220 protein-coding genes, 1 tRNA gene and 5 pseudogenes (2 of these 226 cut by a window edge) are annotated in these 226313 nt (G+C 61.2%); 157 read left to right on the forward strand and 69 right to left on the reverse strand.

Annotated features, from left to right (window positions below):
• The 4 genes in view from ACQK2M_RS09465 to ACQK2M_RS09480 are tightly spaced (at most 16 nt apart) and all read left to right on the forward strand, a layout consistent with a single transcriptional unit that may run on beyond the window.
• Positions 1 to 663, forward strand: partial view of an acetolactate synthase 3 large subunit gene (locus ACQK2M_RS09465; protein WP_425417580.1) — the 3' end only. It extends 1137 nt beyond the left edge of the window; only the last 663 of its 1800 coding nucleotides appear in the window; the start codon falls outside the window, past its left edge; its stop codon occupies positions 661 to 663.
• 16 nt (positions 664 to 679) lie between these two features.
• The gene (locus tag ACQK2M_RS09470; protein WP_425417581.1) at positions 680 to 1597 is read left to right on the forward strand and encodes a DMT family transporter; all 918 of its coding nucleotides are present in this window, start codon (positions 680 to 682) and stop codon (positions 1595 to 1597) included.
• Positions 1594 to 2166 carry an acetolactate synthase small subunit gene (gene ilvN / locus ACQK2M_RS09475; RefSeq protein WP_425417582.1) on the forward strand — a complete coding sequence of 191 codons (573 nt, stop codon included), beginning with the start codon at positions 1594 to 1596 and terminating at the stop codon, positions 2164 to 2166. Before ACQK2M_RS09470 ends, ilvN begins: the two co-directional genes overlap by 4 nt.
• A gap of 1 nt (position 2167) precedes the next feature.
• Complete coding sequence (locus tag ACQK2M_RS09480) at positions 2168 to 2476, forward strand: putative quinol monooxygenase (protein ID WP_425417583.1); 309 nt, start codon at positions 2168 to 2170, stop codon at positions 2474 to 2476.
• Between the two features lie 54 nt (positions 2477 to 2530).
• On the opposite strand, the gene ACQK2M_RS09485 is transcribed toward ACQK2M_RS09480, so the two are convergent.
• Positions 2531 to 3274: a class I SAM-dependent methyltransferase gene (locus ACQK2M_RS09485; protein ID WP_425417584.1), complete on the reverse strand. Its 744-nt coding sequence runs from the start codon at positions 3272 to 3274 to the stop codon at positions 2531 to 2533.
• Positions 3275 to 3433: 159 nt separating this feature from the next.
• Between ACQK2M_RS09485 and ACQK2M_RS09490 the strand changes: the two genes are divergently transcribed.
• Positions 3434 to 4561: an ATP-dependent DNA helicase gene (locus ACQK2M_RS09490; RefSeq protein ID WP_425417585.1), complete on the forward strand. Its 1128-nt coding sequence runs from the start codon at positions 3434 to 3436 to the stop codon at positions 4559 to 4561.
• A gap of 61 nt (positions 4562 to 4622) precedes the next feature.
• On the forward strand, positions 4623 to 4889 hold the full coding sequence (locus tag ACQK2M_RS09495) for a hypothetical protein (RefSeq protein WP_223475600.1): 267 nt from the start codon (positions 4623 to 4625) through the stop codon (positions 4887 to 4889).
• Between the two features lie 9 nt (positions 4890 to 4898).
• Here ACQK2M_RS09495 and ACQK2M_RS09500 read toward each other — a convergent pair whose 3' ends face one another.
• Complete coding sequence (locus ACQK2M_RS09500; RefSeq protein ID WP_425417586.1) at positions 4899 to 5783, reverse strand: hypothetical protein; 885 nt, start codon at positions 5781 to 5783, stop codon at positions 4899 to 4901.
• 148 nt (positions 5784 to 5931) lie between these two features.
• On the opposite strand from ACQK2M_RS09500, the gene ACQK2M_RS09505 reads away from it, so the two are divergent.
• Together ACQK2M_RS09505 and ACQK2M_RS09510 are read left to right on the forward strand one after the other, a co-directional pair.
• Complete coding sequence (locus ACQK2M_RS09505) at positions 5932 to 6096, forward strand: DUF1328 domain-containing protein (protein ID WP_223475598.1); 165 nt, start codon at positions 5932 to 5934, stop codon at positions 6094 to 6096.
• Between the two features lie 113 nt (positions 6097 to 6209).
• Complete coding sequence (locus tag ACQK2M_RS09510) at positions 6210 to 6956, forward strand: pyridoxine 5'-phosphate synthase (RefSeq protein WP_425417587.1); 747 nt, start codon at positions 6210 to 6212, stop codon at positions 6954 to 6956.
• Between the two features lies 1 nt (position 6957).
• On the opposite strand, the gene ACQK2M_RS09515 is transcribed toward ACQK2M_RS09510, so the two are convergent.
• The gene (locus tag ACQK2M_RS09515; RefSeq protein ID WP_223475596.1) at positions 6958 to 7389 is read right to left on the reverse strand and encodes a potassium channel family protein; all 432 of its coding nucleotides are present in this window, start codon (positions 7387 to 7389) and stop codon (positions 6958 to 6960) included.
• 129 nt (positions 7390 to 7518) lie between these two features.
• Between ACQK2M_RS09515 and ACQK2M_RS09520 the strand changes: the two genes are divergently transcribed.
• From ACQK2M_RS09520 to ACQK2M_RS09535, 4 genes are all read left to right on the forward strand, one after another.
• Positions 7519 to 8352, forward strand: coding sequence for a hypothetical protein (locus tag ACQK2M_RS09520; RefSeq protein WP_425417588.1), 834 nt, complete (start codon positions 7519 to 7521; stop codon positions 8350 to 8352).
• Positions 8353 to 8464: 112 nt separating this feature from the next.
• Positions 8465 to 9130: a TetR/AcrR family transcriptional regulator gene (locus ACQK2M_RS09525; RefSeq protein WP_425417589.1), complete on the forward strand. Its 666-nt coding sequence runs from the start codon at positions 8465 to 8467 to the stop codon at positions 9128 to 9130.
• A 24-nt stretch (positions 9131 to 9154) separates the two neighbouring features.
• Positions 9155 to 10174: a ketol-acid reductoisomerase gene (gene ilvC / locus ACQK2M_RS09530; protein WP_223475593.1), complete on the forward strand. Its 1020-nt coding sequence runs from the start codon at positions 9155 to 9157 to the stop codon at positions 10172 to 10174.
• Between the two features lie 95 nt (positions 10175 to 10269).
• Positions 10270 to 10770 (forward strand): heme-degrading domain-containing protein, encoded by a 501-nt coding sequence (locus ACQK2M_RS09535; protein ID WP_425417590.1) that lies wholly within the window; start codon positions 10270 to 10272, stop codon positions 10768 to 10770.
• Positions 10771 to 10791: 21 nt separating this feature from the next.
• Here the strand turns inward: ACQK2M_RS09535 and ACQK2M_RS09540 are convergent, their stop codons facing one another.
• Positions 10792 to 11277 carry a DUF992 domain-containing protein gene (locus ACQK2M_RS09540; RefSeq protein ID WP_425417591.1) on the reverse strand — a complete coding sequence of 162 codons (486 nt, stop codon included), beginning with the start codon at positions 11275 to 11277 and terminating at the stop codon, positions 10792 to 10794.
• A 188-nt stretch (positions 11278 to 11465) separates the two neighbouring features.
• Between ACQK2M_RS09540 and ACQK2M_RS09545 the strand changes: the two genes are divergently transcribed.
• Positions 11466 to 12635 (forward strand): PLP-dependent aminotransferase family protein, encoded by a 1170-nt coding sequence (locus ACQK2M_RS09545; RefSeq protein ID WP_425420014.1) that lies wholly within the window; start codon positions 11466 to 11468, stop codon positions 12633 to 12635.
• Between the two features lie 82 nt (positions 12636 to 12717).
• Here ACQK2M_RS09545 and ACQK2M_RS09550 read toward each other — a convergent pair whose 3' ends face one another.
• Positions 12718 to 13935, reverse strand: a complete 1218-nt coding sequence (locus tag ACQK2M_RS09550; RefSeq protein ID WP_425417592.1) for a TsoY family (seleno)protein — start codon at positions 13933 to 13935, stop codon at positions 12718 to 12720.
• 153 nt (positions 13936 to 14088) lie between these two features.
• On the opposite strand from ACQK2M_RS09550, the gene ACQK2M_RS09555 reads away from it, so the two are divergent.
• From ACQK2M_RS09555 to ACQK2M_RS09575, 5 genes are all read left to right on the forward strand, one after another.
• Entirely contained in the window at positions 14089 to 14805 is a 717-nt protein-coding gene (locus ACQK2M_RS09555) for a hypothetical protein (protein WP_425417593.1), read from the forward strand.
• A 20-nt stretch (positions 14806 to 14825) separates the two neighbouring features.
• Positions 14826 to 15731, forward strand: coding sequence for a PhzF family phenazine biosynthesis protein (locus ACQK2M_RS09560; RefSeq protein ID WP_425417594.1), 906 nt, complete (start codon positions 14826 to 14828; stop codon positions 15729 to 15731).
• A gap of 46 nt (positions 15732 to 15777) precedes the next feature.
• Positions 15778 to 15853: transfer RNA gene (locus tag ACQK2M_RS09565), tRNA-Lys, on the forward strand.
• A gap of 181 nt (positions 15854 to 16034) precedes the next feature.
• Complete coding sequence (locus ACQK2M_RS09570) at positions 16035 to 16214, forward strand: helix-turn-helix transcriptional regulator (RefSeq protein ID WP_425416872.1); 180 nt, start codon at positions 16035 to 16037, stop codon at positions 16212 to 16214.
• Positions 16215 to 16290: 76 nt separating this feature from the next.
• On the forward strand, positions 16291 to 16422 hold the full coding sequence (locus ACQK2M_RS09575; RefSeq protein ID WP_425417595.1) for a hypothetical protein: 132 nt from the start codon (positions 16291 to 16293) through the stop codon (positions 16420 to 16422).
• 294 nt (positions 16423 to 16716) lie between these two features.
• On the opposite strand, the gene ACQK2M_RS09580 is transcribed toward ACQK2M_RS09575, so the two are convergent.
• Both ACQK2M_RS09580 and ACQK2M_RS09585 read right to left on the reverse strand, forming a co-directional pair.
• The gene (locus ACQK2M_RS09580; RefSeq protein WP_425417596.1) at positions 16717 to 17220 is read right to left on the reverse strand and encodes a PIN domain-containing protein; all 504 of its coding nucleotides are present in this window, start codon (positions 17218 to 17220) and stop codon (positions 16717 to 16719) included.
• An 8-nt stretch (positions 17221 to 17228) separates the two neighbouring features.
• Positions 17229 to 18299 carry a helix-turn-helix domain-containing protein gene (locus tag ACQK2M_RS09585; protein ID WP_425417597.1) on the reverse strand — a complete coding sequence of 357 codons (1071 nt, stop codon included), beginning with the start codon at positions 18297 to 18299 and terminating at the stop codon, positions 17229 to 17231.
• Positions 18300 to 18403: 104 nt separating this feature from the next.
• Between ACQK2M_RS09585 and ACQK2M_RS09590 the strand changes: the two genes are divergently transcribed.
• From ACQK2M_RS09590 to ACQK2M_RS09610, 5 genes are all read left to right on the forward strand, one after another.
• Positions 18404 to 18628: a DUF2188 domain-containing protein gene (locus ACQK2M_RS09590; protein WP_425417598.1), complete on the forward strand. Its 225-nt coding sequence runs from the start codon at positions 18404 to 18406 to the stop codon at positions 18626 to 18628.
• Between the two features lie 7 nt (positions 18629 to 18635).
• On the forward strand, positions 18636 to 19622 hold the full coding sequence (locus tag ACQK2M_RS09595) for a CBASS cGAMP-activated phospholipase (RefSeq protein ID WP_425417599.1): 987 nt from the start codon (positions 18636 to 18638) through the stop codon (positions 19620 to 19622).
• Entirely contained in the window at positions 19619 to 20818 is a 1200-nt protein-coding gene (locus ACQK2M_RS09600; RefSeq protein ID WP_425417600.1) for a nucleotidyltransferase domain-containing protein, read from the forward strand. Before ACQK2M_RS09595 ends, ACQK2M_RS09600 begins: the two co-directional genes overlap by 4 nt.
• A gap of 5 nt (positions 20819 to 20823) precedes the next feature.
• Positions 20824 to 21300 (forward strand): hypothetical protein, encoded by a 477-nt coding sequence (locus ACQK2M_RS09605; protein ID WP_425417601.1) that lies wholly within the window; start codon positions 20824 to 20826, stop codon positions 21298 to 21300.
• Between the two features lie 186 nt (positions 21301 to 21486).
• A complete protein-coding gene (locus ACQK2M_RS09610) occupies positions 21487 to 22509 on the forward strand; it encodes an IS110 family transposase (protein ID WP_425417602.1) in 1023 nt (340 codons plus the stop codon).
• Between the two features lie 488 nt (positions 22510 to 22997).
• Here the strand turns inward: ACQK2M_RS09610 and ACQK2M_RS09615 are convergent, their stop codons facing one another.
• Positions 22998 to 23243: a helix-turn-helix domain-containing protein gene (locus tag ACQK2M_RS09615; protein ID WP_425417603.1), complete on the reverse strand. Its 246-nt coding sequence runs from the start codon at positions 23241 to 23243 to the stop codon at positions 22998 to 23000.
• A 257-nt stretch (positions 23244 to 23500) separates the two neighbouring features.
• Between ACQK2M_RS09615 and ACQK2M_RS09620 the strand changes: the two genes are divergently transcribed.
• Entirely contained in the window at positions 23501 to 24229 is a 729-nt protein-coding gene (locus ACQK2M_RS09620) for a hypothetical protein (RefSeq protein WP_425417604.1), read from the forward strand.
• 471 nt (positions 24230 to 24700) lie between these two features.
• Here ACQK2M_RS09620 and ACQK2M_RS09625 read toward each other — a convergent pair whose 3' ends face one another.
• The 4 genes from ACQK2M_RS09625 to ACQK2M_RS09640 form a co-directional block, all read right to left on the reverse strand.
• The gene (locus ACQK2M_RS09625; protein WP_425417605.1) at positions 24701 to 24997 is read right to left on the reverse strand and encodes a transposase; all 297 of its coding nucleotides are present in this window, start codon (positions 24995 to 24997) and stop codon (positions 24701 to 24703) included.
• A gap of 73 nt (positions 24998 to 25070) precedes the next feature.
• On the reverse strand, positions 25071 to 25862 hold the full coding sequence (locus tag ACQK2M_RS09630; protein WP_425417606.1) for a class II aldolase/adducin family protein: 792 nt from the start codon (positions 25860 to 25862) through the stop codon (positions 25071 to 25073).
• Positions 25863 to 25888: 26 nt separating this feature from the next.
• Positions 25889 to 27340 carry an aldehyde dehydrogenase family protein gene (locus ACQK2M_RS09635; RefSeq protein WP_425417607.1) on the reverse strand — a complete coding sequence of 484 codons (1452 nt, stop codon included), beginning with the start codon at positions 27338 to 27340 and terminating at the stop codon, positions 25889 to 25891.
• A 52-nt stretch (positions 27341 to 27392) separates the two neighbouring features.
• Positions 27393 to 28400 (reverse strand): dihydrodipicolinate synthase family protein, encoded by a 1008-nt coding sequence (locus ACQK2M_RS09640; protein ID WP_425417608.1) that lies wholly within the window; start codon positions 28398 to 28400, stop codon positions 27393 to 27395.
• Between the two features lie 631 nt (positions 28401 to 29031).
• On the opposite strand from ACQK2M_RS09640, the gene ACQK2M_RS09645 reads away from it, so the two are divergent.
• The 12 genes from ACQK2M_RS09645 (at position 29032) to ACQK2M_RS09700 (ending at position 39361) form a co-directional block, all read left to right on the forward strand.
• On the forward strand, positions 29032 to 29589 hold the full coding sequence (locus ACQK2M_RS09645) for a cysteine hydrolase family protein (RefSeq protein ID WP_425417609.1): 558 nt from the start codon (positions 29032 to 29034) through the stop codon (positions 29587 to 29589).
• A 139-nt stretch (positions 29590 to 29728) separates the two neighbouring features.
• A complete protein-coding gene (locus ACQK2M_RS09650) occupies positions 29729 to 30688 on the forward strand; it encodes an ABC transporter substrate-binding protein (protein WP_425417610.1) in 960 nt (319 codons plus the stop codon).
• A 132-nt stretch (positions 30689 to 30820) separates the two neighbouring features.
• A complete protein-coding gene (locus ACQK2M_RS09655; RefSeq protein ID WP_425417611.1) occupies positions 30821 to 31636 on the forward strand; it encodes an ABC transporter ATP-binding protein in 816 nt (271 codons plus the stop codon).
• A 169-nt stretch (positions 31637 to 31805) separates the two neighbouring features.
• Positions 31806 to 32558, forward strand: a complete 753-nt coding sequence (locus tag ACQK2M_RS09660; protein ID WP_425417612.1) for an ABC transporter permease — start codon at positions 31806 to 31808, stop codon at positions 32556 to 32558.
• Positions 32540 to 33337 carry an ABC transporter permease gene (locus ACQK2M_RS09665; RefSeq protein WP_425417613.1) on the forward strand — a complete coding sequence of 266 codons (798 nt, stop codon included), beginning with the start codon at positions 32540 to 32542 and terminating at the stop codon, positions 33335 to 33337. Before ACQK2M_RS09660 ends, ACQK2M_RS09665 begins: the two co-directional genes overlap by 19 nt.
• A gap of 202 nt (positions 33338 to 33539) precedes the next feature.
• A complete protein-coding gene (locus tag ACQK2M_RS09670; protein WP_425417614.1) occupies positions 33540 to 34898 on the forward strand; it encodes an aromatic ring-hydroxylating oxygenase subunit alpha in 1359 nt (452 codons plus the stop codon).
• A gap of 12 nt (positions 34899 to 34910) precedes the next feature.
• The gene (locus ACQK2M_RS09675) at positions 34911 to 35441 is read left to right on the forward strand and encodes an aromatic-ring-hydroxylating dioxygenase subunit beta (RefSeq protein WP_425417615.1); all 531 of its coding nucleotides are present in this window, start codon (positions 34911 to 34913) and stop codon (positions 35439 to 35441) included.
• A 17-nt stretch (positions 35442 to 35458) separates the two neighbouring features.
• Positions 35459 to 36412 carry a VOC family protein gene (locus ACQK2M_RS09680; RefSeq protein WP_425417616.1) on the forward strand — a complete coding sequence of 318 codons (954 nt, stop codon included), beginning with the start codon at positions 35459 to 35461 and terminating at the stop codon, positions 36410 to 36412.
• Positions 36413 to 36467: 55 nt separating this feature from the next.
• Positions 36468 to 37148: a TetR/AcrR family transcriptional regulator gene (locus ACQK2M_RS09685; protein WP_425417617.1), complete on the forward strand. Its 681-nt coding sequence runs from the start codon at positions 36468 to 36470 to the stop codon at positions 37146 to 37148.
• Between the two features lie 88 nt (positions 37149 to 37236).
• Positions 37237 to 37563: a non-heme iron oxygenase ferredoxin subunit gene (locus tag ACQK2M_RS09690; protein ID WP_425417618.1), complete on the forward strand. Its 327-nt coding sequence runs from the start codon at positions 37237 to 37239 to the stop codon at positions 37561 to 37563.
• A gap of 66 nt (positions 37564 to 37629) precedes the next feature.
• The gene (locus ACQK2M_RS09695) at positions 37630 to 38676 is read left to right on the forward strand and encodes an MBL fold metallo-hydrolase (RefSeq protein ID WP_425417619.1); all 1047 of its coding nucleotides are present in this window, start codon (positions 37630 to 37632) and stop codon (positions 38674 to 38676) included.
• A complete protein-coding gene (locus tag ACQK2M_RS09700; RefSeq protein WP_425417620.1) occupies positions 38612 to 39361 on the forward strand; it encodes a hypothetical protein in 750 nt (249 codons plus the stop codon). Before ACQK2M_RS09695 ends, ACQK2M_RS09700 begins: the two co-directional genes overlap by 65 nt.
• A gap of 1 nt (position 39362) precedes the next feature.
• Here the strand turns inward: ACQK2M_RS09700 and ACQK2M_RS09705 are convergent, their stop codons facing one another.
• The 6 genes from ACQK2M_RS09705 to ACQK2M_RS09730 all read right to left on the reverse strand — a co-directional run bounded on the left by ACQK2M_RS09705 (position 39363) and on the right by ACQK2M_RS09730 (position 44615).
• Positions 39363 to 40151 (reverse strand): IclR family transcriptional regulator, encoded by a 789-nt coding sequence (locus ACQK2M_RS09705; RefSeq protein WP_425417621.1) that lies wholly within the window; start codon positions 40149 to 40151, stop codon positions 39363 to 39365.
• Positions 40152 to 40319: 168 nt separating this feature from the next.
• A complete protein-coding gene (locus ACQK2M_RS09710) occupies positions 40320 to 41531 on the reverse strand; it encodes an NAD(P)/FAD-dependent oxidoreductase (protein ID WP_425417622.1) in 1212 nt (403 codons plus the stop codon).
• Positions 41532 to 41573: 42 nt separating this feature from the next.
• Positions 41574 to 42761, reverse strand: a complete 1188-nt coding sequence (locus ACQK2M_RS09715; RefSeq protein ID WP_425417623.1) for a Gfo/Idh/MocA family oxidoreductase — start codon at positions 42759 to 42761, stop codon at positions 41574 to 41576.
• 4 nt (positions 42762 to 42765) lie between these two features.
• A complete protein-coding gene (locus ACQK2M_RS09720) occupies positions 42766 to 43770 on the reverse strand; it encodes an ABC transporter substrate-binding protein (protein WP_425417624.1) in 1005 nt (334 codons plus the stop codon).
• A gap of 79 nt (positions 43771 to 43849) precedes the next feature.
• Positions 43850 to 44293: a nuclear transport factor 2 family protein gene (locus ACQK2M_RS09725; protein ID WP_425417625.1), complete on the reverse strand. Its 444-nt coding sequence runs from the start codon at positions 44291 to 44293 to the stop codon at positions 43850 to 43852.
• Between the two features lie 178 nt (positions 44294 to 44471).
• Positions 44472 to 44615, reverse strand: coding sequence for a hypothetical protein (locus tag ACQK2M_RS09730; RefSeq protein ID WP_425417626.1), 144 nt, complete (start codon positions 44613 to 44615; stop codon positions 44472 to 44474).
• Between the two features lie 318 nt (positions 44616 to 44933).
• Between ACQK2M_RS09730 and ACQK2M_RS09735 the strand changes: the two genes are divergently transcribed.
• From ACQK2M_RS09735 to ACQK2M_RS09760, 6 genes and pseudogenes are all read left to right on the forward strand, one after another.
• Complete coding sequence (locus ACQK2M_RS09735; RefSeq protein ID WP_425417627.1) at positions 44934 to 46247, forward strand: type IV secretory system conjugative DNA transfer family protein; 1314 nt, start codon at positions 44934 to 44936, stop codon at positions 46245 to 46247.
• Positions 46248 to 46399: 152 nt separating this feature from the next.
• Complete coding sequence (locus ACQK2M_RS09740; protein ID WP_425417628.1) at positions 46400 to 46924, forward strand: hypothetical protein; 525 nt, start codon at positions 46400 to 46402, stop codon at positions 46922 to 46924.
• Positions 46925 to 46926: 2 nt separating this feature from the next.
• Positions 46927 to 49152 (forward strand): type IV secretory system conjugative DNA transfer family protein, encoded by a 2226-nt coding sequence (locus ACQK2M_RS09745; protein WP_425417629.1) that lies wholly within the window; start codon positions 46927 to 46929, stop codon positions 49150 to 49152.
• Between the two features lie 168 nt (positions 49153 to 49320).
• Positions 49321 to 50343: a replication-relaxation family protein gene (locus ACQK2M_RS09750; protein WP_425417630.1), complete on the forward strand. Its 1023-nt coding sequence runs from the start codon at positions 49321 to 49323 to the stop codon at positions 50341 to 50343.
• Positions 50344 to 50544: 201 nt separating this feature from the next.
• A pseudogene (locus ACQK2M_RS09755) lies at positions 50545 to 51327 on the forward strand (IS110 family transposase); the annotation flags it as partial.
• Positions 51328 to 51907: 580 nt separating this feature from the next.
• Positions 51908 to 52678 carry a CHC2 zinc finger domain-containing protein gene (locus ACQK2M_RS09760; RefSeq protein WP_425417631.1) on the forward strand — a complete coding sequence of 257 codons (771 nt, stop codon included), beginning with the start codon at positions 51908 to 51910 and terminating at the stop codon, positions 52676 to 52678.
• A gap of 43 nt (positions 52679 to 52721) precedes the next feature.
• Here the strand turns inward: ACQK2M_RS09760 and ACQK2M_RS09765 are convergent, their stop codons facing one another.
• Positions 52722 to 53042: a DUF736 domain-containing protein gene (locus ACQK2M_RS09765; protein ID WP_425417632.1), complete on the reverse strand. Its 321-nt coding sequence runs from the start codon at positions 53040 to 53042 to the stop codon at positions 52722 to 52724.
• A 252-nt stretch (positions 53043 to 53294) separates the two neighbouring features.
• On the opposite strand from ACQK2M_RS09765, the gene ACQK2M_RS09770 reads away from it, so the two are divergent.
• The 3 genes from ACQK2M_RS09770 to ACQK2M_RS09780 all read left to right on the forward strand — a co-directional run bounded on the left by ACQK2M_RS09770 (position 53295) and on the right by ACQK2M_RS09780 (position 55291).
• A complete protein-coding gene (locus ACQK2M_RS09770) occupies positions 53295 to 54017 on the forward strand; it encodes a DUF932 domain-containing protein (RefSeq protein ID WP_425417633.1) in 723 nt (240 codons plus the stop codon).
• A 363-nt stretch (positions 54018 to 54380) separates the two neighbouring features.
• The gene (locus tag ACQK2M_RS09775; RefSeq protein ID WP_425417634.1) at positions 54381 to 54950 is read left to right on the forward strand and encodes a DUF3768 domain-containing protein; all 570 of its coding nucleotides are present in this window, start codon (positions 54381 to 54383) and stop codon (positions 54948 to 54950) included.
• On the forward strand, positions 54947 to 55291 hold the full coding sequence (locus ACQK2M_RS09780) for a hypothetical protein (RefSeq protein WP_425417635.1): 345 nt from the start codon (positions 54947 to 54949) through the stop codon (positions 55289 to 55291). The genes ACQK2M_RS09775 and ACQK2M_RS09780 overlap by 4 nt, the downstream gene beginning before the upstream one ends.
• Positions 55292 to 55423: 132 nt before the next feature.
• Here the strand turns inward: ACQK2M_RS09780 and ACQK2M_RS09785 are convergent, their stop codons facing one another.
• Together ACQK2M_RS09785 and ACQK2M_RS09790 are read right to left on the reverse strand one after the other, a co-directional pair.
• Complete coding sequence (locus tag ACQK2M_RS09785; protein ID WP_425417636.1) at positions 55424 to 55855, reverse strand: MucR family transcriptional regulator; 432 nt, start codon at positions 55853 to 55855, stop codon at positions 55424 to 55426.
• A gap of 212 nt (positions 55856 to 56067) precedes the next feature.
• Entirely contained in the window at positions 56068 to 56322 is a 255-nt protein-coding gene (locus ACQK2M_RS09790) for a hypothetical protein (protein WP_425417637.1), read from the reverse strand.
• Positions 56323 to 56780: 458 nt separating this feature from the next.
• On the opposite strand from ACQK2M_RS09790, the gene ACQK2M_RS09795 reads away from it, so the two are divergent.
• Entirely contained in the window at positions 56781 to 57509 is a 729-nt protein-coding gene (locus ACQK2M_RS09795; protein WP_425417638.1) for a hypothetical protein, read from the forward strand.
• Positions 57510 to 57518: 9 nt separating this feature from the next.
• The gene (locus ACQK2M_RS09800) at positions 57519 to 57878 is read left to right on the forward strand and encodes a hypothetical protein (RefSeq protein ID WP_425417639.1); all 360 of its coding nucleotides are present in this window, start codon (positions 57519 to 57521) and stop codon (positions 57876 to 57878) included.
• A gap of 229 nt (positions 57879 to 58107) precedes the next feature.
• Here ACQK2M_RS09800 and ACQK2M_RS09805 read toward each other — a convergent pair whose 3' ends face one another.
• The 4 genes from ACQK2M_RS09805 to ACQK2M_RS09820 all read right to left on the reverse strand — a co-directional run bounded on the left by ACQK2M_RS09805 (position 58108) and on the right by ACQK2M_RS09820 (position 61139).
• Positions 58108 to 59304 (reverse strand): tyrosine-type recombinase/integrase, encoded by a 1197-nt coding sequence (locus ACQK2M_RS09805; RefSeq protein ID WP_425417640.1) that lies wholly within the window; start codon positions 59302 to 59304, stop codon positions 58108 to 58110.
• A gap of 246 nt (positions 59305 to 59550) precedes the next feature.
• Entirely contained in the window at positions 59551 to 60564 is a 1014-nt protein-coding gene (locus tag ACQK2M_RS09810) for a tyrosine-type recombinase/integrase (RefSeq protein WP_425417641.1), read from the reverse strand.
• The gene (locus tag ACQK2M_RS09815) at positions 60561 to 60806 is read right to left on the reverse strand and encodes a hypothetical protein (RefSeq protein WP_425417642.1); all 246 of its coding nucleotides are present in this window, start codon (positions 60804 to 60806) and stop codon (positions 60561 to 60563) included. Before ACQK2M_RS09815 ends, ACQK2M_RS09810 begins: the two co-directional genes overlap by 4 nt.
• Before the next feature lie 120 nt (positions 60807 to 60926).
• Positions 60927 to 61139 carry a hypothetical protein gene (locus ACQK2M_RS09820; protein WP_425417643.1) on the reverse strand — a complete coding sequence of 71 codons (213 nt, stop codon included), beginning with the start codon at positions 61137 to 61139 and terminating at the stop codon, positions 60927 to 60929.
• Positions 61140 to 61812: 673 nt separating this feature from the next.
• Between ACQK2M_RS09820 and ACQK2M_RS09825 the strand changes: the two genes are divergently transcribed.
• Positions 61813 to 61944 carry a hypothetical protein gene (locus ACQK2M_RS09825; RefSeq protein ID WP_425417644.1) on the forward strand — a complete coding sequence of 44 codons (132 nt, stop codon included), beginning with the start codon at positions 61813 to 61815 and terminating at the stop codon, positions 61942 to 61944.
• 30 nt (positions 61945 to 61974) lie between these two features.
• On the opposite strand, the gene ACQK2M_RS09830 is transcribed toward ACQK2M_RS09825, so the two are convergent.
• From ACQK2M_RS09830 to ACQK2M_RS09855, 6 genes and pseudogenes are all read right to left on the reverse strand, one after another.
• Positions 61975 to 62322 (reverse strand): helix-turn-helix domain-containing protein, encoded by a 348-nt coding sequence (locus ACQK2M_RS09830; protein ID WP_425417645.1) that lies wholly within the window; start codon positions 62320 to 62322, stop codon positions 61975 to 61977.
• Between the two features lie 741 nt (positions 62323 to 63063).
• Positions 63064 to 63342: a hypothetical protein gene (locus ACQK2M_RS09835; protein ID WP_425417646.1), complete on the reverse strand. Its 279-nt coding sequence runs from the start codon at positions 63340 to 63342 to the stop codon at positions 63064 to 63066.
• Between the two features lie 100 nt (positions 63343 to 63442).
• Positions 63443 to 63865, reverse strand: a complete 423-nt coding sequence (locus ACQK2M_RS09840; protein WP_425417647.1) for a MucR family transcriptional regulator — start codon at positions 63863 to 63865, stop codon at positions 63443 to 63445.
• Positions 63866 to 64031: 166 nt separating this feature from the next.
• Positions 64032 to 64781, reverse strand: coding sequence for a LuxR C-terminal-related transcriptional regulator (locus tag ACQK2M_RS09845; RefSeq protein ID WP_425417648.1), 750 nt, complete (start codon positions 64779 to 64781; stop codon positions 64032 to 64034).
• A gap of 718 nt (positions 64782 to 65499) precedes the next feature.
• Positions 65500 to 66442, reverse strand: a pseudogene (locus ACQK2M_RS09850) (IS630 family transposase).
• A 74-nt stretch (positions 66443 to 66516) separates the two neighbouring features.
• Positions 66517 to 66747 carry an IS110 family transposase gene (locus ACQK2M_RS09855; protein WP_425420015.1) on the reverse strand — a complete coding sequence of 77 codons (231 nt, stop codon included), beginning with the start codon at positions 66745 to 66747 and terminating at the stop codon, positions 66517 to 66519.
• Between the two features lie 451 nt (positions 66748 to 67198).
• On the opposite strand from ACQK2M_RS09855, the gene ACQK2M_RS09860 reads away from it, so the two are divergent.
• The 16 genes from ACQK2M_RS09860 to ACQK2M_RS09935 all read left to right on the forward strand — a co-directional run bounded on the left by ACQK2M_RS09860 (position 67199) and on the right by ACQK2M_RS09935 (position 85761).
• Positions 67199 to 68284: a hypothetical protein gene (locus ACQK2M_RS09860; RefSeq protein WP_425417649.1), complete on the forward strand. Its 1086-nt coding sequence runs from the start codon at positions 67199 to 67201 to the stop codon at positions 68282 to 68284.
• A 153-nt stretch (positions 68285 to 68437) separates the two neighbouring features.
• Positions 68438 to 69430 (forward strand): sugar ABC transporter substrate-binding protein, encoded by a 993-nt coding sequence (locus ACQK2M_RS09865; protein ID WP_425417650.1) that lies wholly within the window; start codon positions 68438 to 68440, stop codon positions 69428 to 69430.
• Positions 69431 to 69490: 60 nt separating this feature from the next.
• On the forward strand, positions 69491 to 70243 hold the full coding sequence (locus ACQK2M_RS09870; protein ID WP_425417651.1) for an SDR family NAD(P)-dependent oxidoreductase: 753 nt from the start codon (positions 69491 to 69493) through the stop codon (positions 70241 to 70243).
• Between the two features lie 46 nt (positions 70244 to 70289).
• Complete coding sequence (locus ACQK2M_RS09875) at positions 70290 to 70979, forward strand: GntR family transcriptional regulator (RefSeq protein WP_425417652.1); 690 nt, start codon at positions 70290 to 70292, stop codon at positions 70977 to 70979.
• A gap of 12 nt (positions 70980 to 70991) precedes the next feature.
• Positions 70992 to 71855 carry an amidohydrolase family protein gene (locus ACQK2M_RS09880; RefSeq protein ID WP_425417653.1) on the forward strand — a complete coding sequence of 288 codons (864 nt, stop codon included), beginning with the start codon at positions 70992 to 70994 and terminating at the stop codon, positions 71853 to 71855.
• Between the two features lie 103 nt (positions 71856 to 71958).
• A complete protein-coding gene (locus tag ACQK2M_RS09885; protein ID WP_425417654.1) occupies positions 71959 to 72903 on the forward strand; it encodes an ABC transporter permease in 945 nt (314 codons plus the stop codon).
• Positions 72900 to 73892, forward strand: a complete 993-nt coding sequence (locus ACQK2M_RS09890; protein WP_425417655.1) for an ABC transporter permease — start codon at positions 72900 to 72902, stop codon at positions 73890 to 73892. Before ACQK2M_RS09885 ends, ACQK2M_RS09890 begins: the two co-directional genes overlap by 4 nt.
• Before the next feature lie 9 nt (positions 73893 to 73901).
• Complete coding sequence (locus tag ACQK2M_RS09895) at positions 73902 to 75473, forward strand: sugar ABC transporter ATP-binding protein (RefSeq protein WP_425417656.1); 1572 nt, start codon at positions 73902 to 73904, stop codon at positions 75471 to 75473.
• Positions 75466 to 76206, forward strand: coding sequence for an SDR family NAD(P)-dependent oxidoreductase (locus tag ACQK2M_RS09900; RefSeq protein WP_425417657.1), 741 nt, complete (start codon positions 75466 to 75468; stop codon positions 76204 to 76206). The genes ACQK2M_RS09895 and ACQK2M_RS09900 overlap by 8 nt, the downstream gene beginning before the upstream one ends.
• A 21-nt stretch (positions 76207 to 76227) precedes the next feature.
• Complete coding sequence (locus tag ACQK2M_RS09905) at positions 76228 to 77364, forward strand: mandelate racemase/muconate lactonizing enzyme family protein (RefSeq protein WP_425417659.1); 1137 nt, start codon at positions 76228 to 76230, stop codon at positions 77362 to 77364.
• 40 nt (positions 77365 to 77404) lie between these two features.
• On the forward strand, positions 77405 to 79420 hold the full coding sequence (locus ACQK2M_RS09910) for an alpha-ketoacid dehydrogenase subunit alpha/beta (protein ID WP_425417660.1): 2016 nt from the start codon (positions 77405 to 77407) through the stop codon (positions 79418 to 79420).
• A 453-nt stretch (positions 79421 to 79873) separates the two neighbouring features.
• Positions 79874 to 80602 carry a glutamine amidotransferase gene (locus ACQK2M_RS09915; RefSeq protein ID WP_425417661.1) on the forward strand — a complete coding sequence of 243 codons (729 nt, stop codon included), beginning with the start codon at positions 79874 to 79876 and terminating at the stop codon, positions 80600 to 80602.
• Positions 80603 to 80820: 218 nt separating this feature from the next.
• The gene (locus tag ACQK2M_RS09920) at positions 80821 to 82455 is read left to right on the forward strand and encodes a flavin-containing monooxygenase (protein WP_425417662.1); all 1635 of its coding nucleotides are present in this window, start codon (positions 80821 to 80823) and stop codon (positions 82453 to 82455) included.
• A gap of 134 nt (positions 82456 to 82589) precedes the next feature.
• Complete coding sequence (locus ACQK2M_RS09925) at positions 82590 to 83963, forward strand: glutamine synthetase family protein (protein WP_425417663.1); 1374 nt, start codon at positions 82590 to 82592, stop codon at positions 83961 to 83963.
• Positions 83964 to 84009: 46 nt separating this feature from the next.
• Positions 84010 to 84777, forward strand: coding sequence for an SDR family NAD(P)-dependent oxidoreductase (locus tag ACQK2M_RS09930; protein WP_425417664.1), 768 nt, complete (start codon positions 84010 to 84012; stop codon positions 84775 to 84777).
• A gap of 48 nt (positions 84778 to 84825) precedes the next feature.
• Positions 84826 to 85761 (forward strand): alpha/beta hydrolase, encoded by a 936-nt coding sequence (locus ACQK2M_RS09935; protein ID WP_425417665.1) that lies wholly within the window; start codon positions 84826 to 84828, stop codon positions 85759 to 85761.
• 60 nt (positions 85762 to 85821) lie between these two features.
• Here the strand turns inward: ACQK2M_RS09935 and ACQK2M_RS09940 are convergent, their stop codons facing one another.
• Together ACQK2M_RS09940 and ACQK2M_RS09945 are read right to left on the reverse strand one after the other, a co-directional pair.
• Positions 85822 to 86607: a FadR/GntR family transcriptional regulator gene (locus ACQK2M_RS09940; RefSeq protein WP_425417666.1), complete on the reverse strand. Its 786-nt coding sequence runs from the start codon at positions 86605 to 86607 to the stop codon at positions 85822 to 85824.
• Between the two features lie 210 nt (positions 86608 to 86817).
• Positions 86818 to 87594: an SDR family NAD(P)-dependent oxidoreductase gene (locus ACQK2M_RS09945; protein WP_425417667.1), complete on the reverse strand. Its 777-nt coding sequence runs from the start codon at positions 87592 to 87594 to the stop codon at positions 86818 to 86820.
• Positions 87595 to 87705: 111 nt separating this feature from the next.
• Here ACQK2M_RS09945 and ACQK2M_RS09950 point away from each other — a divergent pair, with 111 nt between their 5' ends.
• From ACQK2M_RS09950 to ACQK2M_RS09990, 9 genes are all read left to right on the forward strand, one after another.
• Positions 87706 to 88467 carry an SDR family NAD(P)-dependent oxidoreductase gene (locus ACQK2M_RS09950; protein WP_425417668.1) on the forward strand — a complete coding sequence of 254 codons (762 nt, stop codon included), beginning with the start codon at positions 87706 to 87708 and terminating at the stop codon, positions 88465 to 88467.
• Between the two features lie 110 nt (positions 88468 to 88577).
• Complete coding sequence (locus ACQK2M_RS09955; RefSeq protein ID WP_425417669.1) at positions 88578 to 89399, forward strand: ABC transporter ATP-binding protein; 822 nt, start codon at positions 88578 to 88580, stop codon at positions 89397 to 89399.
• A gap of 1 nt (position 89400) precedes the next feature.
• Positions 89401 to 90570, forward strand: coding sequence for an ABC transporter substrate-binding protein (locus ACQK2M_RS09960; RefSeq protein WP_425417670.1), 1170 nt, complete (start codon positions 89401 to 89403; stop codon positions 90568 to 90570).
• Entirely contained in the window at positions 90570 to 91283 is a 714-nt protein-coding gene (locus ACQK2M_RS09965; protein ID WP_425417671.1) for an ABC transporter ATP-binding protein, read from the forward strand. Before ACQK2M_RS09960 ends, ACQK2M_RS09965 begins: the two co-directional genes overlap by 1 nt.
• A gap of 5 nt (positions 91284 to 91288) precedes the next feature.
• Entirely contained in the window at positions 91289 to 92188 is a 900-nt protein-coding gene (locus ACQK2M_RS09970) for a branched-chain amino acid ABC transporter permease (protein WP_425417672.1), read from the forward strand.
• Positions 92185 to 93246, forward strand: a complete 1062-nt coding sequence (locus ACQK2M_RS09975; protein ID WP_425417673.1) for a branched-chain amino acid ABC transporter permease — start codon at positions 92185 to 92187, stop codon at positions 93244 to 93246. The genes ACQK2M_RS09970 and ACQK2M_RS09975 overlap by 4 nt, the downstream gene beginning before the upstream one ends.
• Positions 93243 to 94328: a hypothetical protein gene (locus ACQK2M_RS09980; protein WP_425417674.1), complete on the forward strand. Its 1086-nt coding sequence runs from the start codon at positions 93243 to 93245 to the stop codon at positions 94326 to 94328. The genes ACQK2M_RS09975 and ACQK2M_RS09980 overlap by 4 nt, the downstream gene beginning before the upstream one ends.
• A 39-nt stretch (positions 94329 to 94367) precedes the next feature.
• The gene (locus ACQK2M_RS09985; RefSeq protein ID WP_425417675.1) at positions 94368 to 95729 is read left to right on the forward strand and encodes a glutamine synthetase family protein; all 1362 of its coding nucleotides are present in this window, start codon (positions 94368 to 94370) and stop codon (positions 95727 to 95729) included.
• A gap of 52 nt (positions 95730 to 95781) precedes the next feature.
• Positions 95782 to 96525: a creatininase family protein gene (locus ACQK2M_RS09990; RefSeq protein ID WP_425417676.1), complete on the forward strand. Its 744-nt coding sequence runs from the start codon at positions 95782 to 95784 to the stop codon at positions 96523 to 96525.
• Positions 96526 to 96588: 63 nt separating this feature from the next.
• Here ACQK2M_RS09990 and ACQK2M_RS09995 read toward each other — a convergent pair.
• Positions 96589 to 96912: pseudogene (locus ACQK2M_RS09995) on the reverse strand (integrase core domain-containing protein); the annotation flags it as partial.
• A gap of 173 nt (positions 96913 to 97085) precedes the next feature.
• Between ACQK2M_RS09995 and ACQK2M_RS10000 the strand changes: the two are divergent.
• From ACQK2M_RS10000 to ACQK2M_RS10035, 8 genes and pseudogenes are all read left to right on the forward strand, one after another.
• The gene (locus ACQK2M_RS10000) at positions 97086 to 97661 is read left to right on the forward strand and encodes a MaoC family dehydratase (RefSeq protein WP_425417677.1); all 576 of its coding nucleotides are present in this window, start codon (positions 97086 to 97088) and stop codon (positions 97659 to 97661) included.
• A complete protein-coding gene (locus tag ACQK2M_RS10005) occupies positions 97658 to 98818 on the forward strand; it encodes a CaiB/BaiF CoA transferase family protein (protein WP_425417678.1) in 1161 nt (386 codons plus the stop codon). Before ACQK2M_RS10000 ends, ACQK2M_RS10005 begins: the two co-directional genes overlap by 4 nt.
• Before the next feature lie 20 nt (positions 98819 to 98838).
• Positions 98839 to 99555, forward strand: a pseudogene (locus ACQK2M_RS10010) (carbohydrate ABC transporter substrate-binding protein); the annotation flags it as partial.
• A 199-nt stretch (positions 99556 to 99754) separates the two neighbouring features.
• A complete protein-coding gene (locus tag ACQK2M_RS10015) occupies positions 99755 to 100963 on the forward strand; it encodes an ABC transporter substrate-binding protein (RefSeq protein ID WP_425417679.1) in 1209 nt (402 codons plus the stop codon).
• 108 nt (positions 100964 to 101071) lie between these two features.
• Positions 101072 to 101803 carry an ATP-binding cassette domain-containing protein gene (locus ACQK2M_RS10020; protein WP_425417680.1) on the forward strand — a complete coding sequence of 244 codons (732 nt, stop codon included), beginning with the start codon at positions 101072 to 101074 and terminating at the stop codon, positions 101801 to 101803.
• Positions 101800 to 102549, forward strand: a complete 750-nt coding sequence (locus ACQK2M_RS10025; protein ID WP_425417681.1) for an ATP-binding cassette domain-containing protein — start codon at positions 101800 to 101802, stop codon at positions 102547 to 102549. The genes ACQK2M_RS10020 and ACQK2M_RS10025 overlap by 4 nt, the downstream gene beginning before the upstream one ends.
• The gene (locus ACQK2M_RS10030) at positions 102546 to 103535 is read left to right on the forward strand and encodes an ABC transporter permease (protein WP_425417682.1); all 990 of its coding nucleotides are present in this window, start codon (positions 102546 to 102548) and stop codon (positions 103533 to 103535) included. Before ACQK2M_RS10025 ends, ACQK2M_RS10030 begins: the two co-directional genes overlap by 4 nt.
• Positions 103532 to 104491 (forward strand): ABC transporter permease, encoded by a 960-nt coding sequence (locus ACQK2M_RS10035; RefSeq protein ID WP_425417683.1) that lies wholly within the window; start codon positions 103532 to 103534, stop codon positions 104489 to 104491. Before ACQK2M_RS10030 ends, ACQK2M_RS10035 begins: the two co-directional genes overlap by 4 nt.
• Before the next feature lie 13 nt (positions 104492 to 104504).
• On the opposite strand, the gene ACQK2M_RS10040 is transcribed toward ACQK2M_RS10035, so the two are convergent.
• Genes ACQK2M_RS10040 through ACQK2M_RS10050 form a run of 3 tightly spaced genes read right to left on the reverse strand, consistent with a single transcriptional unit; the run spans position 104505 to position 107368 of the window.
• The gene (locus ACQK2M_RS10040) at positions 104505 to 105410 is read right to left on the reverse strand and encodes an amidohydrolase family protein (protein ID WP_425417684.1); all 906 of its coding nucleotides are present in this window, start codon (positions 105408 to 105410) and stop codon (positions 104505 to 104507) included.
• Between the two features lie 9 nt (positions 105411 to 105419).
• Positions 105420 to 106364 (reverse strand): threonine ammonia-lyase, encoded by a 945-nt coding sequence (locus ACQK2M_RS10045; RefSeq protein ID WP_425417685.1) that lies wholly within the window; start codon positions 106362 to 106364, stop codon positions 105420 to 105422.
• Positions 106361 to 107368: a succinylglutamate desuccinylase/aspartoacylase family protein gene (locus ACQK2M_RS10050; protein WP_425417686.1), complete on the reverse strand. Its 1008-nt coding sequence runs from the start codon at positions 107366 to 107368 to the stop codon at positions 106361 to 106363. The genes ACQK2M_RS10045 and ACQK2M_RS10050 overlap by 4 nt, the downstream gene beginning before the upstream one ends.
• Before the next feature lie 211 nt (positions 107369 to 107579).
• Here ACQK2M_RS10050 and ACQK2M_RS10055 point away from each other — a divergent pair, with 211 nt between their 5' ends.
• Complete coding sequence (locus tag ACQK2M_RS10055) at positions 107580 to 108398, forward strand: IclR family transcriptional regulator (RefSeq protein ID WP_425417687.1); 819 nt, start codon at positions 107580 to 107582, stop codon at positions 108396 to 108398.
• 53 nt (positions 108399 to 108451) lie between these two features.
• The gene (locus ACQK2M_RS10060; protein WP_425417688.1) at positions 108452 to 108817 is read left to right on the forward strand and encodes a RidA family protein; all 366 of its coding nucleotides are present in this window, start codon (positions 108452 to 108454) and stop codon (positions 108815 to 108817) included.
• A 57-nt stretch (positions 108818 to 108874) separates the two neighbouring features.
• Here the strand turns inward: ACQK2M_RS10060 and ACQK2M_RS10065 are convergent, their stop codons facing one another.
• The 3 genes from ACQK2M_RS10065 to tcuA form a co-directional block, all read right to left on the reverse strand.
• The gene (locus ACQK2M_RS10065) at positions 108875 to 109972 is read right to left on the reverse strand and encodes a lactonase family protein (protein ID WP_425417689.1); all 1098 of its coding nucleotides are present in this window, start codon (positions 109970 to 109972) and stop codon (positions 108875 to 108877) included.
• Between the two features lie 497 nt (positions 109973 to 110469).
• Positions 110470 to 111537, reverse strand: coding sequence for a tricarballylate utilization 4Fe-4S protein TcuB (tcuB, locus tag ACQK2M_RS10070; protein WP_425417690.1), 1068 nt, complete (start codon positions 111535 to 111537; stop codon positions 110470 to 110472).
• Complete coding sequence (gene tcuA, locus ACQK2M_RS10075; RefSeq protein WP_425417691.1) at positions 111524 to 112912, reverse strand: FAD-dependent tricarballylate dehydrogenase TcuA; 1389 nt, start codon at positions 112910 to 112912, stop codon at positions 111524 to 111526. Before tcuA ends, tcuB begins: the two co-directional genes overlap by 14 nt.
• A 79-nt stretch (positions 112913 to 112991) precedes the next feature.
• On the opposite strand from tcuA, the gene ACQK2M_RS10080 reads away from it, so the two are divergent.
• Positions 112992 to 113909 carry a LysR family transcriptional regulator gene (locus tag ACQK2M_RS10080; RefSeq protein WP_425417692.1) on the forward strand — a complete coding sequence of 306 codons (918 nt, stop codon included), beginning with the start codon at positions 112992 to 112994 and terminating at the stop codon, positions 113907 to 113909.
• A 22-nt stretch (positions 113910 to 113931) separates the two neighbouring features.
• Here ACQK2M_RS10080 and ACQK2M_RS10085 read toward each other — a convergent pair whose 3' ends face one another.
• Entirely contained in the window at positions 113932 to 114771 is an 840-nt protein-coding gene (locus ACQK2M_RS10085) for an IclR family transcriptional regulator (RefSeq protein WP_425417693.1), read from the reverse strand.
• Between the two features lie 192 nt (positions 114772 to 114963).
• Here ACQK2M_RS10085 and ACQK2M_RS10090 point away from each other — a divergent pair, with 192 nt between their 5' ends.
• Positions 114964 to 115389 carry an FAS1-like dehydratase domain-containing protein gene (locus ACQK2M_RS10090; protein WP_425420016.1) on the forward strand — a complete coding sequence of 142 codons (426 nt, stop codon included), beginning with the start codon at positions 114964 to 114966 and terminating at the stop codon, positions 115387 to 115389.
• Between the two features lie 29 nt (positions 115390 to 115418).
• Here ACQK2M_RS10090 and ACQK2M_RS10095 read toward each other — a convergent pair.
• A protein-coding gene (locus ACQK2M_RS10095) for an IS3 family transposase (RefSeq protein WP_425416286.1) occupies positions 115419 to 116770 on the reverse strand; the annotation gives its coding sequence in 2 pieces (ribosomal slippage) (positions 115419 to 116434 and positions 116434 to 116770; 1353 coding nt in all).
• Positions 116771 to 117255: 485 nt separating this feature from the next.
• Between ACQK2M_RS10095 and ACQK2M_RS10100 the strand changes: the two genes are divergently transcribed.
• Both ACQK2M_RS10100 and ACQK2M_RS10105 read left to right on the forward strand, forming a co-directional pair.
• Positions 117256 to 118437: a Bug family tripartite tricarboxylate transporter substrate binding protein gene (locus ACQK2M_RS10100; RefSeq protein WP_425417694.1), complete on the forward strand. Its 1182-nt coding sequence runs from the start codon at positions 117256 to 117258 to the stop codon at positions 118435 to 118437.
• 96 nt (positions 118438 to 118533) lie between these two features.
• The gene (locus tag ACQK2M_RS10105; RefSeq protein ID WP_425417695.1) at positions 118534 to 120453 is read left to right on the forward strand and encodes a tripartite tricarboxylate transporter permease; all 1920 of its coding nucleotides are present in this window, start codon (positions 118534 to 118536) and stop codon (positions 120451 to 120453) included.
• 176 nt (positions 120454 to 120629) lie between these two features.
• On the opposite strand, the pseudogene ACQK2M_RS10110 reads toward ACQK2M_RS10105, so the two are convergent.
• Both ACQK2M_RS10110 and ACQK2M_RS10115 read right to left on the reverse strand, forming a co-directional pair.
• Positions 120630 to 120943, reverse strand: a pseudogene (locus ACQK2M_RS10110) (transposase); the annotation flags it as partial.
• A 174-nt stretch (positions 120944 to 121117) separates the two neighbouring features.
• Positions 121118 to 122836, reverse strand: coding sequence for an SMP-30/gluconolactonase/LRE family protein (locus ACQK2M_RS10115; protein ID WP_425417696.1), 1719 nt, complete (start codon positions 122834 to 122836; stop codon positions 121118 to 121120).
• A 415-nt stretch (positions 122837 to 123251) separates the two neighbouring features.
• Here ACQK2M_RS10115 and ACQK2M_RS10120 point away from each other — a divergent pair, with 415 nt between their 5' ends.
• The 22 genes from ACQK2M_RS10120 (at position 123252) to ACQK2M_RS10225 (ending at position 145717) form a co-directional block, all read left to right on the forward strand.
• A complete protein-coding gene (locus ACQK2M_RS10120; protein WP_425417697.1) occupies positions 123252 to 124244 on the forward strand; it encodes a TRAP transporter substrate-binding protein in 993 nt (330 codons plus the stop codon).
• 78 nt (positions 124245 to 124322) lie between these two features.
• Positions 124323 to 124802 carry a TRAP transporter small permease gene (locus tag ACQK2M_RS10125; protein ID WP_425417698.1) on the forward strand — a complete coding sequence of 160 codons (480 nt, stop codon included), beginning with the start codon at positions 124323 to 124325 and terminating at the stop codon, positions 124800 to 124802.
• A 5-nt stretch (positions 124803 to 124807) separates the two neighbouring features.
• Positions 124808 to 126085, forward strand: a complete 1278-nt coding sequence (locus tag ACQK2M_RS10130; protein ID WP_425417699.1) for a TRAP transporter large permease — start codon at positions 124808 to 124810, stop codon at positions 126083 to 126085.
• A gap of 9 nt (positions 126086 to 126094) precedes the next feature.
• Positions 126095 to 127219, forward strand: coding sequence for a hypothetical protein (locus ACQK2M_RS10135; RefSeq protein ID WP_425417700.1), 1125 nt, complete (start codon positions 126095 to 126097; stop codon positions 127217 to 127219).
• A gap of 4 nt (positions 127220 to 127223) precedes the next feature.
• Positions 127224 to 128384 carry a mandelate racemase/muconate lactonizing enzyme family protein gene (locus ACQK2M_RS10140; protein ID WP_425417701.1) on the forward strand — a complete coding sequence of 387 codons (1161 nt, stop codon included), beginning with the start codon at positions 127224 to 127226 and terminating at the stop codon, positions 128382 to 128384.
• A gap of 7 nt (positions 128385 to 128391) precedes the next feature.
• Positions 128392 to 129147 carry an N-acyl homoserine lactonase family protein gene (locus tag ACQK2M_RS10145; protein ID WP_425417702.1) on the forward strand — a complete coding sequence of 252 codons (756 nt, stop codon included), beginning with the start codon at positions 128392 to 128394 and terminating at the stop codon, positions 129145 to 129147.
• Positions 129141 to 129899, forward strand: a complete 759-nt coding sequence (locus tag ACQK2M_RS10150; protein WP_425417703.1) for an SDR family NAD(P)-dependent oxidoreductase — start codon at positions 129141 to 129143, stop codon at positions 129897 to 129899. Before ACQK2M_RS10145 ends, ACQK2M_RS10150 begins: the two co-directional genes overlap by 7 nt.
• Positions 129900 to 129918: 19 nt before the next feature.
• Positions 129919 to 130836: a dihydrodipicolinate synthase family protein gene (locus tag ACQK2M_RS10155; RefSeq protein ID WP_425417704.1), complete on the forward strand. Its 918-nt coding sequence runs from the start codon at positions 129919 to 129921 to the stop codon at positions 130834 to 130836.
• An 11-nt stretch (positions 130837 to 130847) separates the two neighbouring features.
• Entirely contained in the window at positions 130848 to 131594 is a 747-nt protein-coding gene (locus tag ACQK2M_RS10160; protein ID WP_425417705.1) for an SDR family NAD(P)-dependent oxidoreductase, read from the forward strand.
• A gap of 21 nt (positions 131595 to 131615) precedes the next feature.
• The gene (locus ACQK2M_RS10165; RefSeq protein ID WP_425417706.1) at positions 131616 to 132470 is read left to right on the forward strand and encodes a fumarylacetoacetate hydrolase family protein; all 855 of its coding nucleotides are present in this window, start codon (positions 131616 to 131618) and stop codon (positions 132468 to 132470) included.
• Positions 132471 to 132485: 15 nt separating this feature from the next.
• A complete protein-coding gene (locus tag ACQK2M_RS10170; RefSeq protein ID WP_425420017.1) occupies positions 132486 to 133640 on the forward strand; it encodes an alpha-hydroxy acid oxidase in 1155 nt (384 codons plus the stop codon).
• Positions 133641 to 133894: 254 nt separating this feature from the next.
• The gene (gene hypF, locus ACQK2M_RS10175) at positions 133895 to 136264 is read left to right on the forward strand and encodes a carbamoyltransferase HypF (protein ID WP_425417707.1); all 2370 of its coding nucleotides are present in this window, start codon (positions 133895 to 133897) and stop codon (positions 136262 to 136264) included.
• Entirely contained in the window at positions 136233 to 136541 is a 309-nt protein-coding gene (gene hypC / locus ACQK2M_RS10180) for a HypC/HybG/HupF family hydrogenase formation chaperone (protein ID WP_223475573.1), read from the forward strand. Before hypF ends, hypC begins: the two co-directional genes overlap by 32 nt.
• Complete coding sequence (gene hypD, locus ACQK2M_RS10185) at positions 136538 to 137677, forward strand: hydrogenase formation protein HypD (protein ID WP_425417708.1); 1140 nt, start codon at positions 136538 to 136540, stop codon at positions 137675 to 137677. The genes hypC and hypD overlap by 4 nt, the downstream gene beginning before the upstream one ends.
• Positions 137674 to 138735 (forward strand): hydrogenase expression/formation protein HypE, encoded by a 1062-nt coding sequence (gene hypE / locus ACQK2M_RS10190; protein WP_425417709.1) that lies wholly within the window; start codon positions 137674 to 137676, stop codon positions 138733 to 138735. Before hypD ends, hypE begins: the two co-directional genes overlap by 4 nt.
• A 162-nt stretch (positions 138736 to 138897) precedes the next feature.
• The gene (locus ACQK2M_RS10195) at positions 138898 to 139965 is read left to right on the forward strand and encodes a LacI family DNA-binding transcriptional regulator (RefSeq protein ID WP_223475570.1); all 1068 of its coding nucleotides are present in this window, start codon (positions 138898 to 138900) and stop codon (positions 139963 to 139965) included.
• Positions 139966 to 139997: 32 nt separating this feature from the next.
• The gene (locus ACQK2M_RS10200; RefSeq protein ID WP_425417710.1) at positions 139998 to 141257 is read left to right on the forward strand and encodes an ABC transporter substrate-binding protein; all 1260 of its coding nucleotides are present in this window, start codon (positions 139998 to 140000) and stop codon (positions 141255 to 141257) included.
• A 65-nt stretch (positions 141258 to 141322) separates the two neighbouring features.
• Positions 141323 to 142393, forward strand: coding sequence for a carbohydrate ABC transporter permease (locus ACQK2M_RS10205; RefSeq protein ID WP_425417711.1), 1071 nt, complete (start codon positions 141323 to 141325; stop codon positions 142391 to 142393).
• Positions 142393 to 143274 (forward strand): carbohydrate ABC transporter permease, encoded by an 882-nt coding sequence (locus ACQK2M_RS10210; RefSeq protein WP_425417712.1) that lies wholly within the window; start codon positions 142393 to 142395, stop codon positions 143272 to 143274. The genes ACQK2M_RS10205 and ACQK2M_RS10210 overlap by 1 nt, the downstream gene beginning before the upstream one ends.
• Before the next feature lie 29 nt (positions 143275 to 143303).
• Positions 143304 to 144299: a hypothetical protein gene (locus tag ACQK2M_RS10215; protein WP_223475566.1), complete on the forward strand. Its 996-nt coding sequence runs from the start codon at positions 143304 to 143306 to the stop codon at positions 144297 to 144299.
• A gap of 10 nt (positions 144300 to 144309) precedes the next feature.
• On the forward strand, positions 144310 to 145386 hold the full coding sequence (locus tag ACQK2M_RS10220) for an ABC transporter ATP-binding protein (RefSeq protein ID WP_223475565.1): 1077 nt from the start codon (positions 144310 to 144312) through the stop codon (positions 145384 to 145386).
• Positions 145387 to 145594: 208 nt separating this feature from the next.
• Positions 145595 to 145717, forward strand: a complete 123-nt coding sequence (locus ACQK2M_RS10225) for a hypothetical protein (RefSeq protein WP_274384718.1) — start codon at positions 145595 to 145597, stop codon at positions 145715 to 145717.
• A 65-nt stretch (positions 145718 to 145782) separates the two neighbouring features.
• Here ACQK2M_RS10225 and ACQK2M_RS10230 read toward each other — a convergent pair whose 3' ends face one another.
• The 4 genes from ACQK2M_RS10230 to ACQK2M_RS10245 form a co-directional block, all read right to left on the reverse strand.
• A complete protein-coding gene (locus ACQK2M_RS10230; protein ID WP_223475564.1) occupies positions 145783 to 147441 on the reverse strand; it encodes an ABC transporter ATP-binding protein in 1659 nt (552 codons plus the stop codon).
• A gap of 1 nt (position 147442) precedes the next feature.
• Positions 147443 to 148507, reverse strand: coding sequence for an ABC transporter permease (locus ACQK2M_RS10235; RefSeq protein WP_274384717.1), 1065 nt, complete (start codon positions 148505 to 148507; stop codon positions 147443 to 147445).
• Between the two features lie 10 nt (positions 148508 to 148517).
• Positions 148518 to 149474: an ABC transporter permease gene (locus ACQK2M_RS10240; protein WP_223475563.1), complete on the reverse strand. Its 957-nt coding sequence runs from the start codon at positions 149472 to 149474 to the stop codon at positions 148518 to 148520.
• A 171-nt stretch (positions 149475 to 149645) separates the two neighbouring features.
• Positions 149646 to 151253, reverse strand: a complete 1608-nt coding sequence (locus ACQK2M_RS10245; RefSeq protein ID WP_425417713.1) for an ABC transporter substrate-binding protein — start codon at positions 151251 to 151253, stop codon at positions 149646 to 149648.
• Between the two features lie 578 nt (positions 151254 to 151831).
• On the opposite strand from ACQK2M_RS10245, the gene ACQK2M_RS10250 reads away from it, so the two are divergent.
• Positions 151832 to 153400 (forward strand): ABC transporter substrate-binding protein, encoded by a 1569-nt coding sequence (locus ACQK2M_RS10250; protein ID WP_223475561.1) that lies wholly within the window; start codon positions 151832 to 151834, stop codon positions 153398 to 153400.
• Between the two features lie 90 nt (positions 153401 to 153490).
• Here ACQK2M_RS10250 and ACQK2M_RS10255 read toward each other — a convergent pair whose 3' ends face one another.
• The 4 genes from ACQK2M_RS10255 to ACQK2M_RS10270 form a co-directional block, all read right to left on the reverse strand.
• The gene (locus ACQK2M_RS10255; protein WP_425417714.1) at positions 153491 to 154513 is read right to left on the reverse strand and encodes an amidohydrolase family protein; all 1023 of its coding nucleotides are present in this window, start codon (positions 154511 to 154513) and stop codon (positions 153491 to 153493) included.
• Between the two features lie 19 nt (positions 154514 to 154532).
• The gene (locus ACQK2M_RS10260) at positions 154533 to 155810 is read right to left on the reverse strand and encodes a TRAP transporter large permease (RefSeq protein WP_425417715.1); all 1278 of its coding nucleotides are present in this window, start codon (positions 155808 to 155810) and stop codon (positions 154533 to 154535) included.
• Between the two features lie 17 nt (positions 155811 to 155827).
• On the reverse strand, positions 155828 to 156364 hold the full coding sequence (locus ACQK2M_RS10265; RefSeq protein ID WP_425417716.1) for a TRAP transporter small permease: 537 nt from the start codon (positions 156362 to 156364) through the stop codon (positions 155828 to 155830).
• 123 nt (positions 156365 to 156487) lie between these two features.
• Positions 156488 to 157588, reverse strand: a complete 1101-nt coding sequence (locus ACQK2M_RS10270; RefSeq protein ID WP_425417717.1) for a TRAP transporter substrate-binding protein — start codon at positions 157586 to 157588, stop codon at positions 156488 to 156490.
• 459 nt (positions 157589 to 158047) lie between these two features.
• Here ACQK2M_RS10270 and ACQK2M_RS10275 point away from each other — a divergent pair, with 459 nt between their 5' ends.
• The gene (locus tag ACQK2M_RS10275; RefSeq protein WP_425417718.1) at positions 158048 to 159655 is read left to right on the forward strand and encodes a GMC family oxidoreductase; all 1608 of its coding nucleotides are present in this window, start codon (positions 158048 to 158050) and stop codon (positions 159653 to 159655) included.
• A gap of 75 nt (positions 159656 to 159730) precedes the next feature.
• Here ACQK2M_RS10275 and ACQK2M_RS10280 read toward each other — a convergent pair whose 3' ends face one another.
• From ACQK2M_RS10280 to ACQK2M_RS10290, 3 genes are all read right to left on the reverse strand, one after another.
• Positions 159731 to 160558, reverse strand: coding sequence for a bifunctional allantoicase/(S)-ureidoglycine aminohydrolase (locus tag ACQK2M_RS10280; protein WP_425417719.1), 828 nt, complete (start codon positions 160556 to 160558; stop codon positions 159731 to 159733).
• A gap of 143 nt (positions 160559 to 160701) precedes the next feature.
• Positions 160702 to 161145, reverse strand: a complete 444-nt coding sequence (locus ACQK2M_RS10285) for an acyl-CoA thioesterase (protein ID WP_223475554.1) — start codon at positions 161143 to 161145, stop codon at positions 160702 to 160704.
• Positions 161145 to 162305 (reverse strand): iron-containing alcohol dehydrogenase, encoded by a 1161-nt coding sequence (locus ACQK2M_RS10290; protein WP_425417720.1) that lies wholly within the window; start codon positions 162303 to 162305, stop codon positions 161145 to 161147. Before ACQK2M_RS10290 ends, ACQK2M_RS10285 begins: the two co-directional genes overlap by 1 nt.
• A gap of 157 nt (positions 162306 to 162462) precedes the next feature.
• Between ACQK2M_RS10290 and ACQK2M_RS10295 the strand changes: the two genes are divergently transcribed.
• A complete protein-coding gene (locus tag ACQK2M_RS10295) occupies positions 162463 to 163440 on the forward strand; it encodes a quinone oxidoreductase family protein (protein WP_425417721.1) in 978 nt (325 codons plus the stop codon).
• Between the two features lie 7 nt (positions 163441 to 163447).
• Here the strand turns inward: ACQK2M_RS10295 and rbsK are convergent, their stop codons facing one another.
• On the reverse strand, positions 163448 to 164368 hold the full coding sequence (rbsK, locus tag ACQK2M_RS10300; protein ID WP_425417722.1) for a ribokinase: 921 nt from the start codon (positions 164366 to 164368) through the stop codon (positions 163448 to 163450).
• Positions 164369 to 164436: 68 nt separating this feature from the next.
• Complete coding sequence (locus ACQK2M_RS10305) at positions 164437 to 165081, reverse strand: TetR/AcrR family transcriptional regulator (RefSeq protein ID WP_425417723.1); 645 nt, start codon at positions 165079 to 165081, stop codon at positions 164437 to 164439.
• A 337-nt stretch (positions 165082 to 165418) separates the two neighbouring features.
• Here ACQK2M_RS10305 and ACQK2M_RS10310 point away from each other — a divergent pair, with 337 nt between their 5' ends.
• The 9 genes from ACQK2M_RS10310 (at position 165419) to ACQK2M_RS10350 (ending at position 175271) form a co-directional block, all read left to right on the forward strand.
• Entirely contained in the window at positions 165419 to 166525 is a 1107-nt protein-coding gene (locus tag ACQK2M_RS10310) for a sugar ABC transporter substrate-binding protein (protein WP_223475549.1), read from the forward strand.
• A 97-nt stretch (positions 166526 to 166622) separates the two neighbouring features.
• The gene (locus ACQK2M_RS10315) at positions 166623 to 167588 is read left to right on the forward strand and encodes an ABC transporter permease (RefSeq protein ID WP_425417724.1); all 966 of its coding nucleotides are present in this window, start codon (positions 166623 to 166625) and stop codon (positions 167586 to 167588) included.
• A 10-nt stretch (positions 167589 to 167598) separates the two neighbouring features.
• Complete coding sequence (locus tag ACQK2M_RS10320) at positions 167599 to 169104, forward strand: sugar ABC transporter ATP-binding protein (RefSeq protein WP_223475547.1); 1506 nt, start codon at positions 167599 to 167601, stop codon at positions 169102 to 169104.
• Between the two features lie 8 nt (positions 169105 to 169112).
• A complete protein-coding gene (locus ACQK2M_RS10325) occupies positions 169113 to 170054 on the forward strand; it encodes an ABC transporter permease (protein ID WP_425417725.1) in 942 nt (313 codons plus the stop codon).
• Positions 170055 to 170064: 10 nt separating this feature from the next.
• Complete coding sequence (locus ACQK2M_RS10330; protein WP_425417726.1) at positions 170065 to 171093, forward strand: zinc-dependent alcohol dehydrogenase; 1029 nt, start codon at positions 170065 to 170067, stop codon at positions 171091 to 171093.
• 114 nt (positions 171094 to 171207) lie between these two features.
• Complete coding sequence (locus tag ACQK2M_RS10335; RefSeq protein WP_223475544.1) at positions 171208 to 171777, forward strand: flavodoxin family protein; 570 nt, start codon at positions 171208 to 171210, stop codon at positions 171775 to 171777.
• 9 nt (positions 171778 to 171786) lie between these two features.
• A complete protein-coding gene (locus ACQK2M_RS10340; protein ID WP_425417727.1) occupies positions 171787 to 172086 on the forward strand; it encodes a putative quinol monooxygenase in 300 nt (99 codons plus the stop codon).
• 87 nt (positions 172087 to 172173) lie between these two features.
• Positions 172174 to 173673, forward strand: a complete 1500-nt coding sequence (locus tag ACQK2M_RS10345; RefSeq protein ID WP_425417728.1) for an aldehyde dehydrogenase family protein — start codon at positions 172174 to 172176, stop codon at positions 173671 to 173673.
• Complete coding sequence (locus tag ACQK2M_RS10350; protein WP_425417729.1) at positions 173673 to 175271, forward strand: GMC family oxidoreductase; 1599 nt, start codon at positions 173673 to 173675, stop codon at positions 175269 to 175271. Before ACQK2M_RS10345 ends, ACQK2M_RS10350 begins: the two co-directional genes overlap by 1 nt.
• A gap of 50 nt (positions 175272 to 175321) precedes the next feature.
• Here the strand turns inward: ACQK2M_RS10350 and ACQK2M_RS10355 are convergent, their stop codons facing one another.
• Positions 175322 to 176140 (reverse strand): aldo/keto reductase, encoded by an 819-nt coding sequence (locus tag ACQK2M_RS10355; protein ID WP_425417730.1) that lies wholly within the window; start codon positions 176138 to 176140, stop codon positions 175322 to 175324.
• Between the two features lie 238 nt (positions 176141 to 176378).
• On the opposite strand from ACQK2M_RS10355, the gene ACQK2M_RS10360 reads away from it, so the two are divergent.
• Both ACQK2M_RS10360 and ACQK2M_RS10365 read left to right on the forward strand, forming a co-directional pair.
• Entirely contained in the window at positions 176379 to 177965 is a 1587-nt protein-coding gene (locus ACQK2M_RS10360; protein WP_425417731.1) for an acyl CoA:acetate/3-ketoacid CoA transferase, read from the forward strand.
• 8 nt (positions 177966 to 177973) lie between these two features.
• Entirely contained in the window at positions 177974 to 178771 is a 798-nt protein-coding gene (locus tag ACQK2M_RS10365) for an enoyl-CoA hydratase/isomerase family protein (RefSeq protein WP_425417732.1), read from the forward strand.
• A 3-nt stretch (positions 178772 to 178774) separates the two neighbouring features.
• Here ACQK2M_RS10365 and ACQK2M_RS10370 read toward each other — a convergent pair whose 3' ends face one another.
• Positions 178775 to 179776, reverse strand: coding sequence for a LacI family transcriptional regulator (locus ACQK2M_RS10370; protein WP_425417733.1), 1002 nt, complete (start codon positions 179774 to 179776; stop codon positions 178775 to 178777).
• Positions 179777 to 180009: 233 nt separating this feature from the next.
• On the opposite strand from ACQK2M_RS10370, the gene ACQK2M_RS10375 reads away from it, so the two are divergent.
• The 5 genes from ACQK2M_RS10375 to ACQK2M_RS10395 are packed head-to-tail and all read left to right on the forward strand — an operon-like array spanning position 180010 to position 184548.
• Positions 180010 to 181263, forward strand: coding sequence for an ABC transporter substrate-binding protein (locus ACQK2M_RS10375; protein WP_425417734.1), 1254 nt, complete (start codon positions 180010 to 180012; stop codon positions 181261 to 181263).
• Positions 181264 to 181315: 52 nt separating this feature from the next.
• The gene (locus ACQK2M_RS10380) at positions 181316 to 182212 is read left to right on the forward strand and encodes a carbohydrate ABC transporter permease (protein WP_223475536.1); all 897 of its coding nucleotides are present in this window, start codon (positions 181316 to 181318) and stop codon (positions 182210 to 182212) included.
• Complete coding sequence (locus ACQK2M_RS10385; RefSeq protein ID WP_223475535.1) at positions 182212 to 183093, forward strand: carbohydrate ABC transporter permease; 882 nt, start codon at positions 182212 to 182214, stop codon at positions 183091 to 183093. The genes ACQK2M_RS10380 and ACQK2M_RS10385 overlap by 1 nt, the downstream gene beginning before the upstream one ends.
• A 4-nt stretch (positions 183094 to 183097) precedes the next feature.
• Positions 183098 to 184210, forward strand: a complete 1113-nt coding sequence (locus ACQK2M_RS10390; protein ID WP_425417735.1) for an ABC transporter ATP-binding protein — start codon at positions 183098 to 183100, stop codon at positions 184208 to 184210.
• Positions 184211 to 184230: 20 nt separating this feature from the next.
• On the forward strand, positions 184231 to 184548 hold the full coding sequence (locus ACQK2M_RS10395; protein ID WP_425417736.1) for a Dabb family protein: 318 nt from the start codon (positions 184231 to 184233) through the stop codon (positions 184546 to 184548).
• Here the strand turns inward: ACQK2M_RS10395 and ACQK2M_RS10400 are convergent.
• Together ACQK2M_RS10400 and ACQK2M_RS10405 are read right to left on the reverse strand one after the other, a co-directional pair.
• Positions 184545 to 185024: a MaoC family dehydratase gene (locus ACQK2M_RS10400; protein WP_425417737.1), complete on the reverse strand. Its 480-nt coding sequence runs from the start codon at positions 185022 to 185024 to the stop codon at positions 184545 to 184547. The two genes, ACQK2M_RS10395 and ACQK2M_RS10400, sit on opposite strands and share 4 nt — an antisense overlap.
• Complete coding sequence (locus ACQK2M_RS10405) at positions 185021 to 186037, reverse strand: aldo/keto reductase (protein WP_425417738.1); 1017 nt, start codon at positions 186035 to 186037, stop codon at positions 185021 to 185023. Before ACQK2M_RS10405 ends, ACQK2M_RS10400 begins: the two co-directional genes overlap by 4 nt.
• A 168-nt stretch (positions 186038 to 186205) precedes the next feature.
• On the opposite strand from ACQK2M_RS10405, the gene ACQK2M_RS10410 reads away from it, so the two are divergent.
• The 6 genes from ACQK2M_RS10410 (at position 186206) to ACQK2M_RS10435 (ending at position 191756) form a co-directional block, all read left to right on the forward strand.
• Entirely contained in the window at positions 186206 to 187351 is a 1146-nt protein-coding gene (locus ACQK2M_RS10410; RefSeq protein WP_425417739.1) for an acyl-CoA dehydrogenase family protein, read from the forward strand.
• The gene (locus tag ACQK2M_RS10415) at positions 187348 to 188127 is read left to right on the forward strand and encodes a 3-ketoacyl-ACP reductase (protein WP_425417740.1); all 780 of its coding nucleotides are present in this window, start codon (positions 187348 to 187350) and stop codon (positions 188125 to 188127) included. The genes ACQK2M_RS10410 and ACQK2M_RS10415 overlap by 4 nt, the downstream gene beginning before the upstream one ends.
• Before the next feature lie 10 nt (positions 188128 to 188137).
• The gene (locus ACQK2M_RS10420) at positions 188138 to 189286 is read left to right on the forward strand and encodes a dihydrodipicolinate synthase family protein (RefSeq protein ID WP_425417741.1); all 1149 of its coding nucleotides are present in this window, start codon (positions 188138 to 188140) and stop codon (positions 189284 to 189286) included.
• Positions 189287 to 189295: 9 nt separating this feature from the next.
• Positions 189296 to 190156 carry a sugar phosphate isomerase/epimerase family protein gene (locus tag ACQK2M_RS10425; RefSeq protein WP_425417742.1) on the forward strand — a complete coding sequence of 287 codons (861 nt, stop codon included), beginning with the start codon at positions 189296 to 189298 and terminating at the stop codon, positions 190154 to 190156.
• Between the two features lie 90 nt (positions 190157 to 190246).
• Positions 190247 to 190942 (forward strand): alpha/beta fold hydrolase, encoded by a 696-nt coding sequence (locus ACQK2M_RS10430; protein WP_425417743.1) that lies wholly within the window; start codon positions 190247 to 190249, stop codon positions 190940 to 190942.
• Between the two features lie 64 nt (positions 190943 to 191006).
• Complete coding sequence (locus ACQK2M_RS10435; protein ID WP_223475525.1) at positions 191007 to 191756, forward strand: GntR family transcriptional regulator; 750 nt, start codon at positions 191007 to 191009, stop codon at positions 191754 to 191756.
• Positions 191757 to 191764: 8 nt separating this feature from the next.
• On the opposite strand, the gene ACQK2M_RS10440 is transcribed toward ACQK2M_RS10435, so the two are convergent.
• Complete coding sequence (locus tag ACQK2M_RS10440) at positions 191765 to 192685, reverse strand: EamA family transporter (RefSeq protein WP_425417744.1); 921 nt, start codon at positions 192683 to 192685, stop codon at positions 191765 to 191767.
• 224 nt (positions 192686 to 192909) lie between these two features.
• Between ACQK2M_RS10440 and ligM the strand changes: the two genes are divergently transcribed.
• The 8 genes from ligM (at position 192910) to ACQK2M_RS10480 (ending at position 202496) form a co-directional block, all read left to right on the forward strand.
• The gene (ligM, locus tag ACQK2M_RS10445) at positions 192910 to 194319 is read left to right on the forward strand and encodes a vanillate/3-O-methylgallate O-demethylase (protein ID WP_425417745.1); all 1410 of its coding nucleotides are present in this window, start codon (positions 192910 to 192912) and stop codon (positions 194317 to 194319) included.
• A gap of 221 nt (positions 194320 to 194540) precedes the next feature.
• Entirely contained in the window at positions 194541 to 195437 is an 897-nt protein-coding gene (locus ACQK2M_RS10450; RefSeq protein ID WP_425417746.1) for a methylenetetrahydrofolate reductase, read from the forward strand.
• Between the two features lie 114 nt (positions 195438 to 195551).
• The gene (locus ACQK2M_RS10455; protein WP_425417747.1) at positions 195552 to 196448 is read left to right on the forward strand and encodes a LysR family transcriptional regulator; all 897 of its coding nucleotides are present in this window, start codon (positions 195552 to 195554) and stop codon (positions 196446 to 196448) included.
• Positions 196449 to 196543: 95 nt separating this feature from the next.
• Positions 196544 to 197023 carry a formate dehydrogenase subunit gamma gene (locus tag ACQK2M_RS10460; RefSeq protein WP_425417748.1) on the forward strand — a complete coding sequence of 160 codons (480 nt, stop codon included), beginning with the start codon at positions 196544 to 196546 and terminating at the stop codon, positions 197021 to 197023.
• The gene (locus tag ACQK2M_RS10465; RefSeq protein ID WP_425417749.1) at positions 197020 to 198576 is read left to right on the forward strand and encodes a formate dehydrogenase beta subunit; all 1557 of its coding nucleotides are present in this window, start codon (positions 197020 to 197022) and stop codon (positions 198574 to 198576) included. Before ACQK2M_RS10460 ends, ACQK2M_RS10465 begins: the two co-directional genes overlap by 4 nt.
• Before the next feature lie 4 nt (positions 198577 to 198580).
• A complete protein-coding gene (fdhF, locus tag ACQK2M_RS10470) occupies positions 198581 to 201457 on the forward strand; it encodes a formate dehydrogenase subunit alpha (RefSeq protein ID WP_425417750.1) in 2877 nt (958 codons plus the stop codon).
• Positions 201458 to 201466: 9 nt separating this feature from the next.
• Positions 201467 to 202282 (forward strand): formate dehydrogenase accessory sulfurtransferase FdhD, encoded by an 816-nt coding sequence (gene fdhD, locus ACQK2M_RS10475; RefSeq protein ID WP_425420018.1) that lies wholly within the window; start codon positions 201467 to 201469, stop codon positions 202280 to 202282.
• On the forward strand, positions 202272 to 202496 hold the full coding sequence (locus ACQK2M_RS10480; protein ID WP_223475516.1) for a formate dehydrogenase subunit delta: 225 nt from the start codon (positions 202272 to 202274) through the stop codon (positions 202494 to 202496). The genes fdhD and ACQK2M_RS10480 overlap by 11 nt, the downstream gene beginning before the upstream one ends.
• Positions 202497 to 202567: 71 nt before the next feature.
• Here the strand turns inward: ACQK2M_RS10480 and ACQK2M_RS10485 are convergent, their stop codons facing one another.
• Complete coding sequence (locus tag ACQK2M_RS10485) at positions 202568 to 202708, reverse strand: hypothetical protein (RefSeq protein WP_425417751.1); 141 nt, start codon at positions 202706 to 202708, stop codon at positions 202568 to 202570.
• A 71-nt stretch (positions 202709 to 202779) separates the two neighbouring features.
• Here ACQK2M_RS10485 and ACQK2M_RS10490 point away from each other — a divergent pair, with 71 nt between their 5' ends.
• The 8 genes from ACQK2M_RS10490 to ACQK2M_RS10525 all read left to right on the forward strand — a co-directional run bounded on the left by ACQK2M_RS10490 (position 202780) and on the right by ACQK2M_RS10525 (position 210032).
• Positions 202780 to 204657 carry an NAD(P)H-dependent oxidoreductase subunit E gene (locus tag ACQK2M_RS10490; protein ID WP_425417752.1) on the forward strand — a complete coding sequence of 626 codons (1878 nt, stop codon included), beginning with the start codon at positions 202780 to 202782 and terminating at the stop codon, positions 204655 to 204657.
• Complete coding sequence (locus ACQK2M_RS10495; protein ID WP_425417753.1) at positions 204654 to 205373, forward strand: 2Fe-2S iron-sulfur cluster-binding protein; 720 nt, start codon at positions 204654 to 204656, stop codon at positions 205371 to 205373. The genes ACQK2M_RS10490 and ACQK2M_RS10495 overlap by 4 nt, the downstream gene beginning before the upstream one ends.
• A complete protein-coding gene (locus ACQK2M_RS10500) occupies positions 205366 to 205935 on the forward strand; it encodes an NADP oxidoreductase (RefSeq protein WP_223475513.1) in 570 nt (189 codons plus the stop codon). Before ACQK2M_RS10495 ends, ACQK2M_RS10500 begins: the two co-directional genes overlap by 8 nt.
• Before the next feature lie 15 nt (positions 205936 to 205950).
• Positions 205951 to 207393 (forward strand): Ni/Fe hydrogenase subunit alpha, encoded by a 1443-nt coding sequence (locus ACQK2M_RS10505; RefSeq protein ID WP_425417754.1) that lies wholly within the window; start codon positions 205951 to 205953, stop codon positions 207391 to 207393.
• A 10-nt stretch (positions 207394 to 207403) separates the two neighbouring features.
• Positions 207404 to 207886: a hydrogenase maturation protease gene (locus tag ACQK2M_RS10510; protein ID WP_425417755.1), complete on the forward strand. Its 483-nt coding sequence runs from the start codon at positions 207404 to 207406 to the stop codon at positions 207884 to 207886.
• Positions 207887 to 207898: 12 nt separating this feature from the next.
• On the forward strand, positions 207899 to 208240 hold the full coding sequence (gene hypA, locus ACQK2M_RS10515; protein WP_425417756.1) for a hydrogenase maturation nickel metallochaperone HypA: 342 nt from the start codon (positions 207899 to 207901) through the stop codon (positions 208238 to 208240).
• Positions 208240 to 209031 (forward strand): hydrogenase nickel incorporation protein HypB, encoded by a 792-nt coding sequence (gene hypB / locus ACQK2M_RS10520; RefSeq protein WP_425417757.1) that lies wholly within the window; start codon positions 208240 to 208242, stop codon positions 209029 to 209031. The genes hypA and hypB overlap by 1 nt, the downstream gene beginning before the upstream one ends.
• Before the next feature lie 104 nt (positions 209032 to 209135).
• Positions 209136 to 210032 carry a DMT family transporter gene (locus tag ACQK2M_RS10525; protein WP_425417758.1) on the forward strand — a complete coding sequence of 299 codons (897 nt, stop codon included), beginning with the start codon at positions 209136 to 209138 and terminating at the stop codon, positions 210030 to 210032.
• On the opposite strand, the gene ACQK2M_RS10530 is transcribed toward ACQK2M_RS10525, so the two are convergent.
• The gene (locus tag ACQK2M_RS10530) at positions 210024 to 210419 is read right to left on the reverse strand and encodes a DUF3775 domain-containing protein (RefSeq protein ID WP_425417759.1); all 396 of its coding nucleotides are present in this window, start codon (positions 210417 to 210419) and stop codon (positions 210024 to 210026) included. The two genes, ACQK2M_RS10525 and ACQK2M_RS10530, sit on opposite strands and share 9 nt — an antisense overlap.
• Before the next feature lie 87 nt (positions 210420 to 210506).
• The gene (locus tag ACQK2M_RS10535; RefSeq protein WP_425417760.1) at positions 210507 to 211343 is read right to left on the reverse strand and encodes a class II glutamine amidotransferase; all 837 of its coding nucleotides are present in this window, start codon (positions 211341 to 211343) and stop codon (positions 210507 to 210509) included.
• Between the two features lie 176 nt (positions 211344 to 211519).
• Here ACQK2M_RS10535 and ACQK2M_RS10540 point away from each other — a divergent pair, with 176 nt between their 5' ends.
• From ACQK2M_RS10540 to guaD, 3 genes are all read left to right on the forward strand, one after another.
• On the forward strand, positions 211520 to 212086 hold the full coding sequence (locus ACQK2M_RS10540) for a type 1 glutamine amidotransferase domain-containing protein (protein WP_223475505.1): 567 nt from the start codon (positions 211520 to 211522) through the stop codon (positions 212084 to 212086).
• Positions 212087 to 212188: 102 nt separating this feature from the next.
• Entirely contained in the window at positions 212189 to 213415 is a 1227-nt protein-coding gene (locus tag ACQK2M_RS10545; RefSeq protein WP_425417761.1) for a urate hydroxylase PuuD, read from the forward strand.
• Positions 213412 to 214725 carry a guanine deaminase gene (gene guaD, locus ACQK2M_RS10550; protein ID WP_425417762.1) on the forward strand — a complete coding sequence of 438 codons (1314 nt, stop codon included), beginning with the start codon at positions 213412 to 213414 and terminating at the stop codon, positions 214723 to 214725. Before ACQK2M_RS10545 ends, guaD begins: the two co-directional genes overlap by 4 nt.
• A 73-nt stretch (positions 214726 to 214798) precedes the next feature.
• Here guaD and ACQK2M_RS10555 read toward each other — a convergent pair whose 3' ends face one another.
• Genes ACQK2M_RS10555 through ACQK2M_RS10570 form a run of 4 tightly spaced genes read right to left on the reverse strand, consistent with a single transcriptional unit; the run spans position 214799 to position 219841 of the window.
• Entirely contained in the window at positions 214799 to 215428 is a 630-nt protein-coding gene (locus ACQK2M_RS10555; protein WP_425417763.1) for a sarcosine oxidase subunit gamma family protein, read from the reverse strand.
• Positions 215421 to 218300, reverse strand: coding sequence for a 2Fe-2S iron-sulfur cluster-binding protein (locus tag ACQK2M_RS10560; RefSeq protein ID WP_425417764.1), 2880 nt, complete (start codon positions 218298 to 218300; stop codon positions 215421 to 215423). The genes ACQK2M_RS10555 and ACQK2M_RS10560 overlap by 8 nt, the downstream gene beginning before the upstream one ends.
• On the reverse strand, positions 218297 to 218578 hold the full coding sequence (locus ACQK2M_RS10565; RefSeq protein WP_425417765.1) for a sarcosine oxidase subunit delta: 282 nt from the start codon (positions 218576 to 218578) through the stop codon (positions 218297 to 218299). Before ACQK2M_RS10565 ends, ACQK2M_RS10560 begins: the two co-directional genes overlap by 4 nt.
• Positions 218579 to 218581: 3 nt before the next feature.
• On the reverse strand, positions 218582 to 219841 hold the full coding sequence (locus tag ACQK2M_RS10570; protein WP_425417766.1) for a sarcosine oxidase subunit beta family protein: 1260 nt from the start codon (positions 219839 to 219841) through the stop codon (positions 218582 to 218584).
• A 318-nt stretch (positions 219842 to 220159) separates the two neighbouring features.
• Here ACQK2M_RS10570 and ACQK2M_RS10575 point away from each other — a divergent pair, with 318 nt between their 5' ends.
• The 4 genes from ACQK2M_RS10575 to ACQK2M_RS10590 form a co-directional block, all read left to right on the forward strand.
• Positions 220160 to 222553: a DUF3772 domain-containing protein gene (locus ACQK2M_RS10575; protein WP_425417767.1), complete on the forward strand. Its 2394-nt coding sequence runs from the start codon at positions 220160 to 220162 to the stop codon at positions 222551 to 222553.
• A gap of 83 nt (positions 222554 to 222636) precedes the next feature.
• Positions 222637 to 222921 carry a hypothetical protein gene (locus ACQK2M_RS10580; RefSeq protein ID WP_223475497.1) on the forward strand — a complete coding sequence of 95 codons (285 nt, stop codon included), beginning with the start codon at positions 222637 to 222639 and terminating at the stop codon, positions 222919 to 222921.
• Positions 222922 to 223220: 299 nt separating this feature from the next.
• Positions 223221 to 224420, forward strand: a complete 1200-nt coding sequence (locus ACQK2M_RS10585; protein ID WP_425417768.1) for a hypothetical protein — start codon at positions 223221 to 223223, stop codon at positions 224418 to 224420.
• A 174-nt stretch (positions 224421 to 224594) separates the two neighbouring features.
• Positions 224595 to 226313, forward strand: partial view of a GcvT family protein gene (locus ACQK2M_RS10590; protein WP_425417769.1) — the 5' portion only. The gene runs 843 nt beyond the window's last position; the window shows 1719 of its 2562 coding nt (coding positions 1-1719); it begins with the start codon at positions 224595 to 224597; the stop codon falls past the right edge of the window.

The raw sequence follows: 226313 nt of genomic DNA on the forward strand, positions 1-226313 counted from the left end.
GACGTGATAATGCCGCAATATGCGATCCAGCGGCTCTACGAAGCGTCTCAGCGGGCGGGCAAGGAGACCTTCATCACCACGGAGGTCGGCCAGCACCAGATGTGGGCGGCGCAGTTCTTCGGTTTCGAGGAGCCGAACCACTGGATGACCTCGGGCGGGCTCGGCACGATGGGGTACGGGCTGCCGGCGGCGCTCGGCGTCCAGATCGCACATCCCGACGCCCTTGTCGTTGATATCGCCGGGGACGCCTCGGTGCTGATGACGATCCAGGAAATGTCGGCGGCGGTGCAGCACAATGCGCCGATCAAGATCTTCATCCTCAACAACCAGTATATGGGCATGGTGCGCCAGTGGCAGCAATTGCTGCATGGCAACCGGCTGTCGAACTCCTACACGGAAGCGCTGCCGGACTTCGTCAAGCTGGCCGAGGCCTATGGCTGCGTGGGCATGCGCGCGGAGAAGCCGGACGAACTGGACGATGCGATCGACGCGATGATCGCCTCCGACAAGCCGGTGATCTTCGATTGTCGCGTGGCCAATCTCGCCAACTGCTTCCCGATGATTCCGTCGGGCAAGGCGCATAACGAGATGCTGCTGCCGGACGAGGCGACGGACGAAGCCGTGGCGAACGCCATCGACGCGGAAGGAAAGGCGCTCGTCTGAGCGTCTTTCGAAGCCCATGCAGAAATCCCCGCCCGGCCTTTTCGACTACACGCTGCTCATCGCGCTCGCGCTGATGTGGGGCGCGGCGTTCCTGTGGTCGAAAATCGCGGTCGCAGAAGTCGCGCCGGTCACGATCACGCTGGCGCGCCAGTCGATCGCGGCGGTGCTGCTGGTCGGGTTCGCGATCGGTGCGCGGCGCTGGTTCGTGCCCACGGCGCGGGATCATCTGTTCATGATCATCTGCGCGCTGGCGGGCACCGTCGTGCCGTTCACGCTGATCAATTGGGGCGTCGAGGTGATCGACAGCGGCCTGGCCTCGATCCTGATGGGTTCGATGCCGCTGACCGTGCTGGTCATGGCGCATTTTCTGACTCCTGACGAGAAGATGAGCCTGCCGAAGGTCGGCGGCGTCATCCTTGGCCTGATCGGCCTCGGGATCCTGTTCTGGCCGCAATTGCAGGCCGGGTTCGGCGAGGATCTGATCCGGCAGCTGGCCGTTCTCGGCGCGGCGTTCGCCTATGCCGTCAACGCGCTTTCGACCAAGCAGCTCGTGCGCCATCCGCCGATGGCGCTGATCGCCTATATCTCGCTATGGACGCTGGCGATCCTGGTACCGATGGTGTTCCTGTTCGATGCGCCAATCCCGACGAGCCTGTCGGCGAATGTCGTGTTCGCCCTTGCGGGGCTCGGCGTCATATCGTCTGCCGCCGGCGCGCTTGTCATGGTCACGATCATTCGGCGGCAGGGCGCGACCTTCTTCGGCCAGATCAACCTGCTGATCCCGATTGCCGGCGTCATGCTCGCCGTCATCTTTCTGGGCGAACGTCCGGGCCTCAATGCGCTCGCGGCACTCGCCGTTATTTTCTGCGCCCTGTTGGTGGCGCGTATCAAACCGTCTGCGAAGACACCCATGCCTCAGGAGAGCCATCCATGAATGCACGCCACCAGGCCACCGGATCGGCCTATTTCATCGCCAAGGAAACCGAGCGCCCCGAAACGCATACGTTGTCGGTCGTCGTCGACAACGAGCCGGGTGTGCTGGCCCGCGTGATCGGTCTGTTTTCGGGCCGCGGCTACAATATCGAAAGCCTGACGGTCTCCGAGACCGAGCACGAGAAGCACATTTCGCGCATCACCATCGTGACGCGGGGCACGCCGCATGTCCTCGAGCAGATCAAGGCGCAGCTCGAGCGTATCGTTCCGGTGCACCGCGTTGTCGACCTGACGGTCGTGGCGCATGAACTCGGCCATGAAAAGCCGCTCGAGCGCGAACTGGCGCTGGTCAAGGTTGCCGGTTCCGGCGAACAGCGCGTCGAGGCGCTGCGGCTTGCCGACGCCTTCAAGGCCACCGTCATCGACGCCAATATCGAGCATTTCATCTTCGAAGTGCGGGGGCGGACATCGACGATCGAGCAGTTCATCGCGATCATGGCGCCGCTCGGTCTCGTCGAGGTCTGCCGCACGGGCGTCGCCGCGATGACACGCGGCCCGCAGGGGATGTAGGGTGGACAAGTCCGTTCGCCCGGAGCCGAACCCCGGCGAGATCCTGCTCGACGGTCATATCGATGTGCCGGAAGAGCGCCTCGCGGCGGTTTCGGCGGCGTTGCCGGACCATATCGAACTGACCCGTGGGGAACCCGGCTGCCGCTATTTCAGCGTCACGGCCTGCCCGGACCTGGCGGGGCGCTTCCTGGTCTCCGAGATCTTCGCCGACCAGACCGCATTCGAGGCGCACCAGACGCGAATGAGTGCCTCGGCCTGGGCGGAAGTGACAGGGGACATTCCCCGCCAATACAAAATCCGCACGGCCTGACAGGCCGTGCCGGTCTTCACCGGTCTTGTTGGGTGTTTCTGGCGCTAAACGCGGTCAGTCGTAAGCGCCGGCTTTCCGATAGACCGAGACATGCATCGTGCTGGATGCATCGAAGGGGCGGCGATCCCATCCGCCCCAACGGTGGACGAGCGTCATGCCGGCCAGCCGCGCCATCAGATCGATCTCGCTCGGCCAGGCGTAGCGCATCGGCAAGGGGACCAGTTGCATACCGTCTTCGGTAATCCTGATCCGCTGCATTTCGAGAAGCTGGCGGACCGGATCGTGCAATGCCGCCTCGATCCAGACCGACGACATGTCGAGCCTTTTCGTCGTCGTCCGCTGGCCGTCCCTGAATCCGGAAAGATCCGGCACGAAGGTTTCAACCAGAAATGTACCGCCCGGCGCCAAGCATTTGGCCGTGTTGTGAAAACAGCGGATCTGGTCTTCCTGCGTCTGCAGGTTGAACAGGGTGTTGAACACCAGAAAGGCATGGTCGAACGGGCCATCGATATCGACGTCGGCGATATCGCCAATGGCAACGTCGATCGCGTCGCCGCCGGGCTTGCGGCGCATGATCTCGACCATCTCGGGCGAGCTCTCGATTCCGGAGACTGTGTGGCCTTTTGCAGCCAGAGGCAGGGCGATGCGGCCTGTACCGATGGCGAGTTCCAAGATCGCGCCTTCGCCGGCAAGCTCGGAGATCAGCGCGACCGTTTCCGCGGTCGTGCCGGGATCGTGCAACTGGTCGTAGTCGGCGGCGTTCAATTCGCCGAATGTCGATGCGGTAAAGCCTTCCATTTCACCTGTCCGGTTTCCTGTTATCGGGGCTGCATCCGATGCGGCCGCCAAACTGGCAGGGGGCAATGAAGATCACAAGTCAGCGGCCTCGGAATGTAAATGCCGCTGCCCGGCGGAACGCTATGGCGGCGCCGGAACGAATCCGGTACAGCCAACGCCATGAAATTCTCCCCCCAACAGGATGACGCGCTCAACGCGGTGGCGCAGTGGCTGAAGAACGGCGACCGGCAGTTGTTCCGGCTGTTCGGCTATGCCGGTACCGGAAAGACCACGCTGGCGCGGCATTTCGCCGAACATGTCGACGGGCATGTGCAGTTCGCGGCGTTCACCGGCAAGGCGGCGCAGGTGCTGCGCTCGAAAGGCGCGTCGAACGCCAAGACGATCCACTCGCTGATTTACCGGCCGCGCGGCGAAGAGGCGATCTCGGACGAGACCACCGGCAAGACCTCGATGTCGCCGACATTCTCGCTCAATCGCCAGAGCGACATCGCCAAGGCGAAGCTGGTGATCGTCGACGAATGCTCGATGGTGGACGAGAACCTCGGGCGCGACCTGATGAGCTTCGGCACGCCGATCCTGGTTCTGGGCGATCCGGGTCAGTTGCCGCCAATCTCGGGCGGCGGTTTCTTTACGGAGGCGGAGCCCGACTTCCTGCTCACCGAGATCCACAGGCAAGCGGCGGAAAACCCGATCATCCGGCTGGCCATGGATGTGCGCGCCGGCAAGGAGATCATGCATGGCGATTACGGGACGACGCAGATCATCGCGAAGGGCGACGTCGATGCGGACCTGGTTCTCGCCGCCGATCAGGTGCTTGTCGGCATCAACCGGACACGCCGGCGCTACAATCAGCGGCTTCGCCAACTGAAGGATTTTTCCGCGACCTATCCGCAGGCCGGCGACAAGCTGGTCTGCCTGCGCAACGACCCGGCGAAGGGGCTTCTCAACGGCTCGCTCTGGAAGGTGATGACGGCGTCGAAGGAAACGGTGAAGCCGGGCATCAACCTGCTGGTCTCGCCCGATGACGGCGACACGGATCGCGGTGTCGCCAAGATCAAGCTGCTCAAGGCGTCATTCGATGCGCCGGAGGACGATATCCCCTGGCAGACCAAGAAGCGCTACGACGATTTCGACTATGGTTACGCGCTTACCGTGCACAAGGCGCAGGGCTCGCAGTGGGACGACATCGTGCTGTTCGATGAGAGCTTTGCGTTTCGGGACATGAGAAGCCGCTGGCTCTACACGGGCATCACACGTGCTGCAAATTCACTGACCATCGTTAAGTGATTTACAATTCTTTCATCATATAGGTCCGCCAGCGCAGATCTACTTAGAGTTGAAGGTACCCGTGTCCGCGTTCGCAACCTTTTCCGGCCTCCTGTTGCAGGCGACTGGCCCTTCGGCCGTCGTGCAGACACCTGACGCCTCGACACCGGTTGCGGGTTCCTTCGGCCTCCAGTTCCTGGTGCACGCGGCATTCATCTGGGTGGCGCTGATCATCATCTGCCTGATCGTATTCGCATACAGGAAGATGCGCGGAAGCGAAAAGGCCACTTCCCCGCAGATGTACCAGAAGGACCTGGACGAGATGCGCAGGGGCGGCAGGGGACACTGAGCCTTTTTTTTACGTGCCAAGCGGCGCGGAAATCTCGAAAAGCACCGCCGTCGCGTCATCGCTCGGCTTCATGCGCGGGTGAAGCCGCCCGTCGGGGTCCTCGCGGCGCTCGATATTGCGGAGACGCGAACCGAGCACCGACAGACCTTCCCGCTTTGCGGCCCTGATGAACTCGTCCGGTTCGAATATCCCGTAATTCGATGCCAGAGCGGCGAAGCCGTCGGTGCACAGAAGGCCGGTCATGGGCAGGCGATCCGGCAGAGGCGCGCTCACAAGATGATCGGCGGCTTGCGGCACGGAGCCGAGTGTCCAGACGGGGCCTGAGGGCGTGTTGAAGGTGCCGCGCAGCGACCTCTCGCGGGCGAGGAGGGCCGGATCGTCGATGAGCCGGGGGAGGTTCGACAGGCCTCCGCACCGCTCGATGACCGCGCGGGCGGCCTCGCGTTCCAGATCGGCATTGCCGGGCAGGGCGGTGTGGGCAACGGTTACGCCGTCGCCGTCGGTGAGAAAGAGTGTGCAATCGCCCAGCCCGTGGGTGACGATCCTGTTTTCCTCGATGCGGATCATCTGGAACCCTGCGATCGGCAGGTTCCAGGCCGGCATGTCGCGCCCCTTGGCCGCGAAAGCGACGATCCTGCGTGCCAGCGCATTGGTGGAGCGGACGATATCCGCCATGGCGCGGCCCGGCATGATCATTTCCTCGAAATGGACCTTTGCGAAGGTGGCGAGCCAGGCAGCGTCGCTGTCGTGGCGGCCGACGACGAAATCCGGGCCGAGGCCGGTCGCCCCGTCGATGACGAAGGCGCATTGCGCCGTCCATCCCAACTGGTCCTCGTTGGGGCGGCTTTCGGAGCCCGGAAGGCTTAGCGAATCGAGGATCGACAGCGTCAGCATGGGGGGCGATAGAGCGCGGGATTGTTGCAGCGGTTTGACAGGCCTACATGCGCGGCGGCGCATTCCTCCAATTTTTCTCGTAGTGTGCGAATGCAACGAATACCGAGCAGCGGCGTTCCATATCGCGACAGAAACGGAGACGTCGATCATGCTCAAATGGATTCTGATCCTTCTCATCGTCGCGGCCATCGCCAGCCTGCTCGGTTTTCATGGCGTTGCCGGTGTTGCCGGTACACTGGCGCGAGTCCTGATCTTCATCGTCCTGGTCGTTCTGGCCCTGGCGCTGCTGTTCGGACTGATCGCGGTCGCCTGACGCGATCGATCTGCCGGGATTGAACCGGAGACAATTTTGCGGGCGCGTATGTCTTCCAAATCCTGAACGGATGACATACGCCTCGCCTGTTCGACCGATCGGGTGAGATTGCCATGCCTGCCAAATTGTCCGTCAATCTGAACGCCATCGCTATGTTGCGGAACCGGCGCGACCTGCCATGGCCGAGCGTGACCGGCCTCGGCCGCATTGCGCTTGAAGCCGGCGCGCACGGTCTCACCGTGCATCCGCGCCCGGACCAGCGCCATATCCGCTTCACCGACCTGCCGGACATTCGTGCGCTGATCGATGACGAGTTTCCGGATGCGGAATTCAACATCGAAGGCTATCCGAGCGGCGATTTTCTCGCGCTTGTCGAGAGGACGGAACCGGAGCAGGTGACACTGGTGCCCGATGATCCGGAGCAGCCGACCTCCGATCACGGATGGGATTTCGTCGCCAATCTCGACATGCTGAAAGCGATTGTCGCGCGGCTCAAGAAATCGGGCGCGCGCGTGTCGCTGTTTTGCGATCCGGACGCGGACGCCGAACAGCTTGACGCTGCGAAAGCCACCGGCGCCGATCGCATCGAACTCTATACCGGGCCGTACGGCGCTTGCCATGAGGACCCCAAAAAGGCCGCAGCGCTTGTCGAGATTCTCGGCCGGACGGCGGATGCGGCGCATGATCTGGGCCTTGGGGTGAATGCCGGCCACGACCTGACAGTCGAGAATTTACCGGCGCTGGCGAAAAGGCTGCCGGCGCTTGCCGAAGTTTCCATCGGTCACGGGCTGACGGCTGACGCGCTCGAATACGGGATGGCCGGTGCGGTGACGCGGTTTCTCGGCGCGCTGGGCCGATAGCTCAGAAGTGTTCGCCGGCCTTGAACGGGCCGACGCGCATGCTCGCCGCGATCAGATAGGCCGTCGACCAGCCGATCAGCAGGAAACCATTGACGCTCTCGAGCGCCGCCAGCATGCGCCATTCCTGGCTCGTGATGACATCGCCATAGCCGACCGTGGAGAAGGTTGCCGTGGAGAAGTAAAGCGCGGTTTCGAAGTCGCCGAAAACGCCGAGCGCGAAATAGCAAACCGCCCATAGCCACACTTCGACCGTGAGAACGGCGAAGATTCCGATGACAACCGTGTTCATGGCGAGCAGGCGGCTGCGGCGCCCATCGATGCGCAGCTTGCTGGTCAGCCAGTTCATGCCATGTGTGACCCAGATGAGGCCGAAAGTGTGAATGACGACCGTCAGCGAAATGATCAGCGTGCCGAGTACGAGATTTGCGATCATTGGCGGTTCTTATCCAAGCAGCTTTGCAAGTCAATCTGACTTCGCATGCCCTGCGAAACCTTGCCGCAACGGAAATAACCCGTTCACCATTTGCGGGTAGGCTTTGGCCGCGAATCCAAGGAGATCGCCATGCTACAGCGCCTATTTTCTCGCGGCGCGCCTCGTGAGCGCATCGAACACGCGACCGCGCACGGCGCCGAGACCGAGCAACAAGAGATTCTGCGCGAGCGCAGTACGGCTATCCTCGAGAGGCTCGAGCGCAAGCAGGAAGAGGCCGAGAAGGCCGAACTGGCGCGGCGGCTCGCGGAGCGTGAAGCCGCGGAACGCGAAGAGCATGAAGCCGCCGAGCGCGAGAACTACGAAGTTGCCGGGCAAGCGGCGCAGGACAATCAGTCCGAAGACGATACCGATCACGACGACGCGGTTGCGGAGACGGACGAGCAGGCTCCCGTTTTCGGTGAGGAAGACGATGCACCTGCAATGATGGCAGACGCCATCGACGATGCGCCGGATGTGGCGTTCGACGACCGGCCGCGGGATTTCGAGGCGGATCCCGAACCGGCAGAGCCGGACGTGGCCGACGACGCTTTCTCCGAACAAGAGGAGCCCGTCGCCGAAACGGCGGCGCCGCAAGAAAACGATACGGTTCCGGCGGAAAACCATCGCGAGGCGGATGAACTCTTCTCGGACAGCGAGCCGCTTCGGCCGGTTATCCTGCCCCACACCATATCCAACCTGCCGGGCGCGGACGGAGCCGTGCATTCGCATGCCGGCCATGCCGCGTCGAACGAAGATCCGGAAGTCCATGAGCAATTGCGGCGCAAGGCCGAAGAGGCCAGGGAGCGGATCGCCAAGCGCCTGAAAGCCATGAAGGACGAGGAAGAGGCCAAGGCGGCGGCTGGCCGTCTCGATTTCGGCGAAGACACGCCGCCGATCGCGCCCGGTCTCGACGAGGACAACTGACATCCATCACATCGCACGGGGCGCTTGACGGCGGCAGTCTGCGGCTGTAAATGACCCGAACCGTACCGTACGGTACTTGTTTGGGTTGCCGCGTATGCTTGCTCCGAAAACCATGGAAACGACTTCAGCCGACGACGGCGCGGAGAGCTTCGGCCCGCGCCAGACGGACGTGCTGGAAGCGGCGCTGGCGCTGCTTGTCGAAGGCGGCGACAAGGGCCTGACAACCGCGCGTCTGGCGCGGGCGGCGAATTGCTCCAAGGAAAGCCTCTACAAGTGGTTCGGCGACCGCAACGGCCTGCTCGAGGCGATGATCACCTATCAGGCATCGAAGGTGCGGATCGCGGCCTTGCCACGGGTCAAGCCGAGCGCGGAGGAGTTTCGCCACCAGCTTGCGGGCTTCGCCAGCGATCTGCTGACCGTGCTGTCCGGGCCGACTTCGCTTGCCCTCAACCGGCTGTCGATCGGCGAGGCGGGGCGCGAGGGCGCGCAACTCGGCGGGTTGCTGATCGAGCGCGGACGCCGCGCCATCGAAAACCGCGCCATGCGCCTGCTGGATGCCGGCCGCGACGCGGGGCTGATCGCGTTCGACAATCGCGACGCGGCGTTCAACGCACTGTACGGCCTGATTGTCGGCGACATGCATGTGCGCATGCTGCTCGGCGACGCCGTGCCGCTGATCGCCGATGCGTCGGCGCTCGACATCCAGGCGGCGCGTGCCGTCGACCAGTTCTGGCGGCTCTACGGAGTCGCGGAGGAGACTAACCCGAATACAAACTGAACACGTCAAGGGAAGGAACCGATCATGCGTGTCTATTACGATCGCGACGCCGATCTGAATCTCATCAAGTCGAAGAATGTGGCCATTATCGGCTACGGATCACAGGGCCGCGCGCACGCGCTGAACCTGAAGGATTCCGGTGCACAGAACGTGGCCGTTGCGCTGCGCGAAGGCTCGGCGACCGCGAAGAAGGCCGAGGCCGACGGCTTCAAGGTCATGTCCGTGGCGGAAGCCGCCGGCTGGGCCGACCTGATGATGATGGCAACGCCGGACGAACTGCAGGCGGGCATCTACAAGGAGCATATCGCGGCGAACATCCGCGACGGTGCGGCGATCGCCTTCGCGCATGGCCTGAATGTCCATTTCGGCCTGATCGAGCCGAAGTCGTCGGTCGACGTCGTCATGATCGCGCCGAAGGGCCCCGGCCACACCGTGCGCGGCGAATACCAGAAGGGCGGCGGCGTGCCGTGCCTGATCGCCGTCCACCAGGACGCATCCGGCAATGCGCATGACCTCGCGCTCTCCTATGCCTGCGGCGTCGGCGGCGGCCGCTCCGGCATCATCGAAACCAACTTCCGCGAAGAGTGCGAGACCGATTTGTTCGGCGAGCAGGTTGTCCTGTGCGGCGGTCTGGTCGAACTGATCCGCGCCGGCTTCGAGACGCTGGTGGAAGCCGGCTACGCGCCGGAAATGGCCTATTTCGAGTGCCTGCACGAAGTGAAGCTGATCGTCGACCTCATCTATGAGGGCGGTATCGCCAACATGAACTACTCGATCTCCAACACGGCCGAGTGGGGCGAGTACATGTCGGGTCCGCGGATCATCACCGAAGACACCAAGGCCGAGATGAAGCGCGTTCTCAAGGACATCCAGTCCGGCCGCTTTACCTCGGAATGGATGCAGGAATGGCATTCGGGCGCGGCACGCTTCAAGGCCACCCGCCGCCTCAATGACGAGCACCCGATCGAGCAGGTCGGCGAAAAGCTGCGCGGCATGATGCCGTGGATCAAGTCGAACGCACTGGTCGACAAGGAAAAGAACTAGGTCTCGCGCGAAGCGTGGCCTGAGTGCTAACAGACGGGGCCGTGGAGCGATCCGCGGCCCTTTTTCGATCTCAATGCCTGCCCGGAAGGTTTGCCATGACGATTGCCGACGATATCGAGATGCTGAAACGCCAGGAGGAGGCGCTGCGGTTCGACGCGATGAGCGACGAGGATGCCTGGAAGTTGGGCTCGCTGATGCGGTCGCGCGCGGTCGAAAAGGGATTGCCGCTGGTCATCGACATCCGCGTTGCGGGACGGCCGCTGTTCTACACCGCGCTGCCGGTCTCCGCGCCGGACAATCCGGAATGGGTGAGGCGCAAGATCAATGTGGTGATGCGCTACCACAAATGCTCCTACCGGGTCGGGCGCGAACTCGCGGCGAGCGGATCGTCGCTCGACGAGGATCGCGGCGTGCTACCGATCGACATGGCGCCGCATGGCGGCTGCTTCCCGATCCATATCAAGGGAACGGGCATTGTCGGCACGGTCACCGTGTCCGGTATCCCGCAGCGTGACGACCACGGGTTCGTGGTCGAATGCCTGTGCGACTATCTCGGTGTCGATCCAGCGCCGCTGGCGCTCGGCCCGGAAGGCTGATCGCGCGCCGGTTTTCCGGCGTCAGTTGGTGACGGCGTTCAGACGCAGCGCGGCGACGCCGACGGCGATGTTGATGCCCTGCTGCGACTGAAGGCTGACCGGCTGCAGCGCGAAGGACTTTTCCAGACCGCCCACGAGCACATTCGCGCCAAGGCCGACGACAAAGGAGGCCGAGGCGGTCGCGCCGCCGTAATTGCCGGCAAGCGCGCCCGGCGCGTAGCCGTTCACCGCGGGGGCGACGACCGCCCAGCGGATCACCGCATTCTCCGTCGTGCCGAGATCGAGGCCGTATTTCTCGATGGTTCCCGTATATGTCTCGGGCGCCCGCGCCGTCGATGCCGAGGTGAAGGTGCATTGGAGATTGCTGGTCGAGGCCAGCACGAGATTGACGCCACCCTCGACCGTGCAGTCCAGCATGCCGAGTTCGACGCGCGCGCCGGCCATTGCGGGAGCGGCGAGACCGGTCGCCAGCGCGGCGGACAGGATCAGCGATTTGGTGCGTTTCATTTGATTGCCCTTTTGTGTTCGGTTGCCGTCCGTGTCTCGCAGAATTGTGGCGTTGTTGCGCCGGAAACTCGTGCGAAATATAGGTCAGCAATGTTGACATATATTGCGTGAAAGCGCATGGTCGCCTCCCCACCTCAGGAGACAGGGCCGTGACGCAACATTTCCGCTTCGCCGCGCGCGAAACACGCATGAAGGCGTCCGAGATCCGCGAGTTGCTGAAGCTGCTCGACCGGCCGGACATCATTTCGTTTGCGGGCGGAATTCCGGATGCGGCGTTGTTTCCGGCCGACGATTTCCGGCAGGCTTTCGACGCCGCCCTTGCCGGCGACGGGGCGAAATCGGCGCTGCAATATTCGCCGAGCGAGGGCCATGCCGGCCTGCGCGCGTGGATCGCGGGCGAGATGGGGCGCATCGGCGTCGATTGCGGCCCCGAGAACATCCTGATCGCCGCCGGATCGCAGCAGGCGCTCGACTATCTCGGCAAGCTGTTCCTGTCGCCGGGCGACACGGCGCTGGTCACATGGCCGACCTATCTCGGCGCATTGCAGGCTTTCAACGCCTATGAGCCGACCTACGACCGGCTGGAGCCGATGGCCAATCGCGACGCGCAGGATTATGCCGACCGCGCGGCGGAGCAGGGCGGCGCGGTGAAATTCGCCTATATGTCGCCGGACTTCGCCAACCCGACCGGCGAGACGATGACGCGCGAGCAGCGCGAACGGGTGCTCGACCTTGCCGACACGCTGGACATCGCGGTGATCGAGGACGGGGCCTACCAGGCGCTTCGCTATGACGGCGATGCGATCCCGCCGATGCTGGCGCTGGAGATCGCGCGCAAGGGCGATATCGACGCCTGCCGGACGGTCTATTGCGGCTCGTTCTCGAAGACGCTGTCGCCGGGCCTGCGCGTTGGGTGGGTCTGCGCGTCGCGCGAGATCGTGTCGCGGCTGGTGATCCTCGTCCAGGCGGGCGGGCTGCACACGGCGACGCTCAACCAGGCGGCGGTCGACCGGGTGGCGCGGACCGTTTTCGACGAACAGGTCGCACAGGCGCGTTCCGTCTATGCGGCGCGACGCGACCAGATGCTGGCGGCGCTGGCGCGCGAGATGCCCGACGGTGTCGAATGGACGAAGCCGGAAGGCGGCATGTTCATCTGGCTCACCCTGCCTGCGGGGATGGACGGCGCGGCGCTGCTCGCCCGGTCGCTGGACAGCGCAGGCGTGGCTTTCGTTCCCGGAAGCGCCTTCTTCGCCGATGGCTCCGGCGCGAACACGATCAGGCTGTCGTTTTCCTGCGCCTCAGACGAGATGATCGATACGGGGATCTCGCGGCTGGCCGGGCTGATACGCGCGGCGTAAGGCCGGCGACGCAATGCGAAAAAGGGCCGCGGCGAATACCGCGACCCTTCCGGCGTCCGTGCCAGGGATTGAAAAGGACGCCTTATTCGGCCGGTGCAAGCGCCGCGGTGTCGTCGTGCCGCTCGGTCGTGATCAGCTTGCCGCTCAGCTGGAAGAAGACCTTGATGGTCAGCGCCTGCACGACGACCAGCGGGGCATAGGCCACGAAGTAGGCGACCGAGTACTTGTCCATCACGCCGATGCCGAGAAGGCCCGCATTGATCAGGAAGTTGGCGAAGACGAACAGCGCGACGCCGGGGCAGATCAGGGTGAAGGCGCCGGAAGATCGCTTTTCGCCGGAGACATACTGTTCGAAGTAACGGGCGCGCTTCATCACCGCGTAGCCGACGAGGCCGAAGACGAGCTGGATCGAGAACAGGGTTGCGAGCATGGCGAACTTGTCGCCGGCAGCCCATTCGGCACCGAAATTGTGCTCCAGCGCCATCTTCATGCGATAGACGGCGATGCCGACCACCGTGACGAAGGGGATGATGATCCACAGCGTCGGGACGGTTTCCGGGTTGGCGCGATGCTCCATCATCGAGCGGAAGCCCATGACCATGAAGATCGCGGCGAACAGCACGGCGGCGACGAGGAAGAAGCTCGCGCCCATGAAGCCGACCACGGAGGTGACGGGGTTGTGGCTCATGGCCGTGGCGGCGGAGAACCCGACGCCGATCATGGCGAAGGCGAAGACCGACAGCATGGTGGCCAGCGAGTTGTTGTTGGCGCAATGAAAACCGCCATCGACCAGCACGCGGCTCATGAAGTCCGCGAAGAGACGCAGCGCGTAGACGCCGATCAGGGCGAAGGCGAGCAGGGCGGCCGGGAACAGGAATTCCACGATTCCCCAGAGGCCCGGCACGAAGACCGCGCCGATGATGAAGCCCACATTGACGCTCATCGCCAGCGTCAGCGGGATCGCCATCAGCTGGGTTTCGGCATTGCCCGTGCGCAGCTTTTGCGCGGCTTCGGTCTGTTTCCATGCGTTGTAGCGCGAGAAGTTCCAGACGAGCAGGCGCACATGCAGCACGGAAAAGACCACGATGCCGACAAGGGAAACCGCGATCAGCGCCTGCATGGCGAGCGAACCGGTCTGGAACGCGGCCATCAGGGTGGAGAAGGACGGGATGGGCTGGCCCGCATGGGGCGTCATCCACATGATGTACATGAAGAACGACACGGCCAATCCGCCAGCGCCGAGAGCGGCGAGGAAGTAAAGCGGATTGTACGGTGCCGGGGCTGCTTTCGATAACGACATGGTCGAACCTCCAGTTTGTATATTCGGCTTTGTTTATATAAGAGATTGCGCATATAAATTGATCCAGATCAAAATCAATGTCGCTTCGGCGCGGGTGCGTCAGTCTTACGCATCGGCTATGGAACCTCCGGCGATCTGGAAAGGGTGGCGAGAATGCAAAGCGGGATCTTGAGGCCGGAAACGGTGCGCCTGGCGGTGGAAGGCGGCCGGCTCTCCTATGAGGCGCAAAACCGCGCGGCGATCGACGCCTATTGGGCCGACTGCAAGGCCGCCAATCCGCGGCTGTGGAACGGGCCTTTCTTCATGTTCGAGGAGGTGTCGGTCGGCGGGAGCGTGTTCTCCGGGCGGGGACGACGCACCGATTTCGCGACATTTCTCCACTGGCGCGACCACGGCCGCCCTCCAGAAGCGGTGCATGTGACGGGGACATCGCTGCCGGTGACGGCGGACGGTGCGCTTTTCGCGGTGCGCATGGCGGCTCACACGGCCAATGCCGGCGCGGTCTATTTTCCGGCGGGCTCCTTTGATGCGGAAGATATCGTCGATGGTAGCTTCGACGTGACCCGCAACATCGCGCGCGAAATGGGTGAGGAGACGGGCCTCGTCTTCGACGAGAACATGGCCGAAGGCGCATATACGGTGGTGGCCGACCGGGGGGCCTTCCACGTTGCGCGGCGCAGCGGGCTGCCGGGCGATTTCGATGCCTGCCTCGATCTCATGCGGCGTCACCAGGCGCGGACGGGTGACGATGAACTCGAAACAGCGATCGCCGTGCGGGCCGGCGGCGAGGGCGCGGACCTGCTCAAGCCCTATGCGCGCTTGCTGGCCGATTGGCACTTCGAAAACGCGGCATTTTCCTGTAGCGGATAGGCAGCTTCAGGGAGAATCGCATGGCAAGGCGCTACGCAATCTACGATGTCTTCACGGACCGGGCACTGGCGGGCAACCCGCTGGCTGTTGTCTTCGATGCCGAGGGGCTCGACGACACGGCGATGCAGGCGATCGCGCGCGAGTTCAACCTGTCCGAGACGGTGTTCATCGGCCCGGCGGACAATCCGGCGCATGCGGCGCGGCTGCGCATCTTCACGCCGTGGCGCGAATTGCCGTTCGCCGGACACCCGACGGTCGGCGCCGCGATCGCGCTCGGATCCGAGGGCCCGAACGATGCCGGCGACCGGCGGCTGATGGTGCTGGAGGAGGCGATCGGTCCGGTCCGCTGCGCGCTGCGCATGGATGACGCACCCTATGCGGAGTTCGACCTGCCGGCCTTGCCCCGACAGCTGCCCTTCGAGATCGACAAGGCGGCGGTCGCGCTGGCGCTCGGCATCGACGCCGACGAAATCGGCTTCGAGAACCACCATGTCAGCGTCTGGTCGGCGGGCAACAGCTTCGTCTTCGTGCCGCTGGCCGGGCTGGGTGTCGCCGAGCGGATCCGGATCGATCCGGCCACCTGGCTCGATATCGCGCCGGCGGTGGACGGGCACAAGGCATCACTCTACGCCTATTGCCGCGAGACGATCCGCCACGACTGCGCCTTCCATGCGCGCATGTTCGCGCCGGAGATGGGGCTTGCGGAGGATCCGGCCACCGGATCGGCCGTAGCCAATTTCGCCGGAGTGATCGCGCATTTCGACGGGCTGGCGGAAGGCCCCTCCGCGTTCCTGATCGAACAGGGCGTGGAGATGGGGCGGCCGTCGCAGATCCGCCTCGAGATCGACGGCCGCGGCGGCGCAATCCACGCCGCGCGGATCGGCGGCCACGCCGTCAGGGTCGCCGAGGGAACACTGACGCTCTAAGGCCCTTTACAAACGGCCGAAGCAAGACTAGATAGCGCGCTCCGGCGGGTGTGTAGCTCAGATGGTAGAGCAGCTGACTCTTAATCAGCGGGTCTGGGGTTCGAGCCCCCACTCACCCACCAACAATTTCAAATACTTATCGACCTTGTTCGACTAACGGCGACCGAATTGCGGACGCAAGGTAGCACATAGGTAGCAGATCTAGGCGTATTTACGGCTGCGAAACTGCTGCTACTATTTCTCTTGCTCTGGGGCAGTCGAACCACTGGAGCATCCGGATGCTCCCTATTTGGGAGAATTCGGATGAGGATTTTATCAAAGCGGCAACTCAAGGAGCTTGTTCTTTACTCCCCTCAGCACATCGCTCGCCTCGAGGCGGCAGGCAAATTCCCTAAGCGGATAAAGCTCGGCCCCAACAGGGTGGGATGGATTGAGGAAGAGGTTTTGGATTGGCTCCAACAACGAATTGACCGTCGAGATTGAGCCTGCTCGACACTCCTGAAAAGGAGCGAGCGGTGTCACGCAAGTGGCACCGCTCATTTCGTGATAGAATGTGTCTATGGAAGAAGATCAGATTTTTTATGAGCCAATCGATCCTGATCGGCAGATCGATAGAGATTTTGGCCAATGGCCATTTAAACTGAACAGCGGAAATATTTCTGGCGATCGCTTGCCGACAATTGAGTGGTAGTGACGGCCGCTGATCATGACCTATCCGGCAGGCGTTTAAGAGGCGATATCCATTCGACAATGACGCTGCATAGCCGGTCAGTAAATGGCAGCTTTGCGCCTCATTTCGGACGTTCGCGATCTGAAGTGTTCATCCCCAAACCTGCCGTTCGCACCAAACCACCAAAGGTCGAGGAGGGGCGGAAAGTTAACCTTTTCTGCGACTGACAAAGGCATGGAGAATATTGCGAAACCGGAAATTCACTATAGCAATTTTGGTTGCGCGCTTCCGTGCTTGACCGTGGCGTTTCTGTTGTTATCGCAGCAGTCGCAGCAAGTTATCGATATGTTGATTTGGCAAGAAGACCGCCTTGTCGTCCCGCCAGAGCGTCAATGCCATTTCGAGCAGCTTGGGATCGCAAAGGCTCTCGCTCAGTAGTTGATCGACCACCCAAAGGACGCCATGCGCGTCGATCCCGTTGTCCTTGGCAACGCGCCGCAACAAACGGTCTCCGGTGAGCAGGATGGCTTCCGCATGCACCTGTGCAGTCACAAGGCAGAAGCAATCATTCGCCGACAGACGCCCTTGCCGTTTCTTGATTTCGAATGCCTGACCAACCTGGGCGGGCGGCAGGTCATAGGTCGCCATACCGCTGCCGTCGAGGAGCGCCCATTCCTGAGGTGTGAAATCCAGAATCTCGCTGGCGCGCACGGGAAGCGGTACGATGAATTCGTAGGGTAGGGTGCACAGGACGTGCAACAACCGACCCTTCCGAAGATCGATCAAGCAGCTGGCATCGTTGACGATCACGCGGGCCACGAGCCAGGCTATCCCCTGATATTCTCTTCGACAGTGGATAGCGAGAGGTGCAGCATCTGGGCTGCGCGTACCGGCGAGATCAGCTCCTCACCGAGCGCACGCCAGACCAGGCGCTCGAACCGTTGTGGGTGTTCGAATGCACCGAACCCTTCGTCATCCCGTATCTCGTCTGGTTCGCTGGTGCGCCAGCGCCGCGCATAGGTACGAAACGCGTAGTCGACCACCGACTGGGGCAAAATGCCTACCTGTCCGAGGCGCATCAGCATCGCGGCTGCCGACACGCCATAGAGCCGCTTCAGCCGCATGATCTCCATGTAGGTCATGCCGCTGCGCGAAGGACCGGCTTCCTCGCGCAGGTGATCGGTGGGTATCAGGAACGCCCCGGCGAATCGGTTCATCGCCTTTTCGAGCTTGATCGCCGAGTTTCCGGTCGCCCGAATGACACGGTGCGCCAGCTCATGGGCCAGATTGAACCGTCTGCGCTCGACATTGGTGCGGCTTGAAACCACCACGACATCGGTGGAGCTTCGGCCTTCGCTGCGACGCACCTCGCAGGCCAGCCCATCGAAGCGCTCGGCGAAATCGGCCTCGATGACCTTGATGCCCTTGTCCTCGAGCAGCCGCGACATGCTGGGAATTGGGTCGTTGCCGAGCTTCCAGTGCCTTCGCAGCTTGCGCGCGAGCTGGTCCAGTTCTTCGTAGCTATTGACGACATCGGTCACCAGATCGTCGAACGGGTCATCCGGCGGTGCGATCTCCAGGATGTCCTCGATCGCCAGGTAGTCTTCCAGCCTCTCTATGACGATGGCTTCCGCATGAGCGCGGTCCTTCGCGGAGGTGCTGGAATGCTTGCGGAATTCGACACCAACCAGCTCTTCGACCTGTCCTCCCATCAGGAAATCGAGCGACACGCCCAATGCCTTGCTCAATCCGATCAGCACCGAAGAGGACGGGTTCATCTTGTCCGCCTCGTATTTGCTGATGGCCTGCGCGGTGATCCTTGGCGAGGTGCGGTTCGCAAGGCCCTGCATCGACAAGCCCGCCTTCTTGCGGGCCAGTCGCAACCGTTGTCCAAACATGGTCTGCTCCCGTGAAAACGTCGGTTGATAAACGACATTCCTTGACTTATATATCAACACATGATTGAAGAATCGTCAAGGAAAAAAGGCACTTGGAGGTCAAAATGACGAAGAAAAATCAGCATGTTGTCCCTCACAAGGACGGTTGGGCCGTGAAGGGCGCTGGCAATCAGAAGGCAACGGCCATCCACCCAACGCAGCAATCGGCGATCACCCAGGCGCGCGACATCGCCCGCCATCAGGGTTCGGAAATGCTGATCCACGGGACCAACGGTCGCATCCGTGAACGCAACACCTACGGCAAAGACCCCTACCCCCCGGAAGGCTAAGTGAACCATGAGACGTATCCTGTGCATCGATGGCGGTGGCATCAAAGGCACCCAACCGGCGGCCTTTCTGGCGGGTCTGGAAGAAGACCTGGATGAACCGATTGGCCGCTACTTCGACCTGATTGCGGGAACGTCAACCGGGGGCATTCTCGCGATCGGCCTCGCCCTCGGCATCCGGGCCAAGACCCTTCTGGAACTCTACGAAAACCGCGGGCCGACGATCTTCGGGCAAGCGGGAGACAAGATCTGGCTCGGACGAAAGGCTCGGGATGCGCGCGCGGCCTTGCGCCACCTGTTCAAGCCCAAGCACGAGGCATCCACGCTTCGTGGCGAGCTCCACGCCGTCCTTGGCGACAAGCTCATCGGCGAGGCGGAAACCCGGTTGCTGATCCCGGCCTGGGATGCCGATCAGCGCAGCGTCTACATCTACAAGACTTCTCATCATCCGCGCCTCACCAAGGATTACCGGAAGCCCGCGCTCGACGCGGCGATGGCGACGTCGGCGGCCCCGACCTACTTCGCGCGCCACAAGACGGTGGATGATGTCGGGCTCCTCGATGGCGGCACCTGGTGCAACAATCCGGTGGGTGTCGCGACCGTCGAAGCGATCTCGATGCTCGGCTGGTCCCCGCAAGACCTGCACATCCTGAGCCTCGGCTGTGTCGACGAGGTCTACATGCTGCCCGAATCCCTCGGCAAAGTCGGTCTCGGGTTGAAGGCCCTCAGCCTTCTCATGGATGGGCAGTCCCGCGGTGCGCTCGGCATTGCTCGCCATCTGACAGGCGATCCTCACGACCGGACGGCTGTTCACCGATATTCGCCGAGTGTGCCGGACGGGTTCTTTTCCCTCGACGACACAACCAAGATCCAGAGGCTCAAGGGGCTTGGCGCCTCGAGCGCGCGGCACGCGAGCCCCACCCTGACCCCCATCTTCTTCCAGCAACCTGCCGAGCCGTTCGTGCCCGTGCATCAACTCGAACGGTACGCGGCATGAACCAGATCTTCTTGCACCCCCTCACCGACACCGCCATTCAGCGGCGGGCGCAGGTCTTCACGATCCTCGAAGAAATCTGCCAGGAGCTGGAATGGACTCAGACCCAGTTCGAGAAGGCACGAACCAGCTACGAGGCGGTCGCGGATTGGTTGGCCGGATCGAGCGACCCATTGCTCGCTTCCCTCTATGTCTACCTTCACGGCTCCGGCGCACTCGGTACCTCGATCAAGCCGATCGGACGCGACGAGTTCGATGTCGACCTGATCAGCTTCATCCTCGGTCTCGGCCCGGAGATCGCACCGGCGCGCCTGAAGGCTGCGATCGGCAAGCGCCTGCGCGAACATGCCTACTACGCGTCGATCCTGGAAGAAAAGAAGCGCTGCTGGCGCCTGAACTACGCCGGTGACTTTCACCTCGACATCTCGCCGACGATTGCCAATCCGACCTGCATGAATGGCGGTGAGCTGGTGCCCGATCGCAAGCTGCGGGACTGGCACGCGACGAATCCTCGGGCCTATCGGGCCCTTTTCGACGCGCGGGCAGCGCTGGTCCCGAGAATGACGCAGTCGATCATCGCGGCACAGCGCGATTCGGCGACGACCGAGCCCTTCCCGGTGCGCCAGTCCGTTAAGGGCATTCTTCGGCGGACCGTCCAGCTCCTGAAGCGCCACCGGGATCAGGAATTCCTGCATGTTCAGGAAGAGATCGCGCCAATCTCGATCATCATCACGACCCTGGCCATGCGATCCTATGAGATGTGCGTCAGGCGCCACGTTTTCGCGGATGAGCTCCAGGTGCTGATCGACACGATCCGTCTGATGCCGGTCTTCATCGAGCGACCCCTGGTCAATGGCCGCCAGATCTACGCGATCTGGAACGAGACCACGCAGGGCGAGAATTTTGCCGAGCGTTGGAATGACGAACCGGCGCGGGTTGAGGCCTTCTACAAATGGCACAGCAAGGCGCTTGCCGACTTTGAAGCGCTGCGGGATCTCGTCGGCCTCGATGCGATCGTCGGCTCAATGAAGGACAGCTTGGGTGACAAACTTGTTGCCCGGACCATGAACCGGCGAATGGATGCTCTGAACGAGGGCCGGAAGACGGGCGCGCTCATGCTTGGCGCGGGTGTCGGCCTGACCACCCAAAATTCGGCCGCCTCGACTCCCGTTCCCAAGAACGAGTTCTTCGGGGACTAGGCGCGATGAAGGAATTGACCACGAGAAACCGGCTGTCATTGCCCCAGCAATACCTGTTCCTGCAGAGGTCAAAGGCAGTTACAGGCGAGGGGGTGCTCGATCCGCGCCATTTGGAATGGCGTTTTCGCGCACAACCCACGCCGCTTTCCCGGTTGTATCAGGTCACCCTTATCCTGGAGAGGGACGGGACGCCGGATGTTCGGGTCGTAGACCCAGACCTGAGGTTGCTCGCCGACGGACGCGAACTGCCGCATATCTACCATGACCCGGACCGGCTTTGCCTCTATCTGCCCGGGAACGGACAATGGGACGCCAGCAAGCGGCTGGACCTCACAATCGTTCCCTGGACACATCTATGGCTGATTTACTTTGAGGAATGGCTCGACTCGGACGACTGGAAGGGCGGGGGTAAGCATCCCGGAGAGGATGATCCGGACGAGAGCAACCGAGCGTTGCGCCGTAGACTGCGCCGAATGGGCTGACCCAATTCATTCAATCTGTCTGTCTTGATCTCGATATCTTCGCATCATGCAGTCAAGCTGAATGACCTGAGCCTCAGCTTCACATATTGTATCGCTCTTAAGCCGCCAGTCCGCTACTGATGCGGTGGACGGCTCTCCTCCCTCCCTGCGGTATGATCGCGGGATTAGAACTGGAGGAGCACTATGATGAGCAACGTTACGACGATCGGTTTGGATATTGCGAAGTCCGTGTTTCAAGTTCACGGCGTTGATGCGGCTGGGGAAGTGGCTGTTCGCAGGAAACTGACGCGAGGTCGCGTGCTGGCATTCTTCGAGAGCCTGCCACGATGTCTGGTCGGGATCGAGGCGTGCAGTTCATCGCATTATTGGGCTCGTGAGCTCACCGCACTTGGCCACGATGTGCGGTTGCTGCCAGCTCAGTACGTGAAGCCCTATCTGAAGCGGCAGAAGAATGATGCTGCAGATGCAGAAGCGATCTGCGAGGCTGTGACACGGCCGACTATGCGCTTCGTGCCGGTGAAGTCACCGGAGCAGCAGAGCGTGATGATGCTGCACCGGGTCCGGTTGATGCTCAACCGCCAGCGCACTCAGATATCGAACGCGTTGCGGTCACACCTGTCCGAGTTCGGGGTCGTGGCGCCGATCGGGCGCAATGGTATCGAGCAACTGCTCATGGTCATCAACGATGAGAACGACGCCAGGATACCCGCTGACGCACGGCTATGCCTGCGGATGCTGGAGGCACAACTCCGGGTCGTAAAGGAACAGATCCTCGAGAATGATCGCAGGGTTCGGGCGAGTGCGCGAGAGACTGAACTGGGTCGGCGGTTGATGGAAATACCAGGCGTCGGGCCGCTGCTGGCGAGTGCGTTCGTCGCGACCATCGCCGATCCGCACGCATTCAAGTCGGGACGATGCCTATCGGCCTGGATCGGGTTTGTTCCGAAGCAGAATTCGAGCGGGGGCAAGGAGAAGCTCGGCAGCATCTCCAAGGCTGGTAATCGCTACCTGCGACAGTTGCTCGTAGTCGGCGCAATGGCGGTCATCCGCTATGCCGAACGGAACGGGACCAGGAGGCCATGGCTCGTGCAATTGATGGCGCGACGAACAACCAAGGTTGCAGCGGTTGCGCTGGCCAACAAGACCGCCCGGATGGTCTGGGCATTGATGACCAGCGGCGAGCGCTACAGGGAGCCGGTCATCGCATAGCAAAAGACAAGGCGCGCGGTCGCCGACGAAGTTGGAAAGGGCGGACAGAGCTGATGCACCAAGCCGGTTGATACCGCCGGATCAGGAGAACCCACTGGGGCCGTGCACTTCGAGTGCGAGCTTACGATCGGGACCTGAGCCGCGCGAATGGCATTATGGCCAGCGGCACATGAAAGGCCGCACATACAGGTCGGATACATGGCCGCACCAACCAGCAACTGCAAAGCTAAAGAAACCCCTTGCCAACGGAGAGCCGTCCATACACGGCCCCGAAGCTGCCCGTCGGGAATGCGCCTTCATTTCTGCCGTTGTTGGTCTCGGTCAATTGCGGAACCAAACTGGTGAATCGCCGAAGATCAATGTGTTTCTCCGTAGGGCGCGCCGCAATCATTGTTCGCTTCGGCTGGCGACGCATGTAAGCCGCCTGACCGCAACCGGCATCAGCCCGTTCCACGACAACGAACTGAAACGTGTCCCTGGTACCCGACCTAATCGGCTGCTGCGCCCAGGAGTCTTCGCACGGCATCGTGCGGATCGAAACCAATGGCTTCAGCCAGATCGAGCAGTTCCACCACATCGATCCGACGCCGACCCGTCTCGATGCTAGCAATGAATGACTGGGGGCGGTCGAGCAGCGCCGATACTTGGTGCTGCGTGAGGCCCGCTTGCTCTCGCTGCTCGACGATGAAGTCCCGCAAGGCCTCGTGACGTGGCCGGCCGAGTGTTCGAGGCATGCTACCCCTCCGGTGTGGTAAATGGCAGCTTCACTTCGATCGCCGCGGTTTTAGTCGAAATTGCATTAAGTCCTCTTGCATTGTTAGTAGGAAATCCACTAAGATTCGCCCGTGACGTACGAACCGAGGATACACCGATGAGCATCGTTCTGGCATTCAGCGGCGGCGGTAAAGGCTAAGTCCGACCCGACGCCTTTCAGCAGACTGTGGATTATGGCGCACCACCAATCCGGAGGTGCGCCATAATTATAGGAATGGTGACCGGATGGGACAGGGTCTATGAGATCGCCGCGGGAAATGCATGGGCGGCATTCGTTGCCGTGGTTGCTCTGCTTGCCGCTGCGATCGCCGCCTACGCCGGCGACCAAATCCGATCCGGCACCTATTGGGCGCTCAAGCCCGTCTCGCGACAACTACCTTGGAATCGCGGATCGGGTGCTCCAAACTCCTACGCCGAGCTGACGTCGCTATTCACACTCGTACAGGTGTTTCTCCTCGACGCCTCGGGCTGTCGAGCCCGATATCGCAAGACGACGTCTTTCGTCGCACATCGCCCCACGACGACCTACCAGGAAGCGGTGACCGCAGAGCATGTTGCGGCGGGCTTTGCCACGATGCGTGGCATGATCGTCGACACCATCGTTGAGCGTGGCTTCTATGTCTCGCAGATCAATCTCGGCAACTCGGTCAGCCGCGGCGAGCATTTCGCGAATGTCTACTCGGTCGACCTGCTTGGCTCGTTCACACGCCCGCACGAGCACTGGACGCAGGAGTTCACCTATCCGACTGGACACCTCATCCTTCAAGTGCACTTCCCGGCGGAGCGCCCCCCGAAGTTGATTGTGTCAAAGATCGTCGAAGGCACATCTGAGAAACCAGCCGACGAGTCCGCACGCCTCATCAATCTGTATGGTCGACAATCGATCATCTGGGATATCGCCAAGCCCAAACCGCATCAGGTGTTCAAGCTCGAATGGACGTGGTGAGGATACAGCCTTTTTTGTCGCCCAATACATTATTGTTCGATACCGGCCTGAATATCGCCGTTCGTTTGATGGTCATCGAGAGCCCGCGTCCCGGCCGATACCAGTATTCGGTCACCATAGTGGATCGCCTCCCGGGACAAATTCACAAGGGACAAATCCCTGCCGATCGATGGGGACAGGAATGTGCATCCTGTATCCACATGATCGGGTTCCACCGATCCCCATAAATAGGGGAACATAGAGCCATATTCCGCCACACAGCCGTCAGGCTTCCAGCCATGACTTCACCAGCCTTATGCTGCCTAACGGACAGCACAGGCACACGTCCGCGCGATGTTTAAGACACGCGCGGACGGTGTAAGCCTGCTGAAGTCATGGCTGGAAGCCTGACGACAGTGGGCGGGACTGTACCTTCATAAGGAACCGTACGAGTTCCTTCTATGATAGAGGGGAGAACAGAACTGTACGGGGTCAGTTTTGGACGCCGATTGACAGCTCTCGGCGGAAACGCAGGAACCAGCTATAGACGGTCGTCATCGGCGGGAAGTCCTTGGGCAGAAGCCGCCACGCAATGCCGCCGCGTGGCACGTAGAAGATGGTGTTCATGATCTCGGGCATCGGCCATTGGCGCGGCAGGCCGGTCGTTGCCGGCGCGGGCAGGAAAGGGGCGATAATCTCCCATTCCGCATCGCTCAGGTTGCTTCCATAACGCGGATGATCGCCGCAATGCTGCCGCCAGGTGGCCAGTGTCCAAATAAGATTCTCCAAACGGGCTTCGACAACCGTTTGGAATCACATTCGGACCCGAACATCCATCGTTACCCGAGTTTCAGGACAGCCTCTAAGCTCTTGCAGATTCTCTGTGGTTGAACGCCTGTTGCTTCCAAAGATTCCAAGGCCGGTGCCATTGCGGCTCGACACTCTCGACGCAGGCCCTGCATTCTTCCGGTGTCAGGTATTCGACCTCGCCCAGACGCATGGCCTCGCACTGGTAGCGTGCGTTCAATTCGGCGTATACGGCGCGGTAGACGGCCCTGGGAACGCAATCGGCGACCACGGTCGATCCATGGCCTCGCATGAGGACAATGTCCTGGTCGCCGCAGCAGCCTGCGAGCGCATGACCGAGCTTGTTGTCGCTGATCAGCAGGTCGGTCCCGGTTCCGCCGTGATCGCGGATCTCGAAGAGCTGCGCCTCGTGTCCGATGAATCCCGCCATGTGGAAGACCGGCCTCAGCCTGGCCGTCTTCGAAATGGTGAGCGGCAGCACCGCGTGGGAATGGCTGTGCACGACCGCATGAACGTCTTTACGCGCCTTGTACATTTCGCCGTGGATGAAGCGCTCGAGATACACCCTGCGGCCGCCGGCATTTACCGGCTCGCTGTCGGCGGCAAATTCCAGGATATCGGACGCTTCGACCTGTCCGGGCGCCATGTTGCGCGCCAGAAAGAACCGGTCCGGCCGCTTGTCGTGGCGGGCACTGACATGGCCGAAAGCATCCACTACGCCCTGGTCGAAAAGAATATGGTTGGCGTCGACGAGGTCTGCGATTAGTGCCGGGTCGGGAAGTGGATCGCCGAACCCGAAACGCCGGAGATCGTCATCGGTGAGGTTGTGGTGTGGGTCGTTTGGCATGCAACCGGCTCCGTTATGCAATCGCTCTAGAGGAAAATGTTGAGCACTTTCGTCTCGGTGTAACTCAACAGCTCCTCGATCCCTTCCTCGCGGCCAACACCGCTATTCTTCATGCCGCCATAGGGCACGCCCAGATAGTGCGGGCCGACGCCGTTGATCCAGATATGGCCGGCCTGTATCCGCCTGGCCGTGTTCAGCGCATCCTTGATGTCGCGCGTCCATATCGCGGCGGTGAGGCCGTATTCCACGCCGTTGGCCTGCGCGATCGCCTCGTCGAGCGAGCGCCACTTGCTTACCGACAGGACCGGTCCGAAGATCTCTTCACGCCAGATGCGCATTCCGGGATCGACATCGGCAAAGACGGTCGGCCTGATCCAGTAACCCTTTTCGAACAGGCCCCCTTCGGGCCGCTCGCCGCCGGTCATCAAACGTGCGCCCTCGTTCCGCCCGTGGGCGATGTATTCCAGCACCCTGCGATAGTGACCGGCGGAGTTCAGCGGGCCCATGTCGCTGTCTTCGCGGGTCGGGTCGCCAACCCGAAGTTCCGAGACGATCCGGGTGACCCTGTCGAGAACCGCGTCGTGGAGGTCTTCGTGGATCATCAATCTGCTGGTCGAGCCGCAGGATTGGCCCTGCCAGGTGAAGTTCATGCCCGCGACCGCCGCCCTTGCGATTTCGTCCGGATCGTTGTCCGGAAAGACGATCATCGGATTCTTGCCGCCAAGCTCCAGCGTCACGTGCTTGACGCAGACCTCGGCCGCCGAGCGCTGGATCGCAAGGCCCGTTTCAACCGAACCGATAAATGCGATGCGCTTGATTTCCGGGTGTCGCACGATCGCGTCTCCGACCGTGCGCCCGCTGCCCGTGACAATATTGAAGATGCCGGCGGGCAGGGATTCGCGCGCTATTTCCGCAAGGACCATCGCCGACAGCGGACTGGTCTCCGGTGGCTTGACGATCACTGCATTGCCCGAGGCGAGCGCGGCTGCCGTTCGCGCGACTGCGAACATCAGGGGATGATTGAACGGGACGATCCGCGCCACGATCCCGTAAGGCTCGCGCACGGTGGCATGCAGGTGGTTGGGTGCGGCCGGTATGGTCTGACCCTTCAATTCGTGGGCAATGCCGGCGTAGTAGTTAAGACTGTCGACGGCATGACCCACATCGCCACGCATCGGCACGATGGTATTGCCCGTGTCGGCGACCTCGATCTGAAGTATCTCGGCGGCGCGTTCCCGCAGTTTTATCCCAAACTGGCGCAGGATCTCGCCGCGCTCTTTCGGCGATTTTTCCGCCCATGCGGGCCAGGCCTGCCGAGCCGCGGCTACCGCGCGATCAACATCGGCAGCGGTTCCTGCCGGAACCCGGCCGATGGCTGTTTCATCGGCGGGATTGATGGATTCATCCCATGCGCCGCTTGAACTCTCGACCAGTTCGCCGCCGATCAGCATCCGGTCCGCTGTCGTAAGATATCCCATGTCCATTCTCCAGGCTTGCCGTTGTCCCATTGCGTGTCCGAACTAGTGCGGCTCAGCTGCTGACCAGTTCCCAGGGGCGCTCCTTGAATTTGAAGTCGCCCACATAGGCATGGCACAACCGTGCCCAGCGCTGTCCGCATTCGCGGGCGTTGGCGGCGTGCTCTTCGGGAAAGTCATCATAGGGCGGGCGCACCGGACCGCATTTGCTGTAGCCGGCGGCATTGATGCGCGTCTTTTCCATCTGAATGTTGTAGTGCGCGAATGCCTCGGGATTGCCGACCAGCGGAACGATCGGCTCGTTCGCCCATGCGATGGCTTCCGACATTATGCGGATGGCCTCGTGGTCGCGTGACCGAATCGCCTGCATCATCGCCACGGCCGGGGCCGGGTTCATTCCGGAGGCGGTCGCCCAACAGGCGGTCGTCGTGTCGGGCGAAAGCTCGAAGAATTCGTGAACGACCATCTCGCTCGGGATGAAATTGATACGACCCTGTGTCGCGTCGATCAGTTCCTTCAGGGCTTTGGCGCGCGAGAATTTGGCCGCCACCACGGTCGGCGCCACTCGGGCGATCGCCGACCAGAAATCGACCGGGAAGCTGTATCGGAAAGCGCGGGCATTCGCGTAGACCATCACGGCGAGGTCCGGAAACAAATCCGATACGGCGGCATAGAAATCGACCGCCATGGTGGTCGTGACCGGTTGCCACATGGGCAGGCCGAGAAGCGTGCCTTCGGCACCCTGCTCCTTGACGAATTTCAGACGACTGGCGATCTCGTGGCCACCAAGCGCGGTTGCGCCGACAAAGGTCGGGATGCGGCGGTCGACCGTTTCGAGAACGCAACCGACATAGGTGCGGTAGTCGGCATCGGAGAGTGTCGCGCATTCGCCCGTCGTTCCCAGCACGATCAGACCGTCGGCGCCGTCCCTTATCAAGTTGTTGACGAGTTTTTCCGTTTCCTCGAGATCGACGGTGTCGGTCGCATCGAGCCGCCCCGCATGAGGGAGCGCCGGTGTCGCAATGATCGCGTACATCCCACGAATGTCGTTTGCAGTAAGCATGATGTGTAACCTTCCTGTCGATTGAAATCTGTTCGCTTCCGAAGCTTGCCTAGAACCCTGCGCATAGCGGTGGAATGAAGTGGTGGTGTTTGGTCTTCGAATACTCCCCGGATACGACGGACCCCAATTTCGCGGCTCCCGGCTCTCCCCATGAGACGGGAGCTCCAGTGCCCGCCGGTGGGGCAGTAATCTAATTTCTGTTATACAGAAGTGATTTTCTTTTTCAAATCGGAATCGACAACAATCGAATCCTGAAGAGTTGGCCTCCGGGGATCCGCGCCTCCGCTAGAGGGGGGTGATGGCGGGGCAACTTCGGTCGTGATAACTGTTGGCTTCCAAAGATGATGCCTCCGGTTTGAGGCGGCGCGGCTCTCCTAAAAATATCGTAAATACAATGCTATATGCGCGTTCTGCCAACAATGCGTGTTGCATGCTTCGGCGACCTTGCCCTTCCTGCGCGACTCGTCCCGAAGGCCTGCGGCGGAGTCGATCCGTTGCCGCGACTGGAATTCTGCATACAAGAATTTTTTTCTGGCACTTAGAATTATTTTCTGATAACACCACCGAAGTTGCCTGTTAATTCGCTCGGACAAAAGGGCGGCGGCGATGTTGCGATGACCTGGAGGAATTGGTGGCAGAAGGTGTAGCGCTGCTGGTGCTTGATATGCAGAACGACATTATGGGCTTTCAGGACAAGGATGCCCTGCCGGCGGTGGTCGCCACGATCGGCAGACTGCTGTCATGGGCGCGCAGCTCGCGCGTGCCTGTCATCTATTCGAGGGTCGCGTTCAGGCCGGGCTATGTCGACGCCCTCCCGCAACTGCCGACCGTCAAGACGTATGGCATTCTCGACGAAACCAAACCCGGCTCCGATGTCATCGACGAACTGGCCCCGCAGGAGGGCGACATTGTTGTCGTCAAGCGTAGGGTGGGTGCGTTCTACAATACGGAACTCGAACTGGTCCTCAGGTCTCTTGGAATCGGTACGCTGCTGTTGGCTGGTGTCTCCACCGATCGGGTTGTCGAATCGACTGTGCGTGATGCCAGCGACCGCAACTTCCGCAACATCGTCGTTTCGGACGGCTGCACCTCGTCCACGGACGGGCGGCACAAGTCGGCACTGGAATCGATCGCAGGCTTCTTCGGGGAAGTGATGTCCGCAGATGAGGCGATGACGGTTCTGGCTTGAGGGGAATGCCGGGTGCCCGCCGCGACGGCCGCGGCGCTTCGTGCGTTCTGCTGCCGAGTTGCGGCAAGAGTTCTTACTGACCATGTTCCTGGCCGCCAGGAATTCAACTGTCCTGAAGGACACATTTAGGGAGGGAATTATGAAGAGAGCAATACTGATTGCTTCGCTGATCCTTACGGGATTAGGCGCAGGGCCGGCCCATTCGGCCGACAAGATCAAGGTCATCAGTTCTTTGAAGGGTTTCTGGGATACGACCCTTGTAGAGTACGGCAGGGAAAAGGGGATATTCGCAGACGAAGGTCTAGACGTCGAAGTCGTGTTCGTGAAGGGCGGCGGCGACGTGCTGCAGACGGTGATTGCGGGTGGCGGCGACATCGGAGTCGGAGCCGGAACCGCAGGCGCTCTGGCGGCCGTTACCAAGGGGGCGCCGCTAGTGATCGTCGGTGCCGAGTTCACGGGCGCCAGCGACATTTTTTTCTATGCGAAGGGCAGTTCCGACATCAAATCCTTCAAGGACCTTGACGGCAAGAAGCTGGGCATCTCGTATCCCGGCTCCACGACGACCACGATCGCGTCGCTTCTCGCCAAGAGCGAAGACGTCAATATCGAGCACGTCGTGACCGGCGGTCCTCCGGCCACGATCACCCAGGTGATGACGGGTCAGGTCGATGCAGGCTGGTCGGTCTATCCAATCGGACTCGACAAGGTGGATACCGGCGAGTTGCGGATCATTGCTTCGGGCAATGACGCGCCCAACATGGCGTCCCAAAACGCCCGCGTTTCAGTGGCCTCGAAGGACTTCGCCGAAAACCACACCGATCTGCTGAAGCGCTTCTACAAGGCCTATGGCAAGGTGCTAGACTGGGCCTATTCGACGGACGAGGCCCTGCAGAAATACGGCGATGCCCATCAGATTTCCCTGGAAAAGGCCAGGGAGACGGTCCAGACGGCCTATCCGCGCCGGGCCGTCGAAACCGGAACGATCGCTTCGCTTGATGTCACGATGCATTCGGCGGTCGCCAACAAGGCGCTCGACAGGGCCCTGACTGACGAAGAGCTTTCCGAGATATTGCGTACAGTGAAGATCGCGAACGAGTGATTGCGCCCAAAGCCGGCGGGCGGCAATCTGCCGACCGCCGGCCGGAGTTTGCCCGGGATGCGGCAGACAGTAATCCGGCCAGCCTGCTGCATAGGGTCTGCCACGCGAAGAAACAGAGGGAGTTAAGTCGCCTTGGGAAAGAAACCTGTATTGAGCATTCAGGGGCTCTGCAAATCCTTCGCCACTAAAGAAGGGGGTACGGTAACCGCACTCGACGACGTTTCGCTGTCCGTGGATACCGGCGAGTTTGTTTCGATCATTGGCCCGTCCGGCTGCGGGAAATCCACGCTTTTCAACATCATTGGCGGCCTTCTTACCGACTATGAAGGAGAAGTGACTATCGACGGAGCGTCGCTAGACGGTCCCCATTCGCATATCGGCATCGTTTTTCAGGAGGAATCCACTTTTCCCTGGCGTACGGCCCTGAGCAATGTGGCGTTGCCGCTGGAGCTGGCGGGCGTTCCCGCCGCAGAACGCCATGACCGTGCCCGCGAGCTCATCAAGCTGGTGGGACTTGAGGGCTTCGAGGATCGGCATCCCGCGGAATTGTCGGGCGGGATGAAGCAGAGAATAGCCATTGCGCGGACCTTGGCATTCCAGCCGCGCATCCTGATGATGGACGAGCCGTTCGGCGCGCTGGATGAGCAAACACGTCTCCTGCTCGGGGACAAGATTCTTCAGATTTGGCGTGAAATCAAACAAACGACCCTTCTGATTACCCACAATATTTCCGAGGCCGTCCAGATGAGTGACAGGGTGGCGATCATGTCCTATCGCCCGGGTAAGATCAAACGTACAATCGAAATCGACCTTCCGCGCCCGCGTACGTCCGAAGTAATGGAATCTGCGGAATTCGGCGCGTATGTGGGTCAGATATGGCGAGAGCTGAGGGTCGAGGCATCCCGTGGAATGCACGAAGCCGAGAAAGGGTCCGGGGTCGTCGCATGAGGAGGAGAGATCGAGTCGTGCCGATGGCCCTTGCTCCTTTGCAGCCGGCGTATCCGCCTGCGATGAAATCCGCGGCCCGCGAGGCATGCGATGAGATGTTCCGAGGCGCCTGTTTGGGCATTGCAGCGTCAGCGTTTGGATCGAAGGTTGCCTGGATTGGATCAAGAAAATGACTCACTCACGCGTACTGGTAGGCTTTCTGAGTGTGATGTTCGGGGTTGCCATGTTCGCCCTGCTTCAGGGGGGGGTAAGTCTGGGCGTGGTCTCTCAATATATCGTTCCTTCTCCGTCCGACATGCTGTTTGCCATTCCGGAGCTCTTCGTCGAAGAGGGCCTAGTCGAGAAGTTTATTCTGACTTTCAGCACCACATTCGGTGCGACGCTCCTGGCTGTAGTCATCGGCGTGCCGTTCGGCTGGCTCCTATACGCCAGGCCGGCATTCGGTCGAGCCTATGAGAGCTGGCTGGGGACGGCGTTTTCCGCTCCCCTTATCCTTCTCTATCCGCTGTTTATGGTGATCTTCGGCAGAGGTACCCAGACTCTAATCGTGATGGGGACAATCGCCGGTGTCATTCCGATCGTTCTGGGGACGCTCCAAGGGCTGCGAGGCGTCCCCAAGGTCTACATCAATGTGGCTCGCAGCCTGAAAATGACCGAATGGCAGACGTCGACGAAAGTGCTGTTGCCGGCCGCGATCCCGACGATCTTCACAGGCATTCGCCTTGGTCTGATCTATACGTTGATCTACGTCGTCGCCATCGAGTTTCTGGTCAGCATAGGCGGACTTGGCTACCTCATCAGCGATCTTCACAGCCGGTACGACATCCCCGGCATGTATGGCGCCGTTATCTTCGTCGTGCTGGTCAGCGTCCTGTTTTTTGCCGCAACGGAGCGAGTTGAGCAATGGCTGAAATCTACATGAGATCCCGTTTGGCACTGCGCCGCGACAGAGTGTTCGACGAGACCACCCGCATTCAACTCGTCACAGCCATCGTGTTACTGGCGGCGTATGAAGGGATCGCACAATCCGGATTGCTCTACCAGGACGTGGTCCCATCATTGATCGCTATCGTGCGGGCGCTATTTGCGCTTGTGACAACCGGAGAGTTCTACTTTCACCTCAGTGTGACTGTGATCGAAATCACCGTCGCATTCCTGATTGGCACGTTCATCGGGGTGACCGCAGGGATATGCTTCGGGCTCTGGCGCCTGCTGGGCGAAGTGCTCGACCCTTGGGTGCACTATCTGGCACCCACGCCGAAAATCATATTCCTGCCCATCACTGTGCTGTTTTTTGGAACCGGAATCAGCTCCAAGATCGCGATGGGCTCGCTGTCCGCGTTCTTTCCAGTCGCCGTTGCCACCTATGCGGCCATGCGGCTCGTGCGGCCGGTTCTGGTGAGGGTGGCGAAGAGCTTTAATGCAACTACTTGGCAGACCGTAAGGTTTGTCTATCTGCCGTCTCTGGTCATGCCTGTGATCAGTTCCATGCGAATCGGTCTTGGGGCTACCGTGATCGGCGTGCTGCTGACCGAAATCAAGATGTCTCAGGTAGGGCTCGGAAATCTGATCGTACAAGACTACAATTTCTTCCGGATCCCCGAGATGTACAGCCTGCTCCTCGTGATCTTCGCAGTTGCTTGGGCGGGAAATACTGGCATGGAACTTCTGGCAAAGCGATTGAGCCATTTCGGACCCTAGAGCGTCGCAACCGACGCCTGTAGCCGGCGGCCTTCACCGCCATGGTGATATGAAAATAGACCTCCGCACGAGCAAGGGCAGCATAACATTTTTATGGACAAGTCCATTTTTTTATGGACAAGTCCATTTTTTGAATAACTCTAAGAATGGCCGGCAGAGCCCAATGGGTGGGTCGTCCGGCTGAAAGTCGGGAGTAAAGGCGATGAATGTAACGCGGAAGATCGAGGCGGCGATCCCGTCCTACCTGTCAGGGATGAAAGAAGATCTCGAGCAGGGCCTGGTGCCGATGCGCATCTTCAATGATCCGGACGTCCATCGCCTCGAAATGCAGGGCATCTTCACCCGGTCTTGGATTTTCATTGCGCATGAATCTGAGATTCCGAATGTCGGAGACTTCGTGGCCCGGTCGATTGGAGAGGATCCCTATGTCTGCGTTCGGGACGAGAACGGCGACATCCGGGTTCTGCTGAACAGCTGTCGCCATCGCGGCGCCCATTTCTGCCGTGTCGACATGGGCAATGCCAAGACGTTCACCTGCCCCTATCACGGCTGGAGCTACAAGACGACCGGCGAGCTCGACGGCGTGCCGGCTCCCCGACAGGGATATCGCGGTCTCAAGCTCGAGGAGTGGGGGCTGTTCCAGGCCCCCCATGTCGAGAACTACAAGGGGCTGATCTTCGCCAATCTGGATACGGACGCGGTGCCGTTCCTCGACTATGTCGGCGATTACAAATGGTACCTGGATATCCAGTTCGGCCTGACCGCCGGGGGCATGGAGGTTCTGGGCGAGCCTCATCGCTGGGTCGTCGATGCCAACTGGAAGCAGGGATCGGAGAATTTCTGCGGCGACAGTTCGCACACCCAGACAACCCATCGTTCGGTACTGGAGGCCGGTCTCGCCCATTCCTCGGCCGCCGGCGCGCCGGGCAAGTTGTACGGCCTGCACATCTCTTGCAACGGCTATGCGTTGAGCGTCCGCCAGGACCCCGACAATACCATTTACTGGAACTACCCGGAAGAGGTCTACAAGCTCTTCGGATCGGGAGAATTGAACGAATCGCAGCTGGAAATGGCCAGGACGGCCATGGTCCACAACGGCACGCTTTTCCCGAACTTCTCTTTTCTGCATTTCGGCGTCACCGACACTCAGGAGCGTGCTCCGTCCGGGTTCCTGACCATGCGAGTCTGGCAGCCCAGAGGGCCGGGAAAGACCGAGATCTGGAACTGGATTCTTGCTCCGAAGGAAGCTTCCGAGGAATACAAGCGCCGGGCCTATCAGGTCGGCATGAGTAGTTTCAGCCCCTCGGGAAGCTTCGAGCAGGACGATGTGGCGCTGTGGCCGGGCGTGGCACGCTCGGCATCCATGACCTACGCGCAGGTCAACAACGTCAAGGCGAACTATCAGATGGGTCTCGGCCCCATGTCGGATGTTGAGCCACTGAAGGACTGGAGCGGTCCTGGCGTCGCGGTTCCCTCCAATGCTGGCGAGAGCGGCCTGCGCACCTTCTACAACACCTGGATCGACCGGCTTACATCGGCCAGCGGTACAAGCAGCAAGTAGAGGGCATTCGATATGAACAATCACACCGTCCGCGAATTCGGATCGCTCGAAGAGGGCCTTGTGGAGAGGGTGAGTGCATTTCTCTACCACGAAGCCAGACTGCTGGATCATCAGGATCTGGCAGGTTGGCTTGAGCTCCTGTCCGAGGACATTGTCTACTCCATCCCGGTTCGAACCGCCCGGGAAGCGACGAACGAACGCGGGTTCAGCACGACCTCGTTCTTCCTCGATGACGACTATCCTTCCATGAAGACCCGCATCATGCGTCTCCAGTCAGATTCCGCCTGGTCGGAGCACCCGGCCACGCGGACGCGCCGCATGGTCGGCAATGTTCAAATATTGTCTGCCAACCCGGATATTGTGGAATGCGCCAGCAATTTGGCGGTGTATTGCTACCGAGGCGATGCAAGTACGCCGATCGTCGTGACGGCGGAGCGTCTGGATCGGCTGACACGGAAGGAAGAGCGCTGGAAGCTGAGCAGGCGGACGGTCTTGATGGACTCCACGGTGCTGGGACTGGAGTCGCTTTCGATCTTTCTTTGATCCACACGGAGATTTAAATGCCCGCAGCACAGGTCAATTCAGTACACAGTGTCGAGCTCGGCGTGACCAACCTTCGACAATCGGTCGCGTTCTACAGCGAGGTTTGGGGTCTCGATCCGATTCTGGCAGAAGGTGACAGTGTTCATCTGGGCGCCAAGGGCGGGACGCAGCATGTCCTGACCCTTCGCGAGCGTGCGAAGACCGCTCTCCTCGGGGTGCAATTCACGGCTGCCGACAAGATGGCGGTGGACGCATTGCATGCCAAGACGAAGGCGTTCGGCGTCGAGATCGGGAGTGACCCCATCCAACGGTCGCGCGATTTCGGCGGAGGATACGGCTTTTCGTTTCAGAGCCCAGAAGGTGTCGTGATCAACATCTCGTCCGACCTGGCAGCGCGAAACGGCGGCTATAAGGACAGTTCGAAGCCGAACAAGCTGTCGCATGTCGTGCTCAACAGCGCTGATGTCGAGAAGCAGACCCAGTTCTTCACCGATGTGCTGGGGTTCAAACTTAGCGATTCGACCGACATGATGGATTTCATTCGCTGTTCGGCCGATCATCATTCCGTCGCGCTGGCGCGCGGCAACGGACCGTCCGTCAATCACATTTCATACGAACTGCAAGGCATCGACGGTCTTATGCGCGGTGCCGGCCGCCTGAAGAGCAGGGGATTCAACCCGGAGTGGGGGTTGGGCCGGCACGGTCCGGGCAACAATGTCTTCATGTACTTCATCGACCCGAACGGCTTTGTAGTGGAATATACCACCGAACTTGAGCAAGTTGACGAGGCGACACATGTCGCCAATGACGCGAAATACTGGCGCGAGTTCCCATTGCGGCCCTGCCGATGGGGCATGGCGACGCGTCCATCCGACCGCGTGATGGCAGCATTCTCGGGAGACCTGAGCGTCGCCGATCCGGAAGACGGCAAGCGTTGCGAAGAGATCATTGCCGCTCGGCTTGCACAATAGTCATGGTCGCCGAGGCGCTACGCTGGTGTGAGCACCGTCCATTTCGGAGTGAGATGTGAAGACCATATCGTTTGAGACTGAAGAGCCCGTACTTGCGTCCCGCAAGCGTGTGACACCGGATGAAAAGGCGTCGGTGCGCGAACAAAAGAAGCATCTGAAGCGCGACCGGATCAAAGCAGCAGCGAAGGAACTGTTCTCCAGGCAGGAATACGAGAAGGCGACCGTTCGTGAGATCGCTTCGCAGGCCGGCGTGGCACTAGGCACGATATCGCTTTACGCCCGGGACAAGCGCGACCTCATCCTGCTCGCCTACAATGACGACGTGACGGATATGATCGCGCGCGGGGCGAAGGCCTGTCGCAGCGACGAACCTTTCGAAGACAATCTTATCGGGTTCTTTCAGGTGTTCTATGAAGCTTATGTGGCCAATCTGCAACTTGCCAGAACCTATCTGCAGGTCAACTTCTTTTCGTACGGCATCAACTCCAAGGCGCTCGCCCAGAACAGGCAGCGCAAGCTCGATGTAGTCGCGAAAATCGTGCGCTGGGGCCAACGCCGGCGCGAAGTGAGAGCAGACATCAAGGCCGATATCATCGCGATGCAGCTTTTGCTGCTCCACAGCTCCGCCGTGCGAACCTGGGTTCTCGAGGAACATCCGTCCATTGTCGACGGGTTGATTGAGATGCGCAAGCTCATCGCGTTGCAGACGCAGGGCCTCAATCCCCAGTCGAATTGATCAAGCAACGCGGGTGTGTGCACGCAACGGTCCGGGCACCTGGTGTGCCGTCCGAGGCCAAAAATATGACAGGAATGACGATTGCGATATGAGTGAACTGACCAGACTTTGTGGGACTTCCGAACTTGCTGAAAATGAAGTGAAAGCTGTTACCGTAGGGGAACGCACACTCGCCGTCTACAATATCGAAGGCGAGTTCTTCGTCACCGACGACAGATGCACGCATGGCGCGGCCAGCCTCGCGGAAGGCGTGCTGGAGGATGGCGTTATCGAATGCGCGCTGCATGGCGGCGGCTTCAACGTGCGGACTGGGGAGGTGGTGTACCGACCCTGCATCTTAGCGCTGCGGACCTACAAGGTGGTTATTGATGGAGACGATATCTGCGTGGACCTGGAGAAGTCTGCGGGAGACTAGCCGGTCGGTCGCCAGATTTGCCAACAGGTTCGGCCCGGTAGTTTGTTAATGCGTTGGGAGGTGAAGGTGACAAATTTTGATACGGTCGAGGCTTCGTCAGGCGGGTTGCCGCGCCTGGTTCTGCCGAACTTGCTCTGGACCGGCGGGTGTCTGCCGCTCGAGTATCGCGGTGAAGTGGTTCACGGGCATATGGGTGTCTTTCTCGTGCGCGGCAGCGAGAAGACGATCCTCATCGATTCCGGAAATCCGCTTCACTGGGAACAGATGGAAACCGCGGTCGAGGCGTTCCTCGGCGACCGGCCACTCGACTATGTCTTTCTGACGCATGGCGAGTTCCCGCATGCCGGACTCATGACGCAGTGGCTGGAAAAGTATCCGCGTGCCATCGCCGTCGGCGACCTTCCCGAATATCCGTTGCTCTATCCGGACCTTGCCCATCGCATCAAGCAGGTAAAGGCCGGGGACAGTCTCGATCTGGGCGACAGAAGCATCTTCTTCCTTCCGGCAGTATGGCGCGATCTGGACACGCTGTGGGCCTTCGACAACAAGGACCGCGTGCTTTTTGTGTCGGACGCGTTCGGCTATCTGCACTACCACAAGGATGGAGAGTGCGATCGCATGTCCAGCGAGATGCCTCCGCCCGATGCGGTGATGATGCAGTTTGTCAACGAGCGCGCGCTCTACTGGACCAATCACACCGATGTCGAACTGACCTTTGCGGATCTTGACGAAATTCTGCAGCGGCTGAAGCCACGTCTGATTGCGCCGGCGCATGGGGGCATCGTGGACAATGCCGAGGTGACCACCGAGCTGTTCAAGGAAGGCATGAAGACGATGTCCGCCCCCGGCCGGTCGGCTGACGCTCCGCCTGCAGATCAAAGCGCGGCGCGCGTCCAACCGTCGTCACTGGCCGAGATAATCCCGGACACGCTCTATGCTCTTGGAGGGACTATCCTTGCCTCGCGTTCACTGCCCTGGACTGCGCCTGGCCTCGAAGGATGGGATGCCCTTCCAGTGCTACCTTTTCAAGAGCGGCGGGAAGGTGCTGTTGATCGATGGCGGACTTGCGGTGCATCGTCGGAAGATCTTCGACGCCCTGTCCAGCCTGCTTGAAGGCGACACGAAGTTGAGCATGATGATAACGCGCCGCGACATTGACTCGATCAACAATATTCCGGCGCTGTTGAGGTCGTTCGATGTCGATCTGATCCGATTTCCCAATGCCGACTTTACACCGCTCGATTTTTTCACGGCATTTGACGAGGCCAATGCCAAGGCGCAAGCCTACGCGATCGCTTCGCCATCTCCCGTCGAATGGACGCCGCCGGGACACATCGTAGCGTTCGGCGGTTTGTGGTTGGAATATGTGCGCACCATGGTCCGCGTGCTCTCGACCAACTGGCTTTACGAGTCGCAGACGCGCACGCTGTTCTGTTCAGATTCCTTCGGATTTCTGACAAGCGACTTACCCGGGGGACCGCGGGTGGTGACGCCCGATCCCGAAAGCTACTCCACCCAGTCGATCGTCGATTTCCTGAACTGCAAATTCGACTGGCTTTGCGGGTGCGACGCGCGGCCGATTGTCGAGGAATTGGAGCAATTGATGGCCAAGCGGCCGATCGACCGCCTGTGTCCAAGTTATGGCTGCATTATCGAAGGCAGGGAAGCGGTCGCACTTGTGCTCGAACGGACGATAGAAGCCCTGAAGATCCTGTCAGCCTTACCCAAGCCCAGCGTGCTTAAAGGTTTCGACTGGTCGCGATATCCCGGCGACGCGATCACGCAAGAAAGCGCCTGAACTAGCGCGCCGCGCTCCACAGGCGATCGCGCAGCTTCTCGGCTGTTTCTTTGGCGGCTTCGATCCACAATGCCTCGTTCTCGCGGGTCATGCGCGTGAGTGGCGCGCTGACGCTGACTGCGCCACGACCTACTCCGTGATGGTCGACGATGGCGACTGCGATGGAGCCGACCCCTTCGGTGCTTTCCGCGCGGCTCTTGGCGTAGCCGGCGCGGCGAATGCGCGCCAGCTGTCTCTCGAGCTCGGCGAAGGTGGTGACCGTTCGGTTCGTCACCGCCGGCAGTTCGTGTTCGGGATAGAGGTGCCTCAACTCCTCGGGTGATAGGGTCGCCAAAACAGCCTTTCCAAGGCTTACGCAATGGGCCGGCACGAAACTGCCCGCCCGCGTGCCGCTGCGCAATTGTTGCAGGCTCTCGACGCCTTCGACATAGAGTATTTCCCGGCCGTATGGGACGCCGAGATGGATGGTTTCGTTCAAACTGTCGCGAAGTTCCTCTAGGATTGGCCGAGCGTGTTCGCGGATGTCTAGGTCGCGGATGGCCGCGAACCCCATTTCGACGAAGGTCGGTCCTATCTTGTAACCGCCGCGTTTTTCGTCCTGTCTGGCGAAACCGTGATGCACGAGCATGGACAGCAGTCGATGCGCGGTGGATTGTGCGACGCCCAGTCTCTTGGCGACGTCCGAGAGCCTGATCTCCTTCTCGTCGCACAGCATCCGAAGGATCGTGAATGCGCTGTCGACGGACTCGATTGCATAGGCCGGCGTGCCCGATTTGCTGGTAAGCGCCAAGATGTCCCCTTTTCACGCCGGGCAAAGGGACCAGGAAGGGTCCAGCCGGCAAATTCTGGAGAACAGAAATAGTCACTTCGCCGGACACGCTCAACCGCTTTTAGCGGGATGAGAATGGCAGCAAGGTTCTTTCCACCGGGAATCCGGCAAAGGCGCTCGCCTGATCGGTCATGCCTTGACCTTGAGCATTGCGGCAAATGGTTGGTCCGGGTCGGCAAGCGCCGCCGAATCAATCGGGATATTTCTCTCGATCAGCCGCCGGATCATCGCGATGTCGCGCTGGACGTTGATGCCGGTGGCACCGCATACGCGCCCATCTTTTGCATGGACGATCAAACTGCTGTTGCCTTCGAGCGGACGTGTCACGCTGACTGCCTCGGGGTCCGCCCAGCCGACGCCCTGAATGTAGAGATCATATTGCTCAGACCAGAACGAAGGCACTGCGCGGTAGACATCCTGCGCGCCGGCAGCGTTTCGGCCAGCTACGCCGCCATGATCCAATGCATGCCGCCAATTTTCGAGCCGTACCATCCCGTCAGGTCCGGGAAAACGTGTGCAGTCACCTCCCGCAAAGATTGCCGGATCGCTTGTGCGGCACCCTTCGTCGATCAGGATACCGTCATCGGTTTTTAGTTTCGCACCCGCGGCAAGGGCATCGTTTGGGGTGACCCCGGTGCCGATGACGACATGATCCGCAAGGCAAACATCGCCGTCGGCGGTTGTCAGCCTTAGGCTGCCGTCATCCTGTCTGCTGACGTCCCTGAGCATGGTTTCAAGCCTGACCTCGACACCTCTCCTGCGGTGTTCGGCGAGAACCTTCATGCCTATTTCTTCGCAACAGGCGCGGGCCATTACACGAGGAGCTGCTTCAAACACCGTCACCGCGAGACCGAGTTCGGCCGCCGAGGCTGCTACTTCGAGCCCAATCAGGCCGGCGCCGATAATTGCGATGCGCCTTCTTTCGAGCAGAGCGCCACGCAGCGCGCGTGCATCCGCCTGCGTCCTGAGATAATGTACACGGTCCATGCCAAGCGGCAGGTTGGGCAATTCGCGGGGCAGGGAACCCGTCGCGATGACCAGCGCGTCGAAGGGCAAATCGCCATGGTTGGTGACGATCTTGCGTGCGGCGCGATCGATCCCCTCGCAGCGTGTCGCGAGCCTTACAGATATGCCTTGAGACGCCAGCCCATTCGGCCCGGCGATAAGCGCCTCATTCGGTTCGGACTGGCCCAGAAGCACGCCCTTGGAGAGCGGCGGCTTCTCGTAAGGTTCGCATGCCTCTTCGGTGACAAGGGTAACGTTCGCATCGCTGCGGTGCAGCTTTGCTTCCAGCGCCGCAGCCACCGCTGCAGGTCCGCCGCCTATGATTACAATTTCCATTTTCTCGCCATTCTCCGCTGCTGCGCCCGCTTTCCGTACCGCTCAGTCATTCACCGGCACCTGATGGCGAAGGATTATTTCCTGTTGCGTGCGGGCCGATTCCAGTACGGCAAGCGATGCCTCCATCGTCGCTTTTCCCCAACGTGCATTGTGAACCGGCTCGTGGTTGCCGATCACCGATTCCAGCAGTTCGTCAATCACAGCTTGCTTGTCCGGAAAGGCGCGCCCGGCCGGTGCGACATGCTCCTCAATGCCTTCAGGCCCGTAAACCGTGACGCCGTCCACAGAGGTTCGAATGTCCCCGCCACTGCAGGTCGCGATGGTTATGCCGCAATGGGGGGGATGCTTTGGCGGCACAAGATTCGGCTTCGCCGAATAGCTTCGGGAGCGCTTCATCGATGACTCTTCTTCAGCCGATTTACCTGCCAGAGCGGCTCGCGCCGAACCCTGAGTTCCCGGCTGCCGTTCTTCGCCAAGTTCGCCGACCCAGCCATGGAGCTCGTCGCTGTCGAAATAGTCGTAGCCACTGTAGACCAGCGAAGCGGTCGCGCCGCTTTCGAATTGCAGAAAGGTCATGTGACTACCTTCCGTGGGGCGCTCCGGGTCCAGCTGCCATGCCATTGAGCGGACGCTGCGTATCATGCCTCCGCCCAGAAGCCGGGCCACGTCCACCTGGTGCGGCACCTGGTTGTAGATGATGCCGCCACCTGCCTGCGTGTTCAGTTCCTCGGGCCGGCGTGGCCTGAAAAGGAAATTGCCGTAACTGAAGTTGTTGATCATCGCGAGTTGGCCGAACTCGCCGGATCTGATGAGTGCGCGCATCAGCCGGATCGGGGGATCAAAACTGTGCGTGTGGCCGACAACCAGTCTGACACCATTGCGCTCGGTGGCTTCGATCATGGCGTCGCAGTCTTCGAGCGAGAGAGCCATGGGCTTTTCGACGATGATGTGTTTGCCGCTTTCGGCAGCCGCGACCACATGTGAGCGGTGCATGCCGTGCGGTGTCGCAATATATACTGCGTCAACGTCGCGGTCTTCGTACATGGCCTCCGCCCGATCGTATGCCCTGGCGCCGAAATCCTCGGCGAAACGCTCTCGGGCTTGTGGGTTCGGATCGGCGCAGGCGGCCAGAGTGACGCCTGGGTGCGCGATCAGGCTTGGCAACATCTGCAAGGCTGCGCCGCCAAGACCGACCAGACCGAACCGAAGCTTCAAAGCGGAATCCGTCATGTCTTCAAAGCCGATCGCCTGCGTGATTGAGGACGCTGGGCGCGAATAGGTCGGCGGCCTCGACCTTCATCGGCGCCAGTCCCTGGTCCACGGCGTACTGGCATAGTGCGTCTATGACTTTGAGATTTCTCTCGACGCCATAGGGCCAGAAATCTTCCCCCATCAGATCGACGGTTTTTTCGCGAAGGGAAACGCTCCACGGAATTGACACGGGCGCGGGCTCGTCATTGCGCAGGCGCTCAAGGCAGTTGTTCTTGGCATGTTCGAATGCCTGGTAGAGGCTGACGGCCGCCCAAGGATGCTTGTCGTAGACTTCGCGCCGCATGACGAGGGTGTGCATGATCGGAAAGAGTCCGGTCTTGGCATAATATGATTGTTCGACTGCGGCGAGATCCTGAAACAGGCGCGAAACCTCCGGCCGGCCTTCACGCAGGGCCGGGGGCTTCTGGGGGGCGATGAGCGCATCGACCTCGCCTTCGGCAAGAAGGTCGTTGAGGGTTCTGGTTTCCTCGTTGCGAATGCGGATGCCCGGGAAGTCGAGGGAAATGACTGGTTTGCGTCCCGGGCTTTGCAGGCCGCCGGTGATCCATTCCATCGACGAGGCAGGGACGTCGTATTCGTGCTGCAGTAGACCGCGCACCCAGACCGCCGCCGTCATGGCGTATTCCGGCACCGCCACCTTGCGGCCCTTCAATTGCCCCGGCTCGGTTATGCCTTTGGACGTATTCACGTAAATGGCGCCGTGTCGGAAGGTGCGCGCCGGAAAAACCGGGATGGCGATGAAGGGCAGCTCCGTGCCTTCCGCCTTGGCTTGGGCAGCCTTGATGACATAGGCGGAAAACGACATCTCACCGGTATCGAATTCTCCCCGCATGAAGCGATTGAATGCCTGGAAGGGCGGTAGCGACACGAAGTGCAGATCGATCGCCGCCGGCTTGACGACGCCGAAGTACAGATCGTCGACGCGGTCGGAGCGGTGTCCTGCATAGCTGAGTTCGAGACGTGCCATCAGAGTCCGTCCTTGTTCCTTATCTCGTTTCCCGACCGCAACGCATTGAGCAACTCATTGCATGTGCGTTTCGGGCTTGTCAGCTTCGGTGCGCTTCGGACTCGAAACGCAGCACCAGATTGCGGTGCTCAAAACGCCACCGACCATCCGTGTCGAGAACGAAGATATCCTCGGCATCAGCAAGGGCAATCGGATCCGCAGGGCCTAGCCCCTCGCCGTCATGACGCAGCAGCAGGATGGAAGACAGGCTGCTAATCCGGTCCGGGCCAATGCTGACCAGGCGGATGTTGCTGTTGACATGGCGGGCGAAGCGGGAAGTCATCTTCGCTCGGCTGCGTCCATATTCGGAAATCGCTGCCCTGCCAATGCGATCGCCGCCTATTCCTGTCATTTTGCCCGATTCGACATAGAGTTCGCCAAGCTGGCCGGACTCATGGTTGTCGAGCATCCAGGAATGCTCGACGATTAACGCTTCGATCTCGCAACGTATGGCTGGGTTGATGACGCGTTGGCCGGTTGGCATCGCCTTCTCCTCGATTGCGCGGGCGGCGCAGGGTTTCGCGCAGTTCACCCAACATTCCGCATATTCTGTATAACAGAAATCAATTCTGATAATCAAGGATGTAACAGGTCGTCGAGGCGCATGCAACCGAAATGCGTCGCGGGATCGACGCAAGCGGCCACCCGGCCGAGCATATCGGCTAGGCGGTTGCGGCCGGTTCCGTGAGCAATGGCGCGCGACTCTGCTCATTGGTCGACGAGATCGCCTTGCGAAGGAGACGAAGGAAGACTTTCGCCTCATCGGGGTCCAGTCCTGCCATGATCTTGCGCTTGGCCTCGGTCACCGGAGGCTCAAGGCGCCGAAGTACTTCGCGGCCGCGTTCGGTGAGCTGCAGCTCGCGTGCGCGTCTGTCACGGCTGCTGATCTTACGCTGTCAATCGGCGTCCAAAACTGACACCGTAACTGCGCATGGCAGACGGTTGGAAAAGTACGGTACTGTCCCCCGGAACTGGTACGGCTCCGATCATCGGCAGCATAATGCCGCCGGCTTGACCGGGCAGAAACCGCTCCGGTTTGCTATACTGGTATTGGGCAGTTCTTCATAAACGGCGGCGCTGGATCCTGGACGTGTTCCTGATACAGCCCATGGATGCCGGTCAGGATGAAGCGTCGCCATTTCTGGCGAATGGAAATCGGTCTTCTCAAAACCGTCGATCCGTCGACACGCGAATTTGTCTATGTTCCGGTCATCAATGACCGGCGCTTTTCCCATGCCTGGGTGATCGGCAAGACCGGCGTCGGCAAGTCGACCGCGCTGATCCGCTGGGCGCTCGACGACATCTGCGCGGGCGACGGCATCGCCTTCTTCGATCCGCATGGCGATACCGCCGAAGAGATCATTGCACGCATTCCGCGCCGCAGGCGCGGCGACGTGATCTGGTTCAACCCGGCCGAGATCCCGGTCGGCTTCAATATTTTCGATACCATTCCCGAGGAGAGGAAGGCATTCGTCGCCTCGTCCGTCGTCGACAGCTTCAAGTCGGTCTGGGGCTACGAGGATCTGGCGACGCCGGCGCTGGAACAGTTCCTGTTCAATGGCGCGCGCGCCATGATGGACGTGCCGGACGGCACGCTGTTCGGGCTGAAGTTTTTGCTGACCAGTTCCCACTACCGCCACCGCGTGGTCAGCCATGTCAGGGACGCGGTCATTGCCGATTTCTGGCGGCGCGACTTCGAGGAGCACATGCCGGAGCGCGAACAGCGCGAGAGGACGCTGTCGACGCTCAACAAGATCGGTGCGCTGATTGCCGATCCGGCGATCCGCAATTGCATTGCCCAGCCGAATTCAAAACTCGACTTCGCCCGCATCCTGGCCGAGGGCAAGATCCTGATCGTCTCGCTGCCGCAGGGCCGGCTTGGCGTCGAGAAGTCGGCACTGATCGGCTCGCTGTTGCTAAGCCAGTTGCAACTGGCTGCCCTGTCGCGGCAAGGCGAGCGGCGGCCGTTTCATGTCTATGTCGACGAGTGCCATCACTTTGCTGCCGGCACGCTTTCAGAGATGCTGTCGGGCATCCGCAAGTTCGGCGTGTCGCTGACCCTGTCGCACCAATATCTCGGGCAATTGTCGCGCAAGCTGAAATCGGCGCTGATGGGCACGGCCGGCACCACCATCGTGTTCCGAATTGGCGTCGAGGACGCTGCCGTGCTGGAGCCGGAGTTCAGGCTGACCAACAGCGATCTGTCGCTATGTGAACTGCCGCCGTTCGAGATCTATCTGCGCGATGGCTATCGCACGCGCCGGCTGATCATGCCGGAGTGCCCCTATCCGCCCAGTTCGAAAGGCGCCGAGCGGATCAAGCGCTTCACGCAATCGCAATTTGCCTGCGATCCGCTGCGGCTCGATGCCAAGCTCAGGCGCTTTGTCGCCAATGCCTATGAACAGCCGCTGCCGCGCAGATCGATCGACGGCTGGTAGTGGTCAACTCCGGCTTGGCGCAATTCAGGTCCGGTTATTAACCCGAAGGAATTGCGATTGCGCACAGTCTATCTTGCTAAATTCCGGTCGGCCTCTTGACCATGCGGACAAGTCTCCGGCCAACTGGGCGTTGTAGAAGAGGGGATTTTTAAATGAAGATATTGTTGAAGCGGGCGCAAACGCCCGGACGTTTCCGCAGCGTTGTGTTCAAGCTCTGGTGCAAGGTCGATCTGGAAGGCGACGAGCAGAAGATCATCGATCGCTATGACTTCGACCAGGCGGTGCTGGTCAATACCGATCAGCCCAGCCTGATGCGCATGGCGATCGGCGCCGGGATCGCTGCCGCGGTCGTGCTCTATTTTATCCTCAATTGGATCCTCGGCAGTTTCGGAACCTTTCTTGCCCTTGCGGGCGGCGCCTTTGCCGGCTGGTTCGTTTTCGACCGCTTTCGCGAGACCATCTATGTCAAGGATCTGCTCTATGGCCGCGACTTCCGCTGCTGGTCGATCGTGGAACTGGCCAGCAAGGAGCAATATCTCAAGGGCATTGTCGCCTATCTGCGGCAGGTGATGGAAAGCGCCAAGCACTGGGACGGTACCGAGACCGTCGATGCCCCACCGCTTGATCCCGACCTGGCCAAGCAGATCATGATCCGGCGCCATATTCCGTTGCGCTAGCCATGGTCCAGCATCTCGGCCCGAAGCTGCATCGCTTCGTCTATGGCTTCTTTCGCAAGACCGACCACCAGGAAGTGGTCGAGCTGGTCGATCGCGTCGAGACACTGCTGGCGCGCAACCGGGTCGCATCGGCCTCGGAACTGGCGAGCTATGCCGAGCAGATCGCGCGCAATGTCGCCGACACGCTGCGGCTGCCAAGCGAGTGGCAGGCGGAAGTGCGATGGTTTGTCGGCGCCCTGATCGATTATGAAGGCGTCTTCGCGACGCCTTCAATCGATCCGCGCGAACAGCGGACAACCTCCGACTACTGGGCGCTGAAGGACGAGCTGACCGCCGTCAAGGAACGGCTGGAGAAGTTCCCGGCCATCACCGACGCGATCACCGAACTGACGCTCAACACCTTCGATGCACTGGTCGGGTCGATGCCGGAGCTACCCGATGACAGCGACGGCGCCGGCATCGCGGTCACGACCCGTCGCATTGATCGCGTCGCCCATCTTGGCGAGGTGGTCGAGCGCATTGCCGTCGCTCCGTTCAACGACGAGGCGGAAAAGCTTGGCCTGTTTGCGAGGCTGCGCAAGCGGCTCGATTCCAATCTGGTCATCGCGTCTGGTGGCAATGCCGCCAATCCGGAAGGCTTCACCCGGCAATTGCGCATGCCGACAAAGTACGAGCCGAAGACGCCGGAGGATCTGGTCGGCACCTATCTCGGCGGCACGCCGATGCGGGCCCTGTTCGATGGTGAAGAGCCCTTCGTCATTCCGCTCTGGGCCCGCTTCGAACATCACCACATCGTCGCCGGATCCGGTCACGGCAAGACGCGGACGCTCGAATACATGATCGACAGCGACCTCGACGCCGTTGCCCAGGGCAAGCGCTCCGTCGTCATCATCGACAGCCAGGGCGACCTGATCAACAAGATTGCCCGTCTGAGGCGGTTTGCGCCGGGCGGTGATCTGCATGACCGGATCTGCATCATCGATCCGACAGACATCGAATATCCGGTGTCGCTCAACCTCTTCGATGTCGGCCAGGACAGGTTGAAGGGCTATGCGCCGCTGGAACGCGAGCGGCTGACCAACTCGATCCTCGAGCTCTATGACTTCGTGCTCGGCACGCTGCTGTCGGCCGAGATGACGCAGAAGCAGAATGTCATATTCAAGTACGTCACGCGGCTGATGCTGCATATCCCGGATGCGACCATCCATACGCTGCGCGAATTGATGGAGAAGGGGAGTGAGGTAAAGTTCGCCCAGCATATCGCCAAGCTGGACGGCAGCGCGCGCTACTTCTTTGAGACCGAGTTTGCCTCGCGCGAGTTCGAGCAGACCCGGCGCCAGGTACTCCGTCGCCTCTGGGGGATCCTCGAGAATCAGACTTTTGAGAAGATGTTCTCGCATCCACGTTCCAAGCTGGACCTGTTCGCCGAGATGAACGCCGGCAAGGTGATCCTGATCAACACGGCCAAGGATCTCTTGAAAGAAAGCGGCACCGAAATCTTCGGCCGCTTCTTCATCGCGCTGATCGCCCAGGCTGCACAGGAACGCGCGGTGCTGCCGGAAAAGGATCGCATGCCGACACTGGTCTATATCGATGAGGCGGCGGATTACTTCGATCGCAATATCGGCATCATCCTGAGCCAGGCGCGCAAATACAGGGTTGGCATGGTGCTGGCGCATCAATATCTCGGCCAGCTCGACGCCAAGCTGCGCGATGCCTTCTCGGCCAACACCGCGATCAAGTTCGCCGGCGGCTTTGCGGGCAGCGAGGCGCGCGCGGCGGCGCAGATGATGGGCTGCAGCGCCGAACTGATCGAATCCCAGCCAAAGGGCGGTTTTGCCGCTTTCGTGCGCGGCATGACCAGGACGCCGGTGCCGTTGCGGTTCCCGGATCGGTCTTTGGGAGATCAGCCGCAGATGAGTGCGCGGGATTGGGATGAACTGCGCGACGCCATGCGTGCTCGATATGCCGTGCATTACTCAGAACTAACGCCCGGATTTGACAGTGATGGCACAGATAACGCCAACGCGGATTTGGGCGAGCAGGGGCCAAAGGAGAATGACGAAACCTCGACATTCGATCCAGCCGAACAGCCGACGGGCGCAAGGCCGATCGAGGGAAAAGCCGGAGGCGCTGAGCGGTCGCAAAAACCGTCCGGCAGCGCGGGGAAGCCACGCTCAGGCGACGATCCCGACAATCCCGATATCGATCCGTCGCCGAACTGGTAGCGAAAGCAGGATTGACGTAAAAATTTGTTCAGCTGATCATGCCGCCACATGGCTCGTCAGGCTATGCCATCACGGAGCATAGCGCACGTTTACAGCTGTTCCGGCATGGTAAAATGATGTCATATGCTTCACCGCCCGGCACACGACGCTTTGCAGCGGCGTCACCGTATGCGGCCTGTCTCGACTGGAAAGCGCGTTACCCTGCAGCCGCGCGATTGGCTGTGGTTGCAGAAACTCCACGAGCATGGACCGCTGACCTCATCGATGCTGCATGCGTTTTCCGCAGACATCTGCCGCAGCGAAAAGCGGGCGCGCGATCGTCTGACCGATCTGTTCAACGAGGACCGGACGCCGCATGGCGGCCCGTATCTGTCGCGGCCGCGGCAACAGTTCGAGACGATCGACGCACGCTACAAGGAACTGGTTTACGACCTGGCGCCGGCCGGCGAACGGGCGCTCAGGGGCGAAGGCCTGTGGCAGGAGAGGGCTGGGAGCGCATCAGGCCCTTGGAAGCACCGGCACATGGTCGCGTCGATCACCGCCGCTATCGAGCTGGCGACACTGCCACGCGACGACGTCGCTTTCATCCCGCAACACGAGATCCTCAATCGCGCCAACGCAGCGCTGCGCTACCCGGTGCCGTTCCGTAATCCGAAAACGAGCAAGATCGAAACACGCGACCTGAACCCGGATGCGTTGTTCGGGATCGAGTATCGGCAGGGTTGCGAGAAGTCATATCGGTTCTACGTCGTCGAGGCTGATCGCGGCACGGAGCCGACACGGGCGTCACAGTTCAACCGCAAGAGCCATCTGCGGACGTTTCTTCAGTATCGAGAATATGTCGGCCGCGGGCTCTACAAGAAGCATCTCGATCTGACGGCTGGCCTGATCGTGCTTAACATCGTCGCCTATGACAGGACGATGGCCGCAATGTTGAATCTGATGGATGAGATTTATCCGAGGGGATGCAGCTATCAGTGGTTCAGCGCTTTCTATGCGACGCAGTTAGACCGATCGGCGGCCGGATATAGCGGAAATGTTGACCAGTCCTGGATACGAGCCAGACAATCGGCCGCCAATCTGTTTACAACAGGCTCATATGCCAGAGGTTGGTGTTTTTCAGCGATTCCGGCACGAAAACACAGGCAGCCTCGCGCCGGCTCATACCTTCGACGAAAATCGCCCGCCTGACACGTCCGTAAAGTTCCACGCCCTTCATCCCGCCCTCTGCCAAGAGCGAGAAGGCTACCATTGGCGGAGTATTGCTCCGGCCAACAGCCGGATCATCCGGCCGCTTCCGTGGGGGATTGTTGCACCGGCTTTCTCACACTTCCTTATGTTCACTCGATCTGGCCACTGAGGTCGGTGGGATCGATGGCGACGAGCATTGATCCGCCATTCGTCAAACCATTTGTCAAAGGTTCCAAAAATGACGCGGTTGATGCCGAAGCGATACATGAGGTTGCCCTTCGCCCGACAATGCGATTTGTGCCGGTGAAAACGATCGAGCAGCAAGACTTGCAGATGCTCCATCGAACGCGTGACCGACTCATAACGCAACGAACGGGACTGATTAGTCATATTCGCGGTCTCTTGGCCGAATACGGAGTTGTCATTCCTGTCGGCGCCTTTCGGTTCCGCAAGGACATCCGTAGCGCCGTCAAGGATGCGCCGCTATCCAAACTGGCATCAGAAAACTTCAATGCGCTCATAGCCGAATTCTAAGCCCAGGATGCCCGTATCACCGCGATCGACCGAAAGCTTGCTGCCATCTGCCGGAAGGATGATCGGTGCAAGCGCCTGTCAACGCTTCCTGGAGTGGGGCCGGTGGTTGCCACCGCTCTGATTGCCGCCATCGATGATGGTCGCCACTTCGCACCGGGCCGGGCGCTCGCCGCATGGATCGGGCTTGTCCCGCGGCAAGATACGACGGGTGGAAAACCACGGCTTGGCAGAATAGATAAGCGCGGAAACCATTACTTGCGCCGTCAGCCCACACACGGCGCACGATCTGTCCTGATCAGAATCGCCCACCGTAACGATCGGCGCTCACGATGGGCGCAAGACCTGCTCGCACGTGCGGGCCACAATAAAACTCTCGTGGCGATGGCCGACAAAACCGCGCGTATTGGCTGGGCAATCCTGCGCAATGGAGAAAACTACAAGGCCGCTTAGCATCCAAGTGATATCGTAAAAGTCTAGGATGTGCACAGATGCGAGGTGAAAAGACGATGGTGTAATGGCAAGGGCCGCCATTTCACAGCCTGCAAGGAGCGATGGCCATGAAAGGTCGGTCATCTTGAAAGGCACTGACACGAGCGGATCCCATCGTGGCCGGAAGCCGAAATGCTTCAATTAAAGGCCGGATAGATTCGCGCATCCAATGCCGTCAGCACGATCATGAAAAACACCTTGCGCGAGGGGCGTCCATAGATCGCTCCTTGAAGGGTTACGATGAGCCAGAAATCGTCCTCTATCCGTTAAGCCGAAATTGTCTCATTGGTGCTGAACTCTGACACATCTCTTATTTATTGACGAATCAGTTGAATGCTGAGCTCCTCGTATAGGAAGTCCTTAATCATCAATGCATCATCTGGGGCCATGATTTTTTTAAAGAAGAATTCACCACGAGGTGAATACATCAATCTGTTTTTAATATTGATAAGATTTTTTGATAATATTCAACCGTGATAGTATACTGTTTGAAGGCCGTGATTCTCGGCCGCTTCCAAGTAATTCAATAGGGAGATGAGCCATGCCGTTCATCGATTTTGCCGCGCTGAAACAGCGCGTGGCGATAGAATCCGTGCTGCCCGTACTTCACCTCGAGATGCGGGAAGCGAATGGTCAGTATCGCGGGCCGTGCCCGGCCTGTCAGTCCGGCGGCAAGCGTACGCTGGTTGTCACGCCGGCCAAATCCGCCTTCTACTGCTTTGCCGGCCATACCGGTGGCGATGTCATCGCGCTGGTCGCGCATGTGCGCGATTGCTCAATGAAGGAGGCCGCCGAATTCCTTGGCGAAGTGACAGGGCAGGGGAGTGAGGCGGAAGATCGTCGCAGGACAGTTCCCGAGGAGAGGAGCAGGGAGGCAGCAAAACGCCTCCAGCCTCTCGCCTACCTGCAGGCCGATCATGAGTCGGTCGCAGGTCTGGGGCTGGCGCCGGAGACCTGCACGGCCTTCGGCGCCGGCTATGCACCAAAGGGGATCATGCGCGGGCGGCTGGCCATTCCCATCCGGGATGCGCTCGGCAATCTCGCGGGCTATTGTGGTCAGACAGTGAAGGGCGAAAGCCCGAAGCTGATCTTCCCGAATGGCTTCGATCCACGTGAACATCTCTTCCACTCCGAAGACATAGGGGAAGGGGAGGTGGTGTTGATGCACGATCCGCTCGAGGTCATGTTGGCCTGGCAGAATGGCATCGCCAATGGCGTGTCGTTCCTGACAGAGACTGTTCTTCCGCACCAGCTCGAGATCCTCGCAGCCTTCATGGACAAGGCGCGATGCGAGCAACTCGAACTGGCGTAACAAATACCCCTTCGCAGATGTGCGAAGGGGTTTTCTTGTGACCTCAGTCCTGGGGGTTCCAGATGATGGCAAAGTCGCTGTCATCGTCCGATCCTGCGGCCCTGCCGAGATTGGCGTAGAGCGTCTTATTGCCGAACTCAGGTGCGGCCAGGCTGACCGAGACATATTCATTGCCGGTCGCAATCGCATTTCGGATCCAGGCGGCGCCGATCTCAATATCGTTGGCCATGACGAGGAAGTCGGGCTGATTGTCGGCGGTCTTGCGATTGCGCATGAAATGGATCGCCTGCTGCATCGACAGGGTCTTCAGCTGACCGCGATAACTGCCGTCCGGCTGCAGGCGCACGCGTCCGATCGTTGGCATGATGATGCTCCTTTCAGGTCTGTGATGTTGGGAAGTCGGATGTTCAATCCGCATCCAGTCTAGCATGGGCGAAACGCGCATCTGCGTTGCGCAACAATTTAGAGTTCATGTCAATCAATAGAATTTCCTAACATTTTTAATGCTATTGTAATCGAAAAGATTTTTTATAATAAATATATTGAATCATATCAAATATAAATCTGCTTATGCTATAATATTATTGTAAAATGTTCCTTACAGTAGGAGGCAGCTATGACGCTGATGCTTCACGCAGGCGCTGAGCCTTGCGATTACGATGCTTTGCGAGCGTTGGAAACGCCGGAAGCAACCGATACCCACGTTCCGATCCCTCACCATCGCGTGGTCGACCTGGTCAAATATTCGCTTGGCTATTTTGGCCACGAGATCACCGAGGAGAACTATGGGGTGACCGAAGACGGCGCCCGTTTCTTCGGGCTGCTCTCTCTGCGGAGCTTCGACGGTGCCTACGAAGACACGGTCGGTCTGCGCAACAGCCACGACAAGAAATTCCCGATCGGGATCTCCTTTGGCTCGCGTGTCTTCGTTTGTGACAATCTCGCGTTCATTGCCGAGCATGTCATCAAGCGAAAGCACACGGCAAACGCCAAACGCGATCTGCCTGGCCTGGTCGGTGAGCTGGTCGAGCCGCTGGGTGACCAGCGCGAGGCCCAGCACCGCACCATCGATCGTTATCGCGGCACTGAACTGACACCGCTTCTGGCTGATCATGCGATGATGGAGATGTATCGGCAGGGCATTATCAATGTCACAAGGATTGCCGATGTGCACCGAGAGTGGGAAGAGCCGTCATTCGAGGAATTCCAGGCCGATCACTCGGCCTGGCGTCTCTTCAATGCCGCGACCTACGTTCTGACCGGCAAAGTCACCGAACAGTCGCAGCTTACACCAAGGCTGCACAAGGTGATCGATGCAGTCTGCGAGCGCCTCCATTGACGACACAAAGAACCCGTTCCGGCGGGTTCTTTTTTATTCCTGCAACGCAACGGATTGCGGAGCTTGTCAAACCGGTAAGAGCGACTTTGTGGCGTGACGGCTTTTAGGCCGCTTTCGGTTCTTGTGACCGACAAGATATTTGAACGAGAAGATCGTTGCGTGCGGTCACAAAGGAATTCGCGGAATATGGCTGTGTTGAGCCATATCTTCCGGGTCGCACAATATCTGTTTTGCGACGTATCGGCGGGATTTCGCCGTCGTGCTAGACTGACCGCAGGCCAGTTCGTTGACGTCCAAACCTCTCTTCCTTCCCGGCATGCGCCCGGGATGGTCCCGGGCTCATGCCTCAGGAGGAAGAGCAACATGAGTGACGACAACCGAAATCTGCCTGTTCCTGTCATCGCCGGCGGCAAGGATATCCCGAAACCGGCCAATGACCAATCGATGCCGACCTGTAGCACCTGTGGATCGCCGAATGTCCTGCGCGACGCCTGGGCAGTCTGGGATACATCGCGCGGTCGATGGGCCTTGGGCGAAGTCTTCGACCATGCTCATTGTGCCGATTGCGAGGGTGACACCCACATCGAGTGGCGGTCTGAATTGCCGGATCGCGCGACTCGCATCCGCATGCTGAACGATCGCTTCCGGCGAAGCGGCATCGGCAATGGTCGCGTCATGATCACTGCCGGCGTTGTCGGCGAGGGTGACGATTTCGTTACGTCGGCCCGCAAGTCCGTCGCCGAGTTTGATGACTTCAGCGCGGAAAACGATCCGCATGGCGAGCATGACTTCGGTGCCTTCGAACTCGATGACCAGAAGCTGTTCTGGAAGATCGATTATTTTGCGCCGGACCTGTTGCACGGCTCGGAGAATCCGGCGATCGGCGCGAAGACCGTCCGGGTGCTGACCATCATGCTGGCGTCGGACTATTGACTGACGCGGAACCCGTCCTGACCGACCAGGACCGGATTGCAATCTTCAGACAGGCGACGCGCGGATTTGCCGATCGCCACGAGAACGAGATTGCCGCAGGCATGACGGATGCCGATCTTGCCTCGGCACTGGAAGATTGCCTTGGCATCTTCGGTGGAAGCGGTGGCCCGGACAGCTTTTCGGTTAGCTTCACAGGATCGGGTTTGCGCATCTGGGGTGGATGGCCGCCGGTCAACCACGCCATCGCGAAGCCGCTCTTTGCCGGCAAGTCGACGATCGCCATGGCACGCGAGGTCTATGGCATCGACGATCCGACCCGCGAACAGTTCGATTTGTTCTAACCCCTTCCCTGCCCCACACGGGGCGGGGATTTTTTAATTATGCTCCGGTCGCCCATGACGATAATACCGGATCACATTTGCGATGAAGCCGCCATTCCGGGATCGCGAAGGAAGCGTCAGTCTCGGTCGCTGCTATTTCTTCTTTTTAGATTTCTGCGCGGGCTTGCGGCCGAGCCCCATCGATAGTGCAAGCTTGGATCTCTGTTCCGCATAGTCGGGCGCGACCATCGGATAATCGGCAGCAAGATTCCATCTCGCGCGGTAGTCCTCAGGCGTCAAATCGTGCACGGAACCGATGTGGCGCTTCAGCGACTTGAACTTCTTTCCGCACTCCAGGCAAACGATGTGATCGGGCTTCACCGAGCGCTTTGGATTGACGGCAGGTTCAACCAATGGCTCTTCCTGTTGCGCGCTGCCAAGGCCGTGCAGCGACATGTAAACGCTTTCGATAAGTCCCGGCAGATCGGTTGCCGGAACGGCATTGTTGCTGACATAGGCGGACACGACTTGGGCCGTACGCTCGGCTGTCTTGTTGTTGTCTTCAATCGTCTGGTCTTCGGCCAATTCAGGCTCCTGAATGTCTGTCGTCGTGCCGTCACACATGCATCGCGCGCGACTGCTTTCAAGCAAATAAATGAAGACGCAGCATTCGCACACAGATTGAAGCGCTGTTAGCTTGGTCGGAACGTCAATTCCGCTAATGTCATTATTCGGATACGGTTTGGCGCTGCCGAACTTGGTTCCTAAGACCGGTTCTCCATCAATACCTGATCTGTCTAGATGAGTTGTTGCAGCGTCACGATAACGGCTGCCTGTCCCACCAACATAGTCGCGACCCATTGCAGCGTGGACGCGCGGCTTTCCTTGATCTCGGCGATGATCGTCTGGCGGACGGCGTCGAGCTTGTCACGGCTGACAAGTTTCTCTGCTTCGCTTCTCGTGATCACTGCATGGGCCGCCGCCTTTGCCTTGTCCTTGTCGACGCCGGCATGGACAAGCGCTTCGTATAATTCCATCGATGTTGTGGTCATATATGTCTGGATTAATGTCTCAATCCTAGCACAATCCGATGGACCGCGCATCTCGGAGCATGGTTCGGCAGCTTGCCGAGAGTTCTTCTCCAGCCCGCTTGTGTCGATTAAAAAACCGCGAGGCCGTCAGTTCATCTGACAGGTTAACTGCTTCTTTGCTTCTCTTTGAGACGGTCAACCAGCCGCGGTTTTGTCCCGCGTCCGCGGCCCTTCTCTGCCCGTGTTGCAGCAATTCTCCCGATGGAAGCGGCTGGCTGTCCCCTACCCATGTGTGCAGCGCGGCGCGCGCAAATCGACTGAATGCGCTATACTGATCGCATATGAATGAAATGCGATCAGGCTTGCCTTCTTATGGGGAGGATCCAGGGCCGGACAGGCCCGGACCAGGCTGGAAGGCACCGGGCGGAGACGCATACGACCTCGGCAATGACGGGCGACCAGACCAACGCGATGAACCGGTGCGGTCGGAGCCGATACAGCGCTTCGGCGAGGGTGACTGGTTGAGCGTCACCGAGGCCGTCGCCTATTGCGAATCAAGAGGGCTCATCCGCAACATCAAGACCGTGCGTCGTTGGGCACATCGCTCATTCGCCCATCCGGAGAGTGCCGAGGTGCTTGTTCGCAAGCAGGATACGGAAACGGACTTTCGCTACGTGATCGAGCGATCGTCTCTCGATGTAAAGATTACCCAGGAGCTGGCCTTCGAGGCGCAGAAAAAACCGGTGGACGTGACCACGCCAGAGCGCCACGGCCCGGACACGGCCGGGGAGGCCGCCACCCGAGAAAGCGGTGAATTGCCTGAGCGCGCAGAGCCGGACATGTCCGGCCAGGACCGGTCCGAGGCGGCTCAGTCCGGCGATGGGTGTGCGGAGGAGAAGGCCGGTCGATCGTCATCGGCCTCGCGGCAATCGAACGATGAAACATCCGATGCGTTCCTGCGTCAGCAGATCGAGGAGAAGGATCGCCAGATCGGCAGGCTGCACACGCAGCTGGAACGCCGCGACGAGCAGATCATGTCGATGCTGGAACGCGATCGCGAGACCAACATCCTGATCAAGGGACTGCAGGAGGCGCTGCTGCCGGCATCGCGGGAGAAGGGCGACGAACCGCGATCCCGCCGGCTTTCCGTCCGCTCCTTCGACCATGGGGATAGTGAAGACGAGCGCGATCATGGCGAAGGTGTATAATGGACGCATATGAGCGAAGGAGGGTTTGACCGCATCGGCTCCGTCTTCGAAGGTGCTGGTGTCAAATACAAGAAGCGGCCGCGTTACACGGTCGTGCTGCACGATGTGCGTGAGCGCATGGACATCTCGTTGAACACTTATGTAATCATCGATTCCATCCACAAGCTGTCGACCAGCGATCCGAAGTTCCCCTATTGCATCATGTCCAAACGGGACTTGGCGGAGTTCCTTTGCCTCAGCGAAAGCACAGTCTACCGTTCTCTCAACGAGGCGCAGGAAGCCGAACTGATCGAGCGTTCCGACTACGGGTTGCGCGCCACGGAGAAGTGGATCAAGGCCGTCGAGATCTACGCTATCAACAAGCACTGACCGGGCGGCTGTCAAAATGACAGTCACACTGTCACGGGGCTGGCGCCTGGGGATAACGGCGGTGTCGCGGGGGATGCGCCACTGTCAATTTGACGGAATTCCGCTGTCAGACTGACAGAACCGGACTGTCAAATCGCAAGCCGCCGACTGTCAAACTGACAGTTCTCTATATTAGTATGATAAGTATATGAAATTATTAGATATTAGAAAAAGCCAAAAAGGAAAAACCTCAATCGACCTCCACTGCGGTACGGGCCTTTGCAACAATGTCATCAATGTGGTCTGCCCATTTGCAAAGCGCTTCGCGCTTTTCCGGCAGATAGGCATGGCGGTTATAGATCCGCGCCACCTGGCTGAGCGCGCCGGTCTGGTGGTTGAGGATGTGTTCGACGACATGCGGGTCGGTACCGAGCCGGGCAAGCCCGGTCGCCAGTGTCCGGCGCAGATCATGAAGTCGCCAGTCGGTTACCCCAGACGCGGCATCGAGCGCCTTCTTCGACTTCGAGAACCCGGAAAAGCTACGCTCCGGGCGACCGCGGGCAGGGAAGACAAACTCCGACACCCATTCCGGAGCATCGCGCAGCAATTGCACTGCCTGCGGCGGCAACGGCACTTCATTCGGCTTGCCGTTCTTGGTTCGCACGGCAGCAATCGCCCAGTGGGCGTTGTCGAGATCCAGTTCGTCACGGCGCATGCTGACGACCTCGTCACGCCTTTGTCCGGTCAGCAGTAGCAGCTTGACGATCGTGCCATAGGGGTAGGGGACATCATCGCTGGCGATCCAGATCCGCGCGACCTCATTGTCGGTCAGGACGCGATCGCGATCGACTGATTTGGCCGGAGGCTTAAGGCCCATCGCCGGCGAGACATCGACCAAGCCCTGCTCAACGCACCAGTTGAAGAACTTGCGGATAATCCGGAAGGCGTGATTTGCCGCCGACGGCGATCCGCGATCAACGATGCCATCGAGGATACGTGACACATCGCGCTTCTCGATCTCTTCGACCGATCGCTTCCCCAGAACGGAGACGAACTCGCGATTGAGGATCTGCTCGGTCTGCTGCCAGCTGCGCGTCTTGCGCTTGGCATGCCGCTCGACAAAGTCGCCGACGACCGAGACGAGACGATGATCACGGCTTTCTTCGACCGGCTTTGCTGGCTTGGGATCAATCCCGGACGCGATCATGCCCTTGGCTTCGAAGGCCTTCGAACGCGCTTCAGCCAATGACAGATCCGGATAGCGTCCCAGCGTCATGCGCTTGGGCCGTCCGGCATGGCGATAGACAAGCACAAACGCCTTCGTACCCGAAGGCGATACGCGCAAGCCGAAGCCCGAGACGCGCCCGTCCCAGATCTCGAACTGGCGGTCGACCTCAGGCTTTGCATTGCGCACAAGCGCATCCGTTAGAGCAGCAGATTTTTGCATAGGTAGCACATAGGTAGCAGAATGTAGCGCGGTAGCTTGAAACGCTATGTTCAACCATTTGCATGAAATCTGTTCAAATTCAACGAATTATGATCATCACATGAAAGCGTATGTTTCTCGGGGAGCGCCGAAAAACGATAACTCTTAATCAGCGGGTCCACGGTTCGAGCCCGTGCTCACCCACCAATAAAATAAAAGACTTAGGCTGAATTCTGCGGCTTATCGGTTTACCGACTATGCCGCAGTTTACAATTGTGTTCCGTTTTCGATCCGCTCAATTGCGTCATTGCCGGCTAGGTAGTGCTGACGAATGATCCGTTCGCAGTGCCTTTCAGAATGTCCAGAAACTTCGGCGATTTGCGCATATGAGGAACCTGCTCGATGGGCGACGGTAATGAATGTGCCGCGAAGATCGTGGAAAGTGAGACCCTCGACTCCGCACTGTTTCAGCGCCTTTGACCAGGAAGCCCGAAATCCATCTGATGTCCATGGTTCCCCGCGACTGTTGGTGAGAATGGTCACGCAATTGCCGCGGGATTTGGCGTCCAGCATGTCTTTGAGTGGCTTGGCGACTTTGAAGCGAACGAGTGCTTTCGTCTTGCTCTGGCGTAAAGAAATATGACTGCCGTCATAGCTTGACCAAGTTAGTCGTAGCAGATCTCCTTGCCGTTGTCCGGTCCACATCGCGAGCGTCAAAGCATCGACAATAGGACCGGGAGCGCTGGCAATCACTTTCGCGATGTCTTCGTCTCGCCAGATGATGTCTGCCCGTGATCCAGACCATAGTTTCTTCACGTCCAGTACCGGATTGCGGAGGATCAGCTCATGATCTTGTGCATACGAGAGAATACGACGTAACACGGACATGGCCAGATCAGCACTGCGAGGCCGGTCCGACATCGAATTTCGCCATTCGATGAATAGTGCACGAGAGCCACGTTCTTCGACCGCAGCGAGCGGCAGATCATGAAATTCCTTTTCAATTGCGCCGAGGACTCGCTCGTAATCTATCTGCGTTTTGCGTGCGAGGCTCCGGTATTCCGGCGAACGGACATATCTCCGGATCAATTCGGAAATATCGAGTTTTGGGCGGGCTTCAGCTCTTGCGCGGGTCAACCGAATATATTCAGCGGTGAACTCTCGGGTTCCAGGCTCTGCCTCGATCCGCGGACCGCCGCGCCATGCATAGAAATAGAAACGCACTTGACCATTGGCCAGACGCTTTCGCACCTTGTGGATGCCCTTTAGGCTGACCCTCATGCTCGATTTGCCTTCCACTCATCCAGTAACGAATGGGCTTCGTCCTGAATCGCTGGCGCTTCACGACGGCCGATAGGCGTGTCGCGACAAAAAATGATGGTGCCATCCGGCTCAAGTCGTACCTGGATGTTCAGTTCCGAAGCCAGTTTTGCGGCGTTGCTCATTTCGCACTTGGTATGCCGGTGTACTGCGGGCATCGTAAGAGTGATCCTATACTGAACGGTCGGCAGATTGGTGGACATTGGTGAGCTCACCTTTGCGATCTTTGCATCGAAGCGCCAAAGGGGTGTTCTGTTGCCAGTTCAGGGACTGCGTTGGGTCCAAACTGTACCGATGGAACGAGCCGATCGACTTCTTGACCCTCACAACAGTTCCTCGAGGTTCTCCGATGGCGGAGCCAGTAGATCGGTCAGTCCGTGTCGCCGAGCAATATCGAAGTCCAGCCGGTAGCGATGCCACTTGGACGCGGTTCGGTTTGCGCGGAGAGGCTGGGAGTAGAAACCGAGGTAGACTTTCGCGAGAAACGTCTCGACGCTCGGTTCGTCACAATAGGCGGCGGCAGTTTCCGCTCTCATTTCGAGCGGCCAACAGCCGGGTGGGAAAGAAACGGCGGTGACCATGTCCCTCGTCCTGTTGAGAATGATGTGTTTGACGGGCGCCGGCGCCTGGGCCGGAGAAAAAGGACAAGCAAATAGTGACAGTGAAATAGCTGGATATCATATAGGATGCTTGCGGATTCATTCAATAGGGCCAGTGACTTACGGCAGGTCGAGGGTATGACCCGGCGGTCGGAGCCGGCTCGTTGAGGACGACCTCTGCCTGCGGCGCCGTCAAAGGGATACCATCAAGGAATTCCCGCATAAACAGCTCTGACTGACTCGCAGACGCGCGTTCCGGGGTGGGTGGCTACCACCTTGCCCAGAAGTCGGATCGCAGCCTGCGGGCTCCTGTGAGTCAAACAGCGGCAACCTGGCTTCCCCGCGTCTTCTGCCTGCGATGGGTCGTGCTCCGCCCCGACCTCACTTCGGTCGCATATGGCGATTGTGGACGATTACAAGCAGGACGGCGAGGAACAGCGACTCCCGGCTCAGTCTGGCGAGCGCTATTCGGATACGGCCGGGCAAGGAAGCCGAGTTCAGCACGTTCTTTCACGAGACGGCAATTCCGCTGATGAGGGGCACCGAGGGTATCGTCAACGTCCTTCCGGGCGCCCCAAGGTCAGACAGTCCCTGTGAGTTCAGTTTTGTCATGATCTGGAAGGACCTCGATGCTCTCAAGGCTTTCGTCGGCGAGGACTACCAGAACCCGCATATTGATCCGGCCGAGGCGGCGTTGGTCGAGTCGCGGTCCATCAAGCACTATGAGCTGGTGACAAGCTGAAGTCGGACCACCGACTGCGGGCCTTTGAGGTCAAGCGGGCGCGGCTTCGTCTTCCGCTGCCTTCCATTTCTTTTTCCAGTTCTGGATGGTTCTTCTGGTGATACCCATTTCGTCGGCCACTTGGCCGGCAGATTTTCCCTTGGCCAGTTCTTGACGTGCGTAAGCTTCCTTGTTCGCGTGGAGGTCGGGATAGACCTCGCGGATCAAGTTGTAGAGTCTGGCTCTGGAGGGGAACACAGTTCGGGTGTATTCCTGCTTTCGGCTTCCGATCACCTCCATGTAGTATTCACTAGGGATGTCGTACCGGTGGAGGCGTTCGAGGAACTCGTCCACGCCGCCTTGCAGACTGAGTATGTAATCCACGAGGGGTTGAGACATTGCTGGCTCCTGTGAAATTTGTCTCGAAAATAGGAAGCAAGTTTCAAATAGACAAAAACTCCCTTCTATCTATGGGTCAGAAGGGAGTTTTTGCCATACGTGAAGAGGGTTTTGGTTTTCGAGACAAATTTCACACTTAGGGTTTCACCAGATTGCTAACCCTTTATATTAATTACTTTTTATCTATACGCGAAGAAAATTTGAAGAAGGTATAAAAGAGATATATAAGGATATGCAAGAATCGTGCCAAATCGCAATTCGACCACAATTGGCACGATGAGTGGTGAATCGCCTCACGTGAGGCACTGGCGAACCCAAACCTTGTCCGGCCACCCACGGCAACACGACACCCTAACCCCGGTCGCGCCTGCATCGCGGGAACGCCCGATGGAGCCTCACCCTTCGCGTTCGACGCCGGGAGCCTCGATTGAGCCGGCGCTTCCCTCCTTCTTCCTCTCATCTTATTTGTTGTTCGCCGGTTCGTGATTGACATACGCTTCGCCGGGTTCCTCGCAACGTTGCGGCTGGCAAATGCGATCATGCCCGGATTGCTCATAGGCTTCCTATGTGCCGTCGTCCCGATTGAATATCTGGGGCCGCCGGACATGCATATCTCGTTGCCGACTTCCTGACCGGCTCATAGCAGGCCCGCGGCTTCACGCTTTATAAAGCTCGCCCGGCCAGTATCGGCATGCGGCGCCGACTTGTTGTGCGTACCGCCGCGCCCTCTCGCCCGCCGGTTCAGGCTTTCCTGATCACCTTGTTGACGACCAGGCCGACAACGATCTGAACGATCGCGCCGGCAACGCCGCCGCCAACCAGCTGGCTGGCGATCGCGGCGATGTCCATGCCGCCACCGGCCCCGCCAAGCATCGAGCCGAGCAGGGAACCGCCGCCGACGCCGCCGACCGCACCCGCGATCAGGTTGCCGATATTGCCGAGGTCAGACCCCTTGACGAGTTTGCCTCCGGCGGCGCCGCCCGCAAGGCCGCCGATCAATTGTGCAACAAGCGCTTCCATGGTGACTGGTCCTTTCAAGAGAACAGGGGATCACACCGCCATCCTATCACCGGAACGCCATGGGCGCATCTGCCTCCTCGCTGGTCTTCAGGGATGGTGGCTATTTCTTTCGGGTCTTCCTGGCCGGCTTGCGTCCGAGCCCCATGGAGAGCGCCAGAGACGAACGCTTCTCGGCATAGTCCGGCGCGACCATCGGGTAATCGCCCGCAAGTCCCCATCTCTCGCGGTAGTCCTGCGGTGTCAGGTCGTGTGCCGCCCCGAGGTGACGCTTGATCGACTTGAACCGCTTGCCGCATTCGAGGCAGACAATGTGGTCGGGCTTGACCGAGCGCTTCGGGTTGACGGCCGGTTCCGGTTTTTCTTCCTCGACAACAGGCTCGGAGGAAAGATCGGAGAGGGCCTTGTGGACCTGTGCGATCAGGCCCGGCAATTCCCTCTTCGGCACGGGGTTCTTGCTGACATAGGCGGAGACCACTTCGGCCGTGCGTTCCACCCGGGATGTATCGGTGTGATTGTCTGGCATGGACATCTTCCTCCAGAGATTGCGTGTGGTCATGATGTGACAGATTGGCGACAGCTCGACAATCGAGCTCTTTCTTCAATTCTGGAGCCGACCCGAACTGATCATTACAACGCGCATGACCTGGATGTGCGGTTCCAGCCTTTGTGACGCTGGCTGCGGCATGCGGTCACGATGGGAATGGTATCCAGCCCTTTTGCAGGGCCAGCGTAACCAGATGGACCTTGTTGGATGCGTTCGACATCTGTTTGAGCGTGTTCAGGTGGTAATTGACGGTATGGGGAGAGATGTCCAACGCGTGTGCGATCTCTTCCGTGCTTGCTCCGCTCGCGGTCAGCTGCAGGATTGTCTTTTGTCTCTCGGTGAGTTCGCCCGGCCGCGAACTCTCGTCGCGAGCGGTCTGAAGCTTCGTGAATGCCATCGACGCCAGATACTGCAGCGGAATCAGTTCAGTGAGGGACAGCGGCGCGCGCTTGCCAGTTAGGTTGACGGTCCCGCTTACACCCTTCGGCCTCCACACAGGGAGGATTGCAAAGGATTCGTGACCGAACTCCTTCAGGACTTCCGCGGTTCGCGCCGGGCGATCCGCGCCGCCTGACTGCGCCACATCGCAATAGCGACCGGCCATCGGCGCCGCGAGATGCCGCATGGCGACGAAGGGGTCGTTGTCGAACAGACCCTCGGACTGCGATTGCGCCAGAAGCTCCCTGTCCCAGTTCGAGATCAGGTACCGATTGCCGAAACAGTCGCTGCCGGCCTGCGGTGTCGCGCATATGATGAAGTAGTCGAGATCGAACTCGTTGGTGACACGTAGCAGCCATTTGAAAACGTCGTGATCAGTCCGCGCGGTTTCGAGCGCATTGATCGCGTCTTCAATTCGGTTCTGTCCCGCCAGTTCAGCGGAGACCGGGTAAGTCATGCGCAACAACTCCGCGGTTGTTGATTCGCCAACCTGAAATGCATGGAGATTTTGGCCGTGGCGGATTGTCGATGTCAAACAGGCTGACGAGATACGTGGTTTCGTCGCAGGCCGGGAACAATCGCCCGGCGCATGGTGGCAACCGGGCGGAGCCTGCAAAAAGGGGCTCTGGAACTCCTCCGTCTTATCTGGTGAAACACTACTCCGCGATAAAACCGTTGCCCCATGCCATCCAGCTTCTCGAGGCAGTTCTCCTAGCGCGGATGCCCCGGACCGAACGGCTGGATATGCCGCGCGGACGGGCAATTTGACATTGCATGCCCGCAATGGGCGGATCAAACGGGACAAGGCTCCATTCCCGCTCTGTTCTTACCTTACGTCAACAATCGCCAGTGACTTTTGACCGGGCGCCCGGAACATGGCGGCAACCTTCGAAGAACATGCAGCCGTCCGGATTAGGTTTGCACCAGTTGTAAGTGACCAATAGCAGGCGATCCGGATGAAGGCCCGTTTCGTCCGCATTGCCGAGTTACACGTTAGATTGATTGGTTTCAGTGGTTCTGACGTTAGCGGCCAAGTCACCATCAACCAATGGCCGCGTAGGTACATTCATATCCGCCCGCATCACGCGCTCGGTATGCGGGCACCCGACCAGGAGACCTCAATAGAGAAATCCTAAATCGGTGGCCCAGACAGCGGCGGCTAAAGCGGAATCCGTTCATGTTGCATCGTATCCGACGGCGGCGAAGTAGTTTATGCATTCCTGTGTTGTGAAGGTCGGTATGAGACTTCCGATCCTATCCCACAGGCCGTCGATGGTGCGTTCGGCCGCCTTTCTGAGCATGGCCTTCAGCTTGGAGAAGGCATTCTCGATTGGATTGAAGTCCGGGCTATATGGCGGAAGAAACAACAACGAGGCTCCGGCCACTTCGATCATCTAGCGCGTCTGAGGATCCTTATGGCTGGACAGATTGTCTATGATCATGAAGTCGCCTGGCCGCAGTTCCAGCACGAGCACCTGCTCGACATAAGCCTCGACGGCTATCCGGTTGATCGGCCCGTTCAGCACGAAGGGAGCGATCATGCCGCACAGAGTCAGCGCGCCGACTAAGGTCGTGGTTTTCCAATGGCCGTGAGCAACTCCAACTCTCAACCGCTCGCCGCGCGGAGTCCGGCCATGGGTGCAGGCCATGTTCGTCTTGGCCAATTTTCATCGATGAATGCCAACCTTGCCGGATCGAGATCGACCTGTTCGTCGAACTACGCCCGCCGTCGCTTCAGGCTGTCCGGGCGATCCTGCTCACTGGCGTGCGCGGTCTTTTTGCGCGTGATCCGGTGACGCTTGAAGAAGAGTTGGATCGTGCCGAAGCCGAAGACGTGGCCGTGTTCGGTAAGCGCCCGGCGCATTTCCTGGATCGTGATATCGGGCGTCTCCTCGAGCAGCGACAGGATCAATCCCTTGCAGGCGTCGATGCGTCCCGACCGTCGATCATCGCCGAGCGCCTTGGGACGAGGATCGCCGTCCTCGCGCTCATGTGCCCGCCAACGACCCACACTGGTGCGCTGACGTCAAAGGGATCACCCGCCTGACGATGGCTGAGGCCGCCGGCAACGGTGCCAAGAACACGTGTGCGAAGATCAAACGACAGCGCCTTTGACATGCCCGCCGGCCTCCTTGCTCCGGCGGATATCATGAATTATCAAATCGCTGATTTGGGAATCTCCGCCGATTCACTCAGACTGAATGCCGCTCTAGGCAACCGCGCAGCGCGTTGATCAGCTGCGTTCTCTGCCACACCAGACATTGGTGGGTACGAAAAGCGACTGCGCGCCCCTGCGTCTCGACGCTCTTCACCGTGACGAAGCGCATGGACGGCCGTAATGCCGCCTCCGCGATGGCTTCGGCATCCGCGCGGTCATTCTTCTGCGCTTGACGAAGGGCTACACGTAGACGGCCGGAATCAATCGGACCTCATGGCCTTGTGTCTGCGCCACCCGGCCCCAGTGATGCGACGTCGCGCACGCTTCAATCGCAACCACGCAACCGGCAGGCCGGCCAGCAATACAATCAATCGAGAACGTGACAGCGCTCTATTGTAAATTACCATCCCACCAAGCCCGATTGCATAGACCTGGAAGCTGCGCTTCGCTAGGTCGATTGCCAACATGCTGATCTCGGTCATCGATACACCCTCTGTTTGGTCCTATAGAACCGTCATGGCATACAAAATGCCCTTGGGTGGGGCGCATCCACCGCACCAGTTCATCATCAGCCTGTCGGCGATCTGCGCCTCCGAGAACATCGATTTCATCATGAAACGCTTTCACTAAGGAATCCCTTGGCAATCGTCTTGCCAGCAATTGTGCTATGTGATAACACATCACAAATAACGGCGAATGAGGGAGAAGATACGTTCATGGGGGAGGTGCAGGCGCATCAGTCGCAATTCGGCGAACTGTCGGCAGGCGATGTTTGGGCTGTGCAATGGGCGCACGGATCATTCTCTCTCCATGCGCGCGGCGGCATGCTGGGCGACACATCGTTCCGGCTTGGCGATGGTCGCCGGGTCAAGCCCTTTTATGAAGCGCCGTGGCTGAACGAACCCGGTCCCGTCGAGCCCGAATTGCTCGCCGGTATGCGCAACGAATTTCCATGCGCGCCGTTCGGGGGGCTTTATGAGCCCGAAGGGCTCGTCGCCGAATGGCGTACTACCGCCTCTTCGGAAATATCCGAGGGTGACGGGCCTCTTTCTGACAGCGATTTACTGCTGCATGGCTATTGCGGGGCGAACGACTGGCAACTCGTTTCGCGTACGGATAACTCCGTGAAAATAGCCATAGATTACCCGGATACGTCGCCCATCCGCCGTATTACGCGCACTGTATCTGCTGACCCGGCCGCCCCGGCCATCGATTTCTCCATTATCATCGAGGCGCGGCAAACCTGCCGGCGCCCGATCGGCGTGCATCCCAATATTTCATTGCCCAATTTTTCCGGGGCGCTGGAAATCAAACCCGCAGGGTTCGAGTTCGGCATGGTACATCCTTTCGGGCCTGAACCGGGCGTCTCTCGAGCCGTGCCAGGCGCAGTATTTGGCGATCTTGCTGCCGTGCCGTTGACGGCCGGCGGCACTGCCCGTTTCGATCGGTTGCCTTTCGCTTACGATACCGAGGAGACATTGCAGCTTTGCGGGTGCGAGGGGAGCGTGGAGCTCGTCAATTCAGAGACCGAAGCGGGCTACAGATTGAGCTGGGACGCCTCGGTGCTGCCCTGCCTCCTCTTGTGGATCAGTAACCGCGGGCGGGCTTATGCCCCATGGAACAATCGCAATCTCTGCGTTGGCGTCGAGCCCATGTCCGGCGCATTTGACCTTGGGTCGCGCGCCAGCATTGCGGACAACCCCATCAACGAGCGCGGGGTGAGAACCGCCGTCACGCTTTCCCCGGATGTGCCGCTTGTCTTCGACTATCGGTTCGAGGCGCATGAAATCAGGGAGCGCTGACGGAGACGAACGGCAAATGATCGGAGCTGCGGAAGTTCGCGCAGCGAAGAAGCGCGGCGGGTGGGCTTGGCACCCGATATCCTGCGGCACCATTCAGAACCAGGCGGCAATCATAGAGCACGCAAACCAGGTGCAATGAGGAGGACGACACTTATGACCATAACAAAACTATTGGCCGGAGCGGCCTTGGCGATGACCTTGATGTCGGGGGCCGCAAAGGCTCAGGACTGGCTTCCCGAAGAACTGAACGTTCCGCTTTCCGAGATAACCATTGGCTTCTCGAGCCTCGGTGCCGGGGTCAACTCCTACGTGGCGACATATATGGATGCTTTCGAGTCCTATGCCGCCGAGTTGGGCGTCAACACCGTCACTCTGGATTCGCAGGCCGATCCGGCCCGCCAATCCGACCAGATCCGCGATCTCATCGCGCAGCAGGTCGATGTGATGGTGATTTGGCCCACCAACGCTGTCGCTGTCGTGCCTTCGGTTCGCGCCGTGCACGAGGCGGGTATTCCGGTGGTCATCACCAATTCAGAGATCGATGAAACTGGCGCTGACTTCTTCACCACCTTTACCGGCCCGGATGACTACACCCAGGCCCAAACAGCTGGCAAGCTGATGGCGGAAGGTCTGTCGGGAGAAGGTAAGGTCGTCGTCATCGGAGGCTTGCCCGGCTACACCGTATCGCAGCGTCGTGAGCAGGGCTTTCGCGATGCGATAGCTGAGTATCCGGGCATCGAAATCCTCGATGTTCAGCCCGGTAACTGGTCGCGGGAAGAGGCTCAGTCCGTCATGGAGAGCTACATCGTCCGCTTCGGCGACGAGATCGACGGCGTTTATTCCGCCGACTCCGATATGGGTATCGGTGCGCTGGCTGCTGTTCAGGCCGCGGTTGCCGAAGGAACCCTTCCGGAAGATCATGAAATCGTCTTCACCGACTGCACCCTGTTCGGTGCGGCCTACGACGCCATTGCCGCCGGTGACTATTATGGTTCCGTGCTACAATCGCCCATTGCAGACGCTCGTGCGGCCGTCGAGGCGGCGGTTCTGGTCGCGGAAGGGGTCGAGGTTGAAAAAATCATGCACTTCGACTCGCCGGCCGTCAGCGCCGCAAATATCAGCGAAATCGACCGACCGACATTTTAAGTCGATGTAACAAGCGTTGCAGGCGGCGGCCACCGCCGCCTGCATTCGGAGGAGATGGACATGACAAATATCGCCGTAATCACCGGCGCCGGCTCGGGCATCGGTGGCGCCACGAAAGACCGCATTCTCGCCAGCGGCGGCAAGGTGCTCGGAATCGACATGAGCGGCGCAACGGAAGACGAGACAACGGCCTGGGTGCAGGGTGATGTCTCCGACCCCGAAACCTGGCAGCGGGTGACGGATAAACTCGATGCGCTGGGTTGGCAGCCGGATGCACTTGTCACCGCGGCCGCCTTCCTGGCTGTCGGCAATGTGCTCGAATTGACCGACGAAGACTGGTCCAAGACCCTCGGTGTCAATGTCAGCGGTCTCGTTCTGGCTGCCCGGGCCATTCTGCCGGGTATGATCGAGCGCAAACGCGGATCGGTCGTCACCATCGGCAGTATCGACAGCTACATGGCAGAGCAGGGGCTGATTTCCTATTGCGCGTCGAAGGGCGCGATCCTGCAATTCACCCGTGCGCTGGCGCTCGATCATGCGCGCGACGGGATACGCGCGAATTGCGTTTGTCCAGGCGTGACCGATACGCCGTTTTTCCGCCGTCATCTCGATACGGCTTCCGATCCGGCCAAATTTCTGGCCACGCGCGAACAGCGCAATCCTTTGGGAAGGCTATTGCAGCCGGACGAAATCGCCGCGACAGTCGAGTTCCTGATCGGGGATGGGGCATCCGGGATAACGGGAGCCGACTTCGTGGTCGATGCCGGTTTGACAACGGGATTCGATTTCCGGACCGGCAATGAAGGCGCCTGAATCAAGGGACGTGGAGAGCGTCGGACGGAAGAAGGAGAGGGGATCTATGGACGGTTTGTCGGCAGTGGTGCCAATCGAGCATGAAACCCTCGGGCGACGGGTCTATCTCGATTTGCGCAATATGCTGGTCTCGGGATATTTCGAGCCTGGCGAAAAATTGACACTGCGCAAGCTGGCCGCCGCGCTCGGGACAAGTCCCATGCCGGTGCGCGATGCCCTCAATCAGCTTATGGTCGAGCAGGCCATCGAGCTTCTGCCCAGCCGCAGCTTCCGCGTGCCGATCATGAGCCGGTCGCGTTTCATCGAGATCCGGGATATCCGCATCCGCCTGGAAGGCATGGCGGTGGAATCGGCGGCAAGACAGATCACCGGTAGCGAACTGAAGAATATCGAGGAGATCTCTGCCGCATTCAACGCAGAGTGCGAATTGAAGGATCCCGATCCGTCCAAGCTGATCGTCCACAACAAGGATTTTCACTTTGCCGTCTACCGCGCGGCCCGCAAGCCTGTGCTCCTGCCCATCATCGAAGGACTATGGAGCCAGATTGGTCCTGTTCTCAATCTCGATGTGCGGCGAGGCTCAAGCCGCATAAACAACAAGGTGCCCTCAGAGCACCATCAGGCATTGATAGAGGCGCTGCGCCAGAGCGATCCCGACATGGCGCGCATCGCGCTGGAGGCCGACCTCAACGGCGCCGCCGAGCACATCCTCAACCAGAACAAACTGCCCAACTGAGCCTGACCGAACATGCCCGATTTTCCGATCATCGACAGCCACCTGCATATCTGGAACCCGAAGGCGCTGGACTATCCCTGGCTCGCAGCCGCCGGCAAGCTCAACCGCGCCTATCTGCCGGCCGATTACAGGGCCGCCTGCGGGACGGTCGAGGTCGAGGCGATGGTGTTTCTCGAATGCGATGCCCATCCCGACCGTGCCTTTGACGAGGCGCATTGGGTGTTGCAGCAGGCCAGGACAGATCCTCGTATCGCGGCGCTTGTTTGCTTTGCTCGGCTTGAACAGGGCGATGCCGTTCGCGGCCACCTCGAGAAACTTGCGGGCATCGAAAAGGTGGTCGGCGTGCGCCGCATCTATCAGGATGAACCGGACACGTCGTTCTGTCTGCAGCCCGGATTCATTGAAGGTGTCAGAGCCTTGGCGGAGTTTGGCCTCAGCTTTGACATGTGCATCAAGCATCCTCACCTGGAGGCTTCGATCGAGTTGGCCTCGCAATGCCCGGATACGCGGATCGTTTTGGATCATATCGGGAAACCGGGCATTGAGGCCGGTTTGATGGAGCCCTGGCGCACGCAGATGGCAGAGCTTGCGGCCTGTGAGAACGTGGTGTGCAAGCTGTCGGGTGTGGCGACCGAAGCTGACCACGAACACTGGGTCCGCGCCGATCTGCGCCCTTATATCGACGTTGCGCTCGACGCCTTCGGGCCCGATCGGATCATGTTCGGCGGTGACTGGCCGGTGGCGACCATGGCGATCGAGCCGCCCGAATGGGTATCAGTCGTGGACGAAGCCGTCGCTCACTATTCCGAAGCCGAACGACGCAGCATCTATCGGGGCACCGCTTCGCGTTTTTACAAGCTGGGTATCGAGGCCTGATCATGCAGACCACTGTGCTTTTCGGGCTCCATCACGCATCGCAGCGTTATCACAAATCACGAATTGCCGGGTTCAAGCGGGGATTCGCATGATGGAAAGACTTATGCGCATTGAAATCGGCCGGTTCGCTGTCGCCGCCATTCTCATTTTGGCCCTGGTCATAGCGGCGCTGTTCCTCCCTCGGCTGTTGAGCTCCAACAATGTGCTTCAGGTGCTTCGACAGGCCTCAATTCCCGGCGTGATCGCCATCGGGGTCACTTTTGTGGTGATCAGCGGCAGGCTCGATCTGTCGGTGGGTTCCATGCTCTCCTTGTGCTCGGTGGTGTTGATCACCGTGCATGAGAGCGTAAGTCCGGTGGCCGGTATTCTCGCCGCGCTTGCGGTGGGGTTGGCGGCCGGGGGCGTCAACGGGATCCTGGTCGGCTATCTCGGCCTCAATTCGCTGATCACGACGCTCGGCATGCTCTCGCTTCTGCAGGGTATCGCCCTTGTCTACACGGGCGGGCAGAACGCACTGATTGCCGCGCCCAGCGAAGCCTGGTTCTCCGTATTCGGGCGCGGCTTCCTCTCGGGTATTCCGGTGCCCGTCATCGTACTGTTCGTTCTTGGTACGGTGATGTCGCTGTTGCTCACGCGAACCGTGTTTGGTCGCCGGGTTTTCGCTGTCGGCGCGAACCCCGTCGCCGCCCGTCACTCCGCGGTCCCGGTAAGATCGGTGATTTTCACCGCTTATCTTATTTCGGGCCTGATGACCGCCTGTGCGGCGATCCTGCTCAGCTCTCGTGTCATGGCGGCCCGGCTCGATTCCGGATCGGGATATGAACTGACCGTGCTCGCGGGCATCATCTTGGGCGGCACCAGCCTGCTCGGGGGTTCCGGCGGCATCTGGCGCGCAATCTTCGGCATCGTCGTTCTCGCCTTTATCCAGAACGCCCTGCTTCTCATGGGCTTGCCCTATTACATCCAGTGGCTGGTTACCTGGACCGTCATCATCGGGGCTGTCAGCGCCGACGTGATCGGCAAGCGCGGAAAGGTCTTTGCGTCATGACCGGCCGTGCCCAGTCCACCACATCCGGCGTTTCGGGCGTCTCGACACGGAAGGTCTTCTCCGTGTTGCGTGGCAACCCCACCTGGCTGTTGGCGCTGCTGCTGTTCGTCGTTTTCAGCTTTGCGAGCCCGCACTTTCTCACCGCCTACAATTTGGGGAACATCGTCGCGCAAAGTGCGCTGATCGGTTTCCTCGCCGTGGGCCTGACGCCGATCCTTGTGAGCGGGAATATCGACTTGTCGGTCGGTTCGGTTCTGGGCCTGACCGCGTGCCTGGTCATTGGACTTCAAGGCCAACTCGGTTTGCCGATTGCCATTCTGGTCGTCCTTGGCGCCGGCGCGGGACTGGGGCTGGTCAACGGGTTGATCGTCGAGAAAATCGGCATCAATTCCTTCATCGTCACTCTTGCGGGGATGATCGGCGTGCGCGGTCTCGCCTTTCTCTATGCCGGCGATACGTCCCTCGCTTCTCCGGATTTCACCCTGCACGACATCGGCGCATACTCGGTGGGGCCGTTCTCGGTGATTTCGCTGTTCTTTCTCGGCTCGGTCGCGGTCTTTCAGTGGGTGATGAAGCGTACCCTCCACGGGCGCAATACCTATGCGATCGGCGGCAACCGCACAGCGGCGGTCGATGCCGGCGTGCCGGTCCAACGGCACGTGATTATCAATTTCATCCTCTGCGGCTTGATGGCGGCAGTTGCGGGTATCGCGATTGCATCCGACCTCGGCGCGGCAACGCCATCTTACGGCAAGGACTACGAATTGTGGGCCGTCATCGCGGTCGTCTTGGGTGGCACCAGCCTGCGTGGCGGCAAGGGAGACCTCTTTGGCACGCTGGCAGCCGTCATCGCTCTCTCCATTCTGCGCAATGGGCTTAACCTTGTCGGCGTCTCACCCTTCTTCGTGCCGGTGATCATGGGCTCGGCCCTCATCCTCGTTCTGCTTTTCGACCGGCTGTCGTCCAACCGCAGCCACACGGCGGAATAGGAGATGGCAATGACTGAATCATCCGCAAAACCGGTCCCCACTTCGAAAAGGGGCGATGTGGTCTTCGAGGCAAAGGGCCTCTCCAAGATCTTTCCCGGCGTCAAGGCGCTCGACGGTGTCGATATCGAACTGCGCGCGGGAGAAGTGCATGCGGTCGTGGGCGAGAACGGGGCGGGCAAATCGACGCTCATGAAGATTCTCGCCGGCAATCAGGCCGCGGATGCGGGCACGATGATCCACATGGGCGAGGAGGTTCGACTTGCGAGCCCGCTCGATGCCCGCCGGCGCGGTATCCTCCTCATCCACCAGGAAATCTCACTGGTGCCGGAGCTTACCGTTGCCGAGAACATTTTCCTCGGCAGCCTGCCGGTCAAATCCTTCGGCCGCGTCGACAAGAAAAAGCTCCGGGAAATGGCCGAATCTGTAATCGAACGCGGCGGGTATGCGATCGATCCCAACGACATCGTTGGCGAACTCTCCATTGCGAAACAGCAACTTGTCGAGATTGCCCGTGCGTCTGCGTTCAATTGTTCGGTGGTGATTTTCGACGAACCGACAGCCTCGCTGAGTGGTGCCGAGGCCGAGATCCTCTACGGCAATGTGGAACGGCTGGCCGAACAGGGCGTGGCGGTTGTCTACATCTCGCACCGCATGTCCGAGGTCTTCCGGCTCTCGCACCGCATTTCCGTTCTCCGTGATGGCAAGAGTCAGGGGACGTTGGAGAGCCAAAGGACGGATCTCGACGAAGTCACACGCCTCATGATCGGCCGAACGCTCGAAGGCTATGTGCACAGGCCCGACAGCGAGCCTGGCGCCCCCTTGCTGGAAGTGACGGGACTGGGCGTCCCCGGCTACTTCGATACCATCGATCTTACCGTTCGTTCCGGCGAAATCCTTGGGCTTTACGGGCTGGTGGGTGCCGGGCGCTCCGAGCTGGCTGAAGTCCTCTTTGGTCTTCGCGACAACTCCGGTGGCAAAATTCTCTGGCAGGGTGAACCGGTGAGCATCAATTCGCCGCGCGATGCCATGAAGATCGGTATCGGTTTCGTGCCCGAAGATCGCAAGGTACAGGGCCTGATGCTCGGCCTTGGCGGGCAGGACAACATGGTGCTGTCCATCCTGGGACAGCTTTCTCCGCTCGGCTTCACGCGCCCGCGCGGCGAACGCGCCGTTTACGACCGTTACCGCCAGGCGCTCGACATCAAGTCGCCGACTGCCGGCACCCATGTGGGCAAGCTAAGCGGCGGCAATCAGCAAAAGATCGTTCTATCGAAATGGCTCGCCAGCGAGCCGAAACTGCTCATCCTCGATGAGCCGACGCGCGGAATCGACGTCGGCGCCAAATCCGAGTTGCACAATCTCATCGCCCGGCTCGCGAGCGAGGGCATGTCCATCCTGCTCATTTCCTCGGAGATGCCGGAAATCATGGGACTGAGCCAGCGCATTCTCACAATCAGCCAGGGCCGGATCACCGGCGAATTCGACGGGAAAACCGTCACGGAGGACCAATTGGTAACGGGCGTAATGCAGACGGGGACGACGACTGCCGAAGCATCGGAATCGGAGTCGGCCAATGTTTGATTTCTCCGGCAAGACACTTTGGATCACGGGTGCAAACGGCGGGATTTCCCGTTGCGTCGCCAGGACCTTTTTCGAGATGGGCGCGAGCTGCATCCTCACGGATCTCGATGCGAAGGGAGTGAGTGCCTTTGCTCGCGAGCTCGACCCGACTGGCGAGCGTTGTGTCGCCATTGGCCAGGATGCCGGATCCTCAGCGGACGCGGATCGGGTTGCCGGGTTCATCAAGGAACGCTTCGGCAGCCTCGATTTCCTCGTCACTGGCGCGGGTATCTATCGTGATCAGTTGATCGAGGGAATGACAGACGAACAATGGCGCCAGACCTGTGCGGTCAACCTCGATGGCGTATTCTTCACATGCCGGGCCGCAACGCCTTTGCTCAACGATGGCGGCGCCGTGGTCAATGTCGCTTCGATGTCCGGCCACAAGGGCAGCTACATGCACGGCCACTATGCCGCCACCAAGGGCGCGGTGTTGGCCTTTACCCGTACGCTGGCGCTCGAACTGGCCCCCAGGGTGCGGGTAAACGCCGTCTCGCCGGGCTTGATCGATACGCCGATGGTTCAGCCCCTCATGGACGTGCAGGGCGAACAACTGCTCGACCTTACGCCGCTCAAGCGTCTCGGTGCGCCGGAGGAGGTCGGCAATGTCGTCGCGTTCCTCTGTTCGCCCTGGGCGAGCTTCATCACAGCGGAAACCGTGCACATCAATGGTGGCCTCTATGTCTCCGGCTGACGTCGCTCAAAGGAGAACGCGATGAGGATCGCACAGGTCAAATCCCGGTTGGCCGGCGGGGCCCACTTCGTCGAAATCACGACCGAAAACGGGATCACCGGCCTCGGTCAGTCCGGCTGCTGGGCGTATCCCGAAGCGGTGGACGCAATCATGCCGCGTTTCGCCGACTATCTCGTCGGCGAGGATGCGCGCCGGATCGAGCATCACTGGCATCAACTCTATCGCATGGGGCCGTTTCGGGGCTCTGTCCTGGGAGGCGCCGTCTCGGCGATCGATATTGCTCTGTGGGATATCAAGGGTCAGGCGTTCGACGCACCGGTCTGGGAACTCCTGGGTGGCCATTGCAGGGATCGGATCAGGCTGCACAAGCTGATCCTCGGCGATTTTGAACCGGGAGCCATCGCAACGGAGGTCGCGACGGCGGTCGATGAGGGCTTCACCGCAGTGAAGTTTGACCCGATACCATCCGACTGCGGGGATCGTGGCCTGGATTCACTCATACGCGAAGTCACCGCACGGGTTGAGGCGGCGAGGGACGCCGCAGGCCGGGATGTCGATATCGTGCTCGAGTTTCACCGCCGCCTGACGCCCTTGCATGCGATCCCGGTGATCGAGGCACTCAAAGCATTCAACGTCCTCTTCATCGAGGATCCGATCCAGATCGACAGCATCGAAGCGCAGGGCTCGCTCGCCGCCCGGATCAACCTGCCCATGGGCAATGGCGAGCGGCTCAATACGATATGGGAGTTTCGTGAACTCCTGCAGCAGGGCGGACCGCAATATCTTCGCCCCGACCTCGGACTGGCCGGGGGGATATCCCACTGCCGGAAAATCGCCGCCATCGCCGAAGCGCATCACGCCAGCCTGGTTGCGCACAATTTCCTCGGTCCCGTGCTCACGGCGGCTTCGGTCCATTTGGCCGCCGCCGTGCCCAACATAGCGGTGCAGGAATACTCGCTGATCGATGAATCCGCACCAGCCTCTACCGCCTATGACAGCTGTCTCGTGCGGGAGGGCGGTTACCTCCGCCTGCCCGAACGGCCGGGCCTCGGTGTGCGGCTCAGGCCGGAGGCGGATAGTGTCTGGCTCAGTCCCTCTCAAGGGCCTTTGCACGACATACCGCACCGAAAAGACGGCTCCATCGCATACGCCGTCTGACCGACGGCGCACAGAACATCAAACCTGAAGGAATATGCCCATGTCCACGCCGGCAGTCGGGAAGGCTCCGTCCCCCATCAAATCCTCCGATTCGAACTTTGCGCGCGAGATGCTGGCTCGCATCGCATACATACGGGCCTTCGAGCAGAAAGCCTGGGACCTCACGATGACCAAGCCCCCAAGCGTTGATGGCTCCATGCATTTCTGCGCCGGACAGGAAGCGGTTCCGCTCGGTGCACTGGCAGCGCTTCGCGAGGACGATCAGGTTGTGGCCACATACCGTGGCCATGGCTGGGCCATCGCCTCCGGTCTTGAGGAACGCAAGGTATTCGCCGAAATCTGCCAGCGCGCCGAGGGTATCAATGGCGGTCGCGCAGGTTCAGCCTACATGATGGGGCCGGGCACCCGATTTGTGGGAGAAAACTCCATTGTCGGCGCGGGCACGACCATCGCCTGCGGGATCGCGATGGCCAATCTGGTCCAGAAGAACAACCGTGTGGTCATCGTCACCATTGGTGACGGCGCGCTCAATCAGGGCGGCACTCACGAGGCGTTTGCTTTCGCTGCCGCACGGTCGCTGCCCGTGATCTTCGTCGTCGAGAACAATGCGTGGTCGGAGATGACGGCGACCACCGACATGTTCAAGGTGGACCGGCTGGCCCAGCGTGCCTCCGGTTACGGAATTCCGTCCGCCACGGTGGATGGTGTCGATCCCATGGCCGTGCGCGACAGCATTGCGATGGCAGCCGACCGGGCACGAAAAGGCGAGGGGCCGAGCCTTCTGGAATTCCGGGTGCCGCGCCTGTGGGGCCACTACAATCGCGACATCGAGCACTATCGCAAGAAAGCCGACCGGGAAGAAGCGGGCCAGCGCGATCCGCTGGCGCGGCTTGGCGAGAGGATCGCGGCCGCCGGATTGATGGATGAAGCGGAAGTCGGCGAACTGATCGCGGCTGAGCAGCAAAAGGTTGCGGACATGGCCGATGCTGTCATGGCCTCCGCCCTCCCGGACGCAAGCGCCTTGCCGGACGTTGTAAAGAAGCCCTCGCACAGGGACCCTGCTGTCATTGAAACGCGCGAAATGACCTATATCGAGGCCGTAAATCTCGCGTTGCGTACGGAATTGAAGAACGACGAAGCCACTCTTGTCTACGGTGAGGATATCGGCAAGGCCGGTGGAATTTTCGGCGCCACCCGATACCTGCAGAGGGATTTCGGTGAAAGCCGTGTCTTTGATACGCCGATCGCCGAAAACGCCATTCTGGGCTCGGCGGTTGGCGCGGCGTTGAGCGGCCTGAAACCGATTGTGGAGATCATGTGGGCGGACTTCCTGTTTGTCGCGATCGACCAGCTGATCAATCAGGCCTCGAATGTCCGTTTCATCAGCGGTGGAAACGCTAATCTTCCCATGGTGGTGCGGACACAGCAGGGGGCGACCCCCGGCTCGTGCGCCCAGCATTCCCAGTCGATCGAGGCTATTCTCGCCCATATTCCAGGTATCAAGGTCGCCCTTGCCGCCACGGGCGCGGATGCCTACGCCCTGCTGCGAGCAGCCGCCGCCGACCCCGATCCCTGCGTGGTCATCGAGGCGCGCAAACTCTACATGACCAAGGGCGAGGTCGGGATCACCGAAGAAGCCGAACCGGTCGGCAAGGCGCGTCTGCGCCGCACGGGCGATGACGCCACCATTCTCACCTGGGGAACTATGGTTCCGGTCGCGCTGGAAGCCGCGGAAACGCTCGCGGCAGATGGGATCGAAACCAATGTGCTCGATCTCCGGTGGCTCTCCCCGCTCGACGAGGAGGCTATTCTTCAGGCCGTTCGGCAAACGCGAGGGAAGGCGGTTATCGTTCACGAGGCCGTTCGGACTGGCGGATTTGCGGGAGAGATCGCGATGCGGCTCACGGAATCCCTGTCCGATATCGATCTGACAATTCGCCGCGTCACGACCCCCGATACCCGCATCCCTGCGAGCCCTTCGCTACAGGCTGCGCTTATCCCGGGGGCAGATGATGTCGCATTTGCAGTGCGGGCCGCACTTGATCGACAATTGTGAGGTATTGTCCATCGCCATATCGGAAGACCTGAACCACTTCATAGACAAACTATCGAACAGGATCGGGAGCTTTTTTCCTACCTACCTGTAGTACGCCGGTTCAGCGCCAATGCGCTAGTTTCGACGGAATGAATGCAGGACGATTTCTGGCTCTTCATAGGCCTTCAGCGAGCGATGATGAGACGGAAATCCAGGACCAAGAAGGAGCCGGCGGAGAAGGTCATTAACGAAATCCGTTTCGTACAGGAAGCTCTGCGCGGCGAGGAATTTGGATTCTTGTCAGCCCGAAGCTGTTGCTTCAGGGGTATTTGGTGGCTTATAGGGGTAAAGGTCTGAAAAAGGGTCCATTGCTTTGATGACGGCTATCAAAGTCTATTTTTATTGCAGTGAGCCTCGATTCAAACCTCACGATTTTGTGCGGATTGCCCCAAGACGAGTCAACGGAGAGATCAAATGACCAGCCGGTTTCTGATTGTGAAAACGGGCAGTTTGCACGATGTATCGCACGATTTCGTCGATCGCTTCGGGGACACGGAGCATACCTTTTCTCGTGCAGCAGGTCTCGAACTGAAGGACACAGAGGTTGTCGAGGTATTCAAAGGCGATGGCCTGCCAAATGACATTGGTCGGTTCGCCGGAGTATTTGTAACCGGGTCGGAGGCGATGGTATCGCATCGAGCGGATTGGGTGGAAACGACAGCCGATTGGCTGCGAATGGCTCTTGGGCAGGGGCTCCCGATACTCGGTGTCTGCTTCGGCCATCAATTGTTGGCTCATGCGCTTGGAGCGGAGGTCGGGCCTAACAAGGCCGGACTGGAGATCGGTACGGTCGACATATCATTTCTCCGCCATGATGATGACGCTCTGTTCGGAGAACTGCCCAAAACCACAAAGTTTCATGTCATCCACCACGAGACGGTCATTGCTCCGCCGGATGGTATGCGTCCCTTGGCTCGCAGCGTGCTGGATGGATGCCAAGCGCTTCGAATGGGTGAGAACGCATGGGGTGTACAGTTTCATCCGGAATATACCGCTGAGATGATGAAAGTAATATGGTCGGCCATTGGGCCTGAGATCGAGGCCGGAAGAAGCTTCGACGACCTGCTCGAGGAAACGCCTCAGGGACCGGAGTTGATGAGGCGTTTCGTCGCGTTGGCCCGGTCGCGTCACGTGTACGGCTGAGATCCTGGCAGCTTGATTCCCAAACTTCGGCGGTCCTGGCGCGCTGTGTCAGTGGTCCTTCCAGATCCCCGAAGATTACCCAATGGTTTTCCGCTATCACGCCGATCGACGAATTTTTCTATTGATAATGTAATAAAGGTCTATAAAACATACCTAAGGAGCATTGCGCCGATGAGGCGACTTTGTTCCAAAATTTTTAGCATCTCTGGAGATTTGGGATGGACGGGAGTTCGGTCGAGGGGCGTGTAGAAGCGGTTGCTGATGGCGGTCAGCAATTCTTGGACGCCGTGGTTGTGGGAGCAGGTGCCGGCGGACTTTATGCGCTCCTTCGCCTTAAGCAGGCGGGTAGAACAGCGCGCCTGTTCGAAGCCGGATCCGATGTAGGCGGTACATGGTACTGGAACAATTATCCCGGTGCCCGGGTCGACGTGCCGAGTTTGGAGTATTCTTATGGCTTCGACCGTGACCTCGAGCAGGAATGGACCTGGCCTGAGCGCTATTCGGCGCAGCCTGAGTTGCAGGCATATTTCTCGCATGTCGCCGATCGCTACGGTCTGCGCGATCATATTTCCTTCGAGACGAAGGTCGTGTCCGCTGAATTCGACGAGAAAAATTCGCTCTGGAAGATCCGGACCGAAGGGGGTGGGGAGGTCCTGGCGCGCTTCTTTGTTGTCGCGACCGGCCCGCTCTCGGAGCCCATCTTCCCCAAGATCAAAGGAATGGAGACTTTCAAAGGGCATAGTGTCCATACCGGTCGCTGGAAGACGGACGGCGTTGATGTCTCTGGCAAACGCGTCGGGGTAATCGGCACAGGGTCTTCCGGTGCCCAAATTGCGCCTGAACTGGCCAAGAGCGCGAGCAGATTATATCTCTTGCAGCGGACCCCGGCATACAGTGTGCCGTCCCAGAACAAGGTGCTCGACGCCGAGGAGATTGCCCGCCTCAAGTCGAATTACGAAGCGATCCGCGAACGTGCGCGCCGAAACCGGTCGGCACTCGGTATCGATGTCAGCGACGTCGGTGCTTTCGAGGTGAGCGAGGAAGAGCGACAGAAGATCTTCGAGGAGCGTTGGCAATACGGTGGCTTGGGCTTCACGGCGGCTTTTGGAGACTTGTATTCCGATGTTGATGCAAACGAAACGGCGGCTGAGTTCGTTCGACAAAAAATCAGGCAAATAGTCGAAGATGCGGATGTCGCCGAGCGATTGATGCCGGATACCCTGATCGGGGCAAAGCGGCTGTGCGTCGACAATGGCTATTTTCAGATGTTTAACCGCGACAATGTCGAATTGGTTGACCTGAGGGAAAATCCCCTTGTTGCTATAGACGAGACCGGCATCCTAACCGAACAAGGGCATATCGATCTCGACGTAATCGTCTATGCGACTGGGTTCGATGCATTCACCGGTTCAATTCTGAAAATGGACATCCTGGGGCGCGACGGAAAGGATCTGAAGACCGCATGGGATGGAGGCCCGCGGACATATCTCGGTTTCTGTGTAGCCGGTTTCCCGAACATGTTTGTCGTGAATGGTCCCGGCAGCCCAGCCGGTCTCGCCAATATGGTTACCCTCGCGGAAATCGGGGTCGAATGGATCGTCGACTGTATCCTTTCCATGGACCGGGAAGGAAAATCGGAAATCGAAGCGCTTGACGAGAAGCAGAACGACTGGGGAAAGATGCTGAACATGATGGCTGAAGAGACGATCTATCCTCTCGCCAATTCCTGGTATGTCGGCGCAAATGTGCCGGGAAAGCCGCGGATTTTCATGTCGCATCTGGATTTCCCGGAATATGTCAAATCCTGTCGTGCTTCCGCGGAAAGCGGGTATGCGGATTTTCGTATCAAGTAGCGCGTCGCAGGCGTCGGATGAAAAAACGCCGGCCACGGGAATGCGCTTGGTGTCGGAGAGCGGAATCCAGGCGTGGGTCGGGCCGATATATGCGGCGGACTTTTTCGTGAATTTGCCAAGAAGGATGTAATGTGATGGACGCAGCAGGCTTGCCGGAGCTGGAGAAATCTCTTTCCGAAGGCGCTATTCGCACGGTTGTGTGCGCAATTCCGGACATGTGGGGCCGGCTGATGGGGAAGCGCCTGACGACGAAAGCCTTTCTGGAGGCGTTGTCGGGACCCGGGGGTGTTCACGCATCATCGTACCTGTTCGCGTCCGACATGGAAATGGAGCCGCGCCCAGGTTTCAAGCTGACGAATTGGGCTGATGGATTCAGTGATTTCATCATGCGCCCTGACCTTTCCACCTTTCGCATCCTTCCCTGGCAGGATGGCACTGCCCTCGTTCTTTGCGATGCCATCGAGGAACATACCGGCGAACATCTCGGTATGGCGCCGCGAACGATCCTGAAGAAGCAGCTGGAGCGCGCCGAAAGGCTTGGGCTGACATTCAAATGCGCTACCGAACTGGAGTTTTTCCTCTTCCGCACCGACTATGACGAAGCATGGAAAAAACGCTATCGCGACCTTGCGCCGACATCACGATATCGAGCCGACTATCATATTCTCCAGTCAACACGGGACGAGGATTTCGTTGGTCTGATCCGTGACAGATTGGCCGGCGCAGGAGTGATAGTCGAGAACGCGAAGACGGAATGGGGCCTGGGTCAACAGGAAATTACGCTGAAATATTGCGACGCTCTTCTCATGGCGGACCGGCACGCCATCTACAAGCACTGGGTCAAGGAAGCCGCGAGTGAATTCGGGTACTCTGCGACATTCATGGCGAAGCCCTTCATCGAGGAAGTCGGCTCCTCGTGTCACATCCATGCAAGTCTCTGGGATCGGGAAACCAGCAACCCGATCAGTTACGATGCGGACGGACCCGCAGGAATGTCGGACCGCTTCTCCTCTTTCGTAGCCGGGCTGATCGAGGGTGGTCGCGATTATAGCTACCTGTTTGCTCCGTCGATCAATTCCTACAAGCGTTTCCAGGATGAATCATTCGCGCCATGTCAGATGGTGCTCGGCGTCGACAACCGAACCTGCGGATTCCGGCTTGTCGGCCAAGGCGCTAGCTTTCGTGTAGAATCGCGCATGCCTGGCGCTGACGCGAACCCCTATCTCGCGCTCGCAGGCGTGATTTCCAGCGGTCTCGACGGTGTCGAGGCAGGGCTTCCCGCACCCGCGGTGCATGAGGGCAATGCGTATGAAAATCGCTCGCTGCCGCGCGTGCCATCCAATATGCGAGATGCAGTTGCGTTGTTTTCCGGCAGTGAGCTGGTGCGATCTGCCCTCGGCGCCGATGTTCATGAACATTTGGCCAATTTTGCCACCCAGGAGCTGCGCTGCTTCGAGCAGGAGACGGTCACCGACTGGGAAATGATGCGATATTTCGAGCGCATCTGATCGCACTGCAATCCGCCATGCCGAAAGACCTTCAAGGAGTTCACGAATGACAAGAAAAAAGACCGCCCTGGTAACCGGTGGAGCGGGAGGGATTGGCAGCGCGATCAATGGACGCCTGGTAGATCAGGGCTATTCCGTTGTCGCTGCGGACCTCGCCATCGACTCAAACCTGAACGGTCAGACTGGCCAAACGGGTGATATCAAAGTCTTCCTCCATCATCTTGATGTGCAGGATCCCGAGAGCGTGGACACGTGTGTTGCCGCTGCCGTGGATATCGGCGGAGGTAAGCTGGATGCGGTCGTGAATTGCCACGGCATTGTCCGGTATACGCCGATCGATGCAATGGAAGACGCGGCGATGGAAGCCGTCTGGGACGTTAATGTCGCCGGCTCAGCCCGTATCTGTCGCGCGGTCGTTCCCCACATGGCTGCCGAGGGTGCGTCGATTGTGAATATCAGCAGTATCACGGCCTCCCTGGGGCGCCTGCCTGGCGCATCGATGTATGGCGCCAGCAAGTCGGCGTTGGAATCCCTGACACGCTACCTTGCCTGCGAATTGGCGGAGAAGGCCATTCGCGTCAATGCAATTGCGCCGGGCTTCATTCTGGCGCTCCCGCTCAGCCCCTCCATGCGCGCGATCGGCTGGGGCGGCACCGAAGAAGAGGTGGTCGTCCGCCTCAAACAGGAGATTCCGATGAGTAGATTCGGCACCTGCGAAGAGATTGCCGATGCGGTCGAGTTTCTCGTATCGGGAAAGGCGTCTTACATCACCGGAACGACCCTCATGGTCGATGGCGGTGTCGCCGCGCGCTGATCGGGACGAATCTATCTGACAACACCCGGCACGGTAATGAGGAAACAGATGAGTGAACTGCATCCGAAATTGAAGGAAATTCTCGCATCTCCGGGGGACCCCGAGGCGGTTCCTGTCGAATTGCAGGACCCGGACGAGGCGCGCGCGGAATGGAAGGGCGACATGGCGGCGGTCGATGCTCCCGCGCCAGAGATGGCGGAAGTCCGGGACATGCAACTCGCAACCGACAATGGCGTTCTTGCGGCGCGCGTGTACAAACCGGAGGGGATGTCCGCGGATGCGGCGCCCTGCCTCGTCTACTACCATGGCGGCGGATTCATTCGCGGCGATATCGAAACCCATGACGGCATCTGCAGGGTGTTGGCGAAAAAAACCCCGGCTATAGTCATCTCGGTTGCGTACCGCCTTGCTCCCGAACACCGATTTCCTACGGCGTTCGATGACGCTTACGCAGCGCTGGAAGCGATCTTTGAACAAGCTTCGAAGTTGGGTATCGATCCCGGTCGTATCGCAGTGGGCGGTGATAGCGCGGGAGGCAATCTCGCCGCGGCCGTCTGCCTCGCCGCGCGGGATCGCGAAGGTCCCTCAATCCGGGCACAGTTGCTGATTTATCCCGTTACCGATCTCGTCGGGGAGCCGGAGTCGAAGCGACTTTTTTCAAAAGGCTTTCTTCTCGACAGCATGCCGTTCTACATTTCAAGCTATCTTGGCCCCGATGGGGACGGGCGTGATCCGCTTGCATCGCCGCTTCTGGCCGAGACCCTTGTCGATCTCCCCGACGCTGTTGTGATCACTGCGGGATTTGATCCGTTGCGCGATGAAGGTAACGCATACGCAAAGCGGCTAGAGGACGCGGGGAACGGCGTAGCGCATCTGACGTACCCGGACATGATCCATGGTTTCGTCTCGCTGCGAGGCCTGTTGCCAGAAGCCGACCAAGCGCTGGAGCAGGTAGCCACCGACCTCGCCGATCTTCTTCGCTAGGCTCCAGATGAGGCGCCTTTTCATTGAAGGCGCCTCGATATCGGTATCGTCCGGCTGCTTTTAGTCCTCGGGGACCTCGGCGTTCGGCGGAAGCAGATTGCGCAGGCTCTTTCGCGTCGTCCTGATGTGAAGGCTCATTTCCTTCTCCGCTTTCTCGGTATCCTGATCCCGAATAGCGGCATAGATGGTTTCATGATGGGCATTGGCTCGATCTTCGAGGCGTTTGAATACGCGTCCGATCGGCAGGAACATCGCCGCGTGCGCATCGCCGACCGCCTTGCTGATAAGGCTGTTATCCGCGGCATCGGCAATCGTGAGATGGAATTCCGCGTCGGCAGCAAGGAACTGGGAGATATTCGATATATCCTCTCGTTTCGCTTTCTGCGCGCAGAGGTCCGTCATCGTATCCACGAGCCGCGCGAGGCGATCGAGATGCGATTGCGTGCGCCTCCTGCAGGCGAGCCGCGCGGCAAAACATTCGTTCGCGATCCGGAAATCTAGAATGTCGTATATGAGCCGGATCTGGACCCTTAGATAGGCGCCCATTTCGGACGAACTCAAGCTGGGAGGGCGCATCACAACCAATCCGCCTAGAGCTCCTCGCTTGACTGTTATCAGTCCCTCTCCTTCGAGAACACGCACCGCCTCACGGATCGTCGTCCGCGAAACCTGCATCTGCTCCGAGAGCTCTCTCTCCGGGGGCAACTTGTCTCCGGGTAAGAAGCGGCCAAGAGCGATGGCGCGCCGGATATTGTCGGCCGCGACCTCATAGGCTGCTGCGGCGTGGACCGATTCAATTGATCGAATCGGTCTGCTTAGTTCGTCGATGGTCAGACTGTCGTGCAAATCTCTTCCTCTACGGGTTTCGACGCGCTTATGCCGACCTGTTATCTCAGAAAATTGGCAAAGGTCTAGCCAATCATTCTTTAGATTGGTTGTTTGCCACTAGTACCGGTTCGTCCCGGCATAAGGTTTTGCAGACAAATATTTGCTTCATTCATCGCCGCATATTAAAGGTATGACAATCATACCAATAGGGGTATAACCGTCCTTGGGCTAATCCGGCGGGGTTAGGTAGGCGCCGATCATTCCGCCATCCACGGGAAGCACATGTGCAGTGATGTAGCTGGCATCGTCGGACGCGAGAAATGCCACGGTTGCGGCAATATCGTCGGGTTTGGCCATGCGACCCATCGGTATGTGAAGCCGGCGAAGTTCCCAGGCTGCCGCGTCATCGACCAACTGCTCCCCCATCGCGGTCGCTGTCAGGCCTGGGGCGACCGCATTGACACGGATGTTTCTGCGGGCCAGCGCGACCCCCATTTCGCGGGTCATGGAAATGACACCGCCTTTGCTGGCTGTGTAGGCGATCTGGCTGGGATAGGATCCGAGAAATCCCACGATGGAAGCCACGTTCACGATAATTCCGTTGCCGCTCGCCTCGAGTGCCGGCACAGCGGCCTGACTTGCGAGGAAGATTCCCTTGAGATTGACGGCCAGGGTCATGTCCCACGCTGCCTCGGGCGTGTCGTCGATCGATTTGTCCTCGGGATGAACGATGCCGGCGTTGTTCACGAGAATATCGATGCCGCCCAGCACCTCATCCGCCTGAGCGACCATCCTTTGCACGGAAGCGGCTTCCGCGATGTTCGTCTCAATGGCAACCGCCTGGCCGCCGCCGGCGAGAATCTCGCTCGCAACCGATTGTGCTCTGGCCGCATTGAGGTCGGCGATGGCGACGGCGCAGCCTTCGGAGGCGAGCCGTTGGCTGATGGCCGCACCAATACCGTTGCCACCGCCGGTTACGATAGCTCTCTTGCCTGCAAGTTTCATGTTCTGGTTCCTCTGTCTTCCTGAAAGGGGAGCGAACGGGACGTATCTGACTCAAACATATGCAGGCCAATCCACGGAACCTGCACGCGAAATAGGAAAGGAAAATATATCATGGCTCGTTTTGATGGACGGGTGGCGATTGTCACCGGTGCGGGAGGCGGAATAGGGCTTGCCGTTGCAAGGGCCCTGGCGCTTGAAGGAGCTTGCGTCGAGGCTGTCGATCTCAAGGATCCGATTCTCGGCGATATTGGGGGAACGCTGAAATTCCGGCGGTGCGATCTTACGGACGATGGTGACGTCGCCAACGTATTGGAGCAGATCGGTCGCGTTCACGGAAAGCTCGACATGGTCGTCAATTGCGCCGGAATCTGTCTTTTTGAGCGGGACGGATCCATCGCCACATCCAATGACGATGTGCTTGATCTCACGCTGGACGTGAATCTGCGCGGTGTCATACGCGTTATTCGTGCCGCCATTCCGCTTCTCAAGCGCTCGGGCGGGGGATCCATGGTGCATGTTGCGAGCGTTGTCGGCATTCGCAACATGGAGAACATCCTGGAAGGAGGTCCCTCGGACGCCTATCAGATATCCAAAGCGGCGCTGGTTTCGCTCTCTCGTTCGCTTGCCATGCAGTTTGCGGTGGACGGAATTCGGTCGAATACCGTTTGCCCTGGTGCTGTCGATACACCGATGACTGGCGATATTTATGCCCAGAAAGAACGCGTCCAGAGGATGGAAAATAGAACACCTCTGGGGCGAATAGCGAAGCCGGAAGATATTGCAAACGCTATACTTTTTCTTCTTTCCGACGAAGCGGATTTCATCACGGGAATCGACTTGCCAGTGGATGGCGGGCTGCTTGCGAAGCTCTAGGATTGGAAGCGATTTTAAAAATGTGGTTGACATACATCATAAAGGTCTGAAAACTGAACCAAAAGCAAGCCCAGCAAAATCATCCGATGTTTGGGGGCAGGAGAGGTTTGGTGACAGTGCCGTTGAACGAGCCCTCAAATGAAGAATTCTCTCAACCCCGATCCGGTGGGAAGAGGCTACTCGTTTCGGGTGTGTGCAAGAGTTTTTCCGGCCTGGAGGTGCTGCGCGACGTCTCTCTCTGCTGCGATGAGGGAGAGATTGTCGGTCTGATCGGCCCGAACGGAGCGGGCAAGTCGACTCTCATAAATGCGATCACTTCCCTCATGCCCGTGAGTTCCGGGGAAGTGCTGATCAATGACATACGCGTCAGCAATACCACTCCCCAGTTCGGCGCGATGTCCGGCTTGGGGAGGACATTCCAGAACATCAAGTTATTCAAGCGTCTTACCGTCAGGCAGAATGTCGAGGTCGCTCACACGTCTGCCCTGCGAGACAAGCCCGGCAAAGCTGCCGCGATCGATGTCGATGACCTGCTGTCCCAGTTTGACCTGTTGAAGTTTTCCGATTGGCGGGCGGGCTCACTTCCTTATGGAAGCCAGCGCCGGCTGGAGATTGTTCGGGCGCTGGCGCTGGCGCCTGATTTCCTCCTTCTCGATGAGCCGGCGGCAGGAATGAATGCAGGCGAGACGACTGCGCTGATCAGTTCGGTCCGACAGGCGAGTGAGGCTTTCGGTTGCGGCGTCATCGTAATCGACCATGACCTGCGGTTTATCATGACGCTCTGTAGCCGGATCTATGTCCTGGACGCGGGGCGGATTATCGCTTCCGGAAAGCCCGACGAAGTGCGCAAGGACCCTCAGGTTATCGAGGTCTATATCGGCCACTCGAAAAACAAGACTACCGAAACCAATAACTCCAGCAGAGGAGAATGAAATGTCTAACAAACACTTGACTTCAAAAACGACCACATTTCTTGCAGCGGTGTTGGCCGGCTCGGCAATGATCGCGCCGACGGCTTCGAGTGCCGAAGGGCTCGTAATCGGATATGCCGCTGCGGTCACCGGCGGTCTCGCACCATATGACAGCCCGGATGGCGTGAGTTGCCGTGTCGACCAGATAAATGAGGCCGGCGGTATCAACGGTGAATCCATTGAATTGATCATTCGTGATACGAAGAGCGACCCGGTAGCTGCTGCTAACGTGACGCAGCAGCTCCTGGATCTCGGAGCTGATGTGCTTCTCGGACCGCCGACCGATGACGGTCTCATTCCGATGGGACAGATGGCCATGGCGCGTGGCGTTCCGGTCTTGGCGGTGGGAGCGACGCAGCCGGCGTTCCCGGTTGCTTCGCCCGACAATGGCTTTTTGGTTCCCTATGGCGACAACGCAGCCGCAGCCGCGGCTGCCGAGCATGCCTACGCATCCGGGCATCGCAAGGCGGTACTCATGATTGCTCATGATGTGGGCGCATATTCCTCGGTGACACCTGAGTACTTTGCGCAGGCCTTCGAGCGTCTCGGCGGTGAGATTGTCGGACGTGTGAACTACCATCACGGCCTTGCCGATTACACGCCGCAGGTGACCGAGATCCGAAACCTGCCGGGCGAGCCGGACATGATCTTCGCAGCCATTCTCGTTCCGGATGCGGGCGTACTTGTGCGAACGCTCAAGTCGTCCGGCGTCGAAATGGCCGTCTATGGAACAGACGGATTCGACGATCCGTCCTTCATCGAGGTGGCCGGGAGCGGTGCATCGCTTGCCAGCTTCACAACCCACGGATTTCCCTCCGATGGCACCAGGCTCAAGGAGTTCTACGAGGACTGCACGGCGCGCGGATACGACGTCCAGAATATCTTCTTCGGGTTGGGCGGCGAAGCGGTCGAGGTCATCAAGACCGCAGCGGAAGCGGCCGGTTCCTTCGAGGGCGCCGAAATCAAGGAAGCGATCAAGGAGATTGAGGGGATGGAGGGCATCGTTGCCGACTCGATCACCTTCAAGGACCAGGGCGGCGTGCCGCTCAAGAGCATGGTAATCATTCAGGTCAAAGACGGAGCTTTTACTCCGGTTGACAGCATCGTCCCGAGTTGGGTTGCCGCGCCCTGATGCTCAAGGCCTCAAGCATTTCGGTCAACTATGGTCCGATCAAGGCAGTCCGGAACGTAAATATCGAAGTTGAGAAGGGCGACGTTGTCGCCCTTCTCGGCCCAAATGGTGCGGGGAAGTCCAGTCTGTTGTCATCCCTGATCGGTTTGGTGCCCAAGAATTCCGGGAATGTTATTTTCGACAATCAAGAAGCGGGTAGAGCCTCCACCGAAGACCTCATCCGACGGGGAATGTCGGTTACTCCGGAGGGGCGTCGGATTTTCGGCGACCTGACGGTCGGCGAAAATCTCCGCCTTGGCGCGGCAATCCGAAAGGACAATGACGGTATCGCCGAGGACATAGAGAAATTCCTCGACCTATTCCCAATTCTTCGAAAGCGCTTCAATTCGGCAGCGCGCTACCTGTCGGGAGGCGAACAACAGATGCTCGCGATCTCGCGATCTCTGATGTCCCGCCCCAAGCTCCTGATGCTCGACGAGCCGTCGCTAGGTCTCGCCCCGCGCATCGTGGACCAGATCTTTGAGTTTCTCGTGACCCTCCGGCAGTGGGGGTTGACGCTGCTCATCGTCGAGCAGAATGCGAGCGAGGTTCTGGAGTTTGCGGATCGAGCCTACGTTCTTTCGACCGGGTCGATTGTCTTCTCCGGCACCGCGAACGAACTCAAGAAGTCTGGCGGCGTGATGGAAATGTACCTCGGGCTGGAAGGACACTAACCGCTATGGATTATTTTCTTCAGCAGGCGATGAATGCATTCAGCCTGGGTGGCGAGTATGCTCTGCTGGCTCTCGGCCTGGCGATCGTTTTCAGTGTCATGGGACTGGTGAACTTCGCTCATGGCGAATTGATCACGGTCGGCGGCTACGCCATGTTTTTCGCGGTCTTGATTTTCGGGGTGAAGAATCCGTTCCTGATCCTGCCCGTTGGCGTCCTGGCCGCCATTCTATTTGCGCTCCTTCTGGAACGCGTTGCATTCAGGCCGGTGCGCGCAGCGCCGCCAACAACTGGGATGCTGATGGCATTCGGGGTCAGTATCATCCTGCAGAACTCAGCGTTGCTATTCGTTGGAACCCGCCCAAAAGCCGTACCGACGGCGGAATGGCTGATGTTCGACCTGAACTTTGGCTCGCTCCGCATTCCGGTTGTCCAGTTGCTTGAAACCGGTATCACAGTCTTGGCGATCATGCTTCTTGTGGTCTTCATGCGCCGCACGACGATCGGAATGGCAATGCGTGCGGCGGCAAAGGACTTCAGCACCGTCCGGCTGATGGGCATAAGGGCAAATCGCGTCGTCAGTACCGCATTTGCAATCTCGGGCCTGCTTGCCGGACTGGCGGCGGTGTTCATCATGGCCCGGCGCGGTGCCGTGGACCCATTTATGGGCTTCACGCCGGTGCTCAAGGCTTTTGTCGCTGCGGTCGTCGGCGGGTTCGGCAGCCTTCCGGGCGCGGTCATTGGCGGATTCGCCCTAGGCATTGCGGAAGTAGCCCTCCAGGCCGCTCTTCCCTCATCGGTTGCTGGGTTTCGCGATGCCTTCATTTTCAGCGCGATTGCGGTGCTCCTGCTGTTTCGCCCACAAGGCATACTCGGAGAACGGCCGGATTTTGGAGAGAAAACGTGACCATCAAACGCTCTGTTCTTCTTGGTTCTGCCGTTCTCGGTCTTCTGATCGCGGTGATCGGAGTTTCGGCTTTCGTGTTCGCTGAGCCTTATCATCAGCGGATCGTATTCACCTTCATGGTCAACTTGATCATCGTGCTGGGGCTTCAGGTCTTCATGGGCAATTCCGATATCACCCATTTCGGACATATTGGCTTTATGGGGATCGCAGCCTATGCCGTCGCCATTCTTGCGACACCGGTGGCCATCAAGAAGAGCGCGCTGGCAACAGCACCTTTCGGGTTGTCAGGCATCGAGTTTCCCCTGCCTGTCGCAATATTGGGCGCTATCGTGATTACGATGGTCGTGGCGTTCTTTGTCGGCCTTGTGATGGTGCGCCAAACCGGTGTCCCGGCAACCATTGCCACGTTGGCATTCCTCGTTGTCGTTCACGTCATCTTGCTCAACTGGGTAGATCTTACCCGAGGACCGCGCGCCTTTTATGGTATACCAATCAAGGCTTCCTTGCTTGGCGCAACGGCAATAGCCGTCGTCGGTGTCCTGATCGCGCGGCTATTCAGGGACTCGCACTGGGGTGTCCAGTTGCGCGCGTCGAGCGAGGATGTTGCCGCGGCAGCCGCTGTCGGTGTGCGCATGCAGCGGCTGCGCTTTGCGGCCTGGATGTTGAGCGCCTTCTTCCTTGCGGTCGCAGGTATACTTTTTGCCCTTTTCGTCGGAACGATCAGTCCAAAAAGTTTCTACTTCGACCTTACGTTCCTGACCCTCGCGATGTTGATCATCGGCGGGATGCACAGCGTTACCGGTGCGGTGGTCGGGTCGATCGTCGTTGCGCTCGGTCTTGAGGTGATGCGCTTTCTCGAGAATGGCCCTGAGATCGCCGGTGTGGAACTGCCGCAGATGTTTGGCCTCACCGGCTTCTATCTTGGCGCAGTCATCGTGCTCGGAATGGCGTTTCGTTCCGAGGGGATCGTCGGCCCGCAGGAAATCGAGGAGTGGTGGATGCGCCGTCGACAAAAGGCGAAATCCGATGCGACTTCGGATGAAGCATTGCAGCCATGATCGCTGAAGATGGACCCCTGGTTTGGCATGAAGGCACCGGATACGAGATCAGAGCCGGGAGTTACGCCGACCATGCGACGTCGACTTACACCCTGGCCGAACGAGCGATAATCGACGGTCGTTTCGACGACGCGGCGAAGCTCGCTGAGTATACGATCCGTGAGGCGCTCGAGGCGTTCGAATTATTCACGCAGTGGATCGTCGATATCCCGCAATACATGCGCGAGCGCGGTGTTTCCGCCGGCGATCTGGCGGATGACGAAGAGCGGATCCGACGACTGCTCGCACATGAAAACGAAGAGCGTTTTGACGGCGCTGTCTGCTGGAACGAGTACCAGCGGCTCATAGCGTCGACCAAAGAGGCTTGTCGAGCGGGAAGGGCGGAGGAAGCTGCCGCCAATCTCGAGTGCGCGCGCCAGACTTGGCGCGAAACGCATGATCGGTTGTGCGACAATGTTTATGGCTGGGTCGATGCGGCGGCGCGTCGGCTGGGAGAAAAGGAGATCGGCGCGTTATGGGATCATCTCATGGCGCCGATGTATGCCTACTACGACCGTTACGATACCGATGTGAATCCGTGGTCGCGCTCCTTCGACCTGTTGATGCACATCGCACTGGAAGGACTTCGCGGGCATCTCTCCGGTCCTGGACGAAAAGGGGATCTGGAGGTCGTCGAGGAAGCAGACCGCTGGGCGATACGGTTCAACCCGTGCGGGTCGGGCGGGCGGACACTTCGCGACGATCCGGATACGGGAACCGGTCCGAGGGTCGAAGCGCCCTACGGTTTCGGGGTGACGACAAAACCTCATGACTGGTCGTGGAACAAGATAGGGGTCTGCCTCTATTGCGCGCATTGCTGTGCCCTGAACGAACGAATGCCGACAAGGCGGTTCGGTTATCCAACTCGCGTGGTCGAGCCCCCGACATGGCCCGAAGCACGGTCGGGAACGAAATGCACCTGGTATATCTACAAGGACCCCTCCCTCATTCCGGAGGAGGTTTATCGTCGCGTCGGCGCTTCAAAACCCGGCGCTTTGGGTAGCCGGGCGCGGGCCGTCGCCAACGGCCGGTTTGATGATTGAAAGCCTTCCGCCGGCTTGAAGCGAAATGGAGATATGAAAATGAGCATCGAAGCGGTGCACGACCGCATGTCGGCAATCGTCGAAGCCGGTGTCGACATGGTCCAGATGGAGTTGCCCGATGTGAATGGCGCTTTCAGAGGCAAATTCTACCCTGTCGAAAAAGTAAAACCGACTTCGAAGAGTGCGGTTTGCACGGTCCTGTACCAGCTTACGCCAGTCGATGATGTTTGGACTTCGATCCATAGTTCCTACGACAACGGGTTCCCGGATGTCTTGGGGCAACCTGACATGGAGACAGTGATCCAGCTTCCGTGGCGCGAGAACCAGGCAGCCGTGATCTACGATGTCAACTATCGCGATGGCGAGCCATTTCCTCTTGCGTCGCGCAATGTGCTGCGAAGTGTGGCGGAGCGCTTTGATGAAACCGGCTTCGAGCCGCGCTTTGGTATAGAATTCGAATGCTTCGTACTGCACGCCGATCGGGAGTTGATGGCGCGCGGCGAGCATCACGAAATGACCGCGCTCGGGAGATTGCACAATGCCTACCGCCTGAATCAGGCTGATGAGGCACGAGAGCTCGGGGTGGAGTTCATTCGGCGCATGAAGGCGGCCGGGATCGTAGTGGAGGTTTTCCATACGGAACTCGGGAATGGAGCCATCGAATTCGCCCTGGCCCCGGAAACGCCTATTCGGGCGGCGGACAACGCTGTGCGGGCCAAGACCTACTTTCGTGAACTCTGCGCCGAACGAGGTCTCGTCGCCACCTTCATGGCGAAATGGCACGCCGAGGAATCCGGCTGTGGGGGGCATGTACACCAAAGCCTTTGGCGCGACGGAAACAACGTTTTTGGAGACGCGGCATCCGGTGATATCTCGGCGTTGGCGCGGCACTATCTGGCCGGAATGCTCGCCACCATGTCCGACTGCCATGTCATATTTCGTCCGTTCGTGAATTCATATCGCCGATTTGACCATAAGGCCTGGTCGCCCGAGAACGTCTCCTGGGGGTACGACAACAGAAGTGCCGCGCTTCGGGTTATCACCTACCCGTCCGAGGCGGCCGTTCGGGTCGAACACCGAGTACCCGGCGCGGACGTGAACCCATATCTTTCGCTCGCCGCGATGCTTGCGGGCGGGCACTACGGAATAGTCAATGCCCTTGAACTCGTGCCGGCCGCGGAAGGGAACGCGGTTGACCGGGACTCGTTCGAGCGTTTGCCAGAGACGCTTCCCGCCGCGACCGGCGCATTTAAAAGATCCGACTTCTGCCGAGAATATTTCGGCGAGGAGTTCGTCGAGCATTTCGCGGAATCGCGCGATGTGGAGTGGCAGTACTGGTGCGACTGGCAGAAGCGGAACATCACTCGTTTCGAGCTCGACCGGTTCTTTGACACGGTTTGAACAATCTAGGCCAGATGCAACCGGATTGATTGGAAAAGAGGAGACAGGCCAGATGGCTCGATGGGACAAATTGACGAGTGCGGAAATTGCCGCGCAGATTGCGAGTGGGAACGACCTCGCGGTGCTGCCTGTCGGTGCGACCGAACAACATGGCGATCATCTGGCGACAGGAACAGATACGTTCTCGTCGGAGTTCGTTGCCGTCCGTGCAGCGGAGCGGACTGGCGCTATGGTCTTGCCGGCAATTCCTTATGGCTGTTCGCATGGCCATACGGAAAAGTGGGCAGGTACGCTGTCCCTGGAACCCTCGACATTAACGGTCCTTGTCTCCGATATTGTCACCTGGGCGTACAAGTCGGGGATCCGACGTTTCGTTTTCCTGTCGGGACACGCCACAAATGGGCCTTCTCTGGGGAGTGCAATTCTATCGTTGCGATATCTGCTTCCAGAAGCCAGGTTTCGTTATCTAGATCTGTGGGATATTTCTGATCGGGTCGGAGCGCTTTACCGGCGCGATGCAGAGGATTTTCATGCGAACAGGGCAGAAACCTCAGTTCTCCTTCATGCCGCGCCAGAGATGGTTAGGAACGATCAAATCGTCGATGTTACGGACGTTACCCCGGGATGTGTCTTTCAGTACCCAATGCCGCGTACGACAGTTAACGGAGTGGTAGGTTTGCCTAGTCAGGCCAGCTCCGAGGATGGCCGCTTGATTGTGGATACTGCGGTCGATGATTTTGAAGCGTTCCTTTTTCGAGCGCAGTCTGAGCCTTGGCCAGATATCGAGGCGAGTTAGCTGGTTTGGAATTAAAAGCCCGACGCTGCGAATTTGCCTGCTGCCGGTTTTTCGGACACCAGGTTAAGCTAGCATAGTTTTCTTCTCGAACTCGACGTGGCTCAAATAGCCCAGTGTCGAGTGCCTTAGCCGAGGGTTGTAGAAACGCTCGATGTAGTCGAACACGTCCGCCCGGGCGTCATCCCTCGTCCTGTAGACCTTGCGGGCTGTGCGCTCGGTTTTTGGGGGCGAGAGGAAGCTCTCCATCGCAGCATTGTCCCAGACGTTGCCTGACCGGCTCATCGAGCAGGTGATGCCGTGATCGGCCATTAGGCGCTGGAACTGCTCGCTCGTATATTGGCTGCCTTGGTCCGAATGATGCAGCAGGCTGTTGGGCCTCAGATGGCGCTGATCAGAGCGATGTACCTCTCTTTCAAAATCTCATTCTGCTCGAGACTGAGACCGGGACGCCAGATTTCGACTCGATGTCTCCCAAAGCATCTATGTGCCCAGGTTCGCATACTCTTGCACCATGCTCCCATATGTGAATATATTATTTACATAAGAATTTGGGAGGAATCATGGGAACCCCTTTTGCACCCACGGTCGGGGTGTCCAGCACGCATCCGTCGGATATGCCCGGCGATCACGCGGACATCCCCGTGTGGAATTCGGAGAACTGGTTCTACGAGGACTGGCAGCCCGGCCACCGCATTCGCTCCCTGCGGCGCACGATCGCCGAGGGCGAGAGCCACCTGTTCAATACGCTGGTGGTCGATATCCACCCCTATGTGCAGGACCAGAATTTCGCCGAAAGCGACGGCATATTCGGCCGCAGGCTGGTGGCCGGGGCTTTCGTGTTTTCCGCCGGGCTCGGGCTGGTGGCCACCAATTGCATCAACGCCTTTTCATACGGCTACGACAAGCTGCGCTTCATCAAGCCGGTCTTTATCGGTGATACGATCTACACGATCCGGACCAACCTCGACAAAAAGCCGAAATACGAGGAGATGGGGCTCATCCGCGCGTCCTATGAAGTGTTCAAGGGCGAGGGCGAACTCGTCCTCTACTGCGAGCATCTTCAAACCGTGAAATACCGCAGCCCGGCTGATTTCGCGGAACAGGTGGAACGCAAGAGCGAACAGAAAGCACCATGACAACCAGTTCCGATTTGCCGCTTGCCGGGCTCGTCGTGCTCGACATGAGCCAGTTTCTGTCGGGCCCCTATGCGACATTGCGCCTGCAGGATCTCGGCGCGCGAGTTATCAAGATCGAGCGCCCGGGCGCGGGCGACCTTTCCCGCACGCTCTATCTCAGCGACACCGAGATCGGCGGGGATTCGACGATTTTCCACGCCATCAATCGCGGCAAGGAAAGCCTTGCAGTCGACCTGAAGAATCCCGCCGACCTCGCCCGCCTCAAGAGCCTGATCGCCAAAGCTGATGTGCTTGTCCAGAATTTCCGGCCAGGCGTTATCGAGCGTATCGGGCTCGACTATGAAACCGTCCGCGCGATCAATCCGCGCCTCGTCTATGGCTCGATCAGCGGCTATGGCGAGGAGGGGCCGTGGGTCAAGCGGCCGGGACAGGACCTGCTGGCCCAGGCGCGGTCCGGGGTCATGTGGCTGAGCGGGGATGATGGCGACGGCCCGGTGCCGATGGGCCTTGCTGTCGGCGACATGTTCGCCGGGGCAGCACTGGCGCAGGGGCTGCTCGCCGGCCTCGTCAAACGCGGCATGACGGGCGAGGGCAGCCATGTCCAGACGAGCCTGCTGGAGGCCCTGGTCGATTTCCAGTTCGAGGTCCTGACAACTTATCTCAATGACGGGCGGCGCATGCCGAAACGGTCCGGCTTTCGCAGCGCGCATGCCTATCTCTCCGCGCCCTATGGCGTCTACGAGGCGAAGAATGGCTTCATCGCCATCGCGATGACGCCGATTTCGCGGCTGCGCGACCTGATGGGGCTGGAATCGCTCGATCCCTATTGCGCTGATCCGGCCAGTTGGTTCACCGCGCGAGACGACATCAAGAAGCTCATCGCCGGCGCGATTGCGACGAAGACGGTGGACGCGTGGATGCAGATCTTCGAACCCGCCGATATCTGGTGCTCGCCGGTGCTCGACTGGGACGATCTGATGGAAAGCGAGGGCTTCAACGTTCTCGACCTCCTCCAGACGGTCGAACGCGAGGACAATGTTTCGATCATGACGACGCGTTCGCCGATCCGGGTCAATGGCGAACGGCCGGCCGTCGTCCGCGCCGCGCCGCGCGTCGGCGAGCATACGGCGGCGATCGTCGAGGAGTTCGGTCTTTGAGCGACATCCGCCTGAAAGGTATGACGTGGAGCCATCCGCGCGGCTACGATCCGATGATCGCCTGCTCGCGCCTCTGGGCGGAGAAGACCGGGGTTCACATCGACTGGGACAAGCGCTCGCTGCAGGACTTCGAATCCTACCCGGTCGAGGATCTGGCGCGATCCTACGACCTGATCGTTATCGACCATCCTCATGTCGGCGAGATCACCGCGCAGAACTGCCTGGTCCCGCTTGATCGGCACGGCACGGGCGAGGCGCGGGAGAGGCTTGCGGCAGGAAGCGTCGGGGGCTCCTATGAAAGCTATGAATGGGAGGGCCATCAATGGGCCTTTCCCATCGATGCCGCGGCGCAGGTGCAGGCCTGGCGTCCGGACCTGATCGGGGCGGCGCCCACTCGCTTCGACGAAGTGATGGACCTTGCCGCCAAAGGCAGGGTGATGATCCCGATGCGGCCGCCGCATTCGCTGATGACGTTTTATACGCTTGCGGCCAATCTCGGCACGCCCTGCGCGACCGAAGGCCCGGGCGACCTGATCGCACCGGATGACGGGGTTCGGATCTACGAGGCAATCGCCGGCCTGATGCGCCACGTGCCGGACGCGTGTTACGCGATGGACCCGATCGCGGTCTTCGAGCGGGTCTGCGAGGCGGATAGCGGGATCGCCTGCGTTCCGTTCATCTACGGCTATGTCAATTACGGCCTTGCGGGATTCCGGCCGAACCGGCTTGCCTTCGCGTTGAGACGGCGGCAGCGAAATGCCTCCCGCTTCGCGAAGATGCTGGCCGGCAAGTCCGGCCAAACCAGACACGTTTTGCGGCTGCCTTAAATTGACATGTATGTTTTTTCGTATACAAACAATAGTTATCAAATAGAAAAACAATGCGGGCAAAAGCTCCGTTTGGAGAAGTGAACTAACCGATGGAGGAGCAGGTAATATGACTAGGATTCAACGCAATTCAGTGCAGCTCAAAGGCGTACTGGCTTTGGCCGGCATGCTTATGAGCAGCAGTGCCGTGATGTCAGCGGATACGCCGGAAGCGTTTTCGACGCTGTCGCCGGAGATTCAGGCGCTTTTCGGCGGGATCGAAGATACCGTTCAGCCATCCGCCTATGACGGTTTCGAGATGCCCGAAAAGCCATGGAAGTGGTGTCACTCGGAGTCCTATCAGGGCAATCCGTGGCGCGTGTCGGTTACCAATGAGCTCAAGCGGCTCGTCGATATGTACAAGGAAAAGGGTTGGGTGACCGACTTCGAAATGTCGGACTCCAACGGTGATGTCAGCGCGCAGATCTCTCAGATCCGCAGCTTTATCGACAAGGACTGCAGCATCATCACGTCGTTTGCCGGCTCGTCGACCGCGCTCAACGAGGCCATCAAGGCTGCTTATGATGCGGGTATTCCGTTCGTGACCGGAGCGGGCGCTGTGACCAGCCCCTACGCGATCAATGTGGACTCCAACTACGTCAAGTTCGGTTACGACCTGTCGAAAGCGATCATCGACAACCTGAATGGCGAGGGTAATGTACTGCGCGTCGAAGGGATTGCGGGAAGCCCGATTGTTGCCCAGCAACGCCAGGGGGCCGATCAGGCGTTTGATGAGGCCGAAGGCATCAATGTGGTGCGCGACGTCAACGGCAATTGGTCAGGCAACGTAACCAAGACGGTTGTTCTGCAAACCCTGGCGACCAACCCGCAGCCCATCGATGCCGTCTGGACATCGGGCAGCGAGGCACGGATCGTCGCTGAGGCTTTCAAGCAGGCCGGCCGGCCCGTACCGCTCATCACCGGCAGTATTTCCGGCGACTCGCTCGGTTACTGGAAAGAGAACCAAGAAGAGTTCAAGTTTGCCGGCGGCGCGCTCATGCCGACATGGACGGCCCACACACTGTTCCGCGTCGGTGTCCGCGTGCTGGAAGGCCAAGAGCCCAAGCTGAACTTGGTGATGGTTCCTGTGCCGTCAGTTGAATCCGACAAGCTCGGCGATTGGTACAAGTCATGTATGACGCCGTCATCCTCGTCGATCTTCCCGGTCGCTCCGGAAGATCCGCTCCCGGCAAACCTCATGGACGAGTACTTCAAAAATCCGGAGCCGGTGGCGCTGTTCGACTACTCACAGACACCTGATCCCTGCGAAGGTCAGTAGTATCACGCAACCACTAAGCCCCGGTGTGCCTGCTAGGCGCTCCGGGGCTGTCATTGTCTGAAATTCCTGCGTTGTGCAGGCGAATAGAACGATCGTCGAAGAACACCGATGCTTCAGGTCAACGAACTTTCCAAGCGCTATGGCGAGACGATTGCGCTTGACTGCGCGACGATCTCGCTGAATGCCGGCGAGATACATACCATCTTGGGAGAGAACGGCTCCGGAAAGAGTACGCTGGTCAAGCTGCTTTCAGGCATTATCGCGCCCGACACGGGCGACATCCTGCTCTCCGGTGCAGACATTGCCGGTGCCACACCATCGGCTTTTCAGGCGCAGGGCTTCGCGACCGTGTTCCAGGAGGTTCTGGTCGCGCCCGACCGCAACGTAGTGGATAACATTCTGCTTGGATGCGACGGGCTGCTAAAACGCCGGATACCGCGAAGCCAGCGCGCAGAGATCGCGGGTAGCGCGCTGTCGCAGTTCGCTGTCACGGATGTTGGGCTGGACGAACTGGCCGGTCATCTGCCTCTAGCCGCGCAGCAGTTGGTGGTGATCGCCCGTGCGCTTGTGCGCAAGCCGAAAATCCTCGTCCTGGACGAGGCGACCGCCGCGCTCGATTTCGCCGACCGCGAAGCTGTCTTCGAATTGATGCGCAAGCTTGCCGGTGATGGCTGTCTGGTCATTTTCATCACGCACCGCATGGATGAAGTGATGTCTCTGTCGGACCGTGTCACTGTCTTGAGAAGCGGCAAGGTGGTCACGACCTTGCCGCGTGAAAAGCTCAATCCGGACGAACTCTTGTCCCTGATGGCGCCGGAAATGATCGGAGCCGCATCGTGAACGGTCCCACACCCAGACTGACGGTCAGCAATTTGAGCCTACGCCCGGGACGGCTATCGTTCGACGAGCGCATTCATGAAGGTGAGGTGATCGGCCTGGCTGGGCTCGATGGAAACGGCCAGGAAACCTTTCTGGAAGTTCTGTCGGGCCTGCACACTCCCGCTGGCGGCGCCGTCTATCATGGCGACGGGCAGGAGGCATCGCAGAAACTGCGCAGCCTCCGTCATGCGGTGTCACATGGCGTCGCCTATCTGCCACGAGACCGTCGCTCCAGCGGCATCTTCCCAACCATGTCGATCCTCGACAATTTCGCGATTTCAACGGTTTGGAACGATTGCCGCGCCGGGCTCATCAGTGCGCGCGAACGGCGGCAGCGCTATGAGCACTATCGCGAACGTCTTTCTATCGTTGCGCCGCATCCTTCCAACCTCATCACATCGCTGTCGGGTGGAAACCAGCAGAAGGTTCTGTTGGCACGGGCGCTGGCTCTGGAACCGCGCATTCTTCTGCTCAACGATCCGACGCGCGGCGTCGATATCGCCACGCGCAAGGTGCTCTATGACGTCTTCAAGGAACTCGCCGCCGACGGCATGGCGCTGGTCGTCCTGTCGACGGAAATCGAAGAGACGCTTCACCTGTGTGACAGAGTTCTGGTGTTCCGCGATTACACCGTAGCCAACCGGCTGGCCGGTAAGGATATGACCGCCGACCGCATAATAGCAACAATGTTCGGGCGTGACACATGAGCGTATCGACTGCGGAAAACGCAAAACCGGTCAAGCCACGCAAACGGCTCGGCAGCGAGCTGCTGCTCTACGCAGGCTTCGCTCCGGCATTATTCGTGATCCTTCTCGTGATCAATGTCTTTCTCAATCCGGCGCGGTTCTCGCCCGCCGCATGGGGAACGTTGATCGGTCTGGCTGCTCCGCTGATCGGTGCGGCGATTGCATCGACACCGGCCTTTCTCGGTGGCCGGGGTGGAATCGACATCTCCGTCGGGCCGCTGATGGGCTTCGTCAATGCCGTTATCGTTCTGGTGTTCATTCAGGGGATGGGGGTTACGTCGCCCTTTATCATCGTGCCGGCTGCCCTGCTGATCGGCGCGGCGGGCGGTGTCGTGAACGGACTTCTTACCTCTGTGCTGCGCATCCAGCCAATTGTCGCGACACTCGGGACATATCTTGTCCTTATCGGTGTGACGCTGACGATCCTGCCATCGCCGACAGGCAGCGTGCCGCCTTGGTTGTCGCAGCTGTCCGGCACATGGTCCATTTTGCCGCTGGGCGGTGTTTTTCTCGCCTGGTGGGCGATCTGCCGCTTGCCCTATCACGGCCAGCTGATGGCCGTCGGCAGCGATGATCGCGCGGCCTATACGGCGGGCGTGCCCGTCACTCTCGTGCGCTTTTTCTCATTCGTCATCACCGGCCTTTTCGCAGGCGCTGCTGGGCTGATGCTGACCGCGCTGATCGGCTCGGCGGACCCTGCGGTCGGACCGACATATACGCTGCTTGCGATCTCTGCGGTGGCGCTTGGTGGCGTGAGCCTTGCCGGCGGACGCGGCGGCGTGATCGGCGCGGCAATCGGTGCGATCGATATTTTTCTGCTGCAGAGCGCGCTGACCTATCTCAACGTTTCGACCTTTATCCTGCAGATCAGCTACGGCGCCATCCTGGTGATCGCGATCATGTTGACGGCCGGCCAGGAGCGCCTGATCAACGGAGCCGCACGATGAACAAGCTGTCGACAGATCAGCGCCGCGCCCTTGGCGCCCTGCTTATTGCGGTCGCACTGCATGTTTGCGGCATGCTGATGATTGACGGATATGGCTCCGGATTCTCGCTGCGCGCGATGCTCGTGCTGGCGTCGCTGCTGGCTCTGGCGTCTGTCGGCCAGACGCTTGTGATCATCCTTGGCGGCATCGATATGTCGATCCCGTTCGTTATCGGCTTCGCCAATGTCATCGCCGCGCAGCTCTACGGAGATGGCATGAGCTTCTGGCTCGTATGCGCGATCGTACTGGCGTTGGCCTTGATCATTGGCGCGCTGAACGGCGCGATCTCCGGCGGTCTTGCCATCCACCCGCTCATCGTGACGCTCGGCATGGGTACGATTATCCAGGGTTCCGTTTTGCTGTGGACGGCGGGCTTTCCGTCCGGTTCGGCTCCGCAGGCGGTATCGGAATTCGTGTCCATTGGCGGCAGCGCCATGGGTCTTCCCGTTCCCTGGCTCGTGCCCAGCCTTGCCGTGGTCATCGTGGCGGTCACGCTGCTGCTGGCGCGCACGCCATACGGGCGGCGTATCTATGCCGTGGGCAGCAACCCGCGTGCTGCCGTTCTGGCGCTGATAAGCCCGCTCGGCATGTGGACGCTCACTTTTGCCGTCAGCGCATTTTTCGCGGCGGTAACCGGTATTCTTCTGTTGGGCTTTACCGGTAGCGCCTATGCGCAGGTGGGCGAGCCGTACCTCTTCCAGACCATCGCCGCCGTGGTGATCGGCGGCACGGCGCTGGTCGGCGGACGCGGCTCCTTCATGGGAACGGTTGCTGGCGCGCTCGTTCTGACCGAGCTCAACACATTGCTGATCGGATTCGGCTTGCAGCCCTCGCTCGTTCAGGCCGCGCTTGGCGTGGTTATCATCATGCTGGTCTCGCTTTATGGGCGCGACCCGCATGTAAGCACACGCATTTGAACCGAAGCGAGCGTCAGTCGCGTACCGGGACCCGGTAGACCTCTTGCGCGCAATCGTAAAAGACCGAGTGCTTCTCGCTGTCTGACAGGTCGTCGACGATTTTGCTGAAAACGGCCAGCCACTCAGCAAAAGAGATATGCAGCGACGACACAGGATAGTCGCTGGCAAACATGCAGCGGCCGGGGCCGAAACAATCGATGCAATGGCGCACGATTTCGGCAAGGCTCTCCACAGTCCATTGCGGATCGTAGGCGACCGGGTCGGATATCTTGAGGGTCACGTTATCGGCTCTTGCCAGCGCGCGCAGGCCATCGCGCCAGCGGGCGATCCCGTCTGCGTCGCGGTCCATCGGGCTGCCGCAGTGATTGACGATGAAGCGCATATGCGGATGGTCCAAAGCCAGACGGAGTGTGTCGGCCAATTGCCACGGCGAAATCAGCAGATCGAAGCTGAGGTCGCGGCGTTGCATTGCAGCAAGCCCTTTCAGCCAATCGGCGCTCTTCATCATTTCGGCATCTGCCGTACGGGTCTTGGCCGGATCGGGATGCCAGGACAGGATTTCCCTTATGCCGGTGACCCGTGAGTGGCTTGCGAGGCCTTCCAGGGTCGTCTCGATATCGGGGCTGGCGAGCGCCGCGAAAGCCACGTACCGCGCTGCGATGCCATCAGGCCGCTCAAGGCTGTCGAGCCATTCGGTCTCGCCTGTGCGATCGCCCGGATCCCAGTTTGCCTCGGCATGAACCGTGGCGACGATATTGGCGCACCGCGCCTGTTCCAGATAGTCGTCGACCAGAAAGTTTCGCCGCAAAGGCGCGAGCCCGTCGCCATGGCCGGATGGCGCCAGCCAGTGGTGGCGCTGCAGGCTCAGGTCCCAAAGGTGGTGGTGGGCATCGATGATTGGACCCTGATAGATCGCCATGCTGATTTCCTAGCCGGGAATGCCTTCCGTGCCCGCGCCGCAAACAAGCGCGCAGAGCTGCTCGCCCTCCTTCAAGGACACGTGCCCGCCGCGCATGGCCGCTATGGCAGCGGCGCCGCTCAGGTCGGCCGCCAGTCCAAGTTCGGACCACAGCCACTTGGCGCCTTCTTCCATTTCGGCATCTTCCAGAAGCACGATCTCGTCGATCAGGTCGCGGGACAGGGCGAAGACGCCATCATCGGTGCGGCCGCAGGCCATGGTGGCGACCTTCGTCGTTACTTGGGGAATGGAAACGACTTCTCCGGCGGTAATCGATGCGTGGAAGGTCGGACACCCGGTCGGCTCGATGCCGATGATGCGGATCGACGGCTTGAGCGCCTTCAGCGCGACGGACATGCCGGTGATCAGCCCGCCGCCGCCGATTGCGATGAGGATGGCGTCGAGATCCGGTCGTTCGTCCAGTATCTCCAGCGCCAACGTGCCTTGTCCTGCCATGACGGCAGAATCGGCAAAGGGATGAAAATACGCCGCGCCGGTGGTTTCGGCGAATGCGAGAGCATGATTGTTGGTTTCGTTCCATACGGAACCAACCACCTCGACCGTCGCGCCTATGGCGCGCAGCCTCTGCAATTTATACGGGGCGACATTTTCTGGAACGAAGATCGTCGCCTTGACGTCTGCCAGGCTGGCCGCGCGGACCGTGGCCAGTGCATGATTACCGCCCGAGGCGGTCACGATCCCATTTGCGAGCGCGTCGCGCGGTGTGCACAGAAGTTTGTTGGTTGCGCCACGGGCCTTGAACGAGCCGCTTGCCTGCAAGCACTCCAGTTTGAGCCAGACCTGCGCTTCGGAAAGAGGTTCGCTCAGCGCAGTTGCTTCCATAAGCGGCGTCCGCCTGATCAGCGGGGCGATCCGTTGGCGAGCGTCGGTGATGTCTTTCAGTTCGAGCTTCATGACGGCTGACTCGGCGATGCCACGACCACGCAGCAATTGCCGGCGCGCACGCGGCCGGGATGGCGCAAACCGTAGAGGATGCCGTCCGTTTCGAAAACAATGTCCTTGGGCGCGCGTCTCGGATCGGACAGGAAGTGGACCCTGCCGGCCTTCTGGCCGGCGCGGACGTTGGTGCCAAGCGTGTGCAACGGTTCGAAGACACCTTCATCCTCCGACAAATGGTGCGCCTTCGAGCCGAGTTCATAGAAGGTGCGAGGAGCGTCATTGCCCTCGTTGGCCGCGTCGCTCTCCACGACGCCGAAGTGGCTCAGCAAATTATGCACGCCCGTCCGGCATATCTTGACCGCTTCGGGCGTTACCGTGCCGGCTCCGGCCATTTCGGTTCCAACGGTCACGAGACCGGCGCGCACAGCACTCGCCGTGGAGGTGCGCGGATCGCCACGGTTGGAGATGACGACTGTCATCGGCGCGTCGAATGCGGCAACCGCGGCCTGGATCTTGCCGGCAAGGGCGGGGTCGTCCGACGGTTCGATGATCGCACTCGGGATGATGGAAAGGGACGAGCCGCCCGAATGGAGATCGACAAAGGCATCGGCGAGCGGGAAGAGCGCATCGTGGACGAGAGAGGAAAGCTGTAATGTCGTCGAGCCGAGCGGATCGCCCGGAAAGGTTCGATTGAAGTTCAAGCCATCGATTGGCGAAACGCGCATGCCCGCCTTGACGGCCGGAAGATTGATCGCCGGAACGATGATGAGCCTGCCATTGACGCGGCCGGGATCGAGGTCGCGAATAATTTCGCCGAGGACGATCGGCCCCTCATATTCATCGCCGTGGTTGCCGCCTTCCAGAATGACTGTCGGACCGTCGCCGTTGCTAATGACCGCGATCGGCACGGGCAACACGCCCCAGGCATCATCATGTTCCGAATAGGGCAGGCGGATAAAGCCCGTCTGCTTCCCATGCTTGTCGAAGTCGATATCTGTTTGCCATGGCGTGTTCGACACGGTTATTCCAATTCATGACTTGCGGTCGAGACAGCGGCTTGCCCAACATCGATGGGTAAGCGCTGGCTTTTGTTTTTTCTATATATAAAAAAAATTGTTTACCCATGATATTGGCGCCTGTCAATCTTTGGTGCTAGAGCAATTCCAGCTCGGTTTCGAGCAATTTCACGGGATTCGCATGTCGAGCAGCGAGACAAAAAAAAGAGGCCGATTGCCGGGAAAAGAGCCGGCATCCACCGCTTATCGCGCGCCGGCGCTTGAGAAGGGGCTGGATATACTGGAGCTGCTTGCCGGTCAGACGGACGGCATCACGCTCAGCCAGATTGCGCAGAAGCTGAGCAGGTCCGTTCAGGAAGTTTACCGGGTGGTCCTCTCGCTGGAGCGGCGTGGCTACGTGACCCGGGGAGGCGACGATACGTTTCGCCTGTCGATGAAGCTCTTCGACCTTGCGTCGAACAATCTTCCGGTCAAGCGCCTGCTGCAATACGCCCATCCCATGCTCGAAAACCTGGCGATGTCCGTGGAGCAGATCGTCATCGTTTCCGTCGTGGACGGCTGGTCGACGCGCGTCGTTGTGGTCGCCGAGAACCCGGCTCCTATCGGTTTCCGGGTGCGGCTGGGGACTCATCGCCCTCTTTTGAAGTCTGCTTCCGGGCGCACGCTTCTGGCGTTTCAGCCGGATGCCTATCGTCAGCGGCTCACCGCAGAGTTGTCCGAGGCGAGCACGGAAAACAGGAAGGATTCGGACCGCTACATCGCCGCGATCGAAAAGATACGACAGCGTGGATATGAGATCGTCAGCAACGAAACGTTGCGCGGGATTACCGATGTCAGCTTTCCGGTCCTCGACGCCAATGACGTCGCCCATGCAGCATTGACCATGCCCTATCTCGTGTGGGTGGAGAACGCGGTGAATGTCGTCGATGCCGCCCAGCAGCTTTACGAATGTGCATCGGCACTTTCGAAGGAGATCGGGGGGCATCTGCCCCGCCCTGATTTTTCCGACATCAAATCAGTGGCCGGGAAGTGAATGCAAGAACCGGTTTGCCGGTTACGAACCGTTGAGCAATTATTGGAGGAATTATGCCCAAAGAGTGTTTTGGAAGTTCTCACGTTCCGCTTTCGCCTGCCGTGCGCGCGGGAGATTTTGTGTTTATCTCGGGTCAGGTGCCCGTACGGGGTGACGGCAGTATCGTGTCGGGCGGCATAGCGGAGCAGACCGAGCAGGTACTGGCGAACGTCAAATCCGCGCTTGAGCTTGCCGGATGCACGATGGACGATGTGGTCAAAACGACGGTCTGGCTCGAGGATGCCCGTGATTTCGGCACGTTCAACGAGGCCTATGGCAAGCACTTCCCACAAAATCCACCAGCCCGCACGACGGTTGAAAGCCGGCTGATGCTCGATATCAAGATCGAAGTGGAAGCCGTGGCCTATAAGCCGGCCTAACGGCACGCCCGAAGCGGAACAGTGCGGCCCGCCGATAACGAGCGGGCCGCAGCCGGTTTAATCGGCAAATTTGATGCACATCGGCGTTCCAATGCTGATGGAGCGTCCCGTATCGGTCAGTTCACCGCTTGCCGCGTCGCGCCGGAACATGGCGACGCAATCGCCGTTCTGGTTTGCGGAAAAGAGCGTGTTCCCAGACGGGGTCAGCGCGAGATTGCGTGGCGTTGCGCCGCCGCAGGGTGTGTGGCCGACAAGGGACAGAGCGCCGCTATCCTGATCGACGGCAAAGACAACGATGCTGTCATGCCCCCGGTTCGAAGCGTAGATAAACCGACCGTCCGGTGAGATCTGGATATCGGCGCAGTGATTGTCGGCCTTGGCATCGTCGGGAACCGCCGGCTGCGTGTCGATCAATTCCAGTTGGCCGCTTGCCGCGTCCAGTTTTAGCGATGAAACCGTCGAGTCGAGCTCGTTCGTCACGAAGGCGAACCGCCCTTGCGGGTCGAGCGCGAGGTGCCTCGGGCCGGAACCGGCGGGCATCGCCGTTTCCGCCATGCGCTCAAGACGGCCATCGTCTCCAATGCGATAGGTGATCAGCTGGTCCAGCCCGAGATCGCAGGCGATCGCGGTGCCGCCTTGCACGGTCTCGGTAAAGCTGTGGGCATGGCTGCGTTCCTGGCGCTCCTTGTTCGGTCCGGTTCCCTTGTGGGCGAGGCTCGCCAAAAGCTCCGTGAGCTCGCCATCCTCCCGGATGCCGTAAACAACCAGCGACTGGTTCGGGCCGCTTTCGCCCATGCCGTAATTGGAAACGAGTAGCTTCGTACCGTCACGCGTGATCATGTTGTGAGCGGTGATGCTGCCCAGTGTCGGGCGCATATTAATATGCTCGAGTGCCTTGCTGTCGCGGTCGAAGGCCAGCGCGGTGACGAGGCCTTCCGGCCAGACAAAAACCTCTGAATTGGCATAGACGCGGCTTCCGTCCTTGCTGACAGAAAGGAAGGTCGGATTGTCCACGGCATCGGTCTCGCACAGCAGTTCTGTGTCGAGCGTCTCTTCGTCAAATGCGAAGACCGATAGCCCGACGCCGCGCGCACCTTGAAAATATGGCGCCTCACGATTGAGACAGCCGACAAAGGTCAACAGTTTCGTTCCCATAGATTCCTCGCTCCCGAATGAATATTTTGTATATAAATACTTAGCGCTTCTCATTTCAATCGGCGGGTGCCGAAGGCGCGCGACGCCTTGATGCGAATCTGTCGCGCAAATTCTCGGACTTACGGCGAAGGGCGCTCCTGCCATTGGCTTTGGTTTTACGCGATTTCATAGCGCAGTTATGAACAGTTGTCCGTCGTCAGAGGCTTTGGGACAATCGGCAGCTTGATCTACGGTCTGTTTGAATAGCCCCGAGTTTTCTATCCCTCTATGAATGGACGATAATTCCGCGATGGAGCGATAGTAATGTTCTTGTTATTGTCCGAGTTAGTTTGGAATACCAAGCGCTTAGGCGACGAATTATGGCCGAAAGGGATCGCTGACAGATCGACATGATCCTAATTGAGGAGAAGAGACCGGGAACGAGCCTAATCTAAGATCTGCAAAGGACGGCATGTTCTTGGGCGCGATCAAACCGGAATTCGATAAGACCGTATGTATCAGTTGCGGCGGCAGTTGGCGTCGCGCGCCAACGCGGCCAGGCGATAGAAGCCGTGCGCCATCTTCGAATAGGGCGTAAGCAGGAAGAATGTCAGTACCGTGCCGAGATGAAGCGCCAACAGTACCGGAACGGCCGATGTGCCGGTCGCGGCATAGAGCACGAGCCCGGTCAGCGAGACCGCGAACAGCAGCAGCACGAAGGCCATTTCACCGCCCCATATTTTCGGGGCGCCAAGGTCCGGGTCGGCCTTCGTCTTGAGCCAGGCGAGACCGGCCGTACCAAGGCAAAGCAGTATGCCGCCCGGCACGCCGAGCAGTTTGGGAAGGCTGATGAAGCCGTAAGGCGCTTCCAGCCCGAAGGCGTAGTGTAGCACGGTGCCGCTCGCGGTTGCTCCGAAGCACAGGAGGAATCCGTAGAGCGTTGCCTGGTGGAAATATCGGCGAGCCTGGGAAAATCGGTCCTCATCCTCGAAATTGCAGCCGTCACCATGTCCTCCGGAGAGATTCTTTATCCGGCCGGCGTCGAATAATGCGGATCGCAGATCGGCCAGGTTGAACGACTCGCCGCCGACATCCCGCCAATAGGCACGCATTGAAATGCCGATCGCAAAAAGCGGAAGGAGAAAAGCGGGCGTAAAGATCGCCACCATGAGGGTGTGGGAAAGAGACGCATAAAAGCCTTCTCCCGTTTCCGGCTTCATACCCTGCGCCAGTGCAAAGATCCCGGCGAAACCGGCGATTAGCGAGGCGGCGATCACCACGCCCGACCGGTCGAAGAGCCCCGCGAAGCCTGCTGGCCATGCGTATTTCTTCCAGCTCTCGTGTCGAACCTCGGCCAGAACCTTCGGCACGTTCAGCGCGAATTCGTGAGGCTCGGTATATTGGCAGGCGTAGTAGCAGCCCCGGCAGTTGTGGCAGAGATTTGCCAGTTGCGTGATGTCGCCATCCGAGAAGCTCCTTTCGCTTTGCAGGGCCGGGAAGACCGCGCAATATCCCTCGCAATAGCGGCAGGCATTCCAGATTTCGGCTTGCCGGCGAGCTTCGGCAATGGCGTCACTGATTTGCATGAGCGGCGGCCTCCCGACCCGCGATGCGTCCGAAGACGGTTCCGATCGTCATGCCGAATCCGGCGAGATAGCCCTTGCCGAGGATCGAGCCGGCCATGGTCTCTCCCGCTGCCCAGAGATTTGAGACCGGGCGGTTCCCGACGGAACACTGGGCATGGTCGTCGACCTTCAAGCCGAGATAGGTGAAGGTGACGCCGGTGCGCAGGCTGTAGCCGTAGAAGGGCGGCTTCGTAATCGGACGCGCCCAGTTTGTTTTGGCCGGCGTGATACCGGTGGTCGCCACGCCGTCCAGTTCTGTTGGGTGGAATTGCGCATCGTCGCCACAGGCGGCGTTGAACGCCTTGACCGTGCTGCGGAGCTTTTCGGATGGAAGGTCGAGCTTTGTGGCCAGTTCCTCGATCGTGTCCGCGACAATGGGTGGAAAGACGGAGGGCATGAAGAGGCTGATCGCCTTGGAGTCCGTGATGACGTAGCCCACCTGGTCGGGTTGCGCCGCCACGAGCCGGCCCCAGATCGCGTAGCGCTTGGGCCAGACGTCCTCGCCCTCGTCATAGAATCGTTCAGCGTTCTTGTTGACGACGATGGAGAAGGGCACGCAATCGAGACGGGTCACGATTCCGCCATCGAACTTCGGAGCACGTCCATCGATGGCGACCGCATGACACTGCGTCGGGTCACCGACTTGCTCCACGCCCTGTTCCAGCATGTCGGCGAGAACCACGCCGCGATTGTAGGGCGTGCCGCGGATCAGGAAATTGCGCGCCGCCGGTCCCCATGCGCGCGCCAGCCAGTCGAGATCCGCCTGGAAACCGCCGGCGGCGACAACCACTGCGCGCGGGGCTACGCGGTGGGTCTTGTCCTGCCAGGCATACTCGACCGAGGCGATCCGGTCGTCGTCGAGTTCGAGATGGGTGACTTCGGCCTCGTATCGTACAGCAACGCCGAGCGCCTCAGCAGTTCGGTAATAGGCGTTCACGAGGCTCTTGCCCCCGCCCAGGAAGAAGGCATTCGTTCGTCCGAGCGAGAGCGTCCCGGACAGCGACGGCTGAAACCGGACGCCGCGCTCCACCATCCAGGGCAGGCACTCCTCCGATGTCCTGATCGCCAGCCGGGCCAGATCCTGATTGGTCTCGCCGCCCGTCACTTTCAGGAGATCGGCGAGGTATTCCTCTTCGGTGTAGCTGTCGACGAGCGGACCGAGCGGGCCGTGATGCATGCAGCGGAAATTGCGCGTGTGGCGGGAGTTTCCGCCACGATAGGGCTTTGGCGCCGCCTCCAGAATCAGGACGCGGGCACCGGCTTCCGCAGCGGTCATGGCGGCGCAAAGGGCCGCATTGCCGCCGCCTACAACCACGATGTCTGGGCCGTCGCTCATGGTTTCCTTCCGTATTTTCCTCCTGCTAGCAGCGCGTATTTTATTTGACTAATGACAAATCCTACGAGATTGATGCGAAATGCGGATCAATTTCGACTTCGCCGATCTCGAAGTGTTTCTTTCGGTCAAGGAAACGGGCTCCTTCCACCGGGCGGCCAGTCGTTTGGGGCTATCGCAGCCTTCCGTCACGCGACGGATACGCAAGCTGGAGGAGGCCCTCGGCTCTCAGCTTTTCGAGCGCACGACCCGCGAAGTCCGGCCGACGCTTGCGGCCAAGCGATTGCAGGTTCGAGCCGAGGCGATTTTGAACGACGCGCAGGAAACGACGCGTGCGATGCGTGACGAAAGCGAGGCTTTCGCTCACCAGCGGGCGCTGACCGTGACACTCGCGACGATTCCCACAGTCGTTTCGGGGATCGTAGCGCCCGCGATTAACGCCTTTCGGAAGAAGACCCCGCGCACACGCGTACGGCTGCTCGATCTCGCAGCGAACGAAGTGGCGGAAGCGGTAGCCCAGGGCGAGGCGGATTTCGGGCTATGTTCGGTGCCCTTGCTCGAACCGGCCACCGAGTTCGAGCCGCTTTTCACCGATCCGATCGTCCTCGCCGTTCGCGCGGAGGATCCGCTTGCCGCGCAGTCCCAACTCAACTGGTCCGATGTCGGGAATGCCGCGCTGATCCTGCCCGCCCGGGGCACCGGTAACAGACTTCTGATCGACGAGGCGCTTGCGCGTGCGAACGTGCCGATCCGCTGGACCCATGAAGTTCGCCGGACTTCGACGGCGCTCGACCTCGTTGCGGCAGGCGTCGGCATCGCTCCGTTACCCCGCTCGGCATTGTCCGCCTATATGGCCGGTGCGGTGGTCGCTCGCCCGGTATCGGCACCCAGTATCGCACGGCCGATCGGTTTGCTGACCAGATCCGGTCAGCGCGACGACCCGGCCACCGCCGGCTTGGTTGACGCCATACGCAGTACCACTGCTCAACGATTTGACTGAATAACGCCGTTCCGCCTCGAAATCAGGGCACGTTGCCAAGCGGGCCGTCTGGCGCTTCCAATTTCGCGATTTCGCCGCGCAGGAGGTCAATGGCCTCTGCAAGATGCGCATCGTCGAAGCGGTCGCCGATCGCAGTAACGCTGATCCCGCCAATTGGCCGGCCGGAATAGCCTCGGAGACAAAAACCGAGCGCCTTGATGTTGACGTCGCCAAGCACTTTGCCGAAATCGTATCCTGTTTCCTCGGCCTTCTCGCAGCGCGCGCGAACCTCGTTGATACTGGTTTTGTAGCTGACGAACCGGCTCTCGTTCTGGGTCAGGATCAATTCGCGTTCCATCTTACCGAACCCGGACATGAGCGCGATACTGCCCGCACCGATCCCGAGAGGGCGATGCATCCCTATATTCACGGTACAGGTCCGGATCGGGTAGCTGCCTTCGATGCGTTCGACACAGACGGAATCTAAGCCGTTGCGCATGGCCAGATAAACCGTGTCGCCCAATTCGCCGGCGATATGTTTCAATGTCGGGAGAACGGCTTCCTGGATGCTGAAGCCCATATAGGCCGCGATATAGAGTTCCTGCAGTAGCGGCCCCAGGTGGTAGCGACGGGTCTTCGGATGCCGGACGACGAATCCCACCGCGTTCAGCGCGCTAATCACGCGGTGCGCCGTCGGCTGCTCGAGCCCCGCGATCTCCGCGACATCCTTCAGGCGCAGGCCCTCATCGTTGTTCGTGGCCAGGATTCGAAGCAGAGCCGCCGTGCGGACGACGCTTTGGGCGCCCTTCGGGAGGTCGACATCCACATAGTCGGCCCACGTGGCGCCGTCCTGGGCGTTGAGTCGATCCGTCTCGATTTGCATGCCGCGCTCCCTAAATTCCTTTTTCGTCATATTTTGAATTTAGCAGGTCAATGATAGTTGATAGTCTAATAATATTTCAATATGTGGGTTGTTGGTAGTGGGAATTTAACCCGTGGTTGCGGCAGCATACTACGTGTGAATCGCCTGTCAAAGCCGCGCATATTGTCATTTCAGGCGGGGGAGTGGGTCTTGGTGCTGGACTATGAGCGTCTCAAGCAGTGGCGTTTTCCGGAGATTGAGGTCGCCTATGGCCCGACGGATGTCATGTTGTATGCGCTTGGTCTCAATCTCGGCTCGGACCCCCTCGACGAACGCCAATTAAGGTTCGCCGCGGCACCCGACCCATCCGTCCTGCCGACCATGGCGGCGATAATGGGACGTCTCGGACCGTGGATGCGCGCGCCGGAAACCGGAATCGACTACAGCCGGATCGTGGTCGGGGAAGTCGCGTTGACTTTGCATCGCGCGCTACCGTCGCAAGGCCGGCTCACGGCGAAGCACCGTATCGTGGGTATTCACGACAAGGGAGAGGGGCGCGGAGCGCTCGTCGTCGTGGCGCGGGACCTGATCGATGTGTCCGTCGTCAGAGGTTTTGAGCAGTTCGGCGGCCTGATCTAGTGGAGGCTCTGGCCCATCAGGATTTCATTCTAAGCGGCGGCCTTGCGATGCAGCAAGCGCCGTTGATTGATAGTTTCGCGTTTGATCCTTTCTCTTGTCTGCAGGATGGTCTGGCTGCGTCCGAAGTAGACGTCGGCCGGTGTGAGATTGCCGAGGCTCTCGTGGTAGCGCCGGTTATTGTAATGATCGACAAAGGCGTCGATCTGCGTTTCGAGAGCACCCGGCAGGAAGTGGTTTTCGAGCAGGATGCGGTTTTTCAACGTCTGGTGCCATCGCTCGATCTTGCCCTGGGTCTGGGGATGGCAAGGCGAACCGCGGGTGTGCTCCATCCCAATGCCGGAGAGCCAATCGGCCAGTTCGCCGGCGACGTAACATGGACCATTGTCTGACAAGAGCCGTGGACGTTGCATCACCTTGGCGTTGTCGCAACCCGATGCCTGCAGGGCGAGTTCCAGCGTGTCGGTGACATCCCCGGCCTTCATCGTGGTGCATAGCTTCCAGGCGATGATGTAGCGCGAGTAATCGTCGAGGATGGTCGACAGATAGAACCAGCCCCAGCCGATGACCTTCAGATAGGTGAAGTCGGTCTGCCACAGCTGGTTCGGCGCGGTCGTCTTGTCATGGAACTCATCGGCAGCCTTGATGACGATGAAGGCTGGACTGGTGATCAGATCCTGCGCCTTGAGCAGGCGGTAGACCGAGGATTCCGAGACGAAGTAGCCTCGCGTGTCGGTGAACGTCACCGCCAGTTCGCGCGGTGACAGCTCCGGCTCATCAAGCGCAAGGTCGATGATATTTTCTCGGATGTCGTCGGGAATGCGGTTCCAGACCCGCCCGGGCTGAGGCTTGCGATCTTCCAGCGCATCGACGCCGCCGGTGAGAAAGCGGTCATACCAGCGATTGAAGGTCGAGCGGGGAATGCCGAGCTTGTCCAGCGTGCGCTTGGTCGGCAGATGCGACTGCTCGACGAGCCGGATGATCTCCAGCTTCTCGGAGGCGGGATATCTCATTCGTCGTCGCCCCCATCCGCGATCATGCTTTTTTTAAGCAGCCGCAGTTCCAGCGCCTGCTCGGCGACGACCTCTTTCAGATCATGGGCCTCGCGACGCAGATGCTTGACCTCGTCACTGGTGGCTGCCCGCGCGGTGTCGCCGGCCAACCGCTTCTTGCCGGCTTCGAGGAACTCTTTCGACCAATTGTAATAGAGGCTCTCGGCAATGCCTTCACGCCGGCACAGCGCGGCAATCGACTCCTCACCGCGCAAGCCTTCCAGCACGATGCGGATCTTCTCTTCCGCCGAATAATGTTTGCGGGTTGCACGGCGGATGTCCTTGATGACCTTTTCCGCCGGCTCCTTCTGTGTCCCGGATTTCCGTCTCATCTTCGCTCCTTGAAGGGCTACGATGAGCCAGAAATCCTCCTCTATCCGTTAAGCCGAAATTGTCTCATTGGTGCTGAACCCGGACAACCGCAGATACGGTCTATGTCAGTGGCGGAGGTGGCTTCCGTTAGATGGTTGTCTTGCAGTGCAGGATATCGCCATCGCGATACTGCGTCTCCTTACGGCAAGCGTTGAAGTGAGATCGCCAGGATTTTCGCTGCCGAGGAATCCTAATTCGCGGTTGATCGGTCCGTATCGGATGGTGATCTGGTCGAAATACAAAGAACCACAATATGGGTCTAAGATGGAACCTTGAGAAAATTAAAAAAAATAATACCAACTATTGGAAAATATGACATCACTTGGTACGGTCCGCCTGCTTCGGCTTCGCGGATGGTCCGGAAGTCCTGGGGTTGGTCATATGCTTGCCGGTTAGAAGCGAGCGAGCATCAGATGGAAGAAAATTAGCGCAGAGGAGGAGAGTCATGAGTTCTTTGAAAAGAATTGGGGAGGTTAAGAAGAAAATGGTATTCAATATAACCAGGCGCGGTATTGCGGGCGTAGTTGCCGGAACCGCCCTCGCACTTACCATGGCCTTGGCGCCGAATGCGTACGCAACCGATTTCTCGGGCGAGCGGGTCCGCATCGTCGTACCCTTCAGCGCTGGCGGCGGAACAGACAGCCTGACGCGCGCCCTTGTGCCCTTCATGGAAAAACACCTCCCCGGCAATCCGAAAATCCTGGTTGTGAACAAGCCCGGTGCGGGCGGCATCATCGGTGCCAATTATTTCGAGCAGAACGCCGAAAAGGACGGCACTTGGGTCATGGCGATGTCGCTCTCGACGGTCATGAATTACCTCCTTAACGACCCCCGGGTGGAGTTCGATATGCAGGCATGGGAGCATATCATCGTTCTTCCGCGCGGAGACATAAACTACGCCCGCACCGAACTCGGGCTCGCGGGGCTGAATCCGAAAGATCTGGTCGCGAAGATGCGCTCTATTCCGGCGGATGATCTGGTCTTCGGAGGCATGACTCCGACCGATGCGGGCTTGAAGCAACGCTTGGCCCTGTCGTTGCTCGGCGTCGAGACCAAGAACGTTTGGGGCATGGGAGGCGCCGGCCCGATCTCGCAAGCATTCGAGCGCGGCGAGTTCGCGCTCAACTTCGAAAACTCGCTGGCTTACCTGAATCAACGCAAGCATTTCCGTGACTCGGGCATCTCCATGGAGCTTTGGACTCATGGCGCGCCGGATGCCGATGGGAATTGGAAGGATGCCGAGGGCAATTGGCACCGCGATCCCACCTGGCCGGATGTTCCGACTTTCTATGAGGTTTACGAAGACGGGGCCGGCGGATCGTTCGATAGCCCTGCAGGGCAGGCCACCCTCGCGCTGCTCAAGGTCGGTACGCTTACCAACAAATCCTTCCACCTACCGGCTGGTGCCGATGAGGGCGCAAAGGAGGCTTGGTGGCAGGCGATGCGCGATGTGATGGAAGATCCGGAATTCATCGAGCTCAGATCCAACGTCCTTGGCGAATATACGGCAACAATCGGCCCGGCCGCGAAAACGGCAATTGACGATGCGTTGACGCTGTCGCCGGAAGCGCGCGCCTACATTCGTGAATTCGCGAAGGAACGCTACGATCTGGATCTGAACCTCTAATCAGTACCGTTCACATTCGCAGCCAGATCGCCCGGCCCTCACAGGCCGGGCGTATCTTCGGGGCTGACCGACCACGGAACGAAGGCATTCACCGACATGGACATTCAAATTGTCATCGACGCCCTAACCCAACTGTTTGAGCCAACACATCTGGGCTTTCTGCTTCTGGGCACTGCGTTGGCGATGCTCGTCGGCATCCTACCCGGGCTGGGTGGCGTCGCAGGTTTATCGCTGCTGTTGCCGTTCGTGTACAATATGGAAGCGTCGCATGCGCTGGCGATGATGATCGGATTGCTGGCGCCGACGACGACCTCGGATGCCTTTCCATCGGTGTTGATGGGCATTCCCGGCACTTCGGCCTCGCAGGCTACTGTTGTCGACGGCTTTCCGCTTGCGAAGAAAGGCGAGGGTGCTCGCGCGCTGGGCGCGGCCTTCTCGGCCTCCTTGTTCGGCGGACTGTTCGGAGCGGTCATCCTGACGGGGGCCATCTTTTTGGCGCGGCCGATCATTCTCGCCATTGGCTTCGCCGAGCAAATGATGCTCATCGTTCTGGCGCTGAGCATGATTGGCGTGCTGACCGGCAACAACGTGCTGAAGGGGCTGGCGTCCTGTGTAATCGGCTTGATCATCGGCATGATCGGTTTCGAACCGCACGGCACTGTCCGCCTGACGGGCATTCCCGGCGTGTACGAGTCGACCTATCTCAGCGACGGAATCGCCATCGTGATCATCGGCCTCGCCATGTTCGCCGTGCCCGAAATTATCGATTTGCTGCGGCGACATGAGACGATCTCGAAAGGCGGTGTCTTGGGCAGCGGCTGGTTACGTGGCTTAAAGGATACGGTCCGGAACTGGTGGATCGTCGTCCGCTGCTCGATGATCGGCTGCGTGGTGGGGGCTCTGCCGGGCCTCGGAGGATCAGTGGTCGATTGGATTGCTTACGGCCATGTGGTCCAGACTTCAAAGGACAAGTCGGAATTCGGCAAAGGTGACATCCGCGGCGTGGTGGCGCCGGAGTCCGCCAGCAACGCGAAGGAAGGCGGGGCGATGATCCCGACCATCCTGTTCGGCATCCCGGGATCTGGCAGCTACGCCATCCTTCTCGGCGGTTTCGTCATGATCGGTATTCAGCCTGGAACGCAGATGATTTCCGAGCATCTCGACCTGACCTTCACGATGATCTGGTCGCTTGCGCTTGCTAATGTCTTTGGGGCCGGTGCCGCCCTGTTGCTGTCTTCGCAAATCGCGAAACTGACCACGATCCGGTACGGATACCTGGCGCCGTTCATGCTGGTCTTGATCTTCTTCGCCGCATTTCAGGCGACACTGCAGTGGAACGACATGATCGCACTGTTCGTGTTCGGCGTGCTAGGCGTGTTCATGAAGCGCTTCGATTGGTCTCGGCCGGCTCTTTTGATCGGCTTTTTCCTGTCCGACCGGATCGAGACCTCCCTGTACCAGTCGATCCAGGTTTACGGCTACAGCATATTTGAGCGGCCAATCGTGCTCATCCTGCTGGGGTTGACAGTGCTGTCGATCATTGCCGCACTGCGCTACGACCCGAACGCCGGAAAGGTCTATACGGAGGAAAGCGAGGCGTCGACCCGGCGCAAATGGCCACAAATCGGCTTTACGATCTTCATGTTGGTGATCGTCCTTGTCGCGTTCTTCGACGGCTTCCGTTACCAGACGCTGGGCCGCATCTTTCCCTTTTGGGTCGGCCTGCTGGGTTTTGCCTTCATTCTGCCGGTGCTTTTCCAGCAGATTGCTGCGAAGAAGCCTTGCTCCGTATTGTCCGATCAGGAGTTGCTCGGCGATACGAGCCATTCTGTGTTCTACTATCTCGGCTGGATTTTTCTGGGCATATTGGGCGGCACCTTTCTGGTTGGGTTCCCTCTGGCCGCTGCGGTGTTCATCTATCTGTTCACCTCGCATAAAGTTGGTATCAACCACGTTCGCAACGCGCTTCTTGGCCTTTCCGCGGCGTTTTTTTCGGGGTGTTATCCTACTTCCTGACCCTCGAATACCCCCAAGGCGTTCTGCAGTGGTTTACGGCCAACTACCTGGGCTTCGAGATGCCATTTTATCTGGGGGGGCCGCAATAAGGCATAAAGTGGAGTCGGAATTCCCCCGATTTGATGGACACTATTTTCGATAGTGAAGGAGTCGTTTTTCATGCAGAGAACTAGGAACCCACATCCGCGATCATGCTTTTTTTGAGCAGCCGCAGTTCCAGCGCCTGCTCGGCGACGACCTCTTTCAGATCATGGGTCACGCGGCGCAGATGCTTGACCTCGTCGGTGGTGGCTGCACGCGCGGTGTCGCCGGCCAACCGCTTCTTGCCGGCTTCGAGGAGCTCTTTCGACCAATTGTAGTAGAGGCTCTCGGCTATGCCTTCGCGCCGGCAGAACGCGGCAATCGACTCCTCACCGCGCAAACCTTCCAGCACGATGCGGATCTTCTCTTCCGCCGAATATTGTTTGCGGGTGGCACGGCGGATGCGCACACCACAATCTGCTGGTCAAGGATGGCGGATTGACGAGCGGACCTTTCCTGACCCGGAGAACGCCTGCACTCGTTAGCTCGTTTCCTCGTTTCTCGGCTGTCGGGGCAAGCGCGCTCTGCCTCCTCTAATCGCCAGACTCGTCAGCATTGCAAGCGGGCGGCGGCGATGAAGACGTCAGCTTATCTCGAAGGGCGTCTCGGCGATGCCGCTGGACTCCGTGCGAATCCTGAACAATGAGCCGGATAGCGGCGCTTCGCTGAGCCGTTGCGACGACAGGCGGATGCGTGCGGAGGTGACGAACAGATCCTGCAGGTCGGGGCCTCCGAAGATGCAACTCGTGGGGCGGGGCACAGGCAGGGGAATACGTCTGTCGATCTTTCCGTCCGGCTGATAGCGATTGATCGCCCAGCCATCGTAATGCGCGATCCACAGAAAGCCCTCGCGATCCACTGTCAGCCCGCCCAGGCGGCCTGCTTCCTGCGGGACCTCGATAAGGATGTCCCTTCGGCCGATTTCGCCGGTTGCCAGGTCGAACTCGTAGCGGAACACCTGGTTTCGGCCAGAATCGATGAAGTACATCAGCTTGTCGTCAGGGGACCAGGCGATGCCGTTGCTGATTGCGAAGCCCGTATCGACCGCGACTGCGGACCCGTCTCCGGTGATACAGTACAGGCTTCCGTGGCCCGGCGTTCCATCGATGGCCATGCTGCCGACCCATAGGCGCCCCGCGCGATCGACCTTTGCGTCGTTCAGCCGGTTCGAACTCAGACGTGGTTCGGGATCGGAGAAGGGCGTCAGTTGGTGCGACTGGAGGTCGAGCATCTGAACGCCCTTCTGTGTCGCGACGATCATGCGGTCGGTCTTCGTATGCGCGACGGCGCTCAGCATGCAGGGGAAGCGGACGACCTTGTTGTGCTGAAGATCCGGGCTGAAGATGTTGAGCGACGGTTCGAGGATGTTCACCCAATAGAGCGCGTTCTGTTCGGGAACCCAGAGCGGGCCTTCGCCCTGGATGGCCCGGGTCTCGTACGCGCAGGACACCTCGTCGGGAATGCTCTCTTTCGGGCGCGGTGGTGTCGAGACGGAGAAGGGCTGGGTGTACATGCCGGCATTGCCGGCAATGCGACGCGCGGCGTCGATGAGATCCCTGCCGATGGCGTCCAGCTTGTCCCAGTCCAGCCGGAACGAGGGACCTGTCACGGTCAGGGCTCCGACAGGCCGGTTGCTCGCGTCAAGGATAGGTGCGGATACCGAGGCGATACCCTGGACCCGCTCCTCCATCGACGTGGCGTAGCCTCTCGCAGTCACGAGGTCGATGTGGCGCCGCAGCTCCATCTCGTCCGTGATCGTCGACGGCGTGAGTTGCTCAAGGTTGAGGCGGGAGAGAATTTCGGAGCTTTGAACCGGTTCGAGCTTGCTGAGCATGGCCTTGCCGGCAGAACTGGCATGCGCCGGGGCGCGGCTGCCGACCGCGCTGGCAACCCTGAGCTCGCTCGTCGCGTCGACCTGGTCGATATAAAGCACTTCATAGCCGTCCAGCACGGAGAGTCTGGTCGTTTCGCCCAGACGGTCGCGCAAGGCGATCAGTTCACTGGAGGCCGCGCTTCTCAGGTCGAAGCTCTCCCAGACCGTATGCGCCAGATCGAAGAGCTTTGTGCCCAGCCTATAGGACTGGTCGGACGGGTCGTGGCGCAAATACCGGCGATCGACCAACGCCTGAAGAAGACGGTACAGCGTGCCCTTGGACAGATCGGTCGCCGCAAGCAGATCGGTGATGCGCGGCGGCGTCCTCGATTCGGCGACGGCATCCATGACGCGGAAAGCCTTGTATAGAAGCGCAACACCGGGAACTTCCCGATCCTGCTTCGTGGTTTTGCTCGATTCCTTGCTCACGTCGAATGCCTCGGCAGGTGGCTATGGTCGTTTTCACAGTCTTCACGGAATCGGACTTGCCCCGATGTTTCCCGAGAGTGGCATAATATGGAAGCTTTGACCAAATGTCAGCCAGTCGTTTCATGATGTTGAAATTGCTGCCGTAGCTTCCAGATTCCGCGCATTCGCTGCATTTCTGCATCCCGCATCACGCCTTCATGTGGAGCCCTAGCATGCGCGGAATGAATGGAGGCTGAATTTTGTTTCTCAAACTATGGACATATCGTCCATATTATGCGATTTCGGATTGTGCGCTTCTGATGTTTGTGGCCGGAGTGGTTCGGCCGGCATGGGAATGTGCAATTGTTCGGATGTTCGACCGGAGTTCCCGATCGCGCCCGAGCCTGGCTAACGAGCGAACGGGAGGTTTTCGCCAATGAAAAAGCTACTCGCAGCAACCTGCATAGCGGCACTCGCGCATATTGGAGGTGTTGTCGCCCCTGCGTCCGCAGCGGATGTCACCATCCGCGCGGCGCATGTGTTCAACACGTCTTTCTCGTCTCACCTCGGTGTGGTGGACTTCGCCGAGCGGGTCGCAGACAAGACAAACGGCGCGGTCGAAGTGAAAATCTTCCCGGATGGTCAGCTCGGCAACGAGCGTGAACTGCTGGAAGGCGCGACGCTCGGCTCGCACGACATCTCGCTGACCGGCGCCGCCGGCTGGGCGATCATCAATCCGAAGCTCGGCACGTTCGAGTTGCCGTTCCTCTATCGCGACATGGACCACCAGCAGAAAGTCTTCAACGGCGATCTACGCGGCGCGGTCGATGAGATGTTCGACGAGAAGGGGCTCAAGTTTCTCGCCTATTTCGCCTACGGGTTGCGCAGCACACTGACCGCCGATGCGCCGGTCGATACGCTGGAAAGCTTCAAGGGCCTGAAGATCCGCGTTCCGGAAGTGCCGATCTTCGTGAAGACCTTCGAGGCGCTCGGTGCCAACCCGACGCCGATCAACTTCGGTGAAATCTACACCGCGCTGCAGTCCGGCGTCGTGCAGGCGGTCGAGGGGTCTCCGGAATCGATGCTGGCGCAGAAGTTCACCGAGGTGACCAAGTACTTCTCCCTGACCCAGCACCAGTCTCCGCCGATCCTGGTGGCCATGAACAAAGCGGCGTTCGAACGTCTGAGCCCGGAGCACCAGGCTGCCGTTCTCGAAGCGGCGCAGGAAGCGTCAGACGCCCTGTTCGACAAGGTCGTCAAGGCCAATGCCGATGCGGTCGAGGCCATGAAGGCCGGCGGTGTCGAAGTCGTCGAGGTCTCGGATGCCGAGCGCGAAAAGATCAAGCAGGCCGTCCAGCCCGTCTATGATGAGCTCGGCGCCCAGTACGAAAGCGGCGAACTGCTCGGAAAGATCGCAGCGGTCGAATAAGCTCCTCCCGGAGCCGCCCGGCACGCATCAGATCGCTGCGTGCCGGGCAATCGGGAAACTCGTTCAAGGAATTCGGAAATGACCTGGTTTCATTCGTTCGCTTCTGCGGTGGTCGCCGCAGTGGAGTGGATCGTCGCGATCCTGTTTGCGATCTTGATCGGCCTGACGGGCATTCAGGTTTTCAATCGCTTCTTTCTCAATGACTCGGTCGCCTGGGCGGAGGAGGTCTCCAAGATCCTCCTGTTCTATATCGTGTTCCTTTCGGGGTCTCTTGCCGTTCAGCGCAAGGCTTTCTCGGCCTTCGATACCTACCGGTCCCTGCCTGCGAAGCTGCATATCGCCGCGCTCGTTGGCATCAACGTGATCATCCTGGCCTTTCTTTCGGCTGCGCTGTTCTTCGGCGTGAAGATCGTCTCGCTGACGATGACACAGATCACGCCGGCGCTCGAAATGCCGCAGGCCATCGTCTATGGCGCCGTTCCGCTCGGAATGACGTTCATGATCGTCGTCACCATTGACCGCATTATCGCCGTCCTCGACGGACGCGAAGAGGCGTAACCGTCATGCTGTTTCCTCTCTTTGGACTGTTCTTCCTGCTCACGCTGATCGGCTTGCCGATCGTCTTCGCCATCGGCGTCGCCGGCGCGGGCACCTTCCTGTTCTTCTCCGGGCAGCCCGGTTTCGTGGTCGCCCAGAAGATGATCGGCGGGATCGACAGTTTCCCCTTTCTGGCCGTCCCATTTTTTGTTTTCGCAGGCATCTGCATGGAAGCGGGCGGCATTTCGCTGCGCATCGTGAATTTCGCCAACTCGCTTGTCGGCGCCATTCGCGGCGGCCTTGCGCAGGTGGCGATCGTCACCAGCATGATCTTCGCGGGCATTTCGGGGTCCGGTGTCGCGGATGCGTCCGCTGTCGGGTCGGTGCTGATCCCGTCGATGCGCCAGAAGGGGTTCAACCCCGCTTTCTCGGCCGCACTGATCGCCGCGGCGGGCTCGATCGGCATGATCATTCCGCCAAGCATGCTGATGATCGTCTATGGCAGCCTCACCGGCGTATCGATCGGTGCGCTGTTCGTGGGTGGCATCGTCCCCGGCGTCCTGATCGGCCTTGGACTGATGATCTACTCCTATTTCTACGCAAAGAAGGAGAACTATCCGGTTGAGCCGTCCGCGAGCTTCGGCGAGTTGTGGCGCAGCTTCCGGTCCGCGTTCTGGGCGCTGCTGACTCCGGTGCTGATCGTCGGCGGTATCCTGGCCGGCGTCTTCACGGCGACCGAGGCGGGCGCTGTCGCGGCGATCTACGCCTTCGTCATCAGCGCCTTCGTCTATCGCGAATTGCCGCTTGCGGGGCTGAAGGAAATCTTCGTCAAGTCGGCCGTTGTCACGGCGTCGGTGCTGCTCGTGATCTCATTTGCAGCGATCTTCTCCTACATCATGGCCATCGAGCAGGTTCCTGCGGCGATGCGCGGCTTCCTGTTCTCCATTTCCTCGAACAAGTTCGCCATTCTGGGCCTGATCGTCGGCATGCTGATCATTCTTGGCTGCGTGATCGAGACGATGGTGATCATCATTATCCTGGTGCCGGTGCTGGCGCCGATTGGAGCCGCCGTGGGGTTCGATCCGGTGCAGTTCGGCGTCCTGATGGTGATTGCGCTCAATCTGGGCGGCATCACGCCTCCGGTCGGCGTGCTGCTCTTCCTCACGAGTTCGCTCGCCGGGACGGGGCTCGCGCGGACGAGCCGGCATATCGCGCCGATGATCCCGATCTTCATCATCGTGATGGCGCTGATCGCCTTCGTGCCGCAGACCGTCACCTACCTGCCCAGCGTGTTCATTCGATAGGGGCGGGAGATGTTTCACAGCGGCGCCAATGCCCTCAGATTCAATGGTGATTTCACCTACAAGGGCTTCCGGCTCTCCATTCTGGAGAACGAGCACTGGCGGATTTCGGTGATGCCGGAACGCGGAGCGGAGATCGTCTCGGCCTTTTACAAGCCACGGGACTTCGAGGTGTTCGGGCACATGCCTGAGCGCATGGCCGACCGCCACGGTTTTCCGCCTTCGGCGACACCGGCCGGTTCCGCCTTCGTCAACGGCTTCGCCGGCGGCTGGCAATCGGTCTTTCCCAATGGCGGCAGTGCCTGCAGCCATGACGGCGCGGCCCACGAGATGATGGGCGAAGGATGGCGGCTCGATTGGCATGTTACGGAGTGTTCCAATAACGGCGACAGCCTGAGCGTGTCATTCGAGGCGGCAACGTCGCAGACGCCGTTCAGCCTGGTTCGAACGGTCCGGCTGCGAGAGGGAGACCCGGTCTTCGACGTGGTCGAAACGGTGACCAACACATCGCGCCAGTCGATGGACTTCATGTGGGGGCAGCACCTGACTTTTGATGCCGAGCGCTATGGAGACGGCGACTGGGCGCTGGATGTCGCGGCGACGCGTGCGGAAACGAATACGGGCTCCGTTCTCGATCCCGATGCCCGGCAACCGGGCATGCGCCGGAACCTGTTTCCTGCCGATGGTGACTTCGCCTGGCCGTCACTGGAAACGGCCGGCGGCGCACAGGTCGACGGATCGCGGATACCGCGCTCCGGGACGACCGAGAACTGCGACATGATCTACCTGCACGGCAATGACGGCTGGTTTGCCCTGATGAACCGTCGGCACGCTTGCGGGGTCTACATGCGATGGCCGGCCGCGCGGCTGCCGTATCTCTGGTACTGGCAGAATTTTCGCGGCTCGTACGGATATCCCTGGTTCGGGACGGGCAACATTTTCGCGCTCGAACCCTTCACCAGCTACCCGGCTTACGGTCTCGCCGAGGCCGTGAGGAGGGGCGTCCACTACACGCTCGATGCGGGGGAAACGGTCACGTTTCCGATGAATCTCGGCTGGATCGAGGGGCGTTCACGCATTTCCGACGCGGGGGATCTTCCCAAGCCTCGCGCACACACTTCCCTTATGGAGAATTGATCACATGAAAATCACAGAGGTTCGTCCGATCCTTCTTTCGCAGGTCTATACCGATGACGAGGTGTGGGGCTGGTCCGGCGGCGAGGTTCGGGTGTGGAACAGCACGCTGGTGCAGGTCTTCACCGACAAGGGCGTCTACGGTCTCGGCGAGATGGGCACCGGTCATTATCTGCCGGAAGCTGCCAAGGCGATCTGCGACTCGATTTCGCCGATGCTGATCGGCAAGGATCCCTTCGAGATCGAGGTCCTGCAGCGCAAGCTCTACAAGCTCGGCGCGAACTGGGGCCGGCGCGGCCTCGCTATGGGCGTGATCAGCGGCATCGAGAACGCGCTCTGGGACCTGAAGGGCAAGGCGCTCGGTGTACCCGTTCACAGCCTGCTCGGCGGCAAGCATCGCGATCGGATCCGCGCCTATGCCAGCGGCGGCATGACCCAACCGCTTGAATCGCTGAAGGAAGAGGTGGCGAGTTATCGCGAGCGCGGCTTTACGGCGGTGAAGGTTCGAGGGGGTATTTCCGCGAAGAGGGATGTCGAGATCGCCCGCGCAACCCGCGAGGCCGCAGGGCGGGACATGGATGTAATGCTCGACGCCGGGCAGGGCTACGTGCCCGAACCGTGGACCGTCCTGGAAGCAATCGAGGTTACCAAGGCGCTCGCGGAAATCGACCTGTTTTTCCTCGAGGAGCCGGTGCGGACCGACGAGATCGCAAGCTATGCGCAAGTGCGCGCGGCTAGCGCGGTTCCGGTGGCGGGCGGCGAGAACGGCTGCTCGATCTACGAGTTCAAGGCGCTGGTCGATGCGAACGCGGTCGATATCCTGCAGCCGGACGTGACCCATGCCGGCGGCATCAGCGAGGTGAAGCGCATTGCCGAATACGCGGCGCTCTACGGCAAGCCGATCGCGCCGCATGTCTTCCGCACGGGCGCTTCGCTGACCGCGCACCTGCATCTTCTCGCGGCAATCCCGAACGCGCTGATCTGCGAATACCAGCAGATCGCCAATGGCCTGCGGGAAGACCTTCTGGTCGAGCCGATCGAGATGGTGGACGGCAATCTGATCGTGCCGGACAGCCCCGGTCTCGGCATCCACATCACCGACGAGATCATCGAGAAATACGCCTACAAGCCCGGTCATATCCAGCGCTTCAAGGTCGAGTCGGACTGATCGTGCGATGACCTGCGAAATCACTCCCCTGTCCTTCGCCGAGATCGAGGCGAGTGAGGCCGTGCTGTTCGAGGGCGGAGCGCCCTCGACGCTGCGGCCCATCGGCTGTTTCTGCTGGCTGCTCAGGGCGCCGGACTTCACCGCGCTGGTGGATACCGGGATCAGCGATTTCGGGGTCATCAACGCGACAGTGAAGACCAATGGGCGGTCGTGGCAGGCCGCGGGCCGGCGGCCAATTCAGGCGCAACTGGCGTCGGCCGGCCTTTCGCCCGACGATATAGACGCGGTCATCCTGACGCATCTTCACTACGACCATGCGTCGAACGTGGATCTTTTCGGGCGAGCGCGCTTCTTCGTCGGCGAACGGGAATGGGACTGGGCGCGAAGCGAAGGCGCACGCACTGCTCTGCCGCAGCTTGCAGGCGCGCTGGCGTTCCTCGAGGCATTGCCCGCGGATCGCCTTTCGCTGCTGCCGGACAGCGCCGAACCGCTGCCGGGCGTACGTACCCGCCATGTCGGCGGTCATACGCCGGGAAGCATCATGGTCGAATGCGAAACGGATGCCGGGCGTGTGATCATGCCCGGCGACGCGATCTTCCTGCTGGACAATCTCAGGCGGAAAACCGCGATCGGGCTGACGTCGTCGCACGAGGAGTCACGGGCAGTGATCGACCTGCTTTCGGATTTCGACGGCATCGTGCTGCCAAGCCACGATCTCGATGCCGCGCGGCAAATCAACGGAACGGGAGCGCAATCATGCTGATCGATCTTTCGGGCAAGACCGTGCTCGTGACCGGCGGTTCATCGGGCATCGGGCGGGCAATTGCGAAATCCATGCTGGATGCCGGCGCGCGGGTCTTCATCACCTATCTGAGTCAAGCGAACGATGCGGCCGGCTTCGTGGAGGATGCACGGGCGCGGGGCCGCTCCGCGGAGGCTTTCGCGCTCGATGCCGGGAACACCGAGGCGATCCGCACCCTCTTTGCCGAACTCGATCAGGAGAAGGGCGGCGTCGACATCCTCGTCAACAATGCCGGCATCGTTTCCTATGTCGACTTCCTGACGCTGGAGGAGTCCGAATGGGACCGCATGCTCAACGTCAACCTGAAGGCGGCAATGTTGTGCGCGCAGTTGACGGCGCAATCGCTCGTACGTCGCGGCAAAGGCGGCAGGATCATCAACATTTCCTCGATTTCCGGTCAGCGCGCCGAGCCGCGCCGGACGCATTACTGCGTGTCGAAGGCGGGAATGGATATGCTGACGCGCGGTCTCGCCCTTGAACTGGCAAGCTACGGGATTACCGCGAATTCCGTCGCGCCGGGCACGATCCGCACAAACATAACCGAGACGGCGCTCTCCGATCCGGATCGCCACGACACGATCGTTTCGCGCACACCTATGGGCCGTATCGGCATGCCTGACGATCTGGCGGGCATCGCGACTTTCCTGGCTTCGGACCACGCCGCCTTCATCACCGGTCAGGTGATCCATGTCGACGGCGGCCAACTGCTTTAAACCATACAAGGAGAATGAAATGGACGAACCTTTCCAGGGCGTTTGCCCGGTGCTCAACACGCCGTTCAAGGACAATGGCGATGTGGACCACGAAGGTCTGGTCAACATCGTCGATTACGCCATCGACAAGGGATGCCGGAGCCTGTCGATCTTCGCGATGAACAGCGAGCCGACGAAGCTGACGCCAAGCGAGAAGATCGAAACGCTCGACACCTTCATGAACGCTGCCAAGGGACGCGCGCACACTGCTATCGGTGTTATCGAGGATTCGGTCAAAGGCGCACAGGAAATGGCTAGGCTGGCGGAGGAAAAGGGTGCCGATGCGCTGATCCTGTTTCCGCCTGGCCGAGTACCGCCGCAGGGCGAGCGTTTCGCAAAGTTCCTGGAAGCGATCGCCGGTGAAGTCTCGATCCCGGTCATGTATCAGGACGCGCCGCGGACGACGGGTGTTTCGGTCTCCACCGAGTTCCTGATCGATCTGACGCGACGCATCCCGAATCTGAAATATTCGAAGGTGGAATGCCCGGTGCCGGTGCGCCGCATCGACGAATTGCAGGAAGCGACCGGCGGCGCGCTGCGCTGCATGTCGGGCAATGGCGGCATCTACACGGTCGATGCTTTCCGGCGCGGCGCATGGGCGGTGATGCCGGGCGTGGCTGTCGTGGACCGGTTCGTCGAACTGTACCGCAGTTTTGCGGCAGGCAATCTCGACGGCGCGCGTGACATCTTCGAGAACATGATGCCGCTGCTGTGGTTCGAGGACCAGTCGCTCGAGTTCTTCATTGCTTGCGAGAAGCAGATCCTTTTCGATCGCGGCGTGATCGGCAGCACGCATGTTCGCGAAAATGGCCTCAGGCTGAATGCGTTCGATCTGGACGAGCTGCGGGCGCTTGTCGGACGGCTGCAAGGCGCTTCCGCATCAGCCGCCGCTGCATAAGGAACAACAGGATGAACAGGATTGATCTTTCCGGCCAGGTCGCAATCGTCACCGGAGGCGCGCAGGGGATCGGTTTCGCTGTCTCGAAACGCATCGTCGACAGCGGGGCCAGGGTTGTGCTGCTCGACATGGACGAGAAGCTGGCCGGTGAAGCGGCGGCAAGCCTCGGAGAGGCCGCGACCGCGAAATGCGGCGACATTACCGATCTCTCCGCGCTGGAACGCATCCATGCCGAAGTGGAGGCGGAAACCGGCCCGGTTTCACTGCTGGTGAATTCTGCCGGGATCGCGGGCAGCAACGCGACGTTGCAGGATTATGATCCGGTCGAATGGCGCAAGATCGTGGACATCAACCTGATCGGCACGTTTCATATCAACCGGGTGGTCGTCCCGGGCATGATCGCGCGCGGTTATGGGCGCATCGTCAACATCGCGTCTATCGCCGGCAAGGAGGGCAATCCAAATGCTTCGGCCTATTCGGCCTCGAAGGCCGGGGTGATCGGGCTGACCAAGTCACTGGGCAAGGAACTGGCGGGGCAGGATATTGCCGTCAACTGCATCACGCCAGCGGCGGCGCGCACGCGCATTTTCGACCAGATGTCACAACAGCATATCGACTACATGCTGTCGAAAATCCCGCGCGCTCGCTTCCTCGAACTCGACGAGGCCGCGTCAATGGTGGCCTGGCTGCTGTCGCGGGAGAACTCTTACACCACCGGCGCGGTCTTCGATCTGTCCGGCGGCCGGGCGACTTACTGAATTCCATTAGGATAGAACCTCATGAAACTTCTGCGCGTCGGCGCCAAGGGCGCCGAGAAACCCGCCATCGTTCATTCCGACGGGACGATCCGCGATCTGTCCTCCGTCGTCGGCGACATCGCCGGCGATGCCCTCACCGATGAGGGGCTGGCGACAATCGCGGCGGCCGATCTCGCCGCACTTCCCGTGCTCGATGCGGACAGCCGCATCGGTCCCTGTGACGGCCGTGTCGGCAAGTTCATCTGCATCGGCCTGAACTATGCCGATCATGCCGCCGAAAGCGGCATGGCGGTGCCCGAGGAGCCGATTATCTTCTTCAAGGCGACCAGCGCGATCACCGGACCAAACGATCCTGTCATTATCCCCAAGGGCAGCGAGAAGACAGACTGGGAAGTCGAACTCGGCATCGTGATCGGCAAGGAGGCCCGTTACATCGGCGAGGAGGCGGCGATGGATCATGTGGCCGGCTACTGCCTCGTCAATGATGTCTCCGAACGCGCCTTCCAGATCGAGCGGGCGGGCCAGTGGGTCAAGGGCAAGAGCGCCGACAGTTTCGGCCCGATCGGCCCCTGGCTGGTGACGCGCGACGAAATCGCCGATCCGCAGAACCTCGCCATGTGGCTGGAGGTCGACGGACACCGCTACCAGGACGGCTCGACGCGCACGATGGTGTTCGGCGTGGCGCATCTGGTCAGCTACCTGTCGCAGTTCATGAGCCTGCAGCCGGGCGACATCATCTCGACGGGCACCCCGCCGGGCGTCGGCATGGGGCAAAAGCCGCCGGTCTATCTGAAAGCAGGCCAGACCATCCGGCTCGGCATCGAGGGCCTCGGCGAACAGACGCAGACGACCGTCGCGTGGGATGCGAAAATCTAGGGCTGTCACATGAGGCTGGATCAGGCGCTGACAATTGCCGACCTGAAGGACATGGCGGGGGCACGCGTGCCGCGCATGTTTTTCGATTACGCGGACAGCGGATCGTGGACGGAGGGTACTTACCGGGCGAATGGTGACGATCTTGGGTCGATCCTGTTCGAGCAACGGGTGGCCGTCGACCTGTCGAACCGCACGACGCGGAGCGAGATGGCGGGCCGGGAGGTTTCCATGCCTGTCGCGCTCGCGCCCACCGGGCTGACCGGCATGCAGCACGCCGACGGCGAGATTCTTGGCGCGCGCGCCGCAGCGCGCTTCGGTGTTCCCTTCACCCTATCGACCATGAGCATTTGCTCGATCGAGGCGGTCGCGGCGGCGACGGATACGCTGTTCTGGTTCCAACTCTATGTGATGCGCGACCTCGATTTTGTCGACAATCTGATCGAGCGTGCCGAAGCGGCGGGATGCGACGCGCTGGTGCTGACCCTCGATCTCCAGATCCTCGGCCAGCGGCACAAGGACATCCGCAACGGGCTTGGCGCGCCTCCGAAGCTCGGCTTGAGCAGCTTGCTGCAGATGGCGAGCAGACCACGCTGGTGCGTGGACATGCTTCGGACACGCAACCGGTCATTCGGCAACATAATAGGTCACGCGAAGAATGTGAGCGATTTGTCGTCGCTTTCGTCATGGACCGCGGAACAGTTCGACCCGGAACTGAATTGGGGAAAGATCGCCCGCATCCGGAACAAATGGCCGCGCAAGTTGATACTCAAGGGCATCATGAACGCGGATGACGCACGAATGGCGGCGGAAAACGGCGCCGATGCGATCGTCGTCTCCAACCATGGTGGTCGCCAGCTTGACGGCGCGCCATCGTCAATCTCGGTTCTGGCGTCGGTCGTTGACGCTGTCGGAGACCGTGTCGAGGTGCATTTCGACGGCGGTATCTCTTCCGGACAAGACGTACTGCGAGCGCTCGCACTCGGCGCCAAGGGCACATATATAGGCCGCTCCTGGCTTTATGGGCTCGGCGCTGGCGGCGAGGCTGGCGTCAGACGTGCGCTTGAGATCATCCGCAATGAACTGGATCTGACCATGGCGTTCTGCGGCGAGCGCGATGTCCGCAATGTGGGGCGCCACATCCTTCATTCTGTCGCGGAACAGGCTGCTTGAGGCGAAGCGGGAGGCGCGCGCGAATTCCAATATGGACCCTGCGCCCTTCGAATTTCCTCCGGCCGGCGGGCCTTGCGGGCGGATGGTCCGCGCTTGACCGGTCGAAAACTCCCATCATAATTCGGGCATCAAGACGACAGAGTATGCCGTCATCGACATCTCGACGGACGGGACACTGATCGTGAATTGCCATCCGCGCCTTTCGAAGCCGAATGCCTCTCACACCGCGACGCGTCGTGGCGGCTGGACCTGGCATGACGGGTGAGCGTCTGGTCATCCGGGGGCAGGTTCAGGGCGTGGGTTTCCGGCCGGCCGTGTGGCGGCTGGCGCATGAACTGGGCCTTGCCGGCGATGTGCGCAATACGGGCGATGGTGTGGAAATCCGCCTGTGGGGCGAAGGCCGCGCCGTGTTCGTCGAGCGTTTGCGCGCGGAGCTGCCGGCTCTTGCCGAAATCGAGTCCCTGGAACGAACGCCGATCTCCGGGCCTGCGCCGGCGGGGTTCGATATCCTGTCGTCGGCAAGCGGTCGGATGCGGTCGAGCGTCACGCCCGACGCCGCGACCTGCCCGGAATGCCTCGAGGAAATTCGCGATCCGGGCGCGCATCGCTTTCGTTACCCCTTCACCAACTGCACCAATTGCGGCCCACGCTTTTCCATTGTCCGGGGTGCGCCCTATGATCGTGCACGCACGACCATGCGCGATTTCGCGATGTGCGAGACATGCGCGGCGGAATATGGCGATCCGGCCGACCGGCGGTTTCATGCCCAGCCGATCGCGTGTGCGGTCTGTGGACCGGAAGTCTGGATCGAACGGTTGGGCGACCACGCAGTGCCTGGTGAAAGGCTCGAAACGGAGGACGCTCTGGGAGCCGCCTGCGATGCGATCCTGGAAGGCCGGATCGTGGCGGTGAAAGGGATTGGCGGGTTCCATCTCGCTTGCGACGCCACGCGCGCCGATGTGGTCGTGCGGCTGCGCGAGAGGAAGAGGCGGAAAAGCAGGGCATTTGCGCTGATGGCGCGCGATCTCGATGTCATTCGGCGCCATGCGAATCTCGGCGCGGAGGAGGAGGCGCTTCTGATCTCGCCGTCAGCGCCAGTCGTGTTGCTTCGGGCGCGGGGCGAAACATTGCCCGATGCGGTGGCGCCGGGGCTGAACCGGCTCGGTTTCATGCTGCCCCACACGCCGATGCATCATCTGATGCTGCAGGGGATCGATCGCCCGGTCGTGATGACGTCCGGCAATATTTCCGGCGAGCCGCAATGCACCGCCAATGACGACGCGCGAAAGAGGCTCGCGGGCGTGGCCGACCTCGCGCTCATGCATAACCGCGATATTGCCAACCGGATCGACGACGGCGTCGCCGTCGTCGTCACGGGAAAGCCTCGCATGCTGCGCCGTGCACGCGGGTATGCGCCGAAGCCCATCGCATTGCCGGACGGATTCGACGATACGGTCCAGGTGCTGGCGCTCGGCTCGGAACTGAAAAACACGTTTTGCCTTGTCAAGGACGGGCAGGCGGTGGTGAGCCAGCATATGGGCGATCTCGAGAATGCGGCGGTCCACGCCGATGTGGAGCACAATCTGGCGCTCTATCGCGACCTCTACGAGCACGCGCCGACAGTCTTCGCGGTCGACCGGCATCCCGACTATCTCTCGACCAAGCGCGGCCTTGCGATGGCAGGCGAGCGCCGGGTGATCGAGGTTCAGCACCATCACGCCCATATCGCCGCCTGCATGGCGGAAAACGATTTGCCGCTCGATGCGGGGCCGGTGCTCGGGATCGCGATGGACGGTCTCGGGCTGGGCGATGACGGCACGATCTGGGGCGGCGAGTTTCTCGCCTGCACCTATCGCGGCCATGAGCGCCTCGCGTCGCTGAAGCCCGTGGCCCTGCCGGGCGCCGCCGCAGCCGTCCGCGAACCCTGGCGCAATCTTTACGCACAGATCATGGCGGGCATGGGCTGGGACGCGTTCGCCGGCCAGTTTGCCGGCCTCGATGTCTTCGCAATGCTGGACGCCAAGCCGCGCGATACGCTGGAGGCGATGATACGAACCGGCACCAACAGTCCGTTGTCGTCATCCTGTGGGCGGCTGTTCGATGCCGCGGCGGCCCTGGTCGGATTGTGCCCGGAGCGGCAGGACTATGAGGGGCAGGCGGCTATGCTGTTCGAGGCCGCGCCCGACCCGGCGGCGATGGATGAAGAGGCCGGACAGGCCTATCCGTTCGCGATCGCGCCGCGTGGCGAGAACGGTCTTCCGCAGATCGATCCGGGCGCCGTATGGCGCGCCATGCTCGGCGATCTCGCGTCGGGCACGCCGGTCGGCATCATCTCGGCGCGGTTTCATCGCGGCCTGGCCAAGGCGATCATCGCCATGGCCAAACAACTCGCAACCGGGACGGAAATCGGCACAGTCGCGCTTTCCGGCGGGTGTTTTCAGAATGCGATCCTGTTAACACTGGTGGAGGACGGCCTGAAGGACGCGGGTCTTCACGTGATCAGCCATTCGAGAGTGCCGGCCAATGATGGCGGGCTGTCGCTTGGTCAGGCCGCCGTCGCAGTTGCCACGTTGTCCGAACAGGAGAAGGCTCATGTGCCTCGGAATTCCCGGACTGATCGTTGAGATTTCTGATGCTGACCGCAAGCTGGCGGTTGTCGACGTGTCGGGTGTCCGGCGCGAGGTCAATGTCGCGCCGATCATCGAGGATGACGCGATGGAGGATCTCGTCGGCGTGTGGACGCTGGTCCATGTCGGCTTCGCGATGAGCCGCATCGACGAGGAGGAGGCGGCGAAGACGCTGGAAGTGCTGCGCATGTTCGGCGAGGCGCAGGAAGAGATCGACGCGATGATGGCGTCCGAAGCGATGCTTGCCGGCGACACGCCGGAGGCCGCCGAATGAAATATGCGGAAGAATTCCGCGATCCGGTGGCGGCGAGGGGGCTTCTCGCGAAGATCGAGGCGGTTACCGACGCGATCGGCGCGACGGCGGACAAGCCGCTCCACATCATGGAAATATGCGGCGGCCATACGCACGCGATTTTCCGCTACGGGCTCGACAAGCTGACCCCGCCGGGAATCGAGTTTATCCACGGGCCGGGATGTCCGGTCTGTGTTCTGCCGATGAGCCGGGTCGACGAATGCGTCCAACTCGCGGAGCAGCCGGGAGTCATCCTGTGCACGTTCGGCGACGCGATGCGCGTGCCGGGTACCCGGAAATCGCTGATGCAGGCTAAGGCGGACGGCTGCGATATCCGCATGGTCTATTCGCCGCTCGACGCGCTGGAACTGGCGCGGCGCAACCCTGCCCGCGAGGTCGTGTTCTTCGGTCTCGGCTTCGAGACGACCACGCCGTCGACGGCGTTTTCGATCCAGCAGGCGGCGAGCGAGGGGTTGGAGAACTTCACGGTGTTCTGCAACCACATCACCGTGCCGCCGCCGATCAAGGCGCTGCTCGACGATCCGGAGATGAGGCTCGACGGGTTCGTCGGTCCGGGGCATGTCTCCATGGTGATCGGGGTTCGCCCGTATGATTTCATCGCGCGGGACTACGGCAAGCCGATCGTCGTCGCAGGCTTCGAGCCGCTCGACCTGCTGCAATCCGTCCTCATGGTTCTCGAACAGATTCGCGACGGGCGGGCCGAGGTGGAGAACCAGTATGCGCGTGTCGTGCCGGATGAGGGCAATCCCGCCAGCATTGCCGCCTGCGACGACGTCTATGAGAAGCGCGATCGCTTCGAATGGCGCGGGCTGGGCGAGATCGACGCTTCGGGGCTTAAGATCCGGGAAAAATATGCCGCTTTCGACGCGGAGCGGAAATTCGGCATCGGCTACGGCGCATCGAGCCGGTCGATCGAGGAGCCGGAAGGGTGTCGTTGCGGTGACGTGATGACCGGCCGCATCAAGCCGTTGCAGTGCCCGCAATTCGGCGCCGGGTGCACGCCGGAAACGCCGCTGGGCGCGCTGATGGTTTCGTCCGAGGGCGCATGCGCGGCCTATTACCAGTATGGCGGCGCCCGGCTCGAGGCGGCGCAATGACGCTGCAATCCGGCCCGGCGACCGCCCGCGCCGGCCGCACCCTCAAGGCGGACACGATCACGCTGGCCCATGGCGGAGGCGGCAAGGCCATGCGCGACCTGATCGAGGATGTTTTCACCTCCGTTTTCGAACCGGCGGATATGGAGGATCAGGCCCGGCTGACCGACGCTGCCCTGCGCGAGGATGGCGCGACGCTGGCCTTTACCACCGACAGTTTCGTCGTCGATCCGATCGAGTTTCCGGGTGGCGACATCGGCAAGATCGCCGTGTGCGGGACGGTCAACGATCTGGCCGTCGGCGGGGCGAAACCGCTCTGGCTGTCTGCGGCCTTTATCATCGAGGAGGGCGTCGAGGTCTCGCTCCTGCGCCGGGTCGTGGCGTCGATGCGCGCGGCGGCGGACGAAGCGGGCGTGCGCATCGTCACCGGCGACACGAAGGTGGTCGGCAGGGGATCGGCGGACAAGCTCTTCGTCACCACGTCGGGTGTCGGGGTCATTCCGGCGGGCCGCGATCTCGCGGCGCGCAATGTGCGTCCCGGCGATGTCGCCATCGTCAACGGCGTGCTCGGTGATCACGGGGCGGCGATCCTGGCGGCGCGCGGCGACATGGCGCTGTCGGCCGAAATCGAGTCCGATTGCCGGCCGCTCAACGCTCTGATGGAAGCCGTCATCGCGGTGGCGCCCGACGTGCGCTGCGCCCGTGACGCGACGCGCGGCGGGCTGGCCTCGGCGCTCAACGAGATCGCGGATGCTGCCGGTATCGGCGTCGAGATCGAAGAGGCCGGCATTCCTCTGCGCGCGGCAGTGAAGGGGGTTTGCGAGATTTTGGGTCTCGACCCGCTCTATCTCGCCAATGAAGGCACGCTGGTGCTTTTTGCGCCGCCGGAGAAGGCCGATGCGGTGCTTGCCGCGATGCGTTCGACGCCGGCGGGCCGCGATGCGACGATCATCGGCAGGGCCGTCGAAAGCCATCCGCGCATCGTGGTGATGCAAACGCTGTTCGGCGGAGGCCGCATCGTCGACATGCTGGTCGGCGAGCAGCTTCCGCGCATCTGCTGACCCCAGTCGTTTCCTGCCGATCGGGCAGGCTCTCCAGCGCTTTCACTGACTTTCACGGGCCCGACGGGAACTCCGTAAGCTTGCAATTCGATTTTGCTTTCGCTATGACACCGATGTCATGACATCGGTGTCATAATGCCGATGGATGAACGGGAGGAGCGTTTGGCGACCATCTATGATGTTGCCAGGAAGGCCGGCGTATCGCCGAAGACCGTGTCGCGCGTAATGAATGGAGACGCGCCGGTCAATGTGCGTACGCGCGACGCCGTCAAAGCCGCGATGGGCGAGCTCGGCTATGTGCCGTCCCGCGCGGCGCGCGCCATGCGCTCCAACAAGACCGGCCTTGTCGGCCTGATCACCGGCGCCATCAGCACCAGCCCGTCATCGCCCGAATCCTCCGGTCTTCCGGACCTGATTATCGTGCAGGGGATCCAGCGGGTCCTCGCCGAAGCCGGCCTGACGCTGCTTATCTCGGATACTGGCGGCGATCCGGCGAAGATCGGCGAACTGACGCGCACCTTCGCGCAGCATCGCGTCGAGGGGCTGATCTACGTTGCCGATTACCACCGCGAGGTCGTCCTGCCGGACAGCGCGCGGGGCGAAACCATGATCCTCGTCAACTGCTTCGACAAGACGGGGACACCCTGCGTCCTCCCGGACGACCGGCTCGGTCAGCGCGCGCTGGTCGCGCGGCTGATCGAAGCCGGCCACCGCCGTATCGGGTTCCTGACGCTGCCGGAGGACCTGGTCGCTTGCGGTTTGCGCAATGCGGGCTATCGCGACGCGCTGGAGGAAGCCGGGATTGCCTATGATCCGGCGCTGGTGGTCGCGGCCGGCCTGCATCACAGCGGACCGCGCGAAAACGTCCTGATCGGCGAGGCCATCGACCGGATGATGCAACTGGAGGAGCCGCCGACGGTCCTGTGCTGCGGCAACGACCGCATGGCGCTGCAGGTCTACGGCATCCTGCGCAGCCGGGGCATCGCGGTCCCCGACGACATCTCAGTCGCCGGCTTCGACGACTACAAGCTTATTTCCGAAACGCTTTATCCGCCGCTCACGACGGCGGTGCTTCCCTATCAGGCAATGGGCGAGACGGCGGCGCGAATGCTGCTGCAGCGCCTGCGCACGGAGGGGCCGGTCGAACCGGATTCCCCGCCACTGATCAGCGGTCCGGTTGTCTGGCGCCAATCGGTCACCGTGAGAGACGAACGCGCCTCTGCGGGATGATTTCCCGTTTCTGTCACCGAGGAGGAGTACTCATGAGAAAGACATCCATTTTCGCCACTGCATTGCTCGCATCCGTGTCGCTGTCGCACGCGGCGCTCGCACAGACCGAATTGAGCATGTGGTATCACGGCGCCGGCAACGAGGTGGAATCGAAGTTGATCAATCAGATCGTCGATGACTTCAATGCCAGCCAGGAGGACTGGGAAGTCGTTCTGGAGAGCTTCCCGCAGGGATCCTACAACGACTCCATCGTCGCGGCGGCGCTGGCCGGCAACCTTCCCGACATCATCGATGTCGATGGGCCGATCATGCCGAACTGGGCTTGGTCCGGCTATATGCAGCCGCTTCCCATCGATGAGAGCGCAATCGCCGACTTCCTGCCGGGCACCAAGGGCTACTGGGATGGCAAGCTCTATTCCATCGGCCTTTGGGATGCCGCCGTGGCGCTCTATGCCCGCGAGTCGACCCTCGAGGAACTTGGCCTGCGCCGTCCGACGCTGGACGAGCCTTGGACCAGTGATGAGTTCATGGCCGCGCTCAAGGCCGCCAAGGACAGCGGAAACTACAAGTTCGCCCTCGATCTCGGCATGAACGACCAGGGCGAATGGTATCCGTATGCCTTCGCGCCGTTCCTGTGGTCCTATGGCGGCGGCATCGTCGACCGCGAGACCTACCAGACCGCCGAGGGCGTGCTGAACGGCGATGCCGGACTGGCATTCGGCGAATGGTGGCAGTCGCTTTTCACCGAGGGCTATGCGCCCGGCACCAGCGAGGACCCGGCCGACCAGCAGCGCGGCTTCATCGAGGGCGATTTCGCCTTCCAGTGGAACGGCAACTGGCGCGCGGTGGCGACGCTCGACGAGGTCGATGACGTCGTCTTCCTGCCGGCGCCCGATTTCGGCGAGGGCAACAAGATCGGCGGCGGTTCCTGGCAGTTCGGCATCTCGGCGACCTCCGAACATGCGGACGGCGCGGCACAGTTCATCGAGTTCGCGCTGCAGGACGAGTATCTCGCCGCGTTTTCCGATGCGATTGGCCTGATCCCGTCCACGCCGAGCGCCGCCAAGATGACCAAGAACTACGCGGAGGGCGGACCGCTTGAAGCATTCTTCGCGCTTTCCGAGGAGCAGGCCGTCCTGCGTCCGGTGACGCCGGGCTACGTGGTCCAGTCCAAGGTCTTCACGAAGACGCTCGCGGACATCGCCAATGGCGCTGACGTGGCCGACACGCTGGATGCCGCCGTCGACGAGATCGACGCCGACATCGAGAAGAACAGCGGCTACGGCCACTAAGCCGATGCGATGGCGGGCCGCGTTTCCGGCGCGGCCCGCCTGACTTTCAAGGGCGGAGGACGGTCATGACATCGAAACTGACGACATCGAACCGCACGGGCTGGCTGTTCGCGCTGCCTGCGGTCGGTCTGATCGCGCTTTTCATCATCGTGCCGTTTTTCCTCGCCTTCGGATTTTCCCTGACGAACCAGCGGCTGATCTCGCCCAATCCGACCGAATATGTCGGCTTCGAAAACTATGAGAGCCTGCTCGGGCTTGCCGTGATCACGCTCGAACCGGAGCGCGACAACGGCGGCAATATCGTGCGCGACGAGGAAGGGCAGCCGGAATATCCGCGCGTGCGCACCATCACGCGCAGCGACGACTATCCTCAATATCGCGGCATGCGCGAATGGTTTCGATGGCAATCGGGCAACAATGCGCGGGTGGTGATCGCGGGCGACGTGATCTTCATGAAGGCGCTGGTCAACACGCTCACTTTCGTGTTCGTCGTGGCGCCCGTGCAGGGCGGGCTGGCGCTTTGCCTGGCACTGCTGATCAATCAGAAACTGCGTGGAATCAATGTCTTCCGAACGGTTTTTTTCATGCCGGTCGTGGTGTCGATCGTGGTCGTGTCGCTGCTCTGGCGTTTCATCTATGACGGCAATGACGGGCTGTTGAACAATATCCTGCAGGGGCTGACCTTCGGATTGTTCGAGCCGGTGGACTGGCTCGGCAATACCGACACGGCGCTGGGGTCTATCATCGCCATGTCGATCTGGCAGGCGGTCGGGTTCCACATGGTGATCTGGCTGTCCGGGCTTCAGACCATCTCGCCGACGCTCTACGAGGCGGCCGAGATCGAGGGCGCGTCGAAGTGGCAGGCATTCCGCTATGTGACGTGGCCGGGGCTGCGCAACACGGCGGTTCTCGTGCTGATCGTCATTACCATGCAGTCCTTCGCGGTCTTTGCGCAGGTCGATGTGATGACCAATGGCGGTCCGCTTGATTCCACCCAGACGCTGGTCTTCCAGGCCGTCGAACGCGGCTATGGCAAGCAGGACATTTCAGGCGGATCGACGATCTCGGTGATCCTGTTCCTGGTCGTTCTCGCCATCTCGCTGCTGCAGCGCTACCTGACGCGGGAGAAGGCGTAATGGCAATCGTTACACAGGACAATCACGGCCTGCGACTGGCCGTGCGCTATCTGGTTCTGATCCTGGTCGCGCTCGTCTTCATGTTCCCGCTGGTGTTCATGCTGGTTTCGTCGCTCAAGCCGACGGCGCAACTTCTCAGCGACACCTCGTCGTTGCGCGCCTTCCTGCCGGTCGGCGACATCAGTCTCGAAAACTATGCGGCGGCCTTCCGGCGCGCGCCGATCGGCCTGTTCGTCTTCAATTCGATTTTCATCACCTTGGTGACCGTCTGCGCATCGCTGTTCTTGTGTTCGCTGGCGGCGTTCTCGTTCACCTATCTCAACTGGAAGGGGAGCGGCATCGTCCTTTGGGTGATTCTGGCGACGCTGATCATACCGTTCGAGACGATCGCCATTCCGCTTCTTTTATGGGTGTCGCGGCTGCCATGGGTCGGCATGGAGGGGATCGAGTTCGGCTGGCTGAATACCTATCACGTGCAGATCGTGCCGTGGATCGCGGATGCGCTGACGGTCTTTCTCTTTGTGCAGTTTTTCAAGGACTTGCCGCGCGAACTGATCGAAGCGGCGCGTGCAGAGGGGGCGTCGTGGTGGCAAATCTATCGCCGTGTGGTGATGCCGCTGTCTGGCCCGGTTCTGGCGACCGCGGCGATCCTGAAATCGCTGAAGATGTATAACGAGCAATATCTGTGGCCGCTGATCGTCGTCCAGGACGAGGCGCATCGGCCGATCATGGTCGGGCTCGGCTATTTCTTCCAGCTCAACGTCGCCTGGGGCGAGGTGATGGCCTATCTCTCCGTGATCACCATACCGGTGCTGGCGTTCTATCTCGTCCTTCAACGCGCCTTTATCGCCTCGATCGCATCGACCGGCGTCAAAGGCTGACGCTTACCCGAAAGGAAACACGTTCAATCATGGTTTTGGCGCTCGACGACAAGTGGATCTGGGACAGCTGGTATGTTCGCGACGGCGATAGCTGGCACGCCTTCTTCCTGCAGGCGGACAAGGCGCTCGAAGACCCGGATTTGCGGCACTGGAATGTCAGCCAGGGCCATGCGACCAGCACGGACCTGTCGAACTGGTCGCATCTGGGCACCTGTTTCGCCCCGGCGGACAGGCCGGCCTGGGACGATTACACGACATGGACGGGCTCGGTCGTGCGCGACGATGAAGGGCTTTGGCACCTGTTCTACACCGGCACCTGTCATGCCGAGGACGGCCTGATCCAGCGCATCGGTCATGCTACGTCGCGGGATTTGCACAGCTGGAAACGGGTTGGCGACGGCCTGTGCCTCGACTTGGCCGGACCGACGGCGGAGGCCTATGAGGTCGATCACGCGCAGGGATTCTGGCACGACCGCGCGATGCGTGACCCGTGGGTGATGCGCGATCCGGCGGGAGACGGGTGGCTGATGTATTTCACCGCGCGCGCTCCCGGCATCGCGGAGCCGAATGGCGGTGGCGCGATCGGTTTCGCCACTTCGCCCGATCTCCATCAATGGACATTGCAGGAGCCGGTCTTCATCGGCGGTTTCGGCCAGTTGGAGGTGCCGGAGGTCTTCGAAAAGAATGGCCGGTGGTACTGCCTGTTCTGTACGGCGGCGGAGCATTTTTCCAAGGACCAGGCGGAGGCCACGCCGGGCGGTCCGGTCACGGGAACGCATTACCTGATAGCCGACGATCCGCGCGGGCCCTGGCGGATCGCGCCCGGCCCGTTTCTCGACGGCGCGCGGCCATGCCGGCGCTACGCCGCGCGAATCGTTCATACCGATACGGGCATGATGATCATGGGTTTTGCCGACCGCCCGGAGGGCAAGGGCTTCGTCGGCCATATCATGGATCCGGAGCCGGTCATCATCGACGAAGACGGATTGTTGAAAGTGGTCTCGCCGGCCGGTCCGGCGGCCTGAGGAGGAAGTCATGGCGGACGTATCGCTGAAACAGGTGCGCAAGAGCTACGGCAATGTCGAGGTCATCAAGGGCGTCGACATCGAGATCGAGGACGGCGAATTCGTCGTCTTCGTCGGGCCGTCGGGCTGCGGGAAATCGACCTTGCTGCGCATGATCGCCGGGCTGGAGGATATCACGTCGGGAACGCTGGAAATCGGCGGCCGGGTGGTCAACGACGTACAGCCGAAGGATCGCGGGATCGCGATGGTCTTCCAGACATACGCGATCTTTCCGCACATGTCGGTGCGCGAGAACGTCGCCTTCGGCCTGACCATCGCCGGCGCCTCGAAGGAAGAGAAGGATCGCAAGGCGCTGGAAGCGGCGCGCATTCTCCAGATGGAGCATCTGCTCGACCGCCGGCCGTCGCAATTGTCCGGTGGGCAACGCCAGCGCGTCGCCATCGGCCGTGCGATCGTGCGCGATCCCGAGGTCTTCCTGTTCGACGAACCGCTGTCCAATCTCGACGCCGCGCTGCGGATGGACATGCGTATGGAGATCGGCAAGCTGCACAAGCATTTGAGTGCCACGATGGTCTATGTCACGCATGACCAGGTCGAGGCGATGACGCTGGCGGACAAGATCGTTGTGCTGCGCGACGGGATCGTGCAGCAGATCGGCGCGCCGATGGATCTCTATCACAATCCGGCGAACCTCTTCGTTGCCGGTTTCATCGGCTCTCCCGCGATGAATTTCATGGATGTCGAGGTGCTGGACCAATCCGCCGATGGTGTGACCGTGAAGGCGCCGGCGCTCGATCCGGTCAAGCTGCCGGGGGTGGGCGAGGCCTTTACCGCCAATTCGAAAGCGAAGCTGGGGATTCGTCCGCAATACCTTTCCGTGGCGCCCGACACCCATGCGGGCGCACTGCACGGCAAGGTCGCGCTGGTGGAACGGCTGGGCACCGAAACCGTCGTCAATGTCGAACTGACGCGGGGCGGGCGCATCGTCGCGGCTTTGGCCGAAGACCGGCCGCTTGAACTGGGCACCGATATCGCGCTGGGTTTCGATCCGGGACAGGCGCATTTGTTCAATGAAACAAATACTTAAGCCAAGCGGTTCCGGCCGCGGGGCCATTGCATGAAGGCAATATTAACGCCTGTGTGATACGTGTTGGCGAGAGGGGTTCACCATGCGCAACCCAGCTTTACTGAATGCGCATAGTTTTTCCCGGAATTATGCTTGAAATGGCGATTTGAATGGCATAGGTGCCGGGGAGAACGATGACCTCCCATTCCCGAGCCGGTAGGAGATTGAAATGCTGACACGCGACGATCTTATCCGCGAATATCGCAACCGCAGTGGGAGTCTGCCTGCATTGGCCATCGTGTATCTCGCCATCGTTGGAACGATGGCCGGCACGGCAATGGCCATCATGTGATTTGCCGGCCGCCGAAGCGGCCGGATCAATCCCACTTTACCGAACGAATTCCGGCACCGCGGACGTCAAACGTCCGCGGCGTCTCCGATGTTGTCGACACCGCGCTCTTCGAGCAGGGTGGTCAGCCAGTTCGGGTCCATCTCCGGCACCGACGAGAGAAGCAGGTCGGTGTAAGGATGATGCGGCGGCGTGAACATCTCTTCCTTCGGCCCCTGTTCGACCACCTTGCCGTTCTGCATCACGACGACTTCGTCGGCGATTGAACGCACGGTCGCGAGATCGTGGGTGATGAACATATAGGCGAGGCCGAGTTCCTTCTGGAGCCTGTCGAGAAGCTTCAGGATGCCTTCCGCCACCAGCTGGTCGAGTGCGCTGGTCACCTCGTCGCAGATGATGAAATCCGGTTCGGCCGCAAGCGCCCGGGCTATGCCGATACGCTGTTTCTGGCCGCCCGAAAGTTCCGGCGGATAGCGGTTGTAGAACTTCGCGGGCTCGAGTTCGATCAGGTCGAGCAGTTCATCGACCCTCTGCTTGAGCGCCTGTCCCCTGAGACCTGAATAGAACTGCGCGGGCCGCCCGATGATCTCGTTGATCCGCACCTTGGGATTCAAGGCGGTATCGGCCATCTGGTAGATCATCTGCGCCTGGCGGAGCTGGTCGCGCTTGCGGTCCTGGTAGCGCGGCGGCAGCGGTTCGCCCTTGAACAGGACTTCGCCGCTCGACGGCGGAAGCAGGCCGGTAATCACGCGCGCGGTGGTCGATTTGCCCGAGCCGGATTCGCCGACGACGGCCACGGTCATGCCCGGATAGACGTCGAACGAGACATCGTCGAGAACCTTGACGCCGCCCGTATAGGCCGCATCGACATTCTTGACCGAAATGACCGGCAATGTGCCGTCGGTAGGGCGCGACTTCTGCGGCCGCTGGAAGCTGCGCACCGCCCACAGGCTCTTGGTGTAGTCTTCCTGCGGGTTGTCGAGCATCTGCTCCGTCGGAGCCTCCTCGACTTCCTCGCCGCGGAGCAGCACCTTGATCGTGTCGGCCATCTGCGCGACGACCGCCAGGTCGTGTGTGATGTAGATCGCCGCCGTGTTGAACTGGTCGACGATGTCGCGGATTGCGGCCAGAACCTCGATCTGCGTCGTCACGTCGAGCGCGGTCGTCGGCTCGTCGAAAATGATCAGGTCGGGCCGGCAGGCCATCGCCATGGCGGTCATCGCCCGCTGAAGCTGGCCGCCCGACACCTGGTGCGGGTAGCGGAAGCCGATTTCCTGCGGGTTGGGCAGACGCAGGCGCTCATAGAGCTCCATCGCGTCTTCCTGCGCTTCCATCCGTTTCTGGATCCGGTAGTGGACCGGCGCTTCGGTGTGCTGGTCGATGATCTTGTGCGCGGGGTTGAACGACGCGGCGGCCGACTGGGCCACATAAGCGATCCGGGAGCCGCGAAGGGCGCGCCTTTCCGACTCGGTCGCCGTTGTCAGTTCCATGCCGTCGAACTCGATGGAGCCGTCGGAGATCCGCGTGCCGTCACGGGCATAGCCCATGGCGGCAGCGCCGATCGTTGACTTGCCGGCACCGGATTCGCCGATCAGCCCCATCACTTCGCCGCGGTGCAGCGTCAGATCCACGCCCTTGATGATGGGTACCCAGGTCTCGTCCGAGTAGCCCTCGATTTTCAGGTCCCGGATCTCGAGAAGGACATCCTTGTCGGAAAATTTGGTCATCTTATTGCTCCTTCAGGCCAGAGGACCGGAACAGCATCCAGTCGACCACGAAGTTCACGGCGACCGTCAGCAAGGCGATCGCTGCCGCGGGGATCAGGGGTGTGATGTCGCCGAACGAGATCAGCGTCGCATTCTCGCGCACCATCGACCCCCAGTCGGCGGTCGGCGGCTGGATGCCGAGGCCGAGGAAGCTCAGACCGGCGATCAGCAGGAACACGAAGCAGAATTCTAGACCGAACTCGGCCACCAGAGGCGCCGTGGAATTCGGCAGGATTTCCCGTCGGATCAGGTACCAGTCTCCTTCACCGCGCAGCTTTGCCGCCTCGATGTAATCCATCACGACGATGTTGCCGGCGACGGCGCGGGTGAGGCGGAACACGCGGGGCGAGTAGATAACCGCCACGACGATCACGATCACACCGAGATTGGTGCCGAAGATCGACAGCATGAGCAGCGCGAAGATGAGCGAGGGAATCGACATGATGACGTCGGCGAGGCGGCCCATCAGCTGGTCGAACCAGCCGCCCTTGACCGCTGCCATCAGCCCGGCGAACGCGCCCATGAAGAAGGCGAGGAGCGTTGCAACGAGCGCGAGCCCGACGGAGTTTCGCGCGCCGTAAATGATACGGCTGAAGATATCGCGTCCAAGCTGGTCAGCGCCGAGAAGCATGTTCTCGTCCGGCGGTGCGAATGCCGAGGAGATGACCTCGGATTCGCCATGCGGCGCGATCCACGGGGCGAAGATGGCGGCGATCGCATAGGTGAAGATCACGAACATGCCGAACGAGGCGGTCAGCGGGGCCGTGCGAAGCTCCTTGGCCAGCGCCGGTTTCGAGATCAGGATCAGGAACTCCTTGAAGGCGTAGGACGTGCCCGCCGCCAGAGCCAGTGCGCCGGCGAAGGTGGTGACCGCGCGAAGTGCCGGAACGCCGCCGATGATGCCGATAATGAACGACACGAGCGTCAGCGAGAACAGAAGCATGAAGGCACCATGCTTCTTGTAGTAGGCCGCGAGGCAGGAGGCCGCGATCAGCGCAGCGTAGTATCCAATAACAAAAATGCTCATTTCGCCGCCCTCACTTCGGATGCCGCAGACGCGGGTTCGTCAGGATTGCCCCGACATCCGCCATAAGGTTCAAAAGAATGAACGTCGCCGCGAAAATCAGGCAGCAGGCCTGCACGATCGGGAAATCGCGCTTGGCGACCGCGTCGACCAGAAGCTGGCCGATCCCAGGATAGACGAACACGACTTCCACGAGCACGACACCCGTGATGAGATAGGCCAGGTTCAGCGCCACGACGTTGATAATGGGCGCCCAGGCGTTCGGCAGGGCGTGTCTGACGATAACCTTCCAGGGCGGCGTGCCCTTGAGCCGGGCCATCTCGATATAGGGTGACGCCAAAAGGTTGATGATCGCGGCACGGGTCATGCGCATCATGTGCGCGGTCACCACGAGCACGAGCGTGAGCGCCGGCAGGAACGTTCGGTGCAGAAGTTCGAAAAAGCCCATATCGCTCTTCAGACTGGCGAGAGCCGGGAACATGCCGGTCTTCACCGAGAGGTAGAGGATCAGGATGTAGCCGAGGAAGAACTCCGGCGACGAGATCGACGTCAGGGTCAGCACGTTCGCGACGCGATCGAAAAGCGTATTGCGAAGCAGGGCGACGACAACGCCGAGAACGATCGATATCGGAACGGCGATGGCCGCCGCGTAGGCGGCGAGGAACAGCGTGTTGATGAAACGTTCGCTGATGGCGGAGCTGACCCGGTCTCCGGAAACCAGGGAGACGCCGAAATCACCCTGAACAGCGCCGGCAAGCCAATCGAGGTAGCGCACGGGGGCAGGGCGGTCGAGGCCAAGCTGCTGGCGCATGGCGTTTACGGTTTCTTCCGTCGCGCCTTGTCCCAGAACCGCTTGCGCGATGTCTCCGGGCAAGAGTTCGACCGCGAAGAAGATCAGGATTGAAACGACCAAAAGCGTTAACAATCCCAGCCCCAGTCGCTTAAAGACCAGGCTAGTCAAATCCCCCATCTGTCCCTCCAGACATAATTTCCGGCTGAGTTTGCCGGTTATACTCTATTCGATCGCATGACGGACGGATAGCCGCCGCAATGCGTCTGCTCATGACCCTGCTGAAACTGTTTTCCCGGATGGGCCACAAGCGGGTCGGCCCGGCGCGTCGTCGCGCCGGGCCGTAGCTTGTCAGTCGTTGAACCACCAGCGGCTCGCCGCGCGCGCGCCGTCGCTTTCCCAGCTTGCCGCCAGGTTTTCCGGTGTTCCGACATTGGCGCGAGCGCCGTAGACGAAGTTGTTGAAGAACGGAATGATCGTGCCGCCGTCGTCGCGGGCCAGCATCGCCATTTCGCGGTACATCTCGGCACGCAGCGTGTCGTCAAGTTCCGACTTCGCCTGAAGCAGAAGCTCGTTGAAACGCTCGTTCTGCCAATGGGACTCGTTCCACGCGGCGTCGTCCTTGTAGGCCAGCGTGTACATCACGTCCGGCGTCGGGCGCGCGCCCCAGGAGACAAGGCAGAACGGCTTCTTGAGCCAGACATCGGAGTAGTATCCGTCGTTTGGCTCGCGCACCACATTGATGGTGATGCCCGCGGCCTTTGCCTGCTCGGCGTAAAGCACCGCCATGTCGACAGCGCCGGCGCTGACGCTGTCGGCTGTCGAAATGCTGACGGTGAGGCCTTCGGCGCCCGCCTTCTTGAGCAGCGACTTGGCCTGGTCCGGATCGTATTCACGCTGCGGAATGTCGTCGGGCCAGTAGGGCTGTGCTGGCGAATGGTGGAAGTCGTTGCCCTTCGTCGCGGCGCCGAACAGGATCTTCTCGATAATATCGTCGCGATCGATCGAAAGTTTCAGCGCGTTGCGGACGTCGACATTGTCGAAGGGCGCGGTGTCGCAGAACATCGGCATGGTGATCGCACCCGCGGACGGGACGTTGAGCACGTTGATGTTCGGATCACGCTGCAGCAGCGCCATCGTCTTCAGATCGACCTGCGACACGGAATCGACGTCGCCGGTGACGAGCGCGGTCTGGCGGGCGTTCGGATCGTTGAGCGTGATCATCTCGACCTTGTCGAAATACGCGCCTTCGCGATGCCAGCCGTCATGCCGGCTCAGGCTGAACTGTACGCCGAACTCGCCATTGTCGATCTTGTAGGGACCGGAGCCATCGCCCGATTTCCAGTCGCTCGTGCCGTCGTCATTGGCCGGACAGATCGCCAGATGATAGTCGGTCATCAGCCACGGGAAGTCCGCATTGCCGCGGCTCAGCGCGACCTTGACGACATAGTCGCCGTCCTTGGTGATGTCGGTCACGTCGGTCAAAAGCGCTTTGGCCGCCGAAGTGGTATCGTCGCCGCGATGGTGGTTGAGCGAGGCGATGACATCGTCCGCCGTGACCTTCTTGCCGCTGTGGAAGCTGGCGTTCTCGGTCAGTTTGAAGGTCCACTCCGAAGCGTCTTCGGACGCTTCCCAGCTGTCGGCCAGATCCGGTCCGAGCGAGCCGTCGCCATTGATCATCGTCAGATAGGAACGATGGGTATGGGCGAGGAAGATCATGACGCGGGTCAGATAGGTGCCCGGGTCGTGGGTGTCGGAGGTGTTGCCGTCATGGATGCCCCAACGAAAAGTGCCGCCGCTCTTGGGTTGAGCTGCGGCACTGGTGGTCCAGAGGCCTGTCGCAGTCGACGCCGTAAGACCGGCGGCAACCGAATAATGCATGAAATCCCGGCGCGAAATTCGACCCTTGCGGGCTTCCTCGGCGATCCGGTCGATAAGATTCTGGTTCTTTTTCGACATGTGTTCTCCCTAAATCACATCGTATCTTTGGTCATAAACGTGTGGTTTCCCAATCAAGAGCGTCACCCGCTCACCGAATTGACGAAAGCCTGTTTACGACATGCATTTAGCAAAACACGAAGTCGGCGACTGATCCACCCCCAAAAGGCGGCGTTTTTCAATGGCATTTGCGACAAGGTATAAAAGTTGTTTTGAAGTGCTGTATGTAATTCTCCAGTGGTGAAACATGTAACTGTCTCGTAGTTCCAGAATTTGCTTCGCTTCAAGATACGCCGGAAAATTCCGGCTTTTCACGGTGTGCGGCGCCGATCTTCGTCGGAGGAGGCGACGCGAAAGGACGTGATTCCTGTGGCAAACGGTTCAGATGACAACGCAAATCTCGAATATGGTTCCGATCGATGGTGGAAATCGCGCGCGCGTCCCACCCGGATGGGTTGTGCCGGACTGGCTGGATGAAACCATTCCAATCGCGACAAGAATATTCTACCCTCCTGTCGCAGCGAGACAAAAGTCAGGCGGCACGCACATTTCGTGGCGGGCCGCCCGCATCTTTCGATCGCCGAAATCAGGGAGAAATCATGAACACGTCAAGCAATCCAACTCTCAAGCATGGGCCGACGCGCCGTACGGTGCTCGCCGGCGGCGTGGCACTCACCGGCCTTGCGGCCACGGGCCTCGGCATGCAGCCTGCGCGCGCCCAGAAACGCGGCGGCACGATCCGCGTCGCGAAGGGCCACGGGCAGAGCAACGACACGCTCGATCCGGGCACGTTTATCAACGGCTTCACGGTCGCGCTTTCCTACGGCATGCACGGCTTCCTGACGGGCGTCGGCACCGACGGCTCGGTCGAACCGTCTCTCGCCGAAAGCTGGGAAGCGAGCCCGGACGCGAAGTCGTGGAGCTTCAAGATCCGCAAGGGCGTCGTGTTTCATTCCGGCAAGCCGCTGACGCTCGAAGACGTCGTCGTTTCGATCAATCACCACCGCGGAGAGGATACGACGTCCGCGGCCGCACCGATCGTTGCGGGCATCACCGGCATCCGCACTGAGGGCGATGACACGGTCATCTTCGATCTCGAAAGCGGCAATGCCGACTTCCCCTTCGTCTTCACCGACTACCATCTCGCGATTCTTCCCGCGAAGGACGGCAAGGTGGACTGGCAGGCCAAGGATGGCTGCGGCCCCTACAAGCTGGTCGAGTTCAATCCGGGCGTCGTCGCGCGCTTCGAGCGCCATACCGAAGACTGGACCGACGAGCGCGGCTTCTTTGAAGCCGTCGAGATGCTCTCCATCGTCGACCTGAATGCGCGCACCACGGCGCTTGTTTCCGGTGACGTCCATTCCATCGACAAGCTCGATCTCAAGACGGTCGGTTTGCTTGGGCGCAAGCCGGGCATCGAGATCAATTCGGTGGCGGGACCGCAATATTACACCTTCGCCGCGCACACCAACACGGCGCCGTTCGATGACGTGAATGTGCGGATGGCGCTGAAGCATTCGATCAATCGCGAGGAAATCGTCGACAAGATCCTGTTCGGCCACGGCACCGTCGGCAACGACAACCCGATCGGACCGAGCTATCGCTTCCACAACCCGGATCTCCCGCAGATCGAGTTCGATCCGGACAAGGCGAAGTTCTACCTCAAGGAAGCCGGGCTCGACAGTCTCAGCGTGCGGCTTTCCGCGGCCGATGCCGCTTTCCCGGGCGCCGTGGATACGGCGGTCCTGTACCAGAACTCGGCCAAGTCGGCAGGCATCACCATCGATGTGAACCGCGTACCGAATGACGGCTATTGGGCGGATATCTGGCTCAAGGATCCGTTCTGCGCGGTCTATTGGGGCGGCCGACCGACCGAGGACCAGATCTTCTCCACAGCCTATGCCGACGGTGCGGCCTGGAACGAAACCAAGTGGTCCAACGATCGCTTCAACGAGCTTCTCGTGTCGGCGCGCGCCGAACTCGACGAGGACAAGCGCCGCGCGATGTATTACGAGATGCAGGAACTCGTCACGATGGATGGCGGTTCGATCCTGCCGATGTTCGCGAACTTCGTCTTCGCGAATTCGGACAAGATCGTGCATGGCGACATGGCGTCGAACTACGACGTTGATGGCGAGCGCTGGATGGAGCGCTGGTCCTTCGCCTAATGGCTTGCGCGCGGGGTCTTCGCGATCCCGCGCGCCTTTCTGCCTGGCCACCACCGGTTCTCGGCGGCCGCCGGGGCGTTTCCTACTATTTTAATCGAGCCGGTAGGTTCTGACGGCGTTATCGTGAAACAGCCGGGCCTTCTCGTCGGACGAGAAACCCTCGGCGATGCGCTTGAAGGCGTTCCAGATCGTCACATAGGAACAGGATTCCTTGTCGACGGGGAAGTTGCTCTCGAACATGCAGCGTTCGGTTCCGAAGGTTTCAAGGCACCACAGGAAATAGGGCCGCATCGCTTCGGCGAGTTCGCCGGACGAGGGCGGAGCGGGTCGGGTGTGCCAGTCGAAACCGCAGACCGGCATGCCGAGGCCGCCGAGTTTCACCACCACGTTCGGGTATTCGGCCAGCCTGCCGATATAGTGTTTCCAGTAGCTGAAGACGGCTTCGCGCAAAGTCGCGAAAGCGCCGACGCCAAGCGGTCCGCCGATATGGTTGAGGATGATGGTGGTGTCGGGGAAGCTCTGCGCCAGATCGAGAAGGTCTGGCAGCTGATGGTGATAGAGCCACGCCTCGTAGCTCAGGCCGTATCCGGCGAGACAGGCGAAACCGCGGCGAAAGTCCGCGTCCAGCAGCAGTCCGGGTGGGACCGGATTGCGATGCCACAACTCGCCATTCGTGTCCCAGGTAGCGATCTGACGGATGCCGCGAAAGCGCGTGGGGCTTGCCTCCAGATGCGCCTCGAGTAGTGCCCGCACGGCTTCGCCCTGCCTGAATTCGGCGTATCCGACGATTCCGGCAACGATGGCCGAGCCGTCGATTACGTGCCGCCGTTCGCTTTCCTTCGCAATTGCCTCGACAAACTCGGTCTCGCCGACTGCACGCAGGTTTTCCGGCCCGCTATCCCGGTAATGCGACCCGCACTCGATGAAGACAGTCTTGGCGATATTGTGCCCGGACGCGGTGTCGCGCAGCAATTCGTCGAGCAGGTAGCGGGGATAGGCGTGGTTGTCGTCCGTGCGGTTCCACAGATGATGATGCGGATCGCAGATCGGCAGATCAGGATCGATCGCCTCTTCCTGTGTCAGGGCAAGCCAGTCTTCGCCTTTTCCGGTCATGCTTCCTCCGCCCCGGGCATCAGACATACCCCATCAGGCCGGGCAACCACAGGACGACTTCCGGCACGAAGACGGTAAGCAGGAGGACGAGGATCAGGAAGCCGACCCAAGGCAGGATGTCCTTCGACATACGCTCGATGGAGACGTTGGCGATGCCGCCGGTGATGTAGAGGGTCGGGCCGACCGGCGGGGTCAGGAGCCCGATCACCAGGTTGAGCACCACGACAAATCCGAAATGGATGGGATGGAGGCCGTAGGTCATGGCGACCGGCTCGAAGATCGGCACGAGCATGATCATTGCCGGGATCGGCTCCAGGATCATTCCGATCGCGAGGAAGAACGCGGTGGCGCAGATCAGGAAAACCCATTTGTTAGAGGTGAACTCGAGGAACCAGTTCGCCACCGCATCCGGGATGCCAAGAACGGTCAGTTCGAAGGCGACGACGGTGGATGTGCTCAGGATGAGGAAGACCACGCTCATCAGCACGGCCGTGTTGATGAAGGCAGGCACGAGGTCCGATATCTTGAGTTTACGGGTCAGCAGGAAACCGGCGAGGAAAACATAGAGGACGGCGATCGCCGCGGCCTCTGTCGCGGTGAAGATGCCGCCGACGATGCCGCCGATCACGATGATCGGCATCAGCAGGATCGGAAGGCTGCGCAGGAAACTGCGGCGAAGTTCGGCGAAGCTGGTCTTCACCTCCGTCACCGGATGCTTGCGTCGGTGGCTGTAGATGCCGCTCATGACGAGCAGCCCGATCCCGATGATCAGCCCGGGAACGACGCCGGCAACGAACAGCCCGATGACGGAGACATTGCCGAGCAGCGCATAGAAGATCATCGGAATGCTCGGCGGAATGATCGGGCCGACGGTGGAGGAAGCGCCGGTGAGGCAGGCCGCGAAGCTTGGGTCCTTGTATTCGCGCGATATCATCGGGATCATGATACCCCCCGTCGCGCTCGCATCCGCCACGGCCGAGCCGCTGGTCCCGGAAAAGACCATGCTTCCCAGGACATTCACGTAGCCCAGCGATCCGCGGAAGCGGCCGACCAGGAGATTGATGAATTTCAGCATCTCTTCCATGATCCCGGCCGGGCGCATCAGTTCGCCGGCGAGGATGAAGAGCGGGATCGCCAGCAACAGCGACGATTGCTGCGCGATGAAGAGTTTCTGCGCGAACACCATCGGCGGGAAGCCCTGGATGAAGATCATCACGAGGCTGGTCAGCCCGAGGCATACGGCGATCGGAATACCGGCCATCAGGGTGATTGCGAATAGCCCGAGCATCAAAGCCATGGCGGGTCTCCGAAAGGTTAAAGCGCCGGCGTTTCGCCGGGATGGTGCTGGATTTCATCGTCATCGCGCGGACCGGACCGGATCTGCAGCAGGATGATGCGGGCGACCTGCAGCATCATCAGGGCACCGCTGACCGGGATCGCCATGTAGGGGATGCCCTTGCTGATGCGCAGGGCAGGGGTTTGCTGCGCCCAGTTGGAGATCGCGAGGTCCGCGCCGAAATAGGTCATGATCCCCAGAAAGACGATGACGACGATATTGTTCAGGATCGTGATCCGGTGGCGGTTGTTTCTGCCGAAGGCGCTGACCACGACGGTAAAGGCGACATGCGCCTTTTCGCGAAACGCGACGGACGCACCGAGGAAAGACGCCCAGATCAGGGAATAGACGCTGAACTCTTCCGACCAGATGATCGAGAAGTTGATGACGTAGCGAAAGAAGACATTTGCGATGACGGTGACAGTGATCGCCGCCATGAGGACGACGATCAGACGCCGCGTCCACGCATCGAAGACGTCGGCGAGGCCGACGATTGCCGTTGTCAGACTGCCCATAAATCCGTTCCGTTTTTCCGGCCGGAGGGCGGGATGTCGCCCCGACAACGGCCGCGTTTCATCGTCGCCGACTCAAAGGCCGGGCGGTGAAGCCCGACCTTGAAGTCGCCGTGTACGAGATTGTTATCCCTTGAAAATCTCGTCGATGGAACGGTCCTGCATCTCGAGGATCTGTTTGACGAGCGCCGGGTCGGCCTCGCCTTCCTTCACATTGTTGTCCCAAACCGGCTTGGTCGCCTTGACGAAGAGATCCATTTCCTCGGCGGTCGGCGTGTAGCGCTCGATGCCTTTCTCGCCCATGATCTTCCAGGCCTTTTCGACCGCCTGGGTCGCCTGTTCACGCTGCCAGGCGACGGTCTGGCGGCTGGCTTCGTCGATGACGTTCTGGAAGTCGGCCGGAAGGCCGTCATAGGCGCCCTTGTTCATGACGAGGTTGTTGTAGGTGTACATGTACTTGGTCTCGGTCGCGTATTTGAGAACCTCGTACTGGCCGGACGCCTGGATGAGATCGTCGGCATTGCCCGTGCCATCGACGACGCCCTGCGCCAGCGACGGGATCACCTCGGCCCAGGACACCGGCGTCGGGTTGGCGCCCTGCGACTCGATGATCGCGATCTCGATCGGGCTGTAGGAGGTGCGGACCTTCTGACCCTTCATGTCGGCCGGCGTGTGAACCGGGCGGACATTGTTGAAGTAGTTGCGGAACCCGTAGTCGTGGACCTGCAGCAGCTTCAGACCGACCTTCTCGACCTCGCCGGAAATGTACTGGCCCGGCGCGCCGTCGATCGCGCGGTAGGTGTCCTCCTTCGTGAGGAAGATGTAGGGCAGTTCCGTCGCGCGGAAGGCGCTGGTGAAGTTGGAGAAATTGGTCGCGGCGCAAGTCGCGAACTCCCACAGACCGTTGACGCAGCCTTCGGTTCCCGGGACATCGACGCCGCCGAGCGACCCGCCGGCAAAGGGCTGGATTTCCATTTCGCCGTTGGTCATTTCCTTGACCAGATCCGGGAAATACGAAAACGCCGCGTCGGTCGAGTGCCAGCCACGCTTGGTGGAGATGCTCAGGCGCATCTTGATCTTCGGTGCCGACCACGCCCGCCGGGACGACGTGAGAACGCCGCCGCTGATGAGTGCTGCCGTGCAGAGCGTCGATGAGCCCTGCGTCAGGAAACGCCTGCGGCTGATGGACGACGCCGTTGCGGTACCGGTCTTCTTGCTATGCTTCATGGTTCAGTCTCCTCCCTGTCATGATGCGGTACGGCTTGCGGCCCGTATTCGGCGGCGCAACCGTTTGATGATGTCGAGATACTTCGGTCTCCGGATCGGCTGGTCCCATCGCGAAACGATGCGTCGGGACGCATCGGCCATGGTGCCGAGATCGGGTGACCTCATGCATGGCGCTGCCCGTCGTGACGGTCACGAAGCGCCGTGCTGCAGAGCTCCTATTTTCCTCAATGGTCGGCTGAAGGAACCTCCGGAAATGCAATCATTATGTCTTATATAAGATATAAATCTACAAGAATTGTCAACTCCCCAGCACCCGGTGTGAACCGACACATGCAAGCCGGTTTCGGCAGGAAAAAATCCTTCGCCTTCATGCCCTCCGGCGGTGACGAAAAGCGGTGGTTTTCCGGTTCACGCGCGGTGTAGGCTGCATTGGCCGGTTTGCGATCTGGAGGAGGTTCGATGGTTGGCCAGGCAATTTCCGTCGACGAATATGACTTCGTTGTCGTCGGCGCGGGGTCGGCGGGGTGCGTGCTGGCCAACCGGCTGAGCGCCGATCCGGCCAACAAGGTGCTGCTGCTGGAAGCGGGCGGTTCCGACAACCGTTTCTGGGTCCATGTGCCGGTAGGCTATCTCTATTGCATGGGCAATCCCGCCACTGACTGGTGTTACAAGACGCAGCCGGAAGACGGGTTGAACGGACGTGCGCTGAATTATCCGCGCGGCAAGCTGCTCGGCGGGTGCTCGTCGATCAACGGCATGATCTACATGCGCGGCCAGGCGCGCGACTACGACCAGTGGCGGCAATTGGGCAATACGGGCTGGGGCTGGGGCGACGTGCTGCCCTGGTTCCGCAAGTCCGAACGTCACTACGGCCCGGCTGACGATTTCCATGGTGTCGATGGCGAAATGCGGGTCGAGAAGCAGCGCCTGAACTGGCCGATTCTGGAAGCCGTTTGCGATGCGGCCGAGGAGATCGGAATCGCGCGGACCGAGGATTTCAACAGGGGGGACAATGAAGGGGCCGGTTATTTCCCTGTGACGCAAAAGGGCGGCGTGCGCTGGAACGCGCGCAAGGCGTTTCTCGAACCGGCGCGCAAACGGCCCAATCTGCGCGTCGAGACGAATGCGCATGTCGAACGGCTGGTCCTCGACGGCAGACGGGTGAGCGGTCTCGTCTTCTCGCAGAATGGCGAAACGAAGCGCATCGCGGTCCGGCGCGAAGTCGTCATGGCCGCCGGCGCGATCGGAACGCCTCAGATATTGCAGCTTTCGGGACTTGGCCCCGCCGGCGTGCTGAAGCAGCACGGAATCGAGGTTGTTCACGAATTGCCGGGCGTCGGCGAAAACCTGCAGGATCATCTGCAGATTCGCACGATCTTCCGGATTTCGGGCGCGCGGACGCTCAACGAGATGTCGCAGAGCCGGTTCGGGCAGGCGCGGATCGGGCTCGAATATCTGCTCATGCGTTCCGGGCCGATGGCGATGGCGCCGAGCCAGCTCGGCATCTTCACGAAATCCGATCCGTCCTTCGAAACGGCGAACATAGAATATCACGTCCAGCCACTGTCGCTCGACGCGTTCGGAGAGCCCTTGCACGCCTTCCCGGCGATCACCGTCTCGGTGTGCAATCTGCGGCCGGAGAGCCGCGGGACATGCCATGTCGCGAGCGCGGATTTCCGCGAAGCGCCGGCGATCAAGCCCAATTACCTGTCGACGCAGACGGACCGCCGCGTGGCGGCCGATTCCATTCGCCATGCCCGCCAACTGATGGCGACCCGTCGCATGGCCACCTTCGCTCCGTCGGAGATCAAGCCGGGCGCCGCGATATCCAGTGACGAGGATCTGGCGAGAGCCGCGGGCGACATCGCCACGACGATCTTCCACCCGGTCGGAACCGCCAGGATGGGGTCCGATCCGATGGCCGTTGTCGATGACCGGCTAAGGGTTCACGGGATCGCGGGACTGCGCGTCGCGGATGCATCGATCATGCCGACCATCGTCTCCGGCAACACGCATGCGCCCGTCACGATGATCGCCGAAAAGGCCGCGGACATGATCCTCGGCTGAGGGAATCGGGCGGAAAGCCATGCTTCGCCCGAACGATTCCCGCTCTGTCTACGAGGCTGACATGTGCCTGAGCCGCTAGAGACGCAATTTCGGGTGCCGGTTGACGTCCTTGTAGAGGAGGTAGCGGAACGGCCCCGTGCCGCCGGCATAGCAGGCCTGCGGACAGAAGGCGCGCAGCCACATGAAGTCTCCGGCCTCCACCTCGACCCAGTCCCGGTTGAGCTTGTAGACGGCCTTTCCCTCCAGCACATAGAGGCCGTGCTCCATGACATGGGTTTCCTCGAAGGGGATCACGCCGCCGGGGCGAATGGTGACGATGTTGACGTGCATGTCGTGGCGCAGATCTTCCGGATCGACGAAGCGTGTGGTTCCCCATGCGCCTTTCGCCCCGGGCATCGGCTCGACATCGATATCCTTGTCGTTGGCGACGAACGGTTCCGGCGCGTCCAGCCCATCCACCGCTTCGTAGGACTTCCTGATCCAGTGAAAGTTGACGGGTTCGCTGCCCCGGTTGACCACGCTCCAGCGGCATCCGGCGGGCAGGTAGGCATAACCGCCGTCGGTCAACGCGTGCTCCTGTCCCTCGATCGTGAGAGACAGTTCCCCATCGAGAACGAACAGCACCGCCTCGGCACCGGGATCGGGTTCCGGCGTCTTGCTTCCGCCACCTGGCTGCGTCTGGACCAGATATTGCGCGAAGGTCTCGGCGAAGCCGCTGAGCGGGCGCGCGAGAATCCAGACTTCGGTCTTGTCCCAGAACGGCAGTTTGCTTGTCACGATGCTGCTCATGACACCGCGCGGGATGACGGCATAGGCATCCGAAAAGACCGCGCGTCCGGTCATCAATGCGGATTGCGGCGGCAGGCCGCCATCCGGTGCGCGATATAGTCTCTCTTCGGCCATCTGATGTGTTTCCAGTTTGTTTTGTTTTTGTCAGGGGCGTTGCCGGCGCATCGTCGTCGCGGCCGGTCCGGCTTTCCGCTCAGTGTGGCGGGTACGGGGCCGTGGACTATGCGGGCGCGGTAACCCGTTCTCCGCTATAGGTTTCAGGCGTTCGGCACAAGCCGGGCAAGCACCTCGCGACGTGCGTCATCGACGGGCGCGGGTCTGCGGGTGGCGGCATCGACATAGACATGGACGAAGAAACCTTCCGCCGAGGCCGTGTCTTCGTCATTGCGGAAAAGGCCTATTTCGTAGCGTACGGAACTCGTACCGAGCCGCGCGACGCGGATGCCCGCCGTCACGATGTCGGGAAACGCCATCTCCGCGAAATAACGGCAGCCGGTTTCGACGACCAGGCCGATAGTCTCGCCGGCATGCGGATCGAGCACGCCGTTTTCAATCAGCCAGCCATTCACCGCCGTGTCGAACAGCGAGTAGTGAACCACATTGTTCATGTGGCCATACATGTCGTTGTCCATCCAGCGGGTGTGGATAGTGCGGAATTCCCGGTAGTCGCCGCGCGTGGATGGGGTCGGGCGGTCGCTCATCACCATGCCGCCTTGTAGATCGTGAGCGCGTCCGCCTCGGACAGTTCGCGCGGGTTGTTGACCAGCAGGCGCTGCTGCAGCATCGCATCGGCGGCCATCCTGGGCAGGGCATCCTCCGGTATCGAAACCTCGCGCAGACGCGCCTGCATGCCGAGCCGTTTCGACAGGCCGGCAAGTTCCTCGATGAAATCGGCGCACAGCGCCTGGTCGCCGGTCTCCCGGTCCAGATGCGGAAAGGCGTCATGGGCGATCTCGGCATAGAGCGACGCGGCGGCGGGCGCGTTGAAGCGCAGCACATGCGGCAGCACAAGCGCGTTGGACAGGCCGTGCGGAACATGGAACGTGCCGCCGATCGGATAGGCCAGCGCATGGACGGCGGCGACCGGCGAATTCGCGAAGGCCTGACCGGCGAGCATCGAGCCGAGAAGCATCGCGCCGCGCGCTTCGACATTGCGGCCGTTCGATACCGCCGTTTCGATGTTTGCGCCGAGCAGGCGCAGCGCCTCGCGGGCCAGAAGCTTCGACAGGGGATTGTTGTTGGCGCTCTTCGAGGCATAGGCCTCGATGGCGTGGACCATGGCGTCGACGCCCGTTGCCGCGGTGATTGCGGGTGGCAGGCCGAGCGTCAGGTCGGCGTCGAGCACGGCAATGTCGGGCAGGATGACGGGGGAGGAGACGCCCCGCTTTTCCTCCGCGCCGACGGTGATGATGGAGACCGGCGTAACCTCCGATCCGGTGCCGGCGGTGGTCGGCACGAGCACCAGCGGCAGGCGAGGGCCCTTCGCATTGCCGACGCCCCATGCGCCGTCGATCTCTTCGCCCGAGCCGAGCAGAAGGGCGGAAAGCTTGGCGATGTCGAGCGACGACCCGCCGCCGAAACCGACAACGCCCGTGACGCCATTCTCGCGCCCCGCCTTGACGGCGTCCATGAGGGTCGAAAGGCTCGGATCGGCCTCCACCCGGTCGAAGATCGTCACCTTGATGCCGGCTTTCTCGAGCGAGGCGATGGCCGGGTCGCACAGGCCGAGCCCGCGCAAACCGGGATCGGTGACGAACAGGCATGTCCCGCCGACAAGGCTCCCGGCGATTTGAGCCAGTTCCGCCGCCGCGCCGGGCCGGAAGACGAGCGATTTCGTCGTGTTGAAAATGAAAGGTTCCATGGGCTTCCCGCCGTGCTTGACCCGCCATCGACCGCAGCGGTTTCAGGGCCATGTTTTACGAAGGGGAACGGGTGAGCGGCAAGAAAAAGCTTCCGGGCTTTCTCCGGGCGGGAAATCCGCTAGTTTCCCCGCAACATTCAATTTGGAGGAGATCGGCATGAAAGCCAGGACGATCGTCATCGAGGAAACCGGCGGACCGGAGAAGCTGAAACTCGTCGAGCGGGAACTGGGTGAGCCGGGGCCCGGCGAAATCCTGATCAGGCACGCGGCCTGCGGGGTCAACTTCATCGACGTCTATCATCGTACCGGGCTTTACCCGATGGAGTTACCGGCGGCGATCGGCATGGAGGGCGCGGGCACGGTCGAGGCAGTGGGCGCGGGTGTGGAGCATCTCAAGCCCGGCGACCGCGCCGCCTATGCCGCGCAGCCGCCCGGTGCCTATTGCGATGCACGCATCATGCCCGCATCGCATGTTTGTCCGCTTCCCGATGGCGTCACTTTCGAGGATGCCGCCGCGCTGATGTTGAAGGGGATGACGGTGGAGTACATGTTCCACCGCACGACACCGCTTTCCGCCGGCGACACGGTTCTGTTCCACGCAGCTGCCGGCGGGGTCGGCACGATTGCCTGCCAGTGGGCGAAATCGGAAGGGATCACGCTGATCGGCACTGCGGGCTCGGAGGAGAAATGCCGAATGGCGCTCGAAAACGGCGCGAGCCACTGCATCAACTACCGCACCGAGGATTTCAAGGAACGGGTGCGCGAACTGACCGGCGGGCGTGGTGTCGATGTCGTTATGGACGGCGTGGGCAAGGACACGTTTGCCGATTCGCTCGACTGCCTGCGGCCGCTCGGCATGATGATCTCGTTCGGTAACGCTTCGGGACCCGTGCCGCCGGTCAGCCTGCTCGATCTCGCCGCGAAGGGATCTCTGAAGCTCACCCGGTCGACGCTTTTCACCCATATCGCCGACGCCGATACATGCCAGGCGATGGCGCGCCATGTCTTCGACAAGGTGGTCGCCGGCGACATCCATGTCCGGGTCGATCAGCGGTTCCCGCTCGAGCAGGCAGGCGAGGCACACCGCGCGCTCGAAGCCAGGAAGACGACGGGATCGACGATCCTCGAACCCTGAGCCGGCGCTAGCGCGCCAGCAGCGCCTCGATCTCTTCGCGCATCGGCATGGAATTGGCCGCGCCGGGCCGTGTAACGGACAGGCCTGCCGCCGCCGATCCGAACCGCACGGCGTCGACCGGATCATCGCCTCGCGCCAGGGCCGTTGCGAACGCGCCGTTGAAGGCGTCGCCGGCACCCGTCGTCTCGTGGACAGGTCCCGCGTCGAATGCCGGAACATGCACCGAGCGTTCGCCGTCGTGATAGAGCGCGCCGCGTGCGCCGAGCGTGATGATGGCTGCGCGCGCGCCGGCCGCCATCAGGCCGTCGGCGGCGCGGCGGGCGTCGTCGAGCGACGTCACGGCGATCCCGGTCAGGCCTTCCGCCTCGGTCTCGTTCGGCGTGACATAGTCGCAATAGCCCAGCATGCCATCCGGCAGGCTGGCGGCCGGGGCCGGATTGAGGATCGTCGTGGTGCTTGCCTCGCGCGCCATGCGCAGGGCGTGGAAGGCCGCGTCCATGGGCTGTTCGAGCTGGGTCATGAACACGCGCGCCGAGGAAATCTCGTGCGACCAGGCATCGATATCGGCCGGCGAGATCGTTTGCGCGACGCCGGGACAGATGATGATCGCATTGTCGCCGGTGGCTTCCTCGACGAAGATATAGGCCGCGCCGGTATAGGCGTCGTCATGCTGCGTGATGACCGGCGTGACGCCGGCATCCGCCCAGGTCTTCAGCGCCATTTCGGCGAAGGTGTCGCGGCCGAGCCTGGTCAGGAAGCGCGCGTCGCCCCCGGCGCGCGCGGTAGCCACGGCCTGGTTCGACCCCTTGCCGCCGGGGCCGAGCGCGAAACTGTTGCCGAGCAGCGTTTCGCCCATGTTCGGCGGACGGTCGGCGCGAAAACAGGCATCGGCGACGAAGACGCCGAGAATAACAATCGAAGCGGTCAACTCATTCCTCGCTCAAGCGTCGCATCCGCGACCGGGTGTGTGGAGCATCGCTTCCCGGACTAACGAGGTCAATCGGCGCAGACAAGTCGCATGATCGTTTCCATGTTGAACCGCAGTCGCTCGTCGAGGGCTTCCGGGCTCATCAGGTCGCGTTCGTAGATGATCGTGCCGGTGAAGCGGTTGGTGAGATAGTAGTAGCCGATCGCCGCGATGGTGATGTTGAGCTGGACCGCATCGATGCCGGAGCGGAAGACGCCCTCCTTTTCGCCGCGTTCGAGCAGCCGGGCGACCATGTCGAGGAAACGCTGGCTCAACTGGTGGACCAGTTCGGATTTCTTGAGGTGCTTGGCCTTGTGGAGGTTCTCGCTGTTGACCAGCGTGATGAATTCCGGGTTCTTCAGATAGTAGTCCCAAGTGAATCTGACGAGCGTTTCGAGCGCCGCTTTCGGGTCCATGTGATCGAGGTCGAGCTTCTGCTCGGCGGTGCGGATGTCGCTGTAAGCGTCTTCGAGGACCCGCTGGAACAACTCCTCCTTGGAGTTGAAATAGTGGTAGATCATGCGCTTGTTGGCTTTGGCGCGTTCGGCGATCACATCGACGCGCGCGCCGCCGAGGCCGCTCTTGGCGAACTCCTTCTTGGCGGCGGAGAGAATCCGCTTCTGTGTCGCGTCGGCATCGCGCGCTTTCGGCTTTGCTTTCGGGGCGCTGGTCATTGGGTCTCCTCGGGCCGTATGGGCAAAATACGCCGGTTTTTCTCGATTTGGGAAGTTTCACGGCTTTGTCCCCGTCTGTTTTTCCCAATTTTCAGCCCCACCTCCCGGAGGCTTCCGGCTCTCGATATCATTACTAACCAGATGGTTACATAGCAATTTGTCGCGTGCTTCACGAGCCTTGCCGCGCACGGTTCGGGACAGGATACAAAATCTTCTGGACATAAGTAACTAGATAGTGCATTAACGGGCAGCCCCGGATGACGCGGAAATTGTTTTTCCGGGAGCGGAGATCAAGCCGGACCAAGGCGTCCCGGCGGTCAACTCAAGGGAGTGAGGCATGTCATTCATCAAGAAATTCATCGAGCGCGAAACGCTCAATCGGCGTAATTTCCTGCTGGCTTCCGCCTATGGAATGGGCGGCGTGGCGGCACTTGGTGCGTTCGGTCCGGGCGTGGCGCGGGCGGCCTACAGCGATCCGACGATCGCGTGGAGCTACCGTAACCGCACGAACCCGTACTGGAACGAGATCGTTTCGGGCGGCGAGGCCTTCGTGGAAAGCCTCGGCAAGTCGAAAGACGCGCTTACGCACCTGATCAACGAAGGATCGTCGGAAAAGTCTCTGGCCGACGTCAAGGCGCTTCTCGCCAAGACGAACGGCGAACTGGCGCTTGCCATCGACACGAACGACGCGCCGAACTGCCGTCCGATCGTCGAGGCGGTCGCGGGAGCCGGCGGCTACGTCTCCACGATCTGGAACAAGACCGACGACCTGCATCCCTGGGATTTCGGCGACAACTACGTCAGCCACATGACCTGGTCGGACGAGGGGCCTGCCGAGCAGACTGCGCGCATCCTGCTGGACGCGATCGGCGGCAAGGGCGGTATCGTCCATCTCGGCGGCATCGCGTCGAACAACCCGGCCATCGAACGCCTGAACGGGCTGAAGAACGCGCTGAAGGATTATCCGGATGTCGAGCTTCTGGACGCGCAGCCGGCCGACTGGGACACGCAGAAAGCCAATCAGATCATGTCGTCCTTCCTCACGCGCTACGGCGACGAGATCAAGGGCGTGCATTGCGCCAACGACACGATCGGCTACGGCGTTCTCGAAGCGCTGCGCGCCGAGGGCATGTCGATCCCGATCGTCACCTATGACGGCAACCCGCAGGCGGTCGAACTGGTCGCCAAGGGCGAGATTCTGGCAACCGTGTTCACCAACCCGCATTGGGGTGGCGGCATCACGGCCTCGCTCGCCTATCACGCGGCGACCGGCGCCTTCAAACCGTCGGAAGAGCCCCATGAGCATCGCGAGTTCTACGGCCCGACCATCCTGATCACGCCGGACGACGCGGTGGAGTTCAAGAAGAACTACATCGAGAGTGTGCCGACCTACGACTGGACCGACTTCTGGGGTCCGGCGGGCGGCCAGATCATGTACAAATGATCTCCCGGGCGGCCGCCGCGACAGGCGGCCGCTTCGCCCGGGATCCGCAAGCCGGCATCCCGGGCCGATTGTTTCTTGCTACGCCCTGGAGGAAAGCGTGCGCAGCTACCTGACCCGGGACGCCCTCGTCAAATGGGCTCCCGTCATCGTCCTGATCGTCCTGGTCCTTTTCTTCGCCCTGATGGAGCCCCGCTTCTTTTCGGTGCGCAACTTCGCGCGCATCGGCATCAGCTCGGCGCCGGCCCTGATGATCGCGCTTGGCGTGACCTTCATCATCATCATGGGATCGATCGACCTCTCCATGGAGGGGACGGTCTCGGTCTGCGCGGTGGCGTTCGCATTCGCCTTTATCGCCATGGGCGGGACCCTCGCGAGTTTCGCCTGGCTGGCGCTGCCGCTGGCGCTCGTCGTCGGCGCTGCGGTCGGGCTGATCAACGGGCTGGTGCATGTGAAGCTGCGAATACCCTCCTTCATGGCGAGCCTCGCCATGGGGTTCGTCGGTACCGGCTTCGCGCTGTTGCTGACCGGCGGTGACCGCATCCGCGTCGAGGACGAGCTTTTCCGCTCTCTCCTGACGGTCCGGTTCCTGAATTTCCCGATCATGGTCTATGTCGCGCTCGGCTTCCTGCTGATCGCCTGGTTCATCCAGAGCCGCACGACGCTAGGGCGCAATTTCTACGCCGTCGGCGGCGGTGAGGAGCTCGCCCACTCGTCCGGCCTCAACGTCAATCGCGTACGGCTGATGGGGTTCACGCTCGCCGGCATGTTCTATGCCGTCGGTGCGCTGCTGGCCGTCGGACGGATCGGTATCGCCGAGACCGCGACGGGCAATAATTTCATGTTCGTTTCCATCACCTCGGTGGTCGTTGGCGGCACGGCGCTGTGGGGCGGCATCGGCGGGGTGTGGAACACGCTGGTCGGGGTGTTGATCGTCAACGTGATCAATAACGGCATGGTCGTCATCGGCCTGCCCGGATACGTGCAGGACGGCGTGCTCGGCATCCTCGTCATCATTGCGGTGGTGCTGTCCACCGACCGCAAGTCCGTGACCTTCGTGAAGTAGGGGCCGGACGATGTACGAACTGCGAAAGGTCGAAAAGAAATTCCCGGGCGTTCACGCGCTCAAGACCGTGGATTTCAAGATCGGCAGGGGCGAGATCGTCGGTCTCGTCGGTGAAAACGGCGCCGGCAAGTCGACGCTGATGAAGGTCATCTTCGGCGCCTATCAGCCCGATGACGGCGCCATCACGATCGACGGCAAGACGGTGCGGTTCCAGAACCCTCGCCAGGCCATGGAACATGGCATCGGCATGGTATTTCAGGAACAGTCGCTGATCACGAACCTTACGGTGATGGAGAACATCTTCCTCGGTTACGAACAGCAATTCGTGAAGATGGGCGTCATCAACTGGAAGGCGATGGCCAGCGCGGCGCGCATGCAGTTGCAGAAGGTCAAGCTCGACATCGATCCGGCGACCGTGACCTCGAAACTGTCTTTCGCGCAGCGCCAGCTGGTCGAACTCGCCAAGGTGCTGACGCTCGAGGAGCGCATCGACGGCGACCTGGTCATCCTGCTCGACGAACCGACATCGGTGCTGTCGAAGGAGGAGGTCGAACTTCTCTTCAAGCTGGTTCGGGAACTTCGCTCTCGCGCGTCCTTCATCTTCGTTTCGCACCGCCTCGACGAGGTGATTGATCTGAGCGACCGGATCTATGTGATGAAGGATGGCGCGGTGGTCGATGTGGTGGAAACAGACAATGCGGATGTCGATGCGATCCAGCACAAGATGGTCGGCCGCGAGGTCAACAAGGAATATTACCGCGAGCAGCGCCAGAAGCCTTATCAAGCCGACAAGACGCTGGTGAAGGCGGACGGGCTCGGAGTGCCGCCGCGCTATTCCGGCCTTTCCTTCGAACTGCATCCGGGCGAGGTGCTTTGCCTCGTCGGCACGGAAGGATCGGGTCGCGAAGCGATCCTGCGCACGATCTTCGGTCTCGAAACGCCGACGGCGGGAACGCTGGCGATCAAGGGCGAGCAGATCAGGCGCTTCAGCGCGCAGGCGGGTGTCGCGCATGGCGTCGGCTACGTGCCGCGCGAACGCAAGATCGAGGGCATTGTCGGCGGTCTGAACGTCTACGAGAACATGACGCTCTCGCAGATGGGCAATTATTCGCGCTCCGGCGTGTTGCGGATCGGCGAGGAAAAGAAGCTGGCGCGCGACTGGATCTCCAAGCTGGCGATCAAGACGCCGTCCGAGCACAAGGATTGCGGCGGTCTGTCGGGCGGCAACCAGCAGAAGGTCGTGCTGGCGAAATGGCGCTCCGGCGGATCCGACATCATGCTTCTCGACCATCCGACGCGCGGTCTCGACATCGGCGCCAAGGAGGATGTCTACGAGATGATCCGCGACATGTCCGAGGCTGGCGTCGGTATCGTGCTCGTCGCCGACACGCTCGAGGAGGCGATCGGCCTGTCGCACACAATCATCGTCCTGAAGGACGGCGAGGTCCAGAAACGCTTCGATTGCACTCCCGGGTCGAAGCCGTCGCTCTACGACCTCGTTCACTACATGATCTGAGGGATGTCATGAGCTTCGAACGCATCAAAACTCATCTGCCCTGGATCACGCTTGTGCTGCTGGTCGCCATCGTGGGGATGGCGGATGCGAACTTCCTGCGGCCGCACAACCTGATTAACATGGCCGCCGACATCGTGCCGCTGTTCATCATGGCGCTCGGCATGACCTTCGCGATCTATATCGGCGGGATCGACCTGTCGGCGCAGTCGGTGGCCAACATGACGACGGTCATCGCGACCGTGGCGCTGCCGGTGTTCGGTGTCGGGGCGGCGCTGATATGCATTGTCGCCGGGCTGGGGCTGGGCGCGCTTTCGGGCTTCGTGACGACCCGTCTGCTGGTTCCCTCCTTCGTCTCGACGCTGGCCGTGGGCGGCATCGCCTATTCGGCGGGCCAGTATCTTTCCGGCCAGCGCGCGCTCTACATGAACGCGGAGATGCGCGACGCGTCGTTCGGCTGGATGGTCGGCAACTCCTTCGGCATTCCCCACGAGATTTTCGTCGGCGGCGTGCTCGTGCTCGCGGCGGTGTTCCTGCAGAACCGGACGACTTTCGGGCGCGCTCTCAAGGCGGTCGGCGCCGGAGAACCTGCGGCGGTGGCGTCCGGTATCAATGTCGCGCGGGTCAAGATCATGGCGTTCGCGCTGTCCGGCATGCTCGCCGCGATCGCCGGGCTGCTGTTCTCGGTGAAACTGTCCGGCGGATCGCCGACGATCGCCAATGGCTTCCTCCTCCCGGCCATCGTGGCAGTGCTTGTCGGCGGAACGCCGCTCACCGGCGGCGTCGGCGGTGTGGTCAACACGCTGATCGGCACGCTGATCGTCGCGGTCATCCGCTCCAGCATGCTGTATTTCGAGATCGACGCCACGCAGCAGCAGATGGTGTTCGGCCTCGTGCTGATCGCCGCGATCGCGCTGACCATCGACCGCAGCAAGATGCGGATCGTCAAATAGGGAGGCTGCGATGGATACGATGAAAGCCGCTGTCCTCGCAGAGCCCGGACGATTCGAGGTGAAGGATGTGCCTCTGCCGCAGGTCGGCCCGGGTGATGCGCTGATCAAGGTCGAGCGCTGCGGGATCTGCGGAACCGACATCCATATCTTCAATGGCCACTATGCCGCCGACAAGCTGCCACTGGTGCCCGGCCACGAGTTTGCCGGTACGATCGCCGCGGTCGGCAGCGACGTCGGCCATCTCTCGGTCGGCGCGAAGGTGATCGCGGACATCAATATCGGTTGCGGTCATTGCTATTACTGTCGGCGCAACGAGATCCTCAACTGCGCCGAGATGCAGCAGGTCGGCATCACCCGGGACGGGGCTTTCGCGGAGTATGTGTCGGTGCCCGCGCGGTTGGTCATCCCGGCGCCGGAAAGCGCCGGATTCGAATTGCTCGCTCTCGTCGAGCCAGTGGCCTGCGTCGTGCGCGCGGCGCGCAAGGCGGGCGTTTCTTTCGGGCAATCGGTCGTCATTCTCGGCGCGGGGCCAATCGGCAATTTGCATATCCAGATGATGCGGCTGGTCGGCGCGGCTCCGATCATCGTCGTCGAATTGTCGGAGGAACGCGCTGCCATGGCGCGGGCGGCAGGTGCGGACGTGGTGATCACCGATCCGGCAGCGGCCGGGGCGACGGTGCGCGAGTGGACAGGCGGGCGGGGCGCGGATGTCGTCATAGAAAGCGTCGGGCTGCCGGCGCTCTACAAGCAGGCCTTCGAACTGATCCGGCCAGGCGGGCATGTCGCGGCTTTCGGCCTGACCGGGCCCGACGATACTGTCGCGGTCAATATCCTCGATACGATCCTTCGCGAGAACTCGATCAAGGGCTCCGTCGCGGGCATGGGCGAGGACATGCACGATGCGCTGACGTTGCTTTCGCACGGTCGTTTCAAGGTCGACGCCTTCACCAGCGCCGTCTATCCGTTGGCGTCGATCCAGGATGCTTTCGACAGCCTTGCGGCGCGGCCGGGAGACCTGAAGACACAGATTGTCATTTAGGCGCGATAGCGGGCGGGCCCGTTTCGCTTCATCGTGTGGTGCGCAACGGGATTGCGGCAGGTTGGGAATTCTGCCATAAAGTAAATAAACAGTTACTTAAAGTGGAGGGGTGCAATGGGGAAAATTCTGATCATATACGATACCGATAGCGACCGTCGTTTCACCGAAACGATGGTGCCATTCGTCCGTGAAGGCGCGGAATCGGTGGGCGGAATGGAGTTGCGCGTTCGCTTCGTCGATGACGCGAAGGTCGAGGACGTGTTCTGGGCCGACGGCATCGCGATCGGCTGCCCGACCCATCTCGGCGGCGTCTCCTGGCGCATGAAGAAATGGTGGGACGACCGGACGCCGGATATCTGGTTCAAGACGGACGGCAAGTTCGCCGTGCCCTTCACATCGGCGGGCAGTCTCGGCGGTGGCGGGGAACTGGCCTGCCAGGCGCTTTCCACCATGATGCTGAACATGGGGTATTTCGTGTTCGGGATCACGGATTACGTGGCGAAGAAGGAAAGCCTGCATTACGGCGCCGTCGTCGCCGGTGAGCCGCGTGAAGACCACGCCATCGAATCTTGCCGCAGAGCGGGAAGGCGGCTGGCGGAATGGGTCGGCTACTACATGGACGGCCGCAAGGAATGCCATCCGCTCAATGCGCAGTACAACCGGTTCTGGGAACTGGCGTCGTAGGAGGCGATCATGACACATGCCAGACTTCTGGTCGAACTCGACGTCAAGCCGGATGAGGCGGATTCCTTCGCGGCAATGTTCGAGCGTGAGTTCATCTCACGCTCGCGCGCCGAAGAAGGGTGCCTTCGTTACGAGCTCTGGCGCGAAACCGAAAACAAGAGCCGCATGACCATCATCGAAATCTGGAACTCGCAATCGGATCTCGATCGCCATCTGGCGCAGCCGTGGTTTGCGGAATGGGCGCCGAAAATGGAAGCCGCGCAGGCCACGCCGTTGAAGGTGCGGGTCATGAGCGCTGTCGGGGACTAAGGCGCCCGGCGGCGATCCGGACTGGCGCCCGCAGCATGCGAACCATACAGTTAATTAGATGCCGGTCAGGTATGCAGGAGTAGACACATGGACAAGAACGCACCCGCCCTTTCGCTTCCCGCCGAGCCGCGGGAATTCGGTTTCCTTGTCGGCGGCCAGTGGATCGCCGCGGGCGATCGCGAGGTCTTCGAACGGTCAAGCCCCGCCCATGACGTTCCGGTGAGCAAGGTCGTCAAATGCACCCCCGCCGATCTCGACATGGCGGTCGCGGCGGCGCGCGAGGCGTTCGAGGACGGGCGGTGGTCGCGCATTCCGGCGGTCGAGCGGGCCAATGTGCTGTTGCGGGTGGCGCAGATCATCCGCCGGCGCGCCGACGAGATCGCCTATTGGGAAACGCTGGAGAACGGCAAGCCGATCGCCCAGGCGCGCTCGGAAGTCGATGGCACGGCGGGCATGTTCGAATATGCGGCGGGGGCCGCGCGGGCGCTGCATGGCGATGCGTTCAATAATCTCGGCGACGGCATGTTCGGCCTCGTCACGCGTGAGCCGATCGGCGTTGTCGGGCTGATCACGCCCTGGAACTTCCCGTTCCTGATCCTGTGCGAGCGGGTGCCCTATATCCTCGCGGCCGGCTGCACCATCGTCGCCAAGCCCTCCGAGGTGACGTCGGCGACGACGCTGCTGCTCGGCGAGGTGCTGCAGGAAGCCGGCGTTCCGGACGGCGTGTTCAATGTCGTCACCGGTTCGGGTTCGACCATCGGCCAGGCGATGACCGAGCATCTCGATATCGACATGGTGTCGTTCACCGGTTCGACGGCGGTCGGACGAAGCTGCGTGCAGGCGGCGGCCGGCAACTTCAAGAAGCTCGGCCTCGAACTGGGCGGCAAGAACCCGCAGATCGTGTTCGCCGACGCCGATCTGGAGGATGCGGCCGACGGTGTTGCCTTCGGGATCGGTTTCAACACCGGCCAATGCTGCGTGTCCGGCAGCCGGCTGATCGTCGAGCGGTCGGTGGCGCGCGAGTTCGAGCAACTCGTCGCCTCGAAATTCGAGAAGATCAAGGTCGGCGATCCGCTCGATCCGGCAACGCAGGTCGGTGCGATCACCACGCCGGCGCAAAACAAGACCATCATGGATTACATCACCAAGGGGCGTGAGCAGGGGGCCCGGGTGGTCTGCGGCGGCGAGCAGCTCGATTTCGGGCGCGGCCAGTATATCGCGCCGACCGTCTTCGGCGACGTGACCGGCGACATGGCGATCGCGCGCGACGAGATCTTCGGACCGGTCCTTTCGGTCATGCCGTTCGACACCGAGGAAGAGGCCATCGCCATAGCCAACGACACGGTCTACGGCCTGGCCGCGAGCGTCTGGACGAAGAATATCGACAAGGCGCTCAACGTCACCCGCCGGGTGCGCGCCGGGCGTTTCTGGGTCAACACGACGCTGTCCGGCGGGCCGGAGCTGCCTATCGGCGGGTTCAAGCAATCCGGCTGGGGGCGTGAGGCCGGCGTCTACGGTGTCGAGGAATACACGCAGATCAAGTCGGTCCATATCGAGATCGGCAAGCGCGATCCCTGGGTGTCGTGATGGCGGCAGGCGGATATGATTACGTAATCGTTGGCGGCGGCTCGGCGGGCTGTGTGCTCGCCTCCCGCCTGAGCGAGAACGAGGCCGTTCGCGTCCTGATGCTGGAGGCCGGCGGCAAGGATTCCAATCCCTTTATCCACATGCCCGTCGGCTTCGCGAAGATGACGTCCGGGCCGTTGACATGGGGCCTGACCACGGCGCCGCAGAAACACGCCAACAACCGCGAAATCCCCTATGCGCAGGCGAAGGTGATCGGCGGGGGAAGCTCGATCAACGCCGAGATCTTCACGCGCGGCAATCCGGCGGATTACGACCGCTGGGCGAACGAGGAAGGCTGCAAGGGCTGGTCGTTCGAAGAGGTGCAGCCCTATTTCCTGCGCTCGGAAGGCAACACTATCCTGTCGGGCGACTGGCACGGCACGGACGGGCCGCTCGGCGTGTCCAACCTGCCCGATCCGCAGAAGACGGCGCGCGCTTTCGTGCAGGCCTGCCAGGAATACGGCATGCCCTACAATGCGGACTTCAACGGCAAGGTCCAGGAAGGCGCGGGTATCTACCAGACGACGATCCGCAATGCGCGGCGCTGCTCCGCCGCCGTCGGCTATCTGCGCCCGGTCCTTCATCGCAAGAACCTGACCGTCGAGACGGGTTGTCTCGTCACGCGGATTCTTTTCGAGGGCAATCGCGCCATCGGGGTGGAATATGCCCAGAACGGCCAGATCCGCACGGCGCGCGCCGACAGCGAGATCCTGGTGACGTCCGGCGCCATCGGAACGCCGAAGATCATGATGCTGTCAGGCATCGGGCCGGCCGACGACCTGCGCGCGCTCGAGATCGATGTCGTTCAGGATCTGCCCGGCGTGGGCGAGAACCTGACCGACCATTTCGGCATCGACATCGTCGCGGAACTGAACGGACCGCACAGCCTCGACAAATACAACAAGCTTCACTGGATGGCCTGGGCGGGGCTGCAATATGCGCTGTTCCGCACGGGGCCGGTGACATCGAACGTCGTCGAGGGCGGGGCGTTCTGGTATGCCGACAGCGATGCGCCCATGCCGGATCTGCAGTTCCATTTCCTGGCGGGGGCGGGCGCGGAAGAGGGCGTCGAAAGCGTCGCTTCCGGCTCGGGCATCACGCTCAATTCCTACACGCTCAGGCCGAAGAGCCGGGGCACGGTCAAGCTGCGCTCGTCCGATCCGGCGGCCAATCCGATCGTCGATCCGAATTTCCTCGCCGAGCCCGACGATCTGAAGACATCGGCCGAAGGAGTCCGCATCAGCCGCGAGATTTTCCGGCAACCGTCGCTGCAGAAATATATCAAGCGCATGCACCTGCCGGGTGACGATGTGCAGAGTCAGGCGGATTTCGAGGCCTATGCCCGCCAATACGGGCGCACGTCCTATCACCCGACCTGTACCTGCAAGATGGGCGTGGACGAGATGGCCGTCGTCGATCCGGAATTGCGGGTGAGGGGGCTGGAAGGCATCCGCATCTGCGATTCCTCCGTCATGCCCAGCCTGATCGGTTCGAACACCAATGCGCCGACCATCATGATCGGCGAGAAGGCATCGGATCTGGTGCGGGGCAACCGGTAAGCCTCGATCTCATGAAAACGCCGGCCCGAAGGCCGGCGTCACGATATGACTCAATCCCAGTCCGGCGCCCATGGCACGAGGTCCTTGCCGACGATCCGGTAGTTCGTGGCGTTCAGCGCGTCGATGCGGTCCATGTCGATGCTGGACAGGGTGAAGTCCATGATGTCGAAATTGGCGCGGATGTTTTCCGGCTTGGTCGACATCGTGTTGACGGAAACGCCCTTCTGCAGGATCCAGCGCAGCACGACCTGTCCGGCCGTCTTGCCGTAGCCGCGCCCGATCTCCTCGAACTGCGGGTACTTGAAGACCTCGCCACGCGCGACGGAAGAATAGGATGCGAGCGGTATTCCCGTCTCGCTTGCCGCACGCAGCAGGATGCTTTGGTCAAGCAAAGGATGGAACTCGACCTGGTTGGTGACCAGCGGTGCATCGACGATGGATTTCGCATCGCGCATCATCTGCGCGGTGTAGTTCGAGATACCGATATTGCGCGTCAGGCCGCGTTCGAGCGCCTTCTGGAGCAAGCGAAGCGACGGGGCGATATCGCCGCCGACCGGGGGCCAGTGGACGAGCAGTGCATCGACATAGTCCATGCGCAGCGATTTCAGGCTCTGTTCGACCGAATTCATGAAGTCCGCTTCGCCGAAATTATCCGGGTGAACCTTGGTCGTGACGCAGAGTTCGTCGCGCGCGATTCCGGTCGCTGCGAGGGCTTCGCCGGTTTCGGCCTCATTGCCGTACATCTGCGCGGTGTCGAATGCGCGGTAACCGGTTTCGGCCGCCGCGGCGATCGCGTTCATCAGCACCTCGCCTTCCAGCGGATAGGTTCCGAAGGAGCGTTGGTGGGTCTTCTGGAAATAGATATTCATGGATGTCCTCCCTTCATGTCGACGGCCTTTCGGCATCCAACCGTAAATAACCATTCAGTTACTTATAGCGATATTGATTCTGCCTTGGCAAGCGTTTCGGCGTTGTCCATTGTGCCGCGCCAATCCATGGCGGGAGGAGATGGCAGCATTGTGAATTCCAGATTGCGCTGTTGACCGCGAAGCGTGACGATGGCACATATATAACTAATTAGTTACTTAACGAGCCGGAGTTGAAACGGTGACGGGATCAAAAATCAGGACGGCCTCGGAGGCCGCCGCGGTAATCGCCGACGGCGCGATTGTCGCGGTCAATTCGTCGAGCGGGCTGTGCTGTCCCGATCTGGTGCTCGAGGCCATCGGCGCGCGCTATGCCGAGGAAAACCATCCGCGCGGCCTGACCATGATCCACCCCATCGCTGCGGGCGACATGTTCGGCACGAAAGGGATCGACCACCTGGCCCAGGACGGGCTGATCGACACGATCATCGGCGGGTCCTATCCGTCTGGCCCGTCCTCCAGCGAACCGCCGAAAATCTGGCAGATGATCCTCGACGAGAGTGTGGCGGCCTACAACGTGCCGAGCGGCATCGTTTTCGACATCATGCGCGAGGCGGCCGGCATGCGGCCGGGCGTTATCACCAAGGTCGGGCTCGGTACCTTTGTCGATCCGGATCAGGACGGTTGCGCCATGAACGAGCGTGCGCGCGAGAAGGCGATCGTGCGCCGGATGGATTTCGAGGGCGAGGAATGGCTCTATTTCCCGTCGATCAAGCCCGACGTGGCGATCATCCGCGCCTCGACCGCCGACGAGCGGGGCAATCTGACATTCGAACACGAGGGCGCCTATCTCGGCGCGATGGAACTGGCGCTTGCGGCGCATAATTGCGGCGGCAAGGTGATCGCCCAGGTCAAGCGCATCGCGCAGTCCGGATCGCTACGCCCGCACGACGTCCGGGTGCCCGGAATTCTCGTCGACTATATCGTGGAGGCGCAGGATCAGCTCCAGACCACGGCGACGTCCTACGACCCGGCGATCTCCGGCGAGTTGTTCCGGCCGCTCGACACGTTCCGCACGCCGGAATTCGACGCCGCCAAGGTCATGGCGCGCCGTGTCGCGCTGGAGCTGCAGCCCGGCTGGGCGGTCAATATCGGCTTCGGTATCTCCGCAAACGTTCCGCGCATCTTCCTCGAGGAGGGCCATCATGGCGATGTCACCTGGGTGATCGAGCAGGGCGCGGTTGGCGGTATTCCGCTGCTCGACTTCAAGTTCGGTTGCTCTTCCAATGCCGAGGCCTTTGTCGCCTCGCCGCAGCAGTTCACCTATTTCCAGGCAGGCGGTTTCGATGCGTCGCTGCTGTCGTTCCTCCAGATCGACGCCGACGGGTCGGTGAACGTCTCCAAGCTCGCCTTCCGGCCGCATGTCACGGCGGGCGCCGGCGGATTCGTGGACATCACGACACGCGCCGCTAAGATCGTCTTCTCCGGCTATTTCAATGCCGGCGCGAAGCTCGCCGTCGAGGACGGCAAGTTGAAGATCGAGAAGGAAGGCAAGGTGGTCAAGCTGGTGGAGTCGGGCGAACTGGAACAGGTCTCGTTCTCCGGCAAGCGCGCGCGTGAACGCGGGCAGGACGTCACCTATGTGACCGAGAGATGCGTCATGAAGCTTCTGCCGGAGGGCGTCACGGTCACGGAGATCGCGCCGGGCATGGATATCCAGACCGATATCCTCGACAAGGCGGGCTTCGCGCTGAAGGTCTCGCCAGATCTCAAGACGATGCCGGAATTCCTGTTCAATCCCGAGAAGATGGGCGCCAGGTTCCGCTGATGGAAACGATGTCCGACCAATGTGATCCGCGTATCCGGCTGGAATTCGACGCGCCGGTGGCCGTGCTGACGGTTTCGCGCGCGGACAAGCTGAACGCTCTCGACGCCGCCATGGTCGAGGCGCTGGCCGATGCCTGCCGCCGGATCGAGCGTCGAGACGATATCCGCGCCGTGATCCTGACGGGTGCCGAGGGCAAGGCTTTTTCGGCGGGTGGCGACATCGAAGCCTGGAGTGGCGAACCGCCCGAGGACTTCGGCCGTTTCTGGGTTCGGGAAGGACATGAGGCCTTCGACCGCCTTGCACGACTGCGCCAGCCGGTGATCGCGGTGCTGAACGGGCACGCGCTCGGCGGCGGGCTGGAGCTTGCGGCTTGCGCCGACCTCCGGATCGCCGAGGTGCATGTGAAGATCGGCCAGCCGGAGACAGGGCTTGGCATCATTCCCGGCTGGTCCGGCACGCAGCGCGCCGTTCGCCGCTTCGGCAGCCAGCTCGTTCGGCGCATGGCGCTGTTTGGCGAGGTCTTCGCGGCGGAAGAGGCGCTGCGACTGGGACTGGTCGATCAGGTCGCCGAAGAAGGCGAGGGGCTTTCGATGGCGCGCGCCATCGCCTCCACCGTGGCCAAGCGCGGGCCGCTCGCGACCGAGACGACGAAGATGCTCGTCAACATGGCCGAAGGCGAGGAAGTCGGGCGTGTCGGCGAAGCGCTTGCCGGCATGCTGGCGGCGAATTCGGCGGAATTGCGCGAGGGCATTTCCGCCTTTCGCGAAAAGCGTCCGGCCGATTTCGGGAAGAAGCCGAAGGACTGACCTTCAGTCCCGATAACGGTGCTCGCCGTGTTCGAGCCGTTGCAGTTCCGAGACAGGCGCGCCTTCGATGCGACGAAGCAGCAGCGAGCCGAGCTGCCGCCCGGCGGCGGTCAGATCCTCGTAGATCGTGTCGATCTGCGGACGGATCTGTCCAAACAGCGGGGTCGTCTGCTTCGCGACCATTCCGATATCCTCGTTGACGCGCAATCCGCAGTCCGAAATCGCGGCGATTACTGCCATGGCCGAGGATTCGCCGGCGCAGACGAAGCCGTCGACGCCCTGTTCGCGAATGCAGGTCATGGCGGTGTCGCGCACCGCTTCGGGCGCGCTGTCGATCGAGACGTTCTCGGGCAGAACGTGACTGACACCGCTCTCGCGCACCGCGGTCATGAAGCCGTGCATCAGGTGCTGCGAGAAGGTGAAGGGCTGGCGCGCATTCAGCAGCGCCAGCTTCTTGCAGCCCTGTCGGGCGAGCCGGGTGGCGGCATCGAGAGCGAATTCGAAATTGTCGAAGTCCACGAAGGGATGCGGTGTCGCGAGTTCCGTCCGACCGTGGCAGATGAAGGGGTAATCCGCCTCGAGCAACATTCTGACCCGGATGTCGAGCGGGGTGGTCCTGCAGAAGATGACCCCGTCGGCGAGCCTGTTGCGAATGATGTTGTCGACCGTGCCGAGCGGATCCGATTTCTCGAATTGCGGGGTGACGACCAGATGGAACGAGGTGTTTTCCAGCGATTCCATGATCCCCGCGATCATCATCGTGCCGAAGCTGAGCATCTCGTCATGCGGTTCGAGCAGGAAGCTGATGACATTGGTGCGGCCGGTGCGCAGGCGCTGGGCGGCCCTGTCCGGCACGTAGCCGATCGCCTTTGCGGCGCGCTGGACCCGATCGCGCGTGCCCTTCGCGATTTCCGGCGCGCCCTTGAGCGCCCGCGACACGGTCGTCACCGCAAGCCCCGTTTCGAGGGCGAGGGTTTTCAGGGTCGGCTTCGGTTCGCGTTTCACGGTCGGGACATCCGGTTTTCGGTTTCACATACCATATTTGTAACGTTTCAGATTTGCAACGAGTGGTTAAATTGCCCGGATTGTTTCGCGATGCATCAATAATAAATTCTTTAAAAACAGTGTCTTGATATAATGTTGTGCAACGCACCATCTGGTTACAAAATTCTTGCCAATGAAAACGTTGCGATCTATAGTGCCAGCGCGCAATGCGCCATATGACAAGGGAGAATGAGATGAAGTTTTCACGCAAGCTGGCTGCGGCGACCTGCCTGGCGGCCATGACGATTTCGGCGACCGCCGCGCGCGCGGGCGATGTCGAAGTCTTGCATTGGTGGACGTCGGGCGGGGAGGCCGCGGCGTTGAACGTTCTGAAAAAAGACCTCGAAGGCCAGGGTATCGGCTGGCAGGACATGCCGGTTGCCGGCGGCGGCGGCACGCAGGCTATGACCGTGCTGCGCGCACGCGTCACGGCGGGCAACGCACCGACGGCGGTGCAGATGCTCGGTTTCGACATCACCGATTGGGCCAAGCAGGGCGCTCTCGCCAACCTGAACGACGTGGCCGCCGAGGAAGGCTGGGACGGTGTCGTGCCGGAGGCCCTGCAGAAATTCTCCAAGTATGAGGGCCAGTGGGTCGCGGCGCCGGTCAATGTCCATTCGACCAACTGGGTCTGGGCCAACAAGGGCATTCTCGACGATCTCGGCATCGCACAGCCGACGACCTGGGACGAACTCGTCGCGGCCATGCAGAAGGTCAAGGATTCCGGCAAGGTCGCGGTCGCCCATGGCGGACAGGCCTGGCAGGACGCGACCATTTTCGACGCCGTCGTCATGGCGACCGGCGGCCCGGACTTCTACAAGAGTACCTTCATCGATCTCGACACGGAAGCGCTCGGTTCCGACACGATGAAGGAAGCCTTCGACCGGATGAGCGTCATCCGCTCCTTCGTCGATGACAACTTCTCCGGCCGTGACTGGAACCTCGCATCGGCGATGGTGATCAATGACGAGGCCGCTTTCCAGTTCATGGGCGACTGGGCGAAGGGCGAGTTTCTCAATGCCGGCAAGACGCCGGGCGAGGATTTCCTGTGCTTCCGTTTCCCGGGTACGCAGGAGCAGGTGACTTTCAACTCCGACCAGTTCGCGCTGTTCAAGCAGGGCGACAAGCCGTCGGCTGAACAGGCCGCTCTGGCCAAGGCGATCATGTCGCCGTCCTTCCAGTCGGCCTTCAACGTGGTCAAGGGCTCGGTGCCCGCGCGCGTCGACGTGCCGGATACGGACTTCGACGCTTGCGGCAAGCAGGGCATGAAAGACCTCGCGGCCGCCTCGTCCTCGGGCAACCTTTTCGGCTCGATGGCGCATGGTCACGCCAATCCTGCATCGGTGAAGAATGCGATGTATGATGTGATCACGGCTCACTTCAATGGCGAGTACGATTCCGAGACGGCCGTCTCCGAACTCGTCTCCGCCGTCGAACTGGCGCAGTAACCGCAATACGGGGAAGGGCGTTTCCGCGCCCTTCTCCGCCGGGAGGATTTACATGTCGTCGAATGTTACGAGCCGGCGGGCCGACGACTGGCTGCGCGACGCCCTGCCGAAGATCGTGCTGAGTCCCAGCCTCGCCATCGTGCTTGTCTTCGTCTACGGCTTCATCCTTTTCACCTTCTACCTGTCGTTCACCGACAGCCGGATTTTGCCGAGCTACGGTCTCGTCGGCTGGGAGAATTACTGGAAGCTCTTTTCGCTGCGTGCCTGGGGCATCGCGATCGACAATGTGCTGATCTTCGGATCGCTCTACATCATCATCTGCTGCGCGCTCGGCCTGGCACTGGCGATCCTGCTGGACCAGAAGATCCGCGCCGAAGGCTTCATTCGCACCGTCTATCTCTACCCGATGGCGCTGTCCTTCATCGTTACCGGTACGGCGTGGAAGTGGTTCCTCGATCCGGGTATCGGCCTGCAGGCCGTGGTCCAGTCATGGGGCTGGGAGAGCTTCACTTTCGAGTGGATCAAGGATCGCGAGATGGCGATCTACACCATCGTCATCGCCGCCGTCTGGCAGACCTCGGGCTTCGTCATGGCGATGTTCCTCGCCGGCTTGCGCGGCATCGACAATGAGGTTCTGAAGGCGGCGCAGATCGACGGCGCGTCCAACTGGGCGCTTTACCGGCGCATCGTGATCCCGCAGTTGCGGCCGGCCTTCATGTCCGCCTTCGTGGTGCTCGCGCATATGGCGATCAAGTCCTACGACCTCGTCATCGCGCTGACCGGCGGCGGGCCCGGCACGGCGACAGAGCTGCCCGCGACGTTCATGTATTCCTACACGTTCACGCGCAACCAGATGGGCATCGGCGCGGCCTCGGCGACGATCATGCTGATGTCGATTGCGGCGATCATGGTGCCCTATATCTGGTCCGAACTCAGGGAGAAGAAGTGATGGCGTCGAACGCTTCCTCCCAGGTCGTGCGGACGGGCGCGGGATCGCGTTTCGTGATCTACACGCTGCTCGCGATCTTCTGCCTTTACTACCTGCTGCCGCTCTACGTGATGGTGGTCAATTCGCTGAAGCCGTTGTCCGAGATCCAGGCGGGCGGCATGATGTCCCTGCCGAGCGAGTGGACGATCGCGCCATGGGCCAGCGCATGGTCGACGGCGCAGATCGGCGTGGCGGCGACCGGCCTGAAGCCCTACTTTCTCAATTCGATCCTGATGGTCGTTCCCGCCGTCGCCATCTCGACGGTGCTTGGCGCGCTGAATGGCTACGTCCTGACCAAGTGGCGCTTCAGGGGAGACACGATCGTCTTCGGACTGTTGCTGTTCGGCTGCTTCATTCCGTTCCAGATGGTGCTGATCCCGATGGCGCGCATGCTCGGCCTGATGGGGCTGGCCGGCACGGTGCCCGGCCTCGTTTTTGTGCACCTCGTCTACGGCATCGGCTTCTCGACGCTCTATTTCCGCAACTACTACCAGCAGTTTCCGACCGAACTGGTACGCGCCGCGATGATCGACGGGGCGGGTTTCTTCACGATCTTCCGGCGCATCATGCTGCCGTCCTCCGGGCCGATCGCGGTCGTCTGCATCATCTGGCAGTTCACCAATATCTGGAACGACTTCCTGTTCGGCGCGTCGTTCTCGGATTTTGACAGCCAGCCGATGACGGTGGCGCTCAACAACCTCGTCCAGTCCTCGACCGGGGTGAAGGAATACAATGTCCATTTCGCCGGCGCGATCATGGCGGCGCTGCCGACGCTGCTCGTCTATGTCGTCGCGGGCCGCTACTTCGTGCGCGGCCTGATGGCCGGCTCGGTAAAAGGGTAAGACCATGGGATTTCTCGAGATCAGAAACGCAACGAAGTCCTACGGCGCGGTCAAGGTCCTGCATGCGACCGACATCGCGGTGGAGGAGGGCGAGTTCCTCGTACTCGTCGGGCCGTCGGGCTGCGGCAAGTCCACGCTTCTCAACATGATCGCGGGCCTCGAGGAGGTGACCAGCGGCGACATCGCCATCAAGGGCCGCTCGATGAACGGCGTGCGTCCCGCCGACCGCAACATCGCCATGGTGTTCCAGTCCTACGCGCTCTACCCGAACATGAATGTCGGTCAGAACATGGCCTTCGGGCTGGAGATGCACGGGATCCCGAAATCCGAGCGCGACAAGGCGGTTTCTCAGGTCGCCGACCTGCTGCAGATCAGCCATCTGCTCGACCGCAAGCCCGGACAATTGTCCGGCGGCCAGCGCCAGCGCGTCGCCATGGGCCGGGCGCTGGTGCGCGATCCGGATGTCTTCCTGTTCGACGAACCGCTGTCCAATCTCGACGCCAAGCTGCGCGTCGACATGCGCACCGAGATCAAGAAGCTGCACCAGAAGCTCGGCACCACGATCGTCTATGTGACGCATGACCAGATCGAGGCGCTGACGCTGTCGACGCGCATCGCTGTGATGTTCGGCGGCCATGTGCAGCAACTCGGCACGCCGAAGGAAATCTACGACAATCCGGCCAATATCTTCGTTGCCGGCTTCATGGGCTCTCCGTCGATGAACCTGTTTCCGGCGAAGGTCGCCACGGAGAACGGCGAGTCTGTGGCCAAGGTCGCGCTTGCCGACGGCACCTCGGCCACGCTGCCATTCGCGCGGGAGCGGTCCATGGCCGGGCATGAGGGTCGCGACATCATTCTGGGCATCCGTCCCGAAGCGATTACCGACGAGGACGGCGCAGACCGCAACAGCAAGGCGATCCACCGCATCGAAGCGCGGGTGGAGGTCACCGAGCCGGCGGGCTCCGACACCTTCGTCGTCAGTCATCTTGGCGGCAAGGAGGTGACCGGGCGCTTCCGCGCGGACGTGGATGTGCGCGCCGGCGAGACCTTCCCCTTTGCCATCAACATGGAGAAGGCGGTCGCCTTCGATCCCGAGACCGAACAACGTATCGGCTGAACCGAAAAGGAATTCCAGACGTGATCAGACACTTCGTGATGCTGCGCTTTCGCGCCGATGTATCGGACGACACCAAGCTGGCGCTCTTCGACGCTCTCGACGGCCTTCGGGGCCATATTGCGGGCGTGCTCGACTTTCGGGCGGTGGCGAATGTCAGCGTCGAGACGGACCTGATCCGCGGCAACCACGATGCATTCTGGTTCGACTTCACGGACACGGCGGCGCGCGACGCCTATCTCATCGACCCGGAACACCAGGCCGTTGGGGGGCGTCTCGTCGAGCACACTGTGGATGGGATCGAGGGCGTGACCGTCTTCGATATGGAATTGCCCGACTAATCCAGGCTGACCAGCAACTGGTTTTCACCGGCCTGCACGATCAGGCCGTCCTGGTTGCGGACCTCGAAATCGAGAAACAGGATACCGCGTCCGGAACCGGATGTGGTGCGTTTCCCTGCGAGCCTGATGGTTGCCGAGATCGTGTCGCCGATATGGACCGGCCCGGTAAAGCGCCATGTCCATCCCAGCGAAGCGATGGCCTGGAACGTGACCGTGGACTGATTCTTGAGTCCGTCAACGAGCGACTGGACGAGAAGTCCATGCGCGACGCGGCCCGAAAACCCGTGCTTTCGTGCAGCATCGTCGGTTATGTGGATTTCGAAGCGGTCGCCGGTCAGCTCGGCGAATGTGTCGATGTGGGCTGCCGTCACAGCAAGCGAGGGCGTCTCGTACCAGTCGCCTTCGCGGAGCGTCCCAAATGCATGGACGCCGTCGGCAAGACGGCGCCCATGCGGGGAGGAACCGGTGTCGGTCATGCGGGTGTCGGCGCGTCCTCGCGCAGAAGCCCCTTCGATTTGAGGTCGGCCCAGAACTCGGACGGGATCGGATGGCTGAACCATTCGAGGTTTTTCCTGAGCTGTTCCTCGTTGCGCGTGCCGGCGCAGAAGGCGGGCACGGCGGGATGGGCGACGACGAATTGCAGCGCGGCGGCGGGTAGCGGCACGTTGTGCTCGGCGCAGACGGCCTCGATCTTCCTGACCTTGTCCATGATGTCGGCGGGCGCCGGCGCGTAGTTGTATTTCGCGCCTTCCACCGCTCCCGTTGCGAGAATGCCGGAATTGAAGCCGCCGCCGACGACGACCGCCGCGTTGCGTTCCTCGCAAAGCGGCAGGAAGGAATCGAGGGATTCCTGCTCCAGCAGGGTGTAGCGGCCAGCGAGCAGGAAGCAGTCGAAATCGCGCTGTTTCAGGGCTTCGTGGCAGACTTCCCATTCGTTGACGCCGACGCCGATTGCCTTGACGACGCCTTCGTCGCGCAGCTTCTCCAGCGCCTTCCAGGCGCCGTCCATCGCCTGCTTGAAGACTTCAGGCTGATCGTCGCCACGGGTAAAGCGGTCGATGTCGTGGATGAAGCACATGTCCATCCGCTCAAGGCCCAGGCGCTGCAGCGAATCCTCGAAGGCGCGCATCGTGCCGTCATAGGAATAATCGAAGATCATTTCGAAGGCGCCCGCGTTGACCCAGGGCGCGAAATCGATCTCGGAACGCTTCTTCGGCTTGAGGATGCGGCCGACCTTCGAGGCGAGAACGTAGTCGTCGCGGTTCTTCCAGCGCAGGGAGTGGCCGAGGCGGTGTTCGGACAGGCCGTGGCCGTACATCGGGGCCGTATCGTAGAAGCGGACGCCGGCATCCCATGCCTGCTGGATCATCCCGTCGGCGGTCTTGTCGTCGATTTCACGAAAGATGTTGCCGATCGGCGCGGTGCCGAAGGCGAATGTCGTCACCTCAAGGTCGACCCTTCCGAATTTGCGCTTGTCCGACGGTTTCATGTAACTCCTCCAATAAGTAACTATTTGGTTATTTATAGACGCATCGAACGGGCCGCGCAAGCCGCTCTGCGCGATTGCGCGCGAGACTGCACCGCCGCCGCTCCACGCTTGACCAGCGTGCCCGTCGCATGTATTGGAGTAACCAGTTAGTTACATACGGATTAGCGCATGTTCATCTCGGAAACCCAGCAGCAGGTACGCGACATGGCCCGGCAATTCGCCGAGGACGTGGTCAGGCCGATGGCGGAAGAACTCGACCGCGAAGAGCGGTTTCCCGCCGATCTTTACGAGCAAATGGGCGAACTCGGCCTGTTCGGTATCGGCGTTCCGGAGGAGCATGGAGGGCCGGGTTTCGACACCGTCACCTATGCGCTGGTGATGGAAGAGTTGTCGCGTGGATATGCTTCCGTGGCCGATCAGTGCGGCCTGGTCGAACTGATCTCGACGCTGCTCGTGCGCCATGGAACGGTGGCGCAGCGCGAGCGCTGGCTGGGCCCGGCCATGCGTGCGCAGACCAAGGTCGCCTATTGCATCACCGAGCCGGAAGCGGGCACCGACGTATCGGGAATTCGGACATCCGCGGTGCGCGACGGCGAGGGCTGGGTGCTCAATGGCGGCAAGATCTGGATCCATAACGCGCCGGTTGCCGATGTCGGTTTCGTGCTGGCGCGCACCGACCGCGAGGCCGGTCACCGCGGCTTTTCCATCTTCATCGTCGATCTCAACGCGGACGGCGTGTCGCGCGGACCGAAGGAACACAAGATGGGGCAGCGGGCGAGCCAGGTCGGCGCGCTGACCTTCGACAATGTGCGGCTCGGGCCGGATGCGCTTCTCGGTGAGGAGGGGCGCGGTTTTCACATGATGATGAGCGTGCTCGACAAGGGACGCGTGGGTATCGCGTCGCTCGCCGTGGGCATCGGACAGGCGGGCCTGGAGGCCGCCGTGGACTACGCCCGCCAGCGCAAGCAGTTCGGCAAGGCGATCTCGGAATTCCAGGGCGTGCAGTGGCTGCTCGCCGACATGGCCAAGGATATCGAGGCGGCGCGGTTGCTGGTTCTCAGCGCGGCTGCGAAGATCGATGCCGGACAGGACGCCACCAAGGCGTGCTCGATCGCCAAGTGTTTCGCGGGCGACATGGCCGTCGCGCGGACCGCCGATGCAGTGCAGGTTTTCGGCGGCAGCGGCTATATTCGCGGTTTCGAGGTCGAAAGACTGTACCGCGACGCCAAGATCACGCAAATCTACGAGGGCACGAACCAGATTCAGCGCATGATCATCGCGCGTGAACTGTTGAAGCACGGAGCCCAGGCATGACGAGCAGTCGACAAGCCGCATTTGTGACCGGATCGAGCCGGGGCATCGGCCTCGCCGCCGCGCGGGCGCTTGCCGAACGGGGCTTTGCTGTCGCCGTCAACGGGCCTTTCGACGACGACGAACTCGCGCGCGCCGCAGACAGCATCGCGGCGCTTGGCGTGCCGGTCGCCAAGGTGGCGGGCGACGTCTCCGACCTTTCCATACACGATGCGATGCTCGACAGCGCGGAAGCGGTCGTCGGGCCGTTGTCGACGCTGGTCAACAATGCCGGCGTTTCTGTCTTGAGCCGGGGCGATCCGCTCGACGTGACCGAGGAAAGCTACGACCGCTGCATGGCGATCAACGCCAAGGCCCAGTTCTTCCTGAGCCAGGCCTTCGCGCGCCGCGTGGTCGCGCGTGACCGTTCCGACCACCGTTTCTACAGCCTGATCAACGTTACCTCGTCCAATGCCAATGCGGTCGCCGAACCGCGCGCGGAATACTGTGTTTCCAAGGCAGCGGCCGCGATGATCGCCAAGACATTCGCGGTCCGGCTCGGGCGCGAGAATATCGCGGTCTACGACATTCAGCCCGGCCTGATCGAAACCGACATGACGGGACCGGTGATCGAGGATTACAAGCGCCGGGTTGCCGAAGAAGGCATCACGCTTCTGCCGCGTGTCGGCAAACCTGAGGACATGGGCGCGATCATGGCGACGCTTGCCAGCGGCGGACTGCCCTATACGACCGGCCACGTCATTTCGGCCGATGGCGGCATGCTCGTGTCGCGTTTCTGAGGAGGACGTCATGAAAATCATGCTGCCGGACGAAACCGGCGCCACCGTCGAATATGTGATGAGCGGCAAGTCCGTTCCGGTCGCGACACTCGGGTCCAACGCCGCGCGCACCGTCTTTTCGGCCGCGCATGTCGTCGCGGACCCGTTCACGGCCAACGATCCGTCGGGGCCTGCAACCGTGGACTGGGAGGCGACGATGGCCTTCCGCCGTCATCTCGACTCGCTCGGTCTCGGTATCGCGGAAGCCATGGACACCGCCCAGCGCGGCATGGGGCTGGACTGGCCCGGTGCGCTGGACCTGATCCGCCGCACCAAGGCCGAACTGCCCGACGCGCTCGTCTTCAACGGGTGCGGCACCGATCAACTGGCGGCATCCGATGCACGCGATCTGGACGATGTGCGGCGCGCCTATTTCGAGCAGATCGAGGCGATCCAGGCTGTCGGCGGCCGCCTGATCCTGATGGCCAGCCGGGCGCTGGTGAAAGTCGCGGCATCGCCGGAGGACTACATTTCCGTCTATCGCGACGCGCTGGCGCGGTGCGATCAGCCGGTCATCCTGCATTGGCTCGGCGACATGTTCGACCCCGCGCTGAAAGGCTATTGGGGCACCGACCGTTTCGAGAGCGCGCTGGAAACCTGCCTTTCCATCATTTCCGAGAATATCGACAAGGTGGACGGCATAAAGATTTCCCTGCTCGACAAGGACAAGGAAATCCTGATGCGCCGGAGACTGCCGGCCGGCGTCAAGATGTATACGGGCGACGATTTCAACTATCCGGAGTTGATCGAAGGCGACGCGGAGGGCTTTTCGCATGCGCTGCTCGGGATTTTCGACCCGCTCGCGCCGGCTGCTGCCCACGCGATTTCCAGATTTTCCGCTGGCGACGCCGCCGCGTTCCGCGAAACGCTCGATCCGACGGTCCCGCTCGCCCGTCTGATCTTCCGCGCGCCTACGCAATATTACAAGACAGGCGTGGTTTTCCTCGCCTGGCTCAATGGCTTCCAGGATCATTTCGTGATGCTGAACGGAGCGCAGGCGATGCGGCCATTGCCCTATTTCGTGGAGGTGTTCCGGCTGGCCGACCAGTGCGGATTGCTGGCCGACGCGGAACTGGCGGCGGACCGCATGCGAAAGCTGCTCGCCGTCTATGGCGTCTGAGCCGGTCCGATGCGGGATTTCTCCAACGATCATTCCATGCTGGCGCTGAACACAGCGACGCTCGGCCACAATGTGGACGGGCATGGCGCCGGCTGGCCGGTCGAGAAGGTGATCGACGCCTGCGCGGAGCGCGGCTTCGGCGGTATCGTGTTCTGGCGCCGAGAGATCGGCGACCGTGCAGTGGAGATCGGCGAGCGCGTGCGCGCCTCCGGCATGCAGGTTGTCGGGCTTTGCCGGACGCCCTTTCTGACCGGACCCTTGGCGTTGCCGACACGGGCGGCGATCATGGACGATTTCCGTGCATCCATCGACATGGCGGCGGGGCTGGGCGCTCCGGTGCTGACGATCGTCACCGGCGGCGTGGAGCCGGGAACGCGCGGCATGGCGGAAAGCCTGAAGCTGGTCGCCGACCGTGTTGCCGAGGCCGCGCCCTATGCGGCCGAACGCAATGTTCGGCTGGCGCTGGAGCCGCTTCATCCGGTCTATGGCGGCGACAGGTCCTGTCTCGTCACGCTGCGCGATGCCGTCGATCTGTGCGACGCGATCGCGCATCCTGCCGTCGGCGTCGCCATCGATGTCTACCATGTGTGGTGGGACACCTCGCTGCCCGACGAATTGCTGCGCGCGGGCAAGAGCCGGATCTTCGGCTATCATCTCTGCGACTGGCTGGCGGAAACGCGCGACGTGCTGCTCGACCGGGGCATGATGGGCGACGGCGTCGCCGACCTGAAGGCGCTGCGCGGCGCGGTCGAGGCGGCCGGTTATGACGGGCTTTGCGAGGTCGAGATCTTCTCCGCGAACAATTGGTGGCTGCGCGATCCCGGCGACGTGCTGGATATGTGCGTGGAGCGTTTCCGCACCGTGTGCTGAGACCGAACGGACGGCGTAACGGTTTCCTCTCCGGGCGCGTCCGTGTATTGGGTCGGGCCGATTGAGCGAACCGATCCAGGAAGACCATCCATGACCACCGTTGTACTGATCCCCGGACTGCTGTCCGACGATATCGTCTGGCAGCCGGTTGCGGACGCCCTGTCGGCCGATTTCGCCATCCATAAAGCCGATCTTCGGCAGGGAACGTCAATCGACGGCATGGCGCGCGACCTGCTTGGTGCGACGGACGGCCCGCTTATCGCCGTCGGCCACTCCATGGGAGGGCGCATCGCCATGGAAATGGCGCATCAGGCGCCGGAGCGGATCGCCGGTCTCGTCCTCGCCAATACAGGACATCATCCCCGGCGTGAGGGCGAGGACGCCAAGCGTCAGGCGATGATCGATCTCGGCCACGAGAGCATGGAGAAACTGGCCGACACATGGCTTCCGCCGATGGTCGATCCCGCCCGCGTGTCGGACGAAACGGTGATGGGGGCATTGCGGGCGATGGTCCTGCGGGCGGATGCGGACATGCATGAACGCCAGATGCGCGCCCTTTTGGGCCGGCCAAATGCCAGCGCCTATCTGGGCGAAATCCGCTGCCCCGTTCTGCTGATCGCTGCGTCGCAGGATGGCTGGAGCCCGATTGCGCAGCATGAGGAAATCGGCGCGGCCGTGCCCGACAGCGAAATCGCCATCATCGAGGATGCGGGGCATTTTGCGCCGGTGGAGCGGCCGGATGAGGTCGTCGCGGCCATCACGACGTGGATCGCGCGGTTCCGCTGACCGTTGGGGAAGCCCGTGGTTGCCATCGGCACCGAAATACGTGCTTAATGACGAAAATGTATACATGGGCCGCAAGATCATGAAGCAGGCAGCCAGCAAGACGCATGCGACGCGCACGGTCATCGAGTTGCGCAAGAAGATCCTCGGCGGCGAGTTGCCGGGCGGGACGCGGCTGTACGAAGTGCCCTTGGCCGAGGAGCTGGAAATCTCGAGGACTCCGCTGCGCGATGCGATGTCGCGGCTTGCCGAAGAAGGCCTGCTCGAGCGCGCCCGCAGCGGCGGTTTCGTGGTGCGACAGTTCTCCTTCGCAGACGTTATCGACGCCATCGAAATACGCGGCGTGCTTGAGGGTACGGCGGCGCGGCTGGCGGCGGAGCGTGGCGTCAAGCCCGAGGCGATGGCCTCGATCCAGGCGGTCGTGAAGGAGCTGGACGGCGTTTTCGGCGCCAATCCGGGTGAGGTCGAGTTCGAGGCCTATTCCGAGCTGAACGCCCGTTTCCATGCGGAGCTGGCGGCGCTTTCGGGCAGCAAGATCGTCGAGAAGGAAGTCGAGCGTGCGGCGCGCCTGCCGTTTGCTTCGCCCTCCGCCTTCCTGCCCGACAAGACCGACATCGCCGCCTTCCGCCGTTCGCTCAACATCGCGCAGGAACAGCATCGCGCCATTGTCCAGGCGATCGCGGCACGCGAAGGCGCGCGCGCCGAAGCGCTCGCGCGTGAGCATGCACGTATCGCGCGGCGCAATATCGAATATGTCCTGCTGGAAGACCGCAGCCTGATCGAGCGTGTGCCGGGGCTCGCCCTCGTCGTTGCCTGAGAGGCTGGCTAGGGCGCGGTCCGCGCCCGCTTGCCTGCAAGCAGCAGGCCGTAGAGCGCGACCCCGATCACGATCATTGCCAGAACCTGATAGGTTTCAACGGATCCACCGAGCACCAGCACTGTTATCAACATCGTGACGGCCGGCGTCGGCACCGTAACGGAACTCGCCACCGAAACGTCGATGTGGCGCATGGCGTGGAACCAAAGGACCAGTTCGAGGTAATAGGCGACACCAAGCAGCAGCGCGGCGCGCTGGAACGCGAAATCGGTCATGGATGCGACCAGTGTGCCCGGCGCGCCCGCAAGCGCGTAGACGGCCAGCATGAACACGCCGGAGATGACCAGCCGCGATACGGTCACCTGGTTCGGCGTGATATCGGTCTCGGCGAGTATCTGCCGCAACAGGATATGCGCGATGCTCCAGAGCAGCGGAATGCAGAGCGCATAGGCCGACCACCAGGAAATGTCGGCGATGCGGAACGTGCCTTCGGTCGTCAGGTAGAAGAGGGCGGCGAGCAGCAGCGCCGTGAAGCCCAATTCGGTGCGTGTCTTTCGTTTTCCGAGGAAAACCGCCTCGATGAGGATGGCGAAGAGCGGGTAGGATTGCAGGGCGATGACCATGCTGACCGGCCCGGCCTGTCTCGCGGCGACCACATACATGTAGGTCGACAATCCGAAGATCGCGCCGGTCAGAAGGGCGACGGCCGCCGTCCGTCCGCTCAATCGCCCGGTCGGAACGGCCTTTCCGCTGCGGGTCTCGGCGATGAACAGAGGCAAGCCGGCGAGCAACTGCCAGAAGGTCAGCCAGATCGAAAATGTCAGCCCGTCGGCACCAGCCGGGCGGGAATCCGCCAGGATCGGCATCACCGCGAGGATCGCAAGGCATATGAAGGCGAAGGCGATGCCCTTGCTTGGCGATCGGGACATGGGGTTTTCGCAGTCCGCTGATTGGTGTCGATGGTCGTCCCGCTTCTAGGCGCGAGGCCATGTGGCGGCAACGCAATCATTGTCACGATGACATTTCGTCGTTCGGTTTCCCGCCCCTTGAAGGAGAGACGAATCGGCGCAGGCACGCGGAATTTGCTTGCAACGTCGCGTCGTATCCGGCACAGAATGTATACACGACAGCTTCACAGACGGGAGGAATGCAAATGTCGAATTCGTCACTGGCCGCAGCAATGAAGGAATCCGGCAATCCGGTTCAGATGCTGCGCGACTCCAAAATCGGTATGTATGTATACCCGGTTGTTGCGCCCGAGTTTTCAAACTGGCGCGACGAACAGCGTGCCTGGCGCGATTCCGCGGTTCTCTTCGACCAGTCGCACCACATGGACGAGTTGATCGTCGAAGGCCCGCAGGCGACCGAGTTTCTTGCCTATCACGGCATCAACTCGTTCTCGAACTTCAACCTGAACCGCGCCAAGCACTATGTGCCCGTGACGCCGGCAGGGCATGTGATCGGCGATCACATCATTTTCCGCGAGCGTGAAGACAAATACATCCTTGTCGGCCGCGCGCCGACGTCGAACTGGCTGATGTTCGCTGCCTCCTGGGGCAAGTGGAACGTTCGGCTGCGGTACGATCCGCGTTCGCCGTCGCGCCCCGAGGGCGAGCGCGTGCTGCGCGAGCATTACCGCTTCCAGATCCAGGGTCCGGACGCGCCGAAGATCTTCGAGAAGATGAATGGCGGACCGATCCCGGAGATCAAGTTCTTCCATGTCGACTGGATCAATATCGGCTCCAAGCGCGTTCAGGCGCTGCGCCACGGCATGTCCGGCGCGCCGGGTCTCGAAGTCTGGGGTCCCTACAAGGACAAGGACTACATTCACTCGACGATTCTGCAGGCGGCGAAGGATGCCGGCGTGAATCTCGTTCAGTGCGGCAGCCGCGCCTATTCGACCAACACGCTGGAGTCCGGCTGGATTCCGTCTCCGCTGCCGGGCATCTATACCGGCGACGGCATGGTGGCCGACTATCGCGAATGGCTGGGCGCTGACATGTACGAGGCGGCGGGCGCCATCGGTGGTTCCTTCGTTTCGGACAATATCGAAGACTACTACGTCAACCCGTTCGAACTGGGCTACGACTTCTATATCGGCTGGAAGAAGGACGATTTCGTCGGCAAGGACGCTCTTGTGAAGATGAAAGGCTCCGCCTCCAACCGCAAGAAGGTCACCTTCGAGTGGAACAAGGAGGACGTGCTGAAGGTCATCGCGTCGGCCTTCGAGCAGGGTACGCCCTACAAGTGGATCGACTTCCCGCAGCCCAACTACGCCTCTTCCTCGGCCGACATGGTCATGCAGGGCGACAAGATGGTCGGCATGTCGATGTTCAACGGTTACTCGTTCAACGAGCGCTGCCTGCTGTCGCTGGGCGTCGTGGATCAGTCCGTCGAAGTCGGCGATGTCCTGACCATGAAATGGGGCGAACCGGAAACGACCGGCAAGACCTCGACCGAAGAACACCAGCAGACCGAGATCCGAGTTCGCGTCTCGCCGACGCCTTATGCCGCCGAAGCCCGCGAAAACTATGCGGACAGCTGGCGCACCAAGCAGTCCTGACGGCTTCGGGACAGAAATTTGCCCGGCTCAGGCCGGGACGGGAAAGGCGGCGCTTCGGCGCCGCCTTTTTTCGTCGGTCGCAGTCGATTGCCAAGACTATGTATACAAAAATTCTCGCATTATGAGAAAAACTGCGCTATATAGCTCCATATGAGAGCTTCTGCATGGCGCGAAGCTCTGTGTGTACACATTCGCTGATCTTGTGTGGAGGAGACACGGCCATGCTCAACATCCTGAATCGTGGAAAGTCAGAGAAGGCGGCGTCGGCTTATCCGCTTGGGGATTTTCTCGACGGCTTTTCCATCGAGGTGATGCCGCGCACGGCCGCCAAGGTTTCCGATTTCAAGGCGCTGCTGCCGGCCGGCACGCGGGTCTACATCGCGCATATAGAGGGCACGCCGATCGAGGATATGGTCGATACGGCGAAGAGGCTCGCAGGCGACGGCTTTGCCGTCATGCCGCATTTTCCCGCGCGCATCATCAAGGATCGGGCGACGCTTGAGGACTGGATCGCGCGCTATCGCGGCGAGGCTGGCGTCGAGCAGGCGCTGCTGCTTGCCGGCGGCGTGGAAAAGCCCTATGGCGCGTTCGACAGTTCCATCGGGCTGATCGAGACCGGTCTGTTCGACACGCATGGTTTCAAGCGTCTGCATGTCGCGGGACATCCGGAAGGCAACCGTGACATCGATGCCGACGGCTCGACCCGTGAGGTCGACGCGGCGTTGCGCTGGAAGCAGGCATGGTCGGAAAAGTCCGATGCCGAGATGGCGATTGTCACGCAGTTCGCCTTTGACGCCCGTCCGGTCATCGCCTGGGCCGAGCGGCTACGCAACGACGGCATCACTCTGCCGATCCATGTCGGGATCGCCGGACCCGCAAAGCTGCAGACCCTGCTGAAATATGCGGTTGCCTGCGGCGTCGGACCGTCGCTCAAGGTGTTGCAGAAACGGGCGATGGATGTCTCGAAGCTGTTGCTTCCCTACGAGCCGACAGAGGTCGTGTCCGATCTTGCCGCCTATGCCGCCGACAATCCCGACAGCCTGATCGCCAAGGCGCATTTCTTCCCGCTTGGCGGCATCAACGCCAACGCGACATGGATCGCCGGCAACGCCAGCTAATCGGGCAGGCGGCGCGACGACGGCACTTCGCGGGCTCTACATCTGACAACCGTCGTTGCGGCGGGCTTTTCGATTTGCGATAGGTCGGCGTGAACCGAAAGGCGGTCCCGCGCCATGATCGACAAGCTTGAATTCTTCCTGGCGCTCGCGCGCGAGCAGCACTTCGGCAAGGCGGCCCAAGCCTGCAATGTCAGTCAGCCGACGCTGTCGGCTTCCATCAAGCAACTGGAGGACCAGCTTGGCGTCAAGCTCGTGCAGCGCGGATCACGCTACCAGGGGCTGACGCCGGAAGGCGAGCGCGTGCGTGACTGGGCCCGGCGGATCGTCGGTGACGCGCGCGCCATGCGTATGGAAATCCGCGCCGCGCGGCACGGGCTGCTCGGGCGGGTGCGCATTGCGGCGATCCCGACGGCCTTGCCGATGGTGCGCGAACTGACGGCGGCGTTTCATGCGCTGCATCCCGGCGTCACCTTCATGGTGTTGTCGCGAACCTCGGCCGAAATCCTCGAACTGATCGACAATCTCGAGGTCGATGTCGGCATCACCTATCTCGCCAACGAGCCGCTGGGTCGCGTCTCGGTCGTCCCCCTTTACGAAGAACGCTACATGTTCGTGACCGCCGTTCCCGAACTCTTCGCGGAGCGGCCGACGGTGACGTGGAGCGAGGTCAGCCAAACGCCGCTCTGCCTGCTGACGCCCGACATGCAGAACCGCCGCATCATCAATCATTACTTCGAGGAAGTCGGTGTCGAGGCGAAGCCGGTGCTCGAGTCCGATTCCATGATCGCGCTTGTTTCGCATGTGCTCGGTGGCGTGTGGTCCTCGATCCTGCCGGCCAAGGTAGCGGCGATCTTCAACGAGGCGGGTACGATCCGGGCCATACCACTGTCCGAACCCGATGCGATCCAGATGATCGGCGCCGTCGCCGACGAGCGCGAGCCGCGCACGCCGGTCATCGAAGCGCTGCTGAAATGCGCCTCGACGGTCGCCGGTCGGATGAAGGATTTTTGATAGGCATTTCCTATCAAGCGACGGAAATCCATTATTGATCCCGAATGGGAAATTCTGGCATTCTGGGCTCCCGCGGCCACTATCGGAGGAACGACATGGTATCGAACCTGTCGCCCGACTTCAGCGGCGATCGCGTTGCGGCGATCGTCGACGAACTTGTTGATCTCGAAGGACCTTTGCTTCCGATCCTGCATGCGGTGCAGGAGGAGTTCGGGTGCGTCCCGCAGGACGCATTGCCGGTCATCGCGAAGAAGCTCAATCTTAGCCGTGCCGAGGTGCATGGCGTGATGAGCTTCTATCACGATTTCCGGGAGCAGCCTGCCGGCCGCCACACGGTGAAGATCTGCCGGGCGGAAGCCTGCCAGTCGATGGGCGGCGACCGCATCGCGGAACACGCGAAGGGCCGCTTCAAGGTGGATTTCGGACAGACCGCGCCGGACGGCTCGGTGACCCTCGAAGCCGCCTACTGCCTCGGTCTTTGCGCCTGCGCGCCGGCGGCGATGGTTGACGGCAAGGTTGTCGGTCGGGTCGACGAAGCGCGCATCGACGCTATCTCCTCCGAGGTGAGATCATGACGGTCACGGTCTACATACCCGGCGATTCCGGTGCATTGGCGCTCGGCGCGGACGATATCGCGCAGGCGCTTGCGGATGAAGCCACGAAACGCGGCGCGGAGATCGCCATCGTGCGCAACGGGTCGCGCGGGCTTTACTGGCTGGAGCCGATGGTCGAGGTCGCGACCGACACGGGACGCATCGCCTACGGACCGGTCGCGGCGGGTGACGTCGCATCGCTGTTCGACGCGGATTTCCTTTCCGGCGGCGATCATGCTCTTTCGCTCGGCGATCCGGGCGAGATCCCGTTCCTGAAAAACCAGACGCGCCTGACTTTCGCGCGGTGCGGCATCGTCGATCCGCTTTCGCTGGAAGATTACGAGGCGCATGGCGGGCTGACGGGCCTGCGCAAGGCCGTCGTCATGACCGCCTCCGACATCGTGCAGACGGTGACCGACTCCGGCCTGCGTGGACGCGGCGGAGCCGGGTTCCCGACCGGCATCAAGTGGAAGACCGTGCTCGATGCGGCCGGTCCGCAGAAATACATCGTCTGCAATGCCGACGAGGGCGACAGCGGCACTTTCGCCGACCGGATGATCATGGAGGGCGATCCTTTCGTCCTGATCGAGGGCATGGCGATTGCCGGCCTCGCGACGGCGGCTACCAAGGGCTACATCTATCTGCGCTCGGAATATCCGGATGCGATCCGTGTCATGAATGCGGCGATCGGCATCGCCCGCGAAAAGGGCGTGCTCGGTGTGTCGGTACTCGGTTCCGGCAAGGCGTTCGATATCGAGGTGCGGGTCGGCGCGGGCGCTTATGTCTGCGGCGAGGAAACCTCGCTTCTCAATTCGCTGGAAGGCAAGCGCGGCGTTGTGCGCGCCAAACCGCCGCTGCCCGCCCATGAAGGGTTCATGGCGCGACCGACGGTCGTCAACAATGTCATCTCGCTCGCTTCGGTGCCGGTCATTCTCGACAAGGGCGCGGAATATTATCGCGATTTCGGCATGGGCCGGTCGCGCGGCACGATCCCGATCCAGATCGCCGGCAATGTGAAGCATGGCGGGCTCTACGAAACGGCCTTCGGCCTGACGCTCGGCGAAATCGTCGACGAGATCGGCGGCGGCACGGCGACGGGCCGGCCGGTCAAGGCGGTGCAGGTGGGCGGCCCGCTCGGCGCCTATTTCCCGCGAGACTTGTTCGACACGCCTTTCGACTACGAGGCATTCGCCGGAAAGGACGGGTTGATCGGCCATGCCGGCATCACCGTCTTCGACGAGACCGCCGATATGATGAAACAGGCGCGTTTCGCCTTCGAGTTCTGCGCCATCGAGAGCTGCGGCAAGTGCACGCCATGCCGTATCGGCGCGGTTCGCGGTGCGGAGACCGTCGAAAAGATCATGCAGGGCATCGAGCCGGAAAAGAACATCGCGCTGGTCGAAGACCTCTGCAACACGATGAAGTTCGGGTCGCTCTGCGCGCTCGGCGGCTTCACGCCCTATCCGGTGATGAGCGCGCTGACGCATTTCCCGGACGATTTCCGCAAGAACCCTTTCCTGCAAGCAGCGGAGTGAGACCATGCGCCTGATCCAAGAGACCGATTTCGGCACACCCGCTTCCCAAACCGAAAAAACCGTCACGCTGACCGTCGACGGGTTCGATGTGACGGTGCCCGAAGGCACCTCCGTCATGCGCGCCTCGATGGAGGCGGGTATCCAGATCCCGAAACTCTGCGCCACCGACATGGTCGATGCGTTCGGCTCGTGCCGCATGTGTCTTGTCGAGATCGAGGGACGGCGCGGCACGCCTTCGTCCTGCACGACGCCGGTTGCCGACGGCATGGTCGTCCATACCCAGACCGAGCAGTTGAAGGGCCTGCGGCGCGGCGTGATGGAGCTCTATATCTCCGATCACCCGCTTGACTGCCTGACCTGTGCTGCCAATGGCGACTGCGAATTGCAGGACATGGCCGGCGCGGTCGGCCTGCGCGACGTGCGCTACGGCTACGAAGGCGACAATCACGTTCAGACCCGCAATGGCGACCAGCCCAACATGCGCTGGATGCCGAAGGACGAATCGAACCCGTATTTCACCTATGATCCGTCGAAATGCATCGTCTGCTCGCGCTGCGTGCGCGCCTGCGAGGAAGTGCAGGGCACCTTCGCGCTGACCATCGAGGGCAGGGGCTTCGACAGTCGCGTGTCGCCGGGCATGCATGAGGATTTCCTGTCGTCGGAATGCGTCTCCTGCGGCGCTTGCGTGCAGGCCTGCCCGACCGCGACGCTGACCGAGAAGTCCGTTATCGAGATCGGCCAGCCGGAGCATTCGGTCGTCACGACCTGCGCCTATTGCGGCGTCGGCTGCTCGTTCAAGGCGGAAATGCGCGGCGAGGAACTGGTGCGTATGGTGCCCTACAAGGACGGAAAGGCGAACCGTGGCCACAGCTGCGTCAAGGGCCGCTTCGCCTGGGGCTACGCCAATCACAAGGACCGCATCCTCAACCCGATGATCCGCGAGACCATCGACGAGCCATGGCGCGAGGTGTCCTGGGAAGAAGCATTGAGCTTTACGGCCAACAAGCTGAAAAAGCTGCAGAAAGACCACGGCAAGAATTCCATCGGCGTGATCACCTCGTCGCGCTGCACGAATGAGGAGACCTTTCTCGTCCAGAAGCTGACGCGTGCGGTCTTCGGCAACAACAACACCGACACCTGCGCCCGCGTCTGCCATTCGCCGACCGGCTACGGCCTCGGCCAGGCCTTCGGAACCTCGGCGGGCACGCAGGATTTCGACTCGGTCGAGCATACGGATGTCGTCATCGTCGTCGGCGCGAACCCGACGGACGGCCATCCTGTTTTCGGCAGCCGTCTCAAGAAGCGCCTGCGCGAGGGCGCGAAGCTGATCGTCATCGACCCGCGCCGTATCGACCTCGTGCGCACGCCGCATGTCGCGGCATCGCATCACCTGCCGCTGAAGCCCGGCACGAATGTCGCCGTGATGACCGCTCTGTCGCATGTGATCGTCACCGAAGGGCTGATCGACGAGGCCTTCATCCGCGAGCGCTGCGACTGGGACGAGTTCCAGGACTATGCCGAATTCGTCTCCGACGAGAAGCACTCGCCGGAAGCGACCGAAGCCTATACCGGCGTTCCGGCCGGGGAACTGCGCGCCGCAGCGCGGCTGTTCGCGACCGGCGGCAATGGCGCGATCTATTACGGCCTGGGCGTGACCGAGCACAGCCAGGGCTCGACCACGGTGATGGCGATCGCCAATCTCGCCATGCTCACCGGCAATATCGGCCGGCCGGGCGTCGGCGTGAACCCGTTGCGCGGCCAGAACAACGTGCAGGGCTCCTGCGACATGGGCTCCTTCCCGCACGAACTGCCGGGCTATCGCCATGTGAAGCTGCCGGAAGTCCGCGAAATCTTCGAGAGCCTGTGGGGCGTGGAGATCGACCCGGAGCCGGGCCTGCGCATTCCGAACATGCTCGACGCGGCCGTCGATGGCACGTTCAAGGGCATCTACATCCAGGGCGAGGACATTCTCCAGTCCGATCCGGACACGCATCATGTCGCCGCCGGCCTCGCCGCAATGGAATGCGTGATCGTTCACGACCTCTTCCTCAACGAGACCGCCAACTACGCGCATGTCTTCCTGCCGGGATCGACCTTCCTGGAGAAGGACGGCACGTTCACCAATGCGGAGCGGCGCATCAACCGCGTGCGCAAGGTGATGAGCCCGAAGAACGGTTATGCCGACTGGGAGGTCACTCAGCTTCTCGCAAACGCGATGGGCGCGAACTGGACCTACACCCATCCAAGCCAGGTGATGGAAGAGATCGCGGCGACGACGCCGAGCTTCGCCAATGTCACCTACGCGTTGCTGGAGGAAAAGGGCTCGGTGCAGTGGCCCTGCAACGATGCCAACCCCGAAGGTTCGCCGGTCATGCATGTCGACGGCTTCGTGCGCGGCAAGGGCAAGTTCATCGTCACCGAATATGTGGCGACGGACGAACGCACCGGCCCGCGCTTCCCACTCCTGCTGACGACCGGCCGCATCCTGTCGCAATACAATGTCGGCGCGCAGACGCGGCGCACGCCGAACAGCGTCTGGCATGACGAGGACCGGCTCGAAATCCACCCGCATGACGCCGAACAGCGCGGCATCCGCGACGGCGACTATGTGCGGCTCGCCAGCCGGGCGGGGGAGACCTCACTTCGCGCGCTGATCACCGACCGTGTCGCGCCCGGTGTCGTCTACACGACGTTCCACCATCCGGGCACGCAGGCCAACGTCATCACGACCGACTATTCGGACTGGGCGACCAATTGTCCGGAATACAAGGTGACTGCTGTGCAGGTGACGCCTTCCAACGGGCCGACGGAGTGGCAGGTCGAATACGAGGAGCAGGCGAAGCAGGCGCGGCGCATCGTCCATGCGGAGCCGGCCGAGTAGGCCATGCCGATGCGTTCCCTGCGATCCTTCGAACGGCAATTCCGGCGCGCTGGGCGCGCCGGATCCGGCCCGCGCATGCTGGCGGAGGAAACGCCGGTGGCGCTCAGCTACAATGGCGTGACGCAAGCCGTGATGATGGCGACGCCATCGGACCTCGAGGATTTCGCCGTCGGTTTTTCTCTCAACGAGGAGATCGTCGCGACGCCCGCCGATATCGAGACGATCGAGGCCGTCGAATCCGATGACGGCATAGACCTTCAGATCCGCGTGACCGAGGAAATCGGCGAACGCCTGGCGAAACGCCGACGCGCAATGGCAGGTCCCGTCGGATGCGGGCTGTGCGGGGTCGAAAGCATAGAGGAAGCGGTAAAGCCGCGCGGCGTCGTCACGAGCGACTTCACGCTCGCCGCGGCCGATATCGCCGGCGCGATGGCGGCATTGACGAAGGTCCAGGCCATGAACGCCGAGACCGGCGCGGTCCATGCGGCCGGTTTCTGGAGCCCGCGGACCGGTCTTGCGGTCGCACGCGAGGATGTCGGGCGGCACAATGCGCTGGACAAGCTGGCCGGCGCTCTGGCGCGCAATGGTATCGATGGCGGTCAGGGCGCGGTGCTTCTGACCAGCCGCGTCTCGGTGGAGATGATCCAGAAAACCGTCGCGATCGGGTCACCTATCGTGCTCGCGATATCCGCGCCGACCGCGCTGGCGGTGCGCACGGCCGAGCAATCGAATGTCACGCTCGTCGCCGTTGTGCGCGGCGAGGACCACGAGATCTTCACGCATCCGTCGCGTATCACCAACGGAGAAATCGCCGATGTCGCCTGACAAGCTCGTCCGCATGGCCAACCAGATCGCCACCTTCTTCCGGTCGAAGCCGCATGACGAAGGCGTGGCGGGCGTCGCCGACCATATCAACAACTTTTGGGAACCGCGCATGCGCGCGCAGTTGTTCGACCTTTATGCCCAGGGCGGCGAGGGACTCGACGCGCTGGTGATCGAGGCCAGGGACAAGATCCGGCCGGTCACGCAGAGCGCCTGACCAAGGCTGATGCGTCGGATTGACGCATATCAATACGTGCTTTCCATCCCCGCGATAGCATCCGTCGTGAGTCACCCGGCGGAGGCAATTGTTTCCGTCGAGGCTTGAAGTATTTCCGATAACGGTGTGAACTGCGCCAGTACCGCACCATCGAACCAGCCATTTTCAGCGAGTAAGCCGATCATGTCAGCGAGCAAAGTGGCCAGTTTCATCTTGGATGGACCGGCACGGCTCATCGACCTGACATGCACGGATTGCTTGCGAGCCGAGCAGCGGAGATAGCATGTCCACAGCCGCTCAATCAGGCGATCCGGCCGGCCCGACCGTTTCCGTCCCGTCGATACCGGAAGAACAGATCGTCGCGATCTGCGAAACCTACGCCAATGACCGGCACCGCATGCTCGATATCCTGCGCGAGGTGCAGGACCGGTTTCGCTGGATTTCGCCGAAGGTCATGGAGACCGTCGCCCGCCAGACCGGTCTCTCGAGGATCGAGGTCGAGGGTGTGGCGAGCTTCTATTCGTTCCTGTCGCAAACGCCGAAAGGCCGCGTGACGATCAGGCTGTGCGACGACATTGTCGACCGCTTTGCCGGCCTTGCCGAGGTCGCGGGTATTTTCGAGCAGGAACTGGGCATCGGGATCGGGGAAACGTCCAGCGACGGTGCGTTCTCGCTCGAATACACGCCCTGCATCGGCCTGTGCGACCAGGCACCGGCCGCGATGGTCAACGATGTCGTGGTGACGAGCCTGACCCCCGAACGCGCCCGGCAATGGGCGCAGGCGCTCAAGGCCGGCACGCCGCCGGAAGAGATCGTCTCGGAGCGTTTTTCCGAATTGACGCCGCATGCGCGGGCGACAGAGCAGGTGGAGAACAATATTCGCCATGCGGGCGCGGTTCTGCTCGGTCCCGTGCCCGACAGCGCCGGACTGAAAAAGGCGCTCGACATGGCGCCGGCCCAGATCATTGACACGATCGAGGCAAGCGGCTTGCGCGGCTGCGGCGGGGCCGGTTTCACGACGGGGCGCAAATGGCGCTTCGCGGCGAGCGAACCGGCGGAGAAGCGCTACGTCCTGTGCAATGCGGATGAGGGCGAGCCCGGAACCTTCAAGGATCGTGTCCTGCTGACCGAACGGCCGCATCTGCTGGTCGAGGGCATGACCATCGCCGCGCGGGCCGTCGGCGCGCGTGAGGGGATCATCTATCTCCGCGGCGAATATGTCTATCTGCGCGAACTGATCGAAGAGGTCCTCGCGGACCGCCATGCGCGCGGTCTGCTGGGTGCGAATATCCTCGGCATCGACGGGTTCGATTTCGACTTGCGCGTCCAGATGGGCGCGGGGGCGTATATCTGCGGCGAGGAAGGCGCGCTGATCAGTTCATGTGAGGGGCTGCCCGGTGAACCGAAGACGCGGCCGCCTTTCCCCGTCAATCGCGGCTATCTCGGCTATCCGACCGTCGTCAACAATGTCGAGACCTTCTGCCATGCGGCCCGCATTCTCGATCGTGGCGCGCAATGGTTCTTCGACATAGGCGAGGAGGGCAGCCACGGCACCAAGCTGTTCAGCGTGTCCGGCGATTGCCTCAATCCCGGTATCTACGAATTGCCTTACGGTCTTGAAGTTCGTGAATTGCTGGAAATGGTCGGCGGCGAAGACGCGGCGGCGGTGCAGGTCGGCGGGCCGTCGGGAACGATGATCGCCCGCGACAGCTTCCATCGCCGGCTGACCTTCGACGACTTGGCGACCGGCGGGGCCGTAATCGTCTTTTCCGGCGAGCGCAATGTGCTGGAGATCGTCGAATACTACATGTCCTTTTTCGTGCATGAGAGCTGCGGCTACTGCACGCCGTGCCGTGTCGGCAACGTGTTCCTGCAAAAGGCGATTGGCAAGTTTCGCAAGGGCCTCGCCAATCCGGAGGACATCGATTACCTCAAGGACCTGTCGGGCACGATCATCGAGACCAGCCGCTGCGGCCTCGGCATGACGTCGCCCAACCCGATCCTGACCACGCTCGAAAACTTTCCCCTCGTCTATTCCGCGATGGTCAAACCGTCGAAGGACCGGATCCGGGCGACATTCGATATCCAGTCGGCCATCGAAGGCGCGCGCAAACTGGCGAAGCGCCGCTCCTACATCTACGACAGGGATTTTTCGAAGTGAGCGATCAGGACATCACCTTCACGATCGACGGCGTCGAAATCACGGCGAAGCCCGGCCAGACGATCATGGAGGCTGCCGACGAGGCGGGCATCTACATTCCGCGCCTGTGCGACCACGAGGGATTGCGCCATCAGGGCGGCTGCCGGGTCTGTACGGTCAAGGCGAACGGGCGTAGCGTCGCCGCCTGCACGCAGCCCGCCGCGGCCGGAATCGAGGTCGAGAACGAAAACGCGCATGTCAACAAACTGCGGCGCGATCTGGTGGAGATGCTGTTTCACGAAGGCAATCATCTCTGCCCGATCTGCGAAGCCAGCGGCAATTGCGAGTTGCAGGCCATGGCCTACCGGCTGGAAATGGTCGACCCGACGCGGTTTCCCTATCTGGAACCCTGCCGCGCCGTCGATGCGTCGCACCCCGATATCGCGCTCGACACCAACCGCTGCATCAGTTGCGGACGGTGCATCCGGGCTTCGAAGGACGTCGATGGCAAGGGCGTGTTCGGCTATGTCGGGCGCGGCATTCACCGCCGCGTCGCGGTCAATGGCGAAGATCTCGCCCATACGGATGCGGATGCCGCCGATCACGCGATGTCGGACGAGGTCTGCCCGGTCGGCTGCATCATCCGCAAGCGCGTTGGCTTCGTGACGCCGATCGGCGAACGCGAATTCGACAAGGGCCTGATCGGCTACGAGATCGAGGGGAAGCGCCGTGGCTGAACCCAGAAAAGCCCGTATCGCGACGACTTCGCTTGCCGGGTGCTTCGGCTGCCACATGGCGATCCTCGATATCGACGAGCGTCTCATCGAACTGATGAAGCTTGTCGAGATCGACCGGTCGCCGCTGACCGATATCAAGCGGTTCACGCAGCGCTGCGACATCGGCATCATCGAGGGTGGCTGCTGCAACGAGGAAAACGTGCATGTCCTGCGCGATTTCCGGCGCAATTGCGATGTGCTGATCGCCATCGGACAATGCGCGATCATGGGTGGCCTGCCGGTGATGCGCAACGCCATCATGCATTCCGACGCGCCTTTGCGGGAGTGCCTCGAGGAGGCGTATATAACCGGGCGCTACATTCGCAACACGACGCACGACATCCCGAACGACCCGGCGCTGCCGTTGCTGCTCGACGAGGTCTATCCGTGCTCGGAAGTGGTCGAGATCGATTACCAGATTCCCGGTTGCGCGCCGACCGGCGATGTCATCTACGAGACGCTGACGAGCCTGCTCGCGGGCAAATTCCACGGTTTCGACCGCATGCATATCAAATTTGACTGATTGGAGCGGCGCGACATGGCCGAACCCAGACTGATCGAGATTTCGCCGGTGACCCGCGTCGAGGGGCACGGCAAGGTGACGATCCATCTCGACCGCGACAACAATGTCGACGAGGCGCGCCTGCATATCGTCGAGTTTCGCGGTTTCGAACGTTTCATTCGCGGACGCCTGCTCTGGGAGGTGCCGGTTATCGTGCAGCGCCTGTGCGGTATCTGCCCGGTCAGCCACCATCTCGCAGCCGCCAAGGCGATGGACGTCATATGTGGCGTCGACGAATTGCCGCCGACGGCGGAAAAGATGCGCCGGCTGATGCATTACGGACAGGTGATGCAGAGCCACGTGCTGCATTTCTTTCACCTGTCCGCGCCCGATCTGCTGTTCGGCTTCGGCGCGCCGGCCGAAAAGCGCAACATCTTCGAGGTCATCAAGGAGAACCCGGAGCTTGGCCGCCGCGCGGTCCTGATGCGGAAATTCGGCCAGGAGATCATCGAGGCGACGGCCGGCAAGAAGATTCACGGCACAGGGGCAATCCCCGGGGGGATCAACCGGAACCTGCCGATCGAAACCCGCGATGCCTTCCTGAAGACGATCGCCGACATGGAGGAATGGGCGCTCGACGCGCTGGCGCTTGCCCGCGGCTACAGCCTCGACCATGCGGACATCGTGGACAATTTCGCGTCGTTCCCCTCGAACTTCATGTCCATCGTGCGCGAGGGCGACGGCGCTCTCGATCTCTATCACGGCAATCTGCGCGCCCTCGATCCGCAGGGTGACGTCATCTTCGACCAGCTGGAATACAGCCGCTATCACGAGAAGATCGTCGAGGATGTGCGGTCGTGGTCCTATATGAAGTTCCCCTTCATTCGCGATCTCGGCGCGGAGAAGGGCTGGTATCGTGTCGGGCCGCTGGCGCGCATGAACACGGCAAGCTTCATCGACACACCGCTCGCCAATGAGGCGCACAAGGAATTGAAGGCGGTAACGGGCGGCGCACCGAACAATGCCGCGCTGAATAATCACTGGGCGCGGATGATCGAGGTGCTGCACTGCGTCGAGAAGATCAGGGAGCTCCTGCATGATCCGGACCTTCAGGGGACCGACCTACAGGCGAAGGGAGACCGTCGCGAAGAAGGTGTCGGCGTGATAGAGGCCCCGCGCGGCAACCTCATTCACCACTACCAGGTGGATGAGAACGACCAGGTAACCTATTGCAATCTCATCGTTTCTACGACGCACAACAATGATGCGATGAACAAGGCGGTCAAGGACGTGGCTGTCAAACACCTGTCGGGGCACGAACAGATCACCGAGGGCATGCTGAACCATGTCGAGGTGGCGATCCGCGCCTATGACCCGTGCCTTTCCTGCGCAACCCATGCGCTTGGGCAGATGCCTTTGCAGATCGAACTGTTCGACGCCGACGGCGCGCTGCTCGACAGCCGCGCGCAGGCTGCGTGAGGAGATGGCGGTGCTGCTGATCGGCTATGGCAACAGCGGACGGGGCGATGACGGGCTGGGCCCGGCTTTCGCCGACCGCATCGAAAGCGCCGGTCTCCCGGGCCTGTCGGTGGATATCGATTACCAGCTGACCGTCGATCATGCGCTGGCGGTGTCCGAGGCGGACAAAGTCGTTTTCGTCGATGCGTCGCTGGAGGCCGAAGGCGCGTATGATTTCGGTGAAGTCCGGGCGGGTGCGGGAACGCTGACGAGCCACAGTCTCACGCCCGCCACCGTGCTCGCTCTTGCGAAGACGCTTTATGACAGCGAACCCGAAGCCTATCTGCTTGGCATTGCGGGCCGGGAGTTCGGCGAGGTGAAGGAAGGGCTGAGCGAGACGGCGCGGAGCAATCTCGATCTTGCCGAAGCCTTCTTCCTGCAATGGTATGGCGAGACGGATTCCGTCACGAGCGGATGGCAACAGCCTGTCCGGACCGTGACGGGTGCGGCGTGACGGAACAGTGCGATGCATGAGATGTCGCTTTGCGAGAACATTCTCGGCATATTGAAGGAACAGGCGCTCGCGCAGAATTTCGAGACGGTGACGCGGGTCAGCGTCGAGATCGGATCGCTCTCCTGCGTGGAGCCGGAAGCGCTGCGTTTCGGCTTCGATGTCGTGATGCGCGGGAGCCTCGCCGAGGACGCGACGCTGGAGATCATCGAGACCGAGGCTCTGGCGGAGTGTCTCGACTGCGGCGCGACCAGTGCGATCGCCGAGCGCTACGATCCGTGTCCGATGTGCGGGTCGCATCGCCGCAAGGTCACGCGCGGTGAGGAATTCCGGATCAGGGAACTGGAGGTGAATTGATGTGTACCACCTGCGGATGCGGCGGCGACGGCGCCCGGATCGAGGGCGCGGCGCATGGCCATCACCACCACCACCATGATCACGGCCACAGTCATGCGGAGGACAGCCGCACGATCGCGCTGGAACTCGATATTCTTGCCAAGAACAATGCCTATGCCGCTGAAAACCGTTCGCTTTTCGCCGAGCGCGGCATCCTGGCGCTGAATCTTGTTTCGAGCCCCGGATCCGGCAAGACGGCGCTGCTGGTCAAGACGATCGGGATGCTGGGCGGGCGGCTGAAAAGCTACGTCGTCGAGGGTGACCAGCAGACGTCGAACGACGCCGACCGCATCCGCGCAACGGGCGCGCCGGCCGTACAGATCAATACGGGCAAGGGCTGCCATCTCGATGCGCATATGGTTGGTCACGCGGTGGAGCGTCTCGCGCCCACGGAGGGCTCGGTGGTGTTTATCGAGAATGTCGGCAATCTCGTCTGCCCGGCGGCGTTCGATCTCGGCGAGGCGCACAAAGTCGCGATCCTGTCCGTGACCGAGGGCGAGGACAAGCCACTCAAATATCCGGATATGTTCGCGGCTTCCGACCTTGTCCTGCTCAACAAGTCCGATCTGCTGCCGCATCTCGATTTCGACGTTGCCGAAACAATTGCGAATGCGCGCAAGGTCAATCCGTCGGTCAAGGTCCTGCAGGTTTCCGCGCGCAGCGGTGAGGGCATGGAGGCGTGGATCGCCTGGCTGACGGCGGCGCGCGGGATGGCGCTTGCCGGTCATCCGCTCGGCACCGCCGCGGAGTAGCGGGATCGACATCCCGACGGTCGGCAAGACTTTGTTCCGGTACCGCAAGGGAACAGCGTTTTCCGCTTGGTGATCGTGGCGCGCTCGACTAATCACGAGCGACCATGAGTTCTTCTTCTTCCTCTTCACCGATGACGGCCGCCATGTGGATGGGCGGCGCGATCCTCTCATTCGCGTCGATGGCCATCTCGGGCCGCGAGATCCAGGCCGAACTCGACACGTTCGAACTGATGGCCTACCGCTCGGTGATCGGTTTCGTCCTGATCTGTGTTGTCATCTCGTTTTCGAAGCGCGGGTTCTCGCAGGTGAAGACGCAGAAGGCGGGCCTGCATATCCTGCGCAACGTCTTTCATTTTACCGGGCAGAATCTCTGGTTCTACGGCGTCGCGGTCATTCCGCTGGCACAGCTCGTCGCCCTCGAATTCACAAACCCGATCTGGGTCGCTCTCCTGGCGCCGCTGCTGCTCGGCGAGAGGATGACGAGGGCGAGGGCGGTCGGCGCCCTGCTGGGTTTCATCGGCGTGCTGATCGTGGCGCGCCCGGGCGTCGCTCCGCTGGAGGCTGGCCATTTCGCCGGGCTTGGAGCGGCTGTCGGATTTGCGCTGAACACGCTTTTCACGAAGAAGCTGATGCGCACCGACACTACCCTGTGCGTCATCTTCTGGATGACGGCGAGCCAGACGGTGATGGGCTTCGCGCTTGCCGCGCCGGGCGGGGTGACCATGTTCTCGGCCGCGCTTGTGCCATGGATCGTCGTGGTCGGAATAGCCGGCCTGACGGCCCATTACTGCCTGACATCGGCGCTGTCGCATGCGCCAGCCTCGGTGGTCGCGCCGATGGAGTTCCTGCGCCTGCCCTTCATCGCCGTCCTCGGCATGCTGATCTATGGCGAGCCGCTCGAACTGACGGTCTTCCTGGGTGGTGCGGTGATCCTTGCCGGCAACCTGCTCAACGTCAATGCTGAACGCAGGGCTGCTCGCGCGGCGGCGACCTCAGTCTAGCTCGCCGGATTCGCGCATCTTCTCCCAGCCTTCCTCGATCTGGTCGGGGACGAGCGGGTGGGAAAGCAGGTATTCCGCCGTCGATCCCTCGTGCCGCTGGCGGGCGAGCGCGATCGTCGCGTCCCATTCCTGCGGCTCGGCATCGCCGCGACCGATCCAGTAGAGCGTCACCAGCGCATCCTGCTGGTCGTCATTGAGGCTTTCGATTTCCTGGACGAGTTCGGTGCGGGTGAGGTCGCCGGACAGTTCCTGAAGGGCGGCGGGCACCTCGTCGTCGGACGGGTTGCCGCCCGGGTCGGAGACATCGGTCTCTTCGCGGGCCATGAGCGCGCGCATCCGTAGGATCAAGGCTTCGAGTTCAACGCTGTCGATTGCAATTTCGGCCATGAATTCCTCCACTTGCCGCGTGTCTTGAAGCGAAACTAGCTTCCGGCTGTTTCGTTCCCCTTGATTTCAGTCAAGCGCCACGATCGTTCACGCCGCGACCGCACCCGCCCGTGCCGGCAGGGGATCGATGCGGAAATGAAGATCCTTGTCGATGGCGTAGACGACGCCATTGGCGAATGACTGCCAATTCTCGCCGCTGATCGGCTCAGAGGCAATTTCGACCGCACGATAATCGGCGCCGGTATCGTGTTGCACATGCGTGCGGCCGCAGACGCCGCAGACGGCGACATCGGTCTTCACCAGATGCCAGAGCGTGCGGTTGTAGCGCGAACCGACCAGCCGGTCGCCGTCCGTCAGGACGATGTTCAGGCCAACCTCTTCGTTGGGATCGACGGAATGGGACCAGTCGATGATCTGCCGCAGGGCGCGCCCGACGACCTCGTGCAGCGGCTGGTCGGGATGGCGCATGATCCTCGTCAGCAGGTAGTAGAACACATGCTCGCTGTCGGTGATGCCCTTGATGTCGTTTCGCAGCAGCGGATCGATGTGGTCGATCATCAGGTCGCGCACGCGGTCGAAATTGGGCACCGTTCCGTTGTGGGCGAAGACCCAGCGTCCGTTCTGGAAGGGATGGGTGTTTTCCAGCGCCGTGCCGCCGACGGTCGCCTGCCGGACGTGGGCCACGACGGTGTGCGCATAGACGCGCGCCGCCGTCTTGCGGAAGTGTTCGCCGTGATAGGCCGCCCAGGTCTGCTTCTCGATCATCGGAACGGTTTCGCGATAATCGGCGACGCCCCAGCCATGGCCGTGCACCAAGCCTTCCGCGTCCCCCTGGCTTTGCTGCATGAGGGCGTTCTGCGCGAGCACGAGACTGCACTCGACCTTTGTCGGTTCGCTCGCGCGCATCGCATACAGGCGGCACACCGATTCGCTCTCCATTCCGTTGACTGTTTTCGATAACCCTTCTGATTTCGTATGCGCCTTGCGCAATGTCAATCTCGGCGCGGTTTAGCCACGTTCAGAGCCGTAGCGAAACGTGAGGGAACGGAAGTCCATTCTTCGCATTGGGTCGATGTCACCAACCGAAATGGAGACTGACAATGCCCAAGATTACCGAATCCAGAGTTCTCATCCTCGCGACCGACGGTTTCGAGAAGTCGGAGCTTTTCGTGCCCTTGCAGAAGCTGAAACTCGCGGGCGCGATCGTCGATGTCGCGGCGCCTGAGAAGCGCGCCATCAAGAGCTGGGACAATGGCGACTGGGGCGAAACGGTCGATGCCGATCTGGCCGCGGCCGACGCCGACCTGTCCGAATACGATGCGCTCGTCCTTCCGGGCGGCCAGATCAACCCGGACATACTGCGCGTCGACACCGACGCCATGGCAATCGTCAAGACTTTCCTGAAGAGCGGCAAGGTCGTCGCCGCGATCTGTCACGGGCCGTGGCTTCTCGCCGAGGCAGGGGCGGTCGAGGGGCGCGACATGACCTCGTACCACTCCATCAAGACCGACCTCGTCAATGCCGGCGCGAACTGGCGGGACGCGGAGGTGGTCGCCGACGGCGGCATCGTGACGTCGCGCTCGCCCAAGGACCTCGATGCCTTTGTCGCGAAGATCATCGAGGAAATCGAGGAAGGCCGCCACGAGGAGCGTCGGCTCGCGGCCTGACGAAACCGGAAAAATGCAGCGCAGCATTCATGCTGCGCTGCACTTAAGACTTGCCTTTAAGCCCCTGATCGGCATGGTAATGGCGTTACAGGGGACACTGCCTTGCTCGATTTCGCCATTGCCTGGGACTGGCTGACATTCGCCGCACGCTGGCTTCACGTCGTGACCGCGATTGCCTGGATCGGTTCGTCATTTTATTTCATCGCCCTCGATCTGGGCCTGACGCAAAGGCCGGGCCTTCCGGACGGCGTGTATGGCGAGGAATGGCAGGTCCATGGCGGCGGTTTCTACCATATCCAGAAGTACCTCGTTGCGCCCGCCGCGATGCCGGAGCACCTGACCTGGTTCAAGTGGGAATCCTATGCCACCTGGATGTCCGGCGCGTTGCTGATGGCGATGCTCTATTACGCCGGCGCGGAACTCTACCTGATCGACCGTAACGTGCTCGACGTCCCGGCCTGGGGCGCGATCGTGATCTCGCTCGCCTCATTGACGATCGGCTGGATCGTCTACGACTTTCTCTGTAAGTCGCCGCTGGGCAAGAGCGATACCGGCCTGATGCTGCTGCTCTACGTTCTGCTGGTCTTCATGGCGTGGGGTTACACACACCTGTTCACGGGTCGTGCGACATTCGTGCATCTGGGCGCCTTCACGGCGACGATCATGAGCGCCAATGTGTTCTTCATCATCATTCCGAACCAGACCAAGGTGGTCGCGGCGCTGAAGGCGGGCGAGACGCCCGATCCACTGCTCGGAAAACAGGCCAAGCAGCGTTCCCTGCACAACAACTACCTGACGCTGCCCGTCATCTTCCTGATGCTGTCGAACCACTACCCGCTCGCCTTCGCGACACCCTATAACTGGGTGATCGCGTCGCTGGTGTTCATCATGGGCGTGCTGATCCGGCATTATTTCAACACCAAGCACGCCCGCAAGGGCACGCCGAACTGGACCTGGCTTCTGACGGCGGTCATCTTCGTGTTCATCATCTGGCTGTCGACAAACCCGATGCGCCAAGTCGACGAGGAAGCCGAACTGGCGACGCCGGGGGCGGAGCGGATGATGGCGTCGGCAGGGTTTGACGAGGCGCGCGATGTCGTGCTGTCGCGCTGTTCGATGTGCCATGCGGCCGAACCCGTATGGGAAGGCATTCACTGGGCGCCGAAGCGGGTCATGCTCGATACCGACGCCCGGATCGCCAACCACGCCCGTGAAATCTATCTGCAGGCTGGCGTCAGCCATGCCATGCCGCCGGGCAACGTGACGGATATTCCGCCGGAGGAGCGCGCGGCGCTCGTGCGGTGGTATCGCGGGCGCGGCGATTCGTGAGCGCGACGGCCCTCTTTCGCGGCCGGCTTCTCTGGTTCGAGCGGGAACCGGCCGGCGGCGACGACACGACAGCGTTTCATTACATCGAGGATGGCGCGATTGCCGTTGCGGACGGGACGATCGCCTGGTCGGGCGAGTGGAGCGACCTGCCGGCGGACTATCGCAGCGACGACTATGTGGATCATCGCTCGCATCTGATCCTGCCGGGTTTCGTCGATTGCCACATTCATTTTCCGCAGGGACAGGTCGTCGCCTCCTATGCGGGCAGCCTGCTTGAATGGCTGAACACCTACACATTCGTCGAGGAGCAGAAATACGCCGATCCGGCGCATGCAGGGCGTATGGCGGACCGGTTCCTCTCGATGCTGCTCGCCCATGGCACGACGACAGCGATCGCCTATGGCTCAGTGCACAAGGGCTCGGTGGACGCGCTTCTGGGCGCGGCCCTGTCGCGCGGCATGCGCATGATTGCCGGCAAGGTGATGATGGACCGCAATGCGCCGGAGCTGCTCACCGACACGCCGCAATCGGGTTATGACGACACCAATGCGCTGATCGCCGAATGGCACGGCAAGGACCGTGTCGAGGTCGCCGTGACGCCGCGTTTCGCGCTGACCTCGACCGAGGCACAGATGGAGATGGCGGGCGCGCTGGTGCGCGAGCATCCCGAATGTCTGGTGCAGACGCATTTGTCGGAGAACCACCGCGAGATCGAGACGGTCGCAGAACTGTTCCCGTGGTCGAAGGATTACACGGACATCTACGATCATTACGGGCTACTCGGCCCGAAGACGCTGTTCGGCCACTGTATCCATCAGGGGCCGCGCGAGATGGAGCGGATGGCGGAAAGCGGGTCTGTTGCCGTGTTCTGCCCGACGTCGAACCTCTTTCTCGGTTCGGGTCTGTTCGACCTGGACAAGATGCGCGGGACCACGCCGGCAACGCGCCATGCGGTGGCGACCGATATCGGCGGCGGCACCAACTGGTCGATGCTTCGCACTCTCGACGAGGGCTACAAGGTGCTCAACCTGCAGGGGCAGCGCTATCACCCGCTGCGCTCCTTCTACCAGGCGACGCTCGGCAATGCCGCGGCGCTCGGCATGGACGACCGGATCGGCAGGCTCGCGCCGGGCTACGAGGCCGATTTCGTCGTGCTCGACAGTGCATCCAATCCGGCGATGGCGCTCAGGGCGGAGACGATCGAGACGCTTTCGGAGGAACTGTTCCTTCTGCAGACGCTCGGCGACGATCGCGCTGTGGCTGCGAGCATTGTGTCAGGCGTCACAGCGCACCGACGCGGGAACGCCTAAATCTGGGTCAAGTACAGGGCCGGCCGAACAAGAAGAACAACGGGACCGGACGAGAAGGGAAGGCGCTCCCGGGTCAGTCGACCCGGTAGCCGGCCTCCTCCGCGGAGCGGCACAGAAGGTGCCAGAACGACCGCGCGAAAGAGCGGAAGACATAGACGTCGAACGCATCCGCACCGACACGCTGGATTTGCGCGAAGATGTCGTGATGGGCGGTTGCCAGCCCATTGCCCCTCGGCATCGCCGCATCGGAAAGATCCACCGCAAACAGCTTCGCCAGAACCCACCGGCTTTTCTCTCCATCGACGCGTATAACCGTGCGGCCGTGGCTGAGATCGGTCACGGTGCCGTCGTCACCCACGGCGTCGACCAGGTTGGCGACCAGTTCGGGGCTTTCGCCGGAGACGAGCCAGCGCATGGGCGCGATGTTGAAGGCGCCGGCCGCGGTTTTCACCGAGCCGCTTCCCGGCGCGACCTTGAGGGCGGCGCTGGCAGTGGCCTTGATCGCCGCGCGACATTTGCTTTCACGCCCCTTCCAGGCCGTGACTTCCGCGATCGACAGACCGAAACGCTCACCAAGGCGCACGGAAGGGTTCTGTCCGACGGCGACGCCGAATTGGCCGGTCTCGATGTGGCCGGCCAGAGGCGAAACGGCGCGGGCCCGCATAACGGGATCGGCGATGAAAGCCGGACGCTGCTTAGCCATGCATTCGTCCTCCCTTGGGGTCGTAGAAGACGTGGTTCACGAACTCGACCGGGATATGCGTCTTAGACCGGGCCGGGTCGGTTGCGAAGCCGCGTGTGCCGATACGGGCGACGCCGTTTTCGACCAGCGCCAGTCCGATATATTTGCCGTAGAGCGGCGAGTAGCACATTGCGGTGATGTGGCCGAGGCTGCGCCCGGGCTTTTCGGCCGGGCCGTCTACGATATGGCTGCCGCCGCGCAGTTTCTCGCCGGAAAGCGAGATGATGCCGACCAGCGTCCAACGCCGGGGATCGGTCAGGCCTTCGCGATCCATCATCGCGGACCCGATGAAAGGCTTCTTCTTCGACAGCATCCAGTCGAGATGGAGATCGCGCGCCGTCGTTCGGCCGTCGATCTCGGCGCCGGTCACGTGGCCTTTCTCGATGCGAAGCGTGCCAAGCGCTTCGAGGCCGTAAGGTTGGATGTCGTGCGACGCACCGGCGTTCATCAAGGCGTCCCAGACATGCGGTCCGTGATGCGCTCCGCAATAGACCTCGTAGGCCCGCTCGCCTGAGAAGGAGAGGCGGCAGATCATGACCGGAGCGCCGGCGATCTTGCCGTGTACGATGCCCATGAAGGGCAGCGTGTCATTGTCGACCTTGGTGAGCTTGACGCAGGCGGCCAGGACGTCGCGGCTTTTCGGGCCCGAGACGGCCGCGCCGGCCCACTGGTCGGTGACCGAGGTCAGATGGACCCTCAAATTGGGCCAGATGCATTCGAGATAGAACTCCATGTGCTGCATGACGCGCCCGGCATTGGCAGTGGTGGTCGTCATCAGGAAGCGGTCTTCAGACAGCCGCCAGGTCGTTCCGTCATCGAGCGCGAAGCCGTCCTCGCGCAGCATCAGCCCGTAGCGGGCCTTGTTGACCGGCAAACTCGCGAAATTGTTGGTGTAGATGCGGTTGAGGAATTCGCCCGCGTCAGGACCTTGAACGTCGATCTTGCCGAGTGTCGAGACGTCGACGATGCCGACATTGCGGCGCACATTGCGCGCCTCGCGAACATAGGCTTCCTCGACGGTTTCGCCCGGCCGGTTATAGCTTTCGGGCCGGAACCACAGCCCGGCGGCATACATGTTCGCGCCCGCCGCGACGTGCTGATCATGCATCGGCGTCAGGCGTTCGGGGCGCAGGTCTCCGTAGCGTTCGGCGGCCAGCGCGCCGAGCGATGCGCCGGTGAAGGGCGGGCGGAACCGCGTTGTGCCGACTTCCGGTATCGGCTTGCCGAGCGCGGCGGCCATGATCGCCATGCCGGGCACATTGGCCGTCTTGCCCTGGTCCGTCGCCATGCCGAGCGTCGTGTAGCGTTTCAGGTGTTCGACCGACTGGAAGCCTTCGCGATGCGCCAGGCGGACATCGTCGGCGGTGACATCGTGCTGGAAATCGACGAAGGCCTTGCCGCCCGTCGCGGCGATCTCGAAAACGGGTTCCGGCGGTTCGATGCCTTCGCCGGCGGCGGAACCGACGGTTTCCCACGCGCCATCACTTTCCGGCGGCAGGAAGGCGTGCAGCTTGTCGCTCCATACCGGTTTCGCGCCGGCCTGCGAGGCGAGGTGGAGCACCGGCGACCAGCCTCCGGATACCAGCAGCGTGTCGCAGGCGATGCGCCGCTTCGATCCCGACAGGTTTCCGGTTCCCGCGTCGAACCCGCGTATCGTGACGCCGGTCAGGCTTCTGCGACCGGACGTGCCAGTGACAGCGTGGCCCGGGATGGTTTCCGCACCGGCTTCCGCCGCGAGCGATTGCGCCCATTCGCCGACGGTTGGCCGTACATCGACAATGGCGACGATCTCTGCACCGCGTTCCCGCAGCCGTGCGGCGGCCTGGTAGGCGCTGTCATTGTTGGCGAAGACCACCATCCGCCTGCCGGGCAGCGCGCCGTATTCGCAGGCGAAACGCTGCGCCGAATCGGCGAGCATGACGCCGGGGCGGTCATTGCCCGGAAAGACGAAGCCGCGTTCGAGCGCGCCCGTGGCTATGACGACATGGCCGGCGCGGATGACCCAATGGCGATGGCGCGGTTCCCCGGCGCGCGGGCGGCCGACATGGTCCGTCACCCGCTCCAGCGCGGCCAGCGTGTTGCCGTCGTAATAGCCCCAGACCGTCGTCCGGTTCAGCAACTGTACATTCGGTTCGGATTTCAGGCCGGACAGCACCGTATCGGCGAACATCTCGGCATCCTTGCCGGACCAGTTCGCGGTGCCGCCGAAGCTTGCAGCAGTTTCGCACAGGATAACGCGCTTGCCCTCCGCCGCGGCCTTGCGGGCGGCTTCCAGGCCGGAGGGGCCGGAGCCGACGACGAGCACGTCGCAAAAGGCGTTCATGCGTTCGTAGCGGGATGGGTCGGGGGTCGTTCCCGCCGCACCGAGACCGGCCGCACGGCGAATGAATGTCTCGCAGAACATCCAGAAGCGGGTGCCCCTCAGCGGTCCGATCACGGGGCCCATGAAGGTCTTGTAGTAGAAGCCCGCGCTGAAGATTTTTCCCGCCAGGCCGTTGACGGCCATCAGATCATAGGCGAGCGACGGAAAGCGGTTCTGGCTTTCGGCGACGAGCCCGTCGTGGATTTCCAGTTCAGTCGCGCGGATATTCGGCTCGCGCGCGCCATCGGTCGTTACGGTGACGAGCGCGTTCGGTTCTTCGTATCCCGCTGCCAGCAGACCGCGCGTGCGGTGATATTTGAACGAGCGGCCGAACAGCCTGACGCCGCTGGCAAGCAGCGCGGAGGCGAGCGTGTCGCCCTCGAAGCCGGAATAGCGCTTGCCGTCGAAGGTGAAGGCGACCGGTTTGTCACGGTCGATGCGGCCGCCGGTCGAAATGCGGTGCGACGTCACGATCGCTTCCTCCGCGAGGACCCGGTCGCAGGCGCGAATTCGACGGCCGAAATGGCGTGCGTCAGCGTGTTGCGCGTGACGACGAGGAACTTGCGGCAGCCTCCGGCGTGCTGCCAGTATTCGCGGTGCTCGCCGGCGGGGTTGGCCCGATCATAGACATAGGCGTTCCAGGCCTCCTGATCGGTCGATGCGGGCTCGGGCCGGCTCAGGGTCGCGTCGCCGTGATAGGTGAATTCGGCGAGGTCGCGGGGGCCGCAATGCGGGCAAGTGATGATCATGCCTCAATGCTTCCAGGGCGTCGCGCCCTGGCCCTTCTCATCGATAACATAGCCGCGGTGGAACCGGTCGAGCGAATAGGCGGCGTTGAGCGGATGCGGCTCGTTCTTCGCGATCGTGTGCGCGAAACACCAGCCGGACGCCGGCGTCGCCTTGAAGCCGCCATAGCACCAGCCGCAATTGAGATACATGCCGGGCAGGGGGCCGGTCGTGATGATCGGCGAGCCGTCCATTGACATGTCCATGATGCCGCCCCACGACCTGAGAAGCCGAACCTTTGCGGCGGCGGGAAACAGTGCAACGGCCTCCGACATTACGTCCTCGACGATCGGCAGGTTTCCGCGCTGGGCGTAGGTATTGTAGCCGTCGATGTCGCCGCCGAAGACGAGTCCGCCCTTGTCCGACTGGGAGAGGTAGAGATGACCGCCGCCGAAGGTGACCACCGTATCGACCATCGGCTTCAGTGCCTCGGTCACGAAAGCCTGCAGGACGTGGCTCTCTATCGGCAGCGTGTCGATGCCGGCGAGCTTCATGACGGCGCCAGTCGAGCCGGCCACGCAGACGGCGACCTTCTTCGCGCTGATCTCGCCGCGTGACGTCATGACGCCGGTCACCCGGTCTCCATCGCGCAGGAAGCCGGTGACCTCGCAATTTTCCAGAATGTCGACGCCGCGCCGGTCCGCGCCGCGCGCATAGCCCCAGGCGACCGCGTCATGGCGGGCCGTGCCCGCGCGCGGCTGTTCCAGCCCGCCCAGCACAGGAAAGCGGGCATTCGCCGAGAGATCGAGACCGGGAATGCGCCGGGCCAACTCGTCCGGCATGACCATCCGGGAGTCGGCGCCCATAAGCTGCATCGCATTGCCGCGCCGCGCCGCGTCGTCCATCTGCGCGGGCGTGTGGCAAAGATTGATAATGCCGCGCTGGGAAAACATCACATTGTAGTTCAGCTCATGGCTGAGATTTTCCCAGAGCTTCATCGAATGTTCGTAAAAGGGCGTGTTGCCTTCGAGGAGGTAGTTCGAGCGCACGATCGTCGTGTTGCGGCCGATATTGCCCGATCCGAGCCAGCCCTTCTCGCAGACGGCGACATTGGTCAGGCCGTGATTGGCGGCAAGGTAATAGGCGGTGGACAATCCGTGACCGCCGCCGCCGATGATGACGACGTCGTATTGCGGTTTCGGTTCCGGTTTACGCCAGGCGGGTTTCCAGCCGGTGTTTCCGGTCACCGCGTTCCGGAGAACCTGCCAGGCAGAATACTCTGCCATTACCTTCGCGACCTTCTGTTTTTCATGTTCGATCCGCCATCGGGGCCGATTGCTGTGGCATGATTCGCGCCTCGACCGATCCGCCCGTGCTGATGGCTTCGGTCGGTGCCGATGATCCCGTTTTCACTGTGTCCTTGCGATGTTGGACGCGACATTTCAATCATTTTCTCGGTGGTCGATCCTAACCTGCGGCGCTTCGATGTGCATGGCAATTTTTCGCCACACATTAACGATATCGCGACGAGCCGGCCGCGCCATTAAGGTTACGATGCGGAAATCTGTTCTTCGGCAGTTTCAATTCATGTTATCAGCCGCCCAATGAATACGGCCCTTAGATTTCTGCTCGTCACCTTTGCGCTGCTGGCTGCATGGCCCGCCGTTTCGCAGACGCATGAAGGTGCGGCCAGTGACGTGTCGGCCTATGAGCGCGAACTGACGCAGATTTCCGAAGAATTCCAGAATGTGCTGGAAGACGACGGCAAACTCGTCGACCTCTCCACGCGACTGCAGACCCTTGCGGAGTCGGTGCTCGCGACCGGTGTCGAACTCTCGCCGCGTCTCTCGGAAATCCGAATCCGGCTGGAGCAACTCGGCCCCGAAATCGAGCAGGGGGCGGAACCACAAGTGCTGCAGGAACAGCGTGCAGCGCTGCTGGAAGAGCGTGCGCTGATCAATACGCTGATCGGGCAACTGGAAGACCTGTCGGTTCGGGCGAATACGCTCAGCAACGACATCAGCGAGGCGCGCCGCGAACTGTTCACCAGCACGTTGTCGCGCCGTTCGAACATTTCCGCCGCCTTCGGCCAGGAATTGATCGACGACATCCGCGACCGGTACGCGGTCTTCGCGAACAAGATCGGCTCATGGGTCAATTTCGCGTGGCGCTACAAGTCCGGATCGATGGTGGCGGCGACCGCGCTTTCGGTCATGGCGGCGCTGCTTTTCCTGGTGTTTGCGCGGCGGTATCTCGGGCGGTTGCTGCGGCGCGACCCGAAGGCCGTGGAGCCCGGCTATTTTTCCCGCCTGATCGTCGGCTTCCTGGGAACGCTCATGCCGGCCGCCGGTGTCTGGCTGTTCCTGGTGCTCGTCTATGCACTCTACAACCATTTCTCGGTGCTGCGTGACGATATCGGCCAGATCCTGGTGGCCGTCTTCCTTGGCGTGGGCGTCATTTACCTGATCTGGCAGCTGTCCGAGGCGGTCCTCGCGCCGAGGCTGTCGCAATGGCGTCTCGTTGCCGTCACGGACCGCGCGGCGGTGCTCCTGAAGCTGCTTGTGCTTGTCATGGCGGTCACGATCATCGCCGACGATGTGATCACGCAGATCCTGAAAATCGTTGGCGAATCCCTGCCGATTACCATCGCCAAGAGCCTGATAAGCAGTTTCGTCGTCGGACTTGTCATGTTGGCGATCGCGTCCGTTCGCCCCTTCGCGGGCGAGGACGGTGCGCCGGACCGACCATGGCCGGGCTGGCTGCGCTTCCTGTTGTGGGTGACCGGAACTGCCCTGATTATCGCGGTCTCGGCCGGCTATATCGGCTTTGCGGATTTCGTTTCCAAGCAGATCGTCATTACCGGCGCGGTCGCCGCCACGATTTATCTCGGCCATCTCGCCGCGCATGCGCTGTCGCGCGAGAAGGCGCTGGTTCATTCGCGTCTGGGCAAGCGCCTGCACGTCCAACTGGAGATGTCCGAAACCGCGATCGACCAGTTGGGCCTCGTCCTCGGTGTCCTGCTGACCCTGACCCTGCTCGTCATTGGCATCCCGGTACTGCTGCTTCTCTGGGGCTTCAAGTGGGGCGATATCCGCAGCTGGATGCTTGGCACGGTCACGGAGTTCTCGGTCGGCTCGATCTCGATCTCGATCACGGGGATCCTTGCCGGTATCGTGGTCTTCATCGTCGGTTTCTGGCTGACCAAGCTATTCCAGCGCTGGCTCGACCGGGACGTTCTGGAACGCAGCCGCGTCGATGCGGGCGTGCGCAACTCGGTGCGTACGGGCATCGGCTATGTCGGCGTGACATTGGCGGCGCTGGTCGGGGTCGCGGCCGCCGGGATCGACCTGTCGCAACTGGCGCTCGTTGCCGGCGCGCTGTCGCTCGGCATCGGCTTCGGGCTGCAGAACATCGTCTCCAATTTCGTATCCGGACTGATCCTGCTCGCGGAACGTCCGTTCAAGGTGGGGGACTGGATCGAGGCGGGCGGCATCTCTGGCACGGTGAAGGCGATCAATGTCCGCGCCACGGAAATCGAGACCTTCCAGCGCAAGTCGGTGATCCTGCCCAATTCCGATCTCATCAACGCCTCGGTCGGCAACTGGACCCACCACAACACGCTGGGCCGTGTCGAAGTGGCCGTCGGCGTTTCCTACAGTTCCGATCCGAACCAGGTGCGCGAGATCCTGATGTCGATTGCCGAGGACCATCCGCGCGTTTTGTCCAACCCGGAGCCGTATGTGGTGTTCGTCAATTTCGGCGAGTCGTCTCTCGACTTCGATTTGCGGGTCTATCTGGCCGACATCAACTTCATGCTGACGGTCGGTACCGAAATCCGTTTCGCGATCCATGAGCGGTTCAAGGCGGCTGGTATCGAGATTCCATTCCCGCAGCGCGACGTCAATTTGCGTGTGATGGGCAAGGAGGACGTCGTCGCAGAAACCGGAGACGCGTTCGGCCCGATCGAGACCAGCCCGACCGGGCACCGCGACGAATAGGCGTTCAGTTTCGGTTCAGGCCGGAATTCGTATAAGATCGGCAAGTCGCGGCGAAAGCCGCAAGCAAGAAAGGAGGCGATGCCATGCGGCGTCGTTCTGAAAACAAGACAAGACTGCCGGTCGCTTTCGCTGCCATTCTGGCGGCATGCAGCGCCGCCGGCGCGGCTTCGCTGACCAACAAGGATGATGCGAGCCAGACGATCGTCGTCACCGAGGGTGGCGTCAAGACGGAGTTCGCCATCGCGGCCGGTGAAACGGTCAAATTGTGCGATGATGGCTGCTTCCTGACGCTGCCCAGCGGAGACCGTGCCGCGCTTGGCGGCGAGGAAGCAGTCGACATCGTCAATGGCGAGGCGGTCGTCGAATAGGACCGATATCCGTTCGAATTTGACGAAATCCATTTACCGGCGGTCAACCAGGCCGCCGGCTTTTCGTGGTTTTCCGGTCTGTTAACCAAGCCATTTCACCGATTCCTCCCATCCTGCGGCGTATTTTCGTCGCGGGGAGAAGACGAATACGTTCGCTCCCGGACCATGTGCGGAGGCGGTGACCATGTCGATACGCTCGACACGTTGCCCGGTCGCGGGATCGTCGCGATCGTGAAGGACTTCGTCGAAAGCCAGTTCACTTGGAACCACGCCAGTCAAAGGGCGCGGAGGACGGAAGCATGAACACATTGATCGCAAGGACGGATCGTCTCCTGCTCGCTTCGGGCGGACGCGCCGCGCGGATATGGTCGTCGCAATCGGCCCTGTTCGGCGCGATCCTGATCGCCACGTTCACGCTGGTCGTCGCGGCTGTCGGCATCGTCTATCCGAAGACGAACTGGGACATCTTCGCCTATCTGGCGAGCGCCTACGAAACACCTGGCATGAGTGCTCAATTGTTGCATGACCACGCCTACGGCACCGTTCGCGACGCGATCGCGCCGGGCGAATTCACGGTGCTGACCGAGGATCGCGACTACCGGGTTCGCCAATATGCCGACCCGGATGCCTTCGTGACCATGCTCGGCTTCTACAAGGTCAAATGGCTTTACATCGAGACGATCCGCGTAATGTCGGGCTTCGTGGATTCGCTGACCACCATCCGGCTCATATCGGTTCTTTCCGCGCTGGCCGTCGGTGCGATATCGATCGTCTGGTTATGGTCGCGTCAGGCGTTACAACTCGCGCCGCTGGCGCTGGCCGCGCTGATGCTGTCGGGATTCGGCGAGTTGGCGCGCCTGGGCACGCCGGACCTCTATTCCGCCGTCTTCTTCGCTGGCGGAATGCTCGCCTTCCTGCATCGCCGCGAGGCGCTTACGGGCTTCCTCCTGTTCCTCGCTTTTCTCGTCCGTCCGGACCATCTCGCCTATATTGGCGTACTGATGGTGGTGGCGGTCTATATGCGCTCCATTTCCTGGGGCGTGGTGGCAGCCTTTGCGGGCGCGGCGGCTGTCTATGTTCCGATCACCCATGCCGCCGGGCATCCTGGCTGGTGGGTGCAGATGTGGTTCACCCATGTCGAATATGTCGGCACGCTCGAGAATTTTCATCCGCCGTTTTCCGTCGCGGTCTACCTGCAGTCGGTGATCCGGGCGCTGGTGCGTTCCCTCGTCGAGAACGAGTGGCTGGGCGTGTTGATCGTCGGCACAGCGATCTGGTGGCAGATGATCCAGCACAATGTCGAAGCCACGCGCCGCGAATCCGTCATCCTCGTCGCCACCTTGCTGGCGGTGGCCGCAAAATTCGCCGTGTTCCCGCTGTTCGACACCCGCTTCCACTTCGCCTATCTGCTGGTCTTCTGCCTCACTCTCGTCGGCGCTCTCGGCCAGTTGCGCTTCCGCATCCCCAATGGGCCTTTCAGCGACTTCTCGCTTCGCTGAGGCGGGTCTGGAAACAGGCTACTGACAGGGCGCGAGGCAGCGTCGGAACCGTTATCCGGCACGGAGTTTCCGATGCTGGTCGCGGCGTCATCGCCGCATGTCGCAAACAGGCTGCAATCGCGCTGCGTGGCGGTCTTATAGTCTGCCCGAAATCTCATTCCGGAGTCGCGGGCAATGGCAAGTTTTCCTGAAAAGGCGAAGGTCGTAATCATCGGCCTGGGCGGTATCGTTGGCGCGTCGGTCGCCCATCACCTGATCGAGCGCGGCTGGGACGACATCGTCGGGATCGACAAGTCGTCAATCCCGACCGACATCGGTTCGACCAGCCACGCCTCCGACTTCTGCTACGCGACGAGCCACGACTTCCTGTCTTGCTGGACGACGCTCTATTCCATCGACTTCTTCATGAAGCGCGGGCGCTATTCCAAGGTCGGCGGCTTCGAGATCGCGCGCGTCGGCGACGACGGCCGCATGGACGAGATCAAGCGCAAGGTCGGGTCCGCCAAGGCGTTCGGCACGGGCGCGCGGCTGGTCGATGCGGCGGAGATCAAGGCGAAATTCCCGCTGGTCGAGGAAAGCATGGTGCAGGGCGGCATGTGGGACCCGGATGCCGGTCTCGTTTCTCCGCGTTCGCAGACGGTCGCGGGCGAACTGGTCGATGAGGCGGTGGCCAGCGGAAAGCTGCAGTCCTTTGCCAACACGCCGGCGCAGTGCCTCGTGATCGAGGGTGGCCGCATCAAGGGCGTGAAGACGCATCGCGGCACGATCATGGCCGACCATGTCGTCGTTTGCGCAGGCCTGTGGGGCCGCCTGATCGCGGAAATGGCGGGCGAGGACCTTCCGGTCATGCCGGTCGATCATCCGCTGACCTTCTTCGGGCCTTATGACGAGTTCGCCGGCACCGGCAAGGATATCGGTTTCCCGTTGCTGCGCGACCAGGGCAACTCCGCCTATATGCGCGACACCGGCGATCCGAAGACGCCGGAAGGCGGGCAGATCGAGTGGGGTTACTACGAGGAGAAAGATCCGCGGCTCTGCCATCCGCGTGACATCCTGGAGAAGGAGCAGGCGCGCCTGTCGCCCTCGCAGCGCGATCTCGAGATGGAGCAGATCATCGAGCCGCTGGAACGTGCGATGGAACTGACGCCGATCCTCGGCGAGCTCGGTTACCGCGAGAGCCATTCCTTCAACGGCCTGCTGCAGGTCACCACCGATGGCGGGCCGTCGATCGGCGAAAGCCAGAAGGTGAGGGGCCTGTGGTATGCGGTCGCCATCTGGGTCAAGGACGGCCCCGGCATGGCGAAGTTGCTTGCCGACTGGATGACCGACGGGCGCACGGAGATCGATCATCACGCGATCGACTATTCGCGCTTCTACCCGCATCAGATGGAAGAGCAGTTCATCCACGATCGCTGCTACGAGAGCGCCTTCAAGATCTACAATCCGGCGGTGCATTCGCGCGAGCCCTATTCCAAGGGCCGCAATATCCGCACCTCGCCCTTCTACGAGCGCGAGAAGGAGCTGGGCGGGTATTTCATGGAGATCGGCGGCTGGGAGCGCGCGCATGGCTATGCGGCGAACGAGCACCTGCTGGAGAAATATGGCGACCGGGTGCCAGTGCGCGAGAACGAGTGGGACAACCGCCATTTCTGGCGCGTCTCCAATGCCGAACACCTCGCCATGAGCGAAGATTGCGGCATGGTGAACCTGTCGCATTTCGCGATCTACGATGTTTCCGGACCGGATCATGTCGCGCTGATGGAGTGGATCTGCGCGGCGCGGATCGGTGGCGACCATATGGTCGGCAAGGGTATCTATACCCATTTCCTCGACGACGAGGGCATGGTGCGTGCCGACCTGACTGTCCTTCGCATGGGGGACCGCTGCCGGGTG

The sequence above is a fragment of the Oricola indica genome, from assembly GCF_965227485.1.
In the GTDB taxonomy this organism is placed as follows: Bacteria; Pseudomonadota; Alphaproteobacteria; order Rhizobiales; family Rhizobiaceae; genus Oricola; species Oricola indica.

Excerpts from the sequence above, each read along its gene's own strand:
- ACQK2M_RS10030 (WP_425417682.1), top strand. The coding sequence starts at position 102,546 with ATGAGCGTATCGACTGCGGAAAACGCAAAACCGGTCAAGCCACGCAAA.
- ACQK2M_RS09915 (WP_425417661.1), top strand. The coding sequence starts at position 79,874 with ATGACCAGCCGGTTTCTGATTGTGAAAACGGGCAGTTTGCACGATGTA.
- ACQK2M_RS10235 (WP_274384717.1), bottom strand. The coding sequence starts at position 148,507 with ATGAGCATTTTTGTTATTGGATACTACGCTGCGCTGATCGCGGCCTCC.
- ACQK2M_RS10580 (WP_223475497.1), top strand. The coding sequence starts at position 222,637 with ATGCGGCGTCGTTCTGAAAACAAGACAAGACTGCCGGTCGCTTTCGCT.
- ACQK2M_RS09770 (WP_425417633.1), top strand. The coding sequence starts at position 53,295 with ATGACGCTGATGCTTCACGCAGGCGCTGAGCCTTGCGATTACGATGCT.
- ACQK2M_RS09720 (WP_425417624.1), bottom strand. The coding sequence starts at position 43,770 with ATGGCACGTCTCGAACTCAGCTATGCAGGACACCGCTCCGACCGCGTC.
- ACQK2M_RS09615 (WP_425417603.1), bottom strand. The coding sequence starts at position 23,243 with ATGCCTCGAACACTCGGCCGGCCACGTCACGAGGCCTTGCGGGACTTC.
- ACQK2M_RS10215 (WP_223475566.1), top strand. The coding sequence starts at position 143,304 with ATGGTTTTGGCGCTCGACGACAAGTGGATCTGGGACAGCTGGTATGTT.
- ACQK2M_RS09890 (WP_425417655.1), top strand. The coding sequence starts at position 72,900 with ATGACCGGCCGTGCCCAGTCCACCACATCCGGCGTTTCGGGCGTCTCG.
- ACQK2M_RS10085 (WP_425417693.1), bottom strand. The coding sequence starts at position 114,771 with ATGCAAATCGAGACGGATCGACTCAACGCCCAGGACGGCGCCACGTGG.
- ACQK2M_RS10105 (WP_425417695.1), top strand. The coding sequence starts at position 118,534 with ATGGACATTCAAATTGTCATCGACGCCCTAACCCAACTGTTTGAGCCA.
- ACQK2M_RS09760 (WP_425417631.1), top strand. The coding sequence starts at position 51,908 with ATGCCGTTCATCGATTTTGCCGCGCTGAAACAGCGCGTGGCGATAGAA.
- ACQK2M_RS10270 (WP_425417717.1), bottom strand. The coding sequence starts at position 157,588 with ATGAAGCATAGCAAGAAGACCGGTACCGCAACGGCGTCGTCCATCAGC.
- ACQK2M_RS09875 (WP_425417652.1), top strand. The coding sequence starts at position 70,290 with ATGGACGGTTTGTCGGCAGTGGTGCCAATCGAGCATGAAACCCTCGGG.
- ACQK2M_RS09745 (WP_425417629.1), top strand. The coding sequence starts at position 46,927 with ATGGTCCAGCATCTCGGCCCGAAGCTGCATCGCTTCGTCTATGGCTTC.
- hypA (WP_425417756.1), top strand. The coding sequence starts at position 207,899 with ATGCATGAGATGTCGCTTTGCGAGAACATTCTCGGCATATTGAAGGAA.
- ACQK2M_RS10415 (WP_425417740.1), top strand. The coding sequence starts at position 187,348 with ATGACGAGCAGTCGACAAGCCGCATTTGTGACCGGATCGAGCCGGGGC.
- ACQK2M_RS10505 (WP_425417754.1), top strand. The coding sequence starts at position 205,951 with ATGGCCGAACCCAGACTGATCGAGATTTCGCCGGTGACCCGCGTCGAG.
- ACQK2M_RS09485 (WP_425417584.1), bottom strand. The coding sequence starts at position 3,274 with ATGGAAGGCTTTACCGCATCGACATTCGGCGAATTGAACGCCGCCGAC.
- ACQK2M_RS09885 (WP_425417654.1), top strand. The coding sequence starts at position 71,959 with ATGCGCATTGAAATCGGCCGGTTCGCTGTCGCCGCCATTCTCATTTTG.
- ACQK2M_RS10305 (WP_425417723.1), bottom strand. The coding sequence starts at position 165,081 with ATGACCAGCGCCCCGAAAGCAAAGCCGAAAGCGCGCGATGCCGACGCG.
- ACQK2M_RS09980 (WP_425417674.1), top strand. The coding sequence starts at position 93,243 with ATGATCGCTGAAGATGGACCCCTGGTTTGGCATGAAGGCACCGGATAC.
- ACQK2M_RS10540 (WP_223475505.1), top strand. The coding sequence starts at position 211,520 with ATGCCCAAGATTACCGAATCCAGAGTTCTCATCCTCGCGACCGACGGT.
- ACQK2M_RS10555 (WP_425417763.1), bottom strand. The coding sequence starts at position 215,428 with ATGGCTAAGCAGCGTCCGGCTTTCATCGCCGATCCCGTTATGCGGGCC.
- ACQK2M_RS10455 (WP_425417747.1), top strand. The coding sequence starts at position 195,552 with ATGATCGACAAGCTTGAATTCTTCCTGGCGCTCGCGCGCGAGCAGCAC.
- ACQK2M_RS09945 (WP_425417667.1), bottom strand. The coding sequence starts at position 87,594 with ATGAAACTTGCAGGCAAGAGAGCTATCGTAACCGGCGGTGGCAACGGT.
- ACQK2M_RS09545 (WP_425420014.1), top strand. The coding sequence starts at position 11,466 with ATGAAGGCGTCCGAGATCCGCGAGTTGCTGAAGCTGCTCGACCGGCCG.
- ACQK2M_RS09815 (WP_425417642.1), bottom strand. The coding sequence starts at position 60,806 with ATGTCCACCAATCTGCCGACCGTTCAGTATAGGATCACTCTTACGATG.
- ACQK2M_RS09910 (WP_425417660.1), top strand. The coding sequence starts at position 77,405 with ATGTCCACGCCGGCAGTCGGGAAGGCTCCGTCCCCCATCAAATCCTCC.
- ACQK2M_RS10020 (WP_425417680.1), top strand. The coding sequence starts at position 101,072 with ATGCTTCAGGTCAACGAACTTTCCAAGCGCTATGGCGAGACGATTGCG.
- ACQK2M_RS10260 (WP_425417715.1), bottom strand. The coding sequence starts at position 155,810 with ATGGCTTTGATGCTCGGGCTATTCGCAATCACCCTGATGGCCGGTATT.
- ACQK2M_RS10100 (WP_425417694.1), top strand. The coding sequence starts at position 117,256 with ATGAGTTCTTTGAAAAGAATTGGGGAGGTTAAGAAGAAAATGGTATTC.
- ACQK2M_RS10285 (WP_223475554.1), bottom strand. The coding sequence starts at position 161,145 with ATGAGCGACCGCCCGACCCCATCCACGCGCGGCGACTACCGGGAATTC.
- ACQK2M_RS09715 (WP_425417623.1), bottom strand. The coding sequence starts at position 42,761 with ATGACGGATTCCGCTTTGAAGCTTCGGTTCGGTCTGGTCGGTCTTGGC.
- ACQK2M_RS10390 (WP_425417735.1), top strand. The coding sequence starts at position 183,098 with ATGGGATTTCTCGAGATCAGAAACGCAACGAAGTCCTACGGCGCGGTC.
- ACQK2M_RS09710 (WP_425417622.1), bottom strand. The coding sequence starts at position 41,531 with ATGGAAATTGTAATCATAGGCGGCGGACCTGCAGCGGTGGCTGCGGCG.
- ACQK2M_RS09830 (WP_425417645.1), bottom strand. The coding sequence starts at position 62,322 with ATGTCTCAACCCCTCGTGGATTACATACTCAGTCTGCAAGGCGGCGTG.
- ACQK2M_RS09810 (WP_425417641.1), bottom strand. The coding sequence starts at position 60,564 with ATGAGGGTCAGCCTAAAGGGCATCCACAAGGTGCGAAAGCGTCTGGCC.
- ACQK2M_RS09960 (WP_425417670.1), top strand. The coding sequence starts at position 89,401 with ATGTCTAACAAACACTTGACTTCAAAAACGACCACATTTCTTGCAGCG.
- ACQK2M_RS09600 (WP_425417600.1), top strand. The coding sequence starts at position 19,619 with ATGAACCAGATCTTCTTGCACCCCCTCACCGACACCGCCATTCAGCGG.
- ACQK2M_RS09490 (WP_425417585.1), top strand. The coding sequence starts at position 3,434 with ATGAAATTCTCCCCCCAACAGGATGACGCGCTCAACGCGGTGGCGCAG.
- ACQK2M_RS09725 (WP_425417625.1), bottom strand. The coding sequence starts at position 44,293 with ATGCCAACCGGCCAACGCGTCATCAACCCAGCCATACGTTGCGAGATC.
- ACQK2M_RS10250 (WP_223475561.1), top strand. The coding sequence starts at position 151,832 with ATGAACACGTCAAGCAATCCAACTCTCAAGCATGGGCCGACGCGCCGT.
- ACQK2M_RS10295 (WP_425417721.1), top strand. The coding sequence starts at position 162,463 with ATGAAAGCCAGGACGATCGTCATCGAGGAAACCGGCGGACCGGAGAAG.
- ACQK2M_RS09805 (WP_425417640.1), bottom strand. The coding sequence starts at position 59,304 with ATGCAAAAATCTGCTGCTCTAACGGATGCGCTTGTGCGCAATGCAAAG.
- ACQK2M_RS10230 (WP_223475564.1), bottom strand. The coding sequence starts at position 147,441 with ATGACCAAATTTTCCGACAAGGATGTCCTTCTCGAGATCCGGGACCTG.
- ACQK2M_RS10265 (WP_425417716.1), bottom strand. The coding sequence starts at position 156,364 with ATGGGCAGTCTGACAACGGCAATCGTCGGCCTCGCCGACGTCTTCGAT.
- ACQK2M_RS09835 (WP_425417646.1), bottom strand. The coding sequence starts at position 63,342 with ATGGAAGCGCTTGTTGCACAATTGATCGGCGGCCTTGCGGGCGGCGCC.
- ACQK2M_RS09680 (WP_425417616.1), top strand. The coding sequence starts at position 35,459 with ATGCCCGCAGCACAGGTCAATTCAGTACACAGTGTCGAGCTCGGCGTG.
- ACQK2M_RS09820 (WP_425417643.1), bottom strand. The coding sequence starts at position 61,139 with ATGAGAGCGGAAACTGCCGCCGCCTATTGTGACGAACCGAGCGTCGAG.
- ACQK2M_RS09675 (WP_425417615.1), top strand. The coding sequence starts at position 34,911 with ATGAACAATCACACCGTCCGCGAATTCGGATCGCTCGAAGAGGGCCTT.
- ACQK2M_RS09630 (WP_425417606.1), bottom strand. The coding sequence starts at position 25,862 with ATGCCAAACGACCCACACCACAACCTCACCGATGACGATCTCCGGCGT.
- ACQK2M_RS09570 (WP_425416872.1), top strand. The coding sequence starts at position 16,035 with ATGAGGATTTTATCAAAGCGGCAACTCAAGGAGCTTGTTCTTTACTCC.
- ACQK2M_RS10245 (WP_425417713.1), bottom strand. The coding sequence starts at position 151,253 with ATGTCGAAAAAGAACCAGAATCTTATCGACCGGATCGCCGAGGAAGCC.
- hypC (WP_223475573.1), top strand. The coding sequence starts at position 136,233 with ATGTGCCTCGGAATTCCCGGACTGATCGTTGAGATTTCTGATGCTGAC.
- ACQK2M_RS09750 (WP_425417630.1), top strand. The coding sequence starts at position 49,321 with ATGCGGCCTGTCTCGACTGGAAAGCGCGTTACCCTGCAGCCGCGCGAT.
- ACQK2M_RS09520 (WP_425417588.1), top strand. The coding sequence starts at position 7,519 with ATGCTACAGCGCCTATTTTCTCGCGGCGCGCCTCGTGAGCGCATCGAA.
- ACQK2M_RS10525 (WP_425417758.1), top strand. The coding sequence starts at position 209,136 with ATGAGTTCTTCTTCTTCCTCTTCACCGATGACGGCCGCCATGTGGATG.
- fdhD (WP_425420018.1), top strand. The coding sequence starts at position 201,467 with ATGCGTTCCCTGCGATCCTTCGAACGGCAATTCCGGCGCGCTGGGCGC.
- ACQK2M_RS09865 (WP_425417650.1), top strand. The coding sequence starts at position 68,438 with ATGACCATAACAAAACTATTGGCCGGAGCGGCCTTGGCGATGACCTTG.
- ACQK2M_RS10380 (WP_223475536.1), top strand. The coding sequence starts at position 181,316 with ATGTCGTCGAATGTTACGAGCCGGCGGGCCGACGACTGGCTGCGCGAC.
- ACQK2M_RS09860 (WP_425417649.1), top strand. The coding sequence starts at position 67,199 with ATGGGGGAGGTGCAGGCGCATCAGTCGCAATTCGGCGAACTGTCGGCA.
- ACQK2M_RS09605 (WP_425417601.1), top strand. The coding sequence starts at position 20,824 with ATGAAGGAATTGACCACGAGAAACCGGCTGTCATTGCCCCAGCAATAC.
- ilvN (WP_425417582.1), top strand. The coding sequence starts at position 1,594 with ATGAATGCACGCCACCAGGCCACCGGATCGGCCTATTTCATCGCCAAG.
- ACQK2M_RS09525 (WP_425417589.1), top strand. The coding sequence starts at position 8,465 with ATGGAAACGACTTCAGCCGACGACGGCGCGGAGAGCTTCGGCCCGCGC.
- ACQK2M_RS10145 (WP_425417702.1), top strand. The coding sequence starts at position 128,392 with ATGACCTGCGAAATCACTCCCCTGTCCTTCGCCGAGATCGAGGCGAGT.
- ACQK2M_RS10205 (WP_425417711.1), top strand. The coding sequence starts at position 141,323 with ATGACATCGAAACTGACGACATCGAACCGCACGGGCTGGCTGTTCGCG.
- ACQK2M_RS09585 (WP_425417597.1), bottom strand. The coding sequence starts at position 18,299 with ATGTTTGGACAACGGTTGCGACTGGCCCGCAAGAAGGCGGGCTTGTCG.
- ACQK2M_RS10365 (WP_425417732.1), top strand. The coding sequence starts at position 177,974 with ATGTCCGACCAATGTGATCCGCGTATCCGGCTGGAATTCGACGCGCCG.
- ACQK2M_RS10485 (WP_425417751.1), bottom strand. The coding sequence starts at position 202,708 with ATGAAACTGGCCACTTTGCTCGCTGACATGATCGGCTTACTCGCTGAA.
- ACQK2M_RS10335 (WP_223475544.1), top strand. The coding sequence starts at position 171,208 with ATGGGGAAAATTCTGATCATATACGATACCGATAGCGACCGTCGTTTC.
- ACQK2M_RS10000 (WP_425417677.1), top strand. The coding sequence starts at position 97,086 with ATGGGAACCCCTTTTGCACCCACGGTCGGGGTGTCCAGCACGCATCCG.
- ACQK2M_RS10320 (WP_223475547.1), top strand. The coding sequence starts at position 167,599 with ATGTACGAACTGCGAAAGGTCGAAAAGAAATTCCCGGGCGTTCACGCG.
- ACQK2M_RS09920 (WP_425417662.1), top strand. The coding sequence starts at position 80,821 with ATGGACGGGAGTTCGGTCGAGGGGCGTGTAGAAGCGGTTGCTGATGGC.
- ACQK2M_RS09900 (WP_425417657.1), top strand. The coding sequence starts at position 75,466 with ATGTTTGATTTCTCCGGCAAGACACTTTGGATCACGGGTGCAAACGGC.
- ACQK2M_RS09540 (WP_425417591.1), bottom strand. The coding sequence starts at position 11,277 with ATGAAACGCACCAAATCGCTGATCCTGTCCGCCGCGCTGGCGACCGGT.
- ACQK2M_RS10355 (WP_425417730.1), bottom strand. The coding sequence starts at position 176,140 with ATGAATATCTATTTCCAGAAGACCCACCAACGCTCCTTCGGAACCTAT.
- ACQK2M_RS10340 (WP_425417727.1), top strand. The coding sequence starts at position 171,787 with ATGACACATGCCAGACTTCTGGTCGAACTCGACGTCAAGCCGGATGAG.
- ACQK2M_RS10165 (WP_425417706.1), top strand. The coding sequence starts at position 131,616 with ATGAAACTTCTGCGCGTCGGCGCCAAGGGCGCCGAGAAACCCGCCATC.
- ACQK2M_RS10210 (WP_425417712.1), top strand. The coding sequence starts at position 142,393 with ATGGCAATCGTTACACAGGACAATCACGGCCTGCGACTGGCCGTGCGC.
- ACQK2M_RS10400 (WP_425417737.1), bottom strand. The coding sequence starts at position 185,024 with ATGACCGACACCGGTTCCTCCCCGCATGGGCGCCGTCTTGCCGACGGC.
- ACQK2M_RS09690 (WP_425417618.1), top strand. The coding sequence starts at position 37,237 with ATGAGTGAACTGACCAGACTTTGTGGGACTTCCGAACTTGCTGAAAAT.
- hypE (WP_425417709.1), top strand. The coding sequence starts at position 137,674 with ATGACGCTGCAATCCGGCCCGGCGACCGCCCGCGCCGGCCGCACCCTC.
- ACQK2M_RS10325 (WP_425417725.1), top strand. The coding sequence starts at position 169,113 with ATGAGCTTCGAACGCATCAAAACTCATCTGCCCTGGATCACGCTTGTG.
- ACQK2M_RS10135 (WP_425417700.1), top strand. The coding sequence starts at position 126,095 with ATGTTTCACAGCGGCGCCAATGCCCTCAGATTCAATGGTGATTTCACC.
- ACQK2M_RS09880 (WP_425417653.1), top strand. The coding sequence starts at position 70,992 with ATGCCCGATTTTCCGATCATCGACAGCCACCTGCATATCTGGAACCCG.
- ACQK2M_RS10200 (WP_425417710.1), top strand. The coding sequence starts at position 139,998 with ATGAGAAAGACATCCATTTTCGCCACTGCATTGCTCGCATCCGTGTCG.
- ACQK2M_RS10065 (WP_425417689.1), bottom strand. The coding sequence starts at position 109,972 with ATGGGAACGAAACTGTTGACCTTTGTCGGCTGTCTCAATCGTGAGGCG.
- ACQK2M_RS10280 (WP_425417719.1), bottom strand. The coding sequence starts at position 160,558 with ATGGCCGAAGAGAGACTATATCGCGCACCGGATGGCGGCCTGCCGCCG.
- ACQK2M_RS09935 (WP_425417665.1), top strand. The coding sequence starts at position 84,826 with ATGAGTGAACTGCATCCGAAATTGAAGGAAATTCTCGCATCTCCGGGG.
- ACQK2M_RS09800 (WP_425417639.1), top strand. The coding sequence starts at position 57,519 with ATGAGCGAAGGAGGGTTTGACCGCATCGGCTCCGTCTTCGAAGGTGCT.
- ACQK2M_RS10585 (WP_425417768.1), top strand. The coding sequence starts at position 223,221 with ATGAACACATTGATCGCAAGGACGGATCGTCTCCTGCTCGCTTCGGGC.
- ACQK2M_RS09670 (WP_425417614.1), top strand. The coding sequence starts at position 33,540 with ATGAATGTAACGCGGAAGATCGAGGCGGCGATCCCGTCCTACCTGTCA.
- ACQK2M_RS10460 (WP_425417748.1), top strand. The coding sequence starts at position 196,544 with ATGGTATCGAACCTGTCGCCCGACTTCAGCGGCGATCGCGTTGCGGCG.
- ACQK2M_RS10015 (WP_425417679.1), top strand. The coding sequence starts at position 99,755 with ATGACTAGGATTCAACGCAATTCAGTGCAGCTCAAAGGCGTACTGGCT.
- ACQK2M_RS10450 (WP_425417746.1), top strand. The coding sequence starts at position 194,541 with ATGCTCAACATCCTGAATCGTGGAAAGTCAGAGAAGGCGGCGTCGGCT.
- ilvC (WP_223475593.1), top strand. The coding sequence starts at position 9,155 with ATGCGTGTCTATTACGATCGCGACGCCGATCTGAATCTCATCAAGTCG.
- ACQK2M_RS09660 (WP_425417612.1), top strand. The coding sequence starts at position 31,806 with ATGACTCACTCACGCGTACTGGTAGGCTTTCTGAGTGTGATGTTCGGG.
- ACQK2M_RS10125 (WP_425417698.1), top strand. The coding sequence starts at position 124,323 with ATGACCTGGTTTCATTCGTTCGCTTCTGCGGTGGTCGCCGCAGTGGAG.
- ACQK2M_RS09515 (WP_223475596.1), bottom strand. The coding sequence starts at position 7,389 with ATGATCGCAAATCTCGTACTCGGCACGCTGATCATTTCGCTGACGGTC.
- ACQK2M_RS10160 (WP_425417705.1), top strand. The coding sequence starts at position 130,848 with ATGAACAGGATTGATCTTTCCGGCCAGGTCGCAATCGTCACCGGAGGC.
- ACQK2M_RS10220 (WP_223475565.1), top strand. The coding sequence starts at position 144,310 with ATGGCGGACGTATCGCTGAAACAGGTGCGCAAGAGCTACGGCAATGTC.
- ACQK2M_RS10240 (WP_223475563.1), bottom strand. The coding sequence starts at position 149,474 with ATGGGGGATTTGACTAGCCTGGTCTTTAAGCGACTGGGGCTGGGATTG.
- ACQK2M_RS10425 (WP_425417742.1), top strand. The coding sequence starts at position 189,296 with ATGCGGGATTTCTCCAACGATCATTCCATGCTGGCGCTGAACACAGCG.
- ACQK2M_RS09825 (WP_425417644.1), top strand. The coding sequence starts at position 61,813 with ATGATCTGGAAGGACCTCGATGCTCTCAAGGCTTTCGTCGGCGAGGAC.
- ACQK2M_RS09765 (WP_425417632.1), bottom strand. The coding sequence starts at position 53,042 with ATGCCAACGATCGGACGCGTGCGCCTGCAGCCGGACGGCAGTTATCGC.
- ACQK2M_RS10430 (WP_425417743.1), top strand. The coding sequence starts at position 190,247 with ATGACCACCGTTGTACTGATCCCCGGACTGCTGTCCGACGATATCGTC.
- ACQK2M_RS09925 (WP_425417663.1), top strand. The coding sequence starts at position 82,590 with ATGGACGCAGCAGGCTTGCCGGAGCTGGAGAAATCTCTTTCCGAAGGC.
- ACQK2M_RS10350 (WP_425417729.1), top strand. The coding sequence starts at position 173,673 with ATGGCGGCAGGCGGATATGATTACGTAATCGTTGGCGGCGGCTCGGCG.
- ACQK2M_RS10530 (WP_425417759.1), bottom strand. The coding sequence starts at position 210,419 with ATGGCCGAAATTGCAATCGACAGCGTTGAACTCGAAGCCTTGATCCTA.
- ACQK2M_RS10490 (WP_425417752.1), top strand. The coding sequence starts at position 202,780 with ATGTCCACAGCCGCTCAATCAGGCGATCCGGCCGGCCCGACCGTTTCC.
- fdhF (WP_425417750.1), top strand. The coding sequence starts at position 198,581 with ATGCGCCTGATCCAAGAGACCGATTTCGGCACACCCGCTTCCCAAACC.
- ACQK2M_RS10155 (WP_425417704.1), top strand. The coding sequence starts at position 129,919 with ATGGACGAACCTTTCCAGGGCGTTTGCCCGGTGCTCAACACGCCGTTC.
- ACQK2M_RS10480 (WP_223475516.1), top strand. The coding sequence starts at position 202,272 with ATGTCGCCTGACAAGCTCGTCCGCATGGCCAACCAGATCGCCACCTTC.
- ACQK2M_RS10405 (WP_425417738.1), bottom strand. The coding sequence starts at position 186,037 with ATGAAACCGTCGGACAAGCGCAAATTCGGAAGGGTCGACCTTGAGGTG.
- ACQK2M_RS10375 (WP_425417734.1), top strand. The coding sequence starts at position 180,010 with ATGAAGTTTTCACGCAAGCTGGCTGCGGCGACCTGCCTGGCGGCCATG.
- ACQK2M_RS09740 (WP_425417628.1), top strand. The coding sequence starts at position 46,400 with ATGAAGATATTGTTGAAGCGGGCGCAAACGCCCGGACGTTTCCGCAGC.
- ACQK2M_RS09610 (WP_425417602.1), top strand. The coding sequence starts at position 21,487 with ATGAGCAACGTTACGACGATCGGTTTGGATATTGCGAAGTCCGTGTTT.
- ACQK2M_RS09595 (WP_425417599.1), top strand. The coding sequence starts at position 18,636 with ATGAGACGTATCCTGTGCATCGATGGCGGTGGCATCAAAGGCACCCAA.
- ACQK2M_RS10345 (WP_425417728.1), top strand. The coding sequence starts at position 172,174 with ATGGACAAGAACGCACCCGCCCTTTCGCTTCCCGCCGAGCCGCGGGAA.
- ACQK2M_RS10140 (WP_425417701.1), top strand. The coding sequence starts at position 127,224 with ATGAAAATCACAGAGGTTCGTCCGATCCTTCTTTCGCAGGTCTATACC.
- ACQK2M_RS09845 (WP_425417648.1), bottom strand. The coding sequence starts at position 64,781 with ATGACTTACCCGGTCTCCGCTGAACTGGCGGGACAGAACCGAATTGAA.
- hypD (WP_425417708.1), top strand. The coding sequence starts at position 136,538 with ATGAAATATGCGGAAGAATTCCGCGATCCGGTGGCGGCGAGGGGGCTT.
- ACQK2M_RS10435 (WP_223475525.1), top strand. The coding sequence starts at position 191,007 with ATGGGCCGCAAGATCATGAAGCAGGCAGCCAGCAAGACGCATGCGACG.
- hypB (WP_425417757.1), top strand. The coding sequence starts at position 208,240 with ATGTGTACCACCTGCGGATGCGGCGGCGACGGCGCCCGGATCGAGGGC.
- ACQK2M_RS10045 (WP_425417685.1), bottom strand. The coding sequence starts at position 106,364 with ATGAAGCTCGAACTGAAAGACATCACCGACGCTCGCCAACGGATCGCC.
- ACQK2M_RS10005 (WP_425417678.1), top strand. The coding sequence starts at position 97,658 with ATGACAACCAGTTCCGATTTGCCGCTTGCCGGGCTCGTCGTGCTCGAC.
- ACQK2M_RS10565 (WP_425417765.1), bottom strand. The coding sequence starts at position 218,578 with ATGATCATCACTTGCCCGCATTGCGGCCCCCGCGACCTCGCCGAATTC.
- ACQK2M_RS09635 (WP_425417607.1), bottom strand. The coding sequence starts at position 27,340 with ATGGGATATCTTACGACAGCGGACCGGATGCTGATCGGCGGCGAACTG.
- ACQK2M_RS10465 (WP_425417749.1), top strand. The coding sequence starts at position 197,020 with ATGACGGTCACGGTCTACATACCCGGCGATTCCGGTGCATTGGCGCTC.
- ACQK2M_RS10080 (WP_425417692.1), top strand. The coding sequence starts at position 112,992 with ATGCGGATCAATTTCGACTTCGCCGATCTCGAAGTGTTTCTTTCGGTC.
- ACQK2M_RS09895 (WP_425417656.1), top strand. The coding sequence starts at position 73,902 with ATGACTGAATCATCCGCAAAACCGGTCCCCACTTCGAAAAGGGGCGAT.
- ACQK2M_RS10255 (WP_425417714.1), bottom strand. The coding sequence starts at position 154,513 with ATGACCGGAAAAGGCGAAGACTGGCTTGCCCTGACACAGGAAGAGGCG.
- ACQK2M_RS10040 (WP_425417684.1), bottom strand. The coding sequence starts at position 105,410 with ATGGCGATCTATCAGGGTCCAATCATCGATGCCCACCACCACCTTTGG.
- ACQK2M_RS10570 (WP_425417766.1), bottom strand. The coding sequence starts at position 219,841 with ATGGCAGAGTATTCTGCCTGGCAGGTTCTCCGGAACGCGGTGACCGGA.
- ACQK2M_RS09650 (WP_425417610.1), top strand. The coding sequence starts at position 29,729 with ATGAAGAGAGCAATACTGATTGCTTCGCTGATCCTTACGGGATTAGGC.
- ligM (WP_425417745.1), top strand. The coding sequence starts at position 192,910 with ATGTCGAATTCGTCACTGGCCGCAGCAATGAAGGAATCCGGCAATCCG.
- ACQK2M_RS10310 (WP_223475549.1), top strand. The coding sequence starts at position 165,419 with ATGTCATTCATCAAGAAATTCATCGAGCGCGAAACGCTCAATCGGCGT.
- ACQK2M_RS09735 (WP_425417627.1), top strand. The coding sequence starts at position 44,934 with ATGAAGCGTCGCCATTTCTGGCGAATGGAAATCGGTCTTCTCAAAACC.
- ACQK2M_RS09775 (WP_425417634.1), top strand. The coding sequence starts at position 54,381 with ATGAGTGACGACAACCGAAATCTGCCTGTTCCTGTCATCGCCGGCGGC.
- ACQK2M_RS09500 (WP_425417586.1), bottom strand. The coding sequence starts at position 5,783 with ATGCTGACGCTGTCGATCCTCGATTCGCTAAGCCTTCCGGGCTCCGAA.
- ACQK2M_RS09640 (WP_425417608.1), bottom strand. The coding sequence starts at position 28,400 with ATGCTTACTGCAAACGACATTCGTGGGATGTACGCGATCATTGCGACA.
- ACQK2M_RS09550 (WP_425417592.1), bottom strand. The coding sequence starts at position 13,935 with ATGTCGTTATCGAAAGCAGCCCCGGCACCGTACAATCCGCTTTACTTC.
- ACQK2M_RS09560 (WP_425417594.1), top strand. The coding sequence starts at position 14,826 with ATGGCAAGGCGCTACGCAATCTACGATGTCTTCACGGACCGGGCACTG.
- ACQK2M_RS10060 (WP_425417688.1), top strand. The coding sequence starts at position 108,452 with ATGCCCAAAGAGTGTTTTGGAAGTTCTCACGTTCCGCTTTCGCCTGCC.
- ACQK2M_RS10330 (WP_425417726.1), top strand. The coding sequence starts at position 170,065 with ATGGATACGATGAAAGCCGCTGTCCTCGCAGAGCCCGGACGATTCGAG.
- tcuA (WP_425417691.1), bottom strand. The coding sequence starts at position 112,912 with ATGAGCGACGGCCCAGACATCGTGGTTGTAGGCGGCGGCAATGCGGCC.
- hypF (WP_425417707.1), top strand. The coding sequence starts at position 133,895 with ATGACGGGTGAGCGTCTGGTCATCCGGGGGCAGGTTCAGGGCGTGGGT.
- ACQK2M_RS10035 (WP_425417683.1), top strand. The coding sequence starts at position 103,532 with ATGAACAAGCTGTCGACAGATCAGCGCCGCGCCCTTGGCGCCCTGCTT.
- ACQK2M_RS09555 (WP_425417593.1), top strand. The coding sequence starts at position 14,089 with ATGCAAAGCGGGATCTTGAGGCCGGAAACGGTGCGCCTGGCGGTGGAA.
- ACQK2M_RS09535 (WP_425417590.1), top strand. The coding sequence starts at position 10,270 with ATGACGATTGCCGACGATATCGAGATGCTGAAACGCCAGGAGGAGGCG.
- ACQK2M_RS09905 (WP_425417659.1), top strand. The coding sequence starts at position 76,228 with ATGAGGATCGCACAGGTCAAATCCCGGTTGGCCGGCGGGGCCCACTTC.
- ACQK2M_RS10130 (WP_425417699.1), top strand. The coding sequence starts at position 124,808 with ATGCTGTTTCCTCTCTTTGGACTGTTCTTCCTGCTCACGCTGATCGGC.
- ACQK2M_RS10150 (WP_425417703.1), top strand. The coding sequence starts at position 129,141 with ATGCTGATCGATCTTTCGGGCAAGACCGTGCTCGTGACCGGCGGTTCA.
- ACQK2M_RS10275 (WP_425417718.1), top strand. The coding sequence starts at position 158,048 with ATGGTTGGCCAGGCAATTTCCGTCGACGAATATGACTTCGTTGTCGTC.
- ACQK2M_RS09870 (WP_425417651.1), top strand. The coding sequence starts at position 69,491 with ATGACAAATATCGCCGTAATCACCGGCGCCGGCTCGGGCATCGGTGGC.
- ACQK2M_RS09505 (WP_223475598.1), top strand. The coding sequence starts at position 5,932 with ATGCTCAAATGGATTCTGATCCTTCTCATCGTCGCGGCCATCGCCAGC.
- ACQK2M_RS10440 (WP_425417744.1), bottom strand. The coding sequence starts at position 192,685 with ATGTCCCGATCGCCAAGCAAGGGCATCGCCTTCGCCTTCATATGCCTT.
- ACQK2M_RS09665 (WP_425417613.1), top strand. The coding sequence starts at position 32,540 with ATGGCTGAAATCTACATGAGATCCCGTTTGGCACTGCGCCGCGACAGA.
- ACQK2M_RS09990 (WP_425417676.1), top strand. The coding sequence starts at position 95,782 with ATGGCTCGATGGGACAAATTGACGAGTGCGGAAATTGCCGCGCAGATT.
- ACQK2M_RS10420 (WP_425417741.1), top strand. The coding sequence starts at position 188,138 with ATGAAAATCATGCTGCCGGACGAAACCGGCGCCACCGTCGAATATGTG.
- ACQK2M_RS09965 (WP_425417671.1), top strand. The coding sequence starts at position 90,570 with ATGCTCAAGGCCTCAAGCATTTCGGTCAACTATGGTCCGATCAAGGCA.
- tcuB (WP_425417690.1), bottom strand. The coding sequence starts at position 111,537 with ATGCAAATCAGTGACGCCATTGCCGAAGCTCGCCGGCAAGCCGAAATC.
- ACQK2M_RS09575 (WP_425417595.1), top strand. The coding sequence starts at position 16,291 with ATGGAAGAAGATCAGATTTTTTATGAGCCAATCGATCCTGATCGGCAG.
- ACQK2M_RS10120 (WP_425417697.1), top strand. The coding sequence starts at position 123,252 with ATGAAAAAGCTACTCGCAGCAACCTGCATAGCGGCACTCGCGCATATT.
- ACQK2M_RS10225 (WP_274384718.1), top strand. The coding sequence starts at position 145,595 with ATGCTGACACGCGACGATCTTATCCGCGAATATCGCAACCGCAGTGGG.
- ACQK2M_RS09510 (WP_425417587.1), top strand. The coding sequence starts at position 6,210 with ATGCCTGCCAAATTGTCCGTCAATCTGAACGCCATCGCTATGTTGCGG.
- ACQK2M_RS10385 (WP_223475535.1), top strand. The coding sequence starts at position 182,212 with ATGGCGTCGAACGCTTCCTCCCAGGTCGTGCGGACGGGCGCGGGATCG.
- ACQK2M_RS09470 (WP_425417581.1), top strand. The coding sequence starts at position 680 with ATGCAGAAATCCCCGCCCGGCCTTTTCGACTACACGCTGCTCATCGCG.
- ACQK2M_RS09840 (WP_425417647.1), bottom strand. The coding sequence starts at position 63,865 with ATGCCAGACAATCACACCGATACATCCCGGGTGGAACGCACGGCCGAA.
- ACQK2M_RS09970 (WP_425417672.1), top strand. The coding sequence starts at position 91,289 with ATGGATTATTTTCTTCAGCAGGCGATGAATGCATTCAGCCTGGGTGGC.
- ACQK2M_RS09930 (WP_425417664.1), top strand. The coding sequence starts at position 84,010 with ATGACAAGAAAAAAGACCGCCCTGGTAACCGGTGGAGCGGGAGGGATT.
- ACQK2M_RS10290 (WP_425417720.1), bottom strand. The coding sequence starts at position 162,305 with ATGGAACCTTTCATTTTCAACACGACGAAATCGCTCGTCTTCCGGCCC.
- ACQK2M_RS10575 (WP_425417767.1), top strand. The coding sequence starts at position 220,160 with ATGAATACGGCCCTTAGATTTCTGCTCGTCACCTTTGCGCTGCTGGCT.
- ACQK2M_RS09985 (WP_425417675.1), top strand. The coding sequence starts at position 94,368 with ATGAGCATCGAAGCGGTGCACGACCGCATGTCGGCAATCGTCGAAGCC.
- ACQK2M_RS10410 (WP_425417739.1), top strand. The coding sequence starts at position 186,206 with ATGTTCATCTCGGAAACCCAGCAGCAGGTACGCGACATGGCCCGGCAA.
- ACQK2M_RS09590 (WP_425417598.1), top strand. The coding sequence starts at position 18,404 with ATGACGAAGAAAAATCAGCATGTTGTCCCTCACAAGGACGGTTGGGCC.
- ACQK2M_RS09790 (WP_425417637.1), bottom strand. The coding sequence starts at position 56,322 with ATGACCACAACATCGATGGAATTATACGAAGCGCTTGTCCATGCCGGC.
- ACQK2M_RS09950 (WP_425417668.1), top strand. The coding sequence starts at position 87,706 with ATGGCTCGTTTTGATGGACGGGTGGCGATTGTCACCGGTGCGGGAGGC.